Source organism: Rhodococcus sp. 06-418-5 (assembly GCF_002258285.1).
Taxonomy (GTDB): domain Bacteria; phylum Actinomycetota; class Actinomycetes; order Mycobacteriales; family Mycobacteriaceae; genus Rhodococcoides.
Map to the genome: position 1 here is coordinate 1 of NZ_NOYE01000025.1, position 228199 is coordinate 228199.

At 65.2% G+C, this 228199-nt stretch carries 229 protein-coding genes, 6 tRNA genes and 2 riboswitches (1 of these 237 cut by a window edge); of the genes, 122 read left to right on the forward strand and 113 right to left on the reverse strand.

Annotation, left to right across the window (positions count from 1 at the left end; all coding sequences use genetic code 11):
• The 3 genes from CH274_RS18575 to CH274_RS18585 form a co-directional block, all read right to left on the reverse strand.
• A partial coding sequence (locus CH274_RS18575; protein ID WP_179273255.1) for an acyl-ACP desaturase occupies positions 1–231 on the reverse strand: 231 nt, incomplete at its 3' end.
• 271 nt (positions 232–502) lie between these two features.
• Positions 503–578: transfer RNA gene (locus CH274_RS18580), tRNA-Lys, on the reverse strand.
• Between the two features lie 68 nt (positions 579–646).
• Positions 647–1900, reverse strand: a complete 1254-nt coding sequence (locus tag CH274_RS18585) for a lipase family protein (RefSeq protein ID WP_094658433.1) — start codon at positions 1898–1900, stop codon at positions 647–649.
• Between the two features lie 665 nt (positions 1901–2565).
• On the opposite strand from CH274_RS18585, the gene CH274_RS18590 reads away from it, so the two are divergent.
• The 6 genes from CH274_RS18590 (at position 2566) to CH274_RS18615 (ending at position 4757) form a co-directional block, all read left to right on the forward strand.
• Positions 2566–3234 (forward strand): TetR/AcrR family transcriptional regulator, encoded by a 669-nt coding sequence (locus tag CH274_RS18590; protein WP_094612304.1) that lies wholly within the window; start codon positions 2566–2568, stop codon positions 3232–3234.
• Positions 3235–3313: 79 nt separating this feature from the next.
• Positions 3314–3386, forward strand: a tRNA-Glu gene (locus CH274_RS18595).
• 124 nt (positions 3387–3510) lie between these two features.
• Positions 3511–3584: transfer RNA gene (locus tag CH274_RS18600), tRNA-Asp, on the forward strand.
• A 56-nt stretch (positions 3585–3640) separates the two neighbouring features.
• A tRNA-Phe gene (locus CH274_RS18605) sits at positions 3641–3717 on the forward strand.
• A gap of 84 nt (positions 3718–3801) precedes the next feature.
• Positions 3802–4371: a DUF6584 family protein gene (locus tag CH274_RS18610; RefSeq protein ID WP_094658434.1), complete on the forward strand. Its 570-nt coding sequence runs from the start codon at positions 3802–3804 to the stop codon at positions 4369–4371.
• A gap of 83 nt (positions 4372–4454) precedes the next feature.
• Positions 4455–4757 (forward strand): hypothetical protein, encoded by a 303-nt coding sequence (locus CH274_RS18615; RefSeq protein ID WP_032395870.1) that lies wholly within the window; start codon positions 4455–4457, stop codon positions 4755–4757.
• Positions 4758–4778: 21 nt separating this feature from the next.
• On the opposite strand, the gene CH274_RS18620 is transcribed toward CH274_RS18615, so the two are convergent.
• Together CH274_RS18620 and CH274_RS18625 are read right to left on the reverse strand one after the other, a co-directional pair.
• Positions 4779–5078 (reverse strand): ANTAR domain-containing protein, encoded by a 300-nt coding sequence (locus tag CH274_RS18620; protein WP_141214673.1) that lies wholly within the window; start codon positions 5076–5078, stop codon positions 4779–4781.
• Between the two features lie 91 nt (positions 5079–5169).
• The gene (locus CH274_RS18625; protein ID WP_032395868.1) at positions 5170–5754 is read right to left on the reverse strand and encodes a helix-turn-helix domain-containing protein; all 585 of its coding nucleotides are present in this window, start codon (positions 5752–5754) and stop codon (positions 5170–5172) included.
• A gap of 111 nt (positions 5755–5865) precedes the next feature.
• Here CH274_RS18625 and CH274_RS18630 point away from each other — a divergent pair, with 111 nt between their 5' ends.
• Positions 5866–6984 (forward strand): hypothetical protein, encoded by a 1119-nt coding sequence (locus tag CH274_RS18630; RefSeq protein WP_094645704.1) that lies wholly within the window; start codon positions 5866–5868, stop codon positions 6982–6984.
• Here CH274_RS18630 and CH274_RS18635 read toward each other — a convergent pair.
• The 6 genes from CH274_RS18635 to metE form a co-directional block, all read right to left on the reverse strand.
• Entirely contained in the window at positions 6911–7828 is a 918-nt protein-coding gene (locus tag CH274_RS18635; RefSeq protein ID WP_094658435.1) for a pseudouridine synthase, read from the reverse strand. The two genes, CH274_RS18630 and CH274_RS18635, sit on opposite strands and share 74 nt — an antisense overlap.
• Before the next feature lie 90 nt (positions 7829–7918).
• On the reverse strand, positions 7919–8914 hold the full coding sequence (locus tag CH274_RS18640; protein ID WP_094658436.1) for an NADP-dependent oxidoreductase: 996 nt from the start codon (positions 8912–8914) through the stop codon (positions 7919–7921).
• A 10-nt stretch (positions 8915–8924) separates the two neighbouring features.
• Positions 8925–9350: an organic hydroperoxide resistance protein gene (locus CH274_RS18645; protein ID WP_027495882.1), complete on the reverse strand. Its 426-nt coding sequence runs from the start codon at positions 9348–9350 to the stop codon at positions 8925–8927.
• Positions 9347–9805 carry a MarR family winged helix-turn-helix transcriptional regulator gene (locus CH274_RS18650; RefSeq protein WP_032395865.1) on the reverse strand — a complete coding sequence of 153 codons (459 nt, stop codon included), beginning with the start codon at positions 9803–9805 and terminating at the stop codon, positions 9347–9349. Before CH274_RS18650 ends, CH274_RS18645 begins: the two co-directional genes overlap by 4 nt.
• Positions 9806–9902: 97 nt before the next feature.
• A complete protein-coding gene (locus CH274_RS18655) occupies positions 9903–10946 on the reverse strand; it encodes an ABC transporter substrate-binding protein (RefSeq protein ID WP_094658733.1) in 1044 nt (347 codons plus the stop codon).
• A gap of 106 nt (positions 10947–11052) precedes the next feature.
• Positions 11053–13308, reverse strand: a complete 2256-nt coding sequence (gene metE, locus CH274_RS18660) for a 5-methyltetrahydropteroyltriglutamate--homocysteine S-methyltransferase (protein ID WP_094658437.1) — start codon at positions 13306–13308, stop codon at positions 11053–11055.
• A gap of 130 nt (positions 13309–13438) precedes the next feature.
• A riboswitch (cobalamin riboswitch) is annotated at positions 13439–13636 on the reverse strand.
• Positions 13637–13885: 249 nt separating this feature from the next.
• Between metE and CH274_RS18665 the strand changes: the two genes are divergently transcribed.
• Positions 13886–14977 carry a 3-deoxy-7-phosphoheptulonate synthase gene (locus CH274_RS18665; protein ID WP_094645833.1) on the forward strand — a complete coding sequence of 364 codons (1092 nt, stop codon included), beginning with the start codon at positions 13886–13888 and terminating at the stop codon, positions 14975–14977.
• Between the two features lie 13 nt (positions 14978–14990).
• Here the strand turns inward: CH274_RS18665 and CH274_RS18670 are convergent, their stop codons facing one another.
• The gene (locus CH274_RS18670; protein ID WP_032395863.1) at positions 14991–15611 is read right to left on the reverse strand and encodes an alpha-ketoglutarate-dependent dioxygenase AlkB; all 621 of its coding nucleotides are present in this window, start codon (positions 15609–15611) and stop codon (positions 14991–14993) included.
• Between the two features lie 58 nt (positions 15612–15669).
• Between CH274_RS18670 and CH274_RS18675 the strand changes: the two genes are divergently transcribed.
• On the forward strand, positions 15670–16095 hold the full coding sequence (locus CH274_RS18675; protein WP_094658735.1) for a VOC family protein: 426 nt from the start codon (positions 15670–15672) through the stop codon (positions 16093–16095).
• Here CH274_RS18675 and CH274_RS18680 read toward each other — a convergent pair.
• Entirely contained in the window at positions 16088–17113 is a 1026-nt protein-coding gene (locus CH274_RS18680; RefSeq protein ID WP_094658438.1) for an AraC family transcriptional regulator, read from the reverse strand. The genes CH274_RS18675 and CH274_RS18680 overlap by 8 nt on opposite strands.
• On the reverse strand, positions 17110–18282 hold the full coding sequence (locus CH274_RS18685; protein WP_094658737.1) for a pyridoxal phosphate-dependent aminotransferase: 1173 nt from the start codon (positions 18280–18282) through the stop codon (positions 17110–17112). The genes CH274_RS18680 and CH274_RS18685 overlap by 4 nt, the downstream gene beginning before the upstream one ends.
• 62 nt (positions 18283–18344) lie before the next feature.
• On the opposite strand from CH274_RS18685, the gene CH274_RS18690 reads away from it, so the two are divergent.
• Complete coding sequence (locus tag CH274_RS18690; RefSeq protein ID WP_094658439.1) at positions 18345–19331, forward strand: LLM class F420-dependent oxidoreductase; 987 nt, start codon at positions 18345–18347, stop codon at positions 19329–19331.
• 19 nt (positions 19332–19350) lie between these two features.
• Here the strand turns inward: CH274_RS18690 and CH274_RS18695 are convergent, their stop codons facing one another.
• The 3 genes from CH274_RS18695 to CH274_RS18705 form a co-directional block, all read right to left on the reverse strand.
• Complete coding sequence (locus CH274_RS18695; protein WP_032395859.1) at positions 19351–20019, reverse strand: DUF3239 domain-containing protein; 669 nt, start codon at positions 20017–20019, stop codon at positions 19351–19353.
• Positions 20020–20058: 39 nt separating this feature from the next.
• Entirely contained in the window at positions 20059–21714 is a 1656-nt protein-coding gene (locus CH274_RS18700; RefSeq protein WP_032396285.1) for a DNA repair helicase XPB, read from the reverse strand.
• A gap of 88 nt (positions 21715–21802) precedes the next feature.
• Entirely contained in the window at positions 21803–24094 is a 2292-nt protein-coding gene (locus CH274_RS18705; RefSeq protein WP_094658440.1) for a helicase-associated domain-containing protein, read from the reverse strand.
• A gap of 61 nt (positions 24095–24155) precedes the next feature.
• Here CH274_RS18705 and CH274_RS18710 point away from each other — a divergent pair, with 61 nt between their 5' ends.
• Positions 24156–24344: a hypothetical protein gene (locus tag CH274_RS18710; RefSeq protein WP_032395857.1), complete on the forward strand. Its 189-nt coding sequence runs from the start codon at positions 24156–24158 to the stop codon at positions 24342–24344.
• A gap of 77 nt (positions 24345–24421) precedes the next feature.
• On the opposite strand, the gene CH274_RS18715 is transcribed toward CH274_RS18710, so the two are convergent.
• The 3 genes from CH274_RS18715 to CH274_RS18725 all read right to left on the reverse strand — a co-directional run bounded on the left by CH274_RS18715 (position 24422) and on the right by CH274_RS18725 (position 26114).
• The gene (locus CH274_RS18715; RefSeq protein ID WP_094658441.1) at positions 24422–25033 is read right to left on the reverse strand and encodes a resuscitation-promoting factor Rpf1 domain-containing protein; all 612 of its coding nucleotides are present in this window, start codon (positions 25031–25033) and stop codon (positions 24422–24424) included.
• 8 nt (positions 25034–25041) lie between these two features.
• A riboswitch (cyclic di-AMP (ydaO/yuaA leader) is annotated at positions 25042–25242 on the reverse strand.
• Positions 25243–25518: 276 nt separating this feature from the next.
• Positions 25519–25893, reverse strand: a complete 375-nt coding sequence (locus tag CH274_RS18720; protein WP_032395855.1) for a YccF domain-containing protein — start codon at positions 25891–25893, stop codon at positions 25519–25521.
• A 2-nt stretch (positions 25894–25895) separates the two neighbouring features.
• A complete protein-coding gene (locus CH274_RS18725; protein ID WP_032395854.1) occupies positions 25896–26114 on the reverse strand; it encodes a hypothetical protein in 219 nt (72 codons plus the stop codon).
• A gap of 197 nt (positions 26115–26311) precedes the next feature.
• On the opposite strand from CH274_RS18725, the gene CH274_RS18730 reads away from it, so the two are divergent.
• Complete coding sequence (locus CH274_RS18730) at positions 26312–26728, forward strand: cold-shock protein (protein WP_008719325.1); 417 nt, start codon at positions 26312–26314, stop codon at positions 26726–26728.
• Positions 26729–26741: 13 nt separating this feature from the next.
• On the opposite strand, the gene CH274_RS18735 is transcribed toward CH274_RS18730, so the two are convergent.
• The 3 genes from CH274_RS18735 to CH274_RS18745 are packed head-to-tail and all read right to left on the reverse strand — an operon-like array spanning position 26742 to position 29884.
• Positions 26742–27254 carry a DUF2771 domain-containing protein gene (locus CH274_RS18735; protein ID WP_094658442.1) on the reverse strand — a complete coding sequence of 171 codons (513 nt, stop codon included), beginning with the start codon at positions 27252–27254 and terminating at the stop codon, positions 26742–26744.
• Positions 27251–29041: an MFS transporter gene (locus tag CH274_RS18740; RefSeq protein ID WP_256993635.1), complete on the reverse strand. Its 1791-nt coding sequence runs from the start codon at positions 29039–29041 to the stop codon at positions 27251–27253. The genes CH274_RS18735 and CH274_RS18740 overlap by 4 nt, the downstream gene beginning before the upstream one ends.
• A 3-nt stretch (positions 29042–29044) precedes the next feature.
• On the reverse strand, positions 29045–29884 hold the full coding sequence (locus CH274_RS18745; RefSeq protein WP_094658443.1) for a glutaminyl-peptide cyclotransferase: 840 nt from the start codon (positions 29882–29884) through the stop codon (positions 29045–29047).
• 50 nt (positions 29885–29934) lie between these two features.
• Between CH274_RS18745 and CH274_RS18750 the strand changes: the two genes are divergently transcribed.
• Genes CH274_RS18750 through CH274_RS18760 form a run of 3 tightly spaced genes read left to right on the forward strand, consistent with a single transcriptional unit; the run spans position 29935 to position 34299 of the window.
• Positions 29935–31032 carry a DUF3027 domain-containing protein gene (locus CH274_RS18750; protein WP_306436608.1) on the forward strand — a complete coding sequence of 366 codons (1098 nt, stop codon included), beginning with the start codon at positions 29935–29937 and terminating at the stop codon, positions 31030–31032.
• Positions 31033–31055: 23 nt separating this feature from the next.
• Positions 31056–33758 (forward strand): sacsin N-terminal ATP-binding-like domain-containing protein, encoded by a 2703-nt coding sequence (locus tag CH274_RS18755; protein ID WP_256993636.1) that lies wholly within the window; start codon positions 31056–31058, stop codon positions 33756–33758.
• Complete coding sequence (locus CH274_RS18760) at positions 33748–34299, forward strand: phosphatase PAP2 family protein (protein ID WP_179275803.1); 552 nt, start codon at positions 33748–33750, stop codon at positions 34297–34299. The genes CH274_RS18755 and CH274_RS18760 overlap by 11 nt, the downstream gene beginning before the upstream one ends.
• Here CH274_RS18760 and CH274_RS29330 read toward each other — a convergent pair.
• Positions 34268–34411, reverse strand: coding sequence for a hypothetical protein (locus tag CH274_RS29330; protein WP_155289340.1), 144 nt, complete (start codon positions 34409–34411; stop codon positions 34268–34270). The two genes, CH274_RS18760 and CH274_RS29330, sit on opposite strands and share 32 nt — an antisense overlap.
• Positions 34412–34552: 141 nt before the next feature.
• Positions 34553–34792 carry a DUF2530 domain-containing protein gene (locus tag CH274_RS18765; RefSeq protein WP_032395851.1) on the reverse strand — a complete coding sequence of 80 codons (240 nt, stop codon included), beginning with the start codon at positions 34790–34792 and terminating at the stop codon, positions 34553–34555.
• Between the two features lie 82 nt (positions 34793–34874).
• On the opposite strand from CH274_RS18765, the gene CH274_RS18770 reads away from it, so the two are divergent.
• From CH274_RS18770 to CH274_RS18780, 3 genes are read left to right on the forward strand one after another with little or no spacing between them, the layout of a single operon-like run.
• Positions 34875–36326, forward strand: coding sequence for an NCS2 family permease (locus tag CH274_RS18770; protein WP_032395850.1), 1452 nt, complete (start codon positions 34875–34877; stop codon positions 36324–36326).
• Positions 36327–36378: 52 nt separating this feature from the next.
• Entirely contained in the window at positions 36379–36807 is a 429-nt protein-coding gene (locus tag CH274_RS18775; protein WP_032396280.1) for a MarR family winged helix-turn-helix transcriptional regulator, read from the forward strand.
• A 57-nt stretch (positions 36808–36864) separates the two neighbouring features.
• Positions 36865–38136, forward strand: a complete 1272-nt coding sequence (locus CH274_RS18780) for an MFS transporter (protein WP_094631146.1) — start codon at positions 36865–36867, stop codon at positions 38134–38136.
• A gap of 5 nt (positions 38137–38141) precedes the next feature.
• Here CH274_RS18780 and CH274_RS18785 read toward each other — a convergent pair whose 3' ends face one another.
• The 5 genes from CH274_RS18785 to CH274_RS18805 are packed head-to-tail and all read right to left on the reverse strand — an operon-like array spanning position 38142 to position 41849.
• Positions 38142–38747, reverse strand: a complete 606-nt coding sequence (locus CH274_RS18785; protein ID WP_045196615.1) for a response regulator transcription factor — start codon at positions 38745–38747, stop codon at positions 38142–38144.
• Complete coding sequence (locus CH274_RS18790) at positions 38744–39880, reverse strand: sensor histidine kinase (protein WP_094658446.1); 1137 nt, start codon at positions 39878–39880, stop codon at positions 38744–38746. The genes CH274_RS18785 and CH274_RS18790 overlap by 4 nt, the downstream gene beginning before the upstream one ends.
• 39 nt (positions 39881–39919) lie before the next feature.
• A complete protein-coding gene (locus CH274_RS18795; protein ID WP_045196613.1) occupies positions 39920–40693 on the reverse strand; it encodes an ABC transporter permease in 774 nt (257 codons plus the stop codon).
• A complete protein-coding gene (locus tag CH274_RS18800) occupies positions 40690–41625 on the reverse strand; it encodes an ABC transporter ATP-binding protein (RefSeq protein ID WP_094658447.1) in 936 nt (311 codons plus the stop codon). The genes CH274_RS18795 and CH274_RS18800 overlap by 4 nt, the downstream gene beginning before the upstream one ends.
• Entirely contained in the window at positions 41622–41849 is a 228-nt protein-coding gene (locus CH274_RS18805) for a hypothetical protein (protein WP_082073783.1), read from the reverse strand. The genes CH274_RS18800 and CH274_RS18805 overlap by 4 nt, the downstream gene beginning before the upstream one ends.
• Positions 41850–42020: 171 nt before the next feature.
• Between CH274_RS18805 and CH274_RS18810 the strand changes: the two genes are divergently transcribed.
• Positions 42021–43346: an MFS transporter gene (locus tag CH274_RS18810; RefSeq protein WP_179275804.1), complete on the forward strand. Its 1326-nt coding sequence runs from the start codon at positions 42021–42023 to the stop codon at positions 43344–43346.
• Here the strand turns inward: CH274_RS18810 and CH274_RS18815 are convergent.
• Positions 43327–44526 carry a GNAT family N-acetyltransferase gene (locus CH274_RS18815; RefSeq protein WP_045196608.1) on the reverse strand — a complete coding sequence of 400 codons (1200 nt, stop codon included), beginning with the start codon at positions 44524–44526 and terminating at the stop codon, positions 43327–43329. The genes CH274_RS18810 and CH274_RS18815 overlap by 20 nt on opposite strands.
• 117 nt (positions 44527–44643) lie before the next feature.
• Between CH274_RS18815 and CH274_RS18820 the strand changes: the two genes are divergently transcribed.
• Both CH274_RS18820 and CH274_RS18825 read left to right on the forward strand, forming a co-directional pair.
• Positions 44644–45447 (forward strand): TrmH family RNA methyltransferase, encoded by an 804-nt coding sequence (locus CH274_RS18820; RefSeq protein ID WP_032395843.1) that lies wholly within the window; start codon positions 44644–44646, stop codon positions 45445–45447.
• Positions 45444–45713, forward strand: coding sequence for a DUF2537 domain-containing protein (locus tag CH274_RS18825; protein WP_032395842.1), 270 nt, complete (start codon positions 45444–45446; stop codon positions 45711–45713). Before CH274_RS18820 ends, CH274_RS18825 begins: the two co-directional genes overlap by 4 nt.
• 33 nt (positions 45714–45746) lie before the next feature.
• Here the strand turns inward: CH274_RS18825 and CH274_RS18830 are convergent, their stop codons facing one another.
• From CH274_RS18830 to CH274_RS18850, 5 genes are all read right to left on the reverse strand, one after another.
• Positions 45747–46499 carry a DUF6928 family protein gene (locus CH274_RS18830; protein ID WP_045196604.1) on the reverse strand — a complete coding sequence of 251 codons (753 nt, stop codon included), beginning with the start codon at positions 46497–46499 and terminating at the stop codon, positions 45747–45749.
• A gap of 93 nt (positions 46500–46592) precedes the next feature.
• Positions 46593–47489 (reverse strand): septation protein SepH, encoded by an 897-nt coding sequence (gene sepH / locus CH274_RS18835; RefSeq protein ID WP_032395841.1) that lies wholly within the window; start codon positions 47487–47489, stop codon positions 46593–46595.
• 112 nt (positions 47490–47601) lie between these two features.
• Positions 47602–48273, reverse strand: coding sequence for a rhomboid-like protein (locus CH274_RS18840; protein WP_094658449.1), 672 nt, complete (start codon positions 48271–48273; stop codon positions 47602–47604).
• Positions 48274–48434: 161 nt separating this feature from the next.
• Positions 48435–49556: a phosphoserine transaminase gene (gene serC, locus CH274_RS18845; protein ID WP_032395839.1), complete on the reverse strand. Its 1122-nt coding sequence runs from the start codon at positions 49554–49556 to the stop codon at positions 48435–48437.
• Between the two features lie 69 nt (positions 49557–49625).
• Positions 49626–50744, reverse strand: a complete 1119-nt coding sequence (locus CH274_RS18850; protein ID WP_032395838.1) for a citrate synthase 2 — start codon at positions 50742–50744, stop codon at positions 49626–49628.
• A gap of 135 nt (positions 50745–50879) precedes the next feature.
• Here CH274_RS18850 and pdxH point away from each other — a divergent pair, with 135 nt between their 5' ends.
• The 5 genes from pdxH to CH274_RS18875 all read left to right on the forward strand — a co-directional run bounded on the left by pdxH (position 50880) and on the right by CH274_RS18875 (position 56036).
• Entirely contained in the window at positions 50880–51497 is a 618-nt protein-coding gene (gene pdxH / locus CH274_RS18855; RefSeq protein WP_143544524.1) for a pyridoxamine 5'-phosphate oxidase, read from the forward strand.
• Positions 51494–52786 carry an MFS transporter gene (locus tag CH274_RS18860; protein WP_094658453.1) on the forward strand — a complete coding sequence of 431 codons (1293 nt, stop codon included), beginning with the start codon at positions 51494–51496 and terminating at the stop codon, positions 52784–52786. The genes pdxH and CH274_RS18860 overlap by 4 nt, the downstream gene beginning before the upstream one ends.
• Entirely contained in the window at positions 52770–53699 is a 930-nt protein-coding gene (locus CH274_RS18865) for an aldose 1-epimerase family protein (RefSeq protein WP_094658455.1), read from the forward strand. Before CH274_RS18860 ends, CH274_RS18865 begins: the two co-directional genes overlap by 17 nt.
• A complete protein-coding gene (locus CH274_RS18870; RefSeq protein WP_032395835.1) occupies positions 53696–54667 on the forward strand; it encodes a carbohydrate kinase family protein in 972 nt (323 codons plus the stop codon). Before CH274_RS18865 ends, CH274_RS18870 begins: the two co-directional genes overlap by 4 nt.
• Before the next feature lie 70 nt (positions 54668–54737).
• Positions 54738–56036: a citrate synthase gene (locus CH274_RS18875; protein ID WP_032395834.1), complete on the forward strand. Its 1299-nt coding sequence runs from the start codon at positions 54738–54740 to the stop codon at positions 56034–56036.
• Between the two features lie 139 nt (positions 56037–56175).
• Here CH274_RS18875 and CH274_RS18880 read toward each other — a convergent pair whose 3' ends face one another.
• From CH274_RS18880 to CH274_RS18890, 4 genes are all read right to left on the reverse strand, one after another.
• Positions 56176–57585, reverse strand: a complete 1410-nt coding sequence (locus CH274_RS18880; RefSeq protein WP_094658457.1) for a hypothetical protein — start codon at positions 57583–57585, stop codon at positions 56176–56178.
• 23 nt (positions 57586–57608) lie between these two features.
• A complete protein-coding gene (locus tag CH274_RS18885) occupies positions 57609–58148 on the reverse strand; it encodes a hypothetical protein (RefSeq protein ID WP_094631159.1) in 540 nt (179 codons plus the stop codon).
• A 67-nt stretch (positions 58149–58215) separates the two neighbouring features.
• Positions 58216–58413, reverse strand: coding sequence for a hypothetical protein (locus CH274_RS28920; RefSeq protein ID WP_143544488.1), 198 nt, complete (start codon positions 58411–58413; stop codon positions 58216–58218).
• Positions 58414–58563: 150 nt separating this feature from the next.
• On the reverse strand, positions 58564–59361 hold the full coding sequence (locus CH274_RS18890) for a carbon-nitrogen hydrolase family protein (RefSeq protein WP_256993637.1): 798 nt from the start codon (positions 59359–59361) through the stop codon (positions 58564–58566).
• A 46-nt stretch (positions 59362–59407) separates the two neighbouring features.
• On the opposite strand from CH274_RS18890, the gene CH274_RS18895 reads away from it, so the two are divergent.
• Complete coding sequence (locus tag CH274_RS18895) at positions 59408–60049, forward strand: GntR family transcriptional regulator (protein ID WP_094631274.1); 642 nt, start codon at positions 59408–59410, stop codon at positions 60047–60049.
• Here the strand turns inward: CH274_RS18895 and CH274_RS18900 are convergent.
• Positions 60021–61370 (reverse strand): MFS transporter, encoded by a 1350-nt coding sequence (locus tag CH274_RS18900; protein ID WP_032395832.1) that lies wholly within the window; start codon positions 61368–61370, stop codon positions 60021–60023. The two genes, CH274_RS18895 and CH274_RS18900, sit on opposite strands and share 29 nt — an antisense overlap.
• A gap of 130 nt (positions 61371–61500) precedes the next feature.
• On the opposite strand from CH274_RS18900, the gene CH274_RS18905 reads away from it, so the two are divergent.
• Both CH274_RS18905 and CH274_RS18910 read left to right on the forward strand, forming a co-directional pair.
• Positions 61501–62175: a DUF2848 domain-containing protein gene (locus CH274_RS18905; protein ID WP_094658459.1), complete on the forward strand. Its 675-nt coding sequence runs from the start codon at positions 61501–61503 to the stop codon at positions 62173–62175.
• A gap of 85 nt (positions 62176–62260) precedes the next feature.
• Positions 62261–62620 (forward strand): FKBP-type peptidyl-prolyl cis-trans isomerase, encoded by a 360-nt coding sequence (locus CH274_RS18910; RefSeq protein ID WP_032377394.1) that lies wholly within the window; start codon positions 62261–62263, stop codon positions 62618–62620.
• A gap of 22 nt (positions 62621–62642) precedes the next feature.
• On the opposite strand, the gene CH274_RS18915 is transcribed toward CH274_RS18910, so the two are convergent.
• From CH274_RS18915 to CH274_RS18930, 4 genes are all read right to left on the reverse strand, one after another.
• Positions 62643–63665, reverse strand: a complete 1023-nt coding sequence (locus CH274_RS18915; RefSeq protein WP_094658460.1) for an isopenicillin N synthase family dioxygenase — start codon at positions 63663–63665, stop codon at positions 62643–62645.
• Positions 63666–63727: 62 nt separating this feature from the next.
• Complete coding sequence (locus CH274_RS18920) at positions 63728–65029, reverse strand: sensor histidine kinase (RefSeq protein ID WP_179275805.1); 1302 nt, start codon at positions 65027–65029, stop codon at positions 63728–63730.
• Positions 65026–65754, reverse strand: a complete 729-nt coding sequence (locus CH274_RS18925) for a response regulator transcription factor (protein WP_045196584.1) — start codon at positions 65752–65754, stop codon at positions 65026–65028. The genes CH274_RS18920 and CH274_RS18925 overlap by 4 nt, the downstream gene beginning before the upstream one ends.
• Positions 65755–65764: 10 nt before the next feature.
• Positions 65765–65971 carry a hypothetical protein gene (locus CH274_RS18930; protein WP_032395828.1) on the reverse strand — a complete coding sequence of 69 codons (207 nt, stop codon included), beginning with the start codon at positions 65969–65971 and terminating at the stop codon, positions 65765–65767.
• A 139-nt stretch (positions 65972–66110) separates the two neighbouring features.
• On the opposite strand from CH274_RS18930, the gene CH274_RS18935 reads away from it, so the two are divergent.
• The gene (locus CH274_RS18935; RefSeq protein WP_094658745.1) at positions 66111–67439 is read left to right on the forward strand and encodes a cryptochrome/photolyase family protein; all 1329 of its coding nucleotides are present in this window, start codon (positions 66111–66113) and stop codon (positions 67437–67439) included.
• 100 nt (positions 67440–67539) lie between these two features.
• On the opposite strand, the gene CH274_RS18940 is transcribed toward CH274_RS18935, so the two are convergent.
• The 6 genes from CH274_RS18940 to CH274_RS18965 all read right to left on the reverse strand — a co-directional run bounded on the left by CH274_RS18940 (position 67540) and on the right by CH274_RS18965 (position 73496).
• Entirely contained in the window at positions 67540–68442 is a 903-nt protein-coding gene (locus CH274_RS18940) for a DMT family transporter (protein ID WP_094658747.1), read from the reverse strand.
• Between the two features lie 73 nt (positions 68443–68515).
• Positions 68516–70372 carry a propionyl-CoA synthetase gene (locus tag CH274_RS18945; protein ID WP_094645685.1) on the reverse strand — a complete coding sequence of 619 codons (1857 nt, stop codon included), beginning with the start codon at positions 70370–70372 and terminating at the stop codon, positions 68516–68518.
• Between the two features lie 10 nt (positions 70373–70382).
• Positions 70383–70880 carry a hypothetical protein gene (locus tag CH274_RS18950; protein WP_094658462.1) on the reverse strand — a complete coding sequence of 166 codons (498 nt, stop codon included), beginning with the start codon at positions 70878–70880 and terminating at the stop codon, positions 70383–70385.
• Positions 70877–72124 (reverse strand): molybdopterin-dependent oxidoreductase, encoded by a 1248-nt coding sequence (locus tag CH274_RS18955; RefSeq protein ID WP_094658749.1) that lies wholly within the window; start codon positions 72122–72124, stop codon positions 70877–70879. The genes CH274_RS18950 and CH274_RS18955 overlap by 4 nt, the downstream gene beginning before the upstream one ends.
• 101 nt (positions 72125–72225) lie before the next feature.
• The gene (locus CH274_RS18960) at positions 72226–72828 is read right to left on the reverse strand and encodes a TetR/AcrR family transcriptional regulator (protein ID WP_176459145.1); all 603 of its coding nucleotides are present in this window, start codon (positions 72826–72828) and stop codon (positions 72226–72228) included.
• Positions 72825–73496, reverse strand: a complete 672-nt coding sequence (locus CH274_RS18965) for a class I SAM-dependent methyltransferase (protein ID WP_256993638.1) — start codon at positions 73494–73496, stop codon at positions 72825–72827. Before CH274_RS18965 ends, CH274_RS18960 begins: the two co-directional genes overlap by 4 nt.
• A 130-nt stretch (positions 73497–73626) precedes the next feature.
• Here CH274_RS18965 and CH274_RS18970 point away from each other — a divergent pair, with 130 nt between their 5' ends.
• Positions 73627–74058: a hypothetical protein gene (locus CH274_RS18970; protein ID WP_094658466.1), complete on the forward strand. Its 432-nt coding sequence runs from the start codon at positions 73627–73629 to the stop codon at positions 74056–74058.
• 70 nt (positions 74059–74128) lie between these two features.
• On the opposite strand, the gene CH274_RS18975 is transcribed toward CH274_RS18970, so the two are convergent.
• The 7 genes from CH274_RS18975 to CH274_RS19005 form a co-directional block, all read right to left on the reverse strand.
• Positions 74129–75613, reverse strand: coding sequence for a carboxyl transferase domain-containing protein (locus CH274_RS18975; RefSeq protein ID WP_094658468.1), 1485 nt, complete (start codon positions 75611–75613; stop codon positions 74129–74131).
• 9 nt (positions 75614–75622) lie between these two features.
• Entirely contained in the window at positions 75623–76822 is a 1200-nt protein-coding gene (locus tag CH274_RS18980) for an ABC transporter permease (protein WP_094658470.1), read from the reverse strand.
• Positions 76819–77712, reverse strand: coding sequence for an ABC transporter ATP-binding protein (locus CH274_RS18985; RefSeq protein WP_094631169.1), 894 nt, complete (start codon positions 77710–77712; stop codon positions 76819–76821). Before CH274_RS18985 ends, CH274_RS18980 begins: the two co-directional genes overlap by 4 nt.
• 16 nt (positions 77713–77728) lie before the next feature.
• Positions 77729–78280, reverse strand: a complete 552-nt coding sequence (locus CH274_RS18990) for a hypothetical protein (protein ID WP_094658472.1) — start codon at positions 78278–78280, stop codon at positions 77729–77731.
• A 2-nt stretch (positions 78281–78282) separates the two neighbouring features.
• Entirely contained in the window at positions 78283–78816 is a 534-nt protein-coding gene (locus CH274_RS18995; protein WP_094658474.1) for a hypothetical protein, read from the reverse strand.
• Positions 78813–79085 (reverse strand): helix-turn-helix transcriptional regulator, encoded by a 273-nt coding sequence (locus CH274_RS19000; RefSeq protein ID WP_032372936.1) that lies wholly within the window; start codon positions 79083–79085, stop codon positions 78813–78815. The genes CH274_RS18995 and CH274_RS19000 overlap by 4 nt, the downstream gene beginning before the upstream one ends.
• A 64-nt stretch (positions 79086–79149) precedes the next feature.
• Positions 79150–79605: a MarR family winged helix-turn-helix transcriptional regulator gene (locus CH274_RS19005; protein ID WP_094658476.1), complete on the reverse strand. Its 456-nt coding sequence runs from the start codon at positions 79603–79605 to the stop codon at positions 79150–79152.
• Between the two features lie 81 nt (positions 79606–79686).
• Here CH274_RS19005 and CH274_RS19010 point away from each other — a divergent pair, with 81 nt between their 5' ends.
• The gene (locus tag CH274_RS19010) at positions 79687–80517 is read left to right on the forward strand and encodes an alpha/beta fold hydrolase (protein ID WP_094658478.1); all 831 of its coding nucleotides are present in this window, start codon (positions 79687–79689) and stop codon (positions 80515–80517) included.
• A 61-nt stretch (positions 80518–80578) separates the two neighbouring features.
• Here the strand turns inward: CH274_RS19010 and CH274_RS19015 are convergent, their stop codons facing one another.
• The gene (locus CH274_RS19015) at positions 80579–82210 is read right to left on the reverse strand and encodes an ABC-F family ATP-binding cassette domain-containing protein (protein WP_094658479.1); all 1632 of its coding nucleotides are present in this window, start codon (positions 82208–82210) and stop codon (positions 80579–80581) included.
• Positions 82211–82269: 59 nt separating this feature from the next.
• On the opposite strand from CH274_RS19015, the gene CH274_RS19020 reads away from it, so the two are divergent.
• Complete coding sequence (locus tag CH274_RS19020) at positions 82270–83118, forward strand: aldo/keto reductase (protein WP_094658753.1); 849 nt, start codon at positions 82270–82272, stop codon at positions 83116–83118.
• A 96-nt stretch (positions 83119–83214) separates the two neighbouring features.
• Complete coding sequence (locus CH274_RS19025; RefSeq protein WP_094658481.1) at positions 83215–84042, forward strand: uroporphyrinogen-III synthase; 828 nt, start codon at positions 83215–83217, stop codon at positions 84040–84042.
• Positions 84043–84046: 4 nt separating this feature from the next.
• Here CH274_RS19025 and CH274_RS19030 read toward each other — a convergent pair whose 3' ends face one another.
• Positions 84047–85114, reverse strand: coding sequence for an NAD(P)-binding domain-containing protein (locus CH274_RS19030; RefSeq protein WP_094658483.1), 1068 nt, complete (start codon positions 85112–85114; stop codon positions 84047–84049).
• A 62-nt stretch (positions 85115–85176) separates the two neighbouring features.
• Between CH274_RS19030 and CH274_RS19035 the strand changes: the two genes are divergently transcribed.
• The 3 genes from CH274_RS19035 to CH274_RS19045 all read left to right on the forward strand — a co-directional run bounded on the left by CH274_RS19035 (position 85177) and on the right by CH274_RS19045 (position 88105).
• On the forward strand, positions 85177–85908 hold the full coding sequence (locus CH274_RS19035; RefSeq protein ID WP_094658485.1) for an enoyl-CoA hydratase: 732 nt from the start codon (positions 85177–85179) through the stop codon (positions 85906–85908).
• A complete protein-coding gene (locus CH274_RS19040) occupies positions 85905–87239 on the forward strand; it encodes an ammonium transporter (RefSeq protein ID WP_094658486.1) in 1335 nt (444 codons plus the stop codon). Before CH274_RS19035 ends, CH274_RS19040 begins: the two co-directional genes overlap by 4 nt.
• Before the next feature lie 191 nt (positions 87240–87430).
• Positions 87431–88105 carry a hypothetical protein gene (locus CH274_RS19045; RefSeq protein WP_094658488.1) on the forward strand — a complete coding sequence of 225 codons (675 nt, stop codon included), beginning with the start codon at positions 87431–87433 and terminating at the stop codon, positions 88103–88105.
• Positions 88106–88173: 68 nt separating this feature from the next.
• On the opposite strand, the gene CH274_RS19050 is transcribed toward CH274_RS19045, so the two are convergent.
• Positions 88174–89121, reverse strand: a complete 948-nt coding sequence (locus CH274_RS19050) for an alpha/beta fold hydrolase (RefSeq protein ID WP_094658490.1) — start codon at positions 89119–89121, stop codon at positions 88174–88176.
• Between the two features lie 196 nt (positions 89122–89317).
• Between CH274_RS19050 and shbA the strand changes: the two genes are divergently transcribed.
• Together shbA and CH274_RS19060 are read left to right on the forward strand one after the other, a co-directional pair.
• Positions 89318–89902, forward strand: coding sequence for an RNA polymerase sigma factor ShbA (gene shbA, locus CH274_RS19055; protein ID WP_094658492.1), 585 nt, complete (start codon positions 89318–89320; stop codon positions 89900–89902).
• 114 nt (positions 89903–90016) lie between these two features.
• Positions 90017–91663: a purine-cytosine permease family protein gene (locus CH274_RS19060; protein ID WP_094658494.1), complete on the forward strand. Its 1647-nt coding sequence runs from the start codon at positions 90017–90019 to the stop codon at positions 91661–91663.
• 70 nt (positions 91664–91733) lie between these two features.
• Here the strand turns inward: CH274_RS19060 and htpG are convergent, their stop codons facing one another.
• The gene (gene htpG, locus CH274_RS19065) at positions 91734–93659 is read right to left on the reverse strand and encodes a molecular chaperone HtpG (RefSeq protein WP_094658496.1); all 1926 of its coding nucleotides are present in this window, start codon (positions 93657–93659) and stop codon (positions 91734–91736) included.
• Positions 93660–93744: 85 nt separating this feature from the next.
• Here htpG and CH274_RS19070 point away from each other — a divergent pair, with 85 nt between their 5' ends.
• The 14 genes from CH274_RS19070 to CH274_RS19135 all read left to right on the forward strand — a co-directional run bounded on the left by CH274_RS19070 (position 93745) and on the right by CH274_RS19135 (position 110631).
• Entirely contained in the window at positions 93745–94869 is a 1125-nt protein-coding gene (locus CH274_RS19070; protein WP_371828372.1) for an MBL fold metallo-hydrolase, read from the forward strand.
• A 23-nt stretch (positions 94870–94892) separates the two neighbouring features.
• On the forward strand, positions 94893–97307 hold the full coding sequence (locus CH274_RS19075; RefSeq protein WP_094658497.1) for an HAD-IC family P-type ATPase: 2415 nt from the start codon (positions 94893–94895) through the stop codon (positions 97305–97307).
• Positions 97308–97347: 40 nt separating this feature from the next.
• Complete coding sequence (locus CH274_RS19080; protein WP_032395803.1) at positions 97348–97536, forward strand: antitoxin; 189 nt, start codon at positions 97348–97350, stop codon at positions 97534–97536.
• Between the two features lie 78 nt (positions 97537–97614).
• Positions 97615–99243: a Na+/H+ antiporter gene (locus tag CH274_RS19085; RefSeq protein ID WP_032396264.1), complete on the forward strand. Its 1629-nt coding sequence runs from the start codon at positions 97615–97617 to the stop codon at positions 99241–99243.
• Positions 99244–99256: 13 nt separating this feature from the next.
• A complete protein-coding gene (locus CH274_RS19090) occupies positions 99257–100438 on the forward strand; it encodes an alpha/beta hydrolase (protein ID WP_094658499.1) in 1182 nt (393 codons plus the stop codon).
• The gene (locus CH274_RS19095; protein WP_032396262.1) at positions 100435–101607 is read left to right on the forward strand and encodes a sensor histidine kinase; all 1173 of its coding nucleotides are present in this window, start codon (positions 100435–100437) and stop codon (positions 101605–101607) included. The genes CH274_RS19090 and CH274_RS19095 overlap by 4 nt, the downstream gene beginning before the upstream one ends.
• Positions 101604–102407 carry a LytR/AlgR family response regulator transcription factor gene (locus tag CH274_RS19100; protein ID WP_032395802.1) on the forward strand — a complete coding sequence of 268 codons (804 nt, stop codon included), beginning with the start codon at positions 101604–101606 and terminating at the stop codon, positions 102405–102407. Before CH274_RS19095 ends, CH274_RS19100 begins: the two co-directional genes overlap by 4 nt.
• Positions 102408–102420: 13 nt before the next feature.
• Positions 102421–102780 carry a hypothetical protein gene (locus CH274_RS19105; protein ID WP_032395801.1) on the forward strand — a complete coding sequence of 120 codons (360 nt, stop codon included), beginning with the start codon at positions 102421–102423 and terminating at the stop codon, positions 102778–102780.
• 6 nt (positions 102781–102786) lie between these two features.
• Entirely contained in the window at positions 102787–104529 is a 1743-nt protein-coding gene (locus CH274_RS19110; protein ID WP_094658501.1) for a sodium/solute symporter, read from the forward strand.
• A 193-nt stretch (positions 104530–104722) separates the two neighbouring features.
• Positions 104723–105022, forward strand: a complete 300-nt coding sequence (locus tag CH274_RS19115) for a DUF485 domain-containing protein (protein WP_045200254.1) — start codon at positions 104723–104725, stop codon at positions 105020–105022.
• Positions 105022–106689 carry a solute symporter family protein gene (locus CH274_RS19120; protein WP_094658503.1) on the forward strand — a complete coding sequence of 556 codons (1668 nt, stop codon included), beginning with the start codon at positions 105022–105024 and terminating at the stop codon, positions 106687–106689. Before CH274_RS19115 ends, CH274_RS19120 begins: the two co-directional genes overlap by 1 nt.
• 81 nt (positions 106690–106770) lie before the next feature.
• Entirely contained in the window at positions 106771–107202 is a 432-nt protein-coding gene (locus tag CH274_RS19125; RefSeq protein WP_032395799.1) for a type II toxin-antitoxin system Rv0910 family toxin, read from the forward strand.
• A gap of 49 nt (positions 107203–107251) precedes the next feature.
• On the forward strand, positions 107252–108883 hold the full coding sequence (locus tag CH274_RS19130; protein ID WP_094658505.1) for a substrate-binding domain-containing protein: 1632 nt from the start codon (positions 107252–107254) through the stop codon (positions 108881–108883).
• A gap of 92 nt (positions 108884–108975) precedes the next feature.
• Positions 108976–110631, forward strand: a complete 1656-nt coding sequence (locus tag CH274_RS19135; protein WP_094658755.1) for a substrate-binding domain-containing protein — start codon at positions 108976–108978, stop codon at positions 110629–110631.
• A gap of 1 nt (position 110632) precedes the next feature.
• Here CH274_RS19135 and CH274_RS19140 read toward each other — a convergent pair whose 3' ends face one another.
• Positions 110633–111370, reverse strand: coding sequence for an energy-coupling factor transporter transmembrane component T family protein (locus CH274_RS19140; RefSeq protein ID WP_094631188.1), 738 nt, complete (start codon positions 111368–111370; stop codon positions 110633–110635).
• Positions 111367–113397 (reverse strand): ABC transporter ATP-binding protein, encoded by a 2031-nt coding sequence (locus CH274_RS19145; protein ID WP_256993639.1) that lies wholly within the window; start codon positions 113395–113397, stop codon positions 111367–111369. The genes CH274_RS19140 and CH274_RS19145 overlap by 4 nt, the downstream gene beginning before the upstream one ends.
• A gap of 39 nt (positions 113398–113436) precedes the next feature.
• Between CH274_RS19145 and CH274_RS19150 the strand changes: the two genes are divergently transcribed.
• Complete coding sequence (locus CH274_RS19150) at positions 113437–114702, forward strand: MFS transporter (RefSeq protein ID WP_218829226.1); 1266 nt, start codon at positions 113437–113439, stop codon at positions 114700–114702.
• 27 nt (positions 114703–114729) lie between these two features.
• On the opposite strand, the gene CH274_RS19155 is transcribed toward CH274_RS19150, so the two are convergent.
• The 7 genes from CH274_RS19155 to CH274_RS19180 all read right to left on the reverse strand — a co-directional run bounded on the left by CH274_RS19155 (position 114730) and on the right by CH274_RS19180 (position 122734).
• Positions 114730–116115 (reverse strand): DEAD/DEAH box helicase, encoded by a 1386-nt coding sequence (locus tag CH274_RS19155; protein WP_094613778.1) that lies wholly within the window; start codon positions 116113–116115, stop codon positions 114730–114732.
• 223 nt (positions 116116–116338) lie between these two features.
• Complete coding sequence (locus CH274_RS19160) at positions 116339–117655, reverse strand: HNH endonuclease (protein ID WP_094658759.1); 1317 nt, start codon at positions 117653–117655, stop codon at positions 116339–116341.
• A 131-nt stretch (positions 117656–117786) separates the two neighbouring features.
• Positions 117787–117862: transfer RNA gene (locus CH274_RS19165), tRNA-Arg, on the reverse strand.
• Between the two features lie 116 nt (positions 117863–117978).
• Positions 117979–118137, reverse strand: a complete 159-nt coding sequence (locus CH274_RS29335) for a hypothetical protein (RefSeq protein WP_179275808.1) — start codon at positions 118135–118137, stop codon at positions 117979–117981.
• A gap of 143 nt (positions 118138–118280) precedes the next feature.
• Entirely contained in the window at positions 118281–120752 is a 2472-nt protein-coding gene (locus tag CH274_RS19170; protein WP_094658509.1) for an ABC transporter permease, read from the reverse strand.
• Positions 120749–121450 (reverse strand): ABC transporter ATP-binding protein, encoded by a 702-nt coding sequence (locus CH274_RS19175; RefSeq protein ID WP_032396254.1) that lies wholly within the window; start codon positions 121448–121450, stop codon positions 120749–120751. The genes CH274_RS19170 and CH274_RS19175 overlap by 4 nt, the downstream gene beginning before the upstream one ends.
• An 84-nt stretch (positions 121451–121534) precedes the next feature.
• Positions 121535–122734: a PucR family transcriptional regulator gene (locus CH274_RS19180; RefSeq protein ID WP_230596811.1), complete on the reverse strand. Its 1200-nt coding sequence runs from the start codon at positions 122732–122734 to the stop codon at positions 121535–121537.
• A 367-nt stretch (positions 122735–123101) separates the two neighbouring features.
• On the opposite strand from CH274_RS19180, the gene CH274_RS19185 reads away from it, so the two are divergent.
• Both CH274_RS19185 and CH274_RS19190 read left to right on the forward strand, forming a co-directional pair.
• The gene (locus CH274_RS19185) at positions 123102–124007 is read left to right on the forward strand and encodes an acyl-ACP desaturase (protein ID WP_094631196.1); all 906 of its coding nucleotides are present in this window, start codon (positions 123102–123104) and stop codon (positions 124005–124007) included.
• Between the two features lie 153 nt (positions 124008–124160).
• Positions 124161–125021, forward strand: a complete 861-nt coding sequence (locus tag CH274_RS19190; protein ID WP_094658510.1) for a universal stress protein — start codon at positions 124161–124163, stop codon at positions 125019–125021.
• Here CH274_RS19190 and CH274_RS19195 read toward each other — a convergent pair.
• The 3 genes from CH274_RS19195 to CH274_RS19205 are packed head-to-tail and all read right to left on the reverse strand — an operon-like array spanning position 125014 to position 126698.
• Positions 125014–125340 (reverse strand): cupin domain-containing protein, encoded by a 327-nt coding sequence (locus CH274_RS19195; RefSeq protein WP_032395790.1) that lies wholly within the window; start codon positions 125338–125340, stop codon positions 125014–125016. The genes CH274_RS19190 and CH274_RS19195 overlap by 8 nt on opposite strands.
• 54 nt (positions 125341–125394) lie before the next feature.
• Entirely contained in the window at positions 125395–125901 is a 507-nt protein-coding gene (locus CH274_RS19200; protein WP_094658512.1) for a dihydrofolate reductase, read from the reverse strand.
• Positions 125898–126698: a thymidylate synthase gene (locus CH274_RS19205; RefSeq protein ID WP_045200242.1), complete on the reverse strand. Its 801-nt coding sequence runs from the start codon at positions 126696–126698 to the stop codon at positions 125898–125900. The genes CH274_RS19200 and CH274_RS19205 overlap by 4 nt, the downstream gene beginning before the upstream one ends.
• A 29-nt stretch (positions 126699–126727) precedes the next feature.
• Between CH274_RS19205 and CH274_RS19210 the strand changes: the two genes are divergently transcribed.
• Positions 126728–127594 carry a DNA-formamidopyrimidine glycosylase family protein gene (locus tag CH274_RS19210; RefSeq protein WP_094631198.1) on the forward strand — a complete coding sequence of 289 codons (867 nt, stop codon included), beginning with the start codon at positions 126728–126730 and terminating at the stop codon, positions 127592–127594.
• On the opposite strand, the gene CH274_RS19215 is transcribed toward CH274_RS19210, so the two are convergent.
• Entirely contained in the window at positions 127587–129131 is a 1545-nt protein-coding gene (locus tag CH274_RS19215; RefSeq protein ID WP_094658514.1) for a carboxylesterase/lipase family protein, read from the reverse strand. The genes CH274_RS19210 and CH274_RS19215 overlap by 8 nt on opposite strands.
• Before the next feature lie 74 nt (positions 129132–129205).
• Here CH274_RS19215 and CH274_RS19220 point away from each other — a divergent pair, with 74 nt between their 5' ends.
• From CH274_RS19220 to CH274_RS19240, 5 genes are all read left to right on the forward strand, one after another.
• On the forward strand, positions 129206–129766 hold the full coding sequence (locus CH274_RS19220) for a molybdenum cofactor biosysynthesis protein (RefSeq protein WP_032395786.1): 561 nt from the start codon (positions 129206–129208) through the stop codon (positions 129764–129766).
• Between the two features lie 152 nt (positions 129767–129918).
• Positions 129919–131310, forward strand: a complete 1392-nt coding sequence (locus CH274_RS19225) for a GntP family permease (RefSeq protein ID WP_032396252.1) — start codon at positions 129919–129921, stop codon at positions 131308–131310.
• Positions 131311–131357: 47 nt separating this feature from the next.
• Complete coding sequence (locus tag CH274_RS19230) at positions 131358–132578, forward strand: CaiB/BaiF CoA transferase family protein (protein ID WP_256993640.1); 1221 nt, start codon at positions 131358–131360, stop codon at positions 132576–132578.
• A complete protein-coding gene (locus CH274_RS19235) occupies positions 132579–133502 on the forward strand; it encodes a hydroxymethylglutaryl-CoA lyase (protein ID WP_094658518.1) in 924 nt (307 codons plus the stop codon). It begins immediately after the preceding gene.
• A complete protein-coding gene (locus CH274_RS19240; RefSeq protein WP_094658519.1) occupies positions 133499–134488 on the forward strand; it encodes a 2-hydroxyacid dehydrogenase in 990 nt (329 codons plus the stop codon). Before CH274_RS19235 ends, CH274_RS19240 begins: the two co-directional genes overlap by 4 nt.
• On the opposite strand, the gene CH274_RS19245 is transcribed toward CH274_RS19240, so the two are convergent.
• The gene (locus CH274_RS19245; protein ID WP_094631204.1) at positions 134476–135252 is read right to left on the reverse strand and encodes an IclR family transcriptional regulator; all 777 of its coding nucleotides are present in this window, start codon (positions 135250–135252) and stop codon (positions 134476–134478) included. The two genes, CH274_RS19240 and CH274_RS19245, sit on opposite strands and share 13 nt — an antisense overlap.
• Positions 135253–135268: 16 nt before the next feature.
• On the reverse strand, positions 135269–135856 hold the full coding sequence (locus CH274_RS19250) for a TMEM175 family protein (RefSeq protein ID WP_094658521.1): 588 nt from the start codon (positions 135854–135856) through the stop codon (positions 135269–135271).
• A 38-nt stretch (positions 135857–135894) separates the two neighbouring features.
• On the opposite strand from CH274_RS19250, the gene CH274_RS19255 reads away from it, so the two are divergent.
• Positions 135895–137301 (forward strand): APC family permease, encoded by a 1407-nt coding sequence (locus CH274_RS19255; protein WP_094645657.1) that lies wholly within the window; start codon positions 135895–135897, stop codon positions 137299–137301.
• On the opposite strand, the gene CH274_RS19260 is transcribed toward CH274_RS19255, so the two are convergent.
• Positions 137295–138737 (reverse strand): dihydrolipoyl dehydrogenase family protein, encoded by a 1443-nt coding sequence (locus CH274_RS19260; protein WP_094658523.1) that lies wholly within the window; start codon positions 138735–138737, stop codon positions 137295–137297. The genes CH274_RS19255 and CH274_RS19260 overlap by 7 nt on opposite strands.
• Positions 138738–138766: 29 nt before the next feature.
• Here CH274_RS19260 and CH274_RS19265 point away from each other — a divergent pair, with 29 nt between their 5' ends.
• Positions 138767–139525, forward strand: a complete 759-nt coding sequence (locus tag CH274_RS19265) for an SDR family oxidoreductase (protein ID WP_032395778.1) — start codon at positions 138767–138769, stop codon at positions 139523–139525.
• A 15-nt stretch (positions 139526–139540) separates the two neighbouring features.
• Here the strand turns inward: CH274_RS19265 and CH274_RS19270 are convergent, their stop codons facing one another.
• Genes CH274_RS19270 through CH274_RS19280 form a run of 3 tightly spaced genes read right to left on the reverse strand, consistent with a single transcriptional unit; the run spans position 139541 to position 141811 of the window.
• On the reverse strand, positions 139541–139786 hold the full coding sequence (locus CH274_RS19270; RefSeq protein ID WP_032395777.1) for a DUF2630 family protein: 246 nt from the start codon (positions 139784–139786) through the stop codon (positions 139541–139543).
• Positions 139787–139802: 16 nt separating this feature from the next.
• Positions 139803–141050 carry a hypothetical protein gene (locus CH274_RS19275; RefSeq protein WP_094658525.1) on the reverse strand — a complete coding sequence of 416 codons (1248 nt, stop codon included), beginning with the start codon at positions 141048–141050 and terminating at the stop codon, positions 139803–139805.
• Positions 141047–141811 carry a crotonase/enoyl-CoA hydratase family protein gene (locus tag CH274_RS19280; protein ID WP_032395775.1) on the reverse strand — a complete coding sequence of 255 codons (765 nt, stop codon included), beginning with the start codon at positions 141809–141811 and terminating at the stop codon, positions 141047–141049. The genes CH274_RS19275 and CH274_RS19280 overlap by 4 nt, the downstream gene beginning before the upstream one ends.
• Positions 141812–141872: 61 nt before the next feature.
• Between CH274_RS19280 and CH274_RS19285 the strand changes: the two genes are divergently transcribed.
• Together CH274_RS19285 and CH274_RS19290 are read left to right on the forward strand one after the other, a co-directional pair.
• Positions 141873–142475, forward strand: a complete 603-nt coding sequence (locus CH274_RS19285; protein WP_094658761.1) for a TetR/AcrR family transcriptional regulator — start codon at positions 141873–141875, stop codon at positions 142473–142475.
• Positions 142462–144078 carry an acyl-CoA dehydrogenase family protein gene (locus CH274_RS19290; RefSeq protein WP_094658527.1) on the forward strand — a complete coding sequence of 539 codons (1617 nt, stop codon included), beginning with the start codon at positions 142462–142464 and terminating at the stop codon, positions 144076–144078. Before CH274_RS19285 ends, CH274_RS19290 begins: the two co-directional genes overlap by 14 nt.
• A gap of 10 nt (positions 144079–144088) precedes the next feature.
• Here CH274_RS19290 and CH274_RS19295 read toward each other — a convergent pair whose 3' ends face one another.
• Both CH274_RS19295 and pgi read right to left on the reverse strand, forming a co-directional pair.
• A complete protein-coding gene (locus tag CH274_RS19295) occupies positions 144089–145099 on the reverse strand; it encodes a hypothetical protein (protein ID WP_094658529.1) in 1011 nt (336 codons plus the stop codon).
• A 124-nt stretch (positions 145100–145223) separates the two neighbouring features.
• Complete coding sequence (gene pgi, locus CH274_RS19300) at positions 145224–146873, reverse strand: glucose-6-phosphate isomerase (RefSeq protein WP_094658763.1); 1650 nt, start codon at positions 146871–146873, stop codon at positions 145224–145226.
• Between the two features lie 82 nt (positions 146874–146955).
• Here pgi and CH274_RS19305 point away from each other — a divergent pair, with 82 nt between their 5' ends.
• The gene (locus CH274_RS19305) at positions 146956–148407 is read left to right on the forward strand and encodes an NAD-dependent succinate-semialdehyde dehydrogenase (RefSeq protein ID WP_094631285.1); all 1452 of its coding nucleotides are present in this window, start codon (positions 146956–146958) and stop codon (positions 148405–148407) included.
• 46 nt (positions 148408–148453) lie between these two features.
• Here the strand turns inward: CH274_RS19305 and CH274_RS19310 are convergent, their stop codons facing one another.
• Positions 148454–148744 carry a chorismate mutase gene (locus CH274_RS19310; RefSeq protein ID WP_032396247.1) on the reverse strand — a complete coding sequence of 97 codons (291 nt, stop codon included), beginning with the start codon at positions 148742–148744 and terminating at the stop codon, positions 148454–148456.
• Positions 148745–149040: 296 nt separating this feature from the next.
• On the opposite strand from CH274_RS19310, the gene CH274_RS19315 reads away from it, so the two are divergent.
• Complete coding sequence (locus CH274_RS19315) at positions 149041–151518, forward strand: UvrD-helicase domain-containing protein (RefSeq protein WP_032395773.1); 2478 nt, start codon at positions 149041–149043, stop codon at positions 151516–151518.
• Positions 151519–151589: 71 nt separating this feature from the next.
• On the opposite strand, the gene CH274_RS19320 is transcribed toward CH274_RS19315, so the two are convergent.
• Entirely contained in the window at positions 151590–152612 is a 1023-nt protein-coding gene (locus CH274_RS19320; protein WP_094658531.1) for a M23 family metallopeptidase, read from the reverse strand.
• 240 nt (positions 152613–152852) lie between these two features.
• Here CH274_RS19320 and CH274_RS19325 point away from each other — a divergent pair, with 240 nt between their 5' ends.
• The 4 genes from CH274_RS19325 (at position 152853) to CH274_RS19340 (ending at position 157429) form a co-directional block, all read left to right on the forward strand.
• On the forward strand, positions 152853–154718 hold the full coding sequence (locus tag CH274_RS19325; RefSeq protein WP_094658533.1) for a hypothetical protein: 1866 nt from the start codon (positions 152853–152855) through the stop codon (positions 154716–154718).
• 147 nt (positions 154719–154865) lie between these two features.
• Positions 154866–156029, forward strand: coding sequence for an ADP-forming succinate--CoA ligase subunit beta (sucC, locus tag CH274_RS19330; RefSeq protein ID WP_032395771.1), 1164 nt, complete (start codon positions 154866–154868; stop codon positions 156027–156029).
• An 8-nt stretch (positions 156030–156037) separates the two neighbouring features.
• Positions 156038–156949 carry a succinate--CoA ligase subunit alpha gene (gene sucD, locus CH274_RS19335; protein WP_032381720.1) on the forward strand — a complete coding sequence of 304 codons (912 nt, stop codon included), beginning with the start codon at positions 156038–156040 and terminating at the stop codon, positions 156947–156949.
• A gap of 138 nt (positions 156950–157087) precedes the next feature.
• Positions 157088–157429: a DUF2200 domain-containing protein gene (locus CH274_RS19340; RefSeq protein WP_094658535.1), complete on the forward strand. Its 342-nt coding sequence runs from the start codon at positions 157088–157090 to the stop codon at positions 157427–157429.
• A gap of 7 nt (positions 157430–157436) precedes the next feature.
• Here CH274_RS19340 and CH274_RS19345 read toward each other — a convergent pair whose 3' ends face one another.
• The 3 genes from CH274_RS19345 to CH274_RS19355 are packed head-to-tail and all read right to left on the reverse strand — an operon-like array spanning position 157437 to position 159835.
• The gene (locus CH274_RS19345) at positions 157437–158264 is read right to left on the reverse strand and encodes a hypothetical protein (RefSeq protein ID WP_143546613.1); all 828 of its coding nucleotides are present in this window, start codon (positions 158262–158264) and stop codon (positions 157437–157439) included.
• Positions 158265–158298: 34 nt separating this feature from the next.
• A complete protein-coding gene (locus CH274_RS19350; RefSeq protein WP_094658538.1) occupies positions 158299–159309 on the reverse strand; it encodes a hypothetical protein in 1011 nt (336 codons plus the stop codon).
• A gap of 7 nt (positions 159310–159316) precedes the next feature.
• The gene (locus tag CH274_RS19355) at positions 159317–159835 is read right to left on the reverse strand and encodes a hypothetical protein (protein WP_094631216.1); all 519 of its coding nucleotides are present in this window, start codon (positions 159833–159835) and stop codon (positions 159317–159319) included.
• 209 nt (positions 159836–160044) lie between these two features.
• Between CH274_RS19355 and CH274_RS19360 the strand changes: the two genes are divergently transcribed.
• The 6 genes from CH274_RS19360 (at position 160045) to purH (ending at position 167548) form a co-directional block, all read left to right on the forward strand.
• A complete protein-coding gene (locus CH274_RS19360) occupies positions 160045–161268 on the forward strand; it encodes an acyl-CoA dehydrogenase family protein (RefSeq protein ID WP_176459154.1) in 1224 nt (407 codons plus the stop codon).
• A gap of 108 nt (positions 161269–161376) precedes the next feature.
• Positions 161377–162501 carry a dimethylsulfone monooxygenase SfnG gene (gene sfnG, locus CH274_RS19365; protein ID WP_094658540.1) on the forward strand — a complete coding sequence of 375 codons (1125 nt, stop codon included), beginning with the start codon at positions 161377–161379 and terminating at the stop codon, positions 162499–162501.
• A 94-nt stretch (positions 162502–162595) separates the two neighbouring features.
• Positions 162596–163786, forward strand: coding sequence for a DUF5336 domain-containing protein (locus CH274_RS19370; protein ID WP_143546614.1), 1191 nt, complete (start codon positions 162596–162598; stop codon positions 163784–163786).
• Positions 163787–163857: 71 nt separating this feature from the next.
• On the forward strand, positions 163858–165300 hold the full coding sequence (locus CH274_RS19375) for a cell division protein PerM (RefSeq protein ID WP_094658544.1): 1443 nt from the start codon (positions 163858–163860) through the stop codon (positions 165298–165300).
• Positions 165301–165380: 80 nt separating this feature from the next.
• Positions 165381–165995, forward strand: coding sequence for a phosphoribosylglycinamide formyltransferase (gene purN, locus CH274_RS19380; RefSeq protein ID WP_094658546.1), 615 nt, complete (start codon positions 165381–165383; stop codon positions 165993–165995).
• Positions 165992–167548 (forward strand): bifunctional phosphoribosylaminoimidazolecarboxamide formyltransferase/IMP cyclohydrolase, encoded by a 1557-nt coding sequence (gene purH, locus CH274_RS19385; RefSeq protein WP_094658548.1) that lies wholly within the window; start codon positions 165992–165994, stop codon positions 167546–167548. Before purN ends, purH begins: the two co-directional genes overlap by 4 nt.
• A gap of 66 nt (positions 167549–167614) precedes the next feature.
• Here purH and CH274_RS19390 read toward each other — a convergent pair whose 3' ends face one another.
• Complete coding sequence (locus tag CH274_RS19390; RefSeq protein ID WP_094658550.1) at positions 167615–168478, reverse strand: DUF559 domain-containing protein; 864 nt, start codon at positions 168476–168478, stop codon at positions 167615–167617.
• A gap of 237 nt (positions 168479–168715) precedes the next feature.
• Between CH274_RS19390 and CH274_RS19395 the strand changes: the two genes are divergently transcribed.
• Together CH274_RS19395 and CH274_RS19400 are read left to right on the forward strand one after the other, a co-directional pair.
• Entirely contained in the window at positions 168716–170101 is a 1386-nt protein-coding gene (locus CH274_RS19395; protein WP_094658552.1) for an ATP-binding protein, read from the forward strand.
• Complete coding sequence (locus tag CH274_RS19400; protein ID WP_094645645.1) at positions 170101–172047, forward strand: vWA domain-containing protein; 1947 nt, start codon at positions 170101–170103, stop codon at positions 172045–172047. The genes CH274_RS19395 and CH274_RS19400 overlap by 1 nt, the downstream gene beginning before the upstream one ends.
• On the opposite strand, the gene CH274_RS19405 is transcribed toward CH274_RS19400, so the two are convergent.
• The 7 genes from CH274_RS19405 to rpmB form a co-directional block, all read right to left on the reverse strand.
• Positions 172048–172620, reverse strand: a complete 573-nt coding sequence (locus CH274_RS19405; protein WP_094631224.1) for a DUF1707 SHOCT-like domain-containing protein — start codon at positions 172618–172620, stop codon at positions 172048–172050. It abuts the gene before it with no gap.
• A gap of 25 nt (positions 172621–172645) precedes the next feature.
• Complete coding sequence (locus tag CH274_RS19410) at positions 172646–173110, reverse strand: hypothetical protein (RefSeq protein ID WP_032395756.1); 465 nt, start codon at positions 173108–173110, stop codon at positions 172646–172648.
• 46 nt (positions 173111–173156) lie between these two features.
• Positions 173157–174083 (reverse strand): AEC family transporter, encoded by a 927-nt coding sequence (locus CH274_RS19415; protein ID WP_032395755.1) that lies wholly within the window; start codon positions 174081–174083, stop codon positions 173157–173159.
• A gap of 85 nt (positions 174084–174168) precedes the next feature.
• Positions 174169–174423, reverse strand: coding sequence for a 30S ribosomal protein S18 (gene rpsR / locus CH274_RS19420; protein ID WP_008719028.1), 255 nt, complete (start codon positions 174421–174423; stop codon positions 174169–174171).
• Positions 174424–174439: 16 nt separating this feature from the next.
• Positions 174440–174745 (reverse strand): 30S ribosomal protein S14, encoded by a 306-nt coding sequence (rpsN, locus tag CH274_RS19425; RefSeq protein ID WP_032395754.1) that lies wholly within the window; start codon positions 174743–174745, stop codon positions 174440–174442.
• Between the two features lie 3 nt (positions 174746–174748).
• Positions 174749–174919, reverse strand: a complete 171-nt coding sequence (gene rpmG, locus CH274_RS19430; RefSeq protein WP_170944568.1) for a 50S ribosomal protein L33 — start codon at positions 174917–174919, stop codon at positions 174749–174751.
• Entirely contained in the window at positions 174916–175152 is a 237-nt protein-coding gene (gene rpmB / locus CH274_RS19435) for a 50S ribosomal protein L28 (RefSeq protein WP_032395753.1), read from the reverse strand. Before rpmB ends, rpmG begins: the two co-directional genes overlap by 4 nt.
• A 137-nt stretch (positions 175153–175289) precedes the next feature.
• On the opposite strand from rpmB, the gene mrf reads away from it, so the two are divergent.
• The 6 genes from mrf to CH274_RS19465 all read left to right on the forward strand — a co-directional run bounded on the left by mrf (position 175290) and on the right by CH274_RS19465 (position 181333).
• Positions 175290–176522: a ribosome hibernation factor-recruiting GTPase MRF gene (mrf, locus tag CH274_RS19440; RefSeq protein ID WP_094658765.1), complete on the forward strand. Its 1233-nt coding sequence runs from the start codon at positions 175290–175292 to the stop codon at positions 176520–176522.
• Positions 176519–176779 (forward strand): type B 50S ribosomal protein L31, encoded by a 261-nt coding sequence (locus CH274_RS19445; RefSeq protein WP_032395752.1) that lies wholly within the window; start codon positions 176519–176521, stop codon positions 176777–176779. Before mrf ends, CH274_RS19445 begins: the two co-directional genes overlap by 4 nt.
• A 3-nt stretch (positions 176780–176782) precedes the next feature.
• Entirely contained in the window at positions 176783–176950 is a 168-nt protein-coding gene (gene rpmF, locus CH274_RS19450) for a 50S ribosomal protein L32 (protein WP_032388658.1), read from the forward strand.
• 26 nt (positions 176951–176976) lie between these two features.
• The gene (locus tag CH274_RS19455) at positions 176977–178035 is read left to right on the forward strand and encodes a VIT1/CCC1 transporter family protein (RefSeq protein ID WP_032395751.1); all 1059 of its coding nucleotides are present in this window, start codon (positions 176977–176979) and stop codon (positions 178033–178035) included.
• Between the two features lie 233 nt (positions 178036–178268).
• Entirely contained in the window at positions 178269–179450 is a 1182-nt protein-coding gene (locus CH274_RS19460; protein ID WP_094631288.1) for an RtcB family protein, read from the forward strand.
• A 164-nt stretch (positions 179451–179614) separates the two neighbouring features.
• A complete protein-coding gene (locus CH274_RS19465) occupies positions 179615–181333 on the forward strand; it encodes a metallophosphoesterase (protein ID WP_094658554.1) in 1719 nt (572 codons plus the stop codon).
• 66 nt (positions 181334–181399) lie between these two features.
• Here the strand turns inward: CH274_RS19465 and CH274_RS19470 are convergent, their stop codons facing one another.
• Positions 181400–182416 (reverse strand): magnesium and cobalt transport protein CorA, encoded by a 1017-nt coding sequence (locus tag CH274_RS19470; RefSeq protein WP_032396242.1) that lies wholly within the window; start codon positions 182414–182416, stop codon positions 181400–181402.
• A gap of 226 nt (positions 182417–182642) precedes the next feature.
• Positions 182643–182960 (reverse strand): PASTA domain-containing protein, encoded by a 318-nt coding sequence (locus CH274_RS19475; RefSeq protein ID WP_032395749.1) that lies wholly within the window; start codon positions 182958–182960, stop codon positions 182643–182645.
• Positions 182961–183037: 77 nt separating this feature from the next.
• Between CH274_RS19475 and CH274_RS19480 the strand changes: the two genes are divergently transcribed.
• The 8 genes from CH274_RS19480 to CH274_RS19515 all read left to right on the forward strand — a co-directional run bounded on the left by CH274_RS19480 (position 183038) and on the right by CH274_RS19515 (position 190157).
• Positions 183038–183652: a trimeric intracellular cation channel family protein gene (locus tag CH274_RS19480; RefSeq protein ID WP_032395748.1), complete on the forward strand. Its 615-nt coding sequence runs from the start codon at positions 183038–183040 to the stop codon at positions 183650–183652.
• A 56-nt stretch (positions 183653–183708) separates the two neighbouring features.
• A complete protein-coding gene (locus tag CH274_RS19485) occupies positions 183709–184395 on the forward strand; it encodes a response regulator transcription factor (RefSeq protein ID WP_032395747.1) in 687 nt (228 codons plus the stop codon).
• Positions 184395–185846 carry a HAMP domain-containing sensor histidine kinase gene (locus tag CH274_RS19490; RefSeq protein WP_032395746.1) on the forward strand — a complete coding sequence of 484 codons (1452 nt, stop codon included), beginning with the start codon at positions 184395–184397 and terminating at the stop codon, positions 185844–185846. Before CH274_RS19485 ends, CH274_RS19490 begins: the two co-directional genes overlap by 1 nt.
• A gap of 102 nt (positions 185847–185948) precedes the next feature.
• Positions 185949–187430 carry a trypsin-like peptidase domain-containing protein gene (locus CH274_RS19495; RefSeq protein ID WP_082322504.1) on the forward strand — a complete coding sequence of 494 codons (1482 nt, stop codon included), beginning with the start codon at positions 185949–185951 and terminating at the stop codon, positions 187428–187430.
• 89 nt (positions 187431–187519) lie between these two features.
• Positions 187520–188017, forward strand: a complete 498-nt coding sequence (locus CH274_RS19500) for a MogA/MoaB family molybdenum cofactor biosynthesis protein (protein ID WP_037191958.1) — start codon at positions 187520–187522, stop codon at positions 188015–188017.
• 8 nt (positions 188018–188025) lie between these two features.
• Positions 188026–188229: a hypothetical protein gene (locus CH274_RS19505; RefSeq protein WP_032395744.1), complete on the forward strand. Its 204-nt coding sequence runs from the start codon at positions 188026–188028 to the stop codon at positions 188227–188229.
• Positions 188230–188793: 564 nt separating this feature from the next.
• Positions 188794–189567: an MspA family porin gene (locus CH274_RS19510; RefSeq protein ID WP_094658556.1), complete on the forward strand. Its 774-nt coding sequence runs from the start codon at positions 188794–188796 to the stop codon at positions 189565–189567.
• Between the two features lie 146 nt (positions 189568–189713).
• Complete coding sequence (locus CH274_RS19515; RefSeq protein WP_094658558.1) at positions 189714–190157, forward strand: hypothetical protein; 444 nt, start codon at positions 189714–189716, stop codon at positions 190155–190157.
• Between the two features lie 118 nt (positions 190158–190275).
• Here the strand turns inward: CH274_RS19515 and mscL are convergent, their stop codons facing one another.
• The 4 genes from mscL to CH274_RS19535 form a co-directional block, all read right to left on the reverse strand.
• The gene (gene mscL / locus CH274_RS19520; protein ID WP_045196436.1) at positions 190276–190749 is read right to left on the reverse strand and encodes a large conductance mechanosensitive channel protein MscL; all 474 of its coding nucleotides are present in this window, start codon (positions 190747–190749) and stop codon (positions 190276–190278) included.
• Between the two features lie 43 nt (positions 190750–190792).
• Positions 190793–191455: an SAF domain-containing protein gene (locus CH274_RS19525; RefSeq protein ID WP_094658559.1), complete on the reverse strand. Its 663-nt coding sequence runs from the start codon at positions 191453–191455 to the stop codon at positions 190793–190795.
• 89 nt (positions 191456–191544) lie between these two features.
• Positions 191545–191889, reverse strand: a complete 345-nt coding sequence (locus CH274_RS19530; RefSeq protein ID WP_032396238.1) for an FmdB family zinc ribbon protein — start codon at positions 191887–191889, stop codon at positions 191545–191547.
• 153 nt (positions 191890–192042) lie between these two features.
• Positions 192043–192639, reverse strand: a complete 597-nt coding sequence (locus CH274_RS19535) for a 5-formyltetrahydrofolate cyclo-ligase (protein ID WP_094658561.1) — start codon at positions 192637–192639, stop codon at positions 192043–192045.
• A 107-nt stretch (positions 192640–192746) separates the two neighbouring features.
• On the opposite strand from CH274_RS19535, the gene CH274_RS19540 reads away from it, so the two are divergent.
• From CH274_RS19540 to CH274_RS19600, 13 genes are all read left to right on the forward strand, one after another.
• Positions 192747–193700 carry a UTP--glucose-1-phosphate uridylyltransferase gene (locus CH274_RS19540; RefSeq protein ID WP_032395738.1) on the forward strand — a complete coding sequence of 318 codons (954 nt, stop codon included), beginning with the start codon at positions 192747–192749 and terminating at the stop codon, positions 193698–193700.
• Between the two features lie 33 nt (positions 193701–193733).
• Positions 193734–194993 (forward strand): molybdotransferase-like divisome protein Glp, encoded by a 1260-nt coding sequence (glp, locus tag CH274_RS19545; protein WP_032395737.1) that lies wholly within the window; start codon positions 193734–193736, stop codon positions 194991–194993.
• 72 nt (positions 194994–195065) lie between these two features.
• Complete coding sequence (locus CH274_RS19550) at positions 195066–195713, forward strand: GNAT family N-acetyltransferase (RefSeq protein WP_032395736.1); 648 nt, start codon at positions 195066–195068, stop codon at positions 195711–195713.
• A 150-nt stretch (positions 195714–195863) separates the two neighbouring features.
• On the forward strand, positions 195864–196733 hold the full coding sequence (gene sepX / locus CH274_RS19555; protein WP_094658563.1) for a divisome protein SepX/GlpR: 870 nt from the start codon (positions 195864–195866) through the stop codon (positions 196731–196733).
• Positions 196734–196788: 55 nt separating this feature from the next.
• Positions 196789–196861: transfer RNA gene (locus tag CH274_RS19560), tRNA-Ala, on the forward strand.
• Positions 196862–197213: 352 nt separating this feature from the next.
• Positions 197214–198056, forward strand: a complete 843-nt coding sequence (locus CH274_RS19565) for a glycosyltransferase family 2 protein (protein WP_052683774.1) — start codon at positions 197214–197216, stop codon at positions 198054–198056.
• Positions 198053–198697: an acyltransferase gene (locus tag CH274_RS19570; RefSeq protein ID WP_256993641.1), complete on the forward strand. Its 645-nt coding sequence runs from the start codon at positions 198053–198055 to the stop codon at positions 198695–198697. Before CH274_RS19565 ends, CH274_RS19570 begins: the two co-directional genes overlap by 4 nt.
• Before the next feature lie 166 nt (positions 198698–198863).
• Positions 198864–199727 (forward strand): glycosyltransferase family 2 protein, encoded by an 864-nt coding sequence (locus CH274_RS19575; RefSeq protein WP_179275809.1) that lies wholly within the window; start codon positions 198864–198866, stop codon positions 199725–199727.
• A 367-nt stretch (positions 199728–200094) separates the two neighbouring features.
• Positions 200095–200547, forward strand: coding sequence for a GyrI-like domain-containing protein (locus CH274_RS19580; protein ID WP_032395733.1), 453 nt, complete (start codon positions 200095–200097; stop codon positions 200545–200547).
• A 95-nt stretch (positions 200548–200642) separates the two neighbouring features.
• Positions 200643–200981, forward strand: coding sequence for an effector binding domain-containing protein (locus CH274_RS19585; protein ID WP_254924311.1), 339 nt, complete (start codon positions 200643–200645; stop codon positions 200979–200981).
• Positions 200982–201170: 189 nt separating this feature from the next.
• Positions 201171–201845: a ScbR family autoregulator-binding transcription factor gene (locus tag CH274_RS19590; protein WP_176459156.1), complete on the forward strand. Its 675-nt coding sequence runs from the start codon at positions 201171–201173 to the stop codon at positions 201843–201845.
• A gap of 59 nt (positions 201846–201904) precedes the next feature.
• Entirely contained in the window at positions 201905–202075 is a 171-nt protein-coding gene (locus tag CH274_RS29340) for a hypothetical protein (protein ID WP_155290802.1), read from the forward strand.
• Between the two features lie 75 nt (positions 202076–202150).
• Positions 202151–203053: an SDR family oxidoreductase gene (locus CH274_RS19600; protein WP_045196424.1), complete on the forward strand. Its 903-nt coding sequence runs from the start codon at positions 202151–202153 to the stop codon at positions 203051–203053.
• Here the strand turns inward: CH274_RS19600 and soxR are convergent.
• Entirely contained in the window at positions 202969–203469 is a 501-nt protein-coding gene (soxR, locus tag CH274_RS19605) for a redox-sensitive transcriptional activator SoxR (protein WP_082073774.1), read from the reverse strand. The genes CH274_RS19600 and soxR overlap by 85 nt on opposite strands.
• A gap of 64 nt (positions 203470–203533) precedes the next feature.
• Between soxR and CH274_RS19610 the strand changes: the two genes are divergently transcribed.
• Complete coding sequence (locus CH274_RS19610) at positions 203534–204772, forward strand: arginine deiminase (protein ID WP_094658769.1); 1239 nt, start codon at positions 203534–203536, stop codon at positions 204770–204772.
• A gap of 4 nt (positions 204773–204776) precedes the next feature.
• On the opposite strand, the gene arsC is transcribed toward CH274_RS19610, so the two are convergent.
• Entirely contained in the window at positions 204777–205160 is a 384-nt protein-coding gene (gene arsC, locus CH274_RS19615; protein WP_094645632.1) for an arsenate reductase (glutaredoxin), read from the reverse strand.
• Between the two features lie 64 nt (positions 205161–205224).
• Here arsC and CH274_RS19620 point away from each other — a divergent pair, with 64 nt between their 5' ends.
• The 3 genes from CH274_RS19620 (at position 205225) to CH274_RS19630 (ending at position 206761) form a co-directional block, all read left to right on the forward strand.
• Positions 205225–205893, forward strand: a complete 669-nt coding sequence (locus tag CH274_RS19620; protein ID WP_094658567.1) for an SDR family oxidoreductase — start codon at positions 205225–205227, stop codon at positions 205891–205893.
• A 10-nt stretch (positions 205894–205903) separates the two neighbouring features.
• The gene (locus CH274_RS19625) at positions 205904–206272 is read left to right on the forward strand and encodes a GntR family transcriptional regulator (RefSeq protein ID WP_045196418.1); all 369 of its coding nucleotides are present in this window, start codon (positions 205904–205906) and stop codon (positions 206270–206272) included.
• Positions 206273–206338: 66 nt separating this feature from the next.
• Positions 206339–206761 carry a DoxX family protein gene (locus CH274_RS19630; RefSeq protein ID WP_032395726.1) on the forward strand — a complete coding sequence of 141 codons (423 nt, stop codon included), beginning with the start codon at positions 206339–206341 and terminating at the stop codon, positions 206759–206761.
• A 39-nt stretch (positions 206762–206800) separates the two neighbouring features.
• Here CH274_RS19630 and CH274_RS19635 read toward each other — a convergent pair whose 3' ends face one another.
• A complete protein-coding gene (locus CH274_RS19635) occupies positions 206801–208312 on the reverse strand; it encodes a dolichyl-phosphate-mannose--protein mannosyltransferase (protein WP_094658770.1) in 1512 nt (503 codons plus the stop codon).
• A gap of 107 nt (positions 208313–208419) precedes the next feature.
• Between CH274_RS19635 and rsmI the strand changes: the two genes are divergently transcribed.
• Entirely contained in the window at positions 208420–209244 is an 825-nt protein-coding gene (gene rsmI / locus CH274_RS19640) for a 16S rRNA (cytidine(1402)-2'-O)-methyltransferase (protein ID WP_094658772.1), read from the forward strand.
• Positions 209245–209248: 4 nt separating this feature from the next.
• Here rsmI and CH274_RS19645 read toward each other — a convergent pair whose 3' ends face one another.
• Both CH274_RS19645 and CH274_RS19650 read right to left on the reverse strand, forming a co-directional pair.
• Positions 209249–209677: an SRPBCC family protein gene (locus CH274_RS19645; RefSeq protein WP_032395725.1), complete on the reverse strand. Its 429-nt coding sequence runs from the start codon at positions 209675–209677 to the stop codon at positions 209249–209251.
• A gap of 14 nt (positions 209678–209691) precedes the next feature.
• The gene (locus CH274_RS19650) at positions 209692–210711 is read right to left on the reverse strand and encodes an alpha/beta hydrolase (RefSeq protein WP_032395724.1); all 1020 of its coding nucleotides are present in this window, start codon (positions 210709–210711) and stop codon (positions 209692–209694) included.
• A gap of 171 nt (positions 210712–210882) precedes the next feature.
• On the opposite strand from CH274_RS19650, the gene CH274_RS19655 reads away from it, so the two are divergent.
• Positions 210883–212262 carry a WS/DGAT/MGAT family O-acyltransferase gene (locus tag CH274_RS19655; protein ID WP_094631239.1) on the forward strand — a complete coding sequence of 460 codons (1380 nt, stop codon included), beginning with the start codon at positions 210883–210885 and terminating at the stop codon, positions 212260–212262.
• Between the two features lie 71 nt (positions 212263–212333).
• Here CH274_RS19655 and metG read toward each other — a convergent pair whose 3' ends face one another.
• Positions 212334–213878, reverse strand: coding sequence for a methionine--tRNA ligase (gene metG, locus CH274_RS19660; RefSeq protein WP_094658568.1), 1545 nt, complete (start codon positions 213876–213878; stop codon positions 212334–212336).
• Positions 213879–213899: 21 nt separating this feature from the next.
• Between metG and CH274_RS19665 the strand changes: the two genes are divergently transcribed.
• The 3 genes from CH274_RS19665 (at position 213900) to rsmA (ending at position 216851) form a co-directional block, all read left to right on the forward strand.
• The gene (locus tag CH274_RS19665; RefSeq protein ID WP_094658569.1) at positions 213900–214727 is read left to right on the forward strand and encodes a TatD family hydrolase; all 828 of its coding nucleotides are present in this window, start codon (positions 213900–213902) and stop codon (positions 214725–214727) included.
• 102 nt (positions 214728–214829) lie between these two features.
• Entirely contained in the window at positions 214830–215957 is a 1128-nt protein-coding gene (locus CH274_RS19670; RefSeq protein WP_094658571.1) for a resuscitation-promoting factor, read from the forward strand.
• An 18-nt stretch (positions 215958–215975) separates the two neighbouring features.
• The gene (gene rsmA / locus CH274_RS19675) at positions 215976–216851 is read left to right on the forward strand and encodes a 16S rRNA (adenine(1518)-N(6)/adenine(1519)-N(6))-dimethyltransferase RsmA (RefSeq protein ID WP_094631242.1); all 876 of its coding nucleotides are present in this window, start codon (positions 215976–215978) and stop codon (positions 216849–216851) included.
• A 7-nt stretch (positions 216852–216858) separates the two neighbouring features.
• Here rsmA and CH274_RS19680 read toward each other — a convergent pair whose 3' ends face one another.
• Both CH274_RS19680 and CH274_RS19685 read right to left on the reverse strand, forming a co-directional pair.
• Positions 216859–217674 (reverse strand): DNA/RNA non-specific endonuclease, encoded by an 816-nt coding sequence (locus tag CH274_RS19680; RefSeq protein WP_094658573.1) that lies wholly within the window; start codon positions 217672–217674, stop codon positions 216859–216861.
• 12 nt (positions 217675–217686) lie between these two features.
• Positions 217687–218676, reverse strand: a complete 990-nt coding sequence (locus CH274_RS19685) for a helix-turn-helix transcriptional regulator (RefSeq protein WP_032395717.1) — start codon at positions 218674–218676, stop codon at positions 217687–217689.
• A gap of 182 nt (positions 218677–218858) precedes the next feature.
• On the opposite strand from CH274_RS19685, the gene CH274_RS19690 reads away from it, so the two are divergent.
• From CH274_RS19690 to CH274_RS19705, 4 genes are all read left to right on the forward strand, one after another.
• Entirely contained in the window at positions 218859–219794 is a 936-nt protein-coding gene (locus CH274_RS19690) for a 4-(cytidine 5'-diphospho)-2-C-methyl-D-erythritol kinase (protein WP_094658774.1), read from the forward strand.
• Complete coding sequence (locus tag CH274_RS19695) at positions 219794–221590, forward strand: ABC-F family ATP-binding cassette domain-containing protein (protein WP_032395716.1); 1797 nt, start codon at positions 219794–219796, stop codon at positions 221588–221590. Before CH274_RS19690 ends, CH274_RS19695 begins: the two co-directional genes overlap by 1 nt.
• A gap of 76 nt (positions 221591–221666) precedes the next feature.
• Entirely contained in the window at positions 221667–222350 is a 684-nt protein-coding gene (locus tag CH274_RS19700) for a DUF4166 domain-containing protein (protein WP_094658574.1), read from the forward strand.
• 45 nt (positions 222351–222395) lie between these two features.
• Positions 222396–223394, forward strand: a complete 999-nt coding sequence (locus CH274_RS19705; protein WP_032395714.1) for an enoyl-CoA hydratase/isomerase family protein — start codon at positions 222396–222398, stop codon at positions 223392–223394.
• 10 nt (positions 223395–223404) lie between these two features.
• On the opposite strand, the gene CH274_RS29775 is transcribed toward CH274_RS19705, so the two are convergent.
• Complete coding sequence (locus tag CH274_RS29775) at positions 223405–223752, reverse strand: hypothetical protein (RefSeq protein WP_230596808.1); 348 nt, start codon at positions 223750–223752, stop codon at positions 223405–223407.
• 70 nt (positions 223753–223822) lie between these two features.
• Between CH274_RS29775 and CH274_RS29780 the strand changes: the two genes are divergently transcribed.
• Complete coding sequence (locus CH274_RS29780; RefSeq protein WP_230596806.1) at positions 223823–224047, forward strand: hypothetical protein; 225 nt, start codon at positions 223823–223825, stop codon at positions 224045–224047.
• A gap of 163 nt (positions 224048–224210) precedes the next feature.
• Here the strand turns inward: CH274_RS29780 and pnuC are convergent, their stop codons facing one another.
• Both pnuC and CH274_RS19720 read right to left on the reverse strand, forming a co-directional pair.
• Positions 224211–224864 (reverse strand): nicotinamide riboside transporter PnuC, encoded by a 654-nt coding sequence (gene pnuC / locus CH274_RS19715; RefSeq protein ID WP_032396227.1) that lies wholly within the window; start codon positions 224862–224864, stop codon positions 224211–224213.
• A 7-nt stretch (positions 224865–224871) separates the two neighbouring features.
• Positions 224872–226566, reverse strand: coding sequence for a peptide chain release factor 3 (locus tag CH274_RS19720; RefSeq protein ID WP_094658576.1), 1695 nt, complete (start codon positions 226564–226566; stop codon positions 224872–224874).
• A 144-nt stretch (positions 226567–226710) separates the two neighbouring features.
• Between CH274_RS19720 and CH274_RS19725 the strand changes: the two genes are divergently transcribed.
• Positions 226711–228199: the 5' portion of a fatty acyl-AMP ligase gene (locus CH274_RS19725; RefSeq protein ID WP_094631247.1), read on the forward strand. The gene runs 146 nt beyond the window's last position; only the first 1489 of its 1635 coding nucleotides appear in the window; the start codon lies at positions 226711–226713; the stop codon falls past the right edge of the window.

A 228199-nucleotide genomic window follows, 5' to 3' on the forward strand; every position in this document is an offset into this window, starting at 1 on the left:
GTCCTCGGTGAGGAGGTTGGTGATCATCGCGGCCTGTGCGACGTCGGAGAGCTTGGACTGCTCCGGGTCGTAGTCCTGGCCGCCGAGTGCGGCGAAGTTACGACCTTCGTCCCACGGCACGTAGTCGTGAGGGTGCCACTCCCGAGCCATCGAGATGTGACGGTTCACATTGTCCTCGGCAGTGGGCACCAGCTCTTGCAGAAGCTCGAGCTGTGTCAGATCCCTCGCCATTAGATCGCCTCCATAGATTGCGTACGACCGGTCCAGCTTACGGCACCGTAGGTTCGGTGTGAACCTCGTCGCGGCTGTTCACTTGCTGTTCCGGCGGTCGTGATGTTCGGTGTCGATCGGCGCGAAGTCTCCCCGAAGCGTCGATCTTGCGACCGGCCCTCGCGAGTGCACGACCGCTGCAGTTCCCCCAACACGTCGTTCGGTCTCGGCCGATCGTTACGCCCGAGTGTACGTTCCGGACAGGTGTGAGCACTGTTACTCGGACGGTGTGTGGTGCCCCCAGTAGGACTCGAACCTACGACCTGCGGATTAAAAGTCCGTAGCTCTACCAACTGAGCTATAGGGGCGCGGCTCGAAAGTGTAATGGGCCGCGTAGCGCCAACGGGCAGTACCCCCGGCAGTGGGTTCCGACGGGTCAGCGCCCGAAGCTGCTGCATCCGCTCGGCACCGGAATGCCTGCCAGCCGGTCGTCGATCCAGGCGTACGCGCCGGGAATGCCGCTGAGCGCGACGATCAGGTGTTCGCCGAGATATTCCTCGAGTCTGACGTTCGCACCCTGGGCGCACCACTCGTCGTAGAGGGTCTCGGCTCCCTGTCGAGGAATCCAGAACTCCTGCCTGCCCTGATAGATCATGGTGGGGATGGTGGGCGCGAGGTCGCCGCCGAGACGGGTCGCGGCGATGATGCTCTCGGCGATCTCGGTGCGATCGACATTCGGAACGTTCGAGAGCGCCTGTGCCGGGATCGGAGCCACCACGCCACCGGGGGCGAGCAGACCGACGCACATGTCCTTGGCGATCGTGGCCAGACGCAGTCCGTCGGCGTTCATCAGCGAGAACATCTCGGGGTACTCCCGTGCCACCCCGAGCGCCGCCGACAGGAAGAGCGTCGATGCGGCCGTGCCGTTCATCGACGTCAGCAGAATCCGGTAATCGGTCGGTGGACCACCGAACGCCGCGCCCACCAGATTGACATCGGGCGCGTACGTGGGGGCCAATTGTGCCGCCCATCCTGTGGCGATCGCCCCACCCGAGTACCCCGTCATGGCGATGGGAGAAGACGCAGGCACGCCGAGCTCGGGCAGTCGAACCATGGCTCGGAGGGCGTCGAGCACCGCGTGTGCGGCCATGCGTCCGGCGGCGTAGGCCTGCCGTGGCCCCTCGTGATCGGTGACGACGACGGCGTAGTTCTTGGCCAGGAACGCCTGAACGGCCGGTATCTCTCGGGCGAGGCCGCGAGGAAGCAGCCACGACGGCGCACAGGTGTTGCCGAGTGAATTGATGGCCATGTTGTATGCCACGACGGGTCGGCTCCCGGCTCCGGTCCACGGTGCGACCGGCACGATCACGGTGGTGGCCGCAGCGACGGGACGGTCCTTGGAATCGTTGGTGCGGAACAGGATCTGAGTCGAGGTGACCGGCGTGAACAACGGTCCGACGGTCACCTGTCTGGTTGCGAGTACGGTCCCGGGAGGTTGTTGTTCGTAGCCTGCAGGGGGATCGAACCAGGGCTCACCCAGTGGGGTGGGTAGATAGAGAGCCGGGTCGGCGACGGGGGCCACGAAGTTGCCAAGGGGGTCTGCAGGCGCCGTGCCGGTCGTCGACAGAGCGAGTACGACCACCGCGAACGACGTTGTGATGGAACGAAATACGCGAATCGGCACCTTCATGGCATGCACTCGTTTCCGATCGGCCGAACTACTCCATGTGGTGCATGTCACAGTAAATCAGTACAGGTGCGAGTTCGGTGCGAGTCCGGGAACGTGTCGAAAACGTTACCGACCGGTCTTTCTCATATCGATTACCGGGCAATGGATTTGACCGAGGTCAGACAGCGGTTTCGGCGTATTCGATTGCCGATCACTAGATTTGAAATGCTAACGAGCAACGCGAATTAGTTCTGGTCCGAGATCCGTTACCGTGAAATGTAATTCGGTTTTCAACCGAAAGTGCGTGGTGTGCTCTGAGCGACGTGAAGGATACGTCGATCGTTCGTTTCACGGAACTCGGCTGTACCCCGGTCGCTGCCGCTGGCGAATCGGTCGAGCCGCAAGTCGGCACGGGGTCGGTAAGGGGGGCGGTCCGAAGAAGGTCGCGTCGGCGACAGCGGTGGACCGAGTGGAAAGCGGCTCGAGTGCGCACCCCCTGCAGCGCACTCGAGCCGCGCAGATCATACCATCCGGCTTGTTTCGGACGCCTAACCGATTTTTCCGACGGATGTGTGTGGCGAAGCGAACCGTAGGTGAGTCGACTCACGTGTCGTTCGGGTGAAGTACTCTCTATATGTACTACCTGCGGATACGCAGGGCGCTTGGGGCTCGGAGGCACGGAATAAATGGCACAACAAGAGCGCGCACGGCGGACCCGGGCTGCCATCGTGGAGGCGGCGGCGGCGGAATTCGCCAAGCGTGGATACGCAGCGGCATCCGTCAACACCATCTTGGAGGGCTCCAACGCCACCAAGGGTGCGATGTATTTCCATTTCCAGTCGAAGGAAGATCTGGCCCGAGCCGTGCTCGGGGCCGGTCTGGATCGGTACGTCGCTATCACGGAGAAGTGGGCCGACACCACCGCACACCCGTTCTACGTCATCCGCGGGATCGTGGACGACATCGCGCAGAACTTCCAGAACGACGTGATCGTGCGCGCCGAGTTCCGGTTGATAGTCGAGCCGGAGTTCTACGCGGAGGTGCACTCCGGGGGCGGTCGCGTCTGGGGAGCTCAAGGCCACAAGCAAGCCGAGCGCGCTCTCGCGATGGGCGACCTCAAGCCGGAGTTCGACGCAGCCAAATTCGTGCGGGTGCTTGCCGCGTCGATGGCCGGTCAGCGGTACATGTCGGATCTGGTTGCCGACAACGCGGATCTGCGCGAGCGGTTCGAGGAATCCGTCGAGGTCGTACTGCTCGCCATGGCGTCCGAGCGTTGGCTCGCCGAGTTCAAACTGCACGGGTGGGAGCACTACGGCGAAAACTGCGCGAAAACCACCTCTGACCTGCCGGTTTGAGATTTGCAGCGAAAGTGTCCTAAGCTATCCCAGCTCCCAACGGAACGCCGTTGAGGGTAACGTCGAAGCAGTTCGGCGGGCCCCCTTCGTCTAGCGGCCTAGGACGCCGCCCTTTCAAGGCGGTAGCGCGGGTTCGAATCCCGTAGGGGGTACGTAGGAAGAGATCGGATTGACAATCCGGTCGGCAGTACAGCATTCTTCGTCTCGCTTCCCGCGTGATGCGGATTTGCAGTTCGGAGAGTTGGTGCGCTAGAAATAGCGCGGCAACAACAGCAAGGCCCTGTGGCGCAGTTGGTTAGCGCGCCGCCCTGTCACGGCGGAGGTCGCGGGTTCGAGTCCCGTCAGGGTCGCAACATCGGTACGAAGGTACCGACATTGCGATGGCATTGTTTCACCGGTGCCGCCCGGCCAGGTAGCTCAGTTGGTACGAGCGTCCGCCTGAAAAGCGGAAGGTCGCCGGTTCGATCCCGGCCCTGGCCACCACGGTGTTGGATCGACAAGCACGATGAAAGCCCCTTCCGGTCGTCCGGCAGGGGCTTTTTCGTTCCCAGGAGTTATTGTCGACGCGTGGACGTGATCGATCGAGCTCAGGAGGATCTGGCGCGCGGAGACAGTATCGCCGCTCGAGATCGGCTGGTCGGCGCATTGGTCCGGAACCCGACGTCGCCCGGCATCCTAGAATTGCTCGCGTACACGCATCTGGTACTCGGCGATCGTGCGGCGGCCGGAGCCGTCTGGTTCCTCACCGACAAGTCCGACGACGATCCGACGGCGTCCGCAGCGTTCGCCGCCCTGGAGAAGCAGTACCGGTCGCCTCTGATGATTGCGCGGGCACTGCCCATCCACGCGCCCTCCGATTGGTATCCCACCCGCGCTCGGATACGGCTGGAGCGGCTGGGTGCCGCGATCGAAGCCAACGGTCAGCACTGGGTGCCGCCACGAGACGTCGTGTATTTCGACGAGGACGGGCTGAACTCGGACGACTTCTACGGCCGGGACGGCGATCAGGACGACTCGGAGTACGACCGCGCAGGGTCGAGTTACCGAACGGTGCGGCAGCGGGCGATCGCGGCGACCATCGTCATCGCGATCGCTGCCACCTCGGCATCGGTGGTGCTGGCACTCGTCTTCGGGTGACGCCGGTTCACGGACGAAGCGTGCGGCACCGAGCGTAGAGTCGCGAAAGAATTTCCGCCGACGATCGAGGGTGACGAGTTTCCATGGGCACAGCGAACGGTGCGGCGTCACCGGCTCCGCGAGACGACAACTATGCCGTCAACCTCGAGCAGGCGAGGGTGTTCGCGAGAGGGCTGGCCGAACATATCGAGACATGCTCGGCGTCCATCGAACTGGCGCAGTCCAAGGCATTTCGAGCTCGCGCGGATCGCGCCGAATCCCGTGCCCGAGCGTTCGAGTCCGAAGCGTCGACGCTCCGAACCGAGCTCTACGAGATGTACCGACACATCGACGCGATGACGGCACGCTTTCCGGAGCTGCGCAGCGACCCATCCGTTCGCGGCTAGCTCTCCGGAGCGCTCGTTCGATCAGAGGGCAGCCGAATCGGTGACCAGGCCGAAGGTCGTCTCTGCGCCTCGACGGCCGAGTGCCGATCCCCAGACCTCGTACACCGCGTCGGTGGCGGAGGATCGCTCGATGTCGCGGCCCTCCGCGACGGTGATGAGCGTGCGAGAGAGCTCGAACAGACTGACCCGGTGATGTCTCGCGGTCGTGAACAGCTCGTCGATGGCGTCGGCAACGGATCCACCGTGGATCCCGATGAGCACTCCGGTTGCGATGTCCACGTGAGTGCGGGACGCAGGCGATTCGGGCAGTCTGTCGGTCATCTTTTTCCTCGAGATGGTGTGTGGTCGGTGCGGATGACCGAAGTGGATCCTGGCGTCGAGCGGCTTCACTGTCTCACACGGACATGACATTTCATACCGTCGGTTTCGCCCGCACGTGCATCCGCTCGCCCTGGGGTCCGAACAGGCTCAGAAGCTCCACCGGTCGGTTTCCGACGGCACCGAACCAGTGCGGCACACGAGTGTCGAATTCGGCTGCCTCGCCTGCCTTCATCGTCAGATCGTGCTCGCCGAGAATCAGCCGCAGGGTGCCGTCGAGGACGTACAACCACTCGTACCCCTCGTGTGTCCGCGGACGCGGCTCCGAGCCCTCCGGGCGGACCAGGAGCTTGTACGCCTGAAGACCGCCGGGGCGCAGCGTCAGCGGCAGGATGGTCACGTGTTCGCGAACGGTCGCCGTGGTGCGCACCCGAGGGTCCGCCACGGGCGGCGCGGTCACCAGATCGTCGAGTTTCATCTGATGGGCACGAGCGATGGGCCACAGCAATTCGAGGCTGGGCTTGCGGTCACCGGACTCGAGTCGCGACAGTGTGCTGATCGAAATTCCCGTGGTGTCCGACAGCGATGCCAGGGTGGTGTTCTTCTCCATCCTGATGCGCTTGAGGCGGGGACCGAGGCCCGCGATGACCTCGTCCAGGCCGGTGTTCGAATCTTCCATGACACCATTGCAGGTTCGGCAACGAGGTTTGTCAACCCAGGAAACATCGAGGCGCGAAAACGGCCCGCGAAAACGGCCCGCGGGCGACGGCAGGCGGCACATACTCGATCGATGACCGGTCGTCCGGGGACCACATATCGCAGTGGCATGATCCGCGATGCCTACGGAAGCAGTGCATCCGAGGCGTTCATGGTCGTCGCCATCGCGACCATTCTGATCACAAGGGCTTACCTGGAGTTGACCGACTATCCCCAGGTCGGGGGCAAATCGTTGCACATCGCTCACGCCCTGTACGGCGGCGCTGCGATGATGCTCGCGTTGCTGATCGGGTGGATGTTCATCGGGTTCGGCGTTCGAGTGTTCACGGTGGTGCTCGGCGGAATCGGATTCGGGCTCTTTCTCGACGAAGTCGGCAAATTCGTCACCAAGGACAACGACTACTTCTACGGTCCCTCGTCGGAGATCATGTACGTCCTGGTGGTGCTGCTGTTGGTGTTCAGCAGGATCGTTCGGGAGTTCCGCCGGCCCTCGGTCGACGAATCGCTGGCCAACGCGGCTGCGATCGCAGCCGACGGCGTCGCGCACGGCCTACCCGAGCATCGACGCGACTGGGCGCTACGCATGGTCGCGCGGGCCGAGGCCGAGGGTGCCGACGCGGACACCGTGGCCGGGATCCGACTGTTGCTCGGCCGCGCTCGACAGTCGACGTCGCGGACCCACTCGCTGAAAAATGTCGTTCCCCGGCTGATTCCCGCGTTCTTCACCAGCGCCCGGTGGATTCCCGTCGTCGGGTGGGGGTTGGTTCTGCTCTCCGGGGCGGGGGTGGTGTTCGGGATCGTCGAGCTCGTCATCGGGGACCTGCACATCGATCGACGCGACCTGACGATCGACGTCGACAGAATGGGAATCGCGAGCGGGATCCTGTTCGTCAGTGCCTGCCTCACCTTCGTCACGGCGCTGCCTGCGATGCTGTGCTTACGTGCTCGAGGACCGCTCTGGCCGCTGCGAACCCTCCGGGTGTCCGCGTTGATCTTCACTCTTCTCAACGCCCTCGTGGACTTCGCTCAGGAGGGTTTCGCCGCGCTGGGGAATGTGGCGGTGGGACTGTTCGCGCTCGCGGTCATCTCGCATCGAATCACCGTCCGTACCGCCGAGCTCACGTCGGAAGCTGCTGCGACGCAGGCGGATCGAGACTCCGATTGCTCTCGAACCGTCGAATCAGGCCGCTGAGCGGATCGACGAATTCGATCGAACGCGCCAGCAAGCGAAGCGGATCGGAGTAGTCGTCGTCGGCGACCTCACGGAACGAGGGATAGAAATTGTCGCCGACGATCGGAATGCCCAACGAGCACAGATGAACTCGAAGTTGATGCGTCTTCCCGGTTCGCGGACGCAATCGATACAGGCCGTGGGCTCCGAACGTGTCGACGAGCTCGACGAGTGTTTCCGCGTTGGGCTCGCCCGGTACTTCTCGGGCCTGAAGAACGCCGCGCTCCTTGATGATTCGGCTGCGTACCGTCAGCGGGAAGTCGATGTCCCGGGAGCGTGGGGCAATCGCCTCGTACTGCTTGGTGATGGTGCGTTGAGCGAACAACTCCTGGTACGGCCGGCGGGCCTGCTGTCGCACGGTGAACACCAGAACCCCTGCGGTGAGCCTGTCCAGACGGTGCGCCGGGCTGAGCTCGGGCAGGTCGAATCGGCGGCGGAGCAGAACGAGGGCCGAGCGAGCGATGTATGCGCCGCGCGGAGTGGTGGCCAGAAAATGCGGCTTGTCGACGACGAGCAAGTTCTCGTCGCGATGGAGGACGTCGAGTGAGAACGGTACCGTCGGCTCCACCGGCGGGTCGCGGTAGAGGTAGATGTCCGCCCGCGGTCTCGCGACGGTCGTCGAATCGACGGGTACGCCTGCTGCGTCGACGATCTCGCCGCTCGCAACTTTCTCGGTCAGTCGGGCGGCGTCCTGCGGGAACCGGGCGCGCAGGTACTCGAGCACCGTCGCTCCGGTCGCGACCTCCGGCATCCGCACCCGAGTGGGATCGAGGCCGTCGCGCAACGGGAGGGGAGCGGCGGGCATGCACCGACTGTAATCGGTCTGGGCATGGAAACACCCCGGCCGGAAATTCCGGCCGGGGTGTGGTCTGCGGTGAAACCGTTCGGGTTCTACCTAGATGGTGACAACCATCTTGCCGGTGTTCTCGCCCTTCATCAGGCCGATGAACGCCGAGGGGGCGTTGTTCAGACCGTCGACGACCGTCTCGTCGAATTCGACTGCGCCGCTGCCCAGCCACTCGGTCATCTTCGAGCGGAACTCCTCGGTCACGTGCGCGTAGGAGCCGACGATGAAGCCCTTGAGCGTCAGCTCCTTGCCGATGGCGAGGGCAAGGTTGCGCGGTGCCGGTGTCGGTTCGGTCGAGTTGTACTGAGCGATGGCCCCGCACATGGCGATTCGGCCGAACTTGTTCATCGAACCGATGGCGGCTTCGAGGTGCTCGCCGCCGACGTTGTCGAAGTACACGTCGATGCCGTCCGGTGCTGCCTGTCGCAACTGCTCGGCAACCGGGCCGTCGTGGTAATCGAACGCCGCGTCGAAGCCGAGCTCGAGCAGGCGAGCCACCTTGGCGGGGGAGCCCGCACTGCCGATGACCCGAGATGCACCGAGCGCCTTGGCGATCTGTCCGACGAGCGAACCGACTGCGCCTGCAGCCCCGGAAACGAAGACGACGTTGCCCTCCGCGAACGAGGCGACCTCGGTCAGCCCGGCGTACGCCGTGGTGCCCGTCATTCCGAGCGCGCTGAGATATGCGGACGCCTTCGCGGCCGAGAGATCGACCTTGCTTGCGCCCTTGGCGGGGACGACGGCGACATCGCGCCAGCCCTTACCGTGCAGAACGGCGTCGCCGACAGCGAAACCCTCGGCCTTGGATTCGATGATCTCGCCGACGGCACCGCCGTCGAGCGGGGCGTCGAGCTGGAACGGCGGGACGTACGACTTCACATCGTTCATCCGGCCACGCATGTACGGATCGACCGACATCACGATGTTGCGGACGAGGATCTGCCCGTCGGCGAGTTCGGGAAGGTCGACGACCTCCGCGCGAAAGTTGTCTTCCGTCGGCCAGCCTTCTGGGCGGGACGCGAGGTGAATTTCGTGTGCCTTCAAGGGATTTCCTCTACTCGTCTTCGGTGACTGTGACGGTGACGTCGATGTTGCCGCGGGTGGCGTTGGAGTACGGGCACACCTGGTGGGCCTTGTCGGCCAGGGCCTGGGCGTTCTCGCGGCTCAAATTGGGCAGGGTCACCTCGAGGGTGACGGCGAGCTGGAAGCCGCCCGCGTCGTTGGGGCCGATGTCGACACGAGCGCCGACGGCCGAATCGGTGACGTCGGCCTTGTCCTGACGAGCGACCATCTGCAGTGCGGAGTGGAAGCATGCGGCGTAGCCGGCGGCGAAGAGCTGCTCGGGGTTGGTGCCGTTGCCGCTGCCGCCCATGGCCTCCGGGATGGCGAGGTCGAGATCGAGCCGTCCGTCGGAAGTGCGGGCGTGGCCGTTTCGGCCTTCACCGGTGGCCAGTGCCTCGGCGGTGTAGATCGTCTTCATGATGCTCCTTCTGTCGTGCCGGAATCGGTGTGATGCAGAGCGCTCGTCAATGCGTCGAGCGACTCCTTGAGTTTGACGAGATCGTCGACGTTCATGCCGGTCTTCTCGGCCAGCTTTCGTGGAATGTCGAGTGCCTTTGCGCGCATGGCACTTCCAGTCTCGGTGAGGTGGATCTCGACCCGACGTTCGTCGGTGCTCAGGCGTCGGCGCTCGATGAAACCGAGGCCTTCGAGGCGCTTGAGCATCGGCGACAGCGTGCCGGTGTCGAGATCGAGTTCGGCGCAGATGTCCTTGACGCCGCGCCCGTCCCGTTCCCACAGCACCAGCAGTACGAGGTACTGCGGATACGTGACGCCGAGCTCGTCGAGCATCGGGCGATACACCGCGGTGGTAGCCCGCGATGCGGAGTACAGCGCGAAGCACACCTGACGGTCGAGTGCGAGTTCGTTGGTCACGTCAAGAACAGTAGTGCACGGTTAAGTTGCGCGCAACCTACCTGTTCGATGTGCATGGAACTTCGTAGTGGGCTACGAAGTTCCATGCACATGGGGGTCAGCTCTGCAGGGCGCTCTTCAGGCCGTCGAGCACGATCGTTGCCGCCGTCGGGCCGGCATTGAGGTACCACGGGTCGTCGTCGACGCGCACGATGTGGTTCTCGGTTGCCGCGCTCATTCCGGTCCACAGCGGGTTGGTGGTGTACGACGCGGCGCTGGAATCGGCTCCGGCGTCCTGGCTCGATACGAACACCCAGTCCGCGTTCGCGAGCTGAATTTCCTCCTCGCTGAAATCCTGCGAGGTCTTGTCGAACTGCTGGCTGTCCGGGCGCGCCAGACCGGCATCCCAGGCGATGTATCCCGCGAACGACGGGATGCCGAACACTCGCGCTCGATCGGCGGTGAAGCGGACGAACGAGACCGTGGGTGCTCCGGTGTCGGCAAACGAACCACCCAGTGCCGCAGCGTCGGAGGTGAAGCTGTCGATGAAGGTCTGCGCCTGCTCGGTTCGGCCCAACGCGTCGGCGAGAAGGAGGAAGTCCTGCTTCCAGTTCACTCCGGTGCCCTCCGTGAGCACGGTCGGCGCGATGGTCGAGAGCGTCGGGTAGATGTCCTCGGAGCCGGTCTTGTTCGCCAGGATGAGGTCGGGTTCGATGGCTGCGATGGCCTCGATGTCGACCTCCTGTCGGTTGCCGACGTCGACAAACTGCGACATGCGATCCGCGTACTGCGGGAACGAGAAGCTGATGTAGTCCGGGACCAGTGCGGCGCCGTCCCCGTAGGCGACTCCGGTGGGTACGACGCCCAGAGTGAGAGCTGCGTCGAGCTGACCGGTGGCGATCACGACGATCTTCTTCGGTTCGGCGGGGATCTCGGTCGAGCCGCCGAAGTGGCCGACCGTGCGGGGGAACACGCCGTCCGCGGCACCGGAACCCATGCCGTCGGGGATGCCGGTCGGGCCGGGGGCGTCGGTGGCCGCATCGGCTGTGACCGACGTCGACGCGGTGGAGGGAGTGGCCGTCTGCTCGGCGGTGCCGCCGCAGGCGACAGTGGTCAGTGCGGTGACCGCGGCGATCGTGGTGGCCAGGAGTAGACGTTTCACTTCGTTCTCTTTCACAGATCGGGCGTAGGCAGGTAAGCCTAGCCTGTACCTGGCGAACGAGGTGAGCGGAACTTCGTAGCAGGGGTCGAAGTTCCGCTCACCTGGGTCAGCGCAGCGCGGCCGCCGCCTGCACCATGTTTCTCAGCGACCGCTCGACCTCCGCCACGCCGCGGGTCTTGAGTCCACAGTCGGGGTTGACCCAGAGTCGTTCGGCAGGAACTGCTTTCAATGCCGCCCGCAGCGATTCGGTGATCTCGTCGACGCTCGGCACCCGCGGTGAATGGATGTCGTACACGCCGGGGCCGACACCGAGGTCGAATCCGATCGAGTTCAGGTCGTCGAGTACTTCCATGTGCGAGCGGGCCGCCTCGATCGACGTCACGTCGGCGTCGAGGTCGGCGATCGCGTCGATAATCTCACCGAACTCCGAGTAGCACAGATGCGTGTGAATCTGCGTGTGGTCGGACACGCCGGATGTCGAGATCTTGAACGATCGCACGGCCCAGTCCAGGTACGCCGCTGTGTCTTTCGAGCGCAGGGGGAGGAGCTCACGAAGGGCAGGTTCGTCCACCTGGACGATTCGAATACCCGCTGCCTCCAGATCGATCGTCTCGTCGCGAATCGCCAGGGCGATCTGGGCTGCGGATTCGGCCAACGGTAGGTCGTCTCGGACGAACGACCACGCCAGAATCGTCACCGGGCCGGTCAACATGCCTTTGACCGGCTTGTCGGTGAGCGACTGCGCGTACTCGGACCAGTGCACGGTCATCGGTTTCGGGCGCGAGACGTCGCCGTACAGAATCGGCGGCCGAACGCACCGAGATCCGTACGACTGGACCCAGCCGTTCGACGTGGCCGCGAAGCCACTGAGCTGCTCGGCGAAGTACTGCACCATGTCGTTTCGCTCGGGCTCGCCGTGGACCAGCACATCGAGGCCGATCTTCTCCTGCAGTGCAACGACATCGGCGATCTCGGATTGCATCCGGGATACGTATTCGGCGTCGTCGATCTCACCGGTGCGCAGGGCTGCCCGAGCGAGTCGAATCTGCGTGGTCTGCGGATACGAACCGATGGTGGTCGTCGGCAACGACGGCAAGTCCAGTCGCGCAGCCTGAGCCCGGCAGCGTTCCTCGGCCGGGGTGCGGTCGACGGAGATTCCCGCGTCGAGACGTGCCCGAACGGCCGCGTCGTGCAGACGAGGGTCGGTGCGACGAGTCTCGAGCGCGGCTCGGGCCTGCTCGAGCTCGGACGACACCGATTCGGTGCCCTCTCGCAGCGCCCTCGCGAGGACGGCCACCTCGGCAACCTTCTCGGTACCGAAGGCCAGCCAGGATCGGAGCGGATCGACGATGTCGGTCTCTCCGTCGAGGGTGTACGGAACGTGCAGCAGCGAACACGAACTCGACACCGCGAGCGTGCCGGCACTACCCAACAGGCTCGCCAACGTTGCCAGCGCCTTGTCGAGATCCGTCCGCCAGATGTTGCGCCCGTCAACGACGCCCGCGACTATGTGCTTGCTCGCGAGCGCAGGTATCACGGCAACGTGCTCGACGGTGCCCGGCACCGTCAGATCGATCGACAATCCCTCGATACCGGTCGACGCGAGCACGGGCAGTACCGCACCGAGGTCACCGAAGTACGACGCCAGCAGTATGGCAGGCCTCGTCGACACTGCGCTCAGGTAGTCGTAAGCCTTCTTCGCACAGTCGATCTCGTGCTGCGTGCGGTCGGCCACGAGCGCAGGTTCGTCGAGCTGGACCCACTTCGCCCCGGCATCGGCGAGGTGTGTCAGCAGCTCCGCGTACAGCGGCAGAATCTCGTCGAGGCGGTCCAGTAGCGGGGCGCTGCTGCCGACTGCCTTTGACAGCAACAGGAACGTCACCGGTCCCAGGACGACCGGTCGAGCCGGGACATCGAGCGCGCGAGCTTCTTCGAGCTCGGCGAGCACCTTCTCGGGATGCAGTGAAAAGGTTGTCGCCGGGGAGATTTCGGGCACGAGGTAGTGGTAGTTGGTGTCGAACCACTTGGTCATCTCCAGTGGTGCGACGGTCTCGTTGCCTCGGGCGGCGGCGAAACAGCGGTCCAGCTCGCTGTTGATGCTCCGAACCCGCTCGGGTAGTGCGCCGAGCATGACCGTGGTGTCGAGCACGTGGTCGTAGTACGAAAAGGTGTTCACCGGAACGGAATCGAGTCCGGCAGCGACGAGTTCTCGCCAGGTGTTCTCGCGCAATGTTCGCGCGACGGATTCGAGTGCGGCTGCGTCGAGCGTTCCGGCCCAGTAGGATTCGACGGCTTTCTTCAGTTCTCGGTTCGGTCCGATACGGGCGGAACCGAGCACGGTGGCGGTGAATTCGATACTCACGGTAGTTCTCCAGGTGACTGCTGCATCGATGGCGCACCGCCTTCTCGGGCGCGCGAATCCCGGAGAGCCCCACGAGCAGCCGTACCAGGGTTACGCGCCCATTCCACGAGGCGGTGAACCGCTGCGCACGGCGTGCACAGCACAGACGGCAGGTATTCGGACTCGCGGGCACGTGGACGAACAGTCCACTCCTACTGGCCGTCGCTTCCCGAAGAGGCCTCTTCAGTGCTGTTGACGGCGGTCGTTCCTGCATACCGCTGCGGGACAGTCCCGGATTCTCACCGGGTTCCCTCTCACGACGCGCCGTACCGCACGCATCGCTTCGGCGCCGTGGTGAACTTCGGGGCTCCTCATGACCACCTGGCGAACCGACTGCAGGGACGAGCATAGATGCATCGACGAAGCGTCTGCTACGGTGCTCTCATGCAGCGCACGTATTTCTGGTTTAGCAGGCCGGCCCCGGGTGGGTCAGCCAGCGACGCCATGCGCTGAACTTCCACCCCACGAGCCGGATACAGACCGGCTCGAAGTGCGTGTGGAGCATGAGGAGCCGGCCTGGGAACAGGAACGACCTCTCATGACACTCTCTCTCGACACCCCACCTCTCGACGATCAGCGGACCATCAGCATCAGTCCGTTGATCGCTCCGTCGGTGCTGCGCCGCGAGCATGCCGTCGACGACGCGATCTCGGCCACGGTCCGTACCGGCCGCGCCGGTGTGGTCGACGTGCTGGACGGCCGCGACGATCGGCTGATCGTCGTCGTCGGCCCGTGCTCGGTGCACGACACCGCCGCTGCTCTCGACTACGCCCGACGCCTCGCCGCCAAGGCATCCGAACTGGGCGATCGCCTGCACATCGTCATGCGCGTCTACTTCGAGAAGCCGCGAACGACGCTGGGCTGGAAGGGTTTGATCAACGATCCGCACCTCGACGGCAGCTTCGACATCAACGCCGGTCTGCGAGTGGGACGCCAACTGCTGCTCGACATTTCCGCGCTCGGTCTGCCGGTCGGGTGCGAGTTCCTCGACCCGATCACCCCGCAGTACATCGCAGACCTGGTCAGCTACGGCGCAATCGGTGCGCGAACGGCGGCCAGCCAGGTGCACCGGCAGCTGTGCAGCGCGTTGTCGATGCCGGTGGGGATCAAGAACTCCACCGAGGGGGACATCCAGGTTGCGGTCGACGGCACCCGCGCTGCCGCCGCGAGCCACGTCTTCCCCGGCACCGATCTCGACGGTCAGGCGGCTCTCATTCGCACTGTCGGGAACCCGGACTGCCACGTGATCCTGCGCGGCGGTGTCGACGGGCCGAACTACGACGCCGAATCGGTCGCCGATACCGTTGCGCGACTGCGTAAGTCGGGTCTGCCGGAGCGGGTGGTCATCGACGCCAGTCACGGCAACAGTCGTAAGGACCACAACAAGCAGGTCGACGTGGTCACCGACGTGGCCGCTCGGGTGGCGGCAGGCGAACACGGCATCGTCGGACTGATGCTGGAGAGCTTCCTGGTCGCGGGCCGTCAGGATCTCGAACTCGGCCACCGGGACGAGCTGGTGTACGGACAGTCGATCACCGACGCCTGCCTCGATTGGGACACGACGGCAACGCAATTGGACACGTTGGCCGCAGCGGTGGTGGAGCGACGGAACTCGATCACCGCTCGTTGACGAACCCGGCCCGTCAGCGAACCCCGCGCGGTCGGAACTGCACGCTGATGCGTGGGCCGATCGCGCGGGTCGACTTGGGAATCGCATGCTCCCAGGTGCGTTGGCACGAGCCGCCCATCACCACCAGGTCCCCGTGGGCCAGCGTGAACTTCAGCGACGTTCCGCCGCCACGCGGTCGAAGCATGAGTTGCCGTGTGGCACCCAGCGATACGATCGCGACCATGGTGTCCTCGGTGGCGCTGCGACCGATGTTGTCGCCGTGCCAGGCGACGCTGTCGGATCCGTCGCGGTAGTAGCACAGTCCGGCGGTGGCGAACGATTCACCGAGTTCGGTGCGGTAGTGATCGTCGAGCGCATCGCGTGCGTCGTACAGGGCTGCGTCGGGCCACCGTTCGCGCTCGGCGTAGAACCGAACCAGGCGCGGCACGTCGACCACGCGGTCGTACATCTGCCTACGTTCGGCTCGCCAATCGACGGCGTCCACCAGCGAATCGAACAGGTGGGAACCGGCCAACCAGCCCGGTCGAACGTCCACCCACGCCCCGAGCGTGAGTTCGCGGCGGGTGACGGACTGCAGCGATCCGACGCCACCGTCGTCGTCACCGAACAGGGAGCCTTGCATCGCGAGCGACATGGATCGACTGTATCGAACAGGTGTTCCCATTGCCAGTGAGTGGCGGTATCGTGCCCGCATGGGATACGGACTTCAGGTTGTGGTCGACAGCTCGAACCCCCATGCGCTGGCGAAGTGGTGGGCGCAGACGCTGGGCTGGCAGGTCGAACCCAGCAACGAGAGTTTCATCCGTGAGATGGTCGCCGCGGGCCACGCCCGCGAAGAGGACACGACCGTCTTCGAGGGCGTTCTGGTGTGGCGGGCGGGCGCCGGCATCTCGGATCCCGAGTCGCCCGGCAGTCCGCGGGTGTTGTTCCAATCGGTGCCCGAACCGAAAACGGTGAAGAATCGGTTGCACCTCGACATTCGCGTCGGCGACGAGCGCGAGACGGTGGTCACGCAACTGCAGGCCCGGGGTGCATCTGTACTGCATCGAGGACACCAAGGCCCCAGTGTCTGGATCACCATGACCGATCCGGAGGGCAACGAGTTCTGCGTCAGTTGAGCCGGTAAGCACCGGGAGTCTGGCCGGTCCATCGCTTGAAGGCCCGGCGGAAGGCACTGGGCTCGGAGAACCCCAGGCGGGTCGAGATGTCGTCGACGCTGTCGCCGCGACTGAGCCCGGAGATCGCCGCATCGCGCAGTACTTCTTCGCGCAGTTGGTTGATGGAGGTGCCCTCCTGCCGAAGAATTCGTCGCAGGTGCGGTGGGCTGATGTTGAGCATCGCCGCGATCTCGTCGGTTCCCGGTGCTCCACCTTTGAAACCGGTTTCCAGGGCGCGGCGGACCTGGCTCGACGCCGTGCTGTCGTAATCTCGAGACGAGAACAGTAGATTGGGCGACTCCGCGAGATAGTCCGCCAGCGTCGCCTCGGTCTGCACGATCGGTGCCCGCATCACTGCGCTGTCGAATTCCAGTGTGGCCAGATCGGTTCCGAACTCCACATGAGTGCCGAAGATGGCGTCGTACATCTTTCCCGCTTCGGGTCCCGGCAGCGGGTAGGGCAGTTGGACCGACAGAAGTTTGACCCGGTTGCCGATGAGCCACGCCGCGAATCGGTGCAGCAGAATCAACAGGAAGTCGGTCAGCAGTCGCTCGGCGAGTTCGTTGCCCTCCGGGCTGAGGTGGGTGGTGGGGGTGACGTGCACGGTCAACACCGTGGATTCCTCGGTTCGGTCCATCGTCATGGGGCGCACCGGAATCAGCACCCGCATGGTCTCGGACATCCGAACCAGCGCAGCCCACAGGTTCTCGGTGTGTATCAGCGTCTGGCACACCACGCGAAAGCTGCCGCGTCGCACCGGAACTGCGGCGAGGCCGAACAGTTCGTCGCCGGTCATCGCCCAGACCGCCTGGGTGAACGCGGTGACCTGCCGAGTGGTCAGGCGCTCCGCAGGATTGCCGAGGATGGTGGAACCGATGCCGGCCATCGACAGCGGGTAGGTCAGGTCCACCCCGCTTTTCGTCGCGAGGTCGACGGCCTGCCTGACGAAGTACGCCGGGATCGTCGGTTGCGCAGTCACAACTTTCGTAGCCTCTCGGCTGCGTCGGCGAGAACCTCGTCCTGCTTGCAGAAAGCGAAGCGCACCAATGATTTCCACGGACCCGGCTCGTCGACGAACGCGGTCACCGGAACCGCCGCCACGCCGACCAGGTCCGGGAGGGCACGGCAGAATTCGTAGGCGTCACCGCGCCCGATCGCCGCGATGTCGGCACAGACGAAATAAGTTCCCGCGCTGTACTTCACATCCGCTCCTGCGGCGGCGAGCGCGGCCGAGAGCGTGTCCCGTTTGCGTTGCAGGCCGTCGCGCATCGTGGCTATCCAGGCCTGTTCGTGCTCGAGCGCGTAGGCCACGGCCGGTTGGAACGGAGTACCGCCGACGAAGCTCATGAACTGTTTGGCGGCGCGGACGGCGTCGATCAGTTCGGCAGGCCCCAACGCCCAGCCCGTCTTCCACCCGGTGGCGTTGAAGGTCTTGGCGGCGCTCGACACGGTGACGGTTCGCTCGAACATCCCGGGCAGTGTCGCGATCGGCGTGTGTACGCGGCCGTCGAAGACGAGATGCTCGTAGACCTCGTCGGTGAGGACCAGCAGATCGTGTGCCACCGCGATCTCGGCGATGCGGATCATGGTGTCGCGGTCGAAGACCGTGCCGGTGGGATTGTGCGGGGAATTGACGATCAGCATGCGCGTGCGAGGCCCGATGGCGCGTTGGAGGGCGTCGGTGTCGACGGTCCACCCGTTGCCGTCGGCGACCAGCGACACGGCGGTCCGGGTGGCACCGGCGAGAGCGATGGCGGCGGCATAGGAGTCGTAGAACGGCTCGATCAGCAGGACGTCGTCGCCCGGCTCGATCAGACCGAGGAGGGACGCCGAGATCGCCTCGGTGGCACCGACGGTGACGAGTATCTGCGAATCGGGGTCGTAGCGCAGACCGAATCGCGCCGACCGGTCCTCGGCGATGGCAGCGCGCAGCACCGGCATGCCAGGGCCGGGGGAGTACTGATTGAGGCCACTGGCGATGGCCTGGCGCGCGGCGTCGAGCATGGCGGGTGGGCCGTCGGTGTCGGGGAAGCCCTGCCCGAGGTTGACGGCATTCTTCCGGACGGCGAGCGCGGTCATCTCGGCGAAGATCGTCGATGCGAACGGGCGCAACCGTGCCACTGTGCGCGAGGGGAACGACTCGGACATTCCTGCAGCGTAGTTCACAGACGGCAGCCGGTCGTTCGCCCTGCGTCTGTACTGTGCCTGTCATGCGATTCGGATTGTTCGTGCCACAGGGGTGGCGTCTCGATCTCGTCGGTATCGACCCTGCCCGGCAGTGGAGTGCGATGCGCGACCACGCACTCGCCGCCGAGGCCGGTCCGTGGGAATCTCTGTGGGTCTACGACCACTTCCATACCGTTCCCACCGCGACCGACGAGGCCACGCACGAGGCCTGGTCGCTGATGTCCGCGTTGGCCGCGTCCACCTCGCGGATCAGGCTCGGGCAGATGTGCACGGCGATGGCGTACCGCAACCCGGCCTACCTGGCCAAAGTTGCTGCCACCGTGGACATCGTGTCGGGCGGCCGCGTCGAGATGGGCATCGGCGGCGGCTGGCACGAGCACGAGTTCCGAGCCTACGGCTACGGATTTCCCTCTGCCGGAGAACGATTGGGCAGGCTCGACGAGGGTGTGCAGATCTTCAAGCAGGCATGGACGGCCGGCGAGGTATTCCTCGACGGAAAGTACTACGAGATCGACGGTGCCGTGGTGCGACCCCTGCCGTTGCAGGAGGGCGGCATCCCGCTGTGGATCGCGGGTGGCGGCGAGAAGGTCACCCTCAAGATCGCCGCGAAGTACGCCGACTACACCAACTTCGACGGAACCCCCACCGGTTTCGCCGCCAAATCCGCTCTGTTGCGTGAACATTGTGCAACCGTGGGTACCGATTTCGATGCCATCGTCCGCTCGGCGAACTACAACGTCGCCATCGGTGCAACCGAGGCCGAGGTGGAAGACCGACTGCGCGCCCTCGAAAGTCGCCTGACCGAGTACGTGGGTGCAGAGAAGGCGCAGGGTGCCCTCGACGCGTACCGCGGGATGCCCGCAGTGGGAACTCCTGAGCAGATCGTCGAGAATCTGACGGCGCTGCAGGAACAAGGGATGACGTACGGCATCTTCTACTTCCCCGAAGCGGCGTACGACCGGTCCGGTATCGAACTCTTCGAGCGCGAGGTGATCCCCGCCCTGGCCTAGGCCGGGGATGCGGTTCGATTCAGCGCAGGTCGTCGGGAAGATCCGCAGGATCGATGAGCAACTGTTGGTTCTTGGCGGTGCGGACCTTCTCCGACAGGCCGATGTTGGCGTGCAGCAACGCCCACTCGCCCTCGGTGATCTCCTCGACTGCCCGCGCGATGACCCCCGGATCGGTGGTTCCCCATGCGATGGGCATCGCCGTGGCCAACTGCCACGTTCGCCCACCGGTGTTGCGGCCACGGTCCGCGAGAACCGACACCGCAGGCACCTGAGCGCCCCGCTCGACGGCGTGGCCGGGAAGCGTGCGCACGACGCGGGTGATCAACACGTAGTGCGGCTCGTCCACCTCCGGCTTCGCGATGTCGATCAGAGCCAGCAGTATCGCTCCGCTCGGTAGCTTCTCGGCCACCATCGCCGGCACCAGATCGCCTGCAGCATATTGCGATTCGATGGAACCCATCTTTCGGGGTGCCCACAGCATCACCCAGAGCGAGGTGGCCGCACCGATCAGGAACACTGCGCCGAGGATGTACGACCACGGAGCGGCGATCCAGATGAACCAGGCCCCGAGCGCGATGAGGAACACGGCGGTCAGCGCTGCGGAGGAACGCAGCCGACGAAGCTCGGTGAACGTCTCGTTGACCGACTTCGCGTGGGCTACGTCTACAGGGAACTCGAACTTGCGCACAGAGGTATTCCTAGCACGGCCCCGAGTGGACCCGACGTCTCAGATCGCCGGACCGAGCAGATCGTCCGCGTCGGTGATGCGGTAGGCGTAGCCCTGTTCGGCGAGGAAACGCTGACGGTGGGCTGCGTACTCGGCGTCGAGGGTGTCGCGGGAGACCACCGAGTAGAAATGCGCCTGACCGCCGTCGTGCTTCGGCCGGAGCAGCCGGCCGAGGCGCTGCGCCTCCTCTTGCCTGGAGCCGAACGTTCCCGAAACCTGAACTGCCACAGAGGCTTCAGGAAGGTCGATCGAGAAGTTCGCCACCTTGCTCACCACGAGCGTCTGGATCTCGCCCTTGCGGAACGCGTCGAACAGCACCTCACGCTCCTTGTTCTTGGTCGAGCCCTGAATGACCGGAGCGTTCAGCGCTTCACCGAGCTCGTTCAACTGATCGAGATACGCGCCGATGACCAACGTCGGAGCGTCCTGATGTTTGGCGAGGATCGACTTCACGACGGCGATCTTGGTGTGCGCCGTCGAGCACAGCTTGTAGCGCTCCTCGGGCTCGGCGACGGCATAGGACATGCGCTCGGCATCGGTGAGGGTGACGCGAACCTCGATGCACTCGGCAGGCGCGATCCAGCCCTGTGCCTCGATGTCCTTCCACGGAGCGTCGTACCGCTTGGGTCCGATCAGCGAGAAGACGTCGCCCTCGCGGCCGTCCTCGCGGACGAGGGTCGCGGTGAGGCCGAGGCGTCGACGGGACTGCAGATCGGCCGTCATGCGGAACACCGGCGCGGGGAGCAGGTGCACCTCGTCGTAGATCACCAATCCCCAGTCGCGGGAATCGAAGAGCTCCAGGTGCTTGTACTCACCCTTGGTGCGACGCGTGATCACCTGATACGTGGCGATTGTCACAGGGCGAATTTCCTTGCGCTCTCCCGAATACTCGCCGATCTCGTCCTCGGTGAGCGAGGTGCGTGCGATGAGTTCGCGCTTCCACTGCCGACCGGCGACGGTGTTGGTGACCAGAATCAGCGTGGTCGCCTTCGCTCGGGCCATCGCGGCTGCGCCGACCATCGTCTTGCCGGCACCACAGGGCAGTACCACCACTCCCGAGCCACCGGCCCAGAACGAATCGGCCGCCATCTCCTGGTAGTCGCGAAGCGTCCAGTTGCCGCCCTCGGTGTCGAGCTCGATGGGGTGAGCTTCGCCGTCGACGTAGCCGGCGAGGTCCTCGGCAGGCCAACCGATCTTGAGCAGCATCTGCTTGACGTGGCCGCGTTCGGACGGATGCACGATCACCGTGTCCTCGTCGACCATCGCGCCGAGCATGGGTGCAATCTTCTTGTGCCGCATCACCTCTGTGAGCACGGCGCGGTCCAGACTGATCAGGACCAGACCGTGTATCGGGCTCTTGACCAACTGCAACCGGCCGTAGCGCGCCATGGTGTCGACGATGTCGACCAGCAGCGGTTGCGGCACCGCGTAACGCGAGAAGTTCACCAGCGCGTCGACCACCTGCTCGGCGTCGTGGCCCGCGGCACGGGCGTTCCACAGGGCCAGCGGGGTGATGCGATAGGTGTGCACGTGCTCGGGGGCACGTTCGAGCTCCGCGAACGGTGCGATGGCCGCCCGCGCTGCGCCCGCGAGTTCGTGATCGACCTCGAGCAACAGCGTTTTGTCGGACTGGACGATCAGCGGGCCGTCGGTCACGGTTCCTCCTAGAGACATCTGCTGCGCCCGAAAGAGCGCAACTTCTCCATTGTCCACAGGTAGGGGCGCGCGTGCACGTGAGCCCGGTCTACTCGACCAGTGCGACCGAGGTGATGCGATGCAGGGTGAAGCGTCGAACCCCACCGGTTGCGGGGTCGAACGCGTCGAGTTGGCCGCCGCCGATGCTGATCGGATCGACGATGCGATGGGTGGCCACGCCCTGGGCGTCGACGTAGCCGATGCTCACGCTCCGTTTGACCTTCGCCGCGGTCTGCAGCAGCGTCATCGTCGCGGTGCTGCTGGCTCGAGATCCGTCGGCGCGCACCACCGCGCCGCCGTTGCCTGCCGCTCTGTCGGCTGCGCGCATTCCACGCACCAACGAACCCAGCTGTTCCTCGGTCGGGACGGCCGGAGTGCGGAACGTCTGGCGTGGACGCCTGGCCGATACCCTCGACCCGCGGGCACGCAGATCGACTATGGTGCCGGACGAGTCCTCGCCCGCAGGCGCGAATCCCGCTCCGGCCAGGACCGTGAGCACCTCGGCGAGCGGGGCCTGTGAGATCGCGACGGTCGGAGCCAGTGCCCTCAGGGCCAGGGATTCGGCTGCCGGCGACGCCATCACCTCGGCCAGCAGGGCCGGGTCCTCGCATCGAACGAACGACGCGGCGACGCCCGCTCGTAGGCGGCCGTGCCGACGAGCCACATCGTCGATCAGGTAGGTCAGGGCCTGGGGTACCGGCGTTCGCGAGTGGGTGGCGAACAACGAGTGCAGTTCGGAGGCGGTCAGTCCGACGTCGAGGGCGCGGCGCAGGCTGGTGTCGCTGATCCGGTACATCGTGGCTGCGCCCGCGGACTCCACGTCGGCGACCAGTTCGATTCGATCCTGTAGTTCGGGCTCGAGGGGTCCGGGTGCCACCAGGGTGAGGTCGGCCTGCACCAGGACGTAGTCGATGGGCTCGGGCAGCGTCGCACGCATGTCTGCCTCGGCGTTGCCGTCGTGCAGCAGGGAGCGTCCCGGGGTCGAGATCGCCCCGCGGGCGACGATGCCGAGAGCCGTTGCTTCGGCGAGAACATGTCCGACGGGGGTGACGCCGAAGCGTCCCGACCACCGGGGTCGACGCCACGCCAGGGTGCGGGCGAGATCGGCGGGCTGTGCTGCGTGTCCGCTGCCGAGTTCGGCGAGCAACTCGAGAATCATCCGTCGGTCCCGGGGTGCGGCCGGGGATCGGACTTCGTCGGACAGGGCGGCGATGGGCTTGTCGTTGGGGTCACGCATCCCGATGACCCACGGTGCCCGTGGCACTTCGAGCCAGGCGGAGGCGAGGGTGTGCCAGCGGGCAGCGGGGGCCGCGGTGAGCCACGCGTCGACGGCGGGTGTGGGTGCCCAGTAGTCGTCGCCGTTGTCGGACGCAGGCCCCGGGTCCGGTGTTCCGCTCGAGATGAGATGGGCGGCGGCCAGTAACTCGACGAGGATGCTCACTCGATCGTCGTCGAGGCCGGTGGCCTTGGTGATCTTGCGGAGCTCGCGCACTCCGAGGCCGCCGGCCTTGAGGGCGGGTGCAGGCGAGGCCGACAACGCCTCGATCACGGCTACGCAGTGTCGGTTCAGCTCCAGTGCCTCTCCCGCGGCAGCGGCGTCGACATCGGTGAGCGAATAGGTGCTGGTGGCGAGCTTGGGTTCGGCGAGCGAGCGTGGGTCGGACATCGGTTCGCCGCGCAGGATCTGCCCGACCTGGACGGGAAGCTCGACGGTTTGCTCGTCCAACCAGATCAGTAGGCCTGCGGCGAGCAGCTTCTGGACGGGTCGATCGGGCGGTGTTCCCGGTGCGGCGTCTCGGGTGCGGCCGGTCGGGGACGATCTGGCGAGGGTGTCGAGAAGGCTGCGTTCGCCGTCGCCGAGCTCGGCCAGAGCCGCGGTGATGTGTGATTCGGTGAGGTTGTCGACCGGGTCGAGTGCGCGGCCGATGCGCCACGGCACCGCGTCCGCCGCGGTGGCGCTGATTCGGAAGCCGGCTGCATCGCCCCACACCAGCAGGCGTTCGCGCAGCTGGGCCAGTGCCCTGTCCACGCTCTTGGCCGGTGCGCGTTTGGCGACCACTGCCAGCAGCGCGGCGCGAGTGACGGGTCGTTCGTACGCTTCCTCGATGGCGAGGATCTCGAGGATCGTCAGGGCCAGGGTGTCGAGGGTGTCCGCGGTGTGCAGGATCGATCGGCGCTGCTCGGCCCGTCCGGCCAGCACGGCCAGGGATGCGGGCGGCGGCGCGGTCAGATCCGGACGCAGCGACATGGCCTTGATCAGCTCGGCGTCGCTGCGAGCTGCGATCCATTGCGGCAGATCAGGAGGCGTGTCGGTGTGTCGGTGCGCAGTCGTGTCGGTCATCGTCTATCAGATTAGAGACCTGGGCTGGTGCTCGCCGCAGGGCAGGTGTCAAAATGGGCCCATGGTGAACAAGTCGAAGAAGCCCTATGTCGATCCAGGCTGGCCGGACACCGCTCGCGGTGACCACGCGGTGACCGAACTCTCGTCCGCTCGATCGGGTGGCTTGTCACCCTTCGGCGAGGACACCGAGTTCCCGCTGCCCGTCGAAGACCTGCCCTATGCCCACCCGGTGACCGTGGTCAATCGCTGATTGCGGACCTCGAACACGAAAAAGCCCCCGACGATCGTCGGGGGCTTTTCTCGTACGAGCTCGAACTGCCGTGCAGCCTACTGGGGCAGGAATGCCTTGTTGGCCTGGTAGAAGTTCACGATCTGCGGATCGAGCTGGATGCCCTGAGCCGCGTTCTGCACGAACGCTGCGATCTGCGGATCGTTGGTGATGTTCTGGACGGCGGTGACGATGCCTTCGACGACCTCGGCCGAGCTGTCCACGGCCGGGACGGACGTGAGGTCGGGGAGAGCGGGAACCTCCGGTGCCTTCGGGGTGACCGGAACGCTGCGCTCGGTGGGCGCGCTGTTCAGGCCGAGGCTCGAGGAGCAGGACGGCCATGCGCCCCAGCCCTGCGAGTCGAGGACCTTCTCCGCCACTGCGATCTGCTCTTCGCGGCTGGCCTGGTTGGCCGTGGCCGCGTACTGCTGGCCGCCGTGTGCGTTCCAGGTGCTGGGGGAGAACTGCAGCCCGCCCTGGAAGCCGTTGCCGGTGTTGATGCCCCAATTGCCGCCGGCTTCACACTGTGCCAGGCGGTCCCAGTCGGAATCCGGTGCCGCGTTGGCGGTGCCGGTGAAGGCGATGCTCGCGGTGCCCATGATGGCTCCGGTGACTGCCACCTTCGCGACGGTCTTGCCAGTGGTGCTCGGCTTGCGATGACGTCCGCTCATACGAGTTGAAATCCTCTCCACACGCGCCTGCGAGGTCAGCTGTCGGGTTCGGGCTGAGAGGTAGCCCGGCCTTTTCGCTCACTCCTCGGAATGAGCAATTGGGCTTAACCCCAAGGGAAGTCGGGGCGGCTTCGTGAGCCGCTACAACTTCCCGGTTGTCCGTGGAGGACGTGGGTCCCCCGTCCTCGTCCCCTGGGTGATCGTCGAGGGTGTTCCGGTTCCCGCGGGACGAGGTTTGGCGCTGCGGGCCGGAATTCGGCCGAACTTTCCGGCCGCTGCTGACCGTACTGAAATTCCCGCCTTACGTCACTATTTGGTAACTGTCGATTTCGGGGCGTCGTCGAGAGCGCATTTCGTACCTGTTTCGGGTCTCTCGAGTCGGCCCAGCTAGTGGACGTGCCGGGCATTGAACCCCTGTCCGTTGCCTGTCCGTTACCCGAGCGTGATGTGATGGAAGTCACATCGGCGTCGCCTCGTTCGAGAGGTCACCGAACGGCAACGATGTCCTTGCCGAGGGGCATGAGGGATACGGGAATCATCTTGAGGTTCGCGATCGCCAACGGGATGCCGATGATGGTGATCGCCATCGCGAGCGCAGTGAGCACGTGAGTCAGGGCCAACCACCAACCGGCCAGAATCAGCCAGAGCACGTTCCCGATGAGCGCGCCCGATCCGGACCCCGGCTTGTCGACGATCGTCGACCCGAACGGCCACAGCGCGTAGACGCCGATGCGGAACGACGCGATCCCGAACGGGATCGTCACGATGAGGATGCACAGCAGCAGTCCGGCGAGGAAGTAGCCGAGCGCCAGCCACAGGCCGCCGAAGACCAGCCAGATGATGTTCAGAATCAATCGCATGGTCAGCGCGCCCGTCGTCCGGATGCCAGCGCGTACACCAGGGCCAGCAGGAAGCCGGTCGGCGCGGAGAACATGGCCGTCAGATACAGCCCCAGTGGGGGCTTGGCGTCGGAGAAGATCGGAAACATCAGGATCGCGACGATGGCGACGAGGCCGATCGCGAACAGGGTCAGCGCGATGCGCAGCAGGGCGGTGCTGCTCTTACGGGTCGTTGTGTCCACGTACCCCACGGTAGTGCGAAGCGGGGCGCTGTGAGGAGCACGGTGCGGGAACAACTCGAATGCTCTATCCGGGCTCACCGCGCTAGACTGAAGTATTCGCGTCCTACGTTCTCGTGGGGCGCGAAACTTGTGCGGGCCGACCATCGGTCCCACGACCAACGCAACTATCGACAGCAACAGATGAACGGGTGAGCTCAGTGCCGACCGGCAAGGTGAAGTGGTACGACGTCGACAAGGGATTCGGATTCCTCTCGCAGGAGGAAGGCGAGGACGTCTACGTGCGTTCCTCGGCGCTGCCCGAGGGCGTCGAAGGCCTCAAAGCCGGCCAGCGGGTCGAGTTCGGGATGGCCGCGGGCCGCCGCGGGCCGCAGGCACTGAGCCTGAAGGTCCTCGAGCCCGCACCGTCGGTGCGTCAGAACACCGGCAGCACCCGCCGCGAACCCGTCGAGCGCAAGCACACTCCCGACGAACTGCACGGGATGGTCGAGGACATGATCACGCTGCTCGAAGCGACCGTGCAGCCCGAGCTCCGCAAGGGCAAGTACCCGGACCGCAAGATCGCGCAGCGCATCTCCGAGGTGGTCCGGGCCGTCGCCCGCGAGCTGGACAGCTGATCCCGGGGAGGAACTACGGGCGCGTGCCGATCGACCAGATGGCGTGGCTGACGAAGCCCTCCTGATTGGTGTCGGTGTCGATGATGCCGGTGGGCAGACGAATTTCGATCCCCAGCAGGGTCCGGTCGCTGTCGTCCGTGGTGGGCACCGTGACGCTGAGCCTGGTTCCGGGTTCGTTGAACTCGCTGTCCTCGACGATGTTCCCGCTGTCGTCGCCGTAGACCCGGGCCAGCACCCACGGCGCCGAGTAGACGGCCTCGGGGAGTGAGAGCTGCACCGTCGGGGCCTTGCCGACCTCGATTTCGGTCGTCTCGCCGACATTGGTGCACAGCGGGTCGGTGACGGCGCAGTACAGGTACGGCTCCACTTCGACGGCCCGGCCGTTGGCGTAGGCGGAGACGGTCGGTTCCTTCTCCGGTGCGTTCCCGATCAACAGTGCGAGGACCGCGACGAACGCGGCGGCGACGACGAACAGACCAGCGACGGTCAGGGCGGCGATCTTCTTGGTACGGGGAGCGAGATTCACTTGGTCACGTTTTCGCCGAAGGAACCGTCGGACACTTCTTGTTCGACGTGGTCGGGGCGGTTGCCGCCGAAGCCGGGCAGAAGCGATCTGCCGCGGTAGGTGAGGAATGTCTGCACGAGCCCGATCGTAAGCAACACCGAGACCACCGTGAAACCGAGCCAGTACTCGGTGGGGAGCAGGACGCCGAGCGTGCCGCCGAGGACCCAGCACAGCTGCATAACGGTTTCCGAGCGGCCGAATCCCGACGCGATCGATTCCGGCGGCAGGTCGGCCTGGAGCGACGCGTCGAGGGAGACCTTGGCGAGTGCGCTGGCGCTCGACGCGACGAGCGCGGCCACCGCCGCGGTCAGCAGGCTGTCGGTGATGGCAGCGACCACGGCCACCACGGTCACGGCGATGGTGCACCGCAGGACGACCAGGGACGGCCGACCGAGCTTGATCCTGGCACCGAGCGCGTTGCCCGAGAAGTTGCCGAGACCGGCGGCGGCCCCGACGAGTCCGAGCATCGCAGCCTGCTGAAGCGGCTCGTGTTCGGTACGGGACTTGGCGACGAACGCGATGTAGAGCGTGAGGAACCCGGTGAGAACCCGGATGGTGCCGTTGCCCCACAGACCGACGATGACCGCGCGGCCGAGGGGCTGTCTGCGGTTCTTGGTGCTGCCCGACGTCGGCGGGGCCGAGACCGTGCGGCGGAGGTTCTCGGTCGGGGCACCGCTTCCGGCGTAATCGCGTCCACCGTGCTGATCGGCGTGGTAGCTCAGGGTCGCGGGCACTTCGCCCTCGGTGATCTCGACCCAGGACGGGATGCGCATGCTCAGATACGCGCCGAGCACGGTGATCGCGGCGACGAACCACAGGGCTCCCGGTGAACCTGCGACGAACGCGATGCCGCCGGCGAGCGCGCCGGCAGCGATGGTGCCGCCGAGCAGACCGAACACCGTCAGACGGGAGTTGACGCGAACGAGGTCGATCTCCGGCGGCAGTACTCGCGGCGTCACCGCGCTCTTGAGCACCGCAAAGGACTTGCTCAGGACGAGCATGCCGAGCGCGGCCGGATACAACACCCAGCTGTCGAAATTGAACACCAGCACCACCGCCAACACGGTGCGCAACCCGAACGAGGTGGCCAGCGCGATGCGACGGCCGTGCTGCAATCGGTCGAGCAGTGGCCCGATGAGCGGCGCGATCAGCGCGAACGGTGCGATGGTGATGACGAGATACAGCGCGACCTTGGTCTTGTCCTCACCGGTGGCAGCCGAGAAGAAGAGCGTGTTGGCCAATGCGATCGCCAGGGCGGCGTCCGAAGCGAAGTTCGCCATGGTGGCGTACGTGAGTGCGGTCAGACCGGACTTGTCGGCACCGTCCGCCTTCGCGGCTCGCTGGAAGGACGCGATGCCCTTGCCGGTCAGCTCGCGGCCGCGCATGGCGGCGACGCGGGTGACGGTCAGCTTCTTGGGCATCGGCGGCGGCTTGCGTGCGCCGGCCCTGCCACGCGCGGCAGTGATCTGCTCGGTACGCGGCGGGTGCAACGGCGGCAACGGCTGACGCCGACTCGGAACATGGGTGGACGTCAGGGGAACAGCGGGCGGGTAGTTCGCCAGACCGGGGTGCTCGGTGGGGTCAGGAGCGGAGCCTGCGGAGTGACCGGTGGGGTCGGGAGCGGAGCCTGCGGAGTGACCGGTGGGGTCGGGAGCGGAGCCTGCGGAGTGACCGGTGGGGTCGGGAGCGCCGTTGCGCTCGGGGTCGTCCGCACCCGGTGGGGTGTGGGGGAGACGTGGATCGGTCACGGGTCAATTCTGTCCTACCGGCGCGGTATCGGTGAATCGCACCTCGAAGATCTTGGGCCAGTATTTGCCGGTCACGAGGAACCGGTCGGTGCCGGGGATCTGTGCGATGCCGTTGAACACGTCGGCACCGCCTCGGTCGGTGGCCGACATCGAATTCCACAGTGGGGTGCCGTCGATCACGGCGGTCACCGTGCCGGTCGCGGGATCGATGCGCATGATGTCGAACGTCTGCCACACGTTGGCGTACACCGATCCATCGTCGGCGCATTCGAGTTCGTTGAGTCGCTCGACCGGATTGCCGTCGAGTGTGACGTTCACGGTGGACTCGACGTCGAACGACGTGGGATCGCGGAAGGTGAGGGTGGACGAGCCGTCGCTCATCACGAGGCGGTCGTTCGGTGTCTGCGTGCACAGCCCCCAGCCCTCGCCGTCGTAGTTCACCCGGCGTCGCTCGGCCAGAGTGGTCGGGTCTCGGGCGATCGCGACGCCGTCCTGCCAGGTGATCTGCCACAGGGTGTCGCCGTCGACGGTGATGCCTTCGCCGAACAGGTCGGCCGGCAGATCCACGCGATCGAGTTCGGTCATGGTCTCGAGCGAGGTCCGCCTGACGAACGAAGAGCCTTCCAGTCCGGTGCCCTCGTAGAGGACGTCGCCGTCGATCTCGAAGCCCTGGGTGAATGCGTCGTCGCCGCGGTCGTATTCGCGCACGATCTCTGGCGTCAGGGCCGGAACCGAGTCGGACGTCACCGGGGCCGGCTGCGTCGACGACGAGCAGGCGGACACAGCCAGCAGCGAGGTGACTATGGCGGCGTAGGTGCGAGCGCTGGCGGTCATTGCACCCATGATGGCAGCCCGAACTGGGCGTCACCGAGTCGATGCGGCAAACTGAATGTGTGAGTTTCGTATCTTCTCCAGAGCTCGATTCCATCCGCCCCGTCTTGGCCGATGCCGTGGACCTCGCGCGGCAGGCTCTGCTCGACCTGGGAGAGGGCGGTGTCGGGGAGTACCTCGGGGTCACCGCTGAGGACGCCAGTGCGGCCACTCACCGGTTCGCCAGCGATCTCGAGGGGTACCGAGGATGGCAGTGGGCCGTCGTGGTCGCCGCCCCGGAGGACGCGGACCACGCCACGATCAGTGAGCTGGTTCTGCTTCCTGGCCCCGATGCTCTCGTGGCTCCGTCCTGGGTGCCGTGGGACGAGCGCATCCGTCCCGGCGACCTGGGACCGGGCGATCTGCTCTCTCCGCGTCAGAACGATCCGCGGCTCGTGCCGGGGTACATGGCATCCGGTGACCCTGCGATCGACGAGGTGGCAGGCGAGATCGGTCTGGGCCGAACACAGGTCACCAGCCTCGAGGGACGCCTCGACGCTGCCCAGCGGTGGCACGACGGTGATTACGGTCCCGATACCGAGATGGCCAAGGCCGCGCCGTCGACCTGCGGGCTCTGCGGCTTCTATCTCCCCATCGCCGGCTCGCTGTCGGCCGCATTCGGGGTGTGCGGCAACGAATTCGCCGCCGACGGACGCGTGGTGCACGCCGAGTACGGCTGCGGTGCGCACTCCGACACCGAACTCCCCACCGGGGCCGGATCGCCACAATTCGAGCCGTACGACGACGCAGCACTCGACGTCATCGCAACGCCGGTTCCCCCGGTGAAGCCGGCCGACAGCGTCGAGACAGCCGACAGCGTCGAGACAGCCGACAGCGTCGAGACAGCCGACAGCGTCGAGACAGCCGACAGCGTCGAGACAGCCGACAGCGTCGAGACAGCCGACACTGTCGAGACAGCCGACACTGTCGAGACAACTGAATCGGCCGATACGGTCGAGACGACCGACACCGTCGAGACGACGGGAGTCACCGAGGCTGCCCCGGCAGAGTCCACGGCTGCCGATCTCGTTGCGTCCGACGAGGCCGACACAGTGGCCGATGATGCCGCGACCACCACCGATCGCGCTGCGCAGGAAGAGGATTCGGCATCTCCGAGCTGATCGATCCGTTCGATACCGGGTCGTTGCGGGAGTCTGTTCTCGCGGCGTGGGGCTCGTCGCCCACCCGGCTTCGGGAGGATTCGGCGTCCGAGTCCGATCTGGTGCGCGGGGGCTACCGCGACCGGCTGTTGACCGAGCTCGCGCAGAACGCAGCGGATGCTGCCCGACGCGCCGGTGTCCCGGGTCGCATGGCGGTCTGGACCGATGACGCCGGTGCCGTCCATGTGGCCAACACCGGTGCTGCGCTGGATGTTTCGGGTGTGCATGCGTTGACCGCTTTGAGGGCGTCGGGCAAGACTGCTGCGGATTCGGGCGTCGGACAGTTCGGGGTCGGGTTCACCGCCGTGCGGTCGGTGTCCGACGAGATCGAGGTGCGATCCCGCAACGGCGGCGTGATGTTCAGCGCGCATCGCACGCTCGAGGCGCTGCGTGAGCGAGACATGCGTACGCCCGACACCGGCGTGCCGGTGCTGCGGCTCGCGTGGCCGGTCGCCGTCCCGCCCGCCGATGGGTTCGACACCGAGATCGTGCTGACGGTGCGAGCCGACGCGGCAGCGAATTCTGTCGCCGCGGGCTTCGCGGACGAGGCGGTCGACCTACTGCTCGAACTGGAGGCGCTGAACTCCATCGAGATCGATGGTGTCGTGATCGACTGCGTCAGAACGACACTCGATGACAGCAGCGCCGAGATCACGATCGGATCGCGAACCTGGCGGCAGTTCGTCACCCCGGCGGCGCGCTGGCTCACTCCGGTCGTCGACGGTGTGCCCGTTCCCTCGCCGCCCGACGTCTTGCGCGCGCCGACTCGCTCGGACGAGCTGATGTCGTTGCCCGCGTTGGTCATTGCCGATGTGCCGATGCAGCCCGATCGGCGGCGCGTGTTGCCGGGTGTGTCGTTCGACGCGGTAGCGCACGGGTACCCGGACTTCGTGGCCTCGCTGCCTGCCGGGTCGAGGGCGTCGTTCGTACCCGAAGTCGGATTCGCGCGCAGTGAGGTCGACGGCGCACTGCGTGAACTGATCTTTCGTCGATTGTCCAGTGCGCCATGGCTTCCCGGTGCCAACGGACGTGACCTCGTGCCCGAGCAGGCGAACGTCATCGCGGACGCCACCGAGGAACTCGTGTCGGCTCTGGTCGACGTCGTACCGAATCCGGTCGACGCATCGCTGTCGGGTGCGCGGCATGCATCGGCGCTGTCGGCGGTGGGTGTGCACCGGATCGGGTTGGCGAGGCTGGCGGAGATGGTCGGTGGGCTCGATCGCGAGCCGAGTTGGTGGCGGCGAGTGTACGACGCCTTGACCCCGCTCGTGGTCGATGGCGTGGCTGCGGAAGAGCTTGCCGCGCTGCCTGTTCCGCTCGCAGACGGTCGTACGGTGACCGGCCCGCGCACGACGGTGATCGGCTCCGATGCCTCTGCCGCGGTCACCTGGGTCCGGCTGGTGCATCCGGACGCGGTGAGTTCGCTGCTCGCACGCTTGGGTGCTCGGGAGGCGACTGCGACCGAACTGCTCAGCGACCCGGCACTCGAGGCGGCTCTGGACGATCTCGACTGGGACGAGAGCGAGGAGGTCGACGGGCTGGTCGATGCCGTGCTCGCGCTGGCGGGAGAGGCGGGTGAGCTACCGAGTTGGCTGGGCGGCCTGCCCCTCGCGGACGACGAGGGCGAATTGCGCAGCGCCGACGAATTGTTGCTTCCCGGAGCGCCGTTGGCGGATCTGCTGGTTCAGGACTCGCCGTTCGGTGTTCTCGCGTCCGCGGTGGTGGACAAGTTCGGTGAGCGTGCGCTGCGTGCAGTGGGGGTCGGGTGGGGATTCTCGGTGGTGCGTGACGAGCTGCCGACCGGGCCTGATCACGATCTCGACGACGAGGCGGCGTGGTGGTCGAGTCTGTCCGATGAGCCGGAGACACTTCTCGCGGTCCGGGATCTCGACCTCGTTCGATCTGACGCATGGACCGAGGCCCTGACGGTGCTACTCGACGATCCCGGTACCTGTGCGGCACTGGTCGATCGTGAGGGCTACACCGCGTGGTGGCTCAGGCGTCATGCACGACTGCACGATTCGCGTCCGATCGAGTTCCGAGCGCCATCGGACGAGACGTTCGCCGGGTTGCTCGATCCGCTGGATCATCCGCGTGCCGACGAACTGCAGGCGGTGCTCAGCGCGTCGAACTGCGAGAACGCCGATACTGCCCGCGTGCTGCTGGCGGCGCTGTCGGATTCGCAGCGCACCCCGACTCCTGCGGTGATCGCGCGAACCCACACGCTCATCGCCACCGCTGTTGCAGAGCAACGCATCGAGGTCTCGGACATCGATCCACCGGATCGCGTCCGCACGCTCGGCGGCACAGTCGTGGACGCATCGGATGCGCTGGTGATCGACGCTCCGTGGCTGGCGAGCGTGGTACCGCCGGAGGTCGCCGTGCTCTCGGACATGGCAACCGCTGCGGCACTGGCCGATGTTCTGGACGTCGGGCAGGCGTCGGAGGCGATCGGCGGAGAAGTGATCGGCGTAGGACGCGTCAGCTCGTGGGATCGTGAACCGGGAGCCGTGTTGTCCTGTGCCGTAATGGGATTGCCGCTGCCGTCAGGAGGGGTGGTGGTCCATCACGAGCTGGTGGTTCGGCTGTCCGGTGACGTGAGCGGAGATCGAGAAGTGCCGTGGTGGGTGACCGCCGACGGAACGGTCCACTGCACGCAGAGTTGGGAGCGACCTCGTGGGGCTTGACGGTGTGATCCTGGACTGGATGGTCGAGCATCGAGTCGGTTGGGTCACGACGATGTTCTGGATCATCACCACGGTGGGCAACACGGTGTCGATGTTTCTGCTGTCCACGGTGATCGTGGGTGCGTTGCTTCGCGTCGGACGCAGATCGGATGCCGTTGTCGTCGCGGGCTCGATGCTGACCGGGTGGGGTCTGATGAATGCGCTCAAATTCGCGTTCGCGCGGGAGCGTCCACCGATTCCGGAGCGGCTGGTGGACATTGCGAGCCATTCGTTTCCGTCGGGCCACGCGATGGTGTCGATGGTGCTTGCCACGGTGGCGATCGCGGTGATGTTGCGATCGCCTGCTCCGTGGCTGCATCGGCCGGCCCTGCTCGTACTACCTGTGGTCGCGTCCCTGCTGATCGGATTCTCTCGGATCTACCTGGGTGCGCACTGGACCACGGACGTGCTGGCCGGCTGGGTGTTCGGTGCCCTGTGGGGGCTGGTGTCGATCTATGCCGTCAGGCTGATCAGCGCGAGAAATCGGAGCGCTGGGCGATGACGAGCAGCTCGTCGCGCATGGCCGGGCTGGAGACAGCGTTGGCGCGTGCGTAGAGGGCGCGGAGCGAGCGGACGTGGTTGCGGCGGTTGCGGTACTGAGAGACGAGCTTCATGGCCTGGCTTTCGTGGATCTAGTGGTTATCTGAACTGACATAACCCATGGTCCACGTTAACTTTGTGTTACTCAACCGGCTGACGGGTTAGTTTGCCCACGTCAGGGGCGGTGCGGTGACCGGGCTAACGTGATCCTGATCTCAATCGAGGCCTCGTTGGGCGGTTTTGCTTCCGCGACGTGACGCCGCTCTCTGCGCGAGGAAGATTCCGAAGCCTACTGCGCCCACGGCGATACCGGACCAACACGTCGCCAGTGCGTCGTCGGTGCGCTCTCCGGTGGCCGTGAACACCACCAGCGCGACGATCCAGCCGAGTATGCCGATCGTCAACACCGGCACCGGATCGGTGAGGCTGCGCGGAATCTGGGGGAGGTCGGCCACGAAATCACGCTACGCCACTGCGTTGGTCTCGGTTGCGTCGCTGCAGTTACCCAACTGCTTCGGTGTGCTTTATCGTTCGCTCATGCAATTGTCGTCGCGGCTACTCGACAACTACTTCAAGATCACCGAACGCGGCTCGACGGTCGGATCCGAGGTTCGAGGTGGCGTGGTCACGTTCGTGGCCATGGCGTACATCGTCGTCCTCAATCCGCTGATCCTGGGCAGCTTCTCCGCCGACGACGCAGCGGCCAAGACGGACGTACTCGGCAACATTCTGCCGGTCGCCCAGGTCGCCGCCGTCACGGCGCTGGTGGCCGGATTCATGAGCATCGCCTTCGGCATCATCGCCAATTACCCCTTCGGCATCGCAGCGGGCCTCGGCATCAACACCCTGCTCGCGGTGACCATCGCGCCGCAGGTGACGTGGCCCGAGGCGATGGGGCTCGTCGTCATCGACGGCATCATCATCGTGCTGCTGGCCGTCACCGGGTTCCGCACCGCGGTGTTCAACGCGATCCCGCCGGAGCTGAAGGCGGCGATCGCCGCCGGTATCGGCGCGTTCATCGCGTTCATCGGATTGGTCGACTCGGGCTTCGTGCGCCGCATCCCCGACGCTGCAGGCACGACGGTTCCCGTCGGGCTCGGTATCGACGGGTCCATTGCGTCGTGGCCGACGGTGATCTTCGTGTTCGGGCTGCTGCTGATGGGTGTGCTCGTGGTGCGCAAGGTCCGCGGCGGACTGCTGATCGGTATCGTCGTCACGACGATCTTCGCGGCGATCGTCGAGGCCGTCACCGATGTGGGGCCCTCCAACGGCGTCGACCCCAAGGGGTGGAATCTGTCGGTGCCGCAGTTGCCGAGCCAGTTGGTGCAGTCTCCCGATCTGTCGCTGGTCGGCAACGTCGATCTCTTCGGAGCGTTCACGCGCATCGGCGTGCTCGCCGCGAGCCTGCTGGTCTTCACGCTGGTGCTCGCGAATTTCTTCGATGCGATGGGCACGATGACCGGCTTGGGCAAGGAAGCGAAGCTGGACAAGGACGGGACCCTGCCGAACATCGGAAAGGCGCTGGTCGTCGAGGGAGCAGGAGCGATCGTGGGAGGCGGTGCTTCGGCGTCGTCGAACACGGTGTTCGTGGAATCGGCGTCCGGAATCGCCGAGGGGGCGCGTACCGGACTGGCCAACGTCGTCACCGGACTGCTCTTCCTGCTGGCCATGTTCTTCACCCCGCTCACGGCCGTGGTTCCGATCGAGGCGGCCGCGCCTGCGCTGGTCGTGGTGGGTGCACTGATGATCGGGCAGGTCCTCGACATCGACTTCCGCCGGTTCGATTACGCACTGCCCGCCTTCCTGACCATCGTGGTGATGCCCTTCACGTACTCCATCGCCAACGGGATCGGCGTCGGTTTCATCACCTGGGTCGTACTTGCGGTCGGTTCCGGTCGCGCGAAGTCGGTTCATCCCCTGTTGTGGATCGTCGCGTTGCTGTTCGTCGCATATTTCGCCGTCGGACCCATCACCGAGGCGGTTACATGACGCATGGTCGGTACCAGGGCGTATTCTCTGCGCTGTGACGTCGGGAAATGGTGTGAAGGACAATCGGAAATTGGCAAGCGACCTGTCGCTTGCGGTGGTGAGGCTGACTCGCCACCTTCGGGGTAGGCGAGTGGACTCGCAAGTCTCGCTCACTCAGCTGTCGGCTCTGGCCACGCTGAGTCGGGAGGGCGATATGACGCCGGGTGCACTGGCCGCGCGGGAGAAGGTCCAGCCGCCGTCGATGACACGGGTGATCGCATCGTTGGCCGAACTGGGCCTGGTGGCGCGCACCCCACATCCCACCGACGGGCGGCAGGTGATCGTCTCGCTCTCACCGGCCGGTCGAGAACTGATCGCCGACGAGGCCAGTGCCCGCGAAGCATGGATGACGGCGCAGCTCGCAGGCCTCGGTCCCGAGCAACTCGACACACTCCGTGACGCGGTAGCGATCATCGGGGCCCTCGTCAGCGACTCCGAGTAGTTACCTAGGTTTATTATTTGAACGGTGGCCCCTGCTTCCCGTACCCCCGGCTCGACGATGTTCGCTGCTCTGAAGACCCACAACTACCGATTGTGGGCGTCGGGGCAGATCGTCTCGTTGGTCGGCACGTGGATGCAGAGGGTCGCCCAGGACTGGCTCGTTCTGACGCTGTCCGGCGGAAACGGCTTCGCTGTCGGCATCGTCATGGCCCTGCAGTTCGGACCGACGCTGTTCCTCTCGGTCTGGGGTGGGGTCCTGGCAGACCGCTACGACAAGCGCAAGCTGCTGATGATCACCCAGGTCTTCGCCGCGGTCTGCGGTCTGGTGCTCGGCGTCCTCGACGTCGGGGGGATGGTCGAACTCTGGCACGTCTACGTCATCGCATTCGTCCTCGGCTGCTCGTCGGCGATCGACGCTCCGGTACGGCAATCCTTCACCATCGAGATGGTCGGCAAAGAGACCCTCGCCAATGCGATCGCGTTGAACTCGATGACCTTCAACATGGCCCGCATCGTCGGCCCTGCCGTGTCCGGAGTACTGATCACCCTCGTCGGCACCGGCTGGGTGTTTCTCATCAACGCCGTGTCGTTCGCGGCGGTCTTCGGTGCCCTCGTGGCGATGAACGTCGGTCAGCTCTTCCGCGTCGAACCCGCCCCACGCGCCAAAGGGCAGGTGCGAGAGGGCTTTCGATACGTCTGGGGGCGCGGTGACCTACGAGTACTGCTGGCCACGGTCTTCATGGTCTCGACGTTCGGCCTCAACTTTCCGCTGAGTCTGTCGGTGTTGGCGCGCAACACGTTCGGTAGCGGGGCAGACGCCTACGGTCTGCTCTCGACAACCCTGGCAGTGGGCACATTGGCCGGCGCGACCCTGGCGGCGCGGCGGGCGAGCGCGCCGCGCCTGCGGCTGTTCATCGGTGCCGTCATCGCGTTCGGAGCCTTCGAGCTGATCGTCGGATTGATGCCCAACTACCTGCTCGTCGCACTTCTGCTGATACCCACCGGTGCCCTGACGTTGACGTTCACGACGTCGGCGATGAACATTCTGCAGATGTCGGTGCCGTCCGACATGCGCGGACGCGTGATGGGCATCTACATGCTGTGCTTTCTGGGCGGAACTCCGCTCGGCAGCCCGGTGCTAGGCTGGCTCGCCGACGTCCTCGATCCACGCGCACCACTGGTGTTCGGCGGCGTCATCTCGCTGGCGACGGGGCTGTTCGCGGCCGTGTATCTACTGCGGCACAACAATTTGCGGATCACCGTGGTGCCGCCCGCAGACGGGCACCGGCTGCCCACCCTCGACACCGTGGCCGCCACCGCGAAGGTGTGAGGCGTTCAGATCCAGCCGTGGCGTCGGGCGAGAGCGCAGGCCTCGTGCCGGTTCGCTGCACCCAGTTTCGCAGCCGCCGCAGACAGGTAGTTGCGAGTGGTGCCGGGCGAAAGATGGGCGCGCCGTGCGATCTCCGCGATCGACGCGCCGTCGGCGGCGAACTCGAGCACATCGGCCTCGCGCGGTGTCAGCGGCGAGTCTCCGGCCCCGATGGCTTCGGCGGCCAGCGTCGGGTCGACGTAGCGCCCGCCGCCGTGCACGGTGCGCACCACCTCGGCCAGAGTGGCGGCCGAGGTGGTCTTGGGGAGGAAACCGCGCACGCCTGCTTCGAGCGCCTTCTTGAGGTAGCCCGGCCGGCCGTGGCTGGTGACGATGATCGACGCGCAGTCGGGCAACGTCTCGGCGATCTTCTGGGCCGTCTCGATGCCGTCGATTCCGCCCATCTGCAGGTCCAGCACGGCCACATCGGGGGAGAGCGAGGCTGCGGCGGTCAGCGCCTTCTCCCCGGAGTCGGCCTGCCCGACGATCTCGATGTCGTCCTCGAGATCGAGCATGGTTGCCAGCGCAGCACGGATGAGATTCTCGTCGTCGGCCAAGAGAACTCGGATCATGGTGTGGTCCTTGCGTTCTGGGGCGAGGTCGGCAACGCCGCAGTGAGGGTGAATTCGTCGGTGGTCTGCTCGGTGTGCAGGGTACCGTCGACGGCGACCAGCCGTTCTCGCAGTCCGCTCAGGCCTGTGCCGTCGTCGCGGCCGGTCGATGGCTGCGGATGATCGTTGATCAGTCGAATACTGTTGTTGGTCAGCTCGATCCGGCAATAGGTGGCCTCGGAGTGACGCAGAATGTTCGTCACACCCTCACGGACCACCCACGCGGCGGCCTCGGCTGCGCGCTCGTCGAGCATCGAGGTTTCACCGACGAGCTCGGTGGCGATGCCCGCGGCGGACAGCAGGGATCGAGCGCCGTCGAGTTCCGAGGCCACATCGATCGATCGATAGCCGCGAACCAGCTTTCTGGCGTCGGCCATGGATTCCTGGGCCAGAATGCGAACCTCGTCCATCTGGGCCGCAGCTCGATCGTCACCTCTACGCGCCAGTGCCGCGGCGAGTTCGCTCTTGACCGCGATGGCCGAGAGTGCGCGGCCGACGACGTCGTGCAGATCTCGCGAGAATCGCAGACGCTCCTCGGCAACGGAGAGCGCGGCAGCAGCGTCGCGGGTGGCATCGAGTTCGGTGACGATACGCAGCAGCCACGCCGACAGTTGGACGGTGAAGGCCATGAAGGCGATGAGGAGACCGAGCACCAGTGTTTCCACTGCCGGCGTGCCGAGAGCTGCTGCAAGTCCAGCAGCGGCCACGGCCGCCGCCAGGCACCACCGCAACGGGATCAGCGTTGCGACCGCAGTGGTGACGAGTACGACGGCCCACAATGCATTGTTCGTGGCCCCGCCGGCAACCAGCACCACGGCGGCGACAGCCATGATCGCCAGGGGAATTCGTGGGCTCGCCGTCGACTGGCCGCCGAGCGCGGGGGTGCGCTGAACGACCACGAAGGTCGCTGCGGCACAGACTGCCACGGCCGCCATCGACAGGTAGTCCTCGAACTGCAGTGACGTCAGCATCGCAGCGGCGGCAACACCGACGGTGATCAGCAGAAACGACTGGCGGGTGTAGACGCGCACCTTGTCCACTGCACTGCTGTCGTTCCAGCCGTGCAGTGGATTGAGATACTGGTGCAACTTCATGATCTCCAGCCTTGCAGACGGTGCGGCGAAAGGGGCGAACTAGGACCGCGGTTCCCAACGGAAGTGCGTGCGGGCGATCAGCAGGCTGCCGACGATCCAGGCGAGCATCACCAGCAGCGGCATTCCGGCTTCGGTGAAGGTGGCAGCGAAGCCGATGGGCGCGTCGCCGGGCGTGGTGGTGCCGAACCAGCCGAGGTTCAGCAGGTCCGAGACCGCGGCCATCGGGGTCAGTTCGATGACCCTGCCGAACGAATCCGGGAGGGCGTCGCGCAGCAGTGATGAGCCGGCCATGGCCACCAGGATCACCGGCAAGCTGGTGATCTGCGCGGCCTCTGCATTGCGGGTGAACGCCGAGGTGATCAGTGCCAGGGCAGCGAACAGTGCAGCACCGCCGAACAGTGCGGCCACGACCAGCAGTGCATTGGCGGGGACGGGTCCGCCGAAGGCCAGTACCACTGCACCGACGATCAGGCCGAGGACGACGGTGAGGATCAGCGAGGGTATCGCCGGTCCGAGCAGAATCTGAACGTCCGAGCTCTCTCCGGTGCGAAGTCGCTTGAGTACCAACTCGTCTCGACGCGTGGCGTAGACCGAGAGCATGTTGTAGTACACCATGAACACGAGCAGGAACAGTGCGAAGATCTCGAGTGCAGCTCCGACGCCTGCATCGGTCAATCCGTCATCGCCGCGGCTGCCGACGATCAGCAATGCGACCGGGAAGATCAACGGCATGACGATCGCGTTGAACAGCAGTACTCGGTTGCGTCCGAGCAGCGTGAACTCTGCTCGTGACAGGGCGGTCATCGTGCTCATGCGCTCATCACCTCGTTGTTCTGGATAGCGGAATTGTCGAATTCGTCTGCGATGGAAAGGAACACGGTTTCGAGAGACGCCGCTCGGGCGTCCAGTCCGTGCAGGGTCACTCCGTTGTCTCGCGCCCACAGCAGCAGGTCGGTCAAGGTCTCCTGTACTGAGGACGTCTGGATCGAGATGGTGTCTCCCGAGACGTCGATCGACGTACCGGGCAATGTCGGCAGCGCCGTACCGGGGGCCTGCAGTTCGATCTTCGCAGGATGGTCGGCGACCACCTCGTCGACCGTTCCGCTACGAACGACGCTGCCGCGGTGCATGATCGCCAGCCGATCGCACAGTGACTCGGCCTCGTCCAGGTAGTGCGTCGTCAACATGATCGTCACGCCGGAATTCTTCAGCTCCTGGATCAGACGCCACGTGTTGCGGCGAGATTCGGGATCGAGTCCGGTGGTCGGTTCGTCGAGGAACAGCACCCTCGGGCGGCTGATGATGGCGCACGCCAGATCCAACCTGCGCTGCTCGCCGCCCGAGAGAAACTTCACCCGCGTGTCGGCCCGGTCGGCCAGGTCGACGCGCCCCAGCACCTCCGCCGTCGGCAGTGGATTGCTGCACGTGCCCGCCCACATCCGCAGGCTTTCCGCGGTGGTCAGATCCTGGGGCAGGCCGCCCTTCTGCAGCATGATGCCGAGAGACGGTCGAACCTTGCGGCGATCGGACACCGGATCCATTCCCATGATCCGCACCGTGCCCTCGCTCGGCCGTGAAAGTCCCTGAATCACTTCTAGAGTGGAGGTCTTGCCGGCACCGTTGGTGCCCAGCAAGCCGAACAGCTCACCCTCCGCGATCTCGAGATCCAGCGCCTTCACGGCCTCGAAAGCGGTTTTGCCCGAACCGTAGCGGCGAGTCATGCCGCTGACTTCGATGATGGTCATGATTGCTTCTCCCAGTTGCGGAGTCCGATGACGAACCGCACGCCCATGAAGGCGACGATGACGCCGAGTGCGACGAATGCCGGAAGGGACGTGCCGACGATCGCGAACAACACGGCGACGATCGCGAGACTGATGACGATGACGACGATCTCACGCGCCATCGTCGGAGCCGGCCCGAGCTCCATGAGATCGGTGAACAGGTTTCCCTCGTCTGGTTGCTTCATGACTACGAGTCTGCTGCGCCCGAACCACCGAAAACAGTGCGGCGCATCATGACCTGAAGTGACACCGTCACGGTCCGGCCATGACAAAAGTCATGAGCGCGCTCGTGGGCGACGGCTGTTCTGTCGCTCGAACGGCGGGCGGTAGGGCCGCGGGCCGGGTACCTTCGGCTCGTGAATCGCACCGAGTCGGCGAGCCCCGGCCGTCGTACACAGATCCGCGTCATCCTGGCCGGTTCGGTGCCGAACCTGGTGCAGTGGTTCAACCTGTACCTCTACGCGACGTTTGCACCGTACTTTCGGACCGAGTTCTTCGATCCGGCCTCGACGAATTCGCTCGTGTACGTCTACGGACTGTTCGCACTGACCTTCGTCGTACGCCCACTCGGCTCGTGGTTGTTCGGCAGGCTCGCGGACGTGCGGGGCCGGCAGTTCGCGCTCGTCGCGGCGGTCACGCTGATGTCGGCCGGATCTGTTGCCCTTGCGGTCACTCCAACGGTCCACGACATCGGTGTCTGGGCGGCGGTGATCCTCGCGGTCGTGAGCATCGTGCAGGGCATCGCAACCGGTGGCGAGTACGCGGCGGCGACGGTGTTGCTCTCCGAATCGGGCACGCGCGGACACCGGGGATTCTTCGCCTCGTTCCAGGCCGCGACCATCGTCGGCGGTCTCGTGCTGGCGCAGGCCTGTCTGCTCGTGCTCCTCGCGGGTACGGATCGCGCGGCAATTTCCGAGTGGGGCTTTCGTCTCGCGTTCGCCGCGGGCGGCGCGGCGGGCCTGGCGTCGCTGTGGTGGGCGCGTGGACTCGATCCCGTGCCCCGTGCACCGGGAGCGCCGCGGGCGGACCGAGACGCCACGATGGGGGCGCTCTTTCGCGATCATCGGCGTCCGCTCGTCTGGGTGTTCTTGCTGACCGCGGGAGGGAGTGCGGCGTTCTACACCTACACGGTCACCGTTCCCTCGATCGTTCGCGAGACGTTCTTCGCCGCGGACGGTGCCAGGGGCGAGCTCACCGCGACCGGCCTCGTGCTCGCGGCCTTCGTGGTGTTGATGGTGCTGCAGCCGGTCGGCGGCGCACTGAGCGACCGCATCGGGAGAAAGCCTCTTCTCGTCGCGTTCGGGGCACTGGGAATACCGGCCACCGGCGCACTGGTGCTGGCCACCGCCCGGGTGACGTCTCCGCCTGCGGTGTTCGTCATCCTGGTGAGCGCATTCGCCGTTCTCACCTGTTACCTGTCGGTGAACGGCATCGCCAAGGCCGAAGTGTTTCCCGCTCACATTCGTGCCCTCGGCGTCGGCTTCGGCTACGCCGTGGCGAACTCCCTGTTCGGGGGTACTGCACCGTTGATCTACCACGCCACCAGCGGCCGTGGCAGCACCGACTTCGTCGTCTACACGACGGTGCTGCTCTCGGTGACGCTCTGCGCAGCCCTGTGGATGCGGGGTGGCTCGGCCAGCGCGCTCGATGCGTCGACCGGTCCTAGAAACCCCAGCCCATGACGGCCGGGCGCGCAGTTCCGAACGTCAGGTCGAGTGCGTGCAGCGACGCGTCGTTGCGGGCGGTGAGGCGGTTGGCCGCGGCGAACAAGCGGGCCCGATGGGTGCCGAAGTAGATGCTGGCGAGCACGTCGATGTCGAGTTCGATGTCCGGTTCGGACTCCACCCGGGTGCAGGTGGCGCGGCCGTCGGTCACGGTCAGCGAGTAGGTGCCGCCCGCATCGAGGAAGGGATCTCGCACAGCGATGATCAGCGAGGTGTCGAGCGCGTAGGTGCGTGCCTCCAAAGCTGCCTCGACGTGCATGATGCGGCCCCACAGAGCGTCGTGGTGAGCCGTGACCTTCGGTAGCCGATTGTTGGTCAGCAGGAACGGCAGCGCTTCGTCCCGTGCCTGCCGTACCTCGATGGTGTCGACCAGGTCCACGCCGACGAGGATCTGCCACAGCGCGGCGTACGCGTCGTCGGTCACCGCGATGAATTCCTCCACCACCACTCGGCTCGGGTTGCGGCCGCGTCGGTAGGCGACGTATCCGTCGGGATGAACGACGAAGAACAGAGCCGTCAGTCCGCCGCGCCGGTTCTCGCGGTCGGCGAAGAACCGCTCCCAGCGGATCGGCGGCTTGGGCTGCGCGCCTGCGGTCTGCTGCTGCCAGCGGTGGTAGATGTCGGGGAGCAGTTCGGTGGCCTCGGCCGATTCGATCAGCCGGACGCCGGTGGCCGGGGGAGCGTCCTTGCGGAACTGCGCGAATCGACGATCGATCGAGACGCTGATCTCCTCGGTCACCGGCCCGTAGCCGAAGCGTCCGTAGATCGTCGCCTCGCTGGCCGTGAGCAGCGAGAGCGGTGCGCCCGCGTCGTTCAGGGCGCGGTGCTGCTGGGTGAACATCGATCGCAGGATGCCGCGTCGACGATGCGTCGGCGCGACCGAGACCCAGGAGACTCCGGACGCCTCGACCTGCGCACCACCGGGAACGGTGACCGACATCGGGAAGTGCATGGCCACACCGACCGGGGTCTCGCCGTCCCACGCCAAGTACACGTGCTCGGACTGGGTCAGGATCTGCGTCTCGGCCAGGTCTTCGGCGTTCTGGTGCTCGCCGAACGCGTGGGCGTCGAGCAGCGCGACGGCATCCCAGTCGTCGTCGGTGGCGGTGCGGATGGTGATCGATTCGTCGGTAGTCATCGGACTTTACTTTTCCATACAGGAGTGGAGCCCGCGGAACGACCCGAAAAATCTGCCATACAGAAGCAGGCCTTCGCCGAGGGAGTCTCGAAATCGGCCGGGTGACAAGATGAGCACGTGGTGCATGTACTCGACATCGACGACCCCTCGGACCCGCGACTGGACGATTTTCGCGATCTCAACTCGTCGGATCGGCGACCCGACCTGCCCGAGGGCAAGGGTCTGGTGATCGCCGAGGGTGTGTTGGTGGCGCAGCGGCTGCTGACCTCGCGGTTTCCGATGATCAGCCTGCTGGGCGTGGATCGACGGCTCGACGCCCTGCGCGACGATCTCGTCGATTCGGACGTTCCGTTCTACCGGACGTCGGCGGAGGTGATGGCCGAGGTCGTCGGCTTCCACCTCAATCGTGGTGTGTTGGCCGCGGCGAACAGGCCGCCGGCCCTCGATCTCGACGAGGTGTTGGACGGTGCCAGGACGGTGGCGATTCTCGAGGGCGTCAACGATCACGAGAATCTCGGGTCGATGTTCCGCAACGCGGCGGGCCTCGGGGTCGATGCCGTTCTGTTCGGGGCCGCGTGTGCTGATCCGCTCTATCGTCGTTCGGTGCGAGTGTCGATGGGACATGTGCTGCGGGTGCCGTTCGCCAAGGTGCCCGAGTGGCCCCGTGGCCTCGATCGTGTTCGCGCGCACGGGTTTCAGCTGATCTCGTTGACGCCCAACCCGGCGGCGGTGTCGTTGGCGACGGCGATGACGGGGGAGAAGGTTGCCCTGCTGCTGGGTGCCGAGGGGCCGGGTCTGACCGAACATGCCATGCGAGCAACGGACATTCGCGCGCGGATTCCGATGGCCCCTGGCACCGATTCGCTGAACGTGGCGACGGCCGCGGCAATGGGGTTCTACGAACGCGTGCGCCTGACGTGAACGACCACGACCCGAGCGTCCGCTGGACCGGAGTCCCGATCGCCGTCATCTCGGCGGCGCTGGTGGGTGTGGCACTGACGACGTTCGGTCTGGAGCTGGCCAGAATTCATCCACTGCTCGCACTCGGTCTGAACATCATCGTCGTCGCGGGTGCAGCTCCGACGGTCATGCGGTGGCTCGCGATACCGGTGTGGCGCTGGGCGGTGTACGGAGCCGGTATCGGTTCCATCCTCAGCTTCGTGGCACTGGCGGCGCTGGCGTTCTGACAATCGCCGGCACCCAGGACGGCCCTGCCGCATCTACTTGCGCGAGAACCAACGCTTCTTCGGACGCGGTGCCTGTTCGTCGGGGGCGTCGGGCATCGGTTCCTGTGCGCCACGGCCGTTCGCACTCCGGTTCGGTGGCGGCGGCTCCTGTCCGGGAACGTACATCGTGAAGCCGCAGACCGGCAGGGTGTCGGGATCGAATTCGTCCGCGTGCGGCGCGCCGGTGTAGCGGAATCCGAGCCACTCGGCGTTGGCCGCCTCGGCGAATTCCTGTGGGTGGAACGGCAGCGATTGTGGATCCGGCATCACTCCGGGCGGATAGATCAGCGGATGCTCACCGGCCCAGAACGATCGCTCCCACACCAGTGGCAGGCCGGCGTCCTCGTAGATGTACACCGGGGTGGCGCTGAACGATCGGCGGAATTCACCGCGCTCCCAGTACGCGAACGCACCCCAGGCGTGCTGGGGATCCGAGGCGACGAGGTAGGTGTGTTCGGACGCCAGAGGGCGGGTGAAGGATTCGGGAAGCGTCGACGGTGTCGGCACCGACAGGTTCGATCCGCAGACCACGGTGACGCCGGGGTAGCAACCGATGAAGACGTGATCGTCGTCCACGCCTGCCGATGTCGATATCGGACCCTGTCCGAGAGGCACTGCCGTCAGGTGGGGGTACAGACGTCCGACGAGTGCGCTCGCAGCATTCCAGTCCGAGGTGGTGGCTTCTCGGAGTACCGAAATGGGATCCGGTGCGTCCACGTACCAGATCGTTGATGCTTTGGCCCCCACTACCGGCACCTCTCTCTCCGTAAGCTCCGTCGAAAGCCTACGGTGTGAGCGTCGGCAATCTGTCACCGAGCGGCAAATCGGCCATCGAAGAGATCAGTTGTGCCCGCTGCTGCGAACGCCGAGCAGCACGTCCTCCCACGACGGCATGGCCGGCTTGCCGCGCTTGTCTTTGCCGCCGGTGTGACCGGCGGCAGGCTTGGGTGCGGGCCTCGGCTCCCTGGCCACCGGTTCGCGTGGCTGCTCGGGCTCGGGAGTCGGCGCATCGTCCACCTCGACCTCGATGGTCTCGGCGTCGAGTTCGCTGTCGGCGGTGGTGCCGTAGTACTCGTCGAAGCTCTGCTGCGAGGCCTGGTCGTCATCCTCGGCGGACGTCAGTGCGCGCACCGGTGCGAGGCCACGCAGTTGGCGTCCGAAGTCGGGATCGATCAGTTCGTGGGCGGTGTCGTCGAGCGGCGCGATGGTGCCGCCGTGGCCGTCGGGCAGGAACTGCCAGTGCGCCTTGTTGGTGGTGCGGCCCGCCTGCCACTTCAGCTGTGCGACCCACTTGTTGTCCTCGTCGCGCCAGGCGTCCCACTCCGCGTCGTCGAGGTTGTGCCCGCGAGCGCGGAAGGCGAGGGTGACGATCTCGAGCAGGGTCTGCACGGCCGGGCCGTCGTGGCGCAGCGGATGACCGGCCTGGGCCATCGACGCGGCCTGCGAACGTTCGAGCAGCACCGGGTGAGCGAACACCTCGACGCGACTGATGGCCATTCCGGAGTCGGCGGCAACCTGTTCGATGGTCGCTCCGCTGCGGATGCGGGCCTGAATTTCTTTCGGCCGAAGCAAGCTGTCCATTTCGATCTCAATCTGTCCTAGTCGAGCGATGTCACCGCGTGAGGCCGCGCGGAGCTTGTCGTCGGCTGGAAGCCGGAATCTGTCGCCGGTCTTGGGATCTGCGCACACGACGAACTTTCCGTCGGCCTCGAGACCCACCACACGTAAGTCTCGCACCTTGACCTCCTCATCGCGCCGGCTCGCGATACCGTCGAGTTCGAGCCTAGTTCACCTGCCGTATTCGGCGGGTGTTCGACACGCATCGCTTCTGCCGACGATCGTTTCCCTGTCAGAGGGTAGACAGCTGCGGGCTCGGCTGCACCCATTCGGCCGATCTTGCGTCGATTGCTTTGTGCGACAACGCCGATGCGTCCCTGCGCAGGTAGAGGGCACCCAAGCCGAAACCGATGGTCAGGGCAATCGCGTGCCCGACGGCGGTGAAGGACGGATCCGACACTCCACTGATCGTGACGACGCCGATCCACAGTGCGGCCCAGCCGACACGCCACGGCATCGGCAGGTACCGGATCATCGACCCTGCGACCGCTGCTGCCGCGTAGCTGACACCGACGTCGACGGCCATCGCCAGCGAGTCCGCGAGCCAGTCGTTGTGAATACCGATGAGCAGGCCGACGGCCACCAGAGCAGTGGCACCGACATGTCCGGCGCCGAAGGTGAGAAGGAAGCGTCGCCAGCCGGAGACCCATTCGGCGACGGCGAACAACACGGCGACCGCGGCCAACCACAGCCAGTTCACCCGACCCTCGGTGAGAAAAACGCTCGTGACGACAGTGGCGAGGTGACCGTCGGTCAGATTGTGCAGGTTGGTACTCGCCGCATGCAGCACGTGCCAGCGATCGTGCGGCCCGATCTGGCCGAGCGCTACCGTGCCTGCCACCGCGAGGGTGCAGTAGACCAGTGTCACGCGGATCTGCAGCGCGACGGTGAGGAGCCTGAACATACGAGCGCTCCCTCCGAGGTCGTTACGCTTGCTTACTTGATAGCAAGTGTAGGCCTCGAAGGGAGCGCCGGAGCTGTGAGCTTGCTGGGAATGGTCGTTCCGCAGGCTCCACTCCTGCCCTGGGAATGGTCGTTCCGCAGGCTCCACTCCTGCCCTGCCAACTAGCTCAGTGTGGACACGACCCAGTCGATGCTCTTGGTCAGTGCGGTGATGTCGTCCGGCTCGATGGCCGGGAACATACCGACACGCAACTGGTTGCGGCCGAGCTTGCGGTACGGCTCGGTGTCGACGACGCCGTTGGCGCGCAGGATCTTCGCAACCTGGGCTGCGTCGACCTTCTCGTCGAAGTCGATGGTGCCGACGACCTGGCTGCGGTGATCCGGGTTCGTGACGAACGGCGTTGCGAATTCGCTGTTCTCGGCCCAGTCGTACAGGCGTGAGGACGAATCGGCGGTGCGCTTGGTGGCCCAGTCGAGGCCGCCCTGCGAATTGAGCCATTCGATCTGATCGGCGAAGAGCAACAGTGTCGCCACGGCCGGGGTGTTGTACGTCTGGTTCTTGCTGCTGTTGTCGACGGCGATCGGCAGTGACAGGAAGTCCGGGACCCACCGATCCGTGGCGGCGATCTCGCTGACGCGCTCGAGCGCGGCGGGGCTCATCAGCGCGACCCACAGGCCACCGTCGGCGGCGAAGCACTTCTGCGGAGCGAAGTAGTAGACGTCCGAGTCGGCGACGTTGACCGGGAGACCGCCTGCGCCGGAGGTGGCGTCGATCGCGATGAGGGCGTTCTCGGAGCCGGCCGGACGGCTGACCGGAATGGCCACGCCCGTCGAGGTCTCGTTGTGCGCCCAGCCGATCAGGTCGACGGACGGGTCGGAGGTGGGCTCGGGCGCGCTGCCCGGCTCTGCCTTGACGACGATCGGATCACCGATGAACGGGTTGTTCTTGGCCACCGAGGCGAACTTCGAGCTGAACTCGCCGTTGGTCAGGTGCAGCGACTTCTCGCGAATCAGGCCGAATGCAGCAGCGTCCCAGAATGCGGTGGTGCCGCCGTTGCCGAGGACGACCTCGTAGCCCTCGGGGAGGGAGAACAGATCCTTCAAACCACTGCGCACACGTCCGACGACGTCCTTGACGGGCTTCTGGCGATGGCTGGTGCCGAACACGGAAGCGCCGACATCGACCAGGGATTGCAGCTGCTCGGGGCGAACCTTGGACGGGCCACAGCCGAAGCGTCCGTCGGCGGGCAGGAGATCGGCGGGAATGATCGGCAATTCGGCCATGGAGTAGCGCGTCCTAGCGTCGATGGAATATGGCCCTTACAGGGTAGTCGGGTGCCATATCAGCTTCGACTACCGGATCAGGTCCCAGCCTTCGACGGACTCGGGTGACCGCGGTTCGGGGCCGGTGTAGAGGGCAGCGGGTCGGACGAGCTTGCCCAGGCGCTTCTGCTCCAGGATGTGCGCGCACCAGCCCGCGGTACGTCCACAGGTGAACATGGCGGGCATCATGTGCGCCGGTACCTCGGCGAAGTCGAGGATCACCGCGGCCCAGAATTCGACGTTGGTTTCGATGGCTCGATCGGGGCGGCGTTCGCGCAGTTCGGTCAGCGCCGCCTGCTCGAGTGCTGCGGCGACCTCGTAGCGCGGTGCGTTCAGTCTCTTCGCCGTGGCGCGCAGAACACGGGCGCGCGGGTCCTCGGCGCGGTAGACGCGGTGCCCGAAGCCCATGAGCTTCTCTTTGCGGTCCAGGATTCCGGTGATCAGAGCCCGTGCGTCGCCGGTCTTCTCGACCTCTTCGATCATCGGCAGGACGCGGGCGGGTGCACCGCCGTGCAGCGGTCCGGACATCGCACCGATGGCACCGGAGAGGCAGGCGGCGACGTCTGCGCCGGTGGAGGCGATGACGCGTGCGGTGAACGTCGAGGCGTTCATGCCGTGCTCTGCAGCCGAGACCCAGTATGCGTCGATGGCGGCGACGTGAGCGGGATCCGGTTCGCCCTTCCACCGGACCATGAATCGCTCGGTGACGGTTGCGGCCTGATCGATGCGGGTCTGCGGAACTGCGGGCTGGTAGATACCGCGAGCGGACTGGGCGACGTAGGACAGGGCCATCACCGACGCGCGGGCGAGGTTGTCGCGAGCGGTGGAGTCGTCGATGTCGAGTATCGGCTGGTATCCCCAGATCGGAGCGAGCATCGCCAGACCCGCTTGGACGTCGACACGGACGTCGCCGGTGTGGATCGGCAGTGGGAAGGGTTCGGCCGGCGGGAGTCCTCGTCCGAACTCACCGTCGACGAGCAGGGCCCAGACATCACCGAACGTCACGTTCTGCGCGACGAGTTCCTCGATGTCGACGCCGCGGTAGCGCAATGCGCCGCCGTCCTTGTCGGGCTCGGCGATGTCGGAGGTGAACGCGACGACACCTTCGAGACCGGGGACGAAATCCTCGGGAACTCGTTGAACAGCCATGGCCTGTGGACTCCCTCGTCGCAACTGCACCCGGCTCTGCGCCGCATCCGGGCGTACTTCGTCAGAACCATAGCCGGGATCGACGCGGGAGTAGCGTCTGGGCTTGTGTCTGCAGATGAACAGCGCCTGGCGAACATGCGGGTGGACTACGGAGAGCCCGAGGACCTGGACGTCGATGCTCTGGCGGGCGGGTGGTGTTCGCTGGCGCAGCAGTGGTTGTCCGACGCAATAGCCGCGAATCTGCCCGAGCCCAACGCCATCGTGTTGGGGACGGTCGACGAGTCGGGTAGACCCGCCACCCGCACCGTGTTGTGCAAGGACTTCGACGCGTCCGGTGTGGTCTTCTACACCAACTACGACTCGGACAAGGGCCGTGCGCTCACCGCGACGCCGTATGCGTCGATCACGTTCCCGTGGATCGGAATTGCCCGCCAGCTCACCGTCCGCGGTCCGGTGGTCAAGGTCGATGCCGAGACCACCGAGGCGTATTGGCGCACGCGGCCCCGGGGCTCCCAGCTGGGGGCATGGGCGTCCGAGCAGTCGCGACCGGTCGGCTCGCGGGAGGATCTGGTTGCGCGACTGGCCGAGGTCACCGCGACGTTCGACGGAATCGACGTGCCGGTTCCGCCCAACTGGGGCGGCTTTCGCGTCGAGCCGGAGACGGTCGAGTTCTGGCAGGGCCGAACGAGCCGCATGCACAACCGAATTCGCCTGACGGTGGCAAGCGGTGTGATCGAGCGTCTGCAGCCGTGAGCCGATTGCGCGGCATTCTTGCCGATACGACTCCGCTGAAGACTCCGGCCTACAAGCGGTTGTGGCTCGCGAACATCGTCACCGTCATCGGTGCCCAACTGTCCATTGTTGCTGTGCCGCAACAGGTTTTTCAGATCACGCTCAGCTCGGCCTACGTGGGCCTCACCGGTGTGTTCGCGTTGGTGCCGCTCATCGTCTTCGGCCTGTGGGGTGGAGCGTTGGCCGACGTGATGGACCGCCGCACCCTGTTGATGATCACCACCTGCGGCCTGATCGGTACGTCGGCACTGTTCTGGTTGCAAGCGTTTCTCGACCTGAACAACGTGTGGATCATCCTGGTGCTGTTGGCCGTTCAGCAGGCATTCTTCGCGGTCAACCAGCCGACGCGCAGCGCGATTCTCCCGCGGATCCTGCCTGCCGAGCAGTTGCCCGCTGCGAATTCGTTGAACATGACGGTGATGAACTTCGGTGCCATCGCCGGACCGCTCAGCGCAGGCATCCTCATCTACTACATCGGACTCGAGACCCTCTATCTGATCGACACCGTCGCACTGTTCGCCACCCTGTGGGCGGTGATCCGGCTGCCGGGGATTCCGCCGGCGAAGTCGGGTCAGCGCGCCGGATTGCGTTCGGTGTTCGACGGTTTCGCCTACCTCGCGACGCAGAAGGTGCTGCTGGCCTCCTTCGTCGTCGACATCATCGCGATGGTGTTCGGTATGCCCCGCGCGCTGTTCCCGCAGATCGCGCACGAGAGCTTCGGCGATCCCGCGTCGGGCGGTCCTGTGCTCGGCATGCTGTTCGCCGCGATGTCCGCGGGCGCGGTGGTGGGAGGCGTGTTCTCCGGCTGGTTGCCCCGAGTACGCAGGCAGGGGCTGGCGGTGCTCATCTGCATCGTCGTGTGGGGCGCGGCGATGATCGGCTTCGGTCTGGCCGTCGGCGCGGCCACCGACGGGGCCACCACAGTCGCCCTGTGGTTCGCGTTGGCGTTCCTGGCCCTCGGCGGTGGAGCCGACATGATCTCGGCGGCGTTCCGCAGCACGATGCTCCAACAGGTCGCGACCGACGAGATGCGCGGTCGACTGCAGGGTGTGTTCATCGTCGTCGTCGCGGGAGGTCCGCGCATCGGCGACGTACTGCACGGCGCAGCGGCCGCCTCCGTCGGTACGGCGGCGGCTGCTGCCGGCGGCGGGGTTCTGGTCGTCATCGGCGTCTCGATCGCCGCGCTGGCTCTTCCTGCATTCATTCGGTATCGCGTGGGTGCGGTGGTGAAGAATGACTCTCATGGCTGACGCGCAGACGTACTCGTTGACGAGCGGCAAGTATCGGGCAGACATCGCTGCCGTCGGAGCGGGCCTTCGGGCGCTCGAATACGACGGCGCAGCGCTCACCGAGACGTGGGAGGCGGGCTCGAAGCCGCCGTTGTCGGCGGGGCTGGTGTTGGCCCCGTGGCCCAATCGGACGGCCGATGGGACGTTCACCTTCGAAGGCGTCGAGCATCGGATGGAGATCTCCGAGCCGGCCCGCAACAACGCCAGTCACGGATTCGTTCGACGCGTGGCCTGGACTCTCGTGGAGCACACCGACTCTCGCGTCGAGCAGAGCGTGGACATCGGAACGCCTCGGGGTTGGCCGTTCTCGATCACGGTGACCGTGGTGCACGAGCTGTCGGAGGACGGTCTCACCGTCACCGCGTCGGCGAAGAACACCGGTGACTCGCCCGCGCCGTACGGGATGGGCTTTCACACCTTCGTCCGGGTGGGGGACGTGCCGCTCGACGAGTGCACCCTCGAGCTGTCCGCGGGAACCCGGCTGCCGCTCGATCCGGTACGCAATCTGCCCGTGGGCAACTCGGTGCCGACGGCCGATACCGAGTACGACTTCCGGCAGCCGAGAGCCCTGGAGGGCGTGCAGCTGGACACCCCGTTCAGCGCCTCGTTGCCGGAGGCCGACGGCCGAGCGAACCACGTACTGCGCGGCCCGGACGGCACTGCGACGGTGTTGTGGACCGACAGCAGCTTCGGATGGGTGCAGGTGTTCACTGCCGATCCCGCCAACGATCAGGCATATCCCGAGCGCGGCCGGGCGTTGGCGATCGAGCCGATGACGTGCCCGCCCGATGCGCTGAACTCCGAAATCGATCTGATCGTGCTCGATCCGGGACGAACCTGGTCCGGCACCTGGGGAATGAGGTACGAGAAGTGACCATTCTGGTGTGCGGCGAGGCGTTGGTCGATCTGGTCCCGGTGCACGAGGGGCCGCTGCTCTCGCCGAAACTCGGCGGCGGGCCGTTCAACGTCGCCGTCGCGATCGGTCGACTGGGTTCGCCCGTCGCGTATCTCTCGCGTATCTCGCGCGACCCGTTCGGCGAGCAGATCCTGGCGAGTCTGCGCGACGCGGGTGTGGACACCACGTGGGTGCAGCGCGGCGACGAGCCGACGACCTTGGCGATGACCACCCTCGCCGACGACGGCAGTGCCGAGTATTCGTTCTACGCCGACGGCACCGCCGATCGTCTCGTTGCCGATCCCGGCGATCTACCCGACGAGATCAGCGTGCTCTCGTTCGGCACGTTGTCACTGCTCTACGAACCCGGGGCGTCGATGTACGCGGGCCTGCTGCACCGCGCCCGGGCGGCGGGCAAGCTCACGATGCTCGACCCCAACATCAGGCCTGCCGCGATCGACAGCACCAGCGGAGACATCACCGCCGACGGGTTCCGCGACCGTTTCCGTTCGTGGTTGCCCAGCATCGACATCCTCAAGGTCTCCGAGGACGACTCGCATTGGTTGGGGCTCGGAACCCAGGGCACAACGGTGGACGACTGGCTCGCGTCGGGTGTCACCGCAGTGGTCATGACCCGCGGCGGCAACGGAATCTCGGTCTTCACCGCAGCCGAGGAGACGTCGGGTACAGGAATTGTCACAGCCGAGGAGATCTCGGTGCCGGGAGTTGCGGTCGACGTCGTCGACACCATCGGGGCAGGTGACACCGTGCACGGGGCTCTGCTCAGCTTTTTGGAGAAGGAGAGCATTATCACATCGAACGCGGTGAAAGAGATGAGCAAGCAAGATTGGCGGGAAGCGCTCGATTTCGCCGCGAAAGCGGCGGCAATCACGGTTTCTCGACCCGGTGCCGACCCTCCGTGGGCGTCCGAGGCGTCGAGAGACTAGTTTCACTATCGACGTTAGAACTGTCCGCTTCAAGTACGTGTCCGTTACACGAGTTCGAGAGGGACCATTCGTGCCCGCTGAGAATGATGCCAAAGCCACCCTCACCTATCCCGGTGGCGAATACTCCATGTCGATTGCCGAGGCCTCCGAAGGCAACAACGGCATCGAGCTGGGAAAGTTGCTGGCCACCACCGGCTACACGACGTTGGACGGCGGGTTCGTCAACACCGCGTCGACCAAGTCGGCCATCACCTACATCGACGGTGACGCAGGCATCCTGCGCTACCGCGGATACCCGATCGAACAGCTTGCGGGCAAGTCGTCGTTCATCGAGGTCAGCTACCTGCTGATCTACGGGGAGCTGCCGTCCGAGGCTCAGCTCGAGAAGTTCACCGACAAGATCCGTCGGCACACTCTGCTGCACGAGGACCTCAAGCGGTTCTTCGACGGGTTCCCGCGCAACGCTCACCCGATGCCGGTGCTGTCGAGTGCCGTCAACGCGCTGTCGGCGTACTACCAGGACTCGCTCGACCCCAACGACCCGGAGCAGGTCGAGCTGTCGACCATCCGTCTGCTGGCCAAGTTGCCGACCATCGCGGCGTACGCCTACAAGAAGTCCGTCGGTCAGCCGTTCCTGTACCCGGACAACTCGAAGAGCCTGGTCGAGAACTTCCTGCGTCTGACGTTCGGCTTCCCGGCCGAGCCGTACGAGGTGGATCCCGAGATCGTCAAGGCACTCGACATGCTGCTCATCCTGCATGCCGACCACGAGCAGAACTGCTCCACCTCGACGGTGCGTCTCGTCGGATCCTCTCAGGCCAACCTGTTCACCTCGATCTCCGGCGGCATCAACGCGCTCTGGGGCCCGCTGCACGGCGGAGCCAACCAGGCCGTGCTCGAGATGCTGGACAAGATCAAGGCCGAGGGCGGCGACGCCACCGACTTCCTGCGTCGAGTCAAGAACAAGGAAGACGGCGTCAAGCTCATGGGCTTCGGGCACCGCGTGTACAAGAACTTCGATCCGCGCGCGACGCTGGTCAAGGAAACTGCGCACACGATCCTCGGCAAGCTCGGCAACGGCGACGAACTGCTCGAGATCGCTCTCAAGCTCGAGGAGACCGCGCTGACCGACGACTACTTCGTCGAGCGCAAGCTGTACCCCAACGTCGATTTCTACACCGGCCTGATCTACCGCGCGATGGGCTTCCCGCCGCGCATGTTCACGGTGTTGTTCGCGATGGGCCGTCTCCCGGGCTGGATCGCGCACTGGCGCGAGCAGAACGAGGACACGACCGGCAAGATCGGCCGTCCGCGCCAGATCTACACCGGCTACACCGAGCGCGACTACCAGGACGTCGGCTCCCGCTAGCTCCCGCTGTACAACGTCGCCGCCGGCTCCCCTCGGGAGCCGGCGGCGACGTCGTTGGTCCGGCTTCGCCGAACTCGAAGTCACGGACGGTTTTCCGCCGAATTCCATCCCCGACTTCGAGTTCGCGCCGGCGTGGCTGCTAGGTCATCGCCACCTCGCGCAGCACCTGTCCTGCACCGTCGCTCAGGCGCAAGGTGTCCGTATCCGTCGGGGCGACCACGAGGTTGCCGCCGACGGGTAGGTCGATGGTGCTGACGAATGCAGACCGTGACCCCCGAGCATCCTCGATGGCGACGGTGTAATCACTCGTGGTGGGGGCGTCGGTCGTGAGCGTCAACGATCGTTCGGTGGGGCTGACCTCGGCGACGATCGACGCGCCCGCAGGCAGGCGAAGGGAGGTCGATCGAACCACCCATCCGTCGGACAGGATGGAGATGTCGATCGACGCGTCGCGATCGTTGTCCGCGACGTCGGAGAGCGTGAGCCGCATCGGTGTGTCGGTCGAGGTCTCCAGTAATGCCGTGTTGTCGTTGTTGATGAACGCGGACCGTCGCACCCGGTCGGTGTCGGACACCGACAAGCTCCATTCGACATCGGTCGCATCGACGGGATCGTTGGTGTCGTCGGTGACCAACACCAGGTAGTCCTGGCCCGGCTCACCGACCTCCGTGCAGGAGGGGCACCGATGAACGCCGGTCATCTCGGCCAGAGGAAACAACTTCAACTGATTGTCCGGGGTCCCGGAGAACAGGTAGCTGTCGTCGGCGGGGTCTGCCGAGGTGGTGTAGTACCACGTATCGGCGGCCGGATCGGTGACGATCATCTTCTCGACACCGGGATAGTTGTTGTCGTAGATGACAATTCCACGTTTGCTGTCTCCCAGATCGCGTATCGCGATCGGTGTCACGGCATGGCCGGACGTTCCGTCCTCGGTGTAGAAGGCGAGTAGATGGTCCTGACCTTCGGCCCACGCGGACGTGAGTCGATCGATCACCTCGTCCACAGGTTCGGACATCTCGGAGTCGGCTGTCGGTTCGACCTCCTGAGTGTTGAAGTATCGCGCGATCACGGCATCGGTCGCGGGGGAGGGGCGTGCATCGAACAATGTCGCTCCGGGGGCGACGAAGGACGAGGTGTCGATCGAGTTGCGGTAGGCCAACCCTGCGACCGCGGCCATTCCGAAGCAGTGACCACCGTTCATTCCGTTCTCGAACACCTCCGAGGTCACCCGTCCCATCGGCGAGAGAACGCACTGGGCGCTCTCGGTTCCGGGAGTGCACACGGCATCTCCGAACAGCGATTGCATCGAGGCCGGTGTGAGCCCTCGGCCATGCTCCGCGGTCGGCGGTCCCCAGTTGGGGAACGAGAAGCCGTCCCGCCGGACGTCGAAGCCGGACGAGGCCACGAGCGTGCCCGAACCGGGGTCCATCTCGGTGAACCCTTCCTCGCTCCGGTCCTCGGACGAAGAACATGCCGTCAGGACGAGTACGACTGCGAAAGCCAACGTGGCCCAGCCTCGACCGGAGGTGGTGGCGGAGCGGAGAACCATGGCCGGCTCCTCCTTCTCGGTTGTCAGTGTTCGAGTACGACCTTGAGAACTGTGACGATCAAACCGACGACGATGGCAACCAGGCCACCGAGAATTGCCCCACGCCATTTCCTCCTGCTGGCGTGCCAGCCGCTGGCGGCTCCGAGGACGAGAAGGAACAGGAACGCAAGATCGGAAATGGTGTCGAGTGCGCCGTAGGCCGACCACAGACCGCTCACCCGTCCGAGCCCGATGATGATGAGAGGCACCACTGTCAGCAGCAGGAAATGCGCCGAGTGCCAGAGCAAATGGCGCCTGTCGGCACCGTCGGGCATGTGGTGGTGGCTGTTCACGTATCCCAGCCACGACGAGAAGAGGTGCGCGACGGCAGTCGCGACCATCGGCCCGAGGATCATTCCTGTCGCGTCACCGAAATCGACGTCCGTATCGTCCGCTCCCACCACCATCACGGTCATGATGATGACCGTCCCGTAGATCAACGGTTCTGCGTCGAACACCGACCACGACGGTCGGCTTCGTCTCCGGTCGTTGTGGCCGGTACTGGGACGCGTGCTTCCGGTCATGCCTGCTCACCGCAGATGGCATGATTCGGCGTCGATCCATCGAGGCAGGCCCGAAGTGGTAGTCGTTTCATGTCGAAAGTCCCTGTGCGAGAGAGGGAGCGGGGATGGCATCGTGGATGCGATTCGTGTTGCCGTTCACACGGCCTCGTGTTCTGCGGTCGATCGCGGAACGTTCGGCCTCGCGTGCCGTGGTCGCTGTCGAGCCGCCGAGCATCGCCGCGCTCAGCCCGAGTGCTACCGCATCCCGTCGGTTGACCTGCACCATCGTCGTCTCCTCGTGAAACGATGGAAGTGCCCCGCCACTTCTCCAGTTCGACAAGCGACATCACACCACGTTTTCACGGCGGAGGTGACCCGAAACCGCGTTCCCGCCCCAGATCTCGCGAAAAGCCGAACCTGCAACGAGCAGGATTCGTCACGCGAAATGGACTCGGTTCTCCAACACCGGCAGAGTCTTGCGTACGGCGTCGACCAGTCCTGTGTCGATGTCGATGGTCAGCATGCCCGGTGTCGCGTCGAGCTGACCGAGAATCTCGCCGGTGGGGGAGCAGACGATGCTGTGTCCCACGCCCAACGGCGCATTACCCTCGGCGGCAGCGGGTTCGGCTTGGTCGCAGGCTGCGATGAAGGTGGTCGAGTCCAACGCGCGTACGCGAGCGAGCAGGGTCCATTGCTCGACCTTGCCGTCACCCGATCCCCACGACGCGGGAACCACGACGACCTCTGCTCCGAGGTCGCCGAGTTTCTGGAACAGCGAGGGGAATCGGATGTCGTAGCAGGTCGCGAAGCCCACTCGAACTCCGGCGATGTCCACCACGAGCGGGTCCGAACCCGGTGCGACGGTATCGGATTCGGCGAATCCGAATGCGTCGAACAGGTGGATCTTGTCGTAGCTCGCGTCGATGCCGGGCCCGGTGACGAGCAGGGTGTTCGTCACCCTGTCGTCCGGGGCTGGAGTGAACATTCCGGCCACGACGGTGATGCCGGCGTCGGAGGCGATGGAGCGCACGGCGTTCGCCCACTCGCCGTCGAGAGGCTCCGCGATTTTCCTGATGGGTCCGCCGAAGCATCGCATGGTCGCCTCGGGGAACACGACGACGTCCGAACCGGCGTGTGCGGCGGCACGGGCGTGGGTGTCGACGAGTTCGAGGTTGTCGGTGGGGTGTTCGCCACTGGTGATCTGGGCCAGGCTGATGCGGATAGTCGAGCTCACGGTCTGACTCCTGGTTTCGTCGGGGGAAGACAGGTATACATATCGTATGCAACCACTGTCGGGGAGGGACAAGGCATATCTGTTCGTACGCGATCAGGTGTTGTCGTCACCGGCGGCCACCGGCACGTTTCTCAACGAACAGGAGCTCGCGACGCGTATCGGAGTGTCGCGGACACCGGTGCGTGAGGCGCTGCTGATGTTGCAGTCCGAGGGACTGGTCGAGATGGTGCCCAAGCGCGGCGCGCATGTGCCGGCCATGTCCGGACGGCAGATCGCCGAACTGATGGATCTGCGCGGCGTTCTCGAACGGCATGCGGCCACCCGTGCGCTGCGCGCCGGGGACGCTCCGATCGCGGCGATGCAGCATGCGCTCGAACAGCAGGAATTGCTGATGAACTCCGACAGTGCCGATGCGCCGAAGGAGTTCATCGACTGGGACGGCACCTTCCATCAGAGTTTGATCGATTCGGCGGGCAGCGATCTCCTCTCCCGCACTTACGCGGGTCTGCGTGCTCGGCAGCTGCGGGTCGGTCTGAGCGCTCTGTTCACCGCGGCCAACCGGCAGCACCGCGTGTGCGCCGAGCACCAGGCCATCATCGACGCACTGAGTGTCGGCGACGAGGGCCTGGTGCACGAGAAGATCGACGCTCACCTCGAGGTCACACTTCAGACTCTGCTGCGCGCGTAGCCTTTTCGTGTTCCTGATTCAGTAGCACGTAGTGCTCGTCCTCGGTGGGGTCGGGGTTGCGTCCCAGTGCCAGGCCGACCAGCGTCACCGCGCCGACGATGACGATGTATCCGGCGATCGGTACCCAACTGTCGGTCTTGTCGAGCAGGTACACGAAGATCAGCGGTGCCATCGCTCCACCGAACACTCCGGCGATCGTGTACGCCAACGAGCTGCCGGTCGAGCGGAGTCGAACGCTGAACTGCTCGGTGACGAAGGCGGCCTGCGGTCCGTACATGAACGAGTGGAACGCCAGGCCGACGACGACGCCGAGGATCAGCAGCGGTAGGGATCCACCGCCGATGACGAGGAAGAAGATCGCGCTCCAGGCAACGCCGCCCACGGCCGCGACGCCGTAGACCAGGCGTCGGTTGATGCGGTCGGAGACCGCTCCGGCCAGCGGGATCAAGCCGAGTTGGCAGGCCGATCCGACCAGAATTGCCGTCAACACCTCGCTGCGCTCGAAGCCCAGTTTCTGAGTTCCGTAGGTGATCGAGAAGACCGTGAACAGTGCGTAGATGACGTCGGGTGCGACGCGGGACATGATGCCTGCCACCAGTGGTCGCAGTTCCGTCTTGAACACTTCGCTGATCGGGGCTTCCGAGCGATCGCCGCTCTCCTGAAGTGCTTTGAACACCGGGGTGTCCTCGAGCTTCAAGCGGATCCACAGACCGAAACCGACGAGAACGGCCGAGAAGAGGAATGCAACACGCCAGCCCCAGGACTCGAACTGCTGGTCGGTGAGCGACAGAGTCAGGATTGCCAGTGCGCCGTTGGCGAGCAGGTTGCCCGCCGGTGGTCCGATCTGCGCTGCGGAGGACCAGAAGCCGCGCTTGCGGGGATCGCCGTATTCGCTGGAGAGCAGAACGGCTCCGCCCCACTCGCCGCCGACGGCAACGCCCTGGCAGAAGCGCATGGTGACGAGGATGATCGGGGCCGCGATGCCGATGGTGTCGTATCCGGGGATCAGACCGATGGCGAACGTCGTGACGCCGATCAACAGCAGGGTGATGACGAGAAGTTGTTTTCGGCCGATGACGTCGCCGAGTCGCCCGAAGACGAATCCACCTACTGGACGGGCGATGTATCCGACCGCGTAGGTCGAGAAGGCAAGCAATGTGCCGGTCAGCGGATCGCTGTCGGGGAAGAAGACCAGCGGGAACACCAGCGCTGCTGCGGCCGAGTAGACGGCGAAGTCGTACCACTCCAACGCCGTTCCGGTCAGGCTGGCGGCAAAGGCCTTGGCCAGGCCTTTTCTATCCACCGAAACTGGTTCGGTCATGACGACTCCTTTGTGTGCCTGGGATCACTCTATCCGTTGTACGCGCTCCATACTTGCTGTATACAAGACGTATGCGCAAGGCTTTGAGCGCATCGGAAACAATTAATTTACGAGGAGAGGGTCCTTACTGATGCTCACATTCACGTTGCCCGACGGCACGACCGAGTCGGTAGAAGTGACCGCGCTGCTCAATGCGGGCTATGCCGGTCGCAACCAGGAAGAGGTGGCGTCGCACATCGCGGAGTTGGCCGAACTGGGCGTGCCGGCTCCCACGGTTACCCCGGCGCTGTACCCCATCTCGCCGTATCTGGCGCAGCAGACCGATGCCGTCGCCGTTCAACACGGACGCACCTCGGGCGAGGCCGAATGGGCTCTGGTGATCCTGGGCGGGACCATCGACGACGTGCTGCTCACGGTCGCATGCGACCACACCGACCGTGACCTTGAAGTGCACAGCGTCGCATGGAGCAAGAACGCCGCTCCCGACGTGCTCGGTACCGGTGCGTGGCGGTTGAGCGAGGTGGCCGACCGACTGGACGAGATCACCTTGACCGGTTGGGCCGACGGAGTTCTCATCCAGTCCGGAACTCTCGGTGATCTTCTCGCTCCGCAGTACTGGCTCGACGTACTCACCGAGCGCGGTCTGTTCGCGCGTGGAACGGTCTTGATCTCGGGCACCATCTCGATGCATCACGGGGTGAATCAGTTCTCCGACGCGTGGAAGGTCGAGATGGCCGACCCCGCAACCGGCAACACGCTGACCTGCGAATACCAGACGAATTTGATGCCAGCTCCGATCGGTTGACCATCACGACGTAAAGTCGAGGTGGAATATGCCCAGAGCTTCACAGCCGGCGTCGGCGGGCCGGCATCAACCGCAGGAGACTTCAGTGACGAAGCCAGTGATCGAATTTCAGGCCGGACCAGCACCATTGGACCTGGTGACGGTCGACCTCGTCGAGGGTGACGGCGCAGAGGCAGTCGCAGGCGGCACCGTGGAGGTGCATTACGTCGGAGTCGAGTTCGATTCGGGCGAAGAGTTCGACTCGTCCTGGAACCGCGGCGAATCCATCCAGTTCCCGTTGCGCGGACTCATTCAGGGTTGGCAGGACGGCATCCCCGGAATGAAGGTCGGCGGACGCCGTCAGCTCACCATTCCGCCGGAGCTCGCCTACGGCCCCGCCGGCGCAGGTCACCGCCTGTCCGGAAAGACGCTCGTGTTCGTCATCGACCTGCTCGACGTCAAATAACTGCACTCGAAGCACCCGCAGGTCAGGTGACGGCGCTGCGTACCCGCTCGGCCTCGCGGGTTGCCGAGGTGTTGGCCTTTCCCCCTCGGGAACCCGCGAGCTTGGCGGCAATGTGCTGGGCTACCGTCACCGGTTCGTACCGGGCCACGTCACCGGGCTCGATGCACGACGGCAACGGCGCGATCACCGCGTCGAGGTTGCCGTCGTGGAAGAAGGCGGCAGAGCGCCTGCGCTGAATCGTTCCGTCGGCGATCGGCGGACGCACGCGATGCAGCGTCGACACCCAGCGATCGTTGGTCAGTCGGGCCGTCAGATCACCCAGGTTCACCAGCATCGCTCCCTCGACGGGTTGCACGTCGTGCCACCGTCGGTCGATGCCGAGAACTTGCAGACCGGGCACTCGATCGGCCCACAGCACCGTCACCAATCCGTAGTCGGTGTGCTCGCTCATCCCGGTGAGCTCGGTGTCCGGCACACGCAGGCCGGGGTTCAGCGCGTAGTTGTTCATCCGCAGGGTGTCGAGCGAGCGATCGGTGATGTCGGAGAACACGGTCGGGGCCACACCGAGTGCGTCGGCGAACACGGTGGTCAGCGTCCGAGCCACACGCGCTGCCTCGGCGAAGTACCGTTCGACGGCGCACTGGAACCCCGCGCACTCGGGCCAGATGTTCGCCTCGCCCGTCCCGACGTTGAAGGCCTCGAACCAGTCGTTCGTGCCCGACGCCGATTCGACTCCCAGGCTCAGGCTCAGCGATTCGCTCTTCGGAGCGGTGTACCCGCGGTTGCGTTCGGGTGGGCAGATGTAGGCCCGCTTCGCCTCCGGTTCGAGTCCGAAGAACGAATCCATCGCCGACGCCAGGCCGGTCACGGTTTCCTCGGGGATCCCGTGTCCGAGAATCTGCATGAAACCGACTGTGCTGCAGGCGTAATCGATGTCCGACGCGACGCTGCGCCGGGCGGTCCCGTCGGCCGCCGCGGTGGCACCGTCCAGAACGTACGGCGAGATGTCGATGATGGGGACGAAGAAGTCCGACGACGTGTGCATGGGTACATGATCCTCGGATCGGATGGACCCGCAGGTTTCCCCCGCGTAAAGACTGCCGTACTTCAGCTGTCCTGCAGCTCCAGCACCAATCTCGCTCCGCCCAGTGGACTGTCGGTGAACCAGGCCCGCCCGCCGTGCAATTGGGCTTGCTGAGCCACCAGTGCCAGGCCGAGCCCCGAGCCGCCCTTGGCCGCTCGGGTGCCGCGCTCGAATCGGCCGAAGACCGTCTCGCGTTCATCGAGGGGAACGCCGGATCCGTTGTCGTCGACCAGGACGCGTACCGTCGTGCCCTCGCGCTCGGCGGTGATGACGATCGACGTCGCGTCGCCGTGCCGAACGGCGTTTCCGATCACGTTGTCGACGGCCAGCCGAAGGCCGGTCGGCAGGGCGCGCATCGTGATCTCGCAGTCGGGGGCGGACTCGACCCGTATGTCGAGGCCCGGATGCAGTCGCTGCGCATCCTGGGCTGCGACGTCGCAGATGTCGATGATGTCGGTCTCGACTCTGTCGGCCTCGCTGGACAATTCACCCGACGCCAGTCTCTCCAAGGCTGTCAGCGTCGTCTCCACTCGTCCCTGTGTCCGTTCGAGGTCGCCCAGAATCTCCTGCTGCTGCGCGCGCTCGAGATCGAGGGTTCTGAGCACCTCGATGTCCGTGCGCATCGCGGTCAGCGGGGTGCGGAGCTCGTGCGCGGAGACGGCCGCGAAATCGCGGGCAGTGTCGAGCGCGGCATTGGTGCGTTCCTGAGCCTCGTTCAGCCTGGTCAGCATGCCCCCGATGGCGACGGCGAGTTCGTCGGCTTCGGTGACGCCCGTGCGGGTTTCGGGAGCGGTCGGTGGCTGGGCACTGACCTGACGGGTCAACGTCACCAGCGGTCTCACGGCCCGTCCACCGAAGAGCCAACCCAGGCCCGTCGACACGGCGATCGCGGCCAGTCCCAACAGGATTACCTGCTTCTGTTGCTCGTCGGTCACTTGTTGAGCTTCGATGGCGGGCACACCGATCGAGATGGAGATGGACGAGACAACGGTCGATACTGCCGTGTAGACCCGGAACCGTTGACCGTCCACGTCGACGGTCTGGGATCCGGCCGCCAGCGCAGGCAGCCGCGTCGGGGTCGATGCGACCACGATGTCGCCACTGCGAATCGTGACGGCGAACGCGCCGGACAGCTGATCGATGAAGGCCTCCAACGTCGACGAGTTCGGGACCAGCACCTGCGAGGCCGTCGTCAGACGTTCGTCGAGCTGATTGACGTTGTTGCGGGAGATGGCGACCGAGGTGACCACCGCGAGGGCGGCCACCACCAGGGTGGCTCCGAGAGCGGTGGCCGCGGCCACTCGGGCGCGCAGCGAGAAGCTCATGGGGCGTCCCGGACGACGAAGCCGACCCCGCGGACCGTGTGCAGGATGCGCGGCGACCCGTCGGCCTCGAGTTTGCGTCGGAGATATCCGACGAACACGTCGACGACGTTGGTGTCGGCAACGAAGTCGTAGCCCCAGACCAGTTCGAGCAGTCGTTCACGTGTGAGAACGACGCCCTTGTTGCGAGCCAGGATCGCCAGCAACTCGAATTCGCGCTTGGTCAGGTCGATGTCGGCTCCGCCGCGGTGGACGCGATAGCCGGGGATGTCGACCACCAGGGTGCCGATCGCGACGGCCGAGTTCGGTGCGCCCGAATCTGCCACCGGCACAACCGGACCGGTGCCGCGACGACGCAGCATGGCTCGGATCCGAGCGACGAGCTCGGCCAACACGAACGGTTTGGTGAGGTAGTCGTCGGCACCGGATTCGAGTCCGGCGATGCGATCGTCGACCGAGCTGCGGGCACTGAGTACGCAGATCGGGATGTCGTTTCCCATGGCGCGCAACGCGGTCACCACGCTGGCACCGTCGAGCACCGGCATGTTGATGTCGAGCACGATGGCGTGGGGCATCGATCGCGACACGACGCCGAGCGCCTCCGCGCCGTCCGACGCGGTGATGACGGTGAACCCGGACAGGCGCAGGCCGCGTTGCAGTGACGACAACACGTCTGCGTCGTCGTCGACGACGAGAACGGTGGCGGGGGTGCTCGGCGATTCGGTCATCGGACCAATGCTATGCAACCCAGCTGTCGACGGTGGTGCGGCGTTCCTCGGGCGTCTTGGCGAAGAAGTCCTCGAGGGCACTGCGGCGGCCGGTGTCGGCATCGAGCGACCAGGCCAGTGCGGGTGCCTTTGCGTAGAGCTGCTCGTAGTACTTCTCGAAGGTGCAGGTGCTGTCGATCAGGGAGAGTGCACCGGGGAAGGGGCGTGTGTTCGTCATGATGTTCTCCTTGTCTGTTCGGTATATCCCAAGCTAGAGGTCGTTGTTGCGGCCTTGGTGAGTCGTGGTTGGCGGTTCTCTGAGAATCGAAGGGTCGAGCCGGGGATTGCTCGGGACCGCGGTGGGTAAGACTGAAAGCATGTCGATCGTCTGGTTTCGCCGTGATCTCCGTCTGGGGGATCTGCCCACCCTCACCGCCGCTGCCGAGTCGGGAGACCCGGTGCTCGGGCTCTTCGTGCTCGACGATCGGCTGCTGAAGCCGTCCGGCGGACCGCGCAAGGATTTTCTGTTCCGGTCGCTCGAGGCACTCGACGAGCAACTCGACGGCCGGTTGATGGTCGTGCACGGTGACCCCGCGACGGTGGTCCCGAAGGTGGCGAAGGCGATCGGCACCGAGGACGTGCACATCAGCGCCGACTACGGTCCGTACGGGCGTGAGCGAGACAAGCGTGTGGGCGAGAAGGTGACTCTGGTCGAGACCGGGTCTCCGTACGCGGTCGCCCCCGGGCGGATCGTCAAGAACGACGGGGAGCCGTACAAGGTGTTCACGCCGTACTCGCGCCAGTGGCTGGAACACGGGTGGCGCGGTCCGGCGGACACATCGGCCGACTCCGCCGACTGGATCGACCCGGACGAGGTGAAAGGCGTTCGGCGAGTGAAGATTCCCTCCGAGAGGGATGCGTCCGACGCGGCGGCGGGTGAGGCAGCTGCGTCGAAGCAGTGGAAGGAATTCCTCGACGAGGTCTCGGCGTACGACGACGAGCGCAACCGTCCCGATCTCGACTCGACGAGCCGGATGTCGGTGCATCTGAAGTACGGAACCATTCATCCACGGACGATGTTGGCAGACCTGGGAAAGCTCCGCAGCGAGGGTGCGGCGTCGTACCGCAGACAGATCTGCTGGCGAGACTTCTACGCCGACATCCTCTTTCAGCGACCCGACAGTGCCAGAGAGAACTACGTCAAGAAGTTCGACGCCATCGAACTGGACTCGGGCAAGCACGCCGACGAGTTGTTCGACGCCTGGTGCGAGGGCAAAACGGGCTTTCCGATCGTCGATGCCGGTATGCGGCAGCTGAACTCCGAGAAGTGGATGCACAATCGAGTGCGGATGATCGTGGCGTCGTTCCTCGTCAAGGATCTGCATCTGCCGTGGTGGCGGGGAGCGCGCTACTTCATGCAGCACCTCGTCGACGGCGATCTGGCCAACAATCAGCACGGGTGGCAATGGACCGCCGGGACCGGTACCGACGCCTCGCCGTACTTTCGTGTGTTCAACCCGATCACTCAGGGCGAGAAGTTCGACCCCACCGGGGACTACGTCCGACGCTGGGTGCCGGAGCTGCGCGGCGAAGAAGGAAAAGCCGTGCACACGTTGAAGTTCGGTCGACCCAAGGACTACGTGGATCCGATCGTCGACCACAAGCACGAGCGTGAGGTGGCGATCGCCCGCTTCAAGGCGATCTAGCGCGGGAGCGGAGCCTGCGGAGTGACCCCATTCTCCTGCGGGAGCGGAGCCTGTGAAGTGACCCCATTCTCCTGCGGGAGCGGAGCCTGCGGAGTGACCCCTATCTTCTGCGGGACAACCCGACGCCCACCAGGCAGATCACTCCACCGACCACGGCGAGGTAATGCGGCGCCTCACCCAACAGGAGCCAGGCCAGCGTGATCGTGATCGGTGGCACGGCGTACGTGGTGATTCCGAGCTTGCCGGCGTTCATCCGCGTCAGCGCATAGGCCCAGGTGCTGAAGGCCAGTGCCGTCGGGACCAGGCCGAGGTAGATCAATCCGCCGGTGGCACCGGCCGAGGCGGCCCCGAGGTCGTCGAGCAGCGCCGGTGCGAAGGGCAGCGTGCACGCCGCGCCGATGGTGCATGCCATCCACGTCACCTGAAGTCCGGGGATTGTGCGCAGCACCGGCTTCTGGCTCAGCACTCCGATGGCGTAGGTCACCGCGGACACCAGGCACAGAGCGATGCCGAGGAAATCGGCGTCGGTCTTGGTGGTCGACGTCGTGGTCACCGCCGTGACGACACCGACCATGACCGCGCCGGCGAACGCTATGCCCGCACCGATCACCAACCACTTCGGAAAGCCCTCGCCCAGAAGCAGACCCGCGAACAGGGCGACCAGAATCGGACCGATCTGAATGATCATCGACGTCGTACCGGCATCGACGCGTTGCTCGGCGGCATTGAGGGCGACGTTGTAGATGCCGAACCAGAACACGCCGATACTGACGATCTGCAGCCACTGTGTGCGGTTGGGCCTGACCCACTGTCTTCTGGCCACAACTATCGCGCCGAGTGCCACAGATCCGATCAGCAGCCGACCCAGCGCGAGCGGGCCCGCCCCGAAGGATTCGCCGACGCCGCGAATCGCGACGAAGGCCGAGGCCCACGAGATCACCGTGACGGTGACTGCACCGAGGGCGAGCCAATCGACGGCGGGACGGGTGTCGAGATCTGTCATGAGCACGACGCTATCTCGCGCGAACGACCCCTGGCGCGCGGGTTTCGGCCATCGTTGCGCGAATTGGTGCCGCCTATCTGCCGAGCAACTTCTCCAGCGCATCGAGTACGGCGGGATCCTCGATGGTCGACGGCACGCCGTACTCCTCGCCGGCGACGATCTGCCGCATCGTCTTCCGCAGGATCTTGCCCGAGCGGGTCTTCGGTAGGGCACCGACGATCGTCACGTCCCGGAACGTCGCGAGTGCACCGATCTGATCGCGGACCATGGCCACCAGTTCGGTACGCAGCTGATCCTCGGTGATGGTCTCCCCGGCCTTGAGCACCACGTAGCCGCTGGGGCGCTGGCCCTTGAGGTCGTCGTGGATTCCGATGACGGCGCATTCGGCGACGGCGGGGTGACCGGCCAGCACGGCCTCCATCGACCCGGTGGACAGGCGGTGGCCGGCCACGTTGATGACGTCGTCACTGCGGCCCAGCACGTAGACGTACCCGTCGGCGTCGATGTACCCGGAATCGCCGGTGAGGTAGTAGCCCGGGAACGTGTCCAGATACGAACGCTGGAACCGTGATTCGTCGTTCCAGAGTCCCACCAGCGCGCCCGGTGGCAGTGGCAGCTGCACGACGATGTTGCCCTCGGTGCCTGCGTCCACCGGCGCACCGGCCGCGTCGAGGATACCGACCTGGAAACCCGGCACCGGTACCGTCGGTGATCCGGGTTTGATCGGAAGTGGTTCGAGGCCACGAAGATTGGCGCAGATCGCCCAGCCGGTTTCGGTCTGCCACCAGTGGTCGACGACGGGGCGGTCCAGGGTTCGCGAAATCCACTCGTAGGTATCGGGATCGAGGCGTTCACCGGCGACGAACAGTGTCTCGAGCGACGAGGTGTCGTACTTCTCGAGCTCGGCGGCGTGTGGGTCGACCTTCCGGATGGCACGCAAGGCCGTCGGCGCGGTGAACAACGCGCGGACGCCGTGATCCTGGATCACCCGCCAGAACGCGCCTGCATCGGGAGTTCCGACGGGTTTGCCCTCGTAGAGAACCGTTGTGGCACCTGCGAACAGCGGTCCGTAGACGATGTAGGAGTGTCCGACGACCCAGCCGACATCGGACGCCGTCCACATCACCTGACCGGCACCGACGTCGTAGATGTTGCGCATCGACCACGTCAACGCAACCGCATGACCGCCGTTGTCGCGCACCACACCCTTGGGCTTACCGGTCGTGCCCGAGGTGTAGAGGATGTACAACGGATCCGTCGCCTGCACCGAAACCGGTTGGGCGGCGGGGGCGTCGGCGATGAGGGTGTCCCAGTCCAACCAGTCGTGGCTGCCTGCGATGCCGTCGCGGGCCTTGACGATCACCGCGGGGACGGTCGCCGTCGTGAGAGTCAGGGCGCGCTGCACCAAGGGGAGGTATTCGACGACTCGACCAGGCTCGAACCCGCCGGCAGCAGTGATCAGCAGGACCGGCTCGGCGTCGTCGATTCTCGCCGCCAGCTCTTTGGCCGCGAAGCCGCCGAACACCACCGAGTGCACCGCGCCGAGCCTGGCGCACGCGAGCATGGCGATCACTGCCTCGGGAATCATCGGCAGGTAGATCACCACGCGGTCGCCGGGGGAGACGCCGTTGCTGCTCAACACCCCGGCGAAACGAGCGACCCGATCGAGCAGTTCGGCGTAGGTGTAGCTGCGGGTTTGTCCGAGCATCGCCGAGTCGTAGATCAATGCGGTCCGGTCGCCGTGCCCGGCGTCGACATGTCGGTCGAGGGCATTGAAACAGGTGTTCAGGCGGGCACCGGGAAACCAGTGCGAGCCGTCGAACGCGGTGGTCGGAGGGGTGTCCCAGTCGACGTCTGCCGCCGCAGACAGCCAGAATTGCTCCCGGTTGTCGACGCTGTCTCCGAATGCCTGCCGATACTCGCCACTCATGCCACCGAGCCTAGTTGGGCACGTGCTGCCGTTTCGGGTTATCGCCAACGGGGCGGGTGCGTAGCCTCCGAAGTACTTCGCGGCCGCCGTAGAACGCCGCGCTGGCCGCGAACATCCCCGCGACCAGCAACAGCCATCGCATCGCGTACGGCTCCTGGGTCTGACCCGTGGCGGCCTCGTATGTCTCGCTTCCGTGCGCGAAGATCCCCGGTGCGAACAGCAACAGGCTCAGTCCCGCTCCGAGCGCAGGAATGCGTACCGCGTTGACGAACCTGCCCAGTCGAGCAACCAGAGTTCTGTCGAGTACCGCGTACAACGGAAACAGGATCGCATCGTGCACCACGGCCGCGCCGACGAACCAGAGCCCGATGGACTGCCACCACTTGTCGGTGTTCCACAGGGCCGGAAAGCCGATCGTCAGGACCACCGCTCCGGACAGGGCGAGACAGAAGGCCGTGACCGCGAGATGCACGGGGCCTGCGCCGTACCTCGCCCGAAACGTACTCATGCTCCCTCCCCGAAGAATTCGACTGATTCGATCCATTTGGTGGCATGCACTCCGGGTATCGCCGGCATCATGATCCGAGCGGGATAGCCGTGATCGAGGGACAGGTCGGCCCCGTTGACCTTCAGTGCGAGAAGCGAATCGGGATGCATCATCTGATGTCCCCCGAAGGTGACGCGGTTGAACGAACCGACGGGTTCGAGCGACCGCACCTCACCGGTATCGGCAGAATCGATGCCCACGAGCGCCGCCAGATCGCGCAGTGGAACACCGGTCCACGTCTGTACCGTCGACCAGCCTTCGACACAGGAGATCGGGAGTTCGACGGTATGCAGGTCCATCTGCTCGAGTTGAGCTCGAGTGAGTACTACGGCGGTACCGCCGGCCGATACGGTCAGCCGCCACGAATCTCCTGTCTGCGCGTCGGTGACGCCCGCGGATCGTGCAGTGCGATTGATCTGGAAGTCGTTGGGGCCGTTGCCGTACGAACGCCCTCGGGGGAGCAGGAGCGCTGCCCCGCGCAAGGGCCCGCCCGTCGTCTGCCCGACACTCAGCACGGCGACGAACAATGCGCTGCCGCCCACGAGGGTGAGTGCTCCGCGGCGGCTGATCGTCGCCGGAGCGGGATCGGTTGCAGCAAGGCCTGATTCGTCGTCGGCGTCGGGCACCGTGTCGGCCACCCTGATGCGCATCAGCTCGAGGAACGGGCGGGTTCGCAGCGCGGTCACCATGGTCGGAAACTTCAACACCACATGGGCGACGAAGCCGGCGACGAACACCCAGGCTCCCCAGTAGTGCGCGGTGTAGAAGCTGAATCCGAAGATGTAGTCGTACTGAATGTTCAGCACACCGGTGATGATCTCGAAGAGTATGCCACCGACCAACGCCAGCAACGACACTCGTTCCAGCAGATGCGCCACGCTGCGAATCGGGGGCATCTCGATCAGCTTCGGAATCACCGACCACAGCTTGGCCAGCACGATCGGCACCATGACCAGACCGAGTCCCACGTGCAGGCCCTGGGTGAGCCGGTAGAGCCAGGCGGGTTCGGTCGGCCAGTCGAACGACGGTATCCGTAACCATCCGACGTCGCCGGGCATGGCCTGGCCGAACTGAGGACCGTACGCGGCCCAGGAAAAGAATCCGGTGATCGTCACGATCGGCAGGACGACGAGCAGGACGGATGCGAGGACCGACGTGAACCAGACGCCGCGGATCGGGCTTCGGAACGTGGGAATTCGTTGCATGCTGGTTCCCGTCTCCAAGATTGTACCCAGTAGTACAAATCAGTGAGTCGAGGTTAGCGCACCGAGAGTGCTTTCGCCAGGGTGCGTCCCGGCGTCGCTTCTCAGGTCGCGCGTCGACGCAATGCGGCGACCGCTGCGTTCAGTGTGTCGCGCAGTGGTTGCACATCGCCCGCGATGCGGGCGATCAGCATGCCCCCTTGCAGTGAGGCGATCAAGGTGGCGGCAGCGGCGGCCGGATCGGTCGCGACGTCGAGTTCGCCCCGGTCGATCATGCGACGAAGTCCCTGCTCGAGAGGTTGCTCCCAGCGCCGGAACGCGGCATGCAGGGCAGGAACGAACGCCGCGTCGTTCTTCAGTTCTGCAGCGAGTGAACCGAGGGGGCACGAGAACGGACCGCCTGGTTGTTCGTGATTTCGCACGATCTCGGCGGCCCAGGCGTCGATGTCGTCGAGGCTGTCGATGTGGGCCAGGCGTGGCTGAGCGGCGAGCACGCGCTCGAGTTGACGTGTGATGACGGCCTCGACCAGGTCCGACTTGTCGGAAAAGTAGTGGTAGAGCTGCGACTTCCCGGTCTCCGATGCGGCAAGAACGTCGTCGAGAGTGGTTCCCGCGACGCCGTGGTCGTACATCATCGATGCTGCGGCGTCGACGATCGCAGCTCTGGTTCGTCTGCCTTTGGCCGTTCTCGGCAGCTCCTTGCTCACGGGCCCTCGGCTCCTCGGTCGATGCTGTGAACAGCGAGTTCGATGAACACTCGGCCGTTCGATTCGATGGTTCGGCGGACCCGAAGCCCTGCAGCCACCGCCAGCGAGTACAGCGCACTCGCGCCGACACTGGCCCACGTGAACCACTCGCCCACCGAGCCGCCGGTCTCCCATCGAACCATTCGGTTCCGATCGTCCAGATCGGGGGTCGGCTCGACTTCGACGATGGCTGTTCCGCTCTCGTGCAGCAGTCTTCGTACGGTCGTCAACAGCGCGGCAGGATCGCCGCCGATACCGATGTTGCCGTCCGCGAGCAGTACGTGGGACCACTGCCCGGCCCTGGGGAGCGCTGAGAAGATGTCCTGTTCCACGGCGAACCCACCGCGGTGATTCGTCATCTCCACGGCGACCGGGGACGTGTCGACCCCCAGTGCGGGAACGCCGGCACGGGTCAGTGCCTCGGTCAACCGCCCTGGCCCACAGCCGAGATCGAGGGTGGGGCCGGTGCAGAACGCAATGGAGGCCTCGTCGGCCCGGATGTCGTCGACCGTCGAATGGGCTCCGCCCATCCAGCGTGCGATCGGCAGTTCGGTGCGTCGACCGTCGTAGTCGGAGATCCACGAGGGTAGGCCTGCGCGGCCGCGGCGATAGACGTCGTCTGCAATCACCCGATCGAATGTACCAGTGAGTACAGTCAGCGGCATCGCGGGGCGAAGCGCGTCAAATTTCCCGTGGGTGCCGTCAAGATTGCGTCAACACCTCTGTTCGACGCCACCGCGCGGCGTGAGACTTCCTCTCATGACACTTCTCGACATGCTTCCGTCCCTCGGTGCCGCATATGTTTCGCGGTGCGATCCAACGCTCTGGCCTGCAGATACGCATTGCGTCTGCGGCCGCATCACGGTCGACGGCGTTGCGCTGGAGGATCTTGCGGACGCGCAGGGCACTCCGGTGCAGTGGGGTTCGATTCTGGTGACTCGGGTGCGTTCGGTGATTGCCGGCGAGGTGGGCGTCGACGCCGAGTTCGCGGATCTGCGCCAGGCCGTGGTGGTCAACCGGCATTCGGTGGGTCCGGTGGTCAAGGTCGATGTGCACGGTCCGGGTCGACGCTGTATCGGTCCGGTGGAGCTTCCCGCCGACCTGCGTGCGGGTGACGTATTGGCGCTCGTGACCTCGCAGGTGCACGGCGGAGCCTGCGGTCGTTCCGCAGGCTCCACTCCGGTCTCGTAGCAGGGGTCGAGGCGGGAGTGGAGCCTGCGGAACGACCCGAAGGCACCTCGCTCACATGCGGCGGAGCCGCTCATCCCAGCGTGCGGTAGCGGGCGAGTCTGGATCGCGTGCGGGTGGCGGAGTCGACGGTGGACAACGTGCGCAGTTCTCGAACGATGGCATCGGCGACTCGGGCGGAAAAGGCGGCCGGTTCGTCGGCGGCGTCGGCGAGTTCGGGGACGATGGCGTCGACGATGCCGTCGCGCAGCAGGTCGACCGAGCGGATGCCCTGCGCCTCGGCCATGTCCGGGGCGTGAGCGGTGTCCCGGTGCACGATGGCGCTGGCGCCCTCGGGCGGAAGCGGTGCGAGCCAGGCATTCTGGGCACACAGCACGCGATCGGCGGGCAGAAGTGCGAGCGCTCCGCCGCCGGTGCCCTGGCCGAGCAGCACCGATACCGTCGGGGTATCGACGGTCACCAGGTCGGAGATCGAGCGGGCTATCTCAGGTGCCAGGCCGCCTTCCTCGGCTTCCTTGGAGAGGGCAGCGCCGAAGGTGTCGATCACCAGTACCAGCGGGATGCGTAGTTCCTCGGCCAGGCGCATGCCGCGTCGTGCCTCACGTAGTGCCGCAGGACCCATCGTGGCGGTGGCGGTGCTGCTGCTCCGGTCGTTGCCGAACAGGACGCACGAGGCTCCTCGTATTCGGCACAGCGACAACAGAATCGAGGTGTCGGCCTCGCCCTGTCCGGTGCCGCTGAGTGGAACGTGTTCGCTGGCAGTGTGTTCGATGAGTTGCCGAATACCCGGCCGGTCGGTGCGGCGAGACGACTGCACCGAATGCCACGCCGAAGTCTCGGGGATGTCCACCGATTCCTCGCCGGCATCCTCGGGCCACACGGCGGCGTCGACGATCACGCGAAGTGCGCGGATCAACAAGTGGCGCAGGTCAACCACCGGCACCACACCGTCGATGACGCCGTGCTGGTAGAGGTTCTCGGCGGTCTGGACGCCGTCCGGAAATGGCTTGTCGTACAACGCCTGATAGACGCGGGGCCCGAGGAACCCGATCAGTGCGCCGGGTTCGGCCACGGTGACGTGAGCAAGCGACCCCCAGGATGCGAACACGCCTCCGGTCGTCGGATTGCGGAGGTACACCAGGTACGGCAGGTGCGCGGCCTTGTGCGCGGTGACGGCCGAGGCGATCTTGACCATCTGCACGAAGGCGAGTGTGCCCTCTTGCATTCGGGTGCCGCCCGAGGTGGGAGAGGCGATGAGCGGCAGCCCCTCGGCCGTGGCGCGTTCGATGGCGGAGGTGATGCGCTCGGCCGCGGCAACACCGATCGAACCGGCGAGAAAAGCGAACTCGCACGCGATGATCACCACGCGTCGACCCTCGATGGTGCCCTCGCCCGTCAACACCGACTCGTCGACGCCACTCTTCTCCCGAGCCTTGGCCAGGTCCCTCAGATAGGACTCCCCAGGATGGACGTCCACCGGCGTGGAGTCCCACGACACGAAAGATCCGCCGTCGAGAACGGAATCGAGAATCTCGGCGGCGGACGTCCGTGGGTTCATGGAAGAACCCTAGCGAGCAAACGCTTCCTTCCACGAGACGGTCTTGCCGATCCGAAGAATGGAACGCTGGTAGATCTTCGCCGCGCCCATGGCCAGGGTCGCGGTGGTGACCACCATCAGAACCGCCGAGCCGACGATCTGCACCGGCGAGGTCACGCCCGCTGCAATTCGCAGAGGCATCATGATCGCGGAGAACGGCGGGATCCAGCTCAGCGTGTTGGCCAGGGTGCTCTCCGGATCACTGACGGAGTAGAAGGCCGCGAAGAACATCGCCATGATCAGGATCAACAGCGGCATGGTCGTCGAGTTGACGTCCTCCTGCCGCGAGACCATCGAGCCGCCCGCAGCGTAGAGCACCGCGAAGAATGCGAACCCGAGAACGAACCACGCGAGGGTTGCGGCGAAGACGCTCACCGCAGCACCCGTGACCGTGAGGACGCCCGTACCCAATCCTGCACCGACACCGGCTATTCCGTAGAGAGCAAGCTGCACGATGCCGACCGCGCCGATACCGAGGATCTTTCCCCACAGCAACTGCAGGGGGCGGACGGTGGAGAGCAGCAGTTCGACCACCCGAGAGGACTTCTCCTCGACGACGCCCATCGCGACGTACATGCCGAAGCCGATGATCTGGGCATACAGCAGAAACACTGCCGACAGGGCAAGTGCGGTCCGCTGACCTGCCTCGGGATCCGGGGGATCGATGGCGTCGACGGTGACCGTTGCGGCGCTTGTCGCTGCTCCGAGCTCGTTCTGATCGACACCCTGTTGCGCCAGTGCAGTATTGGTGGCTTGCGTTGCAACACTGCCTTCGACGACGGCGCGCAACGTTCCGGTCAGGTCGGACTCGGTGACGGCGGTGTACGCACCGTCGGTTCCGTCCGGAACCAACGCCACGTCGAGATCCCCGGATTCGACGCCGCTGCGTGCGGCCGCCGCGTCGGCGATCTCACGGACCTCGACCGGCGAGCCGACGGCGTCGCCGGTTGCTTCGACTACGGCCGCGATGGACTGGTCTCCGGCGATGCCGACGACGTCGCGCTCCTCGTCACCGCTGCCGGAGAAGATCGAGAACGCGACGATACCGCCGACGATGACGGCCAGGATGATCGCATTGCTGATGACGAAGCTCTTCTTTATCACCTGAACGGTGAACTCGCGCTTGGCTATCAACGACACAGCGCTGAAGGAGTTCAGTTGGGAGCTCATGCCACTACCGCCTCTCGGAACAGGTCGCTCAGGGAAGGTTTCTGGATGGAGAAGTCGTGTACCGGACCGGTCGCCAGTGCCGCCCGCAGGATCTGCTGGTCGTCGGCCCCGGGTGCCAAGCCCAGGACGGTGACGCCGTCGCTGTGGCCGAGGGTGCTCACTCCGGTGATGCCCGACGCCCATCCGGGTGCGGCGTTCGGTGCGTGGACGCGTAGCTGCGAATCTCCCGACCCGCGTAGCTCGTCGACGGTTCCGACGGCCTTCATCGAGCCCGCGGCGATGATACCGACGCGATCGCACAGGCGTTGCACCAGATCGAGCTGGTGGCTCGAGAACACCACCGGCACTCCGGCAGCGGCCTTTTCGCGCAGTACCTCACTCATGACGTCGACGGCAATCGGGTCGAGGCCGGAGAACGGCTCGTCCAGGACCAGCACCGCGGGGTCGTGCACCAGCGCGGCCGCCAACTGCACGCGCTGCTGGTTACCCAGGCTCAGCGCGTCGACGGTGTCGTTGACGCGCTGATCGATGCCGAGACGTTCGGTCCAGCGGATCACCGCGGCCTTGGCGTCCTTGGACGACAGGCCGTGCAGCTCGGCCATGTAGGCCAACTGCGGGCCCACCTTCATCTTGGGATAGAGGCCGCGCTCCTCGGGCATATAGCCGATGGTGCGGCGGACGTCGAGGTCGACGGGCTTACCGCCCAACAGAACCTGGCCGGAATCTGCCGACAGGACTCCCAGCGCGATGCGCATCGTGGTGGTCTTGCCTGCGCCGTTGCTGCCGACGAAGCCGAACAGCTCGCCCGGGCGGACGTCGAAACTCAGGTTGTCCAGGGCGATCTTGTCGCCGTATCTCTTGGAGACGGAGTCGATCGTGAGGGTGCTCATGGTGCCCTTTCGGTCGTTACTGCTGGTCGAAATTCGGGATGTCGTCGAGTTCGGGGTCTGGGGTGATCCACGCGAGAATCATTGCCGGAGAGCATATTCCGGTCATCAGTGCGGCCAGAGTCCAGCCGCCACCCGCATAGGCGAGCCGGGACATGTCCTCGAACGACACCGAGAGGAAGATGGACGCGAATGCGGCTGCCATCACCAGCGTCTGCGTGACGGTGAGGCCGATGGAGCGAGCTTCGTTGCGCTGCTGCTCTTCCCATTCGTCCAAAGCGCCGACGGGTGCGTCGCCGTGCCGGCCGGAGACAATCTGTAATGCCGTCCAGATCGGAATGAACAGCAGTGCCGCCGGTATCCAACCGAGTGCGAACCACTCGGAGAACAGGCTGCCGATGCTGACGACGAAGAAGGCGAAGAGGAGTACGGCCACAGCTACCACGAGGATCTGGCGTCGACGCTGTGTGCGCCACTTCGGAAGCCAATGGCGAGTCTTGGCGTCGTTCTCCAGGAATCGGCGGGTGCGATAGGCCTGATAGCGGGTGAGGATGTCGGGTCGTTCGCTCATGGTCAGCCGTCCTCGGGATCGGGGTCGGGGGTGATCCACGCGAGGATCACTGCCGGGGCGCATCCACCTGCAAGCAGAGCAGCGAGCGTCCACAATCCTCCGGCGTAAGCCAGATTTTCGTTGTCGTACGCTCCCGACAGCACGATCAAGACCAGAAGTGCCACCAATACCAGGGCCTGGGTTACGGTGAGGCCGATCGAACGTGCTTCGTTGCGCTGCTGCACTTCCCATTCGTCGAGTGCTCCCACCGGTGCATCGCTGTGGCGACGGGACACGGTTTGCAGCATCGTCCAGGCGACGAGAAACATCACAGTGGCCGGGATCCATGCGATCGGTGCCCACCGGGAGAAGAGTGACCACACGGCTATCACCAACAGGGTGAGCAAGGACGTCATCAACATTACGGCGAGTATGCGTCGACGTTTCTGGGTGCGCCAGTTCTGAAGCCAGTGATGGGTTTTCGCGTCGTGCTCCAGGAATCGGCGCGTGCGATAGGCCTGATAGCGGGTGAGGATGTCGGAGCCGGGTGTGGTCATCGATCCTTCTCCCTTCGGAAGAGTTCGGCGGAGAGCGGTCCGAGTTCGGTGCGCGAGAACACCGCTTCGATCGGCAGATCGAAGACGTCGCAGATGCGCATCGCAAGGTCGAGGCTCGGGTAGTGGTCGCCTCGTTCGAGGGCACCCACTGTCTGGGGGTTCACTTCGACGAGTTCGGCCAGTTGCGCGCGGCTCATCTTTCGTTCTGCCCGCAGAACACCCACCCTGTTGAAGATCGGGAGCGCGGTACCGCGCTTGACGGGGCTCATGACAACGAAGTGTTGTATAAACCCAACGATATGTCAACTAGTAATAACAGTTTTATCGATGTGTCTACTGGCTCTGGTGTTCGCGAGCGGCCACGACCACCGCGTGCATGGTCGTCAGAAAGTCGTCGATCGTTGCCCGCTGCTCGGGTGTGAAACGTGCCAGCTCGTCGACTGCTCGGCCGATGACGGGGCCGAAGAACCTGGTGCCGAGTTCCGACGCGTGAGCGGTCACGCGCAGCAGTACTCGGCGGCGATCGGCTGGGTCTGCTTCGCGTGATACCAAGTTGCGCTTGCTCATTCGATCGACCAGGGCGGTGACGGATGCCGATTCGAGGCCCAGCTGTCCGCCGAGCCAGCCGGGTGTGGCGCGCGTTCCGGCCCGGTCGGCATCGAGGAGGCAGATCAGCGCGCGGATGTCTGTCGGGTGAAGTGAGTGCTTCTGAGCGAAGTCCGCGCCGAGGAGATCGAGTTCGACGGTGAGCGCTCGCAACCGATGTACGGCGGCGACAGGTTCGGTCATGTGTCGATCCCTCGGGAGTTGCTGTACGAGTAGTCTCTCTATTGTCTACTATCTCGATCATCGAGAGAATAGAGGGTCGCAATGATGCTGGACGGATTCTTCACCGCCTACGACCGAGTTCTGCAGAAGTGGCCGGCTGATACCCAGGCCATCGACGCGAACACGGTGCACGGCACCACACGAATCAACGCCTGCGGACCCGTCGACGGCCCGCCCTTGGTGCTGCTCCCGGGGGCCGGTGCGACGTCGACCGTGTGGTTCGCCAACGTCGCGGCGCTGTCTCGGCACCATCGGGTGTACGCGATGGACCTCATGGGCGACGTCGGGCGCAGCGTGCCCGGGGAACGCGCCATCGACTCTGTCGAGGAGCTACTGGGTTGGCTGTCGGCCGTCCTGGATGAGCTGAACGTGCCAACCGTGGCACTCTGCGGCCATTCCTATGGCGCGATGATCGCGCTGGCGTACGCCCTGCGAAACCCGAGCCGCGTCGATGCGCTGACACTCCTGGATCCCAATGCTTGCTTCGGCTCCATGAGTCCGCGGTACCTGCTGCACGCGATTCCGATTCTGCTTTCTCCCAACGAAAAGCGACAGCGGCGCTTCGTGGCGTGGGAGACCGATGGCCTGGCTTTGGATTCGGACTGGCTCGACGTCCTCGCGCTCGGGGCCGCACATTTCCCGACGGCGAAGACCATCGTTCCGAAGCGGCCGAAGCCCGCTGCGTTCGAGGGGTTCGACGTGCGGACCACCGTGGTCCTGGCTGGGAAAGGGAGGGTGCACAACGCCGCTCGGATCGAAGAGGTTGTGCATGCCGTTCTGCCGAGTGCGAGGACGGTGATACTCGGCAGCGCCACGCACCACGGTTTGCCGATGTATCCCGCCGCCGAGGTGAACGAGATTCTGATGGACTGACGTGAATCGGGTGCAGCCGACCGCGCTCACCGCGGTCGGCTGCACCCGATTTCACTGCGACCTACAGTTCCGACAGCTGCCCGTCGGCCATCGTCCAGTGCCTCGTGCTGCGGACCGTGTCGAGCATTCGGCGATCATGCGTCACCAATAGCAGCGTGCCCTCGAAGTTCTCCATCGCGCGTTCCAGTTGTTCGATGGCAGGCAGGTCGAGGTGGTTGGTCGGCTCGTCCAAGACCAGCAGATTGACTCCGCGGGCCTGTAGCAACGCGAGCGCTGCGCGGGTTCGCTCGCCGGGCGAGAGCGACGACGCCGGCCGCAGTGCATCGTCGCCGCGTAAACCGAACTTCGCCAGCAGGGTGCGGACGTCGGCGTCCGGCCACTCGGGAACTGCAGCGCTCAAGGCGTCGGACACTGTGCCCTCGCCGACGAAATATGCTCGCGCCTGGTCGATTTCGCCGACGGCGACTCCGGATCCCAGTGAGGAAGTGCCCTCGTCCGGGCGGAGCCTGCCTAGTAGAACCGACAGCAACGTCGTCTTGCCGGATCCGTTGGGCCCGGTGATCAGAATGCGATCGCCCCAGTCGATCTGCGTCGTCACCGGTCCGAACGTGAACCCGGATCGCCGCACGAGTGCACCGCCCAACACCGACACGACGGTTCCGCTCCGGGGAGCCGCGGCAATCTCCATTCGCAGCTCCCATTCCTTGCGGGGTTCCTCGACCACTTCGAGGCGCTCGATGCGACGTTGTGTCTGACGAGCTTTCGCGGCCTGCTTCTCCGTCGATTCGGCGCGGGTCTTGCGGGCGATCTTGTCGTTGTCGGTGGCCTTGCGTCGCGCATTGCGCACCCCCGACTCCATCCAGTTCCGCTGCATCTGCGCCCGTGACTCCAACGCGGACTTGGTGTCTGCGAACTCGTCGTACTTCTCCCTGGCATGCTGGCGGGCAATCTCGCGCTCAGCCAGATACGACTGGTAGCTGCCGTCGTACACATCGATGCGACGCTGAGCTCGATCGAGCTCCACGACGCCCGTGACTGTGCGTGCCAAGAATTCGCGATCGTGACTGACGACAACGATGGCCGCCCGCGTCGCGACGACGAACTGCTCGAGTTGCTCGAGGCCGGCCAGATCGAGGTCGTTCGTGGGCTCGTCGAGCAGCAGGATGTCGTAGCGAGCGAGCAGAATCGCGGCGAGCCCGGCGCGGGCGGCCTGCCCACCCGACAGGTCCGTCATGAATGCGCTGCCGTCGACCTCGAGGCCGAGGTCCGCCAGCACCTTTGCTGTTCGCTCCGCCAGATCTGCGCCGCCGAGTGCCAGCCACTTCTCCAGCGCCGGGGTGTAGAGGTCCTCGTCACTCGAGCCCAACGCCTCGGCGGCCGCGTTCATCGACGATTCGGCCTCGGTCACCCCGGTCCGTCGACCGAGGAAGTCCAGCACCGTCTCCCCGGCGATGCGCTCGGGCTCCTGAGCCAGGTAGCCGACCGTGGCGTCGGGCGGGCTGGTGTGGATCTCGCCCTCGTGATCGGCGGTTCCCACCCCGGCGAGCAGCGTCAACAGGGTCGATTTGCCCGCACCGTTGGCCCCGACGAGCCCGATCACGTCACCCTCGGTCACCGTCAGATCGAGGCCGGAGAACAGGGTGCGATCGCCGTGGAAAGCGGCGAGATCATCGATACGAAGCGTTGCGGTCACCGAACAAGTATCTCCGGCGCAATGGGAACAGATTCACCGTGCCGCCCGTTGCCATTCGTATGACGTATTCAGCCGAGACCAGTACTGTCCCGACCATCGTGCTCAACGACGGCACGTCCATTCCCCAGCTGGGGTTCGGTGTGTGGCAGGTGCCCGACGACGGTGCCCAGGCCGCGGTGACCGAGGCACTGAAGGTCGGCTACCGCAGTATCGACACCGCCAAGGTGTACGAGAACGAAACCGGCACCGGCCGGGCCATCGCAGAATCCGGCATCGCCCGTGACGAGCTGTTCGTCACCACCAAGCTGTGGAACGACGACCAGGGCTACGACTCCACGTTGAAGGCGTTCGACGCCAGCATGGATCGCCTCGGACTCGAGTACCTCGACCTCTACCTCATCCACTGGCAGCAGCTCGACCGCGACAAGTACATCGACACCTTCAAGGCATTCCAGAAGCTGAAGGCAGACGGCCGCATCGGATCCATCGGCGTCTCCAACTTCACCATCCCCACCCTGGAGAAGCTGATCGACGCCGTCGGTGAGACCCCGTCGGTCAACCAGATCGAGCTGCATCCGCGGCTGATCCAGGAAGAGCTGCGTGCGTTCCACACCTCGAAGGGCATCGCCACCGAGGCCTGGAGCCCACTGGGATCGGGCACCATCATCGACGAGCCGGTGTTCGCGACCATCGGTGAGGCACACGGCGTCACCCCGGCCCAGGTCATCCTGCGCTGGCACATCCAGCTCGGCAACGTGGTGATCCCCAAGTCGGTCACTCCGAAGCGCATTGCCAGCAACTTCGACGTGTTCGGCTTCGAGCTCAGCAACGACGAGATTCAGCAGATCAACGCCTTGGACTCCGCAGACGGCCGCACCGGCCCCGACCCGGACAAGTTCAGCAGCTGATGTGAGCGGAACTTCGTAGTGGGCTACGAAGTCCGGAGTGGAGCCCGCGGAACGACCACGGGCACAGCGTGCACATAGGGGGCTTAGTCTGTACTCATGTCCGATTCGCTCGACGGCAGGACCGTTGCCCTCACCGCCGAGCGGCGTGCAGACGAATTGGCCACCATGCTCGAACGCCGCGGCGCGAACATCGTTCACGCCGCGGCGATTCACGTTCTGCCCCTGATCGACGACTCGGAGCTGAAGTCCGCCACCGTGGGCATCGTCGAACGACCGCCGCAGATCGTGGTGATCAGTACCGGCATCGGTTTCCGGGGCTGGCTCGACGCGGCCGCGGATTGGGGTATCCGCGATGATCTGGTTGCTGCTCTTGCACATTCGCGCATCATTGCTCGGGGCCCCAAGGCGCGCGGTGCCATTCGCGGTGCGGGGCTGCGGGACGAGTGGTCCCCGGCCACCGAGGCCTCGCAGGAAGTGTCCGATCATCTCGCCGCCGAAGGTGTTGCCGGCGTGGACATCGCGGTTCAGCTGCACGGGGTGATCACCGAGTGGGAACCGACGATCCATCTCGATGCCGCACTGAGCGAACTCGGGGCACATGTGCGGCCGGTTCCGGTGTACCGGTGGATCCGCCCTCTCGATCAGGCTCCGCTCCTCGATCTGTTGGGGCAGATCATCGACCGACGCGTGGATGCGGTCACGTTCACCAGCGCCCCGGCGGTGGCCTCTCTTCTCTCGACAGCGAAGGACAACGGCCTGCTCGACGCCTTCCTCGACGCACTTCGCGGCCCTGTCGCCGCGATCTGCGTGGGGCCGGTGACGTCGGCACCGTTGGATGCGTTGGGTGTTCCGACGTCGATGCCGAGCCGGGCGCGGTTGGGCGCGCTGGCGAAGTTCGTGACCGAGCAGCTCGGCTCGCCGTGAACAGTCAGCCCAAGGTGTCGAGCAGCTCCGTCACCGCGGCTCGTCCCGCGCGATTTGCCCCGATCGTGCTTGCGGACGGCCCGTAGCCGAGTAGGTGGACGCGATGGTTCGCGGCCACCCGGGTGGTGAGCCTGCCGTCCATGACTATTCCGCCGCCGTGCCCGCGCAGGCGCAGCGGAGCGAGGTGGTCGAGGGCGCTGCGAAAGCCGGTGGCCCACAGGATCACATCGGCGTGCTGACTCGACCCGTCCTCCCACACCACCGAATCTTCCGTGATGGACGAGAACATGGGCTTTCGATCGAGCGCGCCGCGTTTGCGAGCAGCGGCCAACGACGGCGTCAGCAGGAGCCCGGTCACCGAGACGACCGAGCCGGGTGGCAGGCCGGCCCGCACCCGCTCCTCGACCATGGCGACGGCCTTGCGTCCGGCATCGTGATCGAATTCGCCGTCCCGGAACACCGGTGGTCGACGTGTCACCCAGGTCGTCGTGGTGACCTGGGAGATTTCGTCGAGCAGTTGGACGGCCGAGATGCCGCCGCCCACCACGACGACGTGCTTGCCCGCGAACTCGTCGGCGGTCCGGTAATCCTTGGTGTGCAGTTGCCTGCCCGTGAACGTCTCGGCACCGTCGTAGTGCGGAACGAACGGCTTCTCCCACGTCCCGGTCGCGTTGATCAGTCCCTCGGCCATGACGACGGTGTCGCCGGCTTCGACCCGGAATCGGGGTTCTCGGTCGCACACGACGGTCACCGTGACGGGGCGTCGAACATGCAGTTCGAAGCGTTCCTCGTACGCGCGGTAGTAGCGGGGGACGGCGTCGGCGGCGCGGATCGTCTCGGCAGGCTCGTCGCCGAGGGTGTCGGCGAAGGCCATACCGGGCAGGTCGTGCACCCCGTTGACGGTGCTCAACGTCAGCGAGGGCCAGCGGAACTGCCACGCGCCACCCGGGCCGGGCGAACGGTCGAGCATCACGAACCCCTCACCGGCGGTCAGTCCCGCGCGATGGAGGTGATAGCCGGCCGAGAGTCCGGCTTGGCCGGCACCGATGACGGCGACCCGAGTGTCGATCATGCAGACCAGTAGATCAGGCCCCGCACTGTCGATTCCTGTACTGGTGGGTAACCTCTGCTGTCGTGATCGGACTTTCTCGTGACGGCGACGTCGTCACCATCGAACTGCAGCGGCCGGATCGACGGAACGCGTTGAACTCCGAGCTGTGCCTGGCGGTGCATCGCGGAGTCGAGCAAGCCGAGCACGACGGCGCGCGGGTCGTGGTCATCACCGGGCAGGGCACCAGCTTCTGCGCGGGCGCGGATCTGACCGGTGATGCGTTTCCCGAGCATTTCGGGCAGATCCTCGAGGAGATGCTGGTCGCCGTCGAGTCTGCGTCCATTCCGGTGGTCGCGGCCATCAACGGCCCGGCCGTGGGGGCAGGCACCCAGTTGGCCATCGCCTGCGATCTGCGGGTCGTCGCGCCGGGTAGCTTCTTCGAGATTCCGTCGACGCGGCTCGGTATCGCGGTGAGCAACTGGACCATCCGACGGCTGGCGGCGCTCGCGGGCGGGGGAGTGGCACGCACGATTCTGCTGGGCGGGGAGCGGGTGCACGCAGATCAGGCGTACTCGTGCGGGTTGGCGAACAAACTCGGCGACGTCGATGTGGCGACGCAGTGGGCGCAGTCCATCACCGAGCTCGCTCCGTTGGCGCTGAAGCATCTCAAGCTGGTGTTCAACGACGATGGAGCACACGATCTTCCGACGCCGGAACAGGCCGCGGCGTTCGAGGCTGCGTGGAGCAGCGAGGACATGAGGGAAGCGCGACGGGCACGTACCGAGAAGCGCGCACCGAAGTTCGTGGGCAGGTGATCTTCGGCGCGCCCGACGCGGGCGATACTGCGTGGTTGCTGGCCAGTACTGCGCTGGTGCTGTTGATGACGCCCGGTCTGGCGTTCTTCTACGGCGGCATGGTGCGCTCGAAGAGCGTACTGAACATGATGATGATGAGTCTGTCGGCGATTGCGGTCGTGTGGTTGCTGTGGCTGGCGTTCGGATTCTCGATGGTGTTCGGCGACAACGTGATCGGCGGGTCGATCGGAAACCCGCTGCAGTACGCCGGTTTCGAGGGTCTGCTGGGCGGGGTGTACACCTCGGCCGGGGGAGCAGTGTCGATCCCGTTGGTGGGAACGGTTCCCGCGCTGGTGTTCGCGGCGTTCCAGGCGGGCTTCGCGATGGTGACGGTGGCGTTGATCTCGGGGGCCGTGGCAGACCGTATGCGCTTCGTCCCCTGGGTCCTGTTCGCGGCACTGTGGTCGACCCTGGTCTATTTCCCGGTGGCGCACTGGGTGTTCTCGCTCGACGGGCTGACGAGTGAGTTCGGTGGGTGGATCACCAACAGGCTCGGTGCCATCGACTTCGCCGGCGGCACAGCGGTGGAGATCAACGCCGGTGTGGCCGGGCTCGTGCTCGCCCTCGTGGTCGGTAAACGTCGGGGTTGGCCGCGAGATCCCATGCGCCCGCACAACCTTCCGGCCGTCATGCTCGGTGCCGGGTTGTTGTGGTTCGGTTGGTTCGGGTTCAACGCGGGATCGTCGCTCGCCGCGGACGGTGTCGCCGCAGTGGCTCTGGTGAACACCATGGGTGCGGGGGCGATGTCCATGGCGGCGTGGCTCGTGGTCGAGAAACTGCGGGACGGGCATGCGACCTCCTTCGGCGCTGCCTCGGGCGTCGTGGCCGGACTGGTCGCCATCACACCCTCGTGCGCGGCGGTCACTCCTGTCGGTGCCGCGGCGATCGGGATCGTGTCGGGTGCGCTGTGTGCTCTGGCCATCGGCCTCAAATACCGCTTCGGCTACGACGATTCGCTCGACGTCGTGGGTGTGCACCTCGTCGGTGGCATCGTTGGAACGCTGATGATCGGACTCGTGGCCAGTGCGCAGATGCCGGCGGGCGTGGACGGTCTGTTCTACGGCGGTGGGCTGCATCAGCTGTGGGTGCAGGCGATCGCGGTGGTGGCGGTGTTCGCGTACTGCGCCGTCGTCACCACCGCAATCGCGTTCGCGATCAAGGCGGTCATGGGAGTGCGCGCCGACGCGCAACACGAAGCCGACGGACTCGACGAGCACGAGCACGCCGAGTCCGCCTACGACTTCGGAGTGAGTCACGGCGGCAGCAACAAACCGGGTCTTTTCGGTAAGTAGGGACAACCCGCGCGAGTCGTTTACCAACGGATTGTACTTCGAAAGTCGTTCTGTCCCTTTTGAGTCGATGTTTCGGATCGTTGTTCGGTTCGACCCCGTTCGTTCATCTTCGGTTCGCCTGGCCCGCGTGTTCCACCCATAGTTTTTCGCTGCTCGCATCGAGTGATGGACACGACGAAAGACTGAGGAACATGAAGCTGACTCGATTCGCGGCAACGTCCGCATTGGTCATTGCAGCGATGACGACCGCCATGGGCACCGCCTACGCCGATCCGGCACCGGCCGTTGCCGCTCCGGTCGGTTGGAACGTCACCCAGGCCGGTAGCCAGGTAATCGTCGACACGACGGCCGGCACCCTGAGCAACGAGGACAACCACCTCGTCGTCCGCGACGCCAATGGCGTCGTGGTGGACTCCGTGCCCCTGGCCATTGCCGCAGACGGGTTCTCGCACCCCGTCGCCGCCGACATCGACGGAAACCACGCCACCCTGACCGCCGATGTCTCGCCCGCCGCGGCAACCCCGGTCTCCGCAGGCCTCCCCGGCCTGCAGCAGGTCGACCTGCCCGCCGCTGTCTCCGGCGTCAAGGACAACATCAGCCTCTCCGCATCGGTCGGCGGATTCCTCGGAGCCGCAACCGGTCTGGTCACCGGTTGCTTCCTTGGAGCCATCGCCGCGGGCACCGTCTCGGCTCCTGCACTGCTGCTCTTCGGTGCCGCACCGGTCGCCGGATGCGTCGGCGGCGCACTGCTTCTCGGCTCGGGTGCGTCCCTCGCCGGTACCGCCATCGGTGGCCTCGGTGCCATCGCGGGCAACGCAGGTCAGTTCATCCAGCTCCTCAACGCTCCCCCCGCCGCCAAGAAGTAGTTCTCGGTAGTGCTGTGGCCCGCAACGAACTTTCGTTGCGGGCCACAGTCGTCGGGACGTTGTCGGTGCTAGCGGGCCAGCGCCAGGTCTGCCACATGCGCGCGTCGAGCCGCCGTCACGAGTTCGACGACAGCCTCGGCCACCTCGTGTGCTCGTTCGAGAATCACCATGTGCCCGGCCTGCGCGACCCGCACGAGGCGGGCGTCGGGCAGGTGGGCGGCAAGGGTTTCCGAGTGTCGCATCGGGGTCATCAGGTCGTCCGAGCCGCACAGCACCAGCGTGGGAATCGAGGCGAGTGCAGCCAGGCCGGCCACCTCGTCGAGTGCGCAGAAGGCCCCGAGAAACCCCGCCATCGTCACGATGGACGTCTCACCGAGCATCGCCGTCGCCAGCGTCACCACCCGGGGACTCACCTTGCGGGATCCGCATCCGGCTGTCCGCACTATCGGCGCACACACCCCGCGACTGAGCCTCTTGGCACCCGACATCAGTCGAGGGGCGCGTCGAACAGCGGCTCGAAATGCCGACACCGCGGGATGGGCGAGGCAACTGCCGAGTCCGTCGTCGGTGATCCCACCGGCCGACGTCGCGATCAGACCGACCCCGACCAGACGCGAGCCGATCGCCTCGGGGTTCTGACGCGCATAGGACAGCACTGTCATTCCGCCCATCGAATGCCCGACGACGACGAACGGGCCGGACGGAATCACCGCGCGGATGACGTCCGCCAGATCCTCTCCGAGTCGGTCCATGGTGCAGCTGTCCGGTGCGGCCGCGGTCGACTCTCCGTGACCCCGGTGGTCGTACATCACGATCCGAACGTCGTCTCCCCAGCTGCGCTCCACCTGTCGGCGCAGGTCGGTCCACGACTGCATGCGTAGACAGTGCCCGTGCACGAACACCACGGTCAGGGGCGCATCGGGATGGCCGAACTCGCGCACTGCCAGCGCCGTGCCGTCGCCGGCGGCGACAGTACTGCGGCGACCGACCTGATGGGTCTGCTCGCTGGTGATCATGGGCGCTCCGTGGGTCGGGTGGCACGTGCTGCGAGGACGGTGTTGTCCGGTACTTCGCTTCCACGACACGCCGTGTTACCTGAATCACATTTTCTTTCGATGTGATAGCCGATCGGACCAAGCCGGGTGGGAATCTGCACCGAAGTACTGGTGAGCGTTCAGGAGAGGACGCGCGTTGCCAGTGAGGAGATCGGCCATGGATTTCGGCATGGACAGGCTCGAGGATGTTGTGCCTCGCGCCGTTGCGGGAGATCGACTCGCTCTCGAACAGGTGCTGGTGCTGATCCAGCCACCGGTTCGGCGCTACTGCGCCGCCCGGATCGGGAATCTCGACGTGGCCGCCGACGATGTGGTGCAGGAGGTCTGCCTCGCACTGGTCACCGCCATTCCCAAGTACCGAGACATGGGCAAGCCGTTCATGGCCTTCGTGTACGGGATCGCCGCTCACAAGCTCGCCGACGCCGGCCGCAAATCGGCTCTGCGACAGTCGTTCTCGATCGACGAGATGCCCGAGGAGCAATCCACCGAAGCCGGGCCGGAGCAACTCGCGCTCGGCGACGAACTGCGTAGCCATACCCAGGCATTGATGGACACCCTGCCGACCAAGTACCGCAAGATCATTCTGATGCGAGTGGTGTGGGGCCTGACGGCACCGCAAACCGGTGAAGCACTGGGGATGACGGCCGGAGCTGTGCGGGTGGCCCAGCATCGGGCGATGAACATGTTGCGCGCCGAGCTGTCGAACTTCTCGCTGCTGGCAGCGCGCGCCGCCGCCGCCTGATTTCCCGGCGCAGCGCACGCATCCGGGTCGGATGTCCGAATCGCCGGATTGAGTAACAGTAGCTACATCAACGCAAGACACCCTCGCAACGTGGCGGTTCTACGTTGTTGATCCATGACCGCCGTACAGCCAGCGCCGACAGACACCGCGCTCAAAGAGACGCTAGAGGACTACACGCTGCGCTTCGCGCCGCGTAGCTACCGTAAATGGGGAACCGGTGTTGTCGCGACGTCCGCGCTCGGCGGAATCGCGTATCTCGCGGATTTCGCCATCGGTGCCAACATCGGAATCTCCTACGGAACCGGCAACGCACTCTGGGGCATCCTGGTGTTCGCGGTCGTGATCTTCCTGACCGGGCTTCCGCTCGCCTACTACGCTGCTCGATACAACATCGACCTCGATCTGATCACCCGTGGAAGCGGATTCGGCTACTACGGATCGGTGGTCACCAACGTCATCTTCGCGACGTTCACCTTCATCTTCTTCGCGCTCGAGGGTTCGATCATGGCGCAGGGACTCGAACTCGGCTTGGGTGTCCCGTTGCCCATCGGGTACGCGGTGTCCACGATCATGGTCATACCGCTGGTCATCTACGGCATGAAAGCTCTTGCCAAGCTTCAGGTCTGGACCACCCCGCTCTGGCTGGTGCTGATGGTGCTGCCGTTCGTGTACCTGGTGATCAGCAATCCCGATTCGGTCGGGGAGTTCTTCGCCTACGGCGGTCAGGACGGGGCCGACGGCAAGGGCGTCAACATCGGATCGGTGATGCTCGCGGCGGGCGTGTGTCTGTCGTTGATCGCGCAGATTGCCGAGCAGATCGACTACCTGCGGTTCATGCCGCCCAAGACTCCCAAGAACTCCCGACGCTGGTGGACGGCAGTGCTTCTCGCGGGACCGGGCTGGGTCATCTTCGGCGCACTCAAGCAGGTCGTCGGCCTGTTCCTCGCCGTGTACCTCATCGCCAACGTCGTCGACGGTTCGAGCATCGCCAACGAGCCGGTGCACCAGTTCCTCGAGATCTACGAGAACTTCATGCCGGGCTGGCTGGCGATGACCCTCGCGGTGATCCTGGTCGTCATCAGCCAGATCAAGATCAACGTCACCAACGCCTACTCCGGGTCACTGGCGTGGACCAACTCTTACACCCGCCTCACCAAGACGTACCCGGGCCGCATGGTGTTCGTGTTGTTCAACCTCGCCATTGCACTGATCCTGATGGAAGCCAACATGTTCGACTTCCTCAACAGCATTCTCGGCTTCTACGCCAACTGCGGTATCGCGTGGATCGCCGTGGTGGCGTCGGACATCGTGTTCAACAAATACATTCTGGGGCTCTCGCCCAAGGTGCCCGAGTTCCGACGCGGCATGCTCTACAACATCAACCCGGTCGGCTTCGGATCGATGGCGGTATCGGCGATCCTGTCGATTCTGGTGTTCTTCGGCGCATTCGGATCTGCGATCAAACCGTATTCGCCCATCGTGGCTCTCGTTCTCGCACTGGTTCTTCCGCCCATCCTGGCGGTGGCGACCAAGGGCAAGTACTACCTGCGTCGCACCGATGACGGCATCGATCTGCCGATGTTCGACGAGCACGGCAACCCGTCCGACGCGCTCGTGATGTGCCACGTCAGCGGCATGGAATTCGAGCGACCCGACATGATCGCGTCCAACGTGCCGGGGCCGAACGGGGAGAAGCAGTACATCAGTTCACTGTCGCTGAGCACCGACAAGACGGGGGAGCACATCCTGCCCCCGCAGTGAGTGCGGCTGCGCCGCAGTGGTGTGGTTGTGCGCCGCCCAGGGCACATGACCACACCACTGCCGCAGGCACTCAGATCGTGCGGGTCAACCGATCGGCGAGCAGCTTGGAGAATTTCGCCGGGTCCTTGAGCTCGGTGCCTTCGGCCAACAAGGCCGTCGCGTAGAGCAATTCGGCGGTCTCGGCGAGATGCGGATCGTCGCTGCGATCCTCGCGAGCCTTCTTCAAACCCGTCACCAGATCGTGGGTGGGGTTGAGTTCGAGGATGCGCTTGGAGGTCGGTACGAACTGGCCCGAGGCCTTGTACATCTTCTCGAGCTGCGGGGAGAAGCTGAACTCGTCACCGACGACGCAGGCCGGTGACGTCGTCAGTCGTGTCGACAGACGTACCTCCTTCACGTCCTCGCCGAGGGTCTCGGTGAGCCAGGTCAGCAAGTCCGCGAACTCCTTGTCCTGCTCCTCGCGCTTGGCCTCGGACTCCTTCTTCTCCTCTTCGGTGTCGAGGTCCACCTCGCCCTTCGCGATGGACTGGAACGACTTTCCGTCGAAGTCGGTGACGTTGCCGACCCACACCTCGTCGACCGAATCGGTGAGCAGCAGCACCTCGAGCCCGCGAGCCTTGAACGCCTCCATGTGCGGCGAGCTCTCGATCTGCTGACGCGATTCGCCGGTCATGTAGTAGATCTGCTGCTGGCCGTCCTTCATCCGGTCCACGTACTCGGCGAGGGTGGTCACGCCATCCTCGGAGTTGGTGGACGCGAACGACGCGATGCCCAACAGGGTTTCGCGGTTGTCGCTGTCGGAGATCAGGCCCTCCTTGAGGACCGTTCCGAACTGCGACCACAGCGTCTTGTACTTGTCGGGCTGCTCGCTCTGCAGCTCCTTGACCGTGGAGAGCACCTTCTTGGTGAGGCGTCGACGGATCGCGCGGATCTGCCGGTCCTGCTGCAGGATTTCGCGAGAGACGTTGAGCGAGAGGTCCGCTGCGTCCACGACACCCTTGACGAAGCGCAGGTACTCGGGCAGCAGTTCCTGCGAGTCGTCCATGATGAACACGCGCTTGACGTACAGGTGCACGCCGGCCTTGCTCTCGCGCATGAACAGGTCGAACGGCGCCTGCGACGGAATGAACAGCAGCGCTTGGTATTCGAACGTGCCCTCGGCCTTGAACGGGATGACCTCGAGCGGCTCGTCCCAGGCGTGGCTGACGTGCTTGTAGAACTCCTTGTACTCCTCCTCGGACACCTCGTCCTTGGAGCGGGTCCACAGCGCCTTCTGCGAGTTGATCGTTTCGGTCTCGATCGTGACGGTGTCCTCGCCGCCTTCCTCTTCGCTCTTGACGCGCTTCTCGACGTCGATGCGAATGGGCCAGGCGATGAAGTCGGAGTACTTCTTGACCAGTTCCTTGATCTTGCGCTCGGACGCGTAATCGTGGAGGTGGTCCTCCTCGTCGGCCGGCTTGAGGGCCAGCGTCACCGAGGAACCCTGCGGGGCGTCGTCGACGTCGGTGATCTCGTAGGTGCCCTCGCCGGTGGACTCCCACTTCGTCGCCGTGCTCTCGCCGGCCTTGCGGGTGAGCAGCGTGACCTTCTCGGCCACCATGAACGTCGAGTAGAAGCCGATGCCGAACTGGCCGATGAGCTCCTCGGAAGCGGCCGCGTCCTTGGCTTCCTTGAGCTTCCTGCGTACCTCGGCGGTGCCCGACTTGGCCAGTGTGCCGATGAGGTCGATGACCTCGGAGCGGGACATACCGATGCCGTTGTCCCGGATGGTGAGGGTACGAGCGGAGGAGTCGATGTCGATCTCGATGTGCAGATCCGAGACGTCGACGTCCAGGTCCTTGTTGCGGTACGACTCCAGGCGCAGCTTGTCCAGCGCGTCCGAGGAGTTCGAGATCAGTTCACGGAGAAAGCTGTCCTTGTTGGAGTAGATGGAGTGCACCATCAGATCCAGGAGCTGACGCGTCTCCGCCTGGAATTCGAGCTGTTCGGTACTCAATGTCTCCCCTTCTAGCAGCAAAACCGACGCGAATAATATACGGCAAGGCTACGGGTGAGCTGCGAAGACTTCGGCGCCGCCTACTCTGGGGACCGTGACGAAGACGAAGTTCGTACTGGGAGCCGCCGCAGCACTGAGCGGTGCATGGTTGGCACGCGCGACGTGGGGGCTGCCGTCGGCGATCGGTGCCAGGCGCGTGCACATCACCCCGTACGCCGCCGGCTCTCCGCGCTACCGCGATCGCCGGTTCCACAACTCCGACCCGAGCTCGAGCTACGTTCCCGGGCGCGGCGAGAAGGGGCAGCAGAACATGTTCGTCTCGCTCGTCACCGAACGTGGCAAGGGCAGGCCCCAGCGCCCGATTCCGCTGGCACCGCCGATCGCGCCGGTGGACGCGGGCGAACTGGCGGTCACCTGGTACGGCCACTCGAGTGTGCTCATCGAGGTCGACGGTTACCGCGTTCTCGCCGATCCGGTGTGGAGCAACCGCGTGTCCCCGTCCTCGGTGGTGGGGCCGGCACGGCTGCATCCGACGCCGGTCGAGTTGGTCGATCTGCCGCGCGTCGACGCCATCGTGATCTCCCACGATCATTACGACCACCTCGACAAGGCGACGGTGCAGAAGCTGGCGAGCATTCAGTCGGCACCGTTCGTCGTGCCACTGGGAATCGGCGCGCATCTGCGCAAGTGGCGGGTGCCCGAGGCGCGCATCGTCGAACTGGACTGGGACGAGCAGACGAACATCGGCGGCCTCACCGTCACGTGCACGGAGGCTCGGCATTTCTCCGGCCGCGGTCTGACCCGGGACTCGACGCAGTGGGCGTCCTGGGCCTTCGCCGGCCCCGTTCGACGAGTCTTCTTCGGCGGCGACACCGGCTACACACCGAAGTTCGCCGAGATCGGCAGCAACTACGGCCCCTTCGATCTGACGCTGCTGCCCGTCGGGGCCTACGACGTGCGGTGGCCGGACATTCACATGAACCCGGAGGAAGCGGTCACGGCGCACATCGATCTGACGGCGTCGGGCATCTTCGTCCCGATTCACTGGGCCACGTTCAATCTGGCTTTTCATCCGTGGTCGGAGCCGATAGTGCGGCTGCACGCCGCCGCCGAGGACGTCGGAGTGCAGGTGGCGGTGCCGATGCCGGGGCAACGAATAGACGGCACGCGAACGCTGCACGACGATCGTTGGTGGTCTCGGCTGGGCTGACCGAACCCTACTAGGCTGCACCCATGTCTATCGACGCCGATGCGCAGCGGGACGCCGGGCTGACCGAGGCGGACGTCGCCAGGCTCAGGGCCGAGGGAAAGTCGAACGACGTTCCGGCCCGAGCTTCTCGGTCGGTCCGCGACATCGTCCGTGGCAACGTGTTCACTCGCATCAACGCGATTCTGGGTGTGCTGTTGATCATCGTGCTGTCCACCGGTTCGGTGATCGACGGCATGTTCGGGCTGTTGATCGTCGCCAACAGTGGCATCGGCATCGTGCAGGAGATCCGCGCCAAGCGCACCCTGGATCGGTTGGCCATCGTGGGGCAGAACAAGCCCCAGGTTCGACGCGACGGCGTCTCGAAGCAGATCCCGCCCGACGAGGTCGTACTCGGCGACATCGTCGAACTGGGTCCCGGTGATCAGATCGTCGTCGACGGTGAGGTGATCGAGACCGCGAGCCTCGAGGTCGACGAGTCGTTGCTCACCGGCGAGGCCGACACGGTGCACAAACTCGAAGCGGCGCAGGTGCTTTCGGGCAGCTTCGTCGTGTCGGGCAGCGGTGCGTACCGCGCGACGAAGGTCGGGCGCGACGCCTACGCAGCCAAGCTCGCCGAGGAGGCCAGCAAGTTCACGCTGGTCAAGTCCGAGTTGCGCAGCGGCATCGACAAGATCCTGAAATTCATCACGTACCTGATGATTCCGGCCGGTGCGCTGATCATCTACAACCAATTGTTCTCCAGCGGGCAGGCTTTGGGTCCTGCGCTCAACGGCATGGTCGCCGCGCTCGTCCCGATGGTCCCCGAGGGCCTGGTGCTGATGACGTCGATCGCCTTCGCGGTCGGCGTCATCAGGCTCGGTCAACGGCAGTGCCTGGTGCAGGAGCTGCCCGCGATCGAGGGACTCGCCCGCGTCGACGTGGTGTGCGCCGACAAGACCGGAACCCTCACCGAGAACGGTATGCGGCTGTCGGAGTTGGTGCTGATCGACGACGACCACTCCGGCTCGGTGACAAGTGCATTGGCGTCGCTCGCCCACGACGACCCGCGGCCCAACGCCAGCGTGCAGGCCGTGGGCGAGGCGTATCCCGACGCGCCGGGGTGGACGCAGACGGCCGTTGCGCCGTTCTCCTCGGCCAAGAAGTGGAGTGGACTGTCGTACGGCGAGCACGGGCATTGGTTGCTCGGTGCCCCGGACGTGCTGCTCGACGCCTCCTCCGACATCGCCCGTCGCGCCGAGGAGACAGGCTCGCGTGGTCTACGGGTGTTGCTGCTCGCCAGCTCCGACCGCTCGGTCGACGACGGCGAAGCGCCCGGAGTCGTGACCCCGCGTGCACTGGTGATTCTCGAGCAGAAGGTGCGCGAGGATGCCCGAGACACGTTGGAGTACTTCGCGAGCCAGCACGTGCAGGTCAAGGTCATCTCCGGCGACAATGCCGTCTCGGTCGGCGCGGTCGCGGGATCGCTCGGCCTGCCCGGCGGCGACGCCCCGATCGACGCGCGCGATCTGCCCGAGGACTCCGAGAAACTGGCCGACACTCTCGCGAATTCCACCACCTTCGGCCGAGTCCGACCGGATCAGAAGCGGGCGATGGTGGGCGCGTTGCAATCTCGCGGCCACACGGTCGCGATGACCGGCGACGGTGTCAACGACGTGCTCGCGCTCAAGGACGCCGATATCGGTGTCTCGATGGGTTCGGGAAGCGCCGCCACTCGAGCCGTCGCGCAGATCGTGTTGTTGGACAACAAGTTCGCCACCCTGCCCTACGTGGTAGGGGAGGGGCGACGCGTCATCGGCAACATCGAACGCGTCTCCAATCTGTTCCTCACCAAGACGGTGTACTCGGTACTGCTGGCGTTCCTCATCGGGCTCTCGGGCGTGCTGTCGCAGATCTTCCACTTCGAGCCGATCCCGTATCCCTTCCTCCCGCGGCACGTGACGATCGCAGCGTGGTTCACCATCGGCATCCCGGCCTTCGTGCTCTCGCTCGCGCCCAACAACGAGCGGGCGCGCAGTGGATTCGTCTCGCGGGTGATGCGGCTGGCCGTCCCGTCCGGATTGATCGTCGGCTCGTGCACGTTCGTCTCCTACCTGCTGGTCTATGCCGGCCCGAACGCCACCGAGACCCAGGTGACGCAGGCCAGTACCACCGCGCTGATCACCCTGATCATGATCGCGCTGTGGGTGTTGGCCGTCGTCGCGCGGCCCTACAACTGGTGGAAGATCGTGCTGCTCGGCGGGTCGGTCGGTGGCTACCTGCTGCTGTTCGCGATCCCGTTCTGCCGCACCTTCTTCAAACTCGATCCGTCCAATGTGGGGGCCACCACCAGTGCATTGATCATCGGCGGTATCGGAATCGCGCTCGTCGAGGTTGCCCATCGATTCGGATCGGCGCTGCGCAATCGAACATCACTACGCAACACGCAGTACAAAACGTAAGCTTCCGGATGTTCGATCATTTCAGCGACAGGAGACAGTCATGGGCTTCGCAGACAATCTGAAGGGCATCGTCGACAAGGGCAAGGACCTTGCGGCCGAGAACTCGGACAAGATCGACGACGTCGTGGAGAAGGCGGGGGACTTCATCGACAACAAGACCGGTGGCAAGTACTCCGATCAGATCGACAAGGTCCAGGAAGCAGCCAAGAAGGCGATTCCGGACAAGTAGGACCTTTCGGTCTCCTCGTGCAGGTGATCGTGGCCGTCGGTCGTGCCCCAGGGTGCGGCTGACGGCACAATCGTCGGGGTGGACGGACCGATTCTTCTTCTCGTAGTCATCTTCGCGATCGCAGTCGCCGGTTTCGCCAGGCGCATCGATCTGCAGGTTCCGCTCGTCCTGGTCACCGTCGGATCCATCGCCTCGTTCGTTCCCGGGGTCCCGCACGTCAGCCTGTCGCCGCAGCTGATCCTCGGCGTCGTGCTTCCGCCGCTGCTGTACTCCGCCGCGCTGGATTTCTCGTTCGTCAGCTTCCGACGCAATCTCGGCCAGATTCTCCGACTCGGTCTCGTCATGGTGATCGTGACGACATTGGTCGTCGGCTGGTTCGCCAATCTGTTGATCCCGGAGCTCACCCTCGGCGCGGCCCTGGTGCTCGGTGCCGTCGTGGCCCCGCCCGACGCGGTCTCCGCGATCGCCGTCGGGCGCAAGCTCGGTCTGCCCGCGCGGATGATGGCCATCCTCACCGGCGAGTCTCTGGTGAACGACGCGGCCGCGTTGACTCTGTTCACCCTGGCCGTGGCCTCGGTGACGGGCAGTCGGATCGAACTGGGCTCACCGGTGTTGTTCTTCCTGTACGAGATCGTGGGCGGCGTATTGGTGGGGTTGGTGCTGGCGCGCATCGTGCGGTTCGTCCGCAATCGGATCGCGGATTCGGCGCTGGAAACCGTGCTCGGTCTGGTCCTGCCGTTCACCGCGTATCTGGCGGCCGAGGAAATCCATGCGTCGGGAGTTCTCGCCGTCGTCACCGCCGGTTTCGTGCTGGGGCGCGTCACCGCCGACGTCTCGGTGTCCACCCGCGTTCAGGAACGGCAGGTGTGGCCGACGCTGGATCTCTTGCTCGAGGCATTCGTGTTCGCCTACATGGGTTTACAGCTGAAGTTCGTCATCTCGGAGGTGCAGCGCGAAGGGTTGCCCGTCCACCATGTGTTCGCCTATGCGCTGCTGGTGCTGGTGGTGGTCATGGCCGTCCGACCAGCTTGGATCTTCGCCAATTCCGGCCGAAACATGCTGCTTCGCAAGCTGTTCCGGCGATCACCGTCAGGCGAAGCAGGTCTGACGTGGCAGCAGAACCTGGTGCTGTCCTGGGCGGGCATGCGCGGGGTGGTGACGCTTGCGGCGGCGGCCGGTGTACCGCTGACCACGGTGCTCGGCGACGAATTTCCCGGGCGGGCCGTGATTCAGGCGGTGGCCTTCGTCGTCGCGGTCGGTACGTTGCTGCTGCAGGGCCTGACGCTTCCGTTGTTGATCCGCCGCCTCGACGTCGCAGATCCACTCGAGCAGCAGCGCAACGACAATCAGCGGCTGCTGTCGCAGGCCATTGCCCGGACTGCGGCGGAGGACTACCTCCAGCGCGCGGCGAAGGACGGAATCGACGGAGTGGACAGCGAGCGCGTCGACGAGGTCATCCAGCGCGTCCGACGCTCCGTGCGCGCTCGGTTGGATGCCGACGAGACCGAGGATCGCGAGAAGCGGATCGCGGCGGCCGGGGCGTTGTTCGACTCGCTGCGACACAACGTCCTGGTCGCGCAGCGGGCGGCGCTCATCGCGGCCCGCGACTCGGGGGAGCTGGAGGACGAAGCTCTGCGGGCAGTGTTGAATGGCTTGGACGTGGAAGAAATTGCGGCGGAGGCTCGCATCGCACGACGCACACCGTAGGAGCGCAGAGACAGTGAGGTCGACCCGGCTGGTCGCCGCCGCGGCACTGGTGTTCGCCGTTGCTGCGTGCAGCACTCCTGCCGAGGATCCGGCCACACCCGCCCCGGTGTCGATCGCGGCACCCGTGGGCTCGGAGCGAGGCGCGATCGTGTCGTCGATGCTGCTGGGGCAGGTCGACATCGGTGTCGCCTATCTCGGCGGAACCGTCACCAAGGTCGTGTACCGCACCACCGACGGGGTCACCGGGGGCGGGACCGAGGCATCGGGAACGGTGTTCGTGCCCAAGGGTTCTGCTCCGCCCGGCGGCTGGCCGATCGTCTCCGTCGGGCACGGCACCACCGGTGTCACCGACGAGTGCGCACCCTCGCTCTATCCGAACCTGTTGGGCACCATCGGATTGGTGACGCCGTTCCTCGAACGCGGCACCGTGGTCGTGGTGACGGACTACCAGGGTCTCGGAACTCCGGGAGATCCCGCCTACCTCGACCGGGACGCCGCAGCGTACGACGTGATCGACGCGGTGCGCGCGGCCCGCAACGTGGTTCCCGACGTCGGCACCAGGTGGGGCGCAGTGGGCACCTCCCAAGGCGGACAGGCGGTCTGGGCGGCAGCCGAGCGCAGTGGCGACTACGGCGACGGTCTGCAACTGGTCGGTGCCGCGGCGCTGTCGCCCGCAGCCGATCTGACGCGGTTCTTCGCGCCCGAGACCGAGCAGACCGTGCCGCGTCAGCTGCTGGTGCCGTACCTGTACGAGGGTCTGCACGCCGCAGATCCGAGTGCCGAACGCGCGGACTACATTCGCGGCACGTTCGCCGACAACGTGACCGCGCTGACCGCCTGCAGTGATTTGCTCGGCTTCTCCAAGGCCGACGCCGGAGCCGTTCTCGATCCGGCCGACGCCCTCCCGGACTCCGCGGATGCATCGGATCGGATGACGCAGTGGCTCGAATCGGTTGCGGTACCGACTTCTCGCACCGAGGTACCGCTGCTGGTCCTGGTCGGTGAACGCGACGACCTCATCGATCCCCGATGGACCCGGGACGCGGTAGCCGAGGCCTGCGCACTGGGCGACGACGTCGAGCTTCGCTCCGAACCGGAGCAGGGCCATGCCGAACTGGCCGCAAACGGCATCGGAGTCGACTGGCTCGTCGAACGCTTCCTGAACGTGCCCACCTCGACCACGTGCGCGCGATGACCGCGGCACTGGCGTCGATGGCGGTGATCGTGGCCGTGATCGTCTCGGTCATCGCGGTGATCAGTCTGCGCGGTCGACGGGACCTCACCACACCGGCCGAGCGAGCCGTCCACGCCACCCTGCACACCGCGTCGCTGGCGGCCAAGCCGTTGCGTGACGGTCTCGACACTCGTTCGGCCGCCGCGGCCGCGCCGCACCTGCGGGTACTGACCGGTGCGGACGCATTGGGAATCTGCGACCCCGACGGTTCGCTGCTGGCCTGGGACGGCCCGTGGGACGAGCTGACACCGGCCTTCGTCGAGGCGGCGAAGCGGGCGGTGGACGGGCAGCGGCGCGTCCTGGTGCGTCTGCCGCTCGGGTCGATCCACGAGGTCAGAGCGTTGGTGGTGCAGCCGTTGGTTGTCGACGAGTCTCCGGTGGTCGGGGTGTTGGGGGCAGCCGTGGTCGCCGAGCCGGGACCGGGCATGCTCGGGGCCATCGCCGAGGTCGCGCGTTACGCCTGCGGTCAGATCGAGCTCGCCGAACTCGACGCGTCCCGGGCGCGGTTGGACCGCGCCGAGGTACGGGCGCTGCGCGCACAGATCAGCCCGCACTTCATCTACAACGCACTCGGCACGATCGCGTCGTTCGTGCGCACCGACCCGGATCGAGCGCGTGAGCTGGTGCTCGAGTTCGCCGACTTCACCCGATACTCGTTCCGCAACGCAGGCGAGTTCACGGTGCTCGCGGACGAGCTACGCAACATCGATCGGTACCTGACGCTCGAACGGGCCCGCTTCGGTGATTCCCTCCAGGTCACCTTGCAGGTCGCACCCGAGGTGTTGGGCGTCGCGCTGCCGTTTCTCGCGCTGCAGCCGCTCGTCGAGAACGCCGTCCGACACGGCCTGTCCGGCAAGGCCGACGGCGGCCGCGTGACGATCATCGCCGCCGACGAGGGCACCGACGCAGTGATCAGCATCGAGGACGACGGGGTGGGGATGGATCCGGACGTGCTGCGCTCGGGAAGCCTGCACACCGAGGACGCGGCCCATGTCGGATTGGCGAACGTGGACGATCGGCTGCGGGCAGCCTTCGGAAACGACTACGGTCTCGTAGTGGACACCGCACCGGGCGCAGGCACCAAAGTGAGTCTGCGGGTGCCGAAATTCAGGCCGGGTGTACGAGCATGACGCAGGCTGCCAACTCCGCCCCCGGCCGCGGGTTGATCGTTCTCGCCGTCGACGACGAGCGCCCGGCACTGGACGAACTCGCCTTTCTGCTGCGTCAGCAGGACACCGTCGCCGAGGTGTTCACCGCGCAGGACGCGACCACCGCGCTCCGCCAACTCAAGCAGACCTCGGGGCAGAACGTGGTGGACGCGGTGTTCCTCGACATCAATATGCCCGGACTCGACGGGCTCGAGCTCGCCGGCATCCTGTCGGCATTCGCGCGACCACCCGCCGTCGTGTTCGTCACCGCCCACGACGACCGGGCGCTGGCTGCCTTCGATCTCGGTGCCGTCGACTACCTGCTCAAGCCCTTGCGCGAGGATCGGCTCACCGAGGCGCTGCGCCGGGTGCTGCTCGCGCGGCGTCGACCCGCGGAGTCCGCGGACACCTCGGCCGACGAGGTCATTCCCGTCGAGCTCGGCGGAACCACCACCCTGGTGCACCGGTCGTCGGTGGCGTGGGTCGAGGCCGACGGCGACTACGCGAGATTGCACACCTCCAACGGCTCGCATCTGGTGCGGATCCCGATCTCGGCCCTCGAAAGTCGCTGGGCCGATGCCGGATTCCTGCGCGTGCACCGCTCCTACCTGGTCTCGCTGCGTCTGGTCACAGGGATCCGCAGTGTCGGTTCGGGACTGGTGGTGTGCCTGCGGGCCAGCGGAAACCTCGCGGCCTGCGAACTGCCGGTGAGCCGACGGCACGCGAGAGAACTCAAGGACAGACTGGTCCGCGGTCCGCTGCAATCGTGGTCCACCCGGTGACGAGGATCGAGCGATGACCCAGCCACACCGACAGCGGGTGGTGCTTTCGCAACGTCGCGGCGCGCGGATGGTGCGCACCCGCGTCGAAGTGCAGGAGCAAACCGAAGTGGGCGACGCCCTGGTCCGCAGCCTGGTTCGCGCGCAGCTTCTGCTGTCGGTGCGCCTGGCGGTGATGACGCTGTCGATTCTGTTCGCAATTCCGTTGCTGGGCATGCTCCTCGCACGCTTCACCGACGTCGCGCCGTCCGGCATCGGTCTGCCGTGGTTGGTGTTGGGGGTGGCGATCTATCCGTTGCTGTTCGGTGTCGGCTGGGCGTACGTGCGCCGAGCCGAGCGCAACGAGACCGAGTTCGTCGGCCTGGTCGAGGACTAGGCGCACGTGAACGGATCCATTCCGGTCGCCACCGTGATCGCGCTGATCCTGGCGGCCGTGGCCACGGTGGGCATCGGCATCTACGGAGTTCGGCTGGCCCGCACCACCTCCGACTTCCTGGTGGCCTCGCGCACCGTCGGGCCGCGGTGGAATGCTGCTGCCATCAGCGGCGAATACCTATCGGCTGCATCGTTTCTCGGGGTTGCAGGGCTCATCGCGAAGTACGGAGCCGATGCGCTGTGGTACCCGGTCGGCTTCACCGCGGGATACCTGGGACTGCTGCTGTTCGTCGCGGCTCCACTGCGCAGAAGTGGCGCGTACACGGTGCCCGATTTCGTCGAATTCCGTCTCGGCGCACCATGGTTGCGGACCGTGGCGATGCTGGTGGTGGTGGTCATCTGTGCGCTGTATCTGGTGCCGCAGTTTCAGGGTGCAGGCCTGACACTGAACATTCTGCTCGGAGTGCCCGGCTGGGTCGGTGCCCTGGCGGTGGGGCTGATCGTGATCGCGAACGTCGTCGGCGGTGGCATGCGCTCGATCACCTTCGTCCAAGCGTTCCAGTACTGGCTCAAGCTCACCGCGATCGCGATCCCGGCACTGGTGCTGGCCGTGCACTTCTTCGCCGACGACCGCAGCGTCGGCAGTCCTGCCCCACCGACGGTGACCGAGCAGACCGTCGTCGACATCACCACCGATGTTCTCGTGCAAGTGGATTCGCCGATCGTCGTCGCCGTGACGGGAACCCTCGACGACGAAAGCGTCGACGGGCGAGTCCTGCTGGACGCGGGCGAACATCGGCTCGCCTCGGGCACGTCGTTGACGCTCGACGCCGGATCACCCGTTCCCGTCGTCGCGGGAGCGCCGACCACCGACCGGGCGTGGGCGATGCCGGGCGGGGGACTGGGCGGGGCCCACCCGCTGTATCAGGTGTACTCGCTGATCCTGGCCACGTTCCTCGGAACCCTCGGCCTGCCGCACGTGCTCGTGCGCTTCTACACCAACCCGGACGGTCGAGCGGCCAGACTGACCTCGCTCACCGTCCTGGCCTTGCTCGGCATGTTCTACCTGTTCCCGACGGTGCTCGGCGTCTTCGCCCGGCTGTACGTGCCGCAACTGCTCATCACCGGAGCATCCGACGCAGCGGTGCTGCTGCTGCCCGGCTCGGTGCTGTCCGGAATACCGGGACAACTACTGGCCGCACTGGTGGCCGCAGGTGCCATCGCGGCCTTCCTGTCGACCTCATCCGGACTACTGGTCAGCATCGCAGGAGTGCTCAGTACCGACGTCCTCTCGGGCAAGGTCCGAGACTTCCGCGTCGCCGCGATCCTCGCCGGAGCCGTGCCGTTGGCGCTGTCGATCGGCGTCGTCTCACTCGACCTCTCGCGCACCGTCGGACTCGTCTTCGCCGTCGCCGCGTCCACCCTGTGCCCACTGCTGGTGCTGGGAATCTGGTGGCGCGGACTCACCGCAGCCGGAGCGGCAACCGGACTGCTCCTCGGCGGCAGCATCTCACTCGTCGCCGCGTCGATCTCCGTCGTCACCCCCATCTCCGACGGCGTCCTCGGCGGCTGGGCGGCAGCGATCCTCGGCTACCCCGCCGCCGTCAGCGTCCCCGTCGCCTTCGCCTCGATGATCGCCGTCAGCCTCGCCACCCGAAGAACGATCCCGTCGGACATCTCCCGCATCTTCGCGCGACTGCACCTGCCGGAGGGCCTCGACATGGGCAAAGACCGAGAGCGTGAACTGTAGAGCCGCTCAACTGCCATTCTCGACCGCTCGTCGCACACTCCCGCAGCCCATCGTGTGATCGACACCACCTCCTGATTTTGTGACCTGACTCTCATTATTGTTCCGAGTCAGCTACAGCTCACATCTACTTCAGGAGTCCAAGGTGACCGCATCGGAAACCAATTCGCCACCGGACGCGCAAGCGTTCGTCGACATGCAGGCCAGTCCCGAGTTCCAGGAACTCCGACGACGCCTGCGTAGCTTCGTGTTCCCGATGGCCGGGTTCTTCCTGGTCTGGTACATCCTCTACGTGCTGCTGAGCACCTACGCCGTGGACTTCATGTCGACCAAGGTGTGGGGCAACATCAACATCGGCCTGCTGCTCGGCCTCGGCCAGTTCGTCACGACGTTCGCCATCACCGGCATCTACGTGAAGTTCGCCAACCGTGAACTCGATCCTCGCGCCGCAGCCCTGCGCGCCGAGATGGAAGCCTCCCAGGGAGCGAAAAACTGATGATCGGTCATTCCGCAGGCTCCACTCCCGCCGTGAACGTATTGGCCCAGGCTGCCGACACCACCGTCGGTGAACCCCTCGTCAACATCGCGATCTTCGGCGCGTTCGTCATCATCACGATGGCCGTCGTCATCCGCGCATCGAAGAAGAATGCGACCTCCGCGGAGTTCTTCACCGCAGGCGGCGGATTCTCCGGACCGCAGAACGGCGTTGCCATCGCCGGTGACTACCTCTCGGCCGCAAGCTTTCTCGGCATCGCCGGTGCCATCGCCGTCTACGGTTACGACGGCTTCCTGTACTCCATCGGCTTCCTCGTCGCCTGGCTCGTTGCACTGCTCCTCGTCGCCGAATTGCTCAGGAACACCGGCAAATTCACGATGGCGGATGTGCTGAGCTTCCGACTCAAGCAAGGACCGGTTCGTACCGCAGCTGCTCTGTCCACGCTGACGGTGTCACTGTTCTACCTGCTCGCACAGATGGCAGGTGCAGGCGGACTCGTCGCACTGCTGCTCGACATCTCCGACCGCACCGGGCAGTCCATCGTCATCGCCATCGTCGGTGTGCTGATGATCGCGTACGTGCTCATCGGCGGCATGAAGGGCACCACCTGGGTACAGATCATCAAGGCCGTTCTGCTCATCGCAGGTGCGGCGTTCATGACCGTTCTGGTTCTCGCCAAGTTCGGCCTGAACTTCTCCGAGCTGCTCGGCAGCGCACAGGCCATGGTGGCCGGATCGGCCAACGAGGCCGTGGCAGCACGTGACGTCATCGAGCCAGGCGCTCAGTACGGCGGAAGTGCCACCTCGAAGATCAACTTCCTCTCGCTCGGTATCGCACTCGTGCTCGGCACCGCGGGTCTGCCGCACGTGCTGATGCGCTTCTACACGGTGCCCACCGCCAAGGAAGCTCGTCGCAGCGTCGTGTGGGCCATCGCGCTCATCGGTGCGTTCTACCTGTTCACCCTGGTGCTCGGCTACGGTGCCGCAGCGATCGTCGGACCCGACCGCATCCTGGCCTCGGCCGGCGGTCAGAACTCCGCAGCTCCGCTGTTGGCCTTCGAACTCGGCGGCGTCATTCTGCTCGGCGTCATCTCGGCGGTCGCCTTCGCGACCATCCTGGCCGTGGTCGCCGGATTGACGATCACCGCGTCGGCGTCGTTCGCTCACGACATCTATGCGAGCGTCATCAAGAAGGGCAAGGTCGACGACAAGAAGCAGGTCAAGGTCTCGCGCATCACCGCCGTCGTCATCGGGATCCTGGCCATCGGCCTCGGCATCCTCGCCAACGGGCAGAACATCGCGTTCCTGGTCGCACTCGCGTTCGCAGTCGCTGCGGCCGCGAACCTGCCGACCATCCTGTACTCGCTGTTCTGGCGTCGCTTCACCACCACCGGCGCACTGTTCAGCATGTACGGCGGTCTGATCTCGACGATCGTGCTGATCGTCTTCTCCCCGGCCGTCTCCGGATCGCCGACGTCGATGATTCCCGGCTCGGACTTCGCCTGGTTCCCGTTGTCCAACCCCGGCATCGTCTCGATCCCGTTGGCATTCATCCTCGGCATCGTCGGAACCCTGATCTCGAAGGACACCGAGAGCACCGACAAGCAGGCCGAGATGGAGGTTCGCTCCCTCACCGGTATCGGTGCGGAGAAGGCCAGCGCTCACTGACCGATCCAGGCTCCATCGAAAGTGCCCGTGTGAGCAAGGCCTCACACGGGCATTTTTCGTTCAACGGTTACCATCCCTGCTGTGGCCAAGCTGAAGGTTTCCCTCGACGTCCCGCTGACCCCCGAGCAGACGTGGGCGCACGCGTCCGATCTGTCCGGCTACGAGCAGTGGCTCTCCATCCACGAAGCGTGGCGCGGTGAGCTGCCCGAGCAGCTGGCCGTCGGCACCACCCTGGACTCCGTCGCCAGCGTGAAGGGCATGCGCAACCGCGTGTCCTGGAAGATCGAGTCCTACGACCCGCCCAAGAAGCTCGAGCTCAAGGGCAACGGCAAGGGCGGGGTCAAGATCGGTCTGAACATGTCCGTGAAATCCAAGGGTGACGGTTCCGAGATCACCATCGACATCAACCTCGGCGGCGCGCCGCTGTTCGGTCCGATCGGCTCCGGCGTCGCGCGCGCTCTCAAGGGCGACATCGAGAACTCGTTGAAGACGTTCGTCAAGATCTACGCCTGACGGGGCAGGAGTGGAACCTGTGGAACGACCGATGAAGTAGGAGCGCGCCATGCCCGGTAGACACAGTGCCCCGTCGTCCACCTCGCGCAGTAGGGGCATGGCCAAGTACGGCATCGTGGCCGTTGTTCTGTTGCTGGTTCTCGGCGGCGGAGTGTTCGTCGGTCTGAAGGCCTTCGGTTCCGAGTGCGGTGATCCCGAGGCCTTGTCGCTTGCCGCGGATCCGGCGATCGCACCCGTGTTGCAGCAGATCGTCGACAACACCTCGTCGGAGGAGTTGGGTTGCGCAGCCGTCGAGGTCACCGCCACCGAGTCGGGTCAAGTCTCGGCCGCGGTGGCCAAGGGCGACGACGTGCCCTCGCTCTGGGTTCCCGATTCGTCACTGTGGATCGGCAAGACGGTGCGGTCCACTGCGTCGTTGATCGACTTGGCGAGTCAATCGGTGGCGGCTACCCCCGCCGTGCTCGCGGCACGCAAGGACGAGGTGCCGTTCTTCGACACCTGGCTCACTGCCTTGAAGCTCGAAGGTCTGCGCATCGGTAATCCGTTGGCCAACACCACGTCCGACGCGGCCATCCTGGGCGCGGTGGCAGAGGCCGGATCGGACGAGACCGCGCTCGACTCGGTCTCGGCGGCGCTCGTCCCCATCGCTCAGGCTCAGGCCGCCACTCGCGGCGAGGCCGATCCGACGGTGCGCCTCGACGATCTGGTCGCCGACGGGGGAGTCGCGGTGGTGTCCGAGCAGGCCTACCTGGACTACCAGCAGGACAAGAACGTCGAACTCGGCGCGACGGCTCCGCCGACCGGTGCCTTCTTTCTGAACTTTCCGCTGGCGGTGACCGAACCCGCGGGCGATCGACACGAGACCGCGAAGTCCGTCGGGACGGCACTGGCCACGGCCATTCAATCCGAACAGGGGCAGCAGGCTCTGTCCGACGCCGGGTTCCGCTCCGCAGACATGGCCTCGCTCGATTCCGATCGCGGGATCGGGGACGTCACGCCCCTGACGATTGCCGATCAACAGGCCGCCGAATCGACGTTGCGTCAGTACCAGATCTTGGCGCTCCCGTCGCGGGCGTTGGTGATGGAGGATGTCTCCGGATCGATGAACTACAGCGCCGGGGCGAATTCACGTATCGCCATGACGGTGCAGGCCAGTGAGACCGGAAATCGGCTGTTCCCCGACAACGCGTCGATGGGGTTGTGGGCGTTCTCGATCGGACTCGGCGGTGGCGATCAGGACTACCGTGAGCTGGCACCGATCCGGCGAATGGACGAGCAGGTCGGCAACACCACTCAGCGTGAGGTGCTGTTGCAGCAGACCCGAACGCTGCCGTCCCTGGTCGGAGGTGGTACCGGGTTGTACGACACCACGTTGGCCGCGTTCCGCACCGTGCAGCAGGGCTACGACCCCGATGCGGTGAACAGCGTCATCATCCTCACCGACGGCACCAACGAGGACCCCGACAGCATCTCGCTCGACGAGCTGCTGTCGACTCTGCGAGCCGAGCAGGACCCGTCCAAGCCGGTCGTCATCGTCACCATCGGAATCACCGACGATGCGGATGCCGGTGTACTGCAACAAATTTCGGCGGCCACGGGCGGTACGAGCTTCGTCGCACGAAATCCTGCGGAGATCCCCAACGTGTTCGTCAATGCGCTCAGAAGTCGCTCCGGTCGCTGAGGAGGCTACTATGCTGTGCGTCGCGTCACTTCTGAGTGTGCGTGCGGTTGCATTCGTGAGTGCAGCTGGGGGCCGAGCAGGGGGTTGCATCGATGTCGGGACGTCACAGCGGTAGTCCGCGCCGGTTCGGTTCGGCCGCGACCTGGTCGGTGCTCGCGCTGGTGGCAGTCGTTGTCGTGGTCGGCAGTTGGTTCGGAGTGCAGGCCGTACGCGCATCCGGTGCGGACACCTGCGATTCCCTCGACACGGTCTCGCTGGCGGTGGACATGTCGATCGCCGAACCGGTGCAGCAGATCGTCTCGCAGGCAGGCGAGGTCGAGCGCGGCTGCGTGAACTTCGAGGTCCGCCCCGAACGCCCCACCGATACGGCCACCGAAATCGCCGGAACCGATGACGAGCGTCCGGATCTGTGGATCCCGGATTCGACGCTGTGGCTGCTCAAGACCCTGCGCTCGACCGGGGCACTTCCCGAGCTGGCCAAGGCCTCGGTCGCGAACACGCTGCCGGTCCTGGTCTCGAAATCCGATGCCGTGCCGGTGACCGATACCTGGCTCAGCGTGCTCCAACTTCCCGGTCAACGCATCGGTGACCCCCTGACCAGCAGCGCATCGAATGCCGCGATCCTCGGTGCACTGGCCGAATCCGAGGTGGCCATCTCCGACGCCAAGGCCGTGTCGGCGGCACTGGTGCCCATGGCGCAGGACTTCGGACGGATCGCGGACGCCCCACACGACACCCCGGATCTGGTGGCCCAGGTGGCCACGGACGGCGGCACCAGCGTGGCCACGGAGCAGGCGCTGCTGGCGTACGAGGCCGACAATCCGGGATCGGAGTTGACCGAGTCGGTTCCGCCGACCGGGAGCTACTTCCTCAACTACCCACTGGCCGTCACGGCACCGGCCGGACCCGAGTACGACCGCGTGAAGAAGGCAGGAGCGGCGTTGGCCTCGGTGCTCGCCACTACGTCGGCCACCGACATCTTGGTCGCAGCCGGGTTCCGAACGTCGAGTGGCACACCACTGTCCGACGGCCGAGGCGTCGGATCGGTGGCGTCGCTCGAGATCAAGAACCCGCTGTCCATCGAAACGACATTGCGAGACTGGGCCGTCCTGGCGCTGCCGCTGCGCACGCTCGTGGTCGAGGACGTCTCGGGTTCGATGGCGGCGAAGTCGGGCGACTCGACGCGTATCGCACTCACCGTCGACGCATCGGTCGGTGCCAACTCGCTGTTCAGCGACCAGACGGAAATGGGCCTCTGGGCTTTCTCGATCGGCCTCGGTGGCGGCAAGCAGGACTACCGCGAGTTGGTGCCGATGGGCAAGGCCGACGGTACCTTCAACGGAAAGTCGCAGCGCGACGCCATTCTCGATTCGATCCGAGGTCTTCCGGCTCTCGTCGGAGGCGGAACAGGGCTCTACGACACCACGTTGGCTGCGTTCCGGCGGGTCAAGGAGGGATACGACCCCGATTACGTCAACAGCGTCATCATCCTGACCGACGGAGCCAACGAAGACGAGGGCAGTATTTCCCTCGATCAGCTGCTGGCAACGCTGCAGAAGGAACAGGATCCGGTGCGGCCCATCGTGATCATCACCGTCGGCGTCACCGGTGACGCGGATCCTGTTGCACTGCAACAGGTCTCGGCTGCAACCGGCGGAACGAGCTATGTTGCGGAGGATCCCCGAGACATCCCGGACGTGTTCGTCAAGGCCTTGAACTCGCGCACCGAGCGTCTCGCGGGCGGGTAGCTCAGCTCCACAGGACACTGATCGCGATGGCTGTGGCGCACGCGAGAGTCACCACGGTCAGCGTCACCGCGTCGGAGGCCTTGAACCGTGCCTCGGTGGCGGTGATCATTCCGGTGCCTCCGCGGGCGGTGATGGCCCCACCCATTTCGTCGGCCCGTCTGATGGCAACCGACATCACCGTCGTGACGATGTCGACCAGGGAATTGTCCGAGGCGCTGTTGACGACCGGCTTGGGGCGCAGGCGTCGAGCCGCGTTCAGGGTGCGCATCTCTTCGATCAGCAGCGGAAGCGACCGCAGGCTCAGAGCCACGGCGACGGCCCACTCGTCGACCGGCAACTTCAGCTTCTTCAGCGGCGTGCCCAGTTTGGAGACCGCAGGTGCGATGTCGCTCATCGAGGTGGTCCAGCCGATCATCATCGACGCGCCGAGCAGGACGAAGATGAAGAGCGTCGCGCGCAGATACACCAGTACTGCTGCGCCTCCGATCGGCAGGTTGATCAGTGCGCCCACTCCGAACAGTGCCCAGATCCACCATGGTGGACGCGGCACTGCGGTGATCGGGACGTGCGCGACGATCGCGGCGACGACCAACAGTGCGAACACGATTCCGAGGGCGGGCCACGTCGGTGCCACGACGAGAGTGATGCTCAGCAGCAGTACCGCGACGAGTTTGGTGCCGGCCCACAGGCGGTGGATCGGTGAGAATCGTGGGACCTGACGCAGTACGACGGTGGTCACGAGTGCACGCTCCCCAGGATCGAATCGGAGACGATGTGGCCGTCGGCCATCGTGATGGTGCGGCTGCAGACGGTGTCCATTCCGTCCACGTCGTGCGAGATCACGACGATGGCGACTCCGCGATCGCGCAGTCCGGCGAGAACACCGATGATGTCGTCGCGTCCGGGAGGGTCGAGCCCGGCCAGTGGCTCGTCGAGAACCAGCATTCGAGGTCGACGCGCAATGAGCCCCGCCAACACGACGCGTCGCATCTGACCACCACTGAGCGAATCGATGTCGCGAGCGGCCAACGATCTGTCCAGGCCGACGGCGTCCATCGCGGCCGACACTGTGGCAGAGCCTGTTTCGGGGCCGGCGGCGGCCGCGATGTCCTCGGAGACGGTGCGCCGCTGCAACTGCAGGCGGGAGTGCTGAAACGCGAGCCCGACATCGCCGACGCGTGAGGTCATCGCCTTGCCGCCGAGCTGGGCGGTGCCGCCGGTCGGGCCGGTGAGGCCGGCCATGATCCAGGCGAGTGTGGATTTGCCCGAACCGTTGCCACCGAGAACCAGCACACCCTCACCACGTTTGACGGTGATGTCGACGCCGTTCAGTGCTACCTGCGCCCAGGGGGTGCGGCGGTTGTACGTGTGCTCGACCCCGCTCAGTTCGAGGAGTCGTTCACTCGAATTATCGTGCAGCGCAGTCGGATTGTCCGTTCGAGCGTGCATCCAGGCGGTGTCGTACTGCACCTGGTAGCCCTCGTGCAGATGTACGACTCGGTCCGCAGCGACGGTCTCCGAGACGTGATGGGTGACGAGCACGACGGACATCTCGTGCCTGCGTGGTAGTTCGGCGAGGAGCGAGACCAGATGTTCGCGCCCGGAGGCGTCGATCATCGCGGTTGCCTCGTCCGCGATGAGAAGTGCCGGACGGCGAGCGAGTGCGGCGGCGACGGCCAGTCGCTGCATTTCGCCGCCGGACAGGGAGGCAGTGTCGCGCGCCCCCATGCCGCCGAGGCCGACCTCGTCGAGCAGGGCCTCCACGTCGGGGCGTGAGTCGCCGGGAGGCAGTCCCCACACCACGTCGTCGGCGACGCGGGTGCCGAGGATCTGGCTTTCGGGGCGTTGCAGCACCACCGCGGTGCCGCCGTACCGTCCGAGACCGGTCGAGCCGGGCCTGTCCACGGTTCCCTCCGACGGTTCGAGGCCGGCGAGGATCCGAGTCAGCGTCGATTTGCCGGAACCGTTGTGGCCGACGATCGTCACGAATTCGCCGGTCTCGATGCGGAGGTCGACGCCGGTCAGCGCGGACGTCGTGCTTCCCGGGTAGCGGAATCCCACCGCGTTGAGCGTGACCGGCAGCGGCCCGATCTCGTCGTCGGTGCTGGGGGCCAGCGGCTCGGGGGTGGGAATGGTGGAGAGCCGGTCGAGGATCGCGGTGAGAATGAGCCATGCGAACAGCGTTCCGGTGATGATGCCGAAGGCGATCGATCCGCCTGCCCACCACCACCAGTTGTCGAGCACGGTCGTGGAGCCGGTGCGGATCACGTCGGCAACGCCTTGCAGTGCCGATGTGCGCTCGAGCAGTCGTGAAATGCCCTCGAACGTGTTGCGGAGAGTCTCGAGGAACAGCTCGCGCAGCGGAACGAGGACGAGGAGCATCAGCACGGTCAACGCTCCGAGTGCCGGCCCGACGACCATCGAGGTGACGAGAACGCCGAACAGTCCTTGCTTCTTGCGCTTGGCCCGCCCGACCAGGCCGCCGAGTAGGGCGGCGCTGGCGACGGTGATGGCCGTCTGGGTGCCGGCCGCGACGAATCCGACGAGGGTGCCGGCGACCGCGGAGGTGACCAGTGCGCGAGTTCGATACCGGAGCGCGACAACCGACATGGGAATCGCCGCGACGACCTGAAGGATCGCCGCCATCGGCACCAGCACACCGATCACCGTCAGGGCGACGGTGAAGCTGCTCATGACGGCAGCGGTCGCCATCTCCTGCGGACCGAGGGGCCCTGACTTGGTCGTGTGGGAAGAGCTGACGGTCACCGCTCCAGTGTGCCAGCCGACAAGGCGCACAATGTCACCGTGACTTCCGAGATCAGGACGCGCAGGCGGATTCACCCGGCCTGGATCGTTGCCGCCGTGGCATTCCTCGCTCTGGTCGGCGCCGCGGGCTTCCGGGCGGCACCGAGCGTGCTGATAGTGCCGCTGCAGGACGAGTTCGGCTGGCCGCGGTCGATGCTGTCGCTGGCTGTGGGTGTGAACCTCGTGCTGTTCGGATTGACTGCGCCGTTCGCTGCGGCCCTGATGGAACGCTTCGGAATCCGGGCGGTGACATCGACGGCGTTGATCGTCGTGGCGGCAGGCAGCGCTCTGAGTGTGTTCGTGACCCAGGCATGGCAGTTGGTACTGACCTGGGGCGTCATGATCGGCCTGGGTACCGGATCGATGGCCCTCGTCTTCGCGGCGGTGGTGACCAATCGGTGGTTCGTGCAGCGGCGTGGGCTCGTGTCGGGAATCCTGACGGCAGGCAGTGCGACGGGGCAGCTGATCTTTCTGCCCCTGATCGCTCAGCTCGTCGACAGGTCCGGCTGGCGCGCCGCCTCGTTCCTCATCGCAGGCGGGTCGCTGATCGTGGTGCCCTTCGTCCTGCGGTGGCTGCGCAACATGCCGGCGGACATCGGCGTGACCCCCTACGGAGCGCCGGAGGATTACACAGCGGTCGTCGTGGAGTCGACGGTGAACCCCGCCAGGGCCGCGATACAGGCGTTGCGCGACGCGAGCCGGGTCCGAACCTTCTGGGCTCTGGTGGTGGGCTTCGCGATCTGTGGCGCAACGACCAACGGCCTCATCGGAACTCACTTCATCCCGTCGGCGCACGACCACGGAATGCACGAGACCACCGCTGCAGGTCTGCTGGCGGTGGTCGGGATCTTCGACATCGTCGGAACGATCGCATCGGGTTGGCTGACCGACCGCGTCGACCCGCGCTACCTGTTGGCGGCGTACTACGGATTTCGCGGCGTGTCGTTGCTGTTCCTGCCGTGGTTGCTGTCCGCGACCATCCAGCCGTCGATCGTCATCTTCGTGGTGATCTACGGATTGGATTGGGTGGCAACGGTTCCGCCCACTATTGCGCTGTGTCGCGAGGTGTTCGGCGACCGTGGCTCGCTGGTGTTCGGCTGGGTGTTCGCCTCACATCAGATCGGTGCCGGCATCGCGTCGGTCGTCGCAGGCGTCGTGCGGGACGCGACCGGTGAGTACACGATGGCGTGGTTCGGCGCAGCGGGTCTCTGCGCGGTTGCGGCGGTGGTGAGTGTGAGAACAGCAAAGCGCGGAAAGTCCTCGTAGGGAGGACTTTCCGCGCTCAGGCCGAAATCAGCGGCTGCGCTGGCTCGTGGCCGGTCCTGCTGCGCGACGGCTGTGGCCGCCACCACCGCTGCGCGGCTGTCCACCACTGCGGGGCTGGCCACCACTGCGGGGCTGACCACCACTGCGGGCCGGGCCGCCGCGTCGCGCGTTGTTGCTGTTGCGAGGATTCGCGGTGCGAGCCGGTGCCTGCTCGGCCTTCGGTGCGGGCTGGACGTAACGAGCCTGCTCGCCGACGAGGTTCGCCACGGCGGGCGAGTCGGCGGTGACGCGAATGGGCGTGACCTTGATGTCGGCCTTGCGCAGCAGTACTGCGGTGTCCTTGCGCTGCTCGGGCAGGACGACGGTCACGACGTCTCCGGCACTTCCCGCGCGTGCGGTGCGGCCGGAACGGTGCAGGTACGCCTTGTGCTCGGCCGGGGGATCGACGTGGACGACGAGCTGGACGTCGTCGACGTGAACGCCGCGAGCTGCGACGTCGGTGGCGACGAGGACGCGAGCCTGGCCGGACGAGAACGCGGCGAGGTTGCGGTCACGTGCGGCCTGCGAGAGGTTGCCGTGCAGGTCGACGGACGGGATTCCGGCGTCGGTCAGCTGCTTTGCGAGCTTGCGGGCCTGGTGCTTGGTGCGCATGAACAGGATGCGGCGTCCGGTGCCGGAGGCGAGCTGGTGGACCAGCTTCTTCTTTGCTTCGACGCCGTCGACCTCGAACACGCTGTGTGTCATGGCCTCGACGTGCGAGGTGGCCTCGTCGACGGAGTGCGTGATCTGGTTGTGCAGGAAGCGCTTGACCAGCTTGTCGACGCCGTTGTCCAGGGTCGCGGAGAACAGCATGCGCTGGCCCTTGTCCGGGGTGGCAGCGAGGATGCGGGTGACGACGGGCAGGAACCCGAGGTCGGCCATGTGATCTGCCTCGTCGAGGACGGTGATCTGAACGCCGTCGAGGGTGAGGTGACGCTGCTTCATCAAATCTTCGAGCCGACCGGGGCAGGCGACGACGATGTCGACTCCACCCTTGAGCGCGGAGACCTGACGGACCTGCGAGACACCACCGAAGATCGTGGTGACCTTCAGCGAGTACGCGGAGGCGAGGGGTTCGATCGCGACGGCGATCTGGGTGGCGAGCTCACGCGTCGGCGCGAGGATCAGGCCACGGGGGCGGCCGGGCTTCCGGTTACCGGGGAGCTGGCCGGCGAGTCGAGCGACCATCGGGATGGAGAACGCGAGTGTCTTGCCGCTGCCGGTCTTTCCGCGTCCGAGCACGTCGCGTCCCTGCAATGTGTCGGGAAGGGTGTCGGCCTGGATGGGGAATGCCTCGGTCTTGCCCTGGCTCGCGAGTACATCCGCGATGGCCTGGGGTACGCCGAGTGCAGCAAAAGTCTGTGGGGTCGTCATAGTGATGAAAGGTGCCTTTCGGGCAGGGTGTTGCACCTGCGGGCCTTCGGGCCGAGATGCAAGGTGGCGAGACTGCCGGTGGGCAGTTTCGATCGCCGTAAGAGAAGCCTGTGCTGGGTGCACATGGAGGTTCGGGAGCATTCCACGACGTCTGGCGTGCAGCTGGGCGCGCCGTTGACGAGTGTAACCGAGTCGGTGCTCGGTATCTTCCCGCCGCGACCTGTCATGCGGCGTCGTCGTCGAACAGACCGGTGATGATCACGTTCTCGATTCTCGAGTTGTAGACCTCGACCACCGGGATCGGCGGCGCGCTCGAGTCATAGGTCTGCCCGGTGGGTGAGATGAGCCGGTAGCGATGTCGAGCGCCCCGTTTGTCTCGTAGGGCCTCGGCCGTCCAGCCCTCGCCCTCTTTCGCGTAATTGCATGCGGCACAAAGGCCTGCGCCGTTCTCGGCGCTCGTTCTGCCGCCGGTGGAGTGGGGTCTGATGTGGTCGTGGTGACGGATCGGCGCGTCGCACCACGGAGTGCGGCAGGTGCGATCTCGCAGATCGATGAGGCGTCCCAGCGCGGTCGGAAATGCGCGTGATGTGGACTCGACAGCCGTCAATGCGCCGGACGTCGGATGCGCGTAGAGGCGACGCAATGCGACGTGCGTCTCATTGTCGAGTGTGTGTCGGATGAGTTGCCGTGCGACGTCGGACGGAATGTCGCCATAGCCGTGCACGTATGCGGACGTGGAACCGCCGGCCAGGAGGGCGGCGTCGGCGATGACGATGTCGACGGTCACCGGCGGGCCCTGTGCGGCGGCTGCGCCGGTGACACGCTCGAACACGAGGTCGGCCATGATCTGGTCGCGGGTCCGTGTCTCACCGCCTGAGTTGACGATGGTGTCGGCGTCTCGTCGCAAGGTCGCCCACATGCAGACCATCTTCTCCATCGAGGTGAGGACCGTGAAGAAGCCCATCGATTCGGGTGCTGGCCGGGTGCTCGTGCGGCGGGCGGCGTAGGCCTTGGCGCGTCGTTTCACCTGGGAGGCGGCGTCGAGTTCGTTGGCCAGGGCGCGGGCGCGGCCCTCGATGCTGCGGTCACCGGCACCGGCCAGTGTGGCGGGGTCCGCGCACAGTCGTTCGTCGATGGTGCGGCGGTCGTCGACGGTGAGGCATGCGGTTTCGCGGGCGAGGATCATGGCGCGCCACTCGTTGAGTTCTCCGGCTTTCAGGCGAGCCAGGGTGTGCGGCATTTCGTGCACCAGAGCGCGAGCGAGTCCCAGATGAGTACCGCCGCGGTTCGGTGATTCGCGTCGAGCCAGGCCGATCTGTGACGCAATACCCATGCGCCACTGGGTTTTCGGCTTGCCACGCTCGCGGCGTTCATTACTGATGGTCGTCGCCACGGCGTCGGTCACGATGGCTTGAACGGCCACGCTGGCGCACTTGACCGTCTCGAGAGCGGAGATCAAATCGATGCCTGCTGCTGCGTCGACATCGAACTCCGATGACTGAAGACGCGCGACGAAGCTCAGCACTTCATCGGACGTCAACGGCAAATCTTGTACAGCTGTGACCACGAGTTCCCCCCAGTACTCGAATTTATGTTCGATAGTAACGGGGATTTTCAGGCAGCGCAACAGCGGCACGCAACTGATGGATGGCATGGATCGGACTCGACTGATGGTGCCCTCGGCAGGATTCGAACCTGCGACCTACCCTTTAGGAGAGGGTTGCTCTATCCCCTGAGCTACGAAGGCTGGTGATCGTTCTTCTCACCAAAAGCCCTTGTCCAGTAACGGCTTTCGATCCATCGAACAATCGGTTGCGGATGGGTTCGCTGCCTCCGGTGCTCAGCTGGCCCACATCGCGCTCGCTAGTCTAGCGGCCCACCGTGTCGATCGTGAAGCAGGTTGCCGCTGCTCGTCACCGTCCCGGTCAGCGAGGCGATCAGGTTCAGGGCAGTGCGATGCTGGTGAGCGGTGTAATCGGCGATCGATTCGATGCCGACGAAGCACTCGATGTCACGGGCCAAAGCGTCGAACCGCGCCGGTCATCCTCGTACAAACGCGCGCGCATTTGCCAGACGCGCGCACAATCGCCGGCCACAGGCTGCCTATTCCGCTCGCACCTGACGAACGCGCGCGCGTGTGCGGATCCCGAGGCCCCGCAGAGCACCTAATCCGCCGCGATGGCGTCCACGATGTTCAGTCGCGATGCGTGTAGGGCAGGTGGAGCCGAACCGAGCAGTGACAACCCGAGGGCGACCAGGCCGTACAGCAGCACCGACCAGCTCGCGGTGTAGGCGACCGGAATCCCGATGCTGGCTCCGAGGATCAGGGTGCTCAGGTATTGCAGCCCTGCGCCGATGATCAGGCCGAGGACACCACCGACGATGCCGACCGACAGCGCCTCGGCGAGCACCATTCGCGCCAGGGTTCCTCGGCCACCGCCCATGGCGCGCAGCACTCCCAGTTCGCGGCGACGTTCGAGCACCGACAATGTCAAGGTGTTGAGCAAGGCAACGGCAGCGACGAGCGCGACGATCCACTGCAGCGCGATCGCCAATGCGCCGGACTGTCGGATGGCCGCACTGGTGCCCTCCAGAGCCGCAGCGCCGGTGTAGACGAAGGCTTCGGGCGGCAGTGTCGAACGCAACGAATCCTGTACGGCGGCAACGTCTCCGTCGACGCCGATCTCGAGGTAGGTCGCCCCGGGCCGGTCATACCACCGTTGCATCGAATCCAGCGAGATCGCCATCGTGCCGCCGGCGGCGTTGATGTAGTCGACCAGATCCAACACCCGCACGGTCTGCACACCGGTCGGCGTCGGCAGATCGATGGAGTCGCCCACCGAGACACCCAACGTTCTGCCGAATCCCCGGGACAGCACCACCCCGTCACCGGCGAGCACCTGGGAACGCACGTCCTCGGTGAGCGAGGTGAGAGTCACCGCGTTGCTGCCGTCGGCGACGCCCTGGATGGAGACCGTCTCGCCGTCGATCGTGGCGTACGCCCACTGTCCCTCGACGATGCGAGACACACCGGGCGTCGACGCTACGGCGTCCTCCACCTCGGCGGGAACGATCGGGCCCGACGGTATGGCGTCGGGCGAGGTCATCGACACGTACAGGTCGGTATCGGCCAACGACGACAACGACTCGGCCGCCGAGTCGGTCATGTTGGTCAGTGAACCCGACACTCCCACACTGACTCCCACCGCGATCACGATCGTCATCACGGTTGCCCAGATACGCCGCGGGGCGCGTTCGATGGTGGCGGTCGCGAGGCGACCGGCACCACCCCAGCGGCGGGGGACCGCTGCGGTGATCGACACGATCGGCCCGGTCGCGCCGACGCACAGCGCGACGACGCCGAACATGAACAGCGCACCGGCCCCGAGGGTCAACTGTCCGTCGACGTTGACGGCGAACAGGAAGGATCCGGCGACGGCGAGCAGGCCGAAGACGGTTGCGGCCAAGGTGAATCGCAGACCGGGGCCTCCCGAGGTCTCTCCGCCGCCGACCGCGAGCGCCTCGATCGGCGAGATGCGATAGACCTGAACCGCCGCGACGGCCGAGGCGCCCGCGCAGGCCAGTACACAGGCCACGATCGCCACCGGAATCGCGAAGCCGGGCAACACGTATTCGATCCGCGCATCGAAAGCCTGCGAGAGGAACGGCGGCAGACTCTCGATCGCGATGCGGCCCATCACGATTCCCAGCGGAACGCCGACGGCACCGCCGACGAGCCCGACCAGAACGGACTCGAACAACAGGTCGCGGACTATATCGCCGCGGCGGCCGCCGACTGCCCGGAGCAGAGAGATGGTGGGTCGACGCTTCGCGATGGCCATGTTCATGACGTTGAAGACGAGGAACGCCGCGACGACGAACGCGATGAGCGAGACCATCAGTGTGGCATTGCGAGTCAGGCTCATCGCCTGGTTCGCGCGGTCGGCCCTGAAGTCGGGATTCATCACCGACACCCGGCCCGCCAGTGCGGCGTCGAGGTCGGTACGCACAGTGTCGCCGCTGCCGAGGACGAAGATCGAATCGAGTTGATCGGGGCGGTCGGTGAGCGTCTGAGCCGTCGGGATGAGCGCAACGGCGAACATGCCCCCGCCGATCCGCTGCGTCCCCGGGCCGTCGACCACGCCGACCACCGTCGTCGGAACATCGTCGATGGTGACGGTGTCGCCCTGCGTCAGACCTGTTGCGGCTCCGACCAATACTCCGGCCGGGTCGGTGAGCAACCCGGCCGCGTTTCCGACTGCGCCTTCGAGATCGGATTGCAGTGCCGTGATGGACGAGTCGACACCGAGAATCGTCAGGTCTCCGACGTCGGACCGAACGGTGCTGCGCAGCAGTGGGACTGCGGTCTCGACACCGGGGACCGCGCGAACTGCGTCGAGCTCACTCTGATCGAAGCCCGAGTCGGTGACACCGACGACCTCGTAGTCGGCGTTACCTGCGATCGACACCGCGAGACGCTCGACGGATCCGGTCAAGGACCCGTACGTGCCGAGGACGGCGATGAGCAACCCGGCCGCGACGGCGACGACGCCGGCCGAGACCAACGAACGCACCCAGTGCATGCGGAGGTCGCGCAGGCTGATGACTCGAAATCTGCTGAGCGCGGTGCCTATCACCGATCGAGGCCGGCCGTGGGCGTGTCGGTCTCGACGCGACCGTCGATCATGCTGACGATGCGATCGGTGGACCGTGCCGCTTCGAGGTCGTGGGTCGCCATCACCACCGCTCGACGCCCGTCACTGGCGTGCGCCACCTCGGCAAGAATCTCCAGGACGTTGTGGGAGGTCTTCGAGTCGAGATTGCCGGTCGGTTCGTCGGCGATCAGCAGTGCCGGATCCATCATCAACGCCCGTGCGATCGCGATGCGCTGGATCTGACCGCCCGACAACTGCGCCGGACGGTGCTCGGATCGGTTGGAGAGTCCGACCATGTCGAGCAGACGCATCGCGTCGGACTTGGCCTTCTTGATGGGGGTGCCGTCGAGCAGCTTGGGAACGGCGACGTTCTCCCATGCGGACATCGTCGGCAGCAGGTTGAAGAATTGGAAGACGAACCCCACCTGGTGGCGTCGAAAATCGGATTGGGCATTGTCGTCGAGGGTGGTGACCTCGACGTCGTCGAACCGGATGGAACCCGACGTGGGCGTGTCGAGTGCGCCAAGCATGTGCAGCAGCGTCGACTTGCCGGCACCGGACGGCGCGACGAGCGAGACGAACTGGCCACCCTCGATCGTGAGATCGATACCGTCCAACGCGCGTACCGGTTGCTCGCCGGTGGGGTACTCCTTGACCACACCGGACAGCTCGAGCTTCAACTTCGTCATCCAACAATCCCCTGCTCCTCGAATACTTCCGACGCTACCTGCCGTCGGGTCGAGAAACCGGTCGGAGTTCTCAGATCACGCTGCGCCGCGCGAGGATTCGAGGCGTCGGGCCACCAGGGCGGCCTGCAGGTGTCGGATACCCGAGGGACGGGTCGGGTCGAACCCGGTGAGCTGGGCGATCCGCTTGAGGCGGTAATCGACGGTGTTGGTGTGCAGGTGGAGCTGGCGTGCGGACCGCTGACGGTTCAGATCGTGGGAGATGTGGATCTCGAGGGTCTCGAGCAGCTCCGGCGACGAGTCGAGTGGCTCGAGGATCTGGGTCAGGTGGCGACGGCCGGGTCCCGGTCGCGTGAGCTGGTATTCGAGCACGAGGTCGTCCATGCGGTACAGCCCGGACGGACGGTGCAGCTGGTGCGCCAACGACAGCAGTTCGTGGACCTGATCGGCTGCGGTGGGGATGTCGGCGGTAGCGGCCTGCTCGGCGGTGACGGTGACGGGAACCTCGGCGGCGGTACCGATGCGGTGCACCAGGGCCTCGACCCACTCTTCGTCGTGAACACCCGGGATCAGCACGGTGCCGCCTTCGGTGCTCAGCAGAGACAGGGGAGTGCGACCGCAGATCGTGGCCAATTCGGCCTGAACGCGGCGCAGCTTTCGACGGGCGGCGACGGTCTTCTGGATGTTGGGGTCGTTCTCGTCGGGGTGTGGCGGCACCGAGATGGCGAGCACGAGGTAACTGTCGGCGAGCTCGATGCCGGACTGACGGGCCATCGACACCGCATTGTGGCCGCTGAGCAGCGAGGTCACCAGGGTGTGCGCTGCCGTGTGATGCTCACTGGCCACCGATTGGAGTTCCTCGACGTAGCTCTTGCTGGCCGCGATGGACACCTTCTCCGACAGCAGCACGAACATCCGCGCGGCCTCGATCAGCTGGGCGGCGTCGCCTTCACCTGCCCGCTTGGACACGAGATTCCAGCCGATCTGGATGCCCTCGTGGTAGACGCTGAGCACGGACTCGAGGGGCACACCCTCGCGCGCCCACTGACTGGCCTTGGCGCGGAGTTCGGCCAGGTCGGACTCCGCCGGAGCACGTCTTTCGTCGAGCATCTGCACGGCGATACTGATGCACTTGACGGTGAATTCGGTGACGTCGCCGTGGAGCTGTTCGCCCGGCAACGACCCGCAGGGGGTGTTGGCGGCGAAGTGCCCCACGAGGAGCCGAGCCACCGCGCGGAAGTCGCGAAGAGGAGCCGACGCAGGCTGACCCGCGACCATGATTCCGAGGCTAGTCGAGTTGTGAACGGTCACAGATCAACCCTTCGTGTTGGATTCTTCAGGTCTCGAGAAAGCAAACTCACTCACGCGTATCGACGCGCTTCCACGGCTCAATGTATGCAATCCCCGACGAAACCGCGGCGTTTTCGTACTTCAAGTTTGTTTCCGGGCCTCTAACAGGATCGATCATAGGTTGTTATCAACGCGTGATCCACCATTTCGGCAAAACTCGTTGTGACCTATCTCGAGCGCGTGCCGTGGGCGCTTGCGACTTGCCCTAAACAATCGCCAAGCCGTCCCGACGGACGGGCCGCGCATCTACGTTGATCTCCGTCGGAGTGGGTGTGCGGGCGGCGAAGGGGTGGGTATGCGCAGTGACATCGGGCAGTTCGCGGTTCTGCGAGAACTGCTGCCGAGCATCGAGGCGAATCTCGTTCGTCATCGCGCCGAAGCCGTGCAGTGGGAACCGGCCGACTTCGTTCGGGCCGAGATGTACTGGGGTTCGCGCCCCTCCAGCCTGACCGAGGCCGCCAAGGCGGCATTGGTGACCACTCTGCTTGTAGAGCAGAACATTCCGCTGTACCGGCGCGACACCGCCGCCTCCGAGATCGGGGCCTGGCCGTCGTGGCTCACCGTATGGAGCGAAGAACGAACCAGGCATGCAGTGGCGGTCACCGACTACCTGGTCGCCACCCGCAGCGTCGATCCGATCGCCCTCGGTCGCGCCCGAGCTCAGTGCATGACGGTGGGTTTCGACGCCCCGATGAACGGAGCGCACCTGCTTCGGTCGCTCGCTCAGGTCGCCCTGGACGAGTCGGTTGCGAGCATGTGCCACCGCAACACCGCCGCGCAGTGCCACGATCCGGTGGCCGATCGCCTGCTCGGACGCATCGTCGCCGACCAGGACCTACACGTCCGCTTCTTTTCCGACCTGGTCTCCGCAGCGCTCGAGGTTGCGCCGTCGCTCACCGTCACCGCGATCACCGAGGTCGTCATGAACTTCCAACTGCCGGGCAGCAACCTGCCGGGGTTCGCGCGCAGTGCGATGCTCATCTCGCGTGACGGAATCTACGATCTACGCCGCCACCTCGACGAGGTCCTGCGTCCCTTGCTGGCACAGTGGCGCATCTTCGAGCGCACCGACCTCGGTGCCGGAGCCCGCAGTCGCGACCAACTGGCCGACCATCTCGATCATCTCGACGCGCAGGACACCGCGGTCGAGCTCAGCCGCACGCGAAGCCGAGAGTACGCAAACGCATTGCGCGCCAGCTGACACCACATACCCCGGGGGGTCCGTGGGACCGGTGCCTCTTCGATTCGATTCGAATCGAAGAGGCGCTTCGGCGGGGTCCATCGACTAGCCTGAACTCCTATTCGTCATACGCCCGAGGCCCCGGTTCTCGCGCAACGACCGGAGGCCCGAAACGTGACAGGCTCTCGACCGATCATCGTCGGCATCGACGGATCCGCTGCAGCGGACAAGGCCGTGATCTGGGCGGCGCTCTGTGCTCACCGACGCGATCGGCGATTGCACATCGTGACGGCCGTGGACATGCCGGGTGTGGTCGACCTGAGCGAATTCGCCGGAGAAGCAACCGAATTCGTGGCCACGGCCAAATCCAGATTGGTGGCGGCGGAAACTCTGGCGGCACTGGTGGTCGACGATCCGGCGTTCGAGGTGACCTCCAGTGCCGTCGAGGGCGGTGTGATGGACGTTCTCATCGGGGTCTCTGCTCAGGCCGAGCTCCTGGTGATCGGGGCGAGCGAAACCGGTGCTGTCACACTCTCGTTGGCTGCTCACAGCGTCTCTCCTGTCGCGGTGGTGCGAGGCCGTGACATCGACGGTCGGCCGGTCGCCGAGGGGCCGGTCGTCGTCGGTATCGACGGCTCGGAGGTCAACCAGGCTGCGGTCGAGTGGGCGTTCGTCGAAGCATCGGCCCGCGGAGCCGTGCTGATCGCGGTGCACGTGTGGTCGGATGTCGATCTGACCCAGTCGTTCGGCCGTGCACCCAAGGACTGGCAGGCCATCGCCGACGGTGAGGAGGCTCTGCTGGCGGAGAGCCTCGCCGGCTGGCAGGAGAGGTTCCCGGACGTCGAGGTGCAGCGCATCGTCGCTCAGGACCGTCCGGTGAGGATTCTGAGCGGACTGTCCGAAACCGGAGCGTTGATCGTGGTGGGCAATCGGGGGCGCGGTGGATTCGGTGGAATGCTCTTGGGCTCCACGAGTTTCGCGCTCGTCAACACCGCGGACTGCCCGGTGCTGGTCGTGCGTAAGTCCCTTACATAGCGACGGTCAGCAGAAAGCTCACGTCTTCGAGGGCCTCGACGCTGTGGCGGGCGTCGGGGATGACGAGAAGGTCGCCGGTCGAACCCTTCCAGGAGCGTTCGCCGGAGATCAGTTCCAGCTTGCCGCTGAGCACCAGGACGGTCGACTCGCCGGAGAGGTCGTGTTCGGCCAGTTTGTTACCGGCGGCCAGCGCCACGACCGTCTGCCGTAGGTGGCGTCGGTGACCGCCGTAGACCGTCTGCGAACTGCGGCCACTCGACGCGCCGACTGCAAGCTTGAGCTGTTGGCGGGCAAGGGCGGTGAGTGACTTCTTGTCCATGATCGTCAGTATGACGCACCACTCGCAGTCGCGACGGGGGAATCCTGAACGCGCTCAGGAAGGTTGGGTAGGCTTTCCGTACTCGACCCAGCGGAATCGGGTGCCGTCGACCCGGCTGCTCTGCCAGTCGCCCGCCCTGGCGACCCAGCCGTCGGGAATCTCCGGAGCACTCGTATCGCCCACGACGTCGAGATCGACCTCGGTCACCTCCAGGTGGGTCGCGATATCCATTGCACTGCGATAGATTTCGCCGCCCCCGATGACCCACACCGGGTCGGAATCGGCGAGCGCGATCGCGTCGGCGACGCTGTGTGCCACCTCCGCGCCCTCGGCCGACCACGATGCGTTGCGCGTGACGACGATGTTCCGACGCCCGGGCAGCGGCCGGAACTTCGCGGGAAGTGAATCCCAGGTCTTGCGGCCCATGACGACGGCATGACCGCCCGTCACGGCGCGAAAGTGTGCCAGGTCCTCGGGAATGTGCCAGGGGATACCGCCCCCGTCCCCGATGGTTCCCGTGGTGCTCTGCGCCCAGATCGTGCCGACGAACGGAGCACTCACACCGCTACCGGGGCCTTGATCGCCGGGTGGTGCCGGTAGCCCACGATCTCGATGTCCTCGTAGGTGTAGTCGAAGATCGAATCCCGTTGCGCCAGTTTCAGAGTGGGGTAGGGGTATGCCTCGCGCGAGAGCTGCTCGGTGACCTGATCGCGGTGGTTGTCGTAGATGTGGCAATCGCCGCCGGTCCAGACGAACTCGCCGACCTCGAGACCGGTCTGCGCCGCCACCATGTGCGTGAGCAGCGCATAGCTCGCGATGTTGAACGGCACTCCGAGGAACATGTCCGCACTGCGCTGATACAGCTGGCACGAGAGCTTGCCGTCGGCCACGTAGAACTGGAAGAACGCGTGGCACGGCGGCAGCGCCATTCGCGGGATCTCGCCGACGTTCCAGGCCGAGACGATCATCCGCCGCGAATCCGGGTCGGTCTTCAAGGTCTCGATGACCTGGCTGATCTGGTCGATGTGCTCGCCCGACGGGGTGGGCCACGATCGCCACTGCACTCCGTAGACGGGGCCGAGCTCGCCGTCGGGAGCAGCCCACTCGTCCCAGATGCTCACACCGTGTTCCTGCAACCACGTGGCGTTCGAATCCCCACGCAGGAACCACAGCAACTCGTAGACGATGGATTTGAGATGGACCTTCTTGGTGGTGATCAGCGGGAAGCCCGCGGCCAGGTCGAAGCGCATCTGATGCCCGAACACGCTGGTGGTGCCGGTTCCGGTTCGGTCGGATTTCGCCGTCCCGGTATCGAGGATGTGGCGCAGCAGATCTTCGTACGGAGTCGGAACCATCACGACGGTCATCGTAGCTGCATACTGGGTACATGCCGGAATTACCCGAGGTGGAAGCCCTTGCCGGCTTTCTGCGCGAGCATGCCGTCGGTGCGGTGATCGGTCGCATCGACATCGCTGCACTGAGCGTTCTCAAGACGTTCGATCCGCCGATCACCGAGCTGCAGGGCAAGGACGTCACCGATGCCGCCCGCTTCGGGAAGCATTTGGCACTTCGCGCCGGTGACCTCTGGCTGATCACCCATCTCTCTCGCGGGGGATGGTTGCGGTGGGTGGACAATCCCAGCGTCGCTCCGCCAAAGCCGGGCAAAGGACCCTTGGCGCTGCGGATCCATTTCTTCACCCCCGAGGGAGCGACGCCCGCCATCGATCTCACCGAGGCGGGTACCAAGAAGCGGCTGGCGGTGTGGGTGGTGCGCGACCCGCAACAGGTTGCGAGCATCGCCCGGCTCGGTCCGGACGCGCTGACGGTCACCGAGCTCGAATTCGCCGAGATCCTCGCAGGCACCACCGCGCGACTGAAGACCTCGTTGGTGGATCAGTCGCTGTTGGCAGGCATCGGCAATGCCTACTCGGACGAGATACTGCACGTAGCGAAGCTCTCGCCCTTCGCGTCGTCGAGCAAGCTCGATCCCGAATCCGTCGCGACGCTCTACGCGGCGATGCGATCGGTTCTGTCCGACGCGGTGACCCGCTCGGCCGGGCAGGATGCGGCGCGTCTGAAGGGGGAGAAGCGATCGGGGATGCGTGTACACGCCAGGACCGGACTTCCGTGCCCGGTGTGCGGCGACCCGGTACGTGAAGTCGCCTACGTCGATCGCTCTTTTCAGTACTGCGCGACGTGCCAGACGGCCGGCAAGATTCTCGCCGACCGTCGCATGTCGCGACTGCTCAAGTGACGGGTTCGAGCTTCTGGCTGTCGTAGCCCCGGTAGCCTTCCCATGCCTTGCGCCGGTCGCTCCGTGGGTCCTTCTGTACCCGGGTGCGGGTGTCGAAGATCAATGTCCGACGCGAGTCCTCGTCGTACGCCGGCCACGTGTCCAATGGTTTTCCGTTGGTGGCGAACGCAATCCAGTTCGACTGCACCTGCTCGGTGACCTCGGCGAAGGCCTTTCGTCCACCCGTGAGTGTGAGCGCCTTGCCGAAGAGGGTCTCGTTGATGCCGAACACGGCGAACAACTCGAATCCGTGGGTGGCGTCGAGGCCGACCACCTTCATCGATCGCGGAGCGAAATCGAAGCGGTAGAAGTACGTGGGTGCGTGACGCGAATGTCCCTCGGCCACTTCGAGAGACGGCTTCCAGAAGGTGAAGTCGCCGCCGAAGTCGATGGCCGACCGCTCACTGGGGTAGCCGCGATAGCCTGCGGTGACCACGGCCTCGGCGTCGGGATCGGTGAGCGAGAACAGCTTGCCGATGCGTTCGGGGTTGGTGGGCAGTGCGTCGAGGAACTTCGGAAACAGTGTTCCCTCACGGGCATTGGTGCCGATGATCAACGGGACGCGGTGCGCGGTGCCCTTCGCGTACGCCTCCACCGGGCTGACCGGCAGGAAATCGCCGTCGATCACGGGTCCGAACGGAAGCAGTCCGGGAGTGCGGTGCAGGGTGGTCAGGCCAAGCTTGGTGCCGGCCCGCCCGAGCCGTAGTACCTCGGCGTTCTCCAGGGTCTCGGCCGCGTTCTCCGCGGTGCCGCCCAGGTAGCCCACGTACTCGCGTGCCCATTGATCGGCACGCTCCTTGGTGGCCGTCATGCCGGGAGCAGAGCTCTCGGAAATGGCCTGTGCGAAAAGGCCTTTCGCAGCGGGAACCGTCATGAGTGTGGTGACCGCATTGCCGCCCGCGGATTCGCCGAAGATGGTGACGTTGTTCGGATCGCCGCCGAAGTTCGCGATGTTGCGCTGCACCCATTCCAGCGCTGCGACCTGATCCCGCAGGCCCAGGTTGGAGTCGAACGGCCGCTCGGGAGTAGAGAACTGGGACATGTCCAGGTAGCCCAGTGCGCCGAGTCGGTAGTTGACCGAGACGTAGATGATGCCGTCGCCGTCCTTCAGCGAGCGGCGCACCAGCGAGCCGCCGCCGTACAGCGGGGTCGCCGAGGTGCCGAGCGTGTAGGCACCACCGTGGATGAACACCATGACCGGGCGCGGGTTCTTGCTCGGTGCGCTCGGGGCCAACACGTTGAGCGTCAGGCAGTCCTCGCTCGACGGCTGGTACTTGCCGACGGCGAGCATCGTGCCGCGCTTGTGCTGAATGGAGGCGTTGCCCCATTCGGTGGCGTCGCGCACGCCCGACCACGGTTGGGTCGGTTGCGGCGCTCGGAAACGAAGCGGTCCGACGGGCGGGGCGGCGTACGGGATGCCGCGCCAGGTGGTCAGGTCGCCCACCGGCTTGCCCTCGATGATGCCGTCGGAGGTGGTCACGCGTGTCGTCACAGCCATGTCGCGAGTGTACTGATCAGTTCTTACCCGCGGGTAAGAACGGATGGAGATCGGTACCGGGCAGACTCGAGGGCATGCTTTTCGAGTATCGCGCCGAGATCGTGCAGTTACTGCGCTCGCCCACACACGCCTACTTCGGTAGATCCAAGGACGGCCCGGCCGAGTCGGCGACGGACCTGCCGACCAGCGTCGAGATCGTGGCGCACAAAGGCATTCGTGGAGATCGGTTCTTCGGCGTGAAGGCACACACCGAGGCGGCGGTGAGCTTTCTGGCCGTCGAGGCCTGGGAGGCCGTCGGCGACGTACTCGGGGTCGATGTGCCCGATCCGTCCGTGGCCAGGCGAAACGTCGTCGTACGCGGGCTGGAGCTCGACCCGTTGCGAGGGCTGGAATTCGAGCTCGATTCCGGTGACGGCTGGATTCGGTTCCGTGGTGGCCGGCCGGCCCATCCGTGCGCGTGGATGGACCGGATGGTGGTGGACGGTGCACGTAAGGCGCTGATCGGTCGCGGCGGACTGCGTGTCGAGCCGCTGTCCGACGGCATCCTGCGGGTCGGGGAACTGCTGGTCCGCTCGCCCGTCGAACTCGATCCCTCTCGGGCCGAGCTCTCGATAAGGCGCGCTCAGCCGATCTGACCTGGCTCTCGGCGGACCTTCGTGGTTCCGTGCTGCCCAGGCTCTTGCTCACGAAGTAAATCTGTGCCCATAATGTGGGTATTGGTGTGATGGATCACATCGAGCCGCATGCGATGGCAGCGGTCACTCTCATTCAGCGGGAAGAATTGCCGATGTCCGATATGTGGATTGTGATCAACACCGTCGTCGCCGTCCTGGCGGTGGTGGTCTTTATCGTTCGTTTTCACTTCAACCCGGTGATCTCGCTGGTGCTCGGGGCCGCGTACCTGGGACTGGCGACGAAGCTCGGAGTCGGCACCACCGTCGACACCATCACCGGCGGCTTCGGCGAGATCATGGCCGAGGTGGGCCTGCTCATCGCCTTCGGTGTGCTGATGGGTTCGGTACTGCAGGAGATGAACGCCATCCAGCGACTCGTCGGCACGTTGCTGCGAACCTTCGGACCCAAGCGGCTGCCGTACGCACTCTCGCTGACCATCGCGACCCTGCTGCAGTCCATCTTCCTCGACGTGCTGCTCGTGATCTCCGCTCCGCTCGCCCGCAACCTCGCTCCGAAGATCGGCAAGTACGGCACAGCGCGAATGGCCACGGCGCTGGCGATCGCGCTCGAATGCGGCATCGTGTTCATGGTCCCCGGTGTCGCGACGCTCGCACTGGCCGGACTGCTCGGGGTGCCGCTGGGCAAGATGATGATCTACGGACTCATCCTGATCGTTCCGGTCGTCGTGCTGTCGGTGGCCGTCATGTCGTTCGTCTTTCGGCACGGATGGTGGAACGAGGAGAAGGACGAGCAGCAGATCGTCGTGGTCCCAGAGCCTGTGGTCCCGGAGCCTGCCGATTCCGGCGACGAGCCTCTCGAAACCGGAGGTGGCGTAGCCCAGAAGGTGCGCACCGAGAAGCAGACGTCGCTGCTGGTGTTGCTCTCGCCGCTGCTGCTCGCGCTCGTCCTCATTGCCATCGGAGCCGTACTCGAAGTCGCCGAGATCTCGATTCCCGTCGTCGAGTTCATTGCCAGCCCGGTCATCGCGCTGCTCATCGGCTTGGTGGGAACGTGCCTCATCGGTCGCTACCACGTCGGACAGGCTCGGGTGGAGAAGGCTCTCGCCCGTGGCTTCGCCGAGAGCGGTCAGATACTGATCCTCACGGGCGTCGGTGGATCGCTCGCGGCCGTCATCAACGAGGCGGGTCTCGGCGACATCCTCGGCCAATACTTCACGGCGAGCACCGCAGCGCCGCTCCTGATGGTGTGGGTCATCGCGGCCGCATTGCACATCGCCGTGGGATCGGTGACGATCTCCGCCATCACCTCGGCCGGCATTCTCGCCCCGGTCGCTCCGCTGATCGGTCTCGACCCGGTGTTCATCGCACTCGCCGCCGGTGCCGGATCGTTGTTCGCCGTCCACGTCACCAGCAACACCTTCTGGCTCCTGCAGTCCTTGATGGGCCAGTCGACCCGAGGCACACTCAAGACGTGCTCGGTGGGCGTCTCGGTGGCATCGGTCATCGCCATCGCGTTGATCGTGCCGATGAGCTGGATCCTGTGAGCCCAGATTCCATGAACCCTGATTCCGGGAGTATCGAAAGGAACACGATGGCACTGCCGCTCAGCGGAGTTCGAGTTCTCGAACTCGGCAACTACATAGCCGCCCCTACTGCGGCGCGCATGCTCGCCGATTTCGGTGCCGAGGTCATCAAGGTCGAACGGCCGGGAACCGGCGACGAACTACGCAACTGGCGGCTCTACTCCGGCACAACGTCGATGCTCTATCGCACGATCAACCGCAACAAGAAATCGATCGTGCTGGACCTGCGTACCGAACAGGGCCGCAAGGACGTCGTCGACCTCGCAGCGAAATGCGACATCGTGCTCGAGAACTTCCGGCCCGGCACGCTGGAGAAATGGGGTATCTCGCCGGAAGTGCTCAGCGCAGCCAACCCCGAATTGATCATCACGCGCATCTCGGCCTTCGGCCAGACGGGCCCCATGTCGCAGCGACCCGGATTCGCCGCTGTCGCAGAGGCGTACGGCGGCTTTCGCAATCTCGTGGGTGACCCGGATCGGCCACCCGTCCGGGTCGGGGTCTCGATCGGGGACTCCATCGCCGGGCTGTACGCGGCGTTCGGATGCGTCATGGCCCTGTTCCAACGGCAGACCCAGCGCGCGGCGCAGGCCTCGGACGGGCAGTCTCCGCTGTCGCTGGCACAGCGTTCCATCGATGTGGCGCTGAACGAATCGATTCTGTCGATGATGGAATCGCTGATTCCGGACTACCTGGCCTACGGTGTCGAACGCGAGCGCACGGGCGGCCGAATGGAAGGCATCGCACCCTCGAACGCGTACCCGTGCAACGACGGACACTCGATCATCATCGCCGGCAACGGCGATGCGATCTTCCAGCGCTACATGGAGACCATCGATCGTCCCGATCTGGGAGCCGACCCGGACCTGGCGTCCAACGCCGGTCGGTGGCGTCGACGCGACGAGTTGGACGCCGCGATCTCGGCGTGGACCGGGTTGCACTCGCGCGAGCAGGCGTTGAAGATTCTCGACGCCGCCGGGGTGCCGTCGGGTCCGATCTACACCGCGGCGGACATCGTCGCCGACGAACAGTACGCCGCCCGCAACATGATTCAGCACTTCTCGGTCGACACCGGAGGTGACGAGCCCACCGACGTCGGATTTGTCGGCGTCGTCCCGCTGATCGGTGACGCGTCCCTGCCGATTCGTTCGGTCGGACCGGATCTGGGCGAACACACCAGGGAAGTACTGTCGACTCTGCTCGGCCGCACCGACGAAGAGATGAGCCTCTAGATGTACCGATTCGCTCCCGCCGCAGAGCTTCGCGACGTCACGATGCGCGACGGTCTGCAGCTCACCGGCAAGATGCTCGCCACCGAACGAAAGCTCGAGATCATCAGAGCGCTCATCGAACTCGGCGTGCCCTCGCTCGAGATCGGCTCGATGGCTCGGGGTGACAAGGTGCCGCCGATGGCCAACACGCTCGAGGTGATCGGTGAGCTCACCGCCGCCGAACTCGCTCGATGCTGGGTGTGGGTCGCCACTCCACGTCACATCGAAAAGGCCGCTGCCGCCGGAGCTCGCAACTTCCAGTACTGCTTCTCCGCCTCGGACTCGCACAATCAGGCCAACATCGGCCGTACCACCGAGGTGTCCCTGGCTGCGATGCCCGACGCCGTCGACATCACTCGATCGGTCGGCGGTGAGATAGAGCTCTGCATCGCGACCTCCTTCACCTGCCCCTTCGAGGGGCAGGTGCCGCCGGACCGGGTCATCGAGATCGCCAACGACGAACGAGCAACCGGTGCAACGGATATCGTCATCTGTGACACCCTCGGGCAGGCGGTACCGGTACAGGTACAGTCGCTGATCTCGCGGGTCCGCGAGGAAACCCCCGACCGCAGAGTGGTGTTCCACGGACACGACACCTGGGGCCTGGGCGTCGCGAACACCCTCGCGGCGATCTCGGCCGGTGCCACGATGGTCGACGGTTCACTGGGCGGACTGGGCGGATGCCCCTTCGCTCCTGGGGCCAGCGGCAACACCTCGTCGGAGGACATTCTCTTCGCGACACGGCCGGACTGGTTCGAGCCGGCGACGCTGGCGTCCATGGCGTCCCTCTCGGAGGGGCTGCTCGCCGAGCTGGACGAGCCCATGCGATCGAAGGCCGTTCAGGGTGTCCGGTCCGAGGCGCGCGCCTTCGAGTGGGTCGCATGAGCCGTATCCTCGTCACCACCGAGATCCCGGCACCGGGGATGGACATTCTGCGGGCGGCGGGGGACGTGGACCTGAGAGCGGTCGATCACGAGCAACTGGTCGCCGCCTGCTCCTCCGGTGAGTACTCGGTCGTCGTGTCCCAGTTACGTGATCGGTTCGATGCGGAGTTGCTGGAGACGGCGTCGATCGTCGGGATCTCCAACTACGCCGTCGGATTCGACAACATCGACATCGCCGCCGCGACGCAGCGCGGGATCACCGTCGCCAACACCCCAGGGGTTCTGACGAACTCGACCGCCGACATCGCGATGCTGTTGATACTGTCCACTGCTCGCCGCGCCGTGGAGGCCGATGCATTCGTCCGTTCCGGCTCGTTCACCGGGTGGGAGCCGGAACTGCTTCTCGGCAGCGATGTCTCGGATCGAGTACTGGGATTGGCCGGCTTCGGCCGCATTGCCCGCGCCACCGCTCGCCGGGCACTGGGGTTCGGTATGACGGTGAAGTTCTGTCCGCGCCCGCCCGGTGATCGAGAGGTCTCCGACGACGAGCTCGGTGAGTTCGCGGGTCGCGTCGAGCATGCTTCGTGGGACGAGATCGTCACGACCAGCGATTTTCTGTCCCTGCACGTTCCGCTGTCGGAATCCACCCACCATCTGGTGGACGCCGCAGTACTCGGGGCGATGAAGCCGTCGGCGATCGTGATCAACACCGCGCGAGGACCGGTGATCGACGAGGCGGCTCTGGTGACCGCGCTCCGCGAGGGGACCGTTGCTGCAGCAGGATTGGACGTCTACGAGCGCGAGCCGGCCCTCGAACCCGGCCTGGCCGATCTGCCCAACACGGTATTGCTCCCACATGTGGGGAGCGCGACGGTGTCGGTGCGTTCGGAGATGGCCCGGCTGTGCGCCACCAACGCAGCTGCGATGGTCGGCGGTTCGATGCCTGCGCATCCGGTGAATCCCGACGCCTGGTCTCACGCAGGGTAGCGGCCGCCGAGGGTCCTCGTGATCTGCTCGGCGTGGGAGATCAGCAGATCCACCCAGTCCTCGCACTGCGACTGCGGCATGCGCAGTGTCGGTCCGCTGATGGTGACGGCACCGACGATGTCCGCGGCCGAATCGAACACCGGTGCGGACAGTCCCGACGCTCCGGTCTCGCGCTCGCCGGTGGTGATCGCATAACCGTCGGCTCTGGTCTGCGCCAACAGGGTTCGCATCGTCTCGGCTTCGGTCACCGTCTGCTCGGTCATCGATTCGAGTTCACGGGACAGGACACGCTCGGCCAGGTCGTCGTCCCAGGCCAGCAGGACGCGGCTGGCCGATCCTGCGCTGAGCGGGATCACCTTGCCGACGTACATGTCCCGGCGCAAGGCGTGGCGGGTCTCGGCGATGGCGACGCACACGCGGTAGTTCTGTTCCGGCCGAAAGAAACACGCGGTCTCGGTCGTCAGATCGCGCATGTTCTTGAGCACGGGGTTGACGACCGACAGCACGTCGAGGTCCTTGGTCGCCGTCGCTGCCCAGTAGGCCATCCGCACTCCGATACGGATCCGATCGCCGCCCCGGTCCAGAAATCCTTGCTGCACAAGGTTGGTGACGAGACGCTGCACCGTCGAGGTGGGCAGGCCGGTGGTCTGTTGGATCTCACCGAGCGTCATCGAGGGGCGGTCGAACGAGAAGGCGTCGAGAATCTCGGTGATCTTGCCCAGCACGAGAAGCGGTTGCTGCTTCGACGCGCTCTCGGTACTCACCCGACCAATCTACTCGTCAGACACGGCCGAGGAGGCGGTTGATCGGCGCTGTCAGGAACAGGAGGAGCAGCGACCACAGGCCCAGCGGTGTGAACGCCAGTCCCAGAGCGGCCAGGATGAGAACCGAGGTGATCGCGCCGCTGCGCACGCCGCCGTGACGCGGTGCGTCGTCGGCGACGATGTTCGGATGCCGGGAGACGATCACGTCGGCCGCGAACATCGAGACGACCGACACCGCGATGGTCGCGACGTACAACGGTGCCGCACTGGCGTCGTACCCGCTCTTCTCGGCGATCAACTTGGTGGGGAACGGCAGGAACACGATCGAGAGCAACCAGACGAAGTTCACCCACATCAAACCCTTGGTGTAGCCGACCAGGGCACGGAACACGCGATGATGGCTCAGCCACTGCGAGAAGATGACCAGAAAGCTGAGTACGAATGCGAACAGCTCGACACCGTGGTCACGCAGAATATCGACGAATTGTGCGCTTTCGTCCGGTTCGGCCAGTTCCACCAACGGCAGAATGAGCAGTGTCGCGGCAATCGCGACCACGGCGTCGCTGAAGTTGACGAGTCTGTCGAATCCACGTTCGTATTCCATGTCAGCATTGTGCACTTCGGACGAGTAGCGTCCGAACGATGTCCGATCGACGTACTCTCACCACCGGCCGAGTGGTATTTCTCGTGGTTGCTGCGGCGGCCCCGATGGCGGCCATGATCGGCAACGTGCCGCTGGCCCTGATACGCGGCAACGGTGCCGGTCTGCCTGCGGCCTACGCGATCAGTGCCGTTGTGCTGCTGTGCTTCTCGGTGGGTTTCGCGGCGATCAGTCAGCAGGTGTACAGCACCGGAGCCTTCTATACCTACATCGGTCTCGCACTGGGGAAGCCGCCGGGAGTTGCTGCCGCGTATGTCGCAGTTGTCGCGTATACCTCGCTCGCATGTGGACTTTCGGGTGCGTTCGGCTATTTCACTCACCTGGTGTTCGCCGATTCCGGTATCGACATTCCGTGGTACGTCTTCACGGCTGTCGCTGTCGTGATTGTCGCTTTCCTGGGTTTCAGGAATGCCGATCTTTCCGCGAAGGTGTTGGGAACGCTGATGGTTCTCGAATTCGCTTTTCTGACGGTGTTCAACGTCCTGGTGGTGGGTGAGAAGGGAACCGCGGCGATACCACTGGAATCGTTCACTCCCACGCAGGTGTTCTCCGGATCGCTGGGGATAGCGATGATGTTCGCCTTCTCGAGTTTCATCGGTTTCGAGTCGGCCGCCCTCTACGGAGAGGAAACCAAGGACCCCAGACGCAGCATCCCACGCGCGACGTTCATCGCGGTGTCGCTCATCGCGGTCTTCTACGTACTGACGAGTTGGATCATCGTCGGGGCCGCGGGCGGGGTCGATGCGCCGGTGCTGGCGCAGAGCGAACTGGGCAATCTTCTGTTCACGCTGGCGCAGCAGTACGGAGGAACGGTGCTGTACGACGGTACGGCAGTATTGTTGTGCACCAGCGTGCTCGCGTCGTATCTCGCCGTACACAACGCAGCGAGCCGATATCTGTTCGCCCTCGGGCGTGAGCACGTACTTCCGGCGCGGTTGGGCCGAATTCACCCGCATCACTCGAGCCCGCACATCGGCAGCATCACCGCCTCACTGGTGGCTGCCGTGGCGCTGGCGGTGTTCGCGGTGACCGGTGCCGACCCGTACCTGATCTACGCCGCCGGGGCCATCGGACTCGGAACTCTGGGGGTGATCGCCCTGCAGGCCGCCGCAGCGCTGTCGGTGGTGGTGTTCTTCATCGGCCACCCCGACCGTTCCGTGTGGCGCACCGCTGTCGCCCCCGGCATCGGCTTCGTCGGTTTCATGACCGGATTGATCCTCGCCGGAACGCATTACAGCGTTCTCACCGGTTCCGATTCTGCGGTCGTCAACGCGATACCCGTGGTGTTGATTTTCGCCGCGATCCTCGGTGTCCTGGTGGCTCTGGGCATCAGGAAAGCGGACCCGAAGACCTACGAGGGAATCGCCGCGGCCTACATGCGTCAGTGATCGGCTGTTCTGCGAGCCTCGAGCAGTCTGAGCCAGATTTCGCTGACCGTCGGATACGACGGCACCGCATGCCACAGGTCGTCGATCGAAACCTTGCCGACCACAGCCACAGTGGCTGCGTGGACCAGCTCGGCGACTCCCGGACCGACGAAGGTGGCGCCCACTATCGTGTCGGCGGCGCGGTCGATCACCAGCTGCGCCCGTCCCGAGTAATCGTCCTGCTGCAGAGACGAACCCGCGACGGCGATGTCCTGCGCGACGATCTCGACGTCGATGCCCGCCTCCCTGGCCTTGGCCTCGGTCAGTCCGACGGAGGCCACCTCGAGTGGCGTGAACACCACCTGAGGAATTCGACCGTGATCTGCGATCGCACGGAATCTCTTGCTGTCCAAAGGCTTTCCCTCGGCCCTGGCGGCGATGACGTCGCCGGCCACCCGGCCCTGGTACTTGCCCATGTGCGTCAGCGGAGCTCGTCCGTTGACGTCGCCCACCGCGTAGAGCCACTCGTGGCCGGGAACGTTCAGATGATCGTCGACATCGATGTAGCGCCCCTCCTCGAGTCCGAGGCTCGACAACCCGAGGTCCGCACTCGCCGGAGTACGTCCCGCGGCGACGAGAACTTCGTCGACCGTAATCTCGCTGCCGTCGACGACGAGACCGACCGGGCCACCGTGAATCCGACCGATGCCGGTGTCGGCAGGGTTCTCTCGTGACACGGACTCGAGAGTGGCGTCGAGCATGATGGTGGCACCTCGCGCCGTCAGCGCGTTCGCGACGAGTTCGCCTGCGAACGGTTCGGAAGCGGCGAGCAGCGACGAGCCGCGCACGATCATCGTGACCTTCGCTCCGAGCGAGAGCAACCAGGTGGTCGCTTCCGTCGCGACGACGCCACCGCCGATGACGGCGACGTGGCCGGGGGTCTCGTGAATGTTGGTGGCATCGCGGGAGATCCACGGCCGGGCATCGCGCAGGCCCGGTGTGTTCGGTACCGAGGCAGTGGTTCCGGTGGCGAGGACGACGGCGTGCCGGGCGGTGAGCGTGCGCCCGTCGACCTCGACGGTTCTGTCCCCGGTCAGGCGTCCGTGACCGCGCACGACGGAGATCCCTGCTTTCTCCGCCCACGTCATCTGCGACGAATCGTCGAGGCCGTGGGTGAAGGATTCGCGTCGGGCCAGGACGGCGTCGGCATCGAGGGGCTGATCGCCGACCAGTTCCTTGACCCCCGGCATGTTTCGTGCGGTGTCGAGAACCTCGCTGGGGCGCAGCAGCGCCTTGCTCGGCATGCACGCCCAGTACGAGCATTCGCCGCCGAGCAGTTCGTGCTCGACGATCACGACAGTGCGGTCGCTGCCCTGTGTCGCATACTGAGCGGCGTTCTCGCCGACCGGGCCACCGCCGATGACGATGACATCGAATTCCGAGCTTTCTGAGGCCATTGCTCCACAGTGACATAGGCTCGCCGCTTATGGCGACCACTCGGAACAAGATTCTGATCACCGGAGCGAGCTCGGGGCTCGGCGAGGAAATGGCGCGACGGTTCGCAGGCATGGGCCGGGATCTGGCGCTCTGCGCCCGGCGGGTCGAGCGGCTGGACGACCTTCGTGCGGAGCTGATGCACCACAACCCGAACATCACCGTGGTGGTCCGAGCACTCGACGTCACCGATCACGACGCGGTGGGTGAGGTGTTCGGAAAACTGCGAGACGAATTGGGAGGCCTCGATCGAGTGATCGTCAACGCAGGTCTCGGCAAGGGCGCGAAGATCGGAACCGGCCGCGCCGACGCCAACCTGCAGACCGCGCACACGAACTTCATCGGAGCGCTGTCGCAGGCCGAGGCCGCACTGTCGATCTTCCGTGAGCAGAAACGCGGGCACCTGGTGTTCGTCTCGTCCATCAGCGCCGACCGGGGACTACCGGGGGCCAAGGCGACCTACTCGGCCAGCAAAGCGGCAGTGGCGTCGTTGGGTGAATCGTTGGCCACGGAACTGTCGCGAACCGACATCACCGTCACCACCCTGCTACCCGGGTTCATCGCCACCGACATGTCCGCCAATGCGGGCGACAGTGCCGCTCTCACAGCCACTCTGGACGAGGGGGTGTCGGCGATGGTCGACGCCATCGAGAGCGAGACCCGCCGCGCCGCGCTACCCGGACTCAAGTGGCGGGGCATCGACGCGGCGCTGAGGTTCCTGCCGAATGTGCTGACGGATCGACTGGTGTAGCTCCATGGGCCGGGGTTACTGCAGGTACCCCTCGACCTGGTCGATGCTGTTGGCGGTTGCGGTGTCGGGGTTCTGGCCTGCGTCGATGCGCGCCCGGCGCTGGCGGAGCAGGTCCCAGCACTGGTCGAGGGCGTGCTCGAGGGATGCCAGTTGAGCCTTCTCTGTGTCCGGGTCGATATCGCCCGACTGGGTCTCGGTGCGAAGTTTGTGCTCGGTGGCGATGAGCTGCTGGATCTTGGTGTGGATATCGTGCTCGTTCATGGCGACAACGCTAGACCTACCAGGGTTCGGCGGCCAGGTTCCGTGTCGCCAGGGCTCGGTGTACGGCCGCGGTGAGCTCGGCGGTCGATCCCGCCAGGGCGTTGTCGGTGCACACGAGCGAGAGTGTGTAGTTGCCGTCCAGTCGGGAGAGGTAGGTCGACATCCTGATCGTCGACAGCGCGCCCGACGGGTTCGGATGGATCGCGCGGGTCGCGAGTCCGCACGATCGGTGGGAGCCGAGTGCGTTGATGCCGTCGGGAATGTCGCCGATGTTGGAGCACAACACTTCTCCGCGGCCCGGGGTCGACGTCAGCTTCGCGGCGAGACGGTGGGGGAGCAGCTGGACGATCTCGGGTGGATAGCCTGCCGGGGCCCCGACAGGTTTGCCGAACGCCGCCTTGCACGCTGCTCGGATGGCCGCGGGCGAGTCGTCTCCACGGACGGCGACGGTGGCCATGCCGATGGCGTTGGCATCACCGGACCCGGTACGAAAAGGAATGTCGACGGTCACCGCGGGTGACCCGAGTTCGCTCATCGTGGCGGCGACGATGGAGACGAACAGCGAATTGGCCGATCCACCGACGCGTCGCGCCGTCGAATCCCATTCCGCAGCATCCATATCCACGATCACCGACTGCATTCCGTGCGCGTGGTGTGGCGCGATACCGCCGGGGTCGCCGGTGGTGAACGCCCGCAGTTCGGCGCGGGCCTTCCTGCTGACCCACAATCTGGCCGTCGCCGCGATGGATCGCAGGGCAACGGTGACGATCATCGAGATCGCGTCCTTTACATCCGAGCCCGGATGCAGCGCAGGCGCGGGTGCCGATCCGGAAAAGGCGCGAGCGGCAGAGTCGATCAGTTCCCTGGCATCGGCCAGCGCGTGCGAACACACCAGAGACAGCACGGTGCCGCCGTGTGCAAGGGGCGCGGCCGTCAACCGCCAGCCGGGCCCGTACTGCGGGTCGAGTCGAACGTCTGCCTGCGTATCGGCCCATCCGATGATGTCGTCGACCGGGTCGGTGGCGTAGACGAGCGGAAGCGTCGCGGACGAGATGTCCCATCGAAGCCGTGCCCCGGGTATGCGGGGCTTGCCGACTCGACGGCCGAGCTGCCCGACGGCCAGCTCGTCGTGGATCCTGTCGAGTTCTGCTCGGCTCACCGTCTCGGTGGTGCGCCAGATGCCTTGGAGTGCAATGGGAATTCCGTAGCCGCGGTGGGTCCGGAGAAAGATCTCGTCGATCACCGACAGGCGGGTCGATTTCACGGGCTCGCGGTGCCGTGTCGTCCCGCCCCCGACGCGAACCTGCTCGCGCCGCTGAGCGCGTCGGCGTTGATCGAGATGGCACCGTGTCGGAATTCGTTCCTCAAGGCGGTCTCCTCGTCGAGACCGTCCTGTTCGAGCAGGGACAGTCGATCCTCTCGCATGCACGTCTGCGGCAGCAGGGCGAGTTGAGCAGCCAACGCCTCCGCTTCCGACCGGGCTCGACCCACCGGAACCCTTCTGGTGATCAGACCGATGTTCAACGCTTCCTCGGAGTCGACAGCGCGACCGGTGAGGATCATGTCCATCGCTCGGCCCGTGCCCACGATGCGCGGCAATCGCACTGTGCCGCCGTCGATCAACGGAACTCCCCATCGCCTGCAGAAGACGCCGAACGTGGCGTCGTCCTCGGCGATGCGGAGGTCGCACCACAGAGCGAGTTCCAGTCCGCCCGCGACGGCGTATCCCGACACGGCCGCGATGACCGGCTTGGACAACCGCATTCGCGTCGGGCCCATCGGTCCGTCCCCGTGTTCGGTCGCGTGATTCGAGCGCGGTGTGCCCAGTGCCTTGAGGTCGGCTCCCGAGCAGAACGTGCCGCCCTCGCCCCACAGCACTGCCACCGAGGCTGATTCGTCGGCGTCGAACTCCTCGAACGCCTGGATCAACTCCTGGGCGGTGGGGCCGTCGACGGCATTGCGCGCCTCGGGGCGCGACAGGACGATGGTGGTGACGGGGCCTGAGCGCTCGATCCGTACCGACATGTCAGTGAACGTTACTCGAGTTCTCTTGCGTGAAGCAATGAATCAGTGCTTCAATCCTTGCGTGCCGTATCGACGAACCCCAGCAGTGCAGGCCAGGCTCGACGCCGGTCGCGACAAGCTGTTCGCCGCCGCCATCGAGATCCTCTCGACGCAGGGATATGCAGGCCTGTCGGTGGCCTCGGTCGCCGCGGCAGCAGGAGTGTCCTCGGGCAGCGTCTACACCCATTTCGAGGGGAAAGCAGATCTGGTGGTCGCGATCTTTCGCGAGGTCTGCAGTCGGGAGGTCGCCGCGGTGGTCACCGCGTGCGAGCACGGCAGCGCCGTCGAGCGAGTGACCGCAGTGGTGCAGACCTTCGCCGGACGCGCCCTGAAGAACCGGACGATGGCGTACGCCCTGCTGGCCGAACCGGTCGACCCGGCCGTGGACGCCGAGCGTCTGGTGTTCCGGCAGAAGTTCACCGACGCCTTCGCCGACGCGATCGTGGCGGGCATCGACGCCGGAGAGATCCCCGAGCAGGACGCGGCCATCTCGGCAGCAGCGCTGGTCGGTGCCGTCGGCGAAGTGATGGTCGGCCCGTTGTCCTCGCACGAATCGGTGGATCCAGTACCCAGTCTCGTCGCATTGTCGTTGCGCGCGTTAGGAGTTCGAGATGGACGCGCATGAGGTATTCAACCAGGCCACCGACCTGACGCCCTACGACACCTCCGCGGACCCGTCGTTGCGCGACGGCGTGACGAGGGCAGGCGCAGGCTGGGCACTCGACGAGGTCGGCCGGCTCGGGGCGCTCGCCGGTGGCGTGCAAGCCCAGGAGTGGGGCAGGCTCGCCAACGAGAACCCGCCGGTGCTGAGAACCCACGATCGCTACGGGCACCGAATCGACGAGGTCGAATTCCACCCGCACTGGCACGATCTGATGACCGTTGCCGTCGAGCACGGACTGCACGCCACCCCATGGACCGACGACCGCGTCGGTGCACACGTCGCCCGTGCCGCCAAGTTCTACGTCTGGGGCCAGGCCGAGGCCGGGCACATGTGCCCCATTTCGATGACCTACGCCGTCGTTCCGGCGTTGCGGCACAACCCCTCTCTGGCTGCACAGTACGAGCCGCTGCTGGCGTCGCGGGAATACGACTTCGGTCTGCGGACCCCGTCGAGCAAGCGTGGACTGATCGCGGGCATGTCCATGACGGAGAAGCAGGGCGGATCCGACGTGCGCGCCAACACCACCACGGCCACCCCGTCGTCGGACGGCACCTACTCGATCGTCGGTCACAAGTGGTTCACGTCGGCACCGATGTCGGACATGTTTCTCACCCTCGCGCAGGCACCCGGCGGACTCTCGTGCTTCATGCTGCCGCGCGTGCTGCCCGACGGCACCCGCAACCGAATGATGTTGCAGCGCTTGAAGGACAAGCTGGGCAACAAGTCGAACGCATCCGGGGAGCTCGAATACCACGGGGCCACCGGCTGGCTCGTCGGCGAAGAGGGGCGCGGGGTCCGCACCATCATCGAGATGGTCAACATGACCAGGTTGGACTGCGTCATCGGGTCGGCGGCGGGAATTCGCAACGCCACGGTGCGCGCAGTTCATCATGCGCGTCATCGGGCTGCGTTCGGGGCTGCACTCGTCGATCAGCCGCTGATGCGAAACGTGCTGGCGGACTTGACCATCGAATCCGAGGCCGCCACCGCCGCCATGATCCGCCTGGCTCAGGCCACCGACGGCTCGGCCCGCGGCGACGAGCAGGAGAGCGCACTGCGCCGAATCGCGTTGGCCGTCACCAAGTACTGGGTGTGCAAACGAGCTCCCGCCCACGCCGCCGAGGCCCTCGAATGTCTCGGTGGCAACGGCTACGTCGAGGAATCGGGAATGCCTCGGCTGTTCCGCGAATCGCCGCTGATGTCGATCTGGGAAGGATCGGGCAACGTCGCCGCACTCGATTCCCTGCGGGCACTGGCCCGTCAACCCGACAGTGTCGAGGCGTTCTTCGGTGAGATCGGCCAGGCGGCGGGCGCGGATTCTCGCCTGGACGACGCCATCGCCCGGGTCGGCAAAGAACTCTCCGACACCTCCGACATGGAATACCGGGCCCGCCGAGTCGTCGAACTGATGGCACTGACCTTTCAGGGCGCGCAACTGGTGATGCACGGCAATCCTGCTGTGGCCGACGCCTTCTGCGCCAGTCGACTCGACCGAGACTGGGGCATCGCCTTCGGCACCCTGCCGACAGGAGTCGATACGACGGCGGTGTTGGCTCGGGTGTGATGCTGGGGATTCACGCCCCTCGTGGGAATTCGCACCGCCTGTAGGGTGCGCATATTCCTACGAGCGCCGTGGCCGCGGGGAGGGGGAGTTCGGCGTACCGTCCACTCGGCGGGCCGAGGAGCAACGCACGCCGATAGGCAGCATGGAGCCTGTCGATGATGACATGCGGAGTCGACAAGTCCCGCCAGTCGAATCTGAAGACGGTCCTGCCTTGCTCGGCGAGCCGGTTGTGGCGATTCTTCTCTGCGATGATTGCTTGCCGTGGCTGCGGACCGTACTTGTTTTCCCCGTCGAACTCGGCGATCACCTCGGCCATGTCGGGAAACAGGAAGTCGGTACGGGCGATGCGTCGACCGCCGTCGTCGAAGATCGTCTGATTGGACAGCGGAGTCGACACTGTCTGCAGGATCAGTCGCGATCTACTCTCGCCGACACTGTCGCTGCGTGCACTCATCGCGCCGATAGCTCGTCGAGCGCGTCCAGCACCGCTTCGGTGTTGCGCCGCATCGCACGATTTCTCGAGTTCGTCGATCGTGGTGAGGCCGTGCCGCAATGCCCGATCACCGAGACACACCGCAACGTCGAGTGGATGAGTCCTGGCGACGTCGACGACTGTGCGCGCTGGGCGGGTGACCCGCATACCGTCGAGATGAAGCCACTCGTCGTCGAGTAGATCGGTGCCGTGAAGGAACCGGCGTCGACTTCGCTTGCCCGAGTGGCCGCGACGCGTGGTCATCGTCACCGTGTCCAGCGGTAAGTTCCACACGTCGAGTCCGAGAACCACCGCCGCGGATGCATGACTGAGTACGACGTCGTCGCCGCAATCGACATAGGTCGCCTGAGCCAGGAGCGCATGCTGCTGCGCAGAGTCCAGTGTCGCGAGAACATCCTCTCGAACGAACCAGCCTCTGCGGATTGCAACGATGGACTTGTGTGCGCGTGCCCGTCGAAGGTCGTCATCGGTGAAGCCCGACGCGAATGCATCGGCACGGGTGAAGAGCCCACGTTGGTCGAAGTCCATGCTCGATTGGACGCACGGCTGACCTGTTTGGATCCGCTGAGCGCAATCTACGGCCCGTCCAGGAATCCGCACCGCCTGCAGGGTGCGTAGCTTCCTACTGGGGCCGTAGATCCACCTACCGACCTCAGGCCGAACGACCCCGCTGTGATCGGTACCAGCGCACCAGTGCATCGGTGGATGAATCCGATTGTGCGGCAGGAGCTTCGGCGTCGGTGAGGACCGGCGTCAATTCGAGGGCCTGGGTCTTGCCCAGTTCGACGCCCCACTGGTCGTAGGAGTCGACTCCCCAGACGACACCTTCGACGAAGACCTGGTGTTCGTACAGGGCGATCAACTGACCGACCACCGACGGCGTGAGCTTGGGGGCCAGGATCGAGGTGGACGGGCGGTTGCCGGGCATCACCTTGTGCGGCACCACATCTGCCGGGGTGTCCTCGGCGGCGATCTCCTCGGCGGTCTTGCCGAAGGCGAGCACCTTGGTTTGGGCGAAGAAGTTGCTCATCAGCAGATCGTGCATCGATCCGGTGCCGTCGCGGGTGGGCAGATCGTCGGTGGGTTCGGCGAATCCGATGAAGTCCGCGGGCACCAAACGTGTTCCCTGATGCAGCAATTGGTAGAAGGCATGCTGGCCGTTGGTGCCCGGCTCGCCCCAGAAGATCTCGCCGGTCGGCGTGGTGACGGGGGAGCCGTCGGCCTTGACGGACTTGCCGTTGGACTCCATGGTCAGCTGCTGCAGGTATGCCGCGAAACGGGAGAGATCATTCGAATACGGCAGCACCGCACGGGTTTCCGCGCCGAAGAAGGAGCTGTACCACAGGCCGACGAGGCCGAGCAGAACCGGCGCGTTCTCGGCCAGCGGTGTGCTGCGGAAGTGCTCGTCGATCGCATGGAAGCCGTCGAGGAATTCCCCGAACGCCTCTTTGCCCACAACAGCCATGACCGACAACCCGATTGCCGAATCGACCGAATAGCGTCCGCCGACCCAATCCCAGAAGCCGAACATGTTGGCGGTGTCGATTCCGAAGTCCGCGACCCGCTCGGCGTTGGTGGACACGGCGACGAAGTGCTTGGCGACGGCGTCCTCTCCGAGAGCGTCGACGAGCCAGCGCCTGGCCGCGGTGGCGTTCGTCAGCGTCTCGAGGGTGGAGAACGTCTTGGACGCGATGATGAACAGTGTCGACGCCGGATCGAGTCCGTCGAGCGCGCCGACGAGATCCGCGGGGTCGACGTTGGAGACGAACTTCGCGGAAATGCCCGCGTCGGCGTAGTGCCGAAGCGCGTTGTAGACCATGACCGGTCCGAGATCGGATCCGCCGATGCCGATGTTGACGACGGTGGAGATCTTCTCGCCGGTGGCACCGACCCACTCGCCCGACCGCACCCGGTCGGTGAATTCGCCGATGGCCGTGAGGACTTCGTGTACGTCGGCGACGACATCCTGACCGTCGACGGTCAACGACGCGTCGGCGGGCAGACGCAGTGCGGTGTGCAGTACGGCACGATCCTCGGAAGTGTTGATGTGCTCGCCCGCGAACATCGCGTCGCGCTTGCCTTCGACGTCGGCGGTGCGGGCCAGTTCGACCAGTAATTCGACCGTCTCACGAGTGATGCGGTGCTTGCTGTAGTCGATGTGCAGGTCCGCCGCGTCGAGAGTGAACGTGTGCGCTCGATCGGCGTCCTCGGCGAACAGTTGTCGAAGATGAGTTTCGGCGATCGCGGAATGGTGATCGGTCAGCTTCTGCCAGGCATCCGTGCCGGTGATATCGACGCTCATACGAACCAACAGTAATCCCGTGCCCAGTCGCGCGCGCGTCGTTCTCGTTTGCGCCGGGCGCTGCGGAGGCATCATGGACGGTATGGACCAACGTGCATTGATCGAATCGATTCCGGCAAAACTGTGGATCGGCGGCAAGGCCGTCGACGCCGAAGGAGGTAAGACGTTCCCGGTGAACGATCCGGCCACCGGGCGGCCCCTGACGGAGGTGGCCGACGCCTCGCCCGCCGACGCGATGAAAGCGCTCGACGCAGCGGCGGCGGCGCAGAAGAGCTGGGCGGCAACACCTGCCCGCGAGCGCAGTGAAATTCTGCGAGCGGCGTTCGAGAAGGTCACCGAACGTGCCGACGACATCGCGCTGCTGATGACCCTGGAGATGGGTAAGGCCCTCGCCGAATCCAAGGCCGAGGTGAAGTACGGTGCCGAGTTCTTCCGCTGGTTCGCCGAGGAAGCAGTCCGCATCGGCGGTCGCTACACCCCGGCCCCGGCGGGCAATGGACGCATCCTCGTCACCAAGGCTCCGGTGGGGCCGGTACTGGCGATCACTCCGTGGAACTTCCCGTTGGCGATGGGCACCAGAAAGATCGGGCCCGCTCTGGCCGCCGGCTGCACCATCGTCGTCAAGCCCGCTCGTGAGACCCCGCTGACGATGCTGCTGCTCGCTCAGATCTTCGACGAGGTCGGCCTGCCCGAAGGTGTGCTCTCGGTGCTGACGACGTCGAAGTCCGGCGACGTCACCGGACCCCTCATCGAGGATCCGCGGATGCGCAAACTCACCTTCACCGGTTCGACGGGCGTCGGCAAGTCTCTCGTCCAGAAGTCCGCGACTCGGCTGCTGCGCACCTCGATGGAGCTCGGTGGCAACGCGCCGTTCGTGGTGTTCGACGACGCGAACATCGACGACGCGGTGGACGGCGCAATGCTCGCCAAGATGCGCAACGGCGGCGAGGCCTGCACCGCGGCGAACCGTCTGCACGTGCACAACAGCGTGCGCGAGGAGTTCACCACCAAGCTCGTGGCGAAGATGGCCGAGATGAAGCTCGGCCCCGGCGTCGACCCCGATACGAAACTCGGACCGCTCATCAACGCCGACCAACTCGAAACCGTGCAGGAACTCGTCGACGACGCGGTGGCCAAGGGCGCGACGGTGAAACTCGGGGGCACTGCGCCGGGCGGCGACGGCTACTTCTACCCGGCGACCGTTCTCACCGACGTGCCTACCGACGCGAGAATCCTGAAGGAAGAGGTGTTCGGGCCGGTGGCTCCGATCGTCGGCTTCGACACCGAGCAGGAAGGCATCGACGCTGCGAACAACACCGAGTACGGCCTGGCGTCGTACATCTACACCGAGAATCTCGATCGTGCGCTACGGGTGGCCGACGCCATCGACAGTGGCATGGTGGGCGTCAACCGCGGAGTGATCTCGGACGCGGCTGCGCCGTTCGGTGGGGTGAAGGAATCGGGATTCGGCCGTGAAGGCGGATCGGAGGGAATCGAGGAGTACCTCGAGACCAAGTACATCGCTCTGAAGTGAACGAACGCAGGTCGGGTGCGCACGCGGCGCGCCCGACCTGGGGGAATCAGTGGCCGAGACGACCGCGGCCGAGGCGGAGCAGGAGCATGGCCAGCGTGTGGCCTTCCTGGCCCAGGCTGCTGAAACGCTCGAGAACCTTCATCTCACGGCTGTGCACCAGGCGCGGTCCGCCGGAGGCCATGCGGGTGCGTCCGATGATCTGCGAGACCTCGGAGCGACGTCGAACCGCGGCGAGAATCTCGGCATCGAGGCGGTCGATTTCCTGGCGCAGGTCGTTGATCTCGGCTTCGCTGGTGGGCAATGCGGTCTCTGAGTCGATCTTCGTCGTCATGGCCATCGTCTCTCCTCGGGTCACATCTTGGATCGTTGCGTCGTCCGTCACCGTTACGCCTTTCGTATTCGGAACTGCATCGCCGATCGTTCGGTTCCCGTCCGGAACCGGGGGCGTTGCGTCTATCGACAGGCTCCTGCACGCGTGGCCGAACAGCGGCCGACCCGATGCAAGCGATGACGTACGGTTTTTTCGATCACCGATCCAGTGTGCCACGGGTCAACCCTCCTGAAAAGTCGTCGGTTCGGCCGACGACCACGGGATGTGGGTTTGTCGGTACGCGCCGGTAACCTGACCAGACGATGAACACATTCCTCCAGGGCCTCCAATCCCGACAGAACACCTCGTCCGACACACTGCTGGAAGGGCTCAATCCTCAGCAGCGTGAGGCCGTTGTGCACACCGGATCTCCGCTGCTCATCGTGGCCGGAGCCGGGTCGGGCAAGACGGCGGTACTGACGCGTCGCATCGCGTATCTGCTCGCCGAGCGTGGAGTGTCACCCGGCCAGGTTCTGGCCATCACGTTCACCAACAAGGCCGCTGCCGAGATGCGTGAGCGGGTCGCCGGACTCGTGGGGCCGCGAGCGAACGCCATGTGGGTGTCGACGTTCCACTCGAGTTGTGTGCGGATTCTGCGCGCGCAGGCTGCGTTGCTGCCCGGTCTGAACTCGAACTTCTCCATCTACGACGCGGACGACTCTCGGCGGCTGCTGACGATGATCTCCAAGGACCTGCAGATCGACACCAAGAAGTTCTCGGCGCGGCTGCTCTCGACGGCGATCTCGAACCTGAAGAACGAGCTGATCGGTCCCGACAAGGCGGCGGAGGACGCCGACGGCGATCCCGCCGAGCTGCCGCGGCTGGTGGCCAAGGTCTACGGCATCTACCAGCAGCGGCTGCGGGCGGCCAACGCCATGGACTTCGACGACCTCATCGGCGAAACGGTGGGCATTCTGCAGGCCTTCCCCCAGGTGGCGCAGTACTACCGACGCAGGTTCCGACACGTTCTGGTCGACGAGTACCAGGACACCAATCACGCCCAGTACATGTTGGTTCGTGAACTGGTCGGCACCCCCGATGCCGACGGCGCACTCGAGGGCACCGTTGCACCGGGCGAGCTGTGTGTTGTGGGTGACGCGGATCAGTCCATCTATGCATTCCGTGGTGCCACGATCCGCAACATCGAGGAATTCGAGCGCGACTATCCCGACGCTCGCACCATCCTGCTCGAGCAGAACTACCGGTCGACGCAGAACATCCTCTCGGCCGCCAACGCGGTGATCTCGCGCAACATCGGCCGACGCGAGAAGAAGCTGTGGACCGACACCGGCGAAGGCGAGTTGATCGTCGGTTACGTTGCCGACAACGAGCACGACGAGGCGTCGTTCGTTGCCTCGGAGATCGACCGACTCGTCGACGGCGGAGACGTGCGCTTCGACGAGGTGGCGGTCTTCTACCGAACCAACAACTCCTCGCGTGCGCTCGAAGAGATCTTCATCCGACTCGGTCTGCCGTACAAGGTCGTAGGTGGTGTTCGGTTCTACGAGCGCAAGGAAGTCCGTGACCTCGTCGCGTACCTGCGCGTGCTCTCCAACGAGGACGACACCGTCAGCATGCGGCGCATCCTCAACACTCCGCGCCGGGGGATCGGCGATCGCGCCGAGGCCTGTGTCGCCGTGCACGCCGAGCAGCGCGACATCAGCTTCTCGCGCGCTCTGCACGACGCGGCCGCAGGCAAGGTGGCTCTGCTCAACTCGCGTCAGCAGAAGTTGATCGCGCAGTTCATGGAGTTGCTCGACGAACTCCGTGCAGTGCTCACCGCGACCGACGGGGACGGCAACGACATCGCAGACATCGGCGATGTCGTCGAAGCCGTTCTCGACCGCACCGGCTACCGTGCCGAGCTCGAAGCCAGCAGTGACCCGCAGGACGGTGCGCGCCTCGACAACCTCAACGAACTGGTCAGCGTTGCAAGAGAATTCACTTCCGAGGCGCGCAATCAGGCCGCGGTGGCGGCGGAGGCGCTCGAAACCGGGGACGACGAGAGCGGCGACGAGGACGGTGGCGTCGACGGGTTGGCCGAGCCGGGGTCGCTCGCGGCGTTCCTCGAACGGGTCTCACTGGTGGCCGACACCGATCAGATCCCCGATTCGGGCACCGGCGTCGTGACGCTGATGACGCTGCACACCGCGAAGGGTCTGGAGTTTCCGGTCGTCTTCGTGACCGGTTGGGAGGACGGCCAGTTCCCGCACATGCGGGCGCTCGGCGATCCCAACGAACTGTCCGAGGAACGACGCCTGGCGTACGTGGGCATCACCCGTGCGCGACAGCGGCTCTACCTCACGCGCGCGATCATGCGCTCGGCATGGGGCCAGCCCATCGCCAACCCGGAATCGCGCTTCCTGCAAGAAGTTCCGCAGCACCTGATCGACTGGCGACGAGAGGATCCGGGCACCGGGGGAGGCCGAGCCATCGGCGGCGGCAGATCCGGAGGTTACGGCTCGGGTGGCGGATACGGATCGAACAGTTACGGCTCGGGCGGGTACGGCGGATCGTCGAATCGCGGGCAGAGTTCGACTCCCAGTTTCGGTGCCGCCAAGGGCCGCAACTCCAATCTCGTTCTCGCTGTGGGCGATCGAGTCAGCCACGACAAGTACGGCCTGGGCACGGTGCTGGAATCGACCGGTGCCGGAGTCAAGGCGATGGTGTTGATCGACTTCGGTTCCGCCGGCCGCGTGAAGATGATGCTCATCGGCGGCGTCCCGATGACCAAGCTCTGAGTCTTTTCAGCACACGAAAAAGCCGGGCCCTGCGAAAGCGGGGTCCGGCTTGTTGTGCGACGAGCGAGAATTCAGTCCATCTCGGGGCCGAGGGAGATTCCTCGGGAAGCGAGCCACGGAAGCGGGTCGATCTTGACCTCGCCCGGAAGGTGTACCTCGAAGTGCAGGTGCGGTCCGGTGGAGAAGCCGCGGTTGCCCATGGTCGCGATCTGATCGCCTGCCATGACGTCCTGGCCGACAGTGACGGTCGAGGTGTCGATGTGGCCGTAGACGGTGATCGTGCCGTCGGCGTGCTGAATGCGAACCCACATGCCGAAGCCTGCGGCCGGACCGGAGTCGATCACCTTGCCGTCGGCGACGGCGTAGATCGGAGTTCCGATGGCATTGGCGACGTCGACGCCGGCGTGGAGTACGCCCCAGCGGGTGCCGAAGTTGGAGGTGTAGGTGCCCTGCGCGGGAAGTGCGAACAGGGGCCTGCGGGCAGCGGCTTCGCGTGCGGCACGCTCCTCGCTGAAGCGCTGGCCCTTGGCGAGCAGGTCGTTGAACTGGCTCAGATCCACCGGTGCAGCGATGCTGAGGATCTGCGGTGCCTCCGACGGCGTCGCGCTGGACGAGTCGGCTTCGATCTCGGTGGTCTGCGGCGTGGTGGTGGCCGCGACTGCTGCGGCGGCGGGTGCTTCACCTGCGGCGAGGGCGTACTCGGAGGTGGCGACTGCGGCGGGTGAGTCGTCGTTGACGACGGCTTGGCCTGCTGCGACTACCGCACCTGCGGCGACTGCGAGAACGGCAGCTCGGCCCTTGAGTGCGGTGGGAGGAAGGGGGATACGGTGTGCGCCTCCGCGACGGGCCACGGGGGTGGCGTCTGCGGTGGTGGCGAACGAGGTGACGACGGTCGGAGACTCGTCGGCTGCGATGTACGGGGTCTCGACGAACTCGGCCTCGGCGTACCGGTACGCGGGGTAGGAGTACGCGTCGTACGCGCTGTTGTCCTCGGCGGGTTCGGAGATGGGCTCGTAGCTGTAGACCGTGGTCGCGTCGTCGGCCGTGGGTCGAGAGAACCGGCTGGAAGTGAAGGACGCACGGTGTTGCTGCAAGACCTACAACCTCCGTTATCCGTGACCTGGCCGTTACTGAAAGACTCGGCAGACGGTAACGAAATGATTGCGGAGCGCGCAAGTTAACAGCCGAAACCGGCCGCATATGTGAGATGGCTCACAAGTCGACCAGCGGTTATGTCGTGACGGGCCACATTCGTAATCGGACACGAGAACCCGTGGACGGCACACGGCGACAGTAACGGTTCTCGCACCGATCGAGCCGATACCGTGATCCGAGTGCCGACTCCCACCTTCGACGACTCGTCCGCCCGCGGCTCCGAGCGAGCGGAACCGCAACGGATCCGACCTCAGGACGGAGAGTTCGGCCGAGCGGACGATCCGTCGCCCACCCCGCGCGGCGCGCTTGCCGTCGTACTCGCTCTGATCGCTGCGATTGCCACGGTCGCGGCCCAACTGATCGGCGTCGTCCGCAGCGCCGACGGTTCGCCGGTGGGTGACGGGGCAGTAGTGGCCGCGATCCTGGCCGGTGCCGTCCCCGTTCTCGTGGTGATCGGAGCCGCGGTGGGCCTTGCGGGCAAACGCGTCGAGCTTGCGGCGGCCCTGCTGGCCGGATACGGCGCGGTGGCACTCGGATTCACACTGCTCGACGTTGCTCTGTTGTCCGATCCCATCGACGCGAATCGGCTCGAGCTCTTCCGCCCGCTGAGCGCCGCGATGCTCGACGCCACCCCGGGCGCCTATGTTCTGCTCGTCGGTCACGCTGTGTCGGTTCTGGCGGGTGTTGCGGGGTGGTCCGCAGTGCATCGCGCCGGGCTCGGTGACGGGTACGGCCACTCGGTGTATTCCGAACACGTGGGACGGGCGGCGGCGGGGCGCGTCGGGCCGATGCTCGCCGGGCTGCTCGGCGCGTTCGGTGTGCTTGCGGCCGTTGCAGCGTTCGCCTCGCTGTACCGCTCGTCCGATCCGGTCGTGATCGTGACGGCAGTGGTGGAGTCGCCGGTGTTCGTCGCGGTGGGCTCCGCAGTTGTCGGTATCGCGGCGCTCGTGGTGGCCGCATCGGCGTTGGCCGCACTGTCGCCGCAGGTGGCGTCGGGCGCATCCGTCGGAGCCGGGCTCGGGGTGCTCGGATTCGCCGGGGTCGGCCTGCTCGCGGGCCTCGGTACCGGTGACCGGGTGGATGCCGGACTCGGTGCATATCTGGGGACGGTCGCAGGGCTCGGACTGCTGATCTGTGGCGCACTGCTCGCGCCCGTCGCCGCGGCGCGTGACCGTCGAGCTCTGGAGAGAGCACAGCAGCGCGAGACGGGTTCGCGCGGTGTCCGCGGTGTCTCCGGTCCCGGAACGACGCGGTGGCATGCGGCAGCCGGAACTGCAGGCGTGCTGTCCGGTGTGCTGTTCGTTCTCGGATCGTTGCTGCCGATTCTGGAGACCGACTCGGGGATCGCCGCGCCGCAGATATTGGCCACTCGCGTGGTGTTGGTCGCCGGGTTCGTGATGATTCTGGGTTCGGTGCCGCTGCTGTTCTCCGAGTTCGCCTCGACCGCGCGACCGTTCGTGTCGATGTTCTGGCTCGGCGCGGTTGCCGCTGCGGCGGCGGTACTCCAGTCGGTGGTGCTCGCCGAGGACGTGGAGGGTGTGAGCACCGGCGTCGGCGCGCTGGGGATCATCGCAGGCGTCGTTGCCGCGGCTGCCGCCGGAGTGCTGGCTCTGTTCGCCGGATCTGCCGAGCGCGACGATGTCGACACGTCCCAGGACTCCGCGACCGATGGTGTTGTGCTCGGTACCGGATCGATCGGAGCCGTACTTCTGGCGGTGGGACTGGCGCTGCCCCTGTATCGCGGCAGCGACCTGACGGCCGCGACCGTCACCGAATTTCCGTGGGGCTGGGATACCTGGGGGCAGATGCTGCTCGCCGTCGGAGTGATCGTCGCTGCCGTCGTGGCTGCGCGTGCCAGGTCCGCGCGCGGTGCCGTCCTGCTCGCTGCCGCAGCCGTCGCGGGCATCGTGCATCTGTCGTCGTGGCCGCTGACATCCGCGCGCGCCACCGATCCCGAGATGGGACCAGGCGTGCTGCCGTCGGTGGCGGGAATCCTCGTTCTCGCTGTCGCGGCGGCACTTTCGGCCCGCCGCGCAGATCGGTGACGCCCGTTTCAACGAGCCGGCAGCGGTGAGATAGGCCACATAGCATGCATGCGCCCGATACGCCGTCGAGGCACCTGGATAAAGTCCATGCTCAGACCCGCTCACACCCGACGGAGCGGGCGTCAACGTAGACGAGACGGTGAGCTGATGGATCTCTTCGAATACCAGGCGAAGGAATTGTTCGCCAAGCATGGCGTACCCACCTCCGCAGGCCGTGTTACCGACACGGTCGCCGGAGCAACAGAGATTGCCGAAGAAATCGGCAAGCCAGTAATGGTCAAGGCACAGGTCAAGGTCGGCGGCCGCGGCAAGGCCGGCGGCGTCAAGTACTCCAAGGACGTCGCAGCAGCCACCGAGAACGCAGAAGCGATTCTCGGACTCGACATCAAGGGCCATGTCGTCAAGAAGCTTCTCGTTGCAGAAGCGTCCGACATCGCCGAGGAGTACTACATCTCCTTCCTGCTCGATCGCACCAACCGCACCTACCTCGCAATGTGTTCGGTCGAGGGTGGCGTCGAAATCGAGGTGACGGCGGAGGAGAACCCCGACGCACTCGCACGTATCCCGGTCGATGCCGTCAAGGGCGTCGACCTTGCTTTCGCTCGTGAAATCGCCGAAAAGGGCAAGCTTCCCGCCGAGGTGCTCGACGCCGCTGCGGTGACCATCCAGAAGCTGTGGGAGGTCTTCATCAACGAAGACGCTCTCCTGGTCGAGGTCAACCCGCTGGTTCGCACCCCGGACGATCAGATCCTCGCCCTCGACGGCAAGGTGACGCTCGACGCCAACGCAGACTTCCGTCAGGCCGGCCACGCCGAGTTCGAGGACAAGGACGCAGCCGATCCCCTCGAGGCCAAGGCCAAGGAGAACGACCTCAACTACGTCAAGCTCGACGGACAGGTCGGCATCATCGGAAACGGTGCCGGACTGGTGATGTCGACCCTCGACGTCGTCGCATACGCGGGCGAGGCACACGGCGGCGTCAAGCCCGCCAACTTCCTCGACATCGGCGGCGGCGCATCGGCCGAGGTCATGGCCGCAGGCCTCGACGTCATCCTCGGTGACGAGCAGGTCAAGAGCGTGTTCGTCAACGTCTTCGGCGGCATCACCGCCTGCGACGCAGTGGCCAACGGCATCGTCGGCGCGCTGAAGAAGCTGGGCGACGACGCCAACAAGCCGCTGGTCGTCCGTCTCGACGGCAACAAGGTCGAAGAGGGCCGCAAGATTCTCGCCGACGCCGCGCACCCGCTGGTGACGCTCGCCGGAACCATGGACGAGGGCGCCGACAAGGCCGCCGAGCTGGCAGCGAAGTAGAGGAAACAATGTCTATCTTTCTGAACAAGGACAACAAGGTCATCGTCCAGGGCATCACCGGCGGCGAAGGCACCAAGCACACCGCCCTGATGCTCAAGGCAGGCACCCAGGTCGTCGGCGGCGTCAACGCACGCAAGGCCGGAACCACGGTCAAGCACGTCGACGCACAGGGCAACGACATCGAATTGCCCGTCTTCGCTTCGGTTTCCGAGGCCATGGAGAAGACCGGAGCCGACGTGTCCATCGCGTTCGTGCCGCCGGCATTCTCCAAGGACGCCATCGTCGAGGCGATCGACGCGGAGATCCCGCTGCTCGTCGTCATCACCGAGGGCATCCCCGTGCAGGACTCCGCGTACGCGTGGGCCTACAACGTGGAGAAGGGCAAGAAGACCCGCATCATCGGCCCGAACTGCCCCGGAATCATCACTCCCGGTGAGGCTCTCGTCGGCATCACGCCCGCGAACATCTCGGGAACCGGCCCCATCGGCCTGGTCTCCAAGAGCGGCACGCTGACCTACCAGATGATGTTCGAGCTCCGCGACTTCGGATTCTCGACGGCCATCGGCATCGGCGGCGACCCGGTCATCGGAACCACCCACATCGACGCCATCGAGGCGTTCGAAGCGGATCCCGACACCAAGGTCATCGTCATGATCGGCGAGATCGGCGGCGACGCCGAAGAGCGCGCAGCCGACTACATCAAGGCCAACGTGACCAAGCCGGTCGTCGGCTACGTCGCAGGCTTCACCGCTCCCGAGGGCAAGACCATGGGCCACGCAGGTGCCATCGTCTCCGGCTCGCTGGGAACGGCGCAGGCGAAGAAGGACGCACTCGAGGCCGCAGGCGTCAAGGTCGGCAAGACGCCGTCCGAGACCGCTGCACTCGCACGCGAAATCCTGGAATCGCTGTCCGTCAAGTAGGACTCGCATCTGAAGAAGCCCGCCACCGATTTCGGTGGCGGGCTTTTTCGTGCGCCCCCGGCCCCGCGTCAATGGACCACTGCATACGTCTGGGCGGTGCAATGTCACATTGACGCGGATGGGTCTAGATTGATCCGCGTGCACAGGATCTTCACCACAGCGTTCAGCTCGGTCTATCCGCACTACGTGAACAAAGCCGAACGCAAAGGTCGGACGAAAGCCGAGGTCGACGAGATCATTCGATGGCTCACCGGTTTCGACCAGTCGGCCCTCGACCGCCATATCCAGGCCGACACGACGTTCGACGACTTCTTCGCGGCAGCCGACCTCAATTCGAACGCGGAACTGATCACCGGAGTCGTCTGCGGCATCCGCGTCGAGAATGTCGAGGACCCTCTGATGCAGAAGATCCGCTACCTGGACAAGCTGATCGACGAGCTGGCCAAGGGTAAGAAAATGGAGAAGATCCTGCGCGAATGACCGTTGCTCAGTAAATCGAATGGGTGAGCGTTGCCGTGTACGTGTCGGCGATGACTCCCGTCGCCGGAATGGCAACCAACACTGTCGATGTCCAGCTCGTCAGACAGAGCGCGCCGCCGGTTTTGACGACGGTGGGCTGAGCGGTCAATCCGACACTCACTGCACCGGAGTTCCCGCTTACACCGGCCGTGCAGGCCGACGAGGGTGCGCTGTAGGTCGCCGACGTCGGCGTCAAGGTGAGGCCGGTGGACGAGCCTCGGAAGTTCGACAAACTGACGTCGGATTTCCACCCGGCCAATCCGACGCCCAGCACCGTCATACTGATGGTTCCCGTCCACGTCGCTCCGGGTGCGACGGTCGATGATCCCGTCATCGTAGACGGCACCTGCAGATTGAGCAGATTGTCCGCGGCGGCGACCGGTGCTGCGGCCTTCGCGGCCGGGCGGGGTGCGAGGGTCGTCGACGTCGAGGCGGGCGGAGACGAAGCCGCCGCGGTGGTCGGCGACACGGCTGGACCCGTCGTGGGAATCTCGAAAGTCGGTACGACGCTCGATGTTTCGGTCGGTGTGCTGGTCGCAGCATCCGTCGTGGTCGTGGTCGTGGTCGTGGTCGTGGTCGTGGATGGTGCCGCAGCGTCCGTGGTGGCGCTCTGCACTGGAGAAGCGGAGGCGGCCGAGGTCTCGGTGCTCGTACATGCCGGCGTCGGAACCGCCGTGGTGGTCGGAACGGGACTTGTGGTCGTCGTCGGTGCGACGACGCAATTCTGTTCGGCTGCAGGCGGATCCGCCAAGTGTTGCGCAGACGCCGCCGGGTGGGCGGTGGCTGCAAGAACCATCGCCCACCCGACCGCTAGCGCGAGACGTCGCATCTCAACCGACCTGTCGCCGCCGCGTCATCACGACGACCGCAACGCCGATCGCGACGACAACCAGCGCGGCGAGTCCCCAGATCCACACCGGAGTGCCGGAGTCCGACGATGTTTCCTCCGCCGCCACCGAGCCCTGATCCGGGAACGTCAACTCGACGCCGGAAGTCTTGCTCACCAACCCGCTCGTGATGGTGACCGCTGCCTGCCATGGACCAGCAGGGAGCGCAGGGTTCAGCGTGAAGGTGACACTTCCCGTTTGCCCTGGCGCAATTGATCCGCCCGAACCCTTCACCGGCGCAGTCGAAATGCCGCCGGGACCACCCGACAGCTCCACGGTTCCACTCGGGTCGAGGGCCCGCCCGCCGGTGTTGGAGACGGCGGCAACGATCTCCGGCGCGCCCGAGTCGTCGCGTGACGCGGTGACATCGCCGATCTCCAGGTCGGCAGCCGGGCCGTTGCCGGGTCCGACCGACAGATACGTACGAATACCCACGCGGCTGACGTTCTGGATGCCCGTTCCGGTTGGGGCACCGGCAGTTTGCGCCCACACGACGGCGTACTGCTCGCCTTCGGCGGCGTCGGGTGGAACTGCGATGGTGACGACCGCTTCGGCCGCTGAGTTCGGAGCCAGCGTGAGGTCTGTCGGCGTCACCGACATCCATGTCGTGAGCTCGTTGACAGCGCGGTCGTCACCCACCTCGAAGCCGGAGTCGTCAGCTCCTATCGATGCGGCAGCGGGGTACAGGGTGATCGGCTGCTCTTGATCGCTGCTGTTGCTGACCTCGATTCGTCTGGTGATCGTGGTCCCAGGAGGCAGGTTGTCGATGATGTACGCCAGCGCACGCGGATCGTCCTGCAAGGACACCGGCGCTTCGAGCAAGCGAATACCCACGCTGCCCACCGGTGTCGGTTCGGCCGGTTGCTGAGCGGCCGCCGGAGCCTGCGTGACGAACGCCGAGGCGAACATCAGCACGGTGAGGACTCCGGCAACCAATCCCCGATGAAGTGACATGTACAGATCAGGCGACCGAATGCGTGACAACACCCGTGTACGTACCGGCCACGACATCGCTGGGCAAAGCGACGGAGACGGTGCCGGTCCAGGTAGCGGTGTTCGCTCCGACGACTGCCGTCGCGGTGACCACAGGCTTGTTGGAGTCGATGGTCTGAGGAACCAGTATTCCGGCCACCGTCGAGACGCCTGTACGCGCAGGCAGGAGCGGTGCGGAATAGGTGACTGCGGTCGCAGGGATGGACGCGGGGTCCGGCGCGGGCTTGTCGAACGCGGTGCTGATCGCCGACGCCGTCCAGCCATTGATTCCGAGTCGCTGGTCGGACACGACGACAGGGGTGATGCCTCCGCTCGCTGTGTTACCGGTGACGGTCAGCGCCTGGGATGTCGGGGCTGTGATCGTGAGTGCACCTCCCGTGACGGTGAACGTCACATTGGTGGGTACGGCATTCGAGACAGCGGGGGAGATGACGGCAGCAACGAGGGCACCGGCGGCGGCGACGGTGGCGAAGAGTGACTTGCGCATAGGGGACGTCCTTGGGGAGGGCGAGCGCTCGGACCCGCCGGTTTGTGATGTGCACAACATTAATCGCCGGATGTCGTGAGTCGTTACAAATCGGAACTATCTGTCCGCGAGCATGTTTTCGGGGTTCGAATCGGACCGTTTGTGCAGCTTTAAAATCTCGCTGAATCGAAGTGTGTTCATCGGGTCGACGTGGGACTTCACTGGGCCTCATGACAACCACCGAGAATCGTGCTCTCACCAAGAACTGGCCCGACGCGCCCACCACTGCGGCCGGATGGATTTCCCGCGCGGGTGAGGTGGCTCAACTCCTCGCGGTCGATGCCGTCGCTCGCGACAAGGGGCGTGAGGTCCCGACTGCCGAGGTGCAGCTGCTCAAGGACGCAGGTCTGGTCACGCTGCTCGGCCCCGTCGAACACGGCGGCGGCGGCCAGGACTGGCCGACGGCGTATCAGGTCATTCGCACCGTCTCGAAGGCCGACGGCTCGATCGGCCAGCTGCTCGGGTATCACCTGCTGTGGTTCTGGGCCGCCCGGCTGGTCGGCACCCCCGAGCAGATCGAGGCGGTCGAGGCAGACGCCACCAAGAACAGGTGGTTCTTCGGCGGTGCCGTCAACCCGCGGGACAACGACGTCGCTGTCACCGACGAGGGCGAGACCATCGTGTTCGACGGTTCCAAGACCTTCTCCACCGGCAGCCGCGTCTCCGACGTCACCGTGCTCGAAGGAGCACTCGAGGGCAGCACCGATCACGTGTTCGCGATCGTTCCGTCGAACATCGAGGGCTTGTCCTTCCACGACGACTGGGACAACATCGGCCAGCGTCAGACCGAGAGCGGCAGCGTCACCATCGACAAGGTTCGTGTCGATTGGGCCAGCGCAGCAGGGTTCGTGGACAAGGCCTTTCAGCCGCGGGTCTACAACACCCTCAACGTCCCGACAATTCAACTGGTGTTCGTCAACTTCTACCTCGGGATCGCGAGAGGTGCCCTCGAAGAGGCGGCGTCGTACACCAAGGACAAGACCCGCGCGTGGCTGCACAGCACCGTGGACAAGGCCGTGGACGAGCCGTACATCATCGACATCTACGGCGATCTGACCTCCAAGCTCTGGGCTGTCGAAGCCCTCGCCGACGCAGTTGCGTTGGAAGGACAGAAGATTCACGATAACGCCTGGAACGTCACCGCCGAGGAGCGCGGCGAGCATGAGGTTCGGGTGGCCGCAGTCAAGGCTCGCGCCACCGAGGTCTCGCTCGAGATCACCTCGACGGTGTTCGAGGCGCTCGGTGCGCGGGCGACCGCCAGCAAGTACGGATTCGACCGCTTCTGGCGCAACGTGCGAACCCACACCCTGCACGACCCGGTGGCCTACAAGCGTCGCGAGGTGGGCCGCTGGGTTCTCACCGGTGAGCTGCCCGAACCGACCTGGTACTCGTAATCCTCACCTTTCTGGCCCCGATCCGACCCCCGATTTCCGGATGAATGTGCCATTCACGCCGTCTGAGCGCGTGGATGGCACATTGATCCGCCGAAGGATGACGCACACATGAGCACCGAAAAGATCACCGACGCAATCAAGTTCGCGTACTGGGTACCCAATGTCTCGGGTGGTCTGGTCACCAGCACCATCGAGCAGCGCACCAGTTGGGATTACGAATACAACAAGAAGCTGGCGCAGACGGCCGAGAACAACGGCTTCGAGTACGCCCTGAGTCAGGTTCGCTACGAAGCCAGCTACGGGGCCGAGTTCCAGCACGAATCCACCAGCTTCTCGCTTGCGCTGCTGCTGGCGACGGAGCGGCTGAAAGTCATTGCCGCAGTGCACCCCGGACTCTGGCAGCCAGCAGTCCTCGCCAAGCTCGGTGCCACTGCCGATCACCTTTCGAACGGCCGATTCGCCGTCAACGTCGTCAGTGGCTGGTTCAAGGACGAGTTCACCCACCTCGGTGAGCCATGGCTCGAGCACGACGAAAGGTACCGTCGCAGCGCAGAATTCCTGCAGGTGCTGCGCAAGATCTGGACCGAGGACGACGTCGACTTCCGCGGTGACTTCTACCGGATCCACGACTTCACCCTCAAGCCCAAACCGCTGAACACTCCCGATCGGCCGAACCCCGAACTGTTTCAGGGTGGCAATTCGTCTGCAGCGCAGGAGAATGCCGGACGGTACTCGGACTGGTACTTCAGCAACGGCAAGGATTTCGACGGCGTCACCGAGCAACTCGACAACCTCCGACGCGTTGCACGTGATCACCGGCGTGAGGTGAAGTTCGGGCTCAACGGCTTCATCATCGCGCGAGACAGCGAGAAGGAAGCCCGAGACACGTTGCGCGAGATCATCGAGAAGGCGAACAAGCCCGCTGTCGAAGGTTTCAAGAGCGCGGTGCAGCAGGCGGGCAATGCGACGGGCGACAAGAAGGGAATGTGGGCGGACTCGACGTTCGAGGACCTCGTTCAGTACAACGACGGCTTCAAGACGCAGTTGATCGGCACGCCGGAGCAGGTGGCCGAGCGAATCGTCGCCTACCGTCGGCGCGGCGTCGACCTGATTCTCGGGGGCTTCCTGCACTTCCAGGAGGAGATCGAGTACTTCGGGGCGAAGGTGCTGCCGCTGGTTCGGGAGCTCGAGGCCGCCGAATCGAAGGACACCGAGCTGGTTGCTTCGCGCTGACCTGGAGTTCCGTGATCGGTCGGGTCCGTGCAGTAGCGTGAGTTCTCGGACCCGACCGACCTGGGGTACGGACAATCTCAGATGAGGAGACGCGATGACCTACTCGCCCGGCAGCCCTGAAGCAGGGGGCTCCAACTCTGGTGGCTACGGCGGAGGTGGACCGTCCTACGGCCCGTCGTCCTCGCCGAATCAGCCGTCGTCCAACCCACAAGGTCATCCAGGCCAGAATCAGCCCTTCCATCAGCCGTCGGTGTCCAATCCCTTCGGCCCTCCGGTCCCCGGCACCTCGGCACCGGGCCCGGCTTCCGCCGCACCGCAATCGAAGTCATCCGGATCAGCGCTGTCGAACCTGCCGAAGGTTCTCACGTTCGTGATCCTCGGGCTCGGCATCGTCACCTTCCTGCTCGGACTGCTCGACCTCGTCACCGCCGAGGTCACCTCGTCTCAGGAACTGCCGAGCAGCATTCAGACGTCGTTCAGCACCACGTTCTTCGCGTCCGGTGGTAGTGCGGTGTCGATTGCGCTACTGCTGGCTGCGGGCCTGATCGCCGGTGCCTCGCTACTGCAGAAGGACGCGAGGAACCAGGCCGTGGTGGCCGCCCTGGCGATCGCCGGTTGGCTGGTGCTGGTCTTCCAGTCGTTCAGCCTGCCCAGCGCAGAGGGCAACGAGTTCGCCAGCACCACCAGCTCGCTCGGTATCGGTGCAATCCTGGTGCTCGTCCTGGGCTTCGTCCAAGCCGCCGCCGCGGTGGTGGCACTGCTGCTCGATGCGGGCATCGTCAAGGCTCCGGCTCCCAAGCCCGCGGGCTACGGCAATCAGAACCAGCAGCCCGGATACGGCCAGCAGAACCCGTACAACGCACCGACGACCTCGTTCGGTGGACCGTCGCAGCCCCAGAACTACGGCAATCCGCCGTCGTACGGTCAGCCCCAGGGAACCTCGTCCAACTTCGGTCAAGGCCTCAGCGGTCAAGCACCGAGTGGGCAGGCGTCGGGACAGCATTCCTACAACCCGGGTGCCCAGCCGCCGTACGGACAGTCCGCCCCCAACACCCCGTCGCCCCAGGGCGGCTACACACCACCTCCCTACACCGGTCCCAGCGGCCCGGCCGCGGGGCAGGCCTACCCGCCGAATCAGTACCAGTACGGCCAGCCGTCCGGATACGGCCAGCCCCCGGCCAAGTCGGACGAGCCCGAATCGGGCGAACAGTCGACGCCGTACGGTGCACCCACGCAATCGTTCGGTGCCACTCCCGCCGTGGAAGACGACAACAAGCGCGACTGATTCAGGCATCACAATCGACTTCGCGGCGCGCCTGACCGGCGCGCCGCGAAGATGATGCGACTCTCGTTGCGATGAGCGATCTATTGAACCGAGAGACGCGACGCGCGGCCGCCCGGGCTCCCCGCGCAGGCACCGGACCGACGCCCGATCAGTCGCGCATGCTCGCCGCAGTGGCCTTCAAGACCTCCGGGCTGGTCGTGGTGATCGCGACGACCCTGGCTCTGATCACCCTCGTCTCCGTCAACAGCGACCTGACCGGAACCCTCGGGGCGATCGCCGGGTCGTGGTTCGCCGTACACCTGGTACCCCTGAGCATCGGCGGGACGTCCCTCGGCGTCGCACCGCTTCTGCCGACACTGATCATCGGCTGGTCCGTCGCCCGAACCGTCCACCACGCCGTCGATTCCGATACCGACAGTCGCATGCTTCGATGGGTGTTCGCGGCGTCGATGGCCGGCCCGCTCGCCGTCACCGCCATCGCCCTGGCCGTCGCCAAGGACGCGTCCACTGTCATCGGACTGTCCAGCCCCAACGCACTCGTCGCGTTCTCCTGGGTCGCAGGCGTGCACGCGGCCGCGTCCGGCACCGGTTTGCTGCTCGCGCGCTGGGACTCACTGGTGGTCCGCCGCGGACTCCCGGACTGGGTGCGCTCGCTGGTTGCTCCGTTCGTGCGGGCGATATCGCTTCTTGTCGCAGGCGGTGCCGCCGTCGTACTGCTGGCCCTGCTCGCCTCCTGGGAAAGCGCGGGAGCACTGGTCGAGAGCGGTCGCGATGTCGTCGGCATGCTCGGGCTGACCGTGGTGTCGGTGCTCTACCTCCCCAATGTCGTCATCGGTTCCCTCGCGGTGGCCACCGGCTCCACTGCCGGTTTCGGCGATGCGTCGGTCAGCCTGTTCTCCACGACGGGAGGACCGCTCCCGCCGCTGCCGATCCTCGCCGTTCTCCCCGAAGGACCGGCGCAGACGATCTGGGTCGTGATGCTCGTCGTCCCGATCGGTGCCGGCCTGTTGCTCGGCCGCGACTGTGCCATCCGCAGCGCCGACATCCAGGTCGCCGTGTCGTCCGTGTGGGTCGTCGCGGCGGCAACCGGCGTGCTGGGAGCGTTGTTCGGCTACGCCGCAGGCGGAAACCTCGGCACCTTCGGCACCGTCGAAGTCACCGTGTGGAGCTTCGGGCTGCTGACATTCGCGTGGTTGGCCGTCGTCGGGTCCGCCTCCGCGGCCCTCGTCGTGTGGCGTCGAGCAGAACCCGAGCCGGTCCAGGACGAGCCCGATCCGACTCCAGTACCCCCGGCGGCCGAGTTGGCGATCGAGGCCGCCCCACCCGAGACCGAAGACGACGAACAGGCCGAGGAGGTCGTCGAAGCGGAGGTCGTGGACGAGGTCGGGGACGACGTCCCGGCCGAGATGCCCCCGGCCGAAGAACCGGACGCACCCGTCGAGGCCGCTACCGACGAACCGTTGGATGCCGAGGTCGTCGCTCCACCCGGAGACCAGGACGGACCTGCCCGGTAGGGCTCGGAGGCGCAGCGACTAGGCTTTCCGCTGGCTCGAACGATCCGCCTCGATACTTCAGGAGTAGTGCGCTGACTGCCTTGCGTGAGACACCCGCGCGGGTCGTCGTCCTCGCGTCGGGGACCGGCTCGCTCCTGCAGTCGCTCATAGCCGCGACTGCCACCGAGAACTATCCCGCTCGCATCGTCGCCGTCGGAGTCGATCGCGACTGCGACGCAGTCCGCCGTGCCGACGATGCCGCGATCCCGAACTTCCGGGTCGCCCTGCGAGACTTCGCCGATCGAGCGGCCTGGGATCGCGCACTCACCGAGGCCGCATCGAGCTTCGAACCCGATCTGATCGTCACCGCCGGGTTCATGAAGATCCTCGGCCCGCAGTTCCTCGGGGCCTACACCGGACGCATCGTCAACACCCACCCTGCACTCCTGCCGTCGTTCCCCGGTGCACACGCCGTCCGCGATGCGCTCGACCACGGCGTCAAACTGACCGGTTCGACGGTTCATCTGGTCGATTCCGGAGTCGACACCGGGCCGATCCTGGCGCAGGAAGCCGTACCGGTTCTCGACGGCGACGACGAATCCGCGTTGCACGAACGCATCAAGATTGTGGAGCGACGGTTGCTGGTCGACGTGATCGCAGCCGTGGCCGCCAAAGGTGTCACCTCCGATGGACGAAAGGCTCAGATAATCCGATGAGTGAACGTAAAGCAGTGCGCCGCGCGCTGGTCAGCGTCTACGACAAGACCGGACTGATCGAACTGGCGACCGGCTTGCACAGCGCAGGCGTCGCTCTGGTGTCCACCGGATCGACGGCGAGCAAGATCGCCGACGCCGGAATCCCGGTCACCAAGGTCGAGGACCTCACCGGATTTCCCGAGACCCTCGAGGGGCGCGTCAAGACGCTCCACCCTCGGGTGCACGCAGGCGTGCTCGCCGATACCCGTAAGCCCGAGCATCTTTCGCAGCTCGAGGAACTGGGCATCGAAGCGTTCGAGCTCGTCGTGGTGAACCTCTACCCGTTCACCGAGACCGTTGCCAGCGGGGCGACGCCGGACGAATGCGTCGAGCAGATCGACATCGGCGGACCCTCGATGGTGCGCGCCGCGGCCAAGAATCATCCGTCGGTGGCCGTCGTCGTCGACCCGGCCCGCTACGAGGACGTGCTCACGGCCGTCTCCGGTGGCGGATTCACCCTCGCCGAGCGCACGTCGCTTGCGGCACAGGCCTTTCAGCACACGGCCGCCTACGACGTCGCGGTGGCATCGTGGATGAGCAGCGTACTGACCCCCGACACCGAGACGGTGTTCCCGGGATGGATCGGCGGCACCTGGGACCGCTCGGCCGTGCTCCGTTACGGCGAGAACCCGCACCAGAAGGCTGCCCTGTACGTCGACTCCTCTGCTGCTGCAGGCATCGCGCAGGCCGAGCAGTTGCACGGTAAAGAGATGTCGTACAACAACTTCACCGATTCCGATGCGGCCTGGCGGGCGGCGTTCGATCACGCCGAGCCCACCGTCGCCATCATCAAGCACGCGAATCCCTGTGGCATCGCCGTCGGCAAGGACATCGCCGAGGCGCACCGCAAGGCCCATGCGTGTGATCCGGTGAGCGCATACGGCGGCGTCATCGCTGCCAACCGCGAAGTCACCGTCGAGATGGCCGAGCAGGTGGCCGAGATCTTCACCGAGGTCATCATCGCGCCGTCCTATGCCGACGGTGCGCTCGGAGTCTTGCAGCGTAAGAAGAACATTCGCGTGCTGCTCGCGGTAGCACCGCCCACCTCGGGCGTCGAACTCAAGCCCATCTCCGGCGGCGCACTGTTGCAGCAGCGGGACGTGCTCGACGCCGACGGCGACAATCCCGCCAACTGGACCCTCGCAGCCGGCGAACCCGCCGACGAGGCGACGCTGAAGGATCTCGAATTTGCCTGGCGCGCAGGAAGGGCCGTGAAGTCCAACGCGATCCTGCTCGCCCACGACGGTGCGTCCGTCGGCGTCGGAATGGGCCAGGTCAACCGCGTCGACGCCGCCCATCTCGCCGTGCAGCGAGCCGGGGATCGCGTCGCCGGTTCGGTCGCTTCCTCCGATGCGTTCTTCCCTTTCCCCGACGGTCTGCAGGTGCTGATGAGCGCAGGCGTCAAAGCCGTTGTGCAGCCCGGTGGTTCGGTTCGCGACAACGAAGTGATCGCCGCGGCACAGGACGCGGGAGTGACGCTGTATCTGACGGGATCGCGGCACTTCGCTCACTGATCGTGACGCCGAACTCGAAGTTATGGATGGATTTCCGGCGAAATCCGTCCATAACTTCGAGCTCGGCTAGACCTTGGCCCCCGCGGCGCGCAACTTGTCGCGAACCCGCGCTGCGACTTCCCACGGATCGGCGCGCAGTTGCAGTGCGCTCACCCGAATCACCGTCCAGCCCATTGATTCCAGAAGGTGTTGACGCTCGATGTCCCAGGCTCGCTGCCTTTCGTCGGACCAGTGCTGCTCGCCGTCGTACTCCACCGCCACCTTCCACCGTGCCCAGCCGATGTCGATGCGGGCGAACACCCTCCCGTCCGGACCCACCACCTCGATCTGAGTTTGCGGTCGAGGTAGTCCCGCGTTCATGAGAGCCAGTCTGGTGCGTGTCTCCTGTGGTGATTCCGCACCGGCGTCGACCAGGGCGAGCACGGCCCTGAGCTGAACGATGCCGCGGGCACCTCGATGATTCTCGGCAAGCCGGGCGATGTCGTGAACGCCGACTCCGGTGGCGCGGCACAGTGCATCCAGCCGTGCGACGGCGGTTCCGAACGGCCTGCGTCGGCCGAGGTCGTATGCAGTTCGCGCCGCTGTGGTGACGACCAAGCCGTCGACAGTCTCGGATTCTTCGGGCAACAGCTCGTCGAAGCCGATCCGAAGCCCGCCCAACTTCTGTCGATGTTCGGCCCAGATGAGCTCGGCATCGTGGTCTGCGGAGATCCAGCCCGATCCGTGCACCGCCGCGGCACTCAGGCCGGAGACCACTGCCTTGCCTCGCGAGTACAACCACGCTGCCCTTGCCTTGGTCGGCGCATCCAGTTCGGAACCCGGGTCGATGTAGACGTCACGATAGATTCGACGAAAGTGCTGCCGGAGCTGCTGGCGGGTGACCAACCCGTTTGCCAGTGCCTCGGATCCGACGAACGGTGCGCTGTCCATTCCTGCACAGTGGCATCGGATTCAGGCGAATAGTGGGCCGAGCGCCGGCTGTGGATGAACAAAATTGTTGTCCACAGTTATGCCGCTGTGATCAATATCGGGCCGAGATGTGTATCGGCCGCCGAGCTCGAAGTTGTGGACGGAATTTGCCGGATTTTCGTCCATAACTTCGAGCTCGGCAGAACGGGTGTTCGTCACTGCATGGCAGCATCGGCCAAACGCTCGTAGCGTGGAGAAGTGACCTCTACCAAACCTGGCATCTCCACACTCGGCGAACTCAAGGCATCCGGACATCGGCAGCGGTCGATCAAGGAAGAGCTGCGGGAAAATCTTCTGAAGGCATTGCGTGACGGCACCGATCCGTGGCCGGGGATCGTCGGTTTCGGATCGACGGTGTTGCCGCAGTTCGAGCGCGCGATTCTGGCCGGTCACGATGTTGTGCTGCTCGGCGAGCGCGGTCAGGGCAAGACGCGTCTGCTGCGCACCCTGAATCTTCTGCTCGACGAGTGGGTGCCGGTGATCGCCGGAGCCGAACTCGGAGAGCATCCGTACGAGCCGATCACCCCCGCCAGCATTCGCAAGGCCACCGAACTCGGCGACGACCTGCCCGTCGAGTGGCGTCATTGCAGCGAGCGGTACGCCGAGAAGCTCGCGACCCCGGATACCTCGGTGGCGGACCTCGTCGGTGACGTCGATCCCGTCAAGGTGGCCGAAGGTCGCAGCCTCGGCGATCCCGAGACGATCCACTTCGGACTCGTGCCCCGCAGCCACCGCGGCATCGTGGCGATCAACGAGCTGCCCGACCTCGCCGAGCGCATTCAGGTCTCGCTGCTCAACGTCATGGAGGAGCGCGACATCCAGGTCCGCGGTTACACGCTGCGTCTGCCTCTCGACGTCATGCTGGTGGCGAGCGCGAACCCCGAGGACTACACCAATCGCGGACGCATCATCACCCCGCTCAAGGACCGCTTCGGCGCGGAGATCAGGACGCACTACCCCCTCGAGCTCGATGCCGAAGTGGCCGTCATCGACCAGGAGGCGGAGCTGCAGGCAGCTGTTCCCACCTATCTGCTCGAGGTGCTGGCTCGATTCACCCGGCTGCTGCGCGAGTCGCCGTCGGTAGATCAGCGGTCCGGCGTCTCCGCTCGCTTCGCTATCGCAGCGGCCGAAACCATCGCTGCCGCAGCCGTTCACCGAGCAGCGATACTCGGCGAGGCCGAGCCCGTGGCGCGGCCGGTCGATCTCGGCACCATCATCGAGGTGCTGCGCGGCAAGGTCGAGTTCGAGTCGGGTGAGGAAGGCCGTGAAATCGAGGTCCTCGAGCACATGTTGCGCCGGGCGACTGCCGACACCGTTCGAGCTCACCTCGGCGGAATCAACCTCGCAGCGCTGGTGACGGCGGTCGAGACGGGCGAACCCATCGTCACCGGCGACCGCATCACCGCCAAGGCGTTGCTCGACGAGTTGCCCGACGTCGAGGTGATCGGCGACATCCACGAGCGACTGAACGCCACCTCGGACGGCGAGAAGGCCGCCGCGGTCGAACTCGCACTCGAAGGGCTGTACCTGGCGCGCCGGATCTCCAAGGATCCCGACGACGACGGTCAGACGGTGTACAGCTGATGCGTCGCTCCAGATACGGGCGCTATCACGACGGACCGGATCCCCTTGCGCCACCAGTGGATCTGCGCGAGGCACTCGACGCCATCGGTGAGGACGTGCTCGAGGGCGCGTCGCCCCGTCGGGCACTGCAGGAGATGCTGCGCCGCGGGACCAAGAACATGCGAGGGCTCGACGACCTGGCAGCCCAGGCCGCCAAGCGTCGACGAGACCTGTTGAAGAAGAACAACCTCGACGGCACCCTGCAGGAAGTGCGGGAGTTGCTGGACAAGGCAGTGCTCGAGGAGCGCAAGGCCTTGGCGCGCGCTCTCGACGACGACGCACGGTTCCAGGAGATGCAGATCGGTGACCTGTCACCGTCCACAGCGCAAGCAGTGCAGGAGCTTTCGGACTACGACTGGCGTTCGTCGGAGGCACGCGAGAACTACGAGAAGATCAAGGATCTGCTCGGACGCGAGATGCTGGACCAGCGTTTCGCGGGTATGAAGCAGGCCCTCGAAGGTGCTACCGACGAGGACCGTCAGGCCATCAGCGAGATGCTGAAAGACCTCAACGAGTTACTCGACGCCCACAACAAGGGCGAGGACACCGATGAGCAGTTCGAGCAGTTCATGGACAAGCACGGGCAGCACTTCCCGGAGAATCCGTCGAGCGTCGAGGAGCTGTTGGACTCCCTGGCCCAGCGAGCCGCGGCCGCCCAGCGGCTCCGTAATTCGCTGAGTCCCGAGCAGCGGGCAGAGCTCGATGCGTTGGCGCAGCAGGCCTTCGGGGACTCGAACCTTCTCAGCCAGCTCGATCAGCTCGATCAGAATCTGCAGCAGGCCCGGCCCGGTGAGGATTGGGACGGCTCGCAGAACTTCCGCGGCGAGAACGGGATGGGACTCGGCGACGGCACCGGTGCACTCCAGGACATCGCGGACCTCGAGAACCTGGGGAATCAACTCTCACAGCAGTACAACGGGGCTGCCCTGGACGACATCGACGCCGATGCGTTGCTGAAGCAACTGGGGCCGGAGGCCGCGGCCGATGCGCGGATGCTCTCCGAGCTCGAAAAGGCGCTGCAGCAGCAAGGTTTCATGGACAAGGGTGCCGACGGTCAATGGCGTCTGTCGCCGAAGGCGATGCGGCAGTTGGGGCAGTCGGCGCTGAAGGATGTGGCGGGAAAGCTGTCCCGACGCGGCGGCGAGCGAGACACGCGCAAGGCAGGCGCGATGGGTGAGCCCACCGGTGCGTCGCGGGCGTGGGAGTTCGGTGACACCGAGCCGTGGGACGTCACCCGCACGGTCAACAATGCGGTACTGCGTTCAGCAGCAACAGGATCCGGTTTCCCGGTGCAGTTGCAGGTGACCGATGTCGAGATCAGCGAGACCGAGACGCGAACGCAGGCTGCCGTGGCACTGCTGGTCGACACGTCGTTCTCGATGGTGATGGACGGTCGTTGGGTGCCCATGAAGCGCACGGCACTTGCACTCAATCACCTGGTGAGCACTCGATTTCGCGGAGACGATCTGCAACTGATCGGATTCGGCAGGCACGCACAGACATTGACGGCCTCCGAGCTGGCCGGGTTGGACGGTGCCTACGACCAGGGCACCAATCTGCACCACGCGCTGATGCTTGCGGTTCGGCATCTGCGACGTCATCCCAATGCGCAACCGGTGGTGCTGATCGTGACCGACGGTGAGCCGACGGCGCACCTCGAGCCCGACGGCCACGCGTACTTCGACTATCCGCCGTCGTCGAAGACCCTCGGGTTGACCGTCCGCGAACTCGATACCGTCGCCAAACTGGGTGCGCAGGTGACGATCTTCCGGCTCGGCGACGATCCAGGCCTCGCGCGAGTGGTGGACAAGATGGCCGAGCGGGTGGGCGGACGCGTCATCGCGCCGGATCTCGACGGACTCGGTGCTGCGGTGGTGACCGACTACCTCAAGCGTCGGCGATCGTAGCTACTTCTCCGCTGCCTTGATCTCCACCGATACGCCACCCCAGAAGGCGAAACCGGTGATGATCACGCGCGGAGCGCCGGGGTGCGTCGCGCTGACGTGTTCGAAGCCGCCCATGATGCCCATGCCGCGGACTTCGACGCTCACTCCGGGTGGCACGGTGACCTCGATGCCGCCCATGATGGCGACGCAGTTGATGGTGGTTTCTTCGGCGGCGAACGACGCGCGGCGTAGGTCGAGTTCGATACCGCCCCAGAAGGCGAACGCGTCGATGCGCGCCGCGGGGGTCCACTGTCCTTTCCGCACAGCACCGCTCATGATCGCGATCACGCGGTCGTTCGAGGAGCCACCGGGCGGCGCGGCCGCCGGGGGCGGGGAGAGCACCAGGTCGCCGGTCAGCAGGTCGAGTTCTCCGTAGGTCTTCGCCTGGTACACCGCGGCGGTGCGCTCGTCGTATTCGCTCACGGTCAGTTGGCCGTTCGCGAAAGCATCGCTCAGCAACTGCGCGACGAGGTTCCTGTCCGCATCGGCTGCGCGAATCCGGCTCCGATCTCGGTCGGGGAGATGATCGCTCACTGGCCGGACACTACCGAAGCCTGGGTCAGGCCGCATTCAGGATGGTGCGGCTCCCGAGCGGTGACGCGAGAGTTATCTGCATGGTGGCGTAGACGGCAACCATGATGCAGGACTTGTCCGCGGCGTCGGGGCGGGTGCCGGTACGCAGTTCGATGGTGACGGTGGTGTCGGTCTCGGTGACCGACGCATCGGCTCCGTAGCACTCGGGAGTGCCGGTGACGAAGTGGACCGCGATGGTGTTGGGGGAGATCTGGCTCCACGACTCGAACGGGGTGGTGGTGGCGCGGATCAGATCGGCCGTCGGCTCGAACATCGTGCCGACGTCGCCGACGGGCACCTCGTGCGGAACCGGAGGGGCGCTGGGTTGTTGGGCGAACCCCACAGGGGAGGTGGAACCGACTGTCGGGGTTGTGTCCTCGTCGCCACCGGAGGCGGTGCTGCAGCCGACCAGCAGCAGGCACAACATGACACCTGCAGCGAGAAACCTCATGAATCCAACGTAGCGCCGGGAGCTGAGGAGAACCTTTGTGTTCGGCTCATGCGAGGAAGACCGTCACGAGCGCTATGACGGGGATCGAGACGAGTGTGGTCACGAACGCGGTGTCTCGGGCGAGCACAACACCGCGCTGGTAGCGGCTGGCGAAGACGAACACGTTCTGCGCTGTCGGTAGTGCCGACACCACGACGATGGCGAACAGATCGTGCCCGTCCAGACCGAAGACGAACCGGGCCATGAGGTAGCCGAGCAGGGGCTGGAGTGCCATCTTGAAGACCGTGGCCAGAGCGACGTCCCGCCGCGGGCTGATGCCCTTCTGCAGCACCCGGGCACCGTAGAGGGACAGGCCGAAGGCGAGCAACGCGCCGGGGACCGACGCATTCCCGACGAGTTGGAACGGCTGCATCAGTGCCTCGGGCAGCTCGAGTCCGGTGATCGACAGCACCAGTCCCGCTGCGCCGGCCAACACGATCGGGTTGCGGAACGGCGTCGTGACGGTCTTGAACAGGGAAACCTTGTCGACCTTGGTGGAGATGTCGAGAATCGTCACCGCGATCGGGGTGTAGATCATGATCTGGAACAGCAGCAGAGGAGCCACGAAGTTCGCGTCGCCCAGTACGAACACGGCGATCGGGATGCCCAGGTTGGCGGCGTTGACGTACGAACTAGCCAGTGCGCCGACGGTCGCGTCGGGCACGGTCCGTTTCAGGGCGAGCTTGGCTATGACGAAATAGATCGCTCCGACGAGCAGTGCCGTGGAACCGGCGACGGCCAACACGGGCGAGAGGATGACCGACAGGTCCGAGTTCGCCAACGTGACGAACAGCAACGCAGGGGTCGCGACGAAGAAGACGAGACGGCTGAGGACGAACTGGCCGTGCTCGCCGAGCACCTTCAAGTGGGCGAGGAGGTAGCCCAGGGCGATGACGACGAAGATGACGGTGAAGCCCTCGAGGACGCCGGACATCTACGAACTGCTCATCTCTGGATCGGGAACGACAGAGAGGCCACGTAGCCGATGGCTACGTGGCCTCTCCGAAAGAAAGTGTGGATCAGCGGCTGGTGAACGGCAGCAATGCCATTTCACGAGCGTTCTTCACTGCGACAGCGACCTGGCGCTGCTGCTGCGGGGTGAGCCCGGTGACCCGACGGCTGCGGATCTTGCCGCGGTCCGAGATGAACTGACGAAGGAGGTTGATGTCCTTGTAGTCCACCGTGGTCACCTTGGCGGCGTTCAACGGGTTCTTCTTCGGTCGACGGCCTGCCTCTGCGCGGACCTTCTTCGACGGTGCTCTCTTGACTGCCATCTGAAACCTTTTCCCTTTACCAGCTCGACTTGTGGACGCCTGGCAGTTCCCCGCGGTGAGCCATCTCGCGCATTTTCACGCGGGACAGCCCGAATTTCCGAAGGTAACCGCGCGGACGTCCATCCGCAGCGTCACGATTGCGTAATCGTACCGGACTCGAATCGCGCGGCAGACGCTGCAGTGCTGCTCGAGCCTGCGCACGCTCGGAGTCGCTGCTCGAGGGCTTGCGGATGGTGTCTTTGAGCTCTGCTCGACGCGTTGCCCACCGGGCGACGACGATCTTGCGTTGCTCGTTCTTCGCGATCTTCGACTTCTTCGCCACTGTCTACCGCTCCTCTCGGAAATCCACGTGCTTGCGCACGACCGGGTCGTACTTCTTCATCACCAGTCGGTCGGGATCGTTGCGACGGTTCTTGCGGGTGACGTAGGTGTAGCCGGTACCGGCGGTCGACTTCAGCTTGACGATCGGACGGACGTCCGTGCTCTTGCCCATCAAATCTTCTCCCCGCGTGCGCGGATCTTGGCCACCACGGCGTCGATGCCGTCGCGGTCGATGGTCTTGATGCCCTTGGTCGAGAGCGTGAGCGTGACGCGTCGGCCCAGGCTCGGCGCGTAGTAGGTCTTGCGCTGGATGTTCGGGTCCCACCTGCGGCTGGTTCGCACGTGAGAGTGCGAGACCGATTTTCCGAATCCGGGGGTGCGGCCGGTGACTTGGCAGTGCGCTGACATGAGCACTCCTTTCTTGCCGTTATGACAATCGTTTTCGACAAAGCGTGTTCTCGAATGTAGCGTGCATTCGCAGGTAATGACAATCGTTGTCGAGAAGAAGGGTGCTCGTGAACAACTCACCGGACGATCGAACCCCGATGGTCCTCGTCTCCGGCTGGACCGGAGCCATGGACCCGGTCGTGACATCACTGCTCGCGCCGGGCACCGTCGCGGTCCGCCACGATCTGAGCCGCGTCGCCGAAGGAGTCGTGCGTCGCACACTGTCCGTACTGGGGGAGGAACCGCACGAGAGCATTCTGGAGCTGGCGCACGGCTGCGTCTCGTGCACCCTTCGGGAGGATCTACTGCCACTGTTGCGGGCACTGTCGACGCGCAGCAACGTCGATCGCATCGTGCTCGCCATGGACCCCGCGCTCGAGCCCGAGGCACTGTGCTGGGCCGTGGACAACGTCGTCGTTGCGGGTGTCGTCGGGCAGATCGACGGCCCGGCCTCGCGTGACGTCCGCATCGAGGCAGTGATCGACTGCCTCGACGCCGCAACCTGGTTGGCCGACGCCACCGGCGACGACGCGTTGGCCGATCGAGGCATCGTCGCCAGTGGCGACGACGATCGAACCGTCGCGCAGTTGGTGGTCGGGCAGGTCGACTACGCCGATGCACTCGTCGTGACCGCAGGTTCCGACGTCGACGCGTGGGAACGCGCCCGACTCGCCGCAGTCCTGGCGCGGTTGGCCCCGAATGCTCCCGTCGTCTGGGTGTCCCAGGACGCACTGGTCGATGCCCCGGCACTTCTCGCGAGTGTCCCTGCCGATGCGCGACGCGGTGCGATCAGCGACGCGCACTCACCGCTGTTGCGTGGCCAGCCGCCACTGACCGTCGATTGCGGCATCACCCTGGTCGAGTTCACCGCCACGCGGCCGTTCCATCCCGAGCGGTTCCACGAGGCGATCGACGTATTGCTCGACGGCGTCGTCACCGCACGGGGGCGGGCGTGGGTGGCCACTCAGCCCGACGAAGCTCTGTGGATCGAATCGGCAGGCGGCGGCCTTCGCGTCGCCAGCGCCGGAAAATGGCTTGCCGCAATGACTCCGGAGCAGCAGGACCGCGTCGACGCCACCCGTCGGGCAATGTCGGCGCTGCGGTGGGACGAGAAGTTCGGTGATCGAGACACGTCGCTGGTCATCCTCGTCCACGAGGCCGACCCCACCGAGATCGACCGAACCCTGCAGTGGGCGTTGGTGTCCGACGACGAAATGGCAGACCCTGCGGCCTGGTCCACCTGGAACGACCCATTCGGGCAGTGGCACGAAGACCCCTGCGAGAGCAGCGAATCCCCTTACGCAGAACAATCACGAGAGGCAACAGAATGAAACCAGGCATCCACCCCGACTACCACCCGGTCGTGTTCCAGGACTCGAGTACCGGCAACAAGTTCCTCACCAGATCCACCGTCACGTCCGCCCGCGAGACCGAGTGGGAAGACGGCAACACCTACCCGCTGATCGTCGTCGACGTCTCGTCGGAATCACACCCGTTCTGGACCGGAGCCGCCCGCGTGATGGACACCCAGGGACGCGTCGAGAAGTTCGAGAAGCGATACGGCCGACGAAGCCGAAAGGACTCCTGAATCATGGCTGTTCCGAAGAGAAAGATGTCGCGCTCGAACACTCGGAGCCGTCGCGCGCAATGGAAAGCCGTTGCTCCTGATCTGGTGACCGTGCGTTTTCAGGGCCGAGAGTTCAGAGTGCCGCGGAGATTGGTCAAAGCAGTGCAGACCGGGGTGTACGACCCGAGCTGACTCGCTACGGGTCTATCTTCACTTTCATGAACGATGGACCCAGTGCGCGAGATGTGAAGCGGTGGCGCCAGTACCTCGCCGACGAGCGAGCCGAGGCCGCCGTCTATCGCGATCTGGCAGGCCGACGCACCGGCGAGGAGCGCGAGATCCTGCTCGCACTCGCCGATGCGGAGGGCCGCCACGAGCAGCACTGGCGAAATCTGCTCGGCGATCGGGTCGGAATGCCGCTCAAAGGTGACATCCGCACCCGCATCCTCGGGGTGTTGGCACGTCGATTCGGTTCGGTGTTCGTACTCGCGCTGGCCCAACGAGCGGAAACCCGTTCGCCGTACGCCACCGACGCCGACGCGACGGAGGCGATGACGGCCGACGAGCAGATCCACGCAGAGGTCATCAGGGCACTGGCGGCCCGAGGCCGCAATCGATTGTCCGGAACGTTCCGGGCCGCCGTGTTCGGTGCCAACGACGGACTGGTGAGCAACCTCGCTCTCGTTCTGGGTATCAGCGGCTCCGGGGTGTCCAATCAGATCGTCCTGGTCACCGGCCTCGCGGGACTGCTCGCCGGCGCGCTGTCGATGGGGGCGGGCGAATACGTCTCTGTCCGTTCACAACGCGAGTTGCTCGAGGCGTCGTCGCCGGACAGTGGGGCGCGCGACGCAGTCCAACACCTCGACGTCGACGCCAACGAACTGGCCCTGGTCTACCGAGCCCGAGGGATGACCCACGAGGAGGCCGACGCCAAAGCGGCGGAAGTACTGCGCGTACTCCCTGCCGACGAGATGGCCCCCGACGTCGACCAGCACGAGTCCATCGGAACCGGCCTCGGTGCCGCCGGTGCCAGCTTCTGCTTCTTCGCCTCCGGTGCCGTCATCCCGGTGTTGCCGTATCTGTTCGGCCTCGAAGGCTTTGTGGCCCTTGCCGTTGCCGCCGTCCTCGTCGGAATCGCGTTGATCTGCACGGGCCTGGTGGTGGGACTGCTCAGCGGTGGGCCGCCGGTCAAACGCGCTCTGCGACAACTGGCTATCGGCTACGGCGCAGCCGGGGCGACGTATCTGTTGGGCTTGGCATTCGGTGGGGGTGTGTAGGGCCCGGCGTTCTGAGTAATTCGCTCGCGTGGACGAGGGATCGATCGATAGGGTTCCGGTCATGCGTGCAACCGTTCTGTCCGGTGCCGCTCTCGACACGAGAGTCGGTGTGAGCCTTGTGCTGCGCGCGTATTCACCGGAGCGATGCGCCGCTTTTTGCGGCAAACAAGCTCGGCTCGTGAATCGACCCATCGAATAGCGCCCTCTTGTGCAAGGGGGCAGGAAGGAACATCATGCCCCCGAACAAGGTGGGCTTGCGTTTGCTCAATTGGGCTTCACAGCTCGAGGACAAGACTCTCGAGCAGGCCCGTGAAACATCGTCGATGCCGTTCGTGCATCCGCACGTCGCGCTGATGCCCGACGCTCACAGCGGTATGGGAAGCGCAGTGGGAACGGTGATTCCTACGCTGGGCGCTGTCATTCCGGCCGCCGTCGGCGTCGACATAGGTTGCGGAATGATCGGCGTACGAACAGAATTCACACTCGACGACGTCGACGGCCGTAATCTGACTGACCTGCGACTCGCCATCGAGGCAAGCATCCCGCTGTCGCCGGGCAACTACAACGTCGGCGTCGACCGGTGGAATTTCACCGCTCCGAAGCTACTCGAACTCGAGGAGTTGGCGGCCACGGACGGTGTCGAGCTGAATCATTCACCGCAGTGGCGCGAGCAGCTCGGTTCGTTAGGCGGCGGCAACCATTACATCGAACTGTGCCTCGACGAAACCGATCGGGTATGGCTGTTTCTGCACAGTGGGTCGAGGGGCGTCGGCAACAAGATCGCCAAGAAGCACATCGCGATCGCACAGCGATTGTGCGCGCAGTGGTGGATTCCGTTGCCCAACAAGGACCTGGCATACCTGCCCGAGAGCTCCCGTGAATTCGGGCAGTACCTCCGAGAATTGAAGTGGGCGCAGCGGTTCGCATACCTGAACAGGGCCGAGATGATGGACCGGTTCAGTGCGGTATTCGCCGAGTGGATGGGAACCGACGACCATCGCGAGGTCGAACGGATCAATTGCCATCACAACTACACGGTGAAGGAGAACCACTTTCAGAAGGACGTGTGGCTCACCCGAAAGGGCGCGGTCGACGCACACGAGGGTGTCAAGGCGATCATTCCCGGGTCGATGGGAACTCGTTCGTACGTGGTCGTCGGCAAGGGCTCGAAGGCGGGGTTGTGCTCGGCGCCTCACGGTGCCGGTCGACAGTTCTCTCGGACCGAGGCCAGGAAGCGGTTCACTCACGAGAACCTGCGGGAGCGGATGGTAGGGATCGAATTTCGCGACAGTGCAGACTTCATCGACGAGATTCCCGACGCCTACAAGCCGATCGATGTCGTGATGGAGGACGCCCGCGACCTGGTGAGCATCGAGCACGAACTGCGGCAGATCCTCAACGTCAAGGGGACCTAGATCGACCTCCCGTCGTGCATGGAAATTCGTAGTGGGTTACGAAGTTCCGTGCACGACGGGATTGTCCGCGTTCGTCCCGTTGTGCATCGGTGTTCTCCTTTTGTTCACCCGTAGAGCTCGGTTCTGTTCAGCGCTTGAGGGGGCTCTGCGGTCACCATCGAGGCATGACGCTCAATCCCGCAGGCGAGACCGTCGCGACCGGAATCCCGGGCACGCTCGCCGAGAACATGACCATGGCCGAGCAGCACGATTGGCATCGGTCGTTCCTGCGGCGACACCCCGTCAGTCGACGAAATTTCCTGGTGGGAGCCGCCGCGACGGCCGCCGCGGTAGGCGTCGGGAACTCGGTGTTCGCGCGAACCGCGTACGCGCAGGACGCCCCGCTGGCCGTGGCCGGACGCCACATGGGCTTCGGAAACGACCCGGCGACGCAACTGCGGTTCTCGGCACAGCTCTCTCGTAATCCCGGGCTCACCGGTGTCTTCCTCGATCATGGCCCCACGCCCGCACTCGGCGCTACGACGTCGGCCGAGGTGCGTAACCTGATCAGTCAGGTTCCGCAGACCGACGGCGGAATTCTGTCGGCGGAGCAGTACTACGTACATGTGCCGGTCGACAATCTGACGCCGAAGTTGCCGCACTACTACCGCTGGCGCACCGCCGACGGCTTCGTCAGTGACATTCGGAGTGCGTCCCCGGCCCTGCCGACCGGTCGCATCGCACCGTTCCGGTTCACGATGATGGGCGATCAGGGCGTAGACGAAACACCCTCGCAGCCGCCAGGTTTGGTTGCCGGCGACTACGACGACCAGTACTACAAGGCGGACAACGAGCCGTCGGTCAAGCACGCGCGCAACATCAATCGGCAGATCGAGGCCTCGCACCCGGACTTCCACATCCTCGCCGGCGACATCGCGTACGCGGACCCGTCGGGTGCCGGTCTGCCGCCGCAGTTCGCGAAGCACGGTCAGACCCCACCGAAGGGATTCGACAAATTCAACCCGTTCGTCTGGGACGGCTATTTCCAGGCGATCGAGGCCAGTGCATCGACCGCGCCGTGGTTGTTCGCCACCGGTAACCACGACATGGAAGCGCTGTACAGCCCCAACGGCTACGGCGGACATGCCGCGCGGCTCGATCAGCCGACCAACGGACCCAAGGGATGCCCGTCGGCGTACTCGTTCGTCTACGGCAACACTGCCGTTCTCTCGCTCGACGCGAACGACGTCAGCTACGAGATCAAGGCCAACACCGGTTACAGCGGTGGAGCCCAGAACACCTGGGTGGAAAAGACATTGGCGAAGTACCGTGCCGATCCGAACATCGACTTCATCGTCTGCTTCTTCCACCACTGCGCGTATTCGACCACGTCGACGCACGCGAGCGACGGCGGCGTCCGCGACGCGTGGGTTGCGCTGTTCGACAAGTATCAGGTGGATGTAGTGCTTCAAGCCCACAATCACGTCTTCGAGCGCACCGATCCCATTCGTGGCAACCGTGCGACGCGGGTCGCCGGTGACAACGCCACGGTCAACGGAAAGACCGACGGCACCGTGTATTACACAGTCGGCGGTGGTGGTCGTCCACGCTATACGTTCCAGGACGGTGAGGGCGTGAGCTACCGCGGCAACGAGTTGCCCGACACGGCAGTCCCGAACAGTTACGTATGGGCACCGGACGGCACCAAGTCGGCGGAGTCCATCACCTGGTCTCGGGTGCGATTTCTCAACTACTCGTTCGTCAGAGTCGATGTGGTGCCGGGTATTCCGGGCATCACCGCCAGCAGGATGACGATCGGTGCAATCGACGAATACGGAAACGAGTTCGACCGCCTGACGTTCGAGCGAGACATCCCGGTGGGTCCGGTGTTCGGTTCGTCCTAGTGCCTGCGGCAGTGGTGTGGCTGAGTGCCGTGGAGGGCACCTAACCGCACCACTGTGCGGAGCGCACTACAACCACTTCTGACGCTTGAACACCACGAACAGTGCAGTGGAGCAGATCACCATGGCGATCAGAGCCATCGGATACCCGAGCTGCCACGTCAGTTCCGGCATGTCCTCGAAGTTCATACCGTAGATGGCGGCGATCAGCGAGGGCGCGAAAAGAATTGCGCCCCAGGACGAAATGCGTTTGACCTGTTCGTTCTGCTCCAGGCTGGCCACGGTCATGTTGCGCATCTCCTCGTTCTGCTGCTGCGCAACGATGGTCGAGTGCACGGTCAACGCATTCTGCAGGTTGGAGCGGAAGGACTCGATGCGGTCGGACACGCGGATCGCGTGATCGTGCACGTCGCGCAGGTATCGCTGCAGTTCCACGTCGACGTTGTACTTGTCCGAACCGCGCTTGAGTGATTCGATCATCTCGACGAGTGGCTTTGCGGCACGGTCGAATTCGGACACCTCACGGAGCAGTGAGTAGATGCGACGCGATACCGACGGGTCGCCGGTGAACAGCTGATCCTCGATCTCGTCGATGTCGTTCTGCAATCCGGTCACCACCGGGACGTACTCGTCGACCACTTGATCGAGGATGCCGTAGAGGATCGCCTCGGGGCCGAGTTGGAGCAGTTCGGGAGATCCTTCGAGCCGCTTGCGCACCATTGCCAGATCGGGGGATTCGGCATGGCGAATGGTGACGACGAAATCGGGTCCGAGGAATATGTGCAATTCGCCGAATTCGACCTTTTCGGTCTCGTCGATGTATCGAGCGGGTCGGAGAACGACGAACAGTTGCTCGGCGTACCGTTCCAGTTTCGGGCGCTGATGGGCTGCAATGGCATCTTCCACGGCGAGGCGGTGCAGACCGAACTCGCCTGCTACAGCATTGATTTCGCTGATCTCGGGGCGGTACAGGCCGATCCAGGCCATGCCGTGCCGCTCGCGCATCAACTCGAACGTGATGTCGAGGCTCTCGGGATTGGCAGTGCGTTTGCCGTCGACGTAGACGGCATTGTCGATGATCGGCACCTATTCGTTCACCTCGGCTCGAGAAGGAAATGTGCCGGACGGCATCACGACCGAGACTATCTCCTGCGAAAATGGGGCGGTGTTTTTCGGCGCAGCCATCACCGCGGGTGCGACGCCGATCACGACGCCGCATCCCTCATCGGCCGCCGGTTGTCACGCTCAGGTGGCAGACCCCAACGGGGTGATCCGGGAATCTGCCACAACTCGAGGTGGCCGTGCGGCTGGTCTAGTCGCTTATGACGATCACTTTGATCTCCGCGTTCTCGCTGACCTTCACCCCGACCGGGAAGTTGAGGCCGATCACGCGGGCGTCGGGGCGGTCGTAATTGACGGTGACGTTGTCGAAGCCTGCGTCCTCCAGGGCCGCGATGGCCGCAGATTGGGACATTCCGATCACGTCTGGAATTCTTTCGCGATCCGGAGCAGCTTGAGCGACTGCGCCGCCACCGAGCGCGATGGCTCCCGTCAATGCAACAGTGGCGACGGCTTTCTTGAATTCGATACGCATGATGTTCTCCTCGGGTGAGCCGGAATCTTCGAACACGACGGTGCCCCTCGATTCTAGGTCCGACCTCGGGTTTTGCTGTGAGGTTTCTGTCAGCACCATGACATGCTGATCCGATGCTTCTCGACGTACTCGGTTTGATCGGTATCGCGGCCTTTGCGGCGTCGGGGGCGTTGATCGGAGTGCATCGCCGGTTGGATCTGTTCGGTGTCTGCGTCGTCGGAATCACGACGGGCATCGGCGGCGGAATCATTCGCGATCTGCTGCTCGGCATCCACCCACCGACGTCCCTGGACACGTGGCCGAACCTGACGGTCGGCTTGTTCGCCTCGCTGGTCGTGTTCGTTGCGCACCGACAGATGGGCAAGGTCCGACGCGGTGTTCTGGTGCTCGACGCCTTCGGGATGGGACTGTTCGCATCGACCGGTGCGACGATCGCGTTGGCTGCCGGCGGTAGCGCGTTGGCGGGAGCTCTCATCGGCACCACGACGGCGGTGGCAGGCGGCGTGATCCGAGACGTGCTGGTCAACGAAGTTCCCCTGCTGCTGCATCGGGACCTGTATGCCCTGCCGGCCATGCTCGGTGCGACGGCCGTCGTGTTGGCCGATGCCGCGACCCTGCCGGAGAACGTGGGTCTGGTCGCGGGAACCCTGCTCGCGACGGGGTTGCGCCTGCTCGCGCTGTGGCGAAAGTGGAACCTCCCGCTGGCGAAGCACCTACCGACGCTCTAGGTCGCTATCCGCACCCCTCTCAGACATATCTCAGTCGACCAGGACAAACTGTACGAATGCGGATATTGGTGGTCGACGACGATCGGGCAGTGCGTGAGTCGCTGCGCAGGTCGCTGACATTCAACGGGTACACCGTGGACCTGGCGGTCGACGGGCTCGACGCGCTCGAGCAGGTCGCGGCGGCACGTCCCGACGCCCTGGTGCTCGACGTGATGATGCCTCGCCTCGACGGCCTGGAGGTGTGCCGTCGATTGCGCAGTGTCGGTGACGACCTGCCGATTCTGGTGTTGACGGCACGGGACTCGGTGTCCGAGCGTGTTGCCGGCCTCGACGCCGGTGCCGACGACTACCTGCCCAAGCCGTTCGCGCTCGAGGAGCTGCTGGCTCGCCTGCGCGCACTGCTTCGGCGTACCGCGATGGAAGCGGGCATCGACTCGGAGACCATGACGTTCGCGGACCTGTCGTTGGACCCGGTCACTCGTGAGGTCTCGCGCGCCGAACGCTCGATCAGCCTCACCCGGACCGAATTCTCGTTGCTCGAAATGCTGATGACCAATCCGCGTCGAGTCCTCACCAGAAGTCGCATCCTCGAGGAAGTCTGGGGTTACGACTTCCCGACGTCGGGCAACGCGCTCGAGGTGTACGTCGGGTACTTGCGGCGCAAGACCGAGGCGGAGGGGGAGTCGCGGCTGATCCACACCGTTCGCGGTGTCGGGTACGTCCTGCGCGAGACGCCCCCGTGATGGTCGCTTCGTTCGGGCGAAAGTCGGCCGACAATGTCGGCTCCTCGCCGACGGCGATGCGGCCACCGATGCCACTGACACGGTCGGTGTCGCTGCGGTGGCGGGTGACCTTGCTCGCGGCCTCCGTCGTCGCAATTGCGGTGGCGGTCATGGCCATTGCCGCGTACACGGTGGTATCCCGAGCACTGTACGGCGATGTGGACACTCAATTGCGTTCGCGTGCTTCGGCTCTGGCGGAGTCCAGTCTGGTGTCCTACGACCCGCGGTTCGTCGCTGGAGCAACGTTGTACAGCACCGATGTCAGTGTCGCGCTGATCTATCCGGACATGTCCAGCTACAACCCGCCCGGGCCCAAGGTGCCGATCGGCGATGCCGAACTCGCTGTGGTGAGCGGAGAGCAGGAATCGTCGCTACGCACACTCGACGATCAGCGGGTACTGGCACTACGCACCAAGGACGGCAGCACTCTCGTCGTCGCACAGAGACTACTGCCGACCGGAAAAGTACTCGACCGCCTGGCGTGGGTGCTGCTGATCGTCGGGGCCTGCGGCGTGGTGCTGGCGGCTGGAGCAGGTATGGCCGTGGGGCGCACCGGTTTACGCCCGATCGCCCGACTGACCGCGGCTGCCGAACGGGTGGCACGCACCGACGACCTGACGCCGATCCCGGTGACCGGCGACGATGAGTTGGCGCGTCTGACCGAGAGTTTCAACACGATGCTCCGGGCACTGGCCGAATCTCGCGGCAGGCAGAGCAGATTGGTCGCCGACGCGGGCCACGAACTTCGCACCCCGTTGACTTCGTTGCGGACCAACATGGAGTTGCTCATCGCGGCAGGACGCCCAGGAGCGCCGTCCATCCCGGACGAGGACATGGCCGAGTTGCGGACCGACGTGGTGGCGCAGATTCAGGAATTGTCCACCTTGGTGGGTGATTTGGTCGATCTGGCGCGAGAGGACGCGCCGGAGACGGTGTTCGAGCGAGTCGATCTCGCCGATGCCGTCGAACGCAGTCTCGAACGAGCACGCCGCCGTCGCAACGAGATCGACTTCGAAGCGACGTTGATGCCGTGGTTCGTCTACGGCGATCAAGCAGGACTCTCGAGAGCCGTGCTGAATGTGCTCGACAACGCGGCCAAATGGAGTCCGAGCGGTGGTGAGGTGCGAATCGCGATGCGGCAGATCGGCGATGGCCTGCTGGAATTGACGGTCGACGACGCGGGCCCCGGTATCCCCGAGGAAGATCGCGAGCTGGTGTTCGAGCGCTTCTATCGCTCGACGGCGTCGCGTTCGATGCCCGGATCCGGTCTGGGACTTGCCATCGTGCGGCAAGTGGTCGTCAAGCACGGCGGCACCATCGGAGTGGAGGTGTCCGAGCGGGGCGGCGCGCTGATACGAATCGTGTTGCCCGGCGAGGGTGCTCCTGATCCCACCACACTCTCGGCAAACTGATAGCCGGATCTCAGCGCGCTCTCAGTCCCGCCCTGCACAGTGAGTAGCAAGAAGGCGGGCGGACCTCGGAAACCGAGGTCTCTACTGAAGGAAGCAGCAACGATGAGCGACGACCGTAACGAATCCGAACAGAGCGGACAGGGTGCCGGTGGCGAGCAGCATCCGGCGGACCGGGCTTCGCGCGGCGACGAGCAGAACTACTCGGCACAGCAGCATCCGACTCAGCAGCATCCGACTCAGCAGTTCCCGCCGCAGCAGGGTTACCCCCAGCAGTACGCCGGCTACGGACAGGGGGCCTACCAGCCCGGCTACGGCCCGTACGGTCAGCAGGGCGATCCGCAGCACACCCAGGCTCACCACGCACAGCCCCAGCACGTTGCGCCGCAGTCCGATTCGGCACCGACTGCGGTGAAGTCCCGCCCGGGTAGGTCGGTACTGGTGGCCGGAGCCATCGCCCTCGTTCTGGTCGGTGGCGGAATCGGCGGCGCGGTCGGTGCGATCGCCACCAACAACGCCAACGGCAACGGCGGGGGAGTGACCAACTCACTGAATTCCACGGTCACTGCAGCTCAGCCTGCCGCCAATTTCCCCGACGGCTCGATTCAGGCAGTAGCGAACAAGGTTCTGCCGAGCGTCGTGCAGATTCAGGTGAAGGGCTCCCAGGAAGAGGGTGAGGGCTCTGGCGTCATTCTCAGCAGCGACGGCCTGATCCTGACCAACAATCACGTCGCGACGGGTGCGGGTGCCAACGGCAAGCTCACCGTCGCGTTCTCGGACGGATCGGTGGCCGACGCGACGATCGTCGGTGCCGACTCGGTCTCGGACATGGCCGTCATCAAGGCCGAGGGCAAGTCGAACCTGACGCCGATCGAACTCGGATCGTCCTCGAACCTCGAAGTGGGCCAGCAGGTCATCGCGATCGGCTCCCCGCTCGGCCTGGCCGGCACGGTCACCACGGGCATCGTCTCCTCGCTGAACCGGCCCGTGTCGACGTCCGGCGAGTCCGGCAATCAGAATTCGGTGATCGACGCCATCCAGACCGACGCTGCGATCAACCCGGGCAACTCGGGAGGCGCACTCGTCAACACCGACGGACAGCTCATCGGCATCAACACTGCGATAGCCACGCTCGGCGGCAGTCAGGGGTCCGCGCAGAGCGGCTCCATCGGGCTCGGTTTCGCCATCCCGGTGGATCAGGCCAAGCGCATCGCCGACGAACTGACCACGACGGGCAAGGCGACCCAGGCAATGATCGGCGTTCAGGTGCCGTCGCAGGACGACGCCAACGGAGCAACCGTCGTCGAGGTCACCGAGGGAGGACCGGCAGCAGCTGCGGGCATACCGAAGGGTGCGGTGATCACCAAGGTCGACGATCGCATCGTTGCCAGCGGTGACGCGTTGATCGCGGCGGTGCGGTCACACGCACCGGGCGATTCGGTCACCATCACCTACACCGACGGCGGCAGCGAGAAGACCGCGACCGTGACGCTCGGCACCGCCGAGCCCGCAGCGGCGCAGCCACAGACTCAGCAGCAGGAACAGCAATTGCCGTTCCAGGTCCCGTCGTTCCCCGGTGGCCGCTGATGTTCGGAGAAGCGGGCAGGCAGAGCACGGTTGCAACGATTTACGCACAGCGTGAGCCGGGTGGAGGCCTTACTACTACGGTGAGCGGTATGGAACTCGACGCACCACTGGCAGGGCGCGCGTTGGTCGTCATCGTTGACGACCGAACAGCGCACAGCACCGAGAAGGATTCGAAGGGCCCACTCGTCACGGAGCTGCTGACCGAGGCAGGCTTTCTGGTCGACGGTGTCGTCGCAGTGACGGCGGACGAAGTGGACGTGCGCAACGCACTCAACACCGCGGTGATCGGCGGCGTCGATCTGGTGGTCTCCATCGGTGGCACGGGCGTCTCACCGCGCGATGTCACTCCGGACGTCACCGCGGAGGTCCTCGACCGTGAGATTCCGGGTATCAGCGAGGCACTGCGATCGTCGGGGTTGGCAGCAGGTTCGTTGGACGCAGGTCTGTCCCGCGGGCTGGTCGGTGTGTCCGGAAGCACCCTGGTGGTGAATCTGGCCTCGTCGCGGGCTGCGATTCGAGATGGGATGGCGACACTGACGCCACTGGCGAGTCAGGTCATCGCCGAGCTGTCGGGATTGGACGCATAGCGATACCCATGAGCGACGAGCCGAACGACGATCGATCGGCCGAAGACGACGCGAGCCGGGCCCGAGCAGAACGGGCCCGGCTCGCTCGCATCTTCGGTGAGGTGCTGCCGGAGACGACCGGAGACGAACGGGGTGAGGGTTCGGGTGTCGAGAACGGCGGGTCGGCGTCGGACGAATGGTTGAAGCAACAGCGACCACCCCATTACTTCTGATGTGATCCACGACACATTTATTTGGCCTGAATGACAGGTCTGTTAGTTACTCGTTTACCTGCCGTTAGCGACGCGCGACCGGGGTACGGGTGGTTGGGGGACCGCACTGCCTCCGCTCCGTGCGGCGCGAGAAGTGACGATTCGCCCGTAACGGGCGGGCCGGTCCGAGCGTCTTCCCACATCAGAGCGGTTTTGCGGATTTGCGCAATGTGTAACGGTCTGGTCACGTAACCGGATAGTGTGACGCGCGTTACCACCTAATGGGGTGTGAAAGTTGTTCACGCCGTTGAAACACATCACGCCGAGGCAACGATGTGGTCCCGATCGTAGGGATTGTCACGATCGGGCAACTCCTCTAATGTTCCCCTCAGCTTCCAGAGACCAGAGCGTGGGACCAACCGGTTCCGCGCTCTTCACCTCGGAACAGTGTGATCAAGGATGTGGCCTTCGCGGCTACATCCGGCTCGGGCTCGCACACATCGTTGAGTGCGATCTAGTTCGAGGGTGAAAGCCACAAGCTTCCCCGTGCGACACCGCGCTGGGACTGAACATGATGAGGAATAAATGACGGAGATCCAGAAGTCGCGGCGCAGCCGGGGACTCAAGTCCATGAGCGTTGCAGTTGCTGCCAGCGCTTCGGTAGTCGGCCTGGTGCTCGGTACCGGAACGGCTTCCGCCGCTGTCGACAGCTCCAACTCGGTTGTCGACGCCGACGGCAACACCATCACGGTGACGCTGTCCGACACCTTCATCAACGGTGTCGCTCCGCTCGACGGCAACCCGCTCACCCGTGAGTGGTTCGCCAACGGCCGGGCTTCCTACGACGTCCAGGGCCCCTCGGCCGACGACTTCGAGGGCACCCTCAAGATCGGTTACCAGATCGGCTACCCGATGAGCCTCAACGGTGGCGTCGAGATCTCCTGGTCCTCGCCTTCGGCCGAGTTCAACCTCGGCTCGGGCAACGAGTCCAGCGTCACAGGCACGCTGCCGATTGTCGGCGGTGGAGATCCCTCGGTAGTTCTCGGCGGCGCGGGCACCTCCAGCACCGGCCTCGATGTCGGCGTTCAGCTGATCCCGCAGGCCACCGGCACGATCGCACTGGCCAACGGCCCCGGCGTCGTGCAGTCCGAGAGCGCATACGCAGTGCTCAACGAAGAGGCCGACATCACCTCTTCCGAGGGTGACGCAGCGGGCACCAGCGGATCCATCCAGGTCGCGAACCTGCACGGCACCGCCACCGGCATCCTGGGCAACGTCACGATCCGTCCTTACGTTTCGCTGACCAGCGGAACGGGCGACACGGCCATCACCTACGGCGTCCCGGTTCGCCTCAACTGATTTCCGAATCGGTTGTAGCTAGGTGACGTAACGTCACCTGCTGAAATTCGAGACAAGTTCAGGCCCGTACGGATAACTCCGTACGGGCCTGAACTATGTTCTGCACAGAAGTAGTTCGACGTACACAGAGAGGCACTGAACCGAAGATGCACTCGAAATCCCGTTTCACGGTCGTCGCCGCGGGAGCGCTCGTTGCTCTCGGCCTCGCCGCCGGTTGTAGCAGCGACGAGTCCGCGGCCTCCGGCGAGAACACGGATGTCTGCAATACCTTTGCCGCCGACCACAACGCGTTCGTCGGACTGGCGGCAGCAGGACCCGGATCGGCCGAGAACATTGACAAGTGGACCGCCGACAAGCAGGCAGCTGTCGACAAGCTGAAGGCGCTGCCCGGCACCGCCTCCGGTGATGTCGCCAGTTCGTTGACGACATTCGTCGATGCGTTGCCCGCGGATACGCTGGAGCTCTCGACCACCGACAGTGAGGCAGGCAAGGCCTTCGTCGACAACGGGGCGGCCGTTGCCTCGGCGTGCGAGGCAGACGGCACGACGATCACGCTCGACGCGCTTCCGCTCTCGACGTTCACCAACTGAGTGGGACCGGCCGCGTCTCGGCCCTCCCCCTGAACGAATGAATGCGCCATTCACGCTGTCAGACAGCGTGAATGGCGCATTCATTCGATAGGGGACCCGACTGGCTCGGGTGCGCGAATCAGTCCTTGGAGTGCTTGCCGAGATCCGGTGCCGCGTCGATTGCCTCGCCGCTACCGCCGGTGGTGTCGGCTGAAGTCGAAAGCTTCTGTCCCGCTTCGGTTCCCCCCGCGAGGATGTCGCGAATCTGAACCAGCACGTCGACGTCGCTCAGTTCCTTCTCCGGCTGACTGACGAAGCGCTTCTTGGCCGTGTTCACCGGGAGAATCAGTACGAAGTAGACCACTGCCGCGATGATGACGAAATTGATGACCGCGGTGATGACTGCGCCGACGTTGACGAACGATTCCGGCGACGACGTGATCTGAAACCCGAAGCCGTATTCGTTGCTGCCACCGAGCGCTGCGACAAGGGGGTTGATGACGTTCGTCGTGAATGCGGTGACGATGGCGGTGAAAGCCGCGCCGACGACGACCGCGACTGCGAGATCCACGACATTGCCGCGGAGTAGAAAGTCCTTGAAGCCCTTCAGCATGAGCCCTTCTCCCAACGTTCGGTTTGTTCTGTCTCGACAGACGTTAGTGCAGGGTGACGGTGATTGCGCTGACCAACGAGGCGGCCGCAACCGTTGTTGCATCGTTCGTCGGTAGAGCCAGTAGTACGACGCGGTCTCGCTGCCTGCTGCCACCGGCGTCGGCGGAGACGAGCACGACCATCGCTCCCGACGCGAGAACCCGGGCCGCGGGGACTGCATCGGGGTTCTCCTGAGACTCGACCGTCAACACGTCGACGCGGTCGCCTTCCCGCAGCAGGTCGGTCACCGCGGCATCGGCCAGATGCACCGGTACGACGCGTGCCTCGGTCCCCAGGGCCGTCGTGGCGGTCCGAGATCCGAGTAGGCGTACGTCGGTGAGCAATTCACCCGACCGGACCGGTCCGGTGAGTGTTCGACCGTTCACGGCCTCGGACTCGACGAGTGCGCCCTCGGGGACGTTCGCCCGGTCCCACTCGGCCGCCGCCACATCGGCGGAGGTGAGTACGGTGCCGGGTGTCAGGTCGCGCCCGGCCGTGATCACTCGTACGCGGTCGTCACCGGCGGTGTCGTCGACGAACAGAACGGCGGCAACGGAGACCAGAACTCCCGCTGCGATCCGTCTGAATTTCGTGGATCCGACCCACGCCGGACGCGCGGTGATGCGATCGAGCAGCGTCGAGTCGAGTCGATTCTTGCCGGCAGCCATGGCCGAAACGATATCGGTGGCCGTTCCGGTACAGGCACCGAAAAGGCCGGGCTGTGGATAACGGCCCGGCCTGTGGATGAAGCGGAAAGTTACTGGCTGGCAGCAGCTTTCGTCGTGGACGAGGAAGACGAAGAGTTCGACGACGACGAATCGGAAGATTTCTTCTCTGCGGGCTTGGACTCGGACTTCGAGTCCGACTTCGCAGCGGCCGCATCGGACTTCTTCTCGCCCGCGCCCTCGCTGGAGGTGCCCCCGCCGCCGCGGCTGTCGGTGCGGTAGAAGCCGCTGCCCTTGAAGACGATGCCGACGGAGTTGAACAGCTTGCGGAGCTTGCCCGAGCACGCGGGGCACACCGTCAGTGTGTCGTCGGTGAAGGACTGAACGATGTCGAAGCGGTTGTCGCACTCGGTGCATGCGTATGAGTAAGTGGGCATCGTGTTTCCTCCGCGCTGGTCACCGAGGAAATTCGCCACTCTGCTGGCCGAGGCCGAACACCGCCGGTGTCTTGTCTGTTCGTCGAAACTGTCGAAACTGGGGAGAGCATTAGCACTCTACAGTCAGGAGTGCCAACGAATCGAATCGTAGCGTTATTCCGTACCCAAGCGTAGGAGTCCGCTGCCGGGGGTCAACACGTGCGTCACCGGTCTGTCGTGCGGTTCGGCGGGTAGGCGATCGACCAGTTCGTTCTCACGCACCACCGCGACCAGCATGGCGTCGCGCCTGCACAGGTCGAGAGTGCGGTCGTAGAAGCCCGCGCCTCGGCCCAACCTGTTTCCGCGCCGGTCCACGGCCAGCGCGGGGATCAACACCAGTGAGCAACCCGACACCGCGTCGGGATCGAGCGTCGGCCCCGACGGTTCCAACAGCCCGAACGGGGCCGTCACCAACGACTCACGTCCGGCGTACCGAGCCCAGCGCAACGGACCCGGCTCGTGCGCACTCGGAAGCAGAACCGTCGACCCGGCCGCGGCCATCGCGTCGAGCATCTCGACCGAACCGGGCTCCCGGCCGACGGGAACGTATGCGGCGACCACCGAGTGTTCGGCCGCCAATTCGCCCAGGACGTGACAGAGTGCAGAGGACTCCATTGCGCGTTGCGCACCGTCGAGCAGTCGGCGTTCGGCGAGAACATACTTTCGCCATCGATCCTTGGACGTGTTCTCCGTGAAATCGGGAACGGTCACAACGATTCGTCCTCCCTTCCTGTGCTGTCGTTCAACGATATGCACTCGGGGGTAAAACGCGGCACACGGCAAGCAGATCACCAGAAACCATGGATAGGGTGAGCACCATGACAGAAGCCGTTACAGCGACGACCGCCGCCACGCCCGTGCATTTCCGCACGGCCATCGTTCCCGCAGCGGGCATGGGTACCCGGTTCCTGCCGGCCACGAAAACCGTTCCGAAAGAACTGCTTCCGGTGGTCGACACTCCCGGTATCGAGCTCGTCGCAGGCGAAGCAGCAGATTCCGGCGCGCAGCGACTCGTGATCGTCACGTCCCCCGGCAAGGACGGCGTCGTCGCCCACTTCGTCGAGGACCTCGTCCTCGAGAACAAGCTCGAGGCCAGCGGCAAGCTCGAGATGCTCGAGAAGGTTCGAGTTGCCCCCGGTCTGCTCGACGTCCAGTCGGTCATTCAGCACGAGCCGCTCGGACTCGGACATGCCGTCGCCTGTGCCGAAGAAGTCCTCGACGACGACGAGGATTCCGTTGCCGTTCTGCTTCCCGACGATCTCGTGATGCCCCGCGGTGTGCTCGACGTCATGGCCCGCGTGCGCGCCAAGCGCGGAGGCTCGGTGCTGTGCGCCATCGAGGTCCCCGACGACAAGGTCTCCTCCTACGGCGTCTTCTCTGTCGAGATCGTGCCCGACGCGGTCAACCCGAACGTCCTCAAGGTCACCGGTATGGTCGAGAAGCCCAAGCGGGAGGACGCCCCGTCCAACCTCGCTGCCGCGGGCCGCTATCTGCTCGACCGCGCGATCTTCGACGCCCTGCGCCGGATAAAACCCGGTGCAGGCGGCGAGCTGCAGCTGACCGACGCCATTGCACTGCTCATCGAAGAAGGCCATCCCGTGCACGTGGTGGTGCACCGTGGATCGAGACACGACCTCGGAAATCCCGGGGGATACCTGCGCGCTGCGGTTGACTTTGCTCTACAACGTGACGACTACGGTCCGGCGCTGCGCGAATGGCTGAACGAACGCTTGAGCGACAGCTGGGCACCGGAACTGACCACGTACGAATAGCATCGCGGGTCGATGCCATAGAGGAAGGGCCAGATGCGCTCGGTCGAAGATCAGCAGACCAGGGTGACCGCCGCGGCGGTGGCTCCACGGCCTGTCCGGGTCGCCATCTCGGAAGCACAGGGCCTGCTGTGTGCAGAAGAAGTGGTCACCGAGCGTCCCCTTCCCGGTTTCGACCAGGCAGCGATCGACGGCTACGCGGTACGGAGCGTCGATGTGGCGGCCGCGGGCACCGACCTGCGCAACGAGGACGACGAACGCATCGATCTGACGCTTCCCGTCGTCGGCGAGGTGTCCGCCGGATCGCGTCAACCCATCCGGTTGCAACCGCGTCAGGCGGTACGAGTCGACACCGGCGCGCCGCTGCCCACACTGGCCGACGCCGTGTTGCCCCTGGATCGAACCGACAGCGGTCGTGCCCGCGTCAAGGTGTTCCGTCCGGTGCGGTCGGGTGACTACGTCCGCAAGATCGGCGACGACGTGCAGCCCGGTGACGTCGCGGTTCGCGCAGGCACGATCATCGGCGCGGCTCAGGTGGGGCTGCTCGCCGCCGTCGGGCGCGACAAGGTGCTGGTGCATCCTCGGCCGCGACTGTCGGTGATCTCCGTCGGTGGGGAACTGGTCGACACCGATCGGACCCCGGGGCCCGGTCAGGTGTACGACGTCAATTCCTACGCGCTCGCCGCCGCAGCGCGTGACGCCGGAGCCGACGTCAACCGGGTCGGGATCGTCAGCACCGATCCCAAGCGACTACGCGAGGTGGTCGAGGGCCAGCTCATTCGATCCGAGATCGTGGTCATCGCCGGAGCGGTGGGCGGCGGCGCATCGGACGGTGTGCGCGAGGCGCTCGGCGAACTCGGCGACATGGAAGTGGAACGAGTCGCGATGCACCCCGGGTCCGTCCAGGGCTTCGGCCAACTCGGACGCGACGAAGTACCCACCTTCCTGTTGCCTGCCAACCCCGTCAGCGCGTTGGTGGTGTTCGAGGTCATGGTGCGTCCGCTGATTCGGATCGCTCTGGGCCGACGGCAGCCGATGCGACGGACCGTGACCGCTCGAACCGTCGCGCCGATCACCTCGATCGAGGACCGTAAAGGATTTCTGCGCGGCCAGCTCATGCGCGACGAGGGAACCGGTGAATACCTGGTGCAGGCGCTCGGCGGCGCACCAGGATCGTCCTCGCACCTACTCGCGACACTCGCCGAGGCGAATTGCCTGGTCGTCATCGATCCCGAGGTCACCGAAATCCGCACCGGCGAAGAAGTGAAGGTCTCGTTCCTCGCTCAGAGAGGCTGACGCCATGTGAGCGGTAGTTCGTAGTGGGCTACGAGTTTCCGCTCACCTGCGCGTAGCGCATAACATCGACGGATGCCGCGAACGTGGTCGAGCCACCCAGGTTGGCCGGCGAAATTGGGTCCAGTGAGAGTGGCCGCCGGAACCGTCACCGTGCGGCCGGTACGGATGCGCGACGCGGCCGCGTGGAGCCGGATTCGCACGGAGGATCGCGCCCACCTCGAACCCTGGGAGCCCAGCGGAGAGGGCAGCTGGAATTCGCGGCATCACATCTCCTCGTGGCCGACGCTGTGCTCGGGCCTGAAGTCCGAGGCGCGCAAGGGGCACATGCTGCCGATGGTGATCGAAGTCGACGGTGAATTCTGTGGCCAGATCACCACCGGAAACATCGTGCGGGGAGCACTTCGATCGGCCTGGATCGGGTACTGGGTGTCCAAGGAGGTCAACGGCAAGGGCGTGGCCACCGCGGCCTTGGCGCTCGGGCTCGACCACTGCTTCGGTCCGGTCGGACTGCATCGCGTCGAAGCGACGGTGCGACCGGAGAACCTGGCCAGTCAGGCAGTGCTGCGCAACGTCGGCTTTCGTGAAGAGGGGCTGCTCTACAAGTACCTCGACGTCGACGGCGAATGGCGCGATCACAAGCTCGTCGCGATCACCTCCGGTGAGGTGCAGGGAACCGTCGTCGAGCGGTTGGTTCGCGCGGGCCGGGCTGCGTGGGCGTGATCTTCGCGGCCGCGGCGCGAGTACTCGTGTTGTCAAAGTGACAGGAGTGTAATTCGGGTCGGCGCGTCTGCGTCGTTCTCGTTCTTCCTCCGCATAGCCTGAGGACGTCTTTCACTGTCGCCGTCGTCCAAGGGGAGGAGAACAACGCCGATGCCGAACTCGATCATCTGGATCGGTCTCGTAGCCGTCTGGCTCTTCGTTCTTCTGCCCATGCTCATGACCAAGCGTCCGCAGATCATGCAGACCACGGACGCTGCGCTCGCCACCCGCGTGCTGCATCGGGGTGGCACCCAGCGAAAGCAGCGCGGCCCCGCGACCGGGCATCGCAGCGATCCCGACTGGCGACCGGAAGACGACCTGCGAGTCTCCGCGCCGGCCCGAGAGATCTTCGGTGCCGCGATCGCGACCGTTCGTCCAGACTCACCCGATCTACCCGGTACCGCGGAGGACCCGATGGACACTCACGCTGCAGACAGCGACCTCGACAGCGAGGCACCGGACACGGAAGCACCGCGCGGAGGTTCGCCCGCGCACGAACCCGGTGTCGTCGACGACGATTTCGTTCCTCGCCGACGCGGACGCGGTGGTTTCGATCCCGAGGCCGATGCGATCGCCCGGGCCGCGCGGTACGCATTCCGACAGCGCGCCGTCCTCGGCCTGGTCTTCGCGGCGATCACCACCGCAGCCCTGGCCTTCATCATCTCCCCGGCGGTCTGGTGGCTGTGTGGACTGTCCGTCGCTGTCCTCGTCGGTTACCTGTACTACCTGCGTCGTCAGGTGCAGATCGAGGAAGAGGTGCGCAGGCGTCGGCTCACTCGGATGGGCCGATCACGTCTCGGCGTGGAATCGGAAACCGACGAAGAGTTGGAGCTCGTCCCGCAGCGACTGCGTCGCCCCGGCGCGGTGGTGCTCGAGATCGACGACGAGGATCCCGAATTCGAGCACCTCGAGCACTATGAGGAGCCGTTCCAGGCCCGTCGTGACGACGACCGGGACCTGCGCAGAGCCCAGGGCGCGTAACCGACACCCGAAGCGGCTTTGCTAGAGTTACCCAGCCGGTCGGCATGACGGCAAAGGGGCTGTGGCGCAGTTGGTAGCGCGTCTCGTTCGCATCGAGAAGGTCAGGGGTTCGATTCCCCTCAGCTCCACCGACACGAAGAACCGTCACTCACGCGAGTGGCGGTTTTTTCGTGGTCCCGGCAACTGCGGAGGCACGTGTTACTGCGAAGTGAATTCGAGATGGATTCATATCGAACGAATTGGGTGATCGGTTCGGGATTCGATTTCAGAAGGCTGTTTCGCAAACTGCAGTTGCACAATTGCCGCACAAAACCGTCGATTCGATTGTTTGAAGCGATGCGACCCGACCGAACGAACCTTTCGAGCCAGTGAGCTGCGGATATGCAATTCGGGGCAGCTTTAGGCAATTCTTGGAACATGTCGTAAGTTCGAATTCGTGGCTGAGCTGTATTCAATGTCCGAATTTGTCAGGGGATCGCGATGAACACTCTCAGTGTGGTAATTCCGGTGCTCGACGAGGTCGATCATCTGGGTGAATGTCTGACGCTGCTGCTCGATCAGGGCGACGACATCGACCGCATCGTCGTGGTGGACAACGGGTCGACCGACGGCACGCTTCGGTTGGTGAACGACATCCGGGCGGTCACGAACAAGGTCATGTTGGTCCACGAGCCCAACCGCGGCGTGGTCCACGCTCGCAACACCGGATTCGACCTGGTGGACTCGTCGATCATCGGTCGAATCGACGCCGATACCCGTGTTCGGCCCGGGTGGGCGCGCTCGATCGTCGACTTCTTCGACGAGCATGCCTCCGTCGCCGCCACCGGTGGCCGGACGTTCCTCTACGAATCACCCTGGGCTCGGCCCCTGGCGTGGATGCATTCGCGCGCCGAACGACGTGAGCCGGCGGTGCGCGCCGCCCTGGCGGTATCGGGCAACAACTTCGCGATTCGCGCATCAGCCTGGCGCACGGTTCGCGATGCGGTCAGTGAGCGAACCTGTGTCCACGAAGACATCGATCTGTGCCTGTGCCTGGCTGCCGAGCGCTTGCCTGTTGCCCAGAACGGGTCGATGAAGGCCGCAGTGTCCGGTAGGCGCGCAACGACATCGCCGGTGAAATACGTCCACTATGCGTTGGCGGGCTACCGCTCCTACCAGGAGCACGGTCTGGCGTCGCGCAAGCTCGGACGCATCGTGGCGATGGATTGGCTGATGCACACACTGCGGTGGCCGATCTCGCGACTGTTCGCCGCAGTACCGTGCCGGGCATTGCCGGTCGACGATCGTGCCGAGTCCGACGAACGGATGCGAGCCGCCGCGTGACGGCCGGTTCGCGTATCCGCGACTGGATGCGCAATCCGTCGGACGTCCGCTGGGCCCTCGCTCAGATGCGTCAGGCGACTGTCGTCTCGTTGGCGAATGTGCCCTTCTTGCCCGCCGTGCTGCGCGCATCGGTTCTGCGCCCTGCGGGTCTACGGACGACCGGTCCGTGCCTGATGTACGGCGGTTCCATGATTCAGGGGCAAGCATCGGTTCGATTGGGCACCGGCGTGTTCGTGAACTTCGGCTGCTACTTCGACACCGTTGCCGACATCGTGATCGGTGATCACGTCTTCATCGCGGATCACGTTCGCATTCTCACCAGTACTCACGAGACCGGGCCGTCGCATCATCGCGCAGGTGCATTGCGGGGAGAGTCGGTGGTGATCGGACCGGGAGCGTGGATCGGATCGGGCGTGGTCGTGATGCCGGGCGTGCACATCGGGGCCGGCTGCATCATCGGGGCGAACTCGCTGGTGACGGCAGATTGCGAACCGGACGGTGTGTACGTCGGGTCTCCGGCGCGCCGTCGCCGAGAGTTGAACGACCTTCCCGCAGCGCAGCAGTGGATCGGGGAGAAGGCCGATTTTCGTGATCGGGAAGCAATGCACAGATTGGTAATTCCTCCGAATTCCGAATTCTGATTCATAAAGTCCGAATAATTCGACGGGTTCTTTTCTTGAAGTAATGATGTAGCATCGTCAACGTCAGCGGCTCGAATTCAAATGCGTTCAGCGCCAATGGGTATCGAGCTACACGATTGCCAAAAATATGTCAGGGGTTGGCGTTGTGAATACTCTTTCCATTGTTGTGCCTGCGTTCGACGAGTCGGCTCACATGCGCGAATGCCTGGATGCATTGCTCGTTCAACGCGAACGCATTCACGAAATCATTGTCGTCGACAACAATTCGACCGACGACACCGCGGCCATCGTCGCGGAATACGCGCGGCGATTTCCGCAGGTGGTGCTGCTGCGGGAGTCCGAGCGCGGCGTCGTGCACGCACGCAACACCGGTTTCGATCACGCCCACGGATCGGTCATCGGCCGCATCGACGCCGATACCCGTGTCCAGGCCGGCTGGGTCGACTCGGTACTGGATTTCTTCGATCGCCGACTCGACTATGTCGCAGTCACCGGCCCGATATACCTCTACGACTCTCCGTGGGCGCGCCCGTACCGGGCATTCGTCAACCGTTCCGTGCGGAACAGGCCTGCTGAGCAGTGGGTTTCTGCCGCATCGGGCAACAACTTCGCTATCCGCAGATCCGCGTGGGAAGCCGTTCGCGACAGTACGAGCCTGCGAACCGACCTGCACGAGGACATCGATCTGTCGCTGTGTCTGAACAAGGTCGGTCTGCGGATCGCGCAGATCGAGCCGATGCGCGTCGAGGTGTCCGGCCGTCGGTTACTGACGCCGCCGCTCGAGTATCGGCATTACGTCCGGAGTTCGTATCGCACGTGGGCCCATCACGGTCTGGCCAGTGGCTGGTTGCGCAGATTACTGATTTCGGACCTGGTTCTGCACACGGTGCATTGGCCCCTGACGCGAATTCTGTCGTCGTGCGAATCTCGGATTCTCCCGGTCTCGCATTCCGGAGCGAGCAACACGCCTGTGCGTGGTCTGTCGGATATTCGCGGCGAGAGTTACGTTGCCGCAGCGCACGGAAAGTAGATACTTCGGCGCTGTGTTCGTCCTCCTTCTTGCGTGAGGAATGCGGGCAGGGTCGCCGAAGCAGGTCCTTCGAGGACGGGCGGTCCGGGCCGGATTCGTGTCGGCGATCGACCGGAGCCGGCCTGGCCCGCAGAACCGGGGGATCGAGCACGCACGGGTGGGCCGCAGTGACCGGTGCGATGCAGCGGACCCTGAGCTTCGAGGCAGGAACCGTCGGCAGCTGTTGCGGCGATCGAGACGGGTGCGATGTTCGGTTGATCGTTCGACGATCCACCTACCAGTCGCGCCGGTAGATTGACGGGCGATATTGTGATCGGGCCGGTTCCGAACACAGGATCTGCCCCTGCAACTTCTCTACGGAGTGTGAATGTCGTTCGAGATCGTCGACCTTGACGAAACGTGGGTCGCTGGTCTTCCAGTTCGCAGCCCCAAACGGGCGCTCGGTCGCCTCAACGACCCGGCGCTCGATCAAGCATGGTCCGCTGTTCTCAATCAGGAGACCTCCGGTCCGCTCGCTTCCATTTATACGGACTACGCCCCCGGTATCGGTTCGTACAATACACAGGTAGTCGGTTATCTGTGTTCTTCACTCGGTCAGGTCGAGCGTGGACATCTGGTTGCGAAAGTGCCCGCGGCCAAATACGCGCGTTTTTCTGCGGTGGGGTATTTCCCCGAGGTTCTCACTCGATTGTGGACTCAGATCGATCATGCCGAAGAGCAGGGCGAGATCGTGCGATCGTTCACCGGCGACTACGAGTGCTATCCGCACGCGTACAAGATCGATCTCTATCTGGCGATCACTGCGCCCGGCGGTTCGTGATGACCTTCCGTGTCACGGCACGCAGCGCGGAGCTGTTCAGTGGGTTGGTGGCACCGCGGGTGGAGCCCGGCGCGGAATCGAGCGGTAGCGAGTGGATGCGATTCCTGCGAGATCGTGTGCGCGAGAAGCACATCGACGCAACCCAGGTGAGCACGGTGTACGTTCCGGATCCGCACGGCACGGTCAATGCGGTGGTCGCGGTCTCGGTGGACTCGCCGAGTGATGTGGCTGTGGGCGATGTGTTCGTTTCGATACCGACCGGTGTGTTCGCAGTATTCACGCCCAGTGGCGCACTGGCGGATCCGATCGAGGACGTATGGGCTCAGGTCGACGAGTGCGTTTTGTCCGGATCGATATTTCGCGCCTACAAAGAGGAAGTCGAAGTCGTTACAAATGCCGGAGAGGTGGAACTTTTCATTTCAATCGTTTTGTAAACGAGCCGTTCTTCATGTAATTGTCACTTTCGAATCACAAAGTCGCCACCGGACCGGTTACTATTGTCCAGCGCTGGCAGCTCGATATGGCGAAGTGAATTCCACGTTCACCTCGATCGGCCGACGGGCAGGCAGCGCGCACAGAGCGTCGATGTCATGGCAAGGTCGACAGAGCAGGGGTGTTCCAACATGGTGAGACAACTCAGAGCAGAAGCCACACGAGCGGCCGCACTGCGCGCTGCAGCAGACCTCTTTCTCGAGGTGGGGCACGCGAATGCCACGCTGAGTCAGGTGTCGGCGCAGTCGGGCGTGACCAAGGGCGCGCTGTATTTCCACTTCGCATCGAAGGAGGAACTGGCCCGCGCGATCGTCGACGAGGGTCATGAGCGCGTGTCCACGGCGTGCGCGGGCATGGTCGACAGCCGCAGTCCGGCTCTCGAGTCGGTCATCGGAATCTCGTACTCGGTACTCGAGCTGGCCGCCTCGGACCCTCTGGTGCGCGTCATGTACCGGTTGCAGATGGAGATCGACGGATCCGACACCGCCCGCGGCAGCGTGTTCGGTACCTGGGGAAACATCTTCGAGCATCTCTTCGAGCGAGCCATCGAGCACGGTGATGTCGCCGACCATCTGGACGCGGGCAACGCGGCGCTGTTGATCTGCGAGATGCTGGCTGGCGTTCTGATGGTGTCCGAGGCACAATCCCGTCTCGAAGACGCGCCGTCGCGCATGGAGAAGGTCTGGAACACGGTCCTTCCCTCGCTGGTGCCGATCGACAAGCTCGCCTACTTCCGTGAGTTCGCGGCGCGAAGTCTGTCCAGTTTCGTACGCGAGAACATCACGTCGGGGTCCGTCACCGTCTGATCGTGTTCGTGATCTCGATGTGCTTGCCGCGCTTCGGGCCGCCGGGCACACTGTGTGACATGGAACACATCACGCACGATCGAAAGATGTCGGACAACGAGCTCCGGAAAGCGATCGGCACCCTGCAGCAACGCGCGGACGATGCCCGCAAGCGGGGTGCCGCCGATGACGCTGCCCGCATAGAGCGCACCATCGCGGACTACCGAGACGAGATGTCGCAAAGATTGTGACGCCCCTCTCGGTCGTCACCGCGTAGGGTCGAAATCGAACTGACACGTGTCGACCGGTGGGGGATACAGGTTTCGATGGCTACATACGATCTGCGCGGCAAGAAGACGTTGATCACCGGAGCGGGCAGCGGAATCGGTCGGGCAACGGCCGTCGCTGCCGCCGAGGTGGGAGCCGAGCTCTTCCTCACCGACATCAACGCCACCGGTTTGGCGGAGACGGTGGACATGGTCGGTCGCGCGGGCGGCACCGTCAGCCACTCGTTGCCGTTCGATGTGTCCGACTTCGAGGCGGTCACCGCCTTCGCGGACGACATCCATGCCGAGTTCGGCAGTCTCGACGTCGTGATGAACGTCGCGGGAATCTCCGCCTGGGGAACCGTCGAGAACCTCGAGCATCGGCACTGGAAGTCGATGGTCGACGTCAATCTGATGGGCCCGATCCACGTCATCGAGAAGTTTCTACCGCCGATGATCGAGGCCGGTCGCGGTGGTCATCTGGTCAATGTCTCGTCTGCTGCCGGTCTGATCCCACTGCCGTGGCACGCTGCCTACAGCGCCAGCAAGTACGGGCTGCGCGGAGTGTCCGAGGTACTCAAGTACGACCTCAAGCGCCACGGAATCGGTGTCAGTCTCGTGGTGCCCGGTGGCGTGAAGACCGGATTGGTGCAGACGCTTCAGATCGCCGGCATCGATCGTGACGATCCGCGCGTACAGAAGTTGCAACACCGATTCGAAAAGCGCGCCGTGGAACCGTCGGTCGTCGCCGATGCCATTCTCGCCGGCATCGCCAAACGCAAATACCTCGTCTACTCCTCCAACGACATTCGCTTCGGGTACTGGGTCGCGCGAAAGTTCGCCCCGCCCTACGAGTTCGTGCTGCAGAAGGCGAACGATCAGTTCTCCAAACTGCTCGAGCCGCGTCGAGTCGAGGGTTCGTCGAAATCGACATCCAGCGTGCGAGCACCCGGCCCCGAATAGGACAGCTCGTCGTGCGGATTGGCCAGCGCACAGCCGGCCAACGAGAGACAACCGCACCCGATGCACCCGGTCAAGTTGTCCCGAAGTCGGATCAATTGTTCTATCCGAGAATCGAGTTCGCGATGCCACCGCGTCGAGAGCCTGGCCCAGTCCTCGCGCGTCGGCGTTCGCTCGTCCGGTAGTTCGCTCAATGCCTGACGTATGGTCGCCAGCGGGATCCCCACCTTCTGCGAGATCCGGATGAAGGCGACCCGTCGCAGAGTTTCGCGATGGAATCTGCGTTGGTTACCCGAGGTGCGGCGACTGCTGATCAGCCCCTGCTTCTCGTAGAAGTGCAACGCCGAGACCGCAACTCCACTGCGCTCGGACAGCTGGCCGGGGGTCAATTCGCGGACGTTCCACTCGGGCATCGGCACGACCTCGACAATACTTCAGGTCCTGATGCCGGCGGCGACCGGCGAATGGGTTTACCGTTCGTTGATGAGTGTCGATGCGGCTGCAGGCCCGTTGGGTGCCGACTCGGAGGTGGGGGTGCTGCGCACCGTGATGCTGCACCGGCCGGGCGACGAGCTTCGACGCCTCACGCCGCGAAACAACGATCAGCTGCTGTTCGACGGTCTGCCGTGGGTCGATCGCGCACAGGACGAGCACGACGCGTTCGCCGATCTGTTGCGTGGTCGCGGGGTGACGGTGCTGCTCCTCGGCGAGCTTCTCACCGAGGCCATGACGGTCAGCGGCGCAGCGCGAATGCAAGGTATCTCCGCCGCTGTCGATGCCCGACGGCTCGGCCGGTCGCTCGCCGAGGACCTCGCCCAACACCTGCGGGGTGTCCCCGCGGCCGAATTGGCGCAGATCCTGATGGCGGGCATGACATTCGACGAACTGCTCGAGGCGGAGGCGGGGGAGCCGCTTCCGATCGGGGCGTCGCTGGTTCGGCGGATGCATCACGGTGGGGACTTCGTCATCGATCCGCTACCGAACCTGTTGTTCACTCGCGACTCGTCGTTCTGGATAGACGATCGAGTGGCGATCACCTCGTTGGCTCTGCCTGCCCGGGTGCGGGAGACATCGCTGACCGATCTGATCTACGCGTTCCATCCGATGTTTCGGGGTGTGCGGCGCGCGTACGAGTCGCGGACCGCACCGGTCGAGGGTGGTGACGTGTTGCTGCTCGCTCCCGGTGTGGTGGCTGTCGGAGTGGGTGAGCGCACCACGCCCGCCGGTGCAGAAGCGCTGGCGCGCAGCCTGTTCGAGGACGGTCTGGCGCACAGTGTGTCGGTGGTGCCGATCGCGCAGGAGCGCGCGTCGATGCATCTGGACACGGTGTGCACCATGGTCGATACCGATGCGGTGGTGATGTATCCGGCCATTCAGGACACGTTGTCCGCCTTCACCATTCGCCGCGAGGACACGGGAGTCAGTATTCGAGGTGCCGACCCGTTTCTCGAGGCGGCCGCCGCTGCGATGGGAATCGGCAAGCTGCGGTTGATCGATACCGGACTCGACCACGTCACCGCCGAGCGCGAACAATGGGACGACGGTAACAACACGCTGGCCATCGCGCCGGGAGTCGTCGTCGCGTACGAGCGCAACGTCGAAACGAACGCACGACTCGAGGCGTCGGGCATCGAGGTGTTGCGGATTTCCGGATCGGAACTCGGCTCGGGACGCGGCGGTCCGCGGTGTATGTCGTGCCCGGTGTCCCGCGAGAGGTTGTAGCGCTCTACAGGACGGTGTTCACCTTGTCGGCCGGTCGGGCGAGCACAGTGCCCTTGTCGGTCACAACGATCGGGCGTTCGATGAGAATCGGATGCTCGGTCATCGCGGCGATCAACGTGTCGGCGTTCGCGCCCGCGAGCCCCAGTTCCTTGTAGATGCTCTCGCGAGTCCGGATGGCCTGACGGGGTTCGAGACCGGCATCGGCGAGAAGTGTGCGGAGTTCGTCCTCGGTCGGAGGCGACTCGAGGTACCGGATCACACGTGGAACCACACCGGCTTCCTCGATCAGTTTCAGCGCTGTGCGAGAGGTGTTGCACCGCGGATTGTGGTAGATGGTCGCCGAGCCCGATGGGTCGTTCCGCAGGCTCCTCTCCCCAGGGACGGTCATGTTTGCAATCCTGCCACGCGGGTAGCCAACCCGACAGATTCACGTCAGGAACGGAGTAGTCGATATGACCGACAAGCGCATTGTCATTGCAGGTGGCCACGGCCAGATCGCCCAACATCTGACTCAGGTGCTCACCGCCCACGGAGACCGCGCGGTGTCGCTGATTCGCAACAGCGACCACGTCGATGCCGTCACTGCGCTCGGCGCGTTGCCGCAGGTGATCGATCTCGAATCGGCTTCGGTCGACGATGTGGCCGCAGTGTTGGCCGGTGCCGACGCCGTCGTGTTCGCGGCGGGTGCGGGCCCCAACAGCGGTCCCGAGCGCAAGGACACGGTGGACCGCGCGGGCGCGGTGCTGCTGGCCGATGCCGCCGAGAAGGCCGGCGTCCGCCGCTACGTGCTCATCAGCTCGTTCGGTGCGGGCGAGCCGGTCGCCGAGGATCTCGACGACGGTTGGAAGGCCTACATCAAGGCCAAAACTGCTGCAGAAGAAGATGTTTCGGCCCGAGATGGACTGGACTGGACGATTCTGCGTCCAGGCAAGTTGACCGACGACGACCCGACGAACTCGGTGGCACTGACCGAACCGCCGATGGACTCGGGTGAGGTCACCCGGGCCGACGTGGCCGCAGTGATCGCGCAGCTTCTCGACACCGGCGCGGCTGTACGCAAGACTTTGATGCTCACGTCCGGTTCGACGTCGATCGTCGACGCAGTCGACGCTCTCGGATAAGGCACCTACTGTGCGCGTGCATATCGATTCGTCGAACACGACCCCTGTGTTCGAGCAACTGCGGATGCAAATTCTCGGGCTGGTGCGATCGGGCGATCTCATTGCCGGGACCAAGATTCCGACGGTTCGCGGCTTGGCCGAGGAGCTGAAGATCGCGCCGAACACGGTCGCGAAGACCTACCGCGAGCTCGAGCAGCAGGGCATCATCGAGACGCGAGGTCGGTCCGGGTCGTTCGTCGCGTCGGGCGGTGACCCGTCGCGTGACATCGCGGCCCGGGCGGCGACGGAGTTCGTCAGAACCGTGCGATCCATCGGTCTGGACGACGACCAGGCCCGTTCGTTTCTCGAATCCGCGCTCAAGGGTGCCAGCGGCAACTGAGTTGACGCTTCAACCTACTTCTGTCAGGGTGGTGCTGCCCGTACCGCCCTGCCAGAAGGATGTGTCATGAATTCCACCGTCGTCCGCGACGCCGTCGCCCTCGTTGCTCGAATCGGACTGGGAGTCGTCTTCATCGCCCACGGGTGGCAGAAGCTCAACACCTACGGTCTCGATGGTGCCGCCGCGAGCTTCGAGGCGATGAACATTCCGCTGCCCACCGCGTCCGCGTATTTCGCGACGTTCGTCGAACTCATCGGTGGCGGAGCGCTCGTGCTCGGGATCTTCACCCCGATCGCTGGGCTGCTGCTGTTCCTGGACATGCTCGGTGCTGCCGTCTTCGTCCACTTCGAGAACGGCGTCTTCGCTGCGGACAACGGTTACGAACTGGTCGTCGCGCTCGGCGTCGGTTCGCTCCTGCTCGCTGCATTCGGTGCCGGGCGCATCAGCATCGACGGCGTCACCAAGGGCAAGACGGCACTGCTGGCATAGGTCGTTCCGCCGGCTCTGCTTCGGCCTGGCCCGACCGCCCTACCGCCAGCTCGGTAACCACAACTGTTCCTGCCACATCTGTGGCGTGATCGGCATTGCGGTGAGAATCGGCCAGAGCCAGACGAAGTTCGCTATCACCACGGCGAGGTACAGGGACACCAGCAGTAGTCCGGTACCTCGCCGTTCGGCCGATGCGGTGGCCTTGCCGATGATGTCGCCCAACACCAACGCGAAGCCCATCACCATGAACGGGGCCAGAGCCACCGCGTAGAAGTAGTACATCTGCCGGTCGAGCGTGGTGAACCAGGGCAACAAGGCTGCGGAATAGCCGACCAGCACGGTGGCGTAACGCCAATCGCGTCGGACGAACACCGACCAGATCACCCAGGCCAGCATCGGCAGTGCCAACCACCACATCGCGGGAGTGCCGATCAGCATGATCGCCTTCACGCACGAGGACGCCGAGCACCCGGATACGCTCTCGCCGTCGGCGAAGTAGTACAGCATCGGCCGAAGGCCCATCGGCCAGGTCCACGGCTTCGATTCCCACGGGTGCCGGTTGCCTGCCGAATTGGTCAGGCCCTCATGGAATTCCAGCACGTTGCCGCTGTAGTACCAGAGCGAACGCAGTGCTTCGGGAAGGAACGAGAACGGCCCGCCTGCACCGATTCCGTTGCCGACCTCGTGCCGGTCCACGCCGGTCTCGGAGGTGAACCACGCCCAGTAGGTCATCAGATACACCGCGATCGGAACGACCACCAGCGCGTACAGCGCAGGGCCGATGTCGCGCAACGCCGTTCCCCGCCAAGGGCGTCCGACGCCGTACGAGCGCCGCGCCGCCACATCGAATGCCACGCTCAGCAATCCGAAGAACGCGATGAAGTACAGACCCGACCACTTGGTGCCGCAGGCGAGACCCAGCATCACGCCCGCCCCGAATCGCCACCAGCGCACCCCCATTCGCGGCCCCAGAACACTGGCGTCCATTCGGCCGTCGGCGCGTACTCTCGACAGTCGCCGCCGCATGTCGTCGCGGTCGAGTACCAAGCAGCCCAGTGCCGCGGTGACGAACAAAGCGAGGAAAATGTCCAGCATGCCGATCCGGCTGCTGACGAACGTCACGCCGTCGACGGTCAGCAGAATTCCCGCGATCGCACCGACGAGTGTCGAGCGAGCGAGCCGGCGCACGATCCGAATGACCAGCAGTACCAACAGGGTTCCGGCCACGGCCGAGGAGAAACGCCAACCCCACCCGTTGTAGCCGAACAACGCCTCTCCGACGGCGATCAGCTGCTTGCCGACCGGTGGATGCACCACCAGCCCGTACGCCGGATTGTCCTCGAGCCCGCCGCCGGTGAGAACCTGATACCCCTGAGGCGCGTAGTGCTTCTCGTCGAAGACCGGGGTTCCTGCATCGGTGGGGTACCGCAACATCGTGAAGCGCGTGATGGCGCAGATGACGGTGATGACGACGGTGACGATCCAACCGCGGCGGACATCGGTGTCGTGGAACCAGTCGCGCGCGGCAACGGTCGGCCCGGGACTGACCATCGACCGGTCGCCGGAGCGCTCAGAGGTCAGCAAGGTCACGTACCGATCGTAGGCGTTGATCGGTAGTGCCCGACAAACCGATGCACCGCGTACGGGACACTGGAGTCATGCTCATCCTTGCCGCCACCCCGATGGGCGACGTCGGTGACGCCTCGCAGCGCCTGCGCGACGCACTCGGCAGTGCCGATGTCATCGCCGCCGAGGACACCCGGCGCACCAAGCAACTCGCCTCCTCGCTCGGCGTGGTGATCTCGGGCAGGGTCGTCAGTTTCTACGATCAGGTCGAGACGGCTCGCCTGCCGGCGCTGGTCGAGGCCGTGGCAAAGGGCAAGACGGTGCTGTTGGTCACCGACGCCGGGATGCCGTCGGTCAGCGATCCCGGCTACCGCCTCGTCGCGGGGTGCGTCGACGCCGATCTCCCGGTGACCTGTCTGCCCGGTCCGTCCGCCGTGACGACCGCACTCGCGCTGTCCGGTCTGCCCGTCGAACGGTTCTGCTTCGACGGGTTCGCGCCACGCAAGCAGGGGCAGCGTCGCAGCTACTTCCAGTCGGTGCTCGCCGAACCACGCGCCATCGTCTTCTTCGAGGCACCGCACCGCCTCGTCGCATGCCTCGAGGACGCCGTCCACGTGCTCGGTTCCGACCGCCGCGCCGCGGTGTGCCGGGAGCTGACCAAGACCTACGAGGAAGTCCGACGCGGTGGCCTCGGCGAGTTGCTCGAATGGTCGAAGGCAGGCGTACGCGGCGAGATCACCGTCGTGCTCGAAGGAGCCGTCGCCGTCGCCGAGGAGCCCGAGGATCTCGTTGCCGACGTGGAAGCGCTGGTGGCGTCGGGCATGCGGTTGAAGGACGCCTGTGCCCAGGTGGCGGTCGACGGCGTCTCCAAACGTGAGGTCTACGAGGCAGTGCTCGCTGCGCGCAAGGAGCAGTAGCGCGTCAGCCGACGACCTGCTGACGCAGGCCCTCCGTGGCGGCCTCGAGGATCGTCTTGGTTCCCTTCTTCACCAGGAAGCCGGGAAGCGGGACCTTCGGGTCGACGGTCAGCTCGAATTCGACGTGGGTGGCGTCGCCCTTCGGAGTCAGGGTGTACCGGCCGTCCTGGGCCTTCTGTTGGGTGCTCTCCACGAGAGTCCAGGACACCTCGTTGTCCGACCACGTGTACTCGACGAGCTGTTCGTCGTTGACTCCGATGATCGAGACCTGCATCTTCACGTGGTGCGGCTTGCCGTCGTCGAACCGATCGACGACCTCGCACTTCTTGTGTACCGGGGACCACGAGGGAATGCCCTCGACGTCGGCGAGAACCTCGAGCACTGCCGCTGCATCCGCGTCGATGTCGACGGACTTGTTCACTGTGACTGCCATGGGGAGAACGTATCTCAGCTTTCTCTACGGGGGCTGACGTTCCGCGCGAACTCGCCGATGGCTCTGAGCGCGCGGCGGGCCTCGGGGACGAAATCGGCTGCCTGGAACACGTGGACCTGGTCCTCGTACACCTGCAACTCGCAGTCCACTCCGGCGACGGCGAGTCGCTGAGCCATGAGTTCGGCGTCGGCATAGACCATTTCGGTCGAACCGACCTGGATCAGCACCGGCGGAAGGCCGGTCAGATCTCCGTCGACCGGTGACACCCGCGGACCCACGTCGCCGTCGACCACGATGCGCGCATCGACACGATCGGCCAGTGCAGTGAGTGCGGGAACCGCATTGGACGGGAAGACCGAACACTTCGACGCGTTCTCGTGGTCGAGTTTGCGGGTGGGGTCCATGTCGGTCAGGGGGGACATGGTGAAGATTCCTCCGGGCGCGGGCAAGTCGACGGTACGCAGCGCCAGGGTGACCATGAACGCGAGGTATCCGCCTGCCGAGTCGCCGCCCAGGATGATCTGCTCCGGCCGGTATCCGGAATCGAGAAGGAAGCGGTACGCGTCGACACCGTCCTCGACCGCGTGGCTGATCGGATTGCGCGGCATCATGCGGTAGTTCACCGACAGCACCGCTCCGTCGACGTGTTTCGACACTCGCGAGGTCATTCGCCGATGGGTGCGCAGCCCGCAGCAGACGAAGGCACCGCCGTGCAGGTAGAGCACCACGCGATCGGACCCGGTGCCCTCGGCTCTGATCCATTCGGCGTCGCACTCGGCGAGCATGACGCGGCTGCGGGTAGTGCCGCTGATCTGGGGGACGAGCAGTCCGGCGTAATCGACCAACCCCATGGGCCACGGAAGTGACGGTGTCTGCGCCCAGATCGTCAGGAACGGTCGGACAGTGAGCTGTAGGCCCTTGGACAGAATCTGCGACTGCAGGCTTGCGCCGCGGACGTAATGCCTGCGTGCGGTGACTGCTGGGTCGGTCGATTTCACTACGGTGAGCGCCGGATTCATAGCCGTCGCCTCCATCCCCGTCGTCGGTGCACGGCGCATCTGCGCCGTGCGTCGGAACCCCGCTCTTGTTGGAACCCCTGGTAACGGACAATAGCGGGTAGCTTTTCGTGACCGGACGTAAGGTCGTGTTCTGAGTCACATTCGGTGCCGTACCGTGACCGAAAACAAATGGAAAAGGGACAGCTCATGGCACTCATGCCCATCACGGAATCGATGTTTCTGATCGCCGAGTCACGGGAGCACCCGATGCACGTGGGCGGTCTGGAGTTGTTCGTCCCGCCCGGTGATCCGCACGACTTCGCCGAGGAGGTACACCGCAAGTTCACCACCGGTGAGGTGCACGAGCTCTTCCGTAAGCGCCCTGCGCGTCCGGTGCAGATCATGGGAAATCTGGCCTGGGCCTTCGATCCGGACGTGGATTTCGAGTACCACGTTCGCCGCACGGTGCTGCCTGCTCCCGGCCGGATTCGCGAGCTGTTCCAATTCCTCTCGCTCAATCACAGTGCACCGCTGGATCGGTATCGACCGATGTGGGAGCTGCACATCATCGAGGGTCTGGCGGACGGCCGAATCGCGTTGTACACCAAGGTGCATCACTCGCTGGTCGACGGCGTCAGTGCATTGAAACTCATGCAGCGCACGCTTTCCACCGATCCCGACGACCGGAGCGGAGTCGCCACCTGGGACCCGTCACTGTTCGGTAAGCGCAAGAAGCAGGGCGTCGAGGAGCAGCCGGGACGGCTTGCTCAGCTGGGCAGTGGGCTCTCGCTGGGACGCAAGATCGCGGGCGACCTCGTCGATTTCGCTCCGGCCTCAGCACGAATCGGATTGCGCGCGTTGAAGAAAGAAGGAGCTCAGCTGCCGTTGCAGGCACCGCGCACCATGTTCAACGTGCCCATCGGCGGCGCGCGCCGCTTCGCCGCCGAGAGCTGGTCGATCGAGCGGATCCGCACGGTCGGAACGGCTCTGGACGCCACGCTCAACGACATGGTGCTCGCGATGTGCGCCGGGGCTCTGCGCGCGTACCTCATCGATCGCAACGCGCTGCCCGAGGAACCGCTGATCGCGATGGTTCCGGTGTCGTTACGCAAGGAGGGGGACGGCAAGGATGCCGGGAATTCGGTGACGACCATCCTGTGCAATCTCGCCACGGACGAATCCGATCCGCTCGTGCGGCTGGAACGAATCAAGGATTCGACCGTCAAGGGCAAGCAAATGATGAGCGAGCTCAACACCCTCGAAGCGCTCGCCGTGGGAGCAGTCACCATGGCTCCGTTGCTGTTCGGGCCGGTGCCGGGATTCGTCGACTACACCCCGCCGCCCTTCAACGTCATCATCTCCAACGTTCCCGGATCCAAGGAGGATCTGTACTGGAACGGCGCGAAACTGGACGGCATCTACCCGGCGTCCATCGTGGCCGACGGGCAGGCTCTCAACATCACCGTCGCCAGCAACGGCGACTCGCTGAACTTCGGACTCATCGGATGCCGACGCAGTGTGCCGCACCTGCAGCGAATGCTGACGCATCTGGAGAACACGTTGGAGGAACTCGAGAAGACCTTGTGAGTGCGGCTTCGCCGCATGTGAGCGAAACTTCGTAGCCCACTACGAAGTTTCGCTCACATGCGTGGAGCGCTCTACTCGTACTTGGGGAACACCGGCGTCGGGGTCGGTAGTGCAGTGCCGGGCACCGAACGTGTTGCGATGTCGGTGAATTCGCGGTTCTGTGCGCCGAGCAGGTCGAGGATGCGCGACGCGGAATCGGGCATGACGGGCTGCGTCAGGATGCTCACGATGCGCAGCACCTCGATCGTCACGTACAGCACGGTGGCCATGCGATCGGGATCGGTCTTGCGCAGTACCCACGGCTGTTGCAGCGAGAAGTAGCGGTTGGTCTCACCGAGCACCGACCAGATCGCATCGAGCGCGGAATGGATTGCCTGCACGTCGAATTCGCGTCGGCAGAGCTCGAGGAGTGCATCGGCGCGGGCCAGCATCGCGTCGTCCTCGGCGGTGAATTCTCCCGGTGTCGGGAGAGCTCCGTCGAGGTTCTTGGCGACCATCGTCAGCGAACGCTGCGCGAGGTTGCCGAGTTCGTTGGACAGGTCGGCGTTGACGCGGGCGACGATTGCCTCGTGGCTGTAGCTGCCGTCCTGACCGAACGAGACCTCGCGGAGGAAGAAGAAGCGCACCGGGTCGAGGCCGTAGTTCTCCACCAACGATTTCGGGTCCAGAACGTTGCCGAGAGACTTGGACATCTTCTCGCCCTTGACGTTCAGGAATCCGTGCACGAACACTCGCTTGGGCAGTTCGATGCCCGCGGACATCAGGAACGCCGGCCAGTAGACGGTGTGGAAGCGGGTGATGTCCTTGCCGATGATGTGCAGATCGGCAGGCCAGAATTTCCGGAACGACTCCGACTCGACGTCGGGATAGCCGGCACCGGTGAGGTAGTTGGTGAGCGCGTCGACCCACACGTACATCACGTGCGCCGGATCGCCGGGCACCGGCACGCCCCAGTCGAACGTCGTTCGGGAGATCGACAGGTCGCGCAGGCCGCCCTTGACGAAGTTCACGATCTCGTTGCGACGGGTGCCGGGCGCGATGAAGTCCGGCGACGCGTCGTACAGCGCCAGGAGCTTGTCCTGGTACTGCGACAGCTTGAAGAAGTACGACGACTCCTCGGTCCACTCGACCGGAGTGTTCGTCTCCGTCGCGACGCGTGAGCCGTCCTCGGCGAGGGTGGTCTCGGCCTCGGTGTAGAACGCCTCGTCTCGTACCGAGTACCAGCCGGAGTAGGAGTCGAGATAGATGTCGCCGTTCGCTTCCATCCGCTTCCACAGTTCTTGGCTGGCGGCATGGTGATCGGCGTCGGTGGTGCGGATGAAGCGTCCGTAGGAGATCTTCAGCAGGTCCTGAGCGGTCTGGAATGCGTCGGAGTTGCGCGCGGCGAGCTCACGGACGTCCACGCCCTCGGTCTGGGCGGTCTGCTGCATCTTCAGGCCGTGCTCGTCGGTACCCGTCAGGAATCGCACGTCGTAGCCGTCGAGGCGTTTGAAGCGCGCGATGGTGTCGGTGGCGATGTACTCGTAGGCGTGTCCGATGTGCGGAGCGCCGTTGGGGTACGCAATCGCCGTGGTGACGTAGAACGGTGGCCGTGGGGCATCAGCTGGCGCAGTCATGGTGCGCCTACTCTAACCAGCGTGAGCAGAGACCGTCCCGCACCACCGTTGCCCGAGTCCGTCGGCACTCTCGTCGACGCGCACACCCACCTCGATGCGTGTGGGGCGACCGACGCGGCGAGTGTGGCCGCGATCGTGGACAAGGCCGAGTCCGTCGGTGTCACGCGGGTGGTCACGATCGCCGACGACCTCGATGCCGCGCGCTTCGCCGTCGACGCGGCGTCCTGGGATCCGCGGGTGTGGGCCGCGGTGGCGATTCATCCCACCCGCGCGAACGTGCTCGACGACGACGCCAGGGCCGAGATCGAGCGGTTGGCGTCCGATCCTCGCGTGGTGGCGGTCGGGGAGACCGGACTGGACTACTACTGGCCGGGCAAGCTCGACGGGTGCGCCACGGTAGCCGAGCAACACGAGGGTTTTCGCTGGCACATCGACCTCGCGAAGCGCCTGGGCAAGCCGTTGATGATTCACAATCGCGAGGCCGACGAGGATCTGCTGGCCGTTCTGACGGCGGAAGGTGCGCCCGAGACGGTGATCTTCCACTGCTTTTCTGGTGGTCCCGAGACCGCGAAGGCCTGCGTCGACGCCGGTTACGTTCTCAGCTTTTCGGGGACCGTCAGTTTCAAGAATGCGCACGCGTTGCGGGAGGCCGCGGTTCTGGTACCGGACGAGCTCGTGCTGGTGGAGACCGACGCGCCGTTCCTGACGCCGCATCCGTATCGAGGTGCACCCAACGAGTCGTACTGCCTGCCGTACACCGCGCGGGCGTTGGCCGAGGTTCGCGGCCAGGATCCAGCGGCGCTCGCTGCTCACGCCACTGCCAATGCGGAGCGGGTGTACGGCCTCTAGCTGCCGAAGTTGCGACGTGGGTGCTAATTCGTTACCGTACCGTGACCGAACTCGGGCGTTTCGACGCCGAAGTCACGCTCGCAACCGCCAGGAATACGAAACTTGTCGACTATCAGACGCCTCAACTCCGCCCGCTCGACCACTCTCTACCTGGTCATCGCGGCCCTGTTGATGACGCTCGTCGCCGGTGGTGTGATGGCCGTGAGCCGTCACAAGACCGTGACCATCGACGTCGACGGCGACATGATCTCGCTGAGCACGATGAAAACCGACGTCAGCAGCGCGCTGGCCGACGCCGGTTATGCCCCGTCGGACAAGGATCTGGTCGTTCCCGCTCCCGACTCCGGTCTGAGCGACGGCGACACCGTTGTCCTTCGCCGCGCCCGCGAGATCACACTGAACGTCGACGGCAAGCCCGAGGAGATCTGGACCACCGCACTGACCGTCGAGGAAGCACTGCAGCAGACCGGCCTCGCCGAGGACGTGCACGTCTCCGCCTCGCGCTCGGAGCGACTGCCGCTCGACGGCACCGAGTTGGACGTCGCACTGCCCAAGCAGGTCTCGCTCGTCGACGGCGGAGCCCCCGCCACCCCGATCACCCTGGCCGCACCGACTGTGCGCGAATTCCTTGATGCAGCAGGCGCGCCGCTCGAAGAAGCCGACACCGTCAGCCCCGATCCCGACGAGACCGTGACCGACGGTGCCGAGATCGTCGTCACGCGTGACCGCACCGTCACCAAGACCGAGACCACCGATACCGATGCCCCGGAGCAGCGGATCGAAGATCCGACGATGAACATGAGCCGCACCGTCGTCGAGAACCCCGGCGCTCCGGGCGTCTCCGACATCACCTGGAAGATCAACATGGTCAACGGCGTCGAGGTCGGTCGCGAGAAGGTCGACGAGAAGGTGCAGGTACCCGCCCAGCCGAAGACCGTCCGCGTCGGAGCCAAGCCCGGCACCGAGGTGCCGCCGGTGGAGAACGGTGCGATCTGGGACGCGCTCGCACAGTGCGAGGCAACCGGCAACTGGGCCATCAACACGGGTAACGGCTTCTACGGTGGCGTGCAGTTCGACCAGAACACCTGGGAACGTCAGGGCGGCCTCAAGTACGCGCCGCGCGCCGACCTCGCCACCCGCGAAGAGCAGATCGCAATCGCATCGGTGACGCAGAAATCGCAGGGCTGGGGCGCATGGCCCGCCTGCACCTCGCGGCTGGGTTATCGCTGATCACGTAGAGTTTCCGCCGTGTCCGAACATGTGAGGGGATCCGCGGCTCTGCTCGGTCCCGCCGAGGTCCGCTCCCTCGCAGCCGAGCTCGACGTGCGGCCCACCAAGCAGCTCGGGCAGAACTTCGTGCACGACGCAAACACTGTTCGACGCATCGTCGCCTCCGCGGGCGTCGGCCCTCAGGACACGGTCCTCGAGGTCGGCCCCGGCCTCGGTTCGCTGACTCTGGCGTTGCTCGACGTGGCCGAATCCGTCATCGCCGTCGAGATCGATCCCAAGCTCGCGAACCGTTTGCCCACCACGGTGGCCGACCGAGCCCCGACCCTGGCCGATCGGCTGACGGTGATCGAGGCCGACGCGCTTCGCGTCCGAGCGGCGGACATCGCGGGGGAGCCGACTGCACTGGTGGCCAACCTCCCCTACAACGTCGCCGTTCCCGTGCTGATTCATCTGTTCTCGGAATTGCCGAGCCTCCGTGTCGCGGTGGTGATGGTCCAAGCCGAGGTGGCCGATCGACTCGCCGCGGTACCGGGCAGCAAGATCTACGGCATCCCCAGCGTCAAGGCCAGGTTCTTCGGTGACGTCAAAAGGGCCGGCGCGGTGGGCCGTTCGGTGTTCTGGCCGGTGCCCAAGGTCGAGTCGGGCCTGGTGCGTATCGATCGGTACGCCGAGCCGCCGTGGCCCACCGACACCGCGCATCGCAAGGCCGTCTTCGCGGTGATCGATGCCGCATTCGCGCAGCGACGAAAGACCCTGCGAGCGGCCCTCGCCGGCTGGGCCGGCTCCCCGGTGGCGGCCGAACGCCGGTTGCGTGAGGCCGGAATCGACCCGACGGCGCGAGGCGAAACCATCGACGCCGCAGCCTTCGTCCGCTTGGCCGCTACCGAAGCCTGAGGCCCCTCTACAGGTGGATGTCCGACAGTCGCGTCAGCTCGGTCCACTTCGACGCCTCCGCACGAGCGGCAGCCACCGGTGCATAGCGATCGGCTTCGATCAACACACCCAGCTCCAGGCCGGTCATCGACGCGATGTCGGCCACCGGAACCTGGTACGTCCGATACGGGCCGAGGGGCGGGGGATCGGTCTCGAGTCGTAACGGCTTGTCGAGGATCGGATCGAGGGACGGCGACTGGTCGAGAACGTATCCGGTGCATGCGGGAGTCGAACCCTGCGACCATGCCGCGATCTTGAAGAACTGCCGCGGAATGGCGACACCGCGGTAGATCGGATCGTCGTCGGCGAAGATGCAACCGCTGAACACCGAGAGCTTTCGGTCGTACTGCTCGGCGTTTCCCAGCACGTAGTCCTCCAGCCCCAGCCACAGCGTCTTCGACTGATTCAGGGTGGCCGTCTGTGGCGCGCACACGGTGTAGTGGAACGTGTCCTCGTTGGCGCGCTCGGCCACCGCACGCTCACCCCACACCGGATCTCGCCTGCGAACCAGATGCCCGCGATCGAGGTCGTTGTTCTTGTACAGCTCGTTGCCGGCCTGCTGCGCAGCCGGTAGCCGATCGTCGAGTCGCCAGTTGTCTCCCCGCCCGACATCCTGCAGGCTCGCGCCGTCGATGTTCACGCCGGTGACCGCGGCGAGGCGTCGGGCAGGGTCGATGGACACCGAGAAGTGCGTGTACGCAAGCACCACCACGTCGGCGCGATCGGGCAACGGAACGTCGATGTCGGCCAGGAATTTCGGGTCGAAACCGAGTGGTGTCGTCATCTGCCCATTGACTCACGGACCGGTTACCGGAGGGTGAACCGCCGCGAGGTATCGCTCGTTCAGCCTCGCGTGCCGCTCGGCCACGATGCGGCATTCCTCGCGCAGTTCCGGTGGATCGAGCACCGTGAAATCGGTGTCGAACGCCGCCAGCCACCGTGCGATCGAGGGCAGCGAATCCCCGGCCAACACCACCGCGCAGGTGCGGTCGTCGATGGATTCGAGTGTGCCCCACTGCTCGTCGATCATCGGCGCGATCGTCTCGATCGGGGCGTGCAACGCGATCCGCGCCTGAACTCTGGCGAACGCACGATCGATTCCCTTCGAGACGAACGACGCCGCGCCGCCCGGCGGCAGCGCCCGGGGCGTGAACCGCGGACCCGTCGGAATCTTCGGAGTCAGGCGATCAACCCGATACGACCGCCAATCCTCCCGCAGTACATCCCAACCCAGCAGGTACCAGCGCGCTCCCGCCCGCACCAGGCTGTACGGCTCCACCTCGCGCCTGGACTCGGAACCGTCGTGCTTGCGGTAATCGAACCGCAACCGCTCGTGTCCGTGGCACACCGCTGCCACCGTGGACAGCACCGACGCATCCACCGCCGAACGGGGTGTCTTCTCCACCACGTCGATGCGCAACGCGTCGAGCCGATGCTGGATGCGCGAGGGCATCACCTGCCGCAACTTCGTCAACGCCCGCAACGACGCCTCCCCGATACCCGCGACCGAGCCCCCGGCGGCGGACTGCAACCCGAAGGCCACCGCCAGCGCCTCGTCGTCGTCGAGCAGCAGCGGAGGCATCTCCGCGCCGGGACCGAGCTGGTACCCACCGCCGACACCCGGCGTCGCATTGACCGGATAACCGATGTCGCGCAGCTTGTCCACGTCGCGCCGCAACGTGCGAGGAGTGACGTCGAGTCGCTCCGCCAATTCCGCGCCCGCCCAATCACGACGCGTCTGCAGCAGAGACAACAGTCGCAACAACCGAGCCGATGTTTCCTTCATGGGCCCACGATGCCACCGAATGCGGACATATTCGGTCCGCATCGCCCGATCATCCCCGCCCCCGAAGTCCACTGAATGTGACATCGACCGCCCAAAAGTCCACTGAACGTCACATCGAGTACCCACCGGAGGCCGCCCTGGTGGTGAACTCGGGCGTTGTTTCTCCACTACTGTGGTTACTCGTGCTGTCTGTCGTTCCCACACCCGTCGTTGTTCGGGCCCCGTCGAAGGTGAATCTGCATCTGTCGGTCGGTGACCTGCGTCCCGATGGCTTTCACGAGCTGACGACGGTGTTTCAGGCGCTCTCGCTCTCGGACGAACTGTCGGTGATTCCGGCCAAGACGCTCTCGGTTCGGGTGCGCGGTGACGACGCGAGGGTGGTTCCCACCGATTCGCGGAATCTGGTGTGGAAGGCCGCCGAGTTGCTGGGGCGTCGGGTCGGGCGAGAGCCGTCGGTGGAGATCACCATCGACAAGGGAATTCCGGTGGCCGGTGGGATGGCAGGTGGAAGTGCCGACGCTGCCGCGACCCTGGTGGCACTGAACGCGATGTGGCATCTCGATCTCTCGCGTGACGAGCTCGACGAGGTGGCGGCTCAACTCGGGAGCGACGTGCCCTTCTCGCTGCACGGCGGGACCGCGGTCGGAACCGGTCGCGGGGAGAAGCTGCTTCCGGTGCTCTCGCGCAACAGTTTTCACTGGGTGCTGGCGTTGGCGAAGGGCGGTCTGCAAACGCCTGCCGTGTACAACGAACTCGACGAGTTGCGGGCCAAGGGCCATCCGCCTCGCCTCGGCGGCACCGAGGATCTGATGCATGCGCTGGCGTCCGGCGATGCGCGTGCACTCGCGCCGTTGCTCGGCAACGACCTGCAGGCCGCTGCGGTCTCGCTGATGCCGCAGTTGCGTCGCACGCTGCGTGCGGGAGTCACCGCCGGGGCATTGGCGGGCATCGTGTCCGGCTCGGGCCCCACCTGCGCGTTCCTGTGCGCCGACGCCGACGCGGCGGTGTCGGTGAGCGCTGAATTGTCCGGTGCCGGTGTGTGCCGCACCGTCCGTGTTGCGAGTGGACCGGTTCCCGGTGCTCGTGTTGTCACTAGTGAATCGATTGGTTTTTCCTGATGGTCAATCTCGTCAATCTCGAAAACGTCAGCAAGTCCTTCGGCGTCAAGCCACTGCTCGACGGCGTCTCGCTCGGCGTGCAGGAGGGCGAACGCATCGGCATGGTCGGTCTCAACGGCGGCGGTAAGACCACCACCCTCGAGGTTCTCGCCGGCATCGAACCGCCCGATTCGGGACGTGTCAGCCGGGTCAACGGCCTGCGCATGGCCGTCGTCACCCAGCGCGGCGTGTTGCCTCCGGGGTCGACCGTCGGCCAGGTGGTCCTCGACCCACTCGGAATGGCCGAGCACGAGTGGGCGGGTGACTCTCGGGTGCGAAACATCTTGACCGGCATCGGTATTGCCGACCTCGGGCCTGCGGGGAGTTCGGGACTCGACGCGTCGATCGACAACCTCTCGGGCGGCGAGCGTCGACGAGTTGCGTTGGCAGCGGCTCTGGTTCAGGATCTCGATCTGCTGGTGCTCGACGAGCCGACCAACCACCTCGACGTCGAGGGCGTGCAGTGGTTGGCCGCGCACCTGGTCAGCCGTCGCAGTGCGCTGGTGGTCGTCACCCACGATCGCTGGTTCCTCGACACGGTCGCCAATCGCACGTGGGAAGTGGTCGGCGGCGGCGTCGAGGCCTACGAGGGCGGCTACAACGACTGGGTGTTCGCGCGCGCCGAGCGGTCCCGTCAGGCCGACGCGTCCGAGGAGCGTCGACGCAACCTCGCGCGCAAGGAGTTGGCGTGGCTGCGCCGCGGTGCCCCGGCTCGTACCTCCAAGCCGAAGTACCGCATCGAGGCGGCCGAGGCTCTGATCGCCGACGTTCCGGCACCGCGTGACTCCGTCGCGTTGTCCTCGTTCGCTCAGCGTCGTCTCGGCAAGGTCGTCATCGAACTCGAGGACGCGCGCCTGGAGACTCCCGACGGCCGAGAACTGGTGAAGGACTTCACCTGGCGTCTGGCTCCCGGTGAGCGCGTCGGCCTGGTCGGCGTCAACGGTTCGGGCAAGACCACGATGCTCCGCACGCTCGCCGGTGAACTGCAGCCTGCTGCGGGTAAGCGCATCCAGGGCCAGACGGTCAAGATCGGTTGGCTCAAGCAGGAATTGGACGACCTACCCAAGAAGCTGCGTGTTCTCGATGCGGTCAAGGAAGTGGCCGAGCGGATCACGTTGGGTGACCGCGAGATCTCGGCCGGGCAGCTCGCGGAGCGGCTCGGCTTCACCCCGGCGCGTCAGCGCACCCCCGTCGGAGATCTCTCCGGCGGTGAGCGTCGTCGGCTTCAGCTCACGCGCGTGTTGATGGCCGAGCCGAACGTGCTGTTGCTCGACGAGCCCACCAACGATCTCGACATCGACACCCTGCAGCAGCTCGAGGACATCCTCGACGGCTGGGCGGGCACCCTCGTCGTCATCAGTCACGATCGGTACCTGATCGAGCGCATCTGTGATTCCACCTGGGCACTGTTCGGCGACGGCAAGCTCACCAATCTGCCCGGCGGGATCGACGAGTACCTGCGTCGCCGGTCGGTTCTCGCGGCCGAGGCCACTCCGGATTCGTTGACCACCGGCGCGGTGCCGAAGAAGGCGACCCGGGATGCGGCGTCCGAGCGCGCGGCCCGTAAGGAACTGAGCAAGCTCGAAAAGCTCGTCCTTCGGCTCTCCAAGCGTGAGGTCGAGTTGCATGCCGAACTCGTCGACGCGTCCACCGAGCAGGGCAAGCTCGTCGCCCTCGACACCGAGCTCAAGCAGGTCCTCGCGGACAAGGATGTCGCCGAGGAACGCTGGATGGAGTTGGCCGCCGAGCTGGAGTAGAGCCTGCGGCACGTGAACGGAAATTCGTAATCTGCTACGAAGTTTCGCTCACCTGCGCGCAGCGCATACTGGAGTTATGACATCGGTCGTCGCGGAAGTACTCGGTTCGGACTTCGCCCTTCTGCATCCCAAGGTTCAGTGGCGCTTCGGATTGCAGTCCTCGGACCATCTCGCCCAGTTCGGGGTGGGCGTGATGGAGGAGATGACGCACTCTCGGCTCGTGCCGCCGCCGTTGCTGTGGGCCGGCCGCAAGCGTGGACTCTTTCCCGCGGGTGTGGGCAAGGACGTGCCGTTCACCATCGCCAACTATGCGTATGTCGACGAACTGGGCCGCGAGACAATGTCTTTCGTGCGGCGTTTCGCTTTCGCCGGTCGCCCGCAGGGAATGAACTCGGTGATGGTGTCCTCCGCCGAGTCCGACGCGTATGCCTTGGACTACCTGGGTTTCTCGTCGGACATGGTGGTGCACACCAGGTGTGAGGTCGACGCCGATGGTGGACTTGTGCTCGAGAGCGAGGTTCCGCGATTCCTGCTCGGCCCTCTTGCGCCGAAGTTGCCGAAGCCGGCGTCAGCGGTGACGATCGGTCGCGAGTGGTGGGATGCGGCCGAGGAACGGCATCGCATCGAGATCGAGGTGAAGAGCCCGGTGCTCGGGCAGATGTTTCTCTATCGTGGATGGTTCACTGCCGAGGAGCGGCCGTGTCCTCCCGCCGACATTCCCGCTGACGCGCGTCCACGGTCGGTCGAGTCTCGCGAATAGCGCTACTGTTACGCGTCGAACGAGGTGCGTGTGAAGGAGTCAACAGTGGCCGTTGTCGAAGCCGAGACCGTGGGCGGAGTGGGGCATATCGTCCTGAACCGGCCGGAGGCTCTGAACTCGTTGAACGGTGCGATGATCGACGGGATCCGCGCCGCACTCGATGCGTGGCGAGACGACGATGAGGTCACTTCTGTTCTGGTGACGAGCAGTTCACCTCGGGCGTTCTGCGCCGGCGGTGACATCAAGGCGATTCGGCAGGCCGTCGTCGACGGTGACCACGAGGCGGGCCCGGCGTACTTCGCGGCGGAGTACGACCTCGACGAGGTGATTGCCGGCTACCCCAAGCCGTACGTCGCCGTCATCGAAGCGGCGGCTTTCGGTGGTGGCCTGGGAATTTCGATTCACGGCAGCGTCCGTATCGTCACCGAGAACGCCGTGTTGGCGATGCCGGAGACGGCGATCGGTTTCGTGCCGGATGTGGGGTCGAGCTACTTTCTCTCGCGCCTGCCGGGCCATGCCGGACGGTACCTGGCGCTGACGGGAACTCGTATCACCGGAACCGATGCGCTCGCACTGGGATTGGCGACGCATTTCTGCCCGAGCGAGGTCGTGTCCGATCTGAAGGCGGACATTCTCGCAGGCATGGATCTGGACGAGGTTTTGGACCGATACACCACTGCGCCGTCGACCACCGAACTGTCGTTCGACGCGGAGGCGGTGGCTGCAGTATTCGAGAGGAGCTCACTCGTCGACATCATCGATGCGCTGGTGTGCGACACGCCCTGGTCGCGGACGACGAAGACTCAGTTGGCGACGCTGTCGCCCACGTCCCTTATGGCAACCGACGCGCTGATCACACGCGGGGCCGACAGTACGTTGCGTGAATGCCTCGATCGGGAGTTGCGGATGGCAACGTGGATCATCACCGAACCGGACTTCGCCGAGGGTGTTCGTGCAGTGCTGGTCGACAAGGACCGAGCGCCGCAATGGAAGCCTCTGGTACTCGAGATGGTGCGACCAGAGGCATTCCAGCAGCTGTTGTGACCGGTAGGGGTCAGCGGTAGCCCTTGGCGGGGTTCTGCAGGTCCAGCACGATGGTCTGGCCGTTGGAGCGAACGTGGATCTCGGGGTTCTGCAGGCCACCCGAGACGAGGTATTCGCCGAGGAGCTGGAGCAGCTCGTCGGGACCGACGGAGGTGTCGGGGGTGCGGATGTCGCCGGTGCGGCTGCCGAGCTCGTTCTGGGTCAGGCGGCCTGCGATGCGTACCGAGGCGACGCCCATGGCGGTACGACGGTCCGGTCCCTGGCCGCGACCGAGCGACGGCGAGGAGCTGGAGCCGTGAGACGTGGAGCGGCCGTTGGTGGGCAGGCCGTGTTCTGAGATCTGATCGCTTGTAGTCACTTCAACCTCGTTCGATTCCGTGGCGGGCTTCTCTGGACGACGTCGATCCGCGCGGGGGGTCGTTGAATCCGTGACGGACGACGTTGCTGGTGCAGGCGTTGTTGCGGACGCCTTATCGGTGGACGTGGCCACTGCCTCCGAATTCTCGGTGGTAGAGGTCTCGGCCGCCTTCTCGGCGGGCGCTGCCGCCGAAGAATCGGTGCGGCCACCGGCGGGTGAAGTGGAGTCGGACTTCGGCGGCGTCGCCAAACGATGCGCAGGAACGCCACCGACCTTGATCCCGGCCAATGGGTAGTTCGATCCCTTAGTCATGTCGTTTTCCACTTCATCGTGATCCCAGGTGGTTCCGCGCCGAGATGTCACGATCGGGCATCGATCAGGACGGGCTACTCGGCGTCGAGCACGCAGAAACGTACTCGAAGTTTGTTCGGACACGCTGAGAGTATCATCACGATTGTTTACGACGCCATTTTTTGACCGAAGTTCTTGTTCTGAACTCTGAACCACACGGCAAAACCCCAGGCCACGAACGCGGCATACACCAGGTAGAGAACCGCGGAGGGATAGAACCCGGCGACGATCAGCAGCGGAACGCCCACGATGTCCACCGCGATCCAGATCAGCCAGAACTCGGTGAGTCCACGCGCCATCCCGAAGGTCGCCAGCATGGATCCGGTGAAGATCCACGCGTCGGCCCACTTGCCGAACGAGCCGAGGTAGCCGAACAGTTGCGCGAACAGCACCGTGCCGACGATCGCGACGACGATCATCGCGGTCCGCTCCCGCGCCGTGCCCCACCGCGGTAGAACCGCTGCCCCCGACCGTTTGGAGTCCCGCAGCCAACGCATCAACCCGTAGACGCTCACCGCGATGAACATCAGTTGTCGCCCGGCCTGGCCGTACAGATCGAGAGCCTGCGGAGTGTGGAACACGCCGCCGAGGAAGACAGTGAACAGCAGCGCATTGCCGATGATCCCCACCGGCCACGCCCATACGACGCGCCGCATCCCGCCGATCGCCGAGAGCAAGCCGAAACCGTTGCCGACCACCTCACGCCACAGAATCGGGTGCCCCAGTACGGAGAACTCTGCGTCGAGCAGATCGATCAGCACGCCGGTGCTACTGATCACCCGCGGCGACGAGTGGTTCGAGAGTCAGCTCGGGCATCTCCTTCTGGATGTACTGCAGACGCCACTTGTCGCTTACCAGTGCCAGCAGCGCACCGTCGGTGCGGGTGAAGACCTCGACTCCGCGCTGGCGACCCAACTCGACGGCCGAGGCCGCGTCGGTGCGTCGGGCAAGGGAGTATCCGAGCGGTTCCATTCGCGCGTCGACGCCGAACTCGGTCTTCATTCGTGCGGTGACCACCTCGAACTGCATGGGTCCGACGGCGGCGAGCACGGGGGAGGCGTCGCCGCGAATGTCGTTGCGCAGCACCTGAACCACGCCTTCGGAGTCGAGTTGCTCGACGGCCCGGCGGAACTTCTTGTACTTGTCGGCGCTGTCGACCCGCAGTGCCGAGAAGTGCTCGGGCGCGAACGACGGAATGGGCGGGAACTCGACCCTCTTGTCGGTGTAGAGCGTGTGCCCGGGGGCGAGTGCGGTCGCGTTGACGAGGCCGACGATGTCTCCCGGATAGGCGTTCTCGACGGTCGTACGATCGCGACCGAACACCGTCAACGCGTACTTGGTGGTGAACGGCTTCTTGGTTTGCGAGTGGGTGACGACCATGCCGCGCTCGAACACTCCGGAGACCACGCGCATGAACGCCAGGCGGTCGCGGTGCGCGGTGTCCATGCCTGCCTGCACCTTGAACACGACGGCGCTGAACGGATCGGTGACCTCGCGTACCCCGCCCGAGACGTCGTCGCGCGCGCCGGGGGCGGGTGCCAGAGCGACGAGGGTGTCGAGAATCTGCCGGACGCCGAAGTTGAGCATCGCGGAGCCGAAGATCACCGGCGACGTCTGACCGGCCAGGAACATCTCCTGATCGTGCTGCTGACCGCTCGAGATCAGCAGATCACTTTCCTCGACGGCGGTGTCCCAGTCGACGCCCTCACGTTCGGCGGCGGCCTCGGCCGTCATGAATTCCTCGGGCGCGATGGTGGCACCGCCGGCAGTACGGGTGAACCGGATGTAGCTGCCGTCCTGTACGTCGAGCAGGCCGCGGAAGTCACCGGCGATCCCGACGGGCCAGTAGAGAGGCGTCGGAGTCAGGCCGATCCGCGACTCGATCTCGTCGAGCAGCTCGAGCGGCGACTGGCCCGGGCGGTCCCACTTGTTGATGACGGTGATGACCGGGATGCCGAACTGGCGGCACACCTGGAACAGCTTGAGGGTCTGCGGCTCCAGACCCTTGGCGGCGTCGATCAGCATCACCGCGGCGTCGACGGCGGTGAGAACGCGGTAGGTGTCCTCGGAGAAGTCGGCGTGGCCGGGGGTGTCGACGAGGTTGATGACGTTGGTGATCTCCGCGTCGGGTGAGGTCTGGTAATTGAACTGCAGCGCAGTCGAACTCACCGAGATGCCACGGGCCTTCTCCATCTCCATCCAGTCGGAGACGGTGGAGCGGCGGCCGGCTTTGCCGTGGATGGCTCCGGCCTCGGAGATGACGCGTGCATGCAGGGCGAGGGCCTCGGTGAGCGTCGACTTGCCGGCGTCGGGGTGCGAGATCACCGCGAATGTTCGACGCCTCGCGACCTCGGTCTCGAGCTCTGTGGCCCGGCTGCGGGTGGTTCCGGACTCGTCGAGCGCTGCCGGTCCGGACCCGTCGATCGTGGCGTCGACGTCGGGGGTACTGGACGGGGTGCTCACGAAAACCTCATTCTCCTAGCAAGGGCGGCACCGAATCGGGCGCCGGGGCAGAAATCAAGGATACGCGGCCTGTTGCACCCCTCGGTCGGGGCGGACTGCCTACTGTGGACGGTGGGCCGGGATTCCCTCACGAGGAGACGCGCGTTGAGCAAGTTCACCGAAGAGATGTTCGAGACCGCGAGCACCAGCAAGCACGGTCTGATCACCGGCGAGCCCGACGAGGCATTGCGACAGTCCTGGGGTGAAATCCACGAGCAGGCGCGTCGGATGGCCGGTGCGTTGGCCGACGCAGGCGTCGAACACGGAGATGCGATCGGCATCCTGGCCGGTCAGCCGGTCGACATCGCTCCGGCGTGCCAGGCGACCTGGATGCGCGGGGGATCGGTGACGATGCTGCATCAGCCGACACCGCGGACCGACCTCGCCGTCTGGGGTGAGGACACCGAGACCGTCGTGCGGATGATCGAGGCCAAGGCCGTGATCCTCGGGGCTCCGTTCGACATCGCCGCACCCGTGCTCGAGGAGCGCGGCATCACCGTGCTGAAGATCGAGGACATGAAGACCGGTCGCGACATCGATCCGGTGCCCACGTCCGAGTCCGATATCGCGTTGCAGCAGCTCACCTCCGGATCGACCGGTTCGCCGAAGGCCGTACGGATCACGCACGAGAACTTCTACGTCAATGCCTACGCGATGATCGACCGCATCGAATTCGATGTCGAAACCGATGTGATGGTCAGTTGGCTGCCGCTGTTCCACGACATGGGCATGGTGGGCTTCCTGTCGGTGCCCATGCAGGTCGGTGCCGAGGTCGTCAGTATCACTCCGCTGGACTTCCTGCGCTCGCCGCTGTTGTGGGCCAAGCTGATTCACAAGTACCGCGGAACCGTCACGGCAGCACCCAATTTCGCCTACTCGCTGCTGGCGCGGCGGCTCGGTCAGGCGGAGGACGATCTGGATCTCGACCTGTCGACTCTGCGCTACGCCTGGAACGGAGCCGAGCCGGTCGATCCGGACACCATGATCGCGCTCGCCGAGGCCGGAGCCCGGTACAAGCTGAACCCCCTCGCACTGGCTCCGGTCTACGGAATGGCGGAAACGACTCTGGCCGTGTCGATTCCGAACCCCGATCAGGGGCAGGTGATCGACGTGGTCGACGCGGACCTGCTCGAGACCCTCGGTCGTGCCGTCCCGTCCACTCGCGGTAACACCCGCTCGCTGGCGACGCTCGGCAAATTCGTTCCCGGGTTGGAGGGCCGTGTCGTGGACAAGGAGGGGCAGGTGCTCACCGCACGGGGCGTCGGCATCATCGAGGTGCGAGGCAAGGCCGTCACGCCCGGATACATCACCGTCGACGGCCCGGTGTCGACGCTCGACGCGGACGGCTGGCTCGACACCGGCGACGTCGGCTACATCACCGAGGACGAACTGGTGGTCGTCTGCGGGCGAATCAAGGACGTCATCATCATGGGTGGTCGCAACATCTATCCCACCGACATCGAACGGGCCGCGGGCACCGTCGCCGGTGTGCGGCCGGGCAATGCCGTGGCCATTCGGCTCGATGCCGGTGACAAACGCGAAAGTTTCGCGGTGGCTGTGGAAACCAACGACATCGACAAGCCGGACGAGGTCA

Bases quoted from the DNA above. Each gene is read 5' to 3' on its own strand.
- CH274_RS18585 (WP_094658433.1), bottom strand. From the start codon at position 1,900: ATGAAGGTGCCGATTCGCGTATTTCGTTCCATCACAACGTCGTTCGCG.
- CH274_RS18590 (WP_094612304.1), top strand. From the start codon at position 2,566: ATGGCACAACAAGAGCGCGCACGGCGGACCCGGGCTGCCATCGTGGAG.
- CH274_RS18615 (WP_032395870.1), top strand. From the start codon at position 4,455: ATGGGCACAGCGAACGGTGCGGCGTCACCGGCTCCGCGAGACGACAAC.
- CH274_RS18620 (WP_141214673.1), bottom strand. From the start codon at position 5,078: ATGACCGACAGACTGCCCGAATCGCCTGCGTCCCGCACTCACGTGGAC.
- CH274_RS18625 (WP_032395868.1), bottom strand. From the start codon at position 5,754: ATGGAAGATTCGAACACCGGCCTGGACGAGGTCATCGCGGGCCTCGGT.
- CH274_RS18630 (WP_094645704.1), top strand. From the start codon at position 5,866: ATGACCGGTCGTCCGGGGACCACATATCGCAGTGGCATGATCCGCGAT.
- CH274_RS18635 (WP_094658435.1), bottom strand. From the start codon at position 7,828: ATGCCCGCCGCTCCCCTCCCGTTGCGCGACGGCCTCGATCCCACTCGG.
- CH274_RS18645 (WP_027495882.1), bottom strand. From the start codon at position 9,350: ATGAAGACGATCTACACCGCCGAGGCACTGGCCACCGGTGAAGGCCGA.
- CH274_RS18665 (WP_094645833.1), top strand. From the start codon at position 13,886: ATGACACTCTCTCTCGACACCCCACCTCTCGACGATCAGCGGACCATC.
- CH274_RS18670 (WP_032395863.1), bottom strand. From the start codon at position 15,611: ATGTCGCTCGCGATGCAAGGCTCCCTGTTCGGTGACGACGACGGTGGC.
- CH274_RS18675 (WP_094658735.1), top strand. From the start codon at position 15,670: ATGGGATACGGACTTCAGGTTGTGGTCGACAGCTCGAACCCCCATGCG.
- CH274_RS18685 (WP_094658737.1), bottom strand. From the start codon at position 18,282: ATGTCCGAGTCGTTCCCCTCGCGCACAGTGGCACGGTTGCGCCCGTTC.
- CH274_RS18690 (WP_094658439.1), top strand. From the start codon at position 18,345: ATGCGATTCGGATTGTTCGTGCCACAGGGGTGGCGTCTCGATCTCGTC.
- CH274_RS18705 (WP_094658440.1), bottom strand. From the start codon at position 24,094: ATGACCGACACGACTGCGCACCGACACACCGACACGCCTCCTGATCTG.
- CH274_RS18710 (WP_032395857.1), top strand. From the start codon at position 24,156: ATGGTGAACAAGTCGAAGAAGCCCTATGTCGATCCAGGCTGGCCGGAC.
- CH274_RS18715 (WP_094658441.1), bottom strand. From the start codon at position 25,033: ATGAGCGGACGTCATCGCAAGCCGAGCACCACTGGCAAGACCGTCGCG.
- CH274_RS18720 (WP_032395855.1), bottom strand. From the start codon at position 25,893: ATGCGATTGATTCTGAACATCATCTGGCTGGTCTTCGGCGGCCTGTGG.
- CH274_RS18745 (WP_094658443.1), bottom strand. From the start codon at position 29,884: ATGGGTGCAATGACCGCCAGCGCTCGCACCTACGCCGCCATAGTCACC.
- CH274_RS29330 (WP_155289340.1), bottom strand. From the start codon at position 34,411: ATGAAGCTCGTCTCTCAGTACCGCAACCGCCGCAACCACGTCCGCTCG.
- CH274_RS18770 (WP_032395850.1), top strand. From the start codon at position 34,875: ATGCAATTGTCGTCGCGGCTACTCGACAACTACTTCAAGATCACCGAA.
- CH274_RS18780 (WP_094631146.1), top strand. From the start codon at position 36,865: ATGTTCGCTGCTCTGAAGACCCACAACTACCGATTGTGGGCGTCGGGG.
- CH274_RS18785 (WP_045196615.1), bottom strand. From the start codon at position 38,747: ATGATCCGAGTTCTCTTGGCCGACGACGAGAATCTCATCCGTGCTGCG.
- CH274_RS18790 (WP_094658446.1), bottom strand. From the start codon at position 39,880: ATGAAGTTGCACCAGTATCTCAATCCACTGCACGGCTGGAACGACAGC.
- CH274_RS18795 (WP_045196613.1), bottom strand. From the start codon at position 40,693: ATGAGCACGATGACCGCCCTGTCACGAGCAGAGTTCACGCTGCTCGGA.
- CH274_RS18800 (WP_094658447.1), bottom strand. From the start codon at position 41,625: ATGACCATCATCGAAGTCAGCGGCATGACTCGCCGCTACGGTTCGGGC.
- CH274_RS18805 (WP_082073783.1), bottom strand. From the start codon at position 41,849: ATGAAGCAACCAGACGAGGGAAACCTGTTCACCGATCTCATGGAGCTC.
- CH274_RS18815 (WP_045196608.1), bottom strand. From the start codon at position 44,526: ATGACTACCGACGAATCGATCACCATCCGCACCGCCACCGACGACGAC.
- CH274_RS18840 (WP_094658449.1), bottom strand. From the start codon at position 48,273: ATGTTCAGGCTCCTCACCGTCGCGCTGCAGATCCGCGTGACACTGGTC.
- serC (WP_032395839.1), bottom strand. From the start codon at position 49,556: ATGGCCGAATTGCCGATCATTCCCGCCGATCTCCTGCCCGCCGACGGA.
- CH274_RS18850 (WP_032395838.1), bottom strand. From the start codon at position 50,744: ATGGCTGTTCAACGAGTTCCCGAGGATTTCGTCCCCGGTCTCGAAGGT.
- pdxH (WP_143544524.1), top strand. From the start codon at position 50,880: ATGCGGGTGGACTACGGAGAGCCCGAGGACCTGGACGTCGATGCTCTG.
- CH274_RS18865 (WP_094658455.1), top strand. From the start codon at position 52,770: ATGACTCTCATGGCTGACGCGCAGACGTACTCGTTGACGAGCGGCAAG.
- CH274_RS18880 (WP_094658457.1), bottom strand. From the start codon at position 57,585: ATGGTTCTCCGCTCCGCCACCACCTCCGGTCGAGGCTGGGCCACGTTG.
- CH274_RS18885 (WP_094631159.1), bottom strand. From the start codon at position 58,148: ATGACCGGAAGCACGCGTCCCAGTACCGGCCACAACGACCGGAGACGA.
- CH274_RS28920 (WP_143544488.1), bottom strand. From the start codon at position 58,413: ATGGTGCAGGTCAACCGACGGGATGCGGTAGCACTCGGGCTGAGCGCG.
- CH274_RS18895 (WP_094631274.1), top strand. From the start codon at position 59,408: ATGCAACCACTGTCGGGGAGGGACAAGGCATATCTGTTCGTACGCGAT.
- CH274_RS18900 (WP_032395832.1), bottom strand. From the start codon at position 61,370: ATGACCGAACCAGTTTCGGTGGATAGAAAAGGCCTGGCCAAGGCCTTT.
- CH274_RS18905 (WP_094658459.1), top strand. From the start codon at position 61,501: ATGCTCACATTCACGTTGCCCGACGGCACGACCGAGTCGGTAGAAGTG.
- CH274_RS18915 (WP_094658460.1), bottom strand. From the start codon at position 63,665: ATGCACACGTCGTCGGACTTCTTCGTCCCCATCATCGACATCTCGCCG.
- CH274_RS18920 (WP_179275805.1), bottom strand. From the start codon at position 65,029: ATGAGCTTCTCGCTGCGCGCCCGAGTGGCCGCGGCCACCGCTCTCGGA.
- CH274_RS18925 (WP_045196584.1), bottom strand. From the start codon at position 65,754: ATGACCGAATCGCCGAGCACCCCCGCCACCGTTCTCGTCGTCGACGAC.
- CH274_RS18930 (WP_032395828.1), bottom strand. From the start codon at position 65,971: ATGACGAACACACGCCCCTTCCCCGGTGCACTCTCCCTGATCGACAGC.
- CH274_RS18935 (WP_094658745.1), top strand. From the start codon at position 66,111: ATGTCGATCGTCTGGTTTCGCCGTGATCTCCGTCTGGGGGATCTGCCC.
- CH274_RS18940 (WP_094658747.1), bottom strand. From the start codon at position 68,442: ATGACAGATCTCGACACCCGTCCCGCCGTCGATTGGCTCGCCCTCGGT.
- CH274_RS18945 (WP_094645685.1), bottom strand. From the start codon at position 70,372: ATGAGTGGCGAGTATCGGCAGGCATTCGGAGACAGCGTCGACAACCGG.
- CH274_RS18950 (WP_094658462.1), bottom strand. From the start codon at position 70,880: ATGAGTACGTTTCGGGCGAGGTACGGCGCAGGCCCCGTGCATCTCGCG.
- CH274_RS18955 (WP_094658749.1), bottom strand. From the start codon at position 72,124: ATGCAACGAATTCCCACGTTCCGAAGCCCGATCCGCGGCGTCTGGTTC.
- CH274_RS18970 (WP_094658466.1), top strand. From the start codon at position 73,627: ATGACACTTCTCGACATGCTTCCGTCCCTCGGTGCCGCATATGTTTCG.
- CH274_RS18975 (WP_094658468.1), bottom strand. From the start codon at position 75,613: ATGAACCCACGGACGTCCGCCGCCGAGATTCTCGATTCCGTTCTCGAC.
- CH274_RS18980 (WP_094658470.1), bottom strand. From the start codon at position 76,822: ATGAGCTCCCAACTGAACTCCTTCAGCGCTGTGTCGTTGATAGCCAAG.
- CH274_RS18985 (WP_094631169.1), bottom strand. From the start codon at position 77,712: ATGAGCACCCTCACGATCGACTCCGTCTCCAAGAGATACGGCGACAAG.
- CH274_RS18990 (WP_094658472.1), bottom strand. From the start codon at position 78,280: ATGAGCGAACGACCCGACATCCTCACCCGCTATCAGGCCTATCGCACC.
- CH274_RS18995 (WP_094658474.1), bottom strand. From the start codon at position 78,816: ATGACCACACCCGGCTCCGACATCCTCACCCGCTATCAGGCCTATCGC.
- CH274_RS19000 (WP_032372936.1), bottom strand. From the start codon at position 79,085: ATGAGCCCCGTCAAGCGCGGTACCGCGCTCCCGATCTTCAACAGGGTG.
- CH274_RS19005 (WP_094658476.1), bottom strand. From the start codon at position 79,605: ATGACCGAACCTGTCGCCGCCGTACATCGGTTGCGAGCGCTCACCGTC.
- CH274_RS19010 (WP_094658478.1), top strand. From the start codon at position 79,687: ATGATGCTGGACGGATTCTTCACCGCCTACGACCGAGTTCTGCAGAAG.
- CH274_RS19020 (WP_094658753.1), top strand. From the start codon at position 82,270: ATGACGTATTCAGCCGAGACCAGTACTGTCCCGACCATCGTGCTCAAC.
- CH274_RS19025 (WP_094658481.1), top strand. From the start codon at position 83,215: ATGTCCGATTCGCTCGACGGCAGGACCGTTGCCCTCACCGCCGAGCGG.
- CH274_RS19030 (WP_094658483.1), bottom strand. From the start codon at position 85,114: ATGATCGACACTCGGGTCGCCGTCATCGGTGCCGGCCAAGCCGGACTC.
- CH274_RS19045 (WP_094658488.1), top strand. From the start codon at position 87,431: ATGAAGCTGACTCGATTCGCGGCAACGTCCGCATTGGTCATTGCAGCG.
- CH274_RS19050 (WP_094658490.1), bottom strand. From the start codon at position 89,121: ATGATCACCAGCGAGCAGACCCATCAGGTCGGTCGCCGCAGTACTGTC.
- shbA (WP_094658492.1), top strand. From the start codon at position 89,318: ATGGATTTCGGCATGGACAGGCTCGAGGATGTTGTGCCTCGCGCCGTT.
- CH274_RS19060 (WP_094658494.1), top strand. From the start codon at position 90,017: ATGACCGCCGTACAGCCAGCGCCGACAGACACCGCGCTCAAAGAGACG.
- CH274_RS19075 (WP_094658497.1), top strand. From the start codon at position 94,893: ATGTCTATCGACGCCGATGCGCAGCGGGACGCCGGGCTGACCGAGGCG.
- CH274_RS19080 (WP_032395803.1), top strand. From the start codon at position 97,348: ATGGGCTTCGCAGACAATCTGAAGGGCATCGTCGACAAGGGCAAGGAC.
- CH274_RS19095 (WP_032396262.1), top strand. From the start codon at position 100,435: ATGACCGCGGCACTGGCGTCGATGGCGGTGATCGTGGCCGTGATCGTC.
- CH274_RS19100 (WP_032395802.1), top strand. From the start codon at position 101,604: ATGACGCAGGCTGCCAACTCCGCCCCCGGCCGCGGGTTGATCGTTCTC.
- CH274_RS19105 (WP_032395801.1), top strand. From the start codon at position 102,421: ATGACCCAGCCACACCGACAGCGGGTGGTGCTTTCGCAACGTCGCGGC.
- CH274_RS19115 (WP_045200254.1), top strand. From the start codon at position 104,723: ATGCAGGCCAGTCCCGAGTTCCAGGAACTCCGACGACGCCTGCGTAGC.
- CH274_RS19120 (WP_094658503.1), top strand. From the start codon at position 105,022: ATGATCGGTCATTCCGCAGGCTCCACTCCCGCCGTGAACGTATTGGCC.
- CH274_RS19130 (WP_094658505.1), top strand. From the start codon at position 107,252: ATGCCCGGTAGACACAGTGCCCCGTCGTCCACCTCGCGCAGTAGGGGC.
- CH274_RS19135 (WP_094658755.1), top strand. From the start codon at position 108,976: ATGTCGGGACGTCACAGCGGTAGTCCGCGCCGGTTCGGTTCGGCCGCG.
- CH274_RS19155 (WP_094613778.1), bottom strand. From the start codon at position 116,115: ATGACGACCCCACAGACTTTTGCTGCACTCGGCGTACCCCAGGCCATC.
- CH274_RS19180 (WP_230596811.1), bottom strand. From the start codon at position 122,734: ATGGTCGCGGGTCAGCCTGCGTCGGCTCCTCTTCGCGACTTCCGCGCG.
- CH274_RS19185 (WP_094631196.1), top strand. From the start codon at position 123,102: ATGCGCAGTGACATCGGGCAGTTCGCGGTTCTGCGAGAACTGCTGCCG.
- CH274_RS19195 (WP_032395790.1), bottom strand. From the start codon at position 125,340: ATGGACAAGAAGTCACTCACCGCCCTTGCCCGCCAACAGCTCAAGCTT.
- CH274_RS19210 (WP_094631198.1), top strand. From the start codon at position 126,728: ATGCCGGAATTACCCGAGGTGGAAGCCCTTGCCGGCTTTCTGCGCGAG.
- CH274_RS19215 (WP_094658514.1), bottom strand. From the start codon at position 129,131: ATGGCTGTGACGACACGCGTGACCACCTCCGACGGCATCATCGAGGGC.
- CH274_RS19220 (WP_032395786.1), top strand. From the start codon at position 129,206: ATGCTTTTCGAGTATCGCGCCGAGATCGTGCAGTTACTGCGCTCGCCC.
- CH274_RS19225 (WP_032396252.1), top strand. From the start codon at position 129,919: ATGTCCGATATGTGGATTGTGATCAACACCGTCGTCGCCGTCCTGGCG.
- CH274_RS19230 (WP_256993640.1), top strand. From the start codon at position 131,358: ATGGCACTGCCGCTCAGCGGAGTTCGAGTTCTCGAACTCGGCAACTAC.
- CH274_RS19235 (WP_094658518.1), top strand. From the start codon at position 132,579: ATGTACCGATTCGCTCCCGCCGCAGAGCTTCGCGACGTCACGATGCGC.
- CH274_RS19240 (WP_094658519.1), top strand. From the start codon at position 133,499: ATGAGCCGTATCCTCGTCACCACCGAGATCCCGGCACCGGGGATGGAC.
- CH274_RS19250 (WP_094658521.1), bottom strand. From the start codon at position 135,856: ATGGAATACGAACGTGGATTCGACAGACTCGTCAACTTCAGCGACGCC.
- CH274_RS19255 (WP_094645657.1), top strand. From the start codon at position 135,895: ATGTCCGATCGACGTACTCTCACCACCGGCCGAGTGGTATTTCTCGTG.
- CH274_RS19260 (WP_094658523.1), bottom strand. From the start codon at position 138,737: ATGGCCTCAGAAAGCTCGGAATTCGATGTCATCGTCATCGGCGGTGGC.
- CH274_RS19265 (WP_032395778.1), top strand. From the start codon at position 138,767: ATGGCGACCACTCGGAACAAGATTCTGATCACCGGAGCGAGCTCGGGG.
- CH274_RS19270 (WP_032395777.1), bottom strand. From the start codon at position 139,786: ATGAACGAGCACGATATCCACACCAAGATCCAGCAGCTCATCGCCACC.
- CH274_RS19280 (WP_032395775.1), bottom strand. From the start codon at position 141,811: ATGTCGGTACGGATCGAGCGCTCAGGCCCCGTCACCACCATCGTCCTG.
- CH274_RS19290 (WP_094658527.1), top strand. From the start codon at position 142,462: ATGGACGCGCATGAGGTATTCAACCAGGCCACCGACCTGACGCCCTAC.
- CH274_RS19295 (WP_094658529.1), bottom strand. From the start codon at position 145,099: ATGGACTTCGACCAACGTGGGCTCTTCACCCGTGCCGATGCATTCGCG.
- pgi (WP_094658763.1), bottom strand. From the start codon at position 146,873: ATGAGCGTCGATATCACCGGCACGGATGCCTGGCAGAAGCTGACCGAT.
- CH274_RS19305 (WP_094631285.1), top strand. From the start codon at position 146,956: ATGGACCAACGTGCATTGATCGAATCGATTCCGGCAAAACTGTGGATC.
- CH274_RS19310 (WP_032396247.1), bottom strand. From the start codon at position 148,744: ATGGCCATGACGACGAAGATCGACTCAGAGACCGCATTGCCCACCAGC.
- CH274_RS19315 (WP_032395773.1), top strand. From the start codon at position 149,041: ATGAACACATTCCTCCAGGGCCTCCAATCCCGACAGAACACCTCGTCC.
- sucC (WP_032395771.1), top strand. From the start codon at position 154,866: ATGGATCTCTTCGAATACCAGGCGAAGGAATTGTTCGCCAAGCATGGC.
- sucD (WP_032381720.1), top strand. From the start codon at position 156,038: ATGTCTATCTTTCTGAACAAGGACAACAAGGTCATCGTCCAGGGCATC.
- CH274_RS19345 (WP_143546613.1), bottom strand. From the start codon at position 158,264: ATGGTTCTTGCAGCCACCGCCCACCCGGCGGCGTCTGCGCAACACTTG.
- CH274_RS19350 (WP_094658538.1), bottom strand. From the start codon at position 159,309: ATGTCACTTCATCGGGGATTGGTTGCCGGAGTCCTCACCGTGCTGATG.
- CH274_RS19355 (WP_094631216.1), bottom strand. From the start codon at position 159,835: ATGCGCAAGTCACTCTTCGCCACCGTCGCCGCCGCCGGTGCCCTCGTT.
- CH274_RS19360 (WP_176459154.1), top strand. From the start codon at position 160,045: ATGACAACCACCGAGAATCGTGCTCTCACCAAGAACTGGCCCGACGCG.
- sfnG (WP_094658540.1), top strand. From the start codon at position 161,377: ATGAGCACCGAAAAGATCACCGACGCAATCAAGTTCGCGTACTGGGTA.
- CH274_RS19370 (WP_143546614.1), top strand. From the start codon at position 162,596: ATGACCTACTCGCCCGGCAGCCCTGAAGCAGGGGGCTCCAACTCTGGT.
- CH274_RS19375 (WP_094658544.1), top strand. From the start codon at position 163,858: ATGAGCGATCTATTGAACCGAGAGACGCGACGCGCGGCCGCCCGGGCT.
- purH (WP_094658548.1), top strand. From the start codon at position 165,992: ATGAGTGAACGTAAAGCAGTGCGCCGCGCGCTGGTCAGCGTCTACGAC.
- CH274_RS19390 (WP_094658550.1), bottom strand. From the start codon at position 168,478: ATGGACAGCGCACCGTTCGTCGGATCCGAGGCACTGGCAAACGGGTTG.
- CH274_RS19400 (WP_094645645.1), top strand. From the start codon at position 170,101: ATGCGTCGCTCCAGATACGGGCGCTATCACGACGGACCGGATCCCCTT.
- CH274_RS19410 (WP_032395756.1), bottom strand. From the start codon at position 173,110: ATGAGGTTTCTCGCTGCAGGTGTCATGTTGTGCCTGCTGCTGGTCGGC.
- CH274_RS19415 (WP_032395755.1), bottom strand. From the start codon at position 174,083: ATGTCCGGCGTCCTCGAGGGCTTCACCGTCATCTTCGTCGTCATCGCC.
- rpsR (WP_008719028.1), bottom strand. From the start codon at position 174,423: ATGGCAGTCAAGAGAGCACCGTCGAAGAAGGTCCGCGCAGAGGCAGGC.
- rpmB (WP_032395753.1), bottom strand. From the start codon at position 175,152: ATGTCAGCGCACTGCCAAGTCACCGGCCGCACCCCCGGATTCGGAAAA.
- mrf (WP_094658765.1), top strand. From the start codon at position 175,290: ATGGTCCTCGTCTCCGGCTGGACCGGAGCCATGGACCCGGTCGTGACA.
- CH274_RS19445 (WP_032395752.1), top strand. From the start codon at position 176,519: ATGAAACCAGGCATCCACCCCGACTACCACCCGGTCGTGTTCCAGGAC.
- rpmF (WP_032388658.1), top strand. From the start codon at position 176,783: ATGGCTGTTCCGAAGAGAAAGATGTCGCGCTCGAACACTCGGAGCCGT.
- CH274_RS19455 (WP_032395751.1), top strand. From the start codon at position 176,977: ATGAACGATGGACCCAGTGCGCGAGATGTGAAGCGGTGGCGCCAGTAC.
- CH274_RS19460 (WP_094631288.1), top strand. From the start codon at position 178,269: ATGCCCCCGAACAAGGTGGGCTTGCGTTTGCTCAATTGGGCTTCACAG.
- CH274_RS19465 (WP_094658554.1), top strand. From the start codon at position 179,615: ATGACGCTCAATCCCGCAGGCGAGACCGTCGCGACCGGAATCCCGGGC.
- CH274_RS19480 (WP_032395748.1), top strand. From the start codon at position 183,038: ATGCTTCTCGACGTACTCGGTTTGATCGGTATCGCGGCCTTTGCGGCG.
- CH274_RS19485 (WP_032395747.1), top strand. From the start codon at position 183,709: ATGCGGATATTGGTGGTCGACGACGATCGGGCAGTGCGTGAGTCGCTG.
- CH274_RS19490 (WP_032395746.1), top strand. From the start codon at position 184,395: ATGGTCGCTTCGTTCGGGCGAAAGTCGGCCGACAATGTCGGCTCCTCG.
- CH274_RS19495 (WP_082322504.1), top strand. From the start codon at position 185,949: ATGAGCGACGACCGTAACGAATCCGAACAGAGCGGACAGGGTGCCGGT.
- CH274_RS19500 (WP_037191958.1), top strand. From the start codon at position 187,520: ATGGAACTCGACGCACCACTGGCAGGGCGCGCGTTGGTCGTCATCGTT.
- CH274_RS19505 (WP_032395744.1), top strand. From the start codon at position 188,026: ATGAGCGACGAGCCGAACGACGATCGATCGGCCGAAGACGACGCGAGC.
- CH274_RS19510 (WP_094658556.1), top strand. From the start codon at position 188,794: ATGACGGAGATCCAGAAGTCGCGGCGCAGCCGGGGACTCAAGTCCATG.
- CH274_RS19515 (WP_094658558.1), top strand. From the start codon at position 189,714: ATGCACTCGAAATCCCGTTTCACGGTCGTCGCCGCGGGAGCGCTCGTT.
- mscL (WP_045196436.1), bottom strand. From the start codon at position 190,749: ATGCTGAAGGGCTTCAAGGACTTTCTACTCCGCGGCAATGTCGTGGAT.
- CH274_RS19525 (WP_094658559.1), bottom strand. From the start codon at position 191,455: ATGGCTGCCGGCAAGAATCGACTCGACTCGACGCTGCTCGATCGCATC.
- CH274_RS19530 (WP_032396238.1), bottom strand. From the start codon at position 191,889: ATGCCCACTTACTCATACGCATGCACCGAGTGCGACAACCGCTTCGAC.
- CH274_RS19540 (WP_032395738.1), top strand. From the start codon at position 192,747: ATGACAGAAGCCGTTACAGCGACGACCGCCGCCACGCCCGTGCATTTC.
- glp (WP_032395737.1), top strand. From the start codon at position 193,734: ATGCGCTCGGTCGAAGATCAGCAGACCAGGGTGACCGCCGCGGCGGTG.
- CH274_RS19550 (WP_032395736.1), top strand. From the start codon at position 195,066: ATGCCGCGAACGTGGTCGAGCCACCCAGGTTGGCCGGCGAAATTGGGT.
- sepX (WP_094658563.1), top strand. From the start codon at position 195,864: ATGCCGAACTCGATCATCTGGATCGGTCTCGTAGCCGTCTGGCTCTTC.
- CH274_RS19565 (WP_052683774.1), top strand. From the start codon at position 197,214: ATGAACACTCTCAGTGTGGTAATTCCGGTGCTCGACGAGGTCGATCAT.
- CH274_RS19580 (WP_032395733.1), top strand. From the start codon at position 200,095: ATGTCGTTCGAGATCGTCGACCTTGACGAAACGTGGGTCGCTGGTCTT.
- CH274_RS19585 (WP_254924311.1), top strand. From the start codon at position 200,643: ATGCGATTCCTGCGAGATCGTGTGCGCGAGAAGCACATCGACGCAACC.
- CH274_RS19590 (WP_176459156.1), top strand. From the start codon at position 201,171: ATGGTGAGACAACTCAGAGCAGAAGCCACACGAGCGGCCGCACTGCGC.
- CH274_RS29340 (WP_155290802.1), top strand. From the start codon at position 201,905: ATGGAACACATCACGCACGATCGAAAGATGTCGGACAACGAGCTCCGG.
- CH274_RS19600 (WP_045196424.1), top strand. From the start codon at position 202,151: ATGGCTACATACGATCTGCGCGGCAAGAAGACGTTGATCACCGGAGCG.
- CH274_RS19610 (WP_094658769.1), top strand. From the start codon at position 203,534: ATGAGTGTCGATGCGGCTGCAGGCCCGTTGGGTGCCGACTCGGAGGTG.
- arsC (WP_094645632.1), bottom strand. From the start codon at position 205,160: ATGACCGTCCCTGGGGAGAGGAGCCTGCGGAACGACCCATCGGGCTCG.
- CH274_RS19620 (WP_094658567.1), top strand. From the start codon at position 205,225: ATGACCGACAAGCGCATTGTCATTGCAGGTGGCCACGGCCAGATCGCC.
- CH274_RS19630 (WP_032395726.1), top strand. From the start codon at position 206,339: ATGAATTCCACCGTCGTCCGCGACGCCGTCGCCCTCGTTGCTCGAATC.
- CH274_RS19635 (WP_094658770.1), bottom strand. From the start codon at position 208,312: ATGGTCAGTCCCGGGCCGACCGTTGCCGCGCGCGACTGGTTCCACGAC.
- rsmI (WP_094658772.1), top strand. From the start codon at position 208,420: ATGCTCATCCTTGCCGCCACCCCGATGGGCGACGTCGGTGACGCCTCG.
- CH274_RS19645 (WP_032395725.1), bottom strand. From the start codon at position 209,677: ATGGCAGTCACAGTGAACAAGTCCGTCGACATCGACGCGGATGCAGCG.
- CH274_RS19650 (WP_032395724.1), bottom strand. From the start codon at position 210,711: ATGGAGGCGACGGCTATGAATCCGGCGCTCACCGTAGTGAAATCGACC.
- CH274_RS19655 (WP_094631239.1), top strand. From the start codon at position 210,883: ATGGCACTCATGCCCATCACGGAATCGATGTTTCTGATCGCCGAGTCA.
- metG (WP_094658568.1), bottom strand. From the start codon at position 213,878: ATGACTGCGCCAGCTGATGCCCCACGGCCACCGTTCTACGTCACCACG.
- CH274_RS19680 (WP_094658573.1), bottom strand. From the start codon at position 217,674: ATGACGACACCACTCGGTTTCGACCCGAAATTCCTGGCCGACATCGAC.
- CH274_RS19685 (WP_032395717.1), bottom strand. From the start codon at position 218,676: ATGAAGGAAACATCGGCTCGGTTGTTGCGACTGTTGTCTCTGCTGCAG.
- CH274_RS19695 (WP_032395716.1), top strand. From the start codon at position 219,794: ATGGTCAATCTCGTCAATCTCGAAAACGTCAGCAAGTCCTTCGGCGTC.
- CH274_RS19700 (WP_094658574.1), top strand. From the start codon at position 221,667: ATGACATCGGTCGTCGCGGAAGTACTCGGTTCGGACTTCGCCCTTCTG.